At 71.5% G+C, this 226,648-nt stretch carries 216 protein-coding genes, 3 tRNA genes and 3 pseudogenes (1 of these 222 cut by a window edge); 124 read left to right on the top strand and 98 right to left on the bottom strand.

Annotated features, from left to right (window positions below):
* Window positions 1–38: 38 nt before the first annotated feature.
* Genes LRP67_RS03890 through LRP67_RS03880 form a run of 3 tightly spaced genes read right to left on the bottom strand, consistent with a single transcriptional unit; the run spans window position 39 to window position 3,641 of the window.
* Entirely contained in the window at window positions 39–1,676 is a 1,638-nt protein-coding gene (locus tag LRP67_RS03890) for a hypothetical protein (protein ID WP_231268868.1), read from the bottom strand.
* Entirely contained in the window at window positions 1,669–2,589 is a 921-nt protein-coding gene (locus tag LRP67_RS03885; protein WP_231268867.1) for a glycosyltransferase, read from the bottom strand. Before LRP67_RS03885 ends, LRP67_RS03890 begins: the two co-directional genes overlap by 8 nt.
* Window positions 2,586–3,641, bottom strand: a complete 1,056-nt coding sequence (locus tag LRP67_RS03880; RefSeq protein WP_231268866.1) for a sulfotransferase family protein — start codon at window positions 3,639–3,641, stop codon at window positions 2,586–2,588. The genes LRP67_RS03885 and LRP67_RS03880 overlap by 4 nt, the downstream gene beginning before the upstream one ends.
* A gap of 72 nt (window positions 3,642–3,713) precedes the next feature.
* Between LRP67_RS03880 and LRP67_RS03875 the strand changes: the two genes are divergently transcribed.
* Window positions 3,714–4,469: a sulfotransferase gene (locus LRP67_RS03875; protein WP_231268865.1), complete on the top strand. Its 756-nt coding sequence runs from the start codon at window positions 3,714–3,716 to the stop codon at window positions 4,467–4,469.
* A gap of 4 nt (window positions 4,470–4,473) precedes the next feature.
* Here LRP67_RS03875 and LRP67_RS03870 read toward each other — a convergent pair whose 3' ends face one another.
* Window positions 4,474–5,817, bottom strand: a complete 1,344-nt coding sequence (locus tag LRP67_RS03870; RefSeq protein ID WP_231268864.1) for a GH1 family beta-glucosidase — start codon at window positions 5,815–5,817, stop codon at window positions 4,474–4,476.
* Between the two features lie 15 nt (window positions 5,818–5,832).
* Between LRP67_RS03870 and LRP67_RS03865 the strand changes: the two genes are divergently transcribed.
* The gene (locus LRP67_RS03865; protein WP_231268863.1) at window positions 5,833–6,528 is read left to right on the top strand and encodes a pirin family protein; all 696 of its coding nucleotides are present in this window, start codon (window positions 5,833–5,835) and stop codon (window positions 6,526–6,528) included.
* Window positions 6,529–6,648: 120 nt separating this feature from the next.
* Here the strand turns inward: LRP67_RS03865 and LRP67_RS03860 are convergent, their stop codons facing one another.
* From LRP67_RS03860 to LRP67_RS03845, 4 genes are all read right to left on the bottom strand, one after another.
* Window positions 6,649–7,857, bottom strand: a complete 1,209-nt coding sequence (locus LRP67_RS03860) for an RNA polymerase sigma factor (RefSeq protein WP_231268862.1) — start codon at window positions 7,855–7,857, stop codon at window positions 6,649–6,651.
* Window positions 7,858–7,873: 16 nt separating this feature from the next.
* Window positions 7,874–8,266: a YciI family protein gene (locus LRP67_RS03855; RefSeq protein WP_231268861.1), complete on the bottom strand. Its 393-nt coding sequence runs from the start codon at window positions 8,264–8,266 to the stop codon at window positions 7,874–7,876.
* A 175-nt stretch (window positions 8,267–8,441) separates the two neighbouring features.
* Window positions 8,442–9,359 carry a diacylglycerol kinase family protein gene (locus tag LRP67_RS03850; protein WP_231268860.1) on the bottom strand — a complete coding sequence of 306 codons (918 nt, stop codon included), beginning with the start codon at window positions 9,357–9,359 and terminating at the stop codon, window positions 8,442–8,444.
* Window positions 9,356–10,948 carry an FAD-binding oxidoreductase gene (locus tag LRP67_RS03845; protein WP_231268859.1) on the bottom strand — a complete coding sequence of 531 codons (1,593 nt, stop codon included), beginning with the start codon at window positions 10,946–10,948 and terminating at the stop codon, window positions 9,356–9,358. The genes LRP67_RS03850 and LRP67_RS03845 overlap by 4 nt, the downstream gene beginning before the upstream one ends.
* A 17-nt stretch (window positions 10,949–10,965) precedes the next feature.
* Between LRP67_RS03845 and LRP67_RS03840 the strand changes: the two genes are divergently transcribed.
* The 5 genes from LRP67_RS03840 (at window position 10,966) to LRP67_RS03820 (ending at window position 15,897) form a co-directional block, all read left to right on the top strand.
* Window positions 10,966–11,559 (top strand): TetR/AcrR family transcriptional regulator, encoded by a 594-nt coding sequence (locus LRP67_RS03840; RefSeq protein ID WP_231268858.1) that lies wholly within the window; start codon window positions 10,966–10,968, stop codon window positions 11,557–11,559.
* Window positions 11,556–13,178, top strand: a complete 1,623-nt coding sequence (locus LRP67_RS03835) for a glycerol-3-phosphate dehydrogenase/oxidase (protein WP_231268857.1) — start codon at window positions 11,556–11,558, stop codon at window positions 13,176–13,178. The genes LRP67_RS03840 and LRP67_RS03835 overlap by 4 nt, the downstream gene beginning before the upstream one ends.
* Window positions 13,179–13,273: 95 nt before the next feature.
* Entirely contained in the window at window positions 13,274–14,278 is a 1,005-nt protein-coding gene (locus tag LRP67_RS03830) for a sigma-70 family RNA polymerase sigma factor (RefSeq protein WP_231268856.1), read from the top strand.
* On the top strand, window positions 14,278–14,889 hold the full coding sequence (locus LRP67_RS03825; protein WP_231268855.1) for a TIGR03086 family metal-binding protein: 612 nt from the start codon (window positions 14,278–14,280) through the stop codon (window positions 14,887–14,889). Before LRP67_RS03830 ends, LRP67_RS03825 begins: the two co-directional genes overlap by 1 nt.
* A 9-nt stretch (window positions 14,890–14,898) precedes the next feature.
* Window positions 14,899–15,897 (top strand): LuxR C-terminal-related transcriptional regulator, encoded by a 999-nt coding sequence (locus tag LRP67_RS03820; protein ID WP_231268854.1) that lies wholly within the window; start codon window positions 14,899–14,901, stop codon window positions 15,895–15,897.
* Between the two features lie 78 nt (window positions 15,898–15,975).
* On the opposite strand, the gene LRP67_RS03815 is transcribed toward LRP67_RS03820, so the two are convergent.
* The 3 genes from LRP67_RS03815 to LRP67_RS03805 all read right to left on the bottom strand — a co-directional run bounded on the left by LRP67_RS03815 (window position 15,976) and on the right by LRP67_RS03805 (window position 20,229).
* Window positions 15,976–17,433, bottom strand: coding sequence for an NAD-dependent succinate-semialdehyde dehydrogenase (locus LRP67_RS03815; protein ID WP_231268853.1), 1,458 nt, complete (start codon window positions 17,431–17,433; stop codon window positions 15,976–15,978).
* A 209-nt stretch (window positions 17,434–17,642) separates the two neighbouring features.
* Window positions 17,643–19,526, bottom strand: a complete 1,884-nt coding sequence (locus tag LRP67_RS03810) for a penicillin-binding transpeptidase domain-containing protein (protein ID WP_231268852.1) — start codon at window positions 19,524–19,526, stop codon at window positions 17,643–17,645.
* 262 nt (window positions 19,527–19,788) lie between these two features.
* Window positions 19,789–20,229, bottom strand: a complete 441-nt coding sequence (locus tag LRP67_RS03805; protein WP_231268851.1) for a MerR family transcriptional regulator — start codon at window positions 20,227–20,229, stop codon at window positions 19,789–19,791.
* Between the two features lie 58 nt (window positions 20,230–20,287).
* Between LRP67_RS03805 and LRP67_RS03800 the strand changes: the two genes are divergently transcribed.
* The gene (locus tag LRP67_RS03800; protein WP_231268850.1) at window positions 20,288–21,226 is read left to right on the top strand and encodes an NAD(P)/FAD-dependent oxidoreductase; all 939 of its coding nucleotides are present in this window, start codon (window positions 20,288–20,290) and stop codon (window positions 21,224–21,226) included.
* Between the two features lie 17 nt (window positions 21,227–21,243).
* On the opposite strand, the gene LRP67_RS03795 is transcribed toward LRP67_RS03800, so the two are convergent.
* The 4 genes from LRP67_RS03795 to LRP67_RS03780 form a co-directional block, all read right to left on the bottom strand.
* Entirely contained in the window at window positions 21,244–23,022 is a 1,779-nt protein-coding gene (locus tag LRP67_RS03795) for a DEAD/DEAH box helicase (RefSeq protein WP_231268849.1), read from the bottom strand.
* Between the two features lie 123 nt (window positions 23,023–23,145).
* A complete protein-coding gene (locus tag LRP67_RS03790) occupies window positions 23,146–23,712 on the bottom strand; it encodes a DUF3558 family protein (protein WP_231268848.1) in 567 nt (188 codons plus the stop codon).
* 29 nt (window positions 23,713–23,741) lie between these two features.
* Window positions 23,742–25,559, bottom strand: a complete 1,818-nt coding sequence (gene glmS, locus LRP67_RS03785; RefSeq protein WP_231268847.1) for a glutamine--fructose-6-phosphate transaminase (isomerizing) — start codon at window positions 25,557–25,559, stop codon at window positions 23,742–23,744.
* An 11-nt stretch (window positions 25,560–25,570) separates the two neighbouring features.
* Window positions 25,571–25,834, bottom strand: coding sequence for a hypothetical protein (locus tag LRP67_RS03780; protein ID WP_231268846.1), 264 nt, complete (start codon window positions 25,832–25,834; stop codon window positions 25,571–25,573).
* Between the two features lie 173 nt (window positions 25,835–26,007).
* Between LRP67_RS03780 and LRP67_RS03775 the strand changes: the two genes are divergently transcribed.
* From LRP67_RS03775 to LRP67_RS03745, 7 genes are all read left to right on the top strand, one after another.
* Window positions 26,008–26,580 (top strand): YceI family protein, encoded by a 573-nt coding sequence (locus LRP67_RS03775; protein ID WP_231268845.1) that lies wholly within the window; start codon window positions 26,008–26,010, stop codon window positions 26,578–26,580.
* Window positions 26,581–26,712: 132 nt separating this feature from the next.
* Window positions 26,713–26,955, top strand: a complete 243-nt coding sequence (locus LRP67_RS03770) for a hypothetical protein (RefSeq protein ID WP_231268844.1) — start codon at window positions 26,713–26,715, stop codon at window positions 26,953–26,955.
* A 41-nt stretch (window positions 26,956–26,996) separates the two neighbouring features.
* Window positions 26,997–27,989, top strand: a complete 993-nt coding sequence (locus LRP67_RS03765; protein WP_231268843.1) for an LLM class flavin-dependent oxidoreductase — start codon at window positions 26,997–26,999, stop codon at window positions 27,987–27,989.
* Window positions 27,990–28,078: 89 nt separating this feature from the next.
* Complete coding sequence (locus LRP67_RS03760; protein WP_231268842.1) at window positions 28,079–29,044, top strand: ABC transporter ATP-binding protein; 966 nt, start codon at window positions 28,079–28,081, stop codon at window positions 29,042–29,044.
* Window positions 29,041–29,823, top strand: a complete 783-nt coding sequence (locus LRP67_RS03755; protein ID WP_231268841.1) for an ABC transporter permease — start codon at window positions 29,041–29,043, stop codon at window positions 29,821–29,823. The genes LRP67_RS03760 and LRP67_RS03755 overlap by 4 nt, the downstream gene beginning before the upstream one ends.
* 38 nt (window positions 29,824–29,861) lie before the next feature.
* On the top strand, window positions 29,862–31,037 hold the full coding sequence (locus LRP67_RS03750) for a sensor histidine kinase (protein WP_231268840.1): 1,176 nt from the start codon (window positions 29,862–29,864) through the stop codon (window positions 31,035–31,037).
* Window positions 31,034–31,639 carry a response regulator transcription factor gene (locus tag LRP67_RS03745; protein ID WP_231268839.1) on the top strand — a complete coding sequence of 202 codons (606 nt, stop codon included), beginning with the start codon at window positions 31,034–31,036 and terminating at the stop codon, window positions 31,637–31,639. The genes LRP67_RS03750 and LRP67_RS03745 overlap by 4 nt, the downstream gene beginning before the upstream one ends.
* A gap of 8 nt (window positions 31,640–31,647) precedes the next feature.
* Here LRP67_RS03745 and LRP67_RS03740 read toward each other — a convergent pair whose 3' ends face one another.
* From LRP67_RS03740 to LRP67_RS03710, 7 genes are all read right to left on the bottom strand, one after another.
* Complete coding sequence (locus tag LRP67_RS03740; protein WP_231268838.1) at window positions 31,648–32,256, bottom strand: hypothetical protein; 609 nt, start codon at window positions 32,254–32,256, stop codon at window positions 31,648–31,650.
* Window positions 32,253–33,497 carry an acyl-CoA dehydrogenase family protein gene (locus LRP67_RS03735; protein WP_231268837.1) on the bottom strand — a complete coding sequence of 415 codons (1,245 nt, stop codon included), beginning with the start codon at window positions 33,495–33,497 and terminating at the stop codon, window positions 32,253–32,255. Before LRP67_RS03735 ends, LRP67_RS03740 begins: the two co-directional genes overlap by 4 nt.
* Before the next feature lie 83 nt (window positions 33,498–33,580).
* Window positions 33,581–34,336 carry a PadR family transcriptional regulator gene (locus tag LRP67_RS03730; RefSeq protein ID WP_231268836.1) on the bottom strand — a complete coding sequence of 252 codons (756 nt, stop codon included), beginning with the start codon at window positions 34,334–34,336 and terminating at the stop codon, window positions 33,581–33,583.
* 198 nt (window positions 34,337–34,534) lie between these two features.
* Window positions 34,535–36,463 carry a M3 family metallopeptidase gene (locus LRP67_RS03725; protein ID WP_231268835.1) on the bottom strand — a complete coding sequence of 643 codons (1,929 nt, stop codon included), beginning with the start codon at window positions 36,461–36,463 and terminating at the stop codon, window positions 34,535–34,537.
* Between the two features lie 38 nt (window positions 36,464–36,501).
* Window positions 36,502–37,743, bottom strand: coding sequence for an RNA polymerase sigma factor (locus LRP67_RS03720; RefSeq protein WP_231268834.1), 1,242 nt, complete (start codon window positions 37,741–37,743; stop codon window positions 36,502–36,504).
* Window positions 37,740–38,105, bottom strand: coding sequence for a YciI family protein (locus LRP67_RS03715; RefSeq protein ID WP_231268833.1), 366 nt, complete (start codon window positions 38,103–38,105; stop codon window positions 37,740–37,742). The genes LRP67_RS03720 and LRP67_RS03715 overlap by 4 nt, the downstream gene beginning before the upstream one ends.
* Window positions 38,106–38,214: 109 nt before the next feature.
* Window positions 38,215–38,712: a DUF427 domain-containing protein gene (locus LRP67_RS03710; RefSeq protein ID WP_231268832.1), complete on the bottom strand. Its 498-nt coding sequence runs from the start codon at window positions 38,710–38,712 to the stop codon at window positions 38,215–38,217.
* Between the two features lie 69 nt (window positions 38,713–38,781).
* On the opposite strand from LRP67_RS03710, the gene LRP67_RS03705 reads away from it, so the two are divergent.
* The gene (locus tag LRP67_RS03705; RefSeq protein ID WP_231268831.1) at window positions 38,782–40,059 is read left to right on the top strand and encodes an MFS transporter; all 1,278 of its coding nucleotides are present in this window, start codon (window positions 38,782–38,784) and stop codon (window positions 40,057–40,059) included.
* Here LRP67_RS03705 and LRP67_RS03700 read toward each other — a convergent pair.
* The gene (locus LRP67_RS03700; RefSeq protein WP_231268830.1) at window positions 40,037–40,540 is read right to left on the bottom strand and encodes a DUF664 domain-containing protein; all 504 of its coding nucleotides are present in this window, start codon (window positions 40,538–40,540) and stop codon (window positions 40,037–40,039) included. The genes LRP67_RS03705 and LRP67_RS03700 overlap by 23 nt on opposite strands.
* Before the next feature lie 43 nt (window positions 40,541–40,583).
* Between LRP67_RS03700 and LRP67_RS03695 the strand changes: the two genes are divergently transcribed.
* Window positions 40,584–41,576 carry a TIGR03557 family F420-dependent LLM class oxidoreductase gene (locus LRP67_RS03695; RefSeq protein WP_231268829.1) on the top strand — a complete coding sequence of 331 codons (993 nt, stop codon included), beginning with the start codon at window positions 40,584–40,586 and terminating at the stop codon, window positions 41,574–41,576.
* 91 nt (window positions 41,577–41,667) lie between these two features.
* Complete coding sequence (locus tag LRP67_RS03690) at window positions 41,668–42,072, top strand: hypothetical protein (RefSeq protein ID WP_231268828.1); 405 nt, start codon at window positions 41,668–41,670, stop codon at window positions 42,070–42,072.
* 16 nt (window positions 42,073–42,088) lie between these two features.
* Here LRP67_RS03690 and LRP67_RS21770 read toward each other — a convergent pair whose 3' ends face one another.
* The 3 genes from LRP67_RS21770 to LRP67_RS03675 are packed head-to-tail and all read right to left on the bottom strand — an operon-like array spanning window position 42,089 to window position 45,594.
* Window positions 42,089–43,780, bottom strand: a complete 1,692-nt coding sequence (locus tag LRP67_RS21770; protein ID WP_231268827.1) for a DUF429 domain-containing protein — start codon at window positions 43,778–43,780, stop codon at window positions 42,089–42,091.
* A gap of 27 nt (window positions 43,781–43,807) precedes the next feature.
* Entirely contained in the window at window positions 43,808–44,722 is a 915-nt protein-coding gene (locus tag LRP67_RS03680; RefSeq protein ID WP_231268826.1) for a pseudouridine-5'-phosphate glycosidase, read from the bottom strand.
* Window positions 44,719–45,594, bottom strand: a complete 876-nt coding sequence (locus tag LRP67_RS03675; protein ID WP_231268825.1) for a carbohydrate kinase family protein — start codon at window positions 45,592–45,594, stop codon at window positions 44,719–44,721. The genes LRP67_RS03680 and LRP67_RS03675 overlap by 4 nt, the downstream gene beginning before the upstream one ends.
* A 99-nt stretch (window positions 45,595–45,693) precedes the next feature.
* On the opposite strand from LRP67_RS03675, the gene LRP67_RS03670 reads away from it, so the two are divergent.
* Both LRP67_RS03670 and LRP67_RS03665 read left to right on the top strand, forming a co-directional pair.
* On the top strand, window positions 45,694–46,677 hold the full coding sequence (locus tag LRP67_RS03670) for an ATP-binding cassette domain-containing protein (protein WP_231269001.1): 984 nt from the start codon (window positions 45,694–45,696) through the stop codon (window positions 46,675–46,677).
* On the top strand, window positions 46,674–47,483 hold the full coding sequence (locus LRP67_RS03665; RefSeq protein ID WP_231268824.1) for an ABC transporter permease: 810 nt from the start codon (window positions 46,674–46,676) through the stop codon (window positions 47,481–47,483). Before LRP67_RS03670 ends, LRP67_RS03665 begins: the two co-directional genes overlap by 4 nt.
* Before the next feature lie 15 nt (window positions 47,484–47,498).
* Here LRP67_RS03665 and LRP67_RS03660 read toward each other — a convergent pair whose 3' ends face one another.
* The 5 genes from LRP67_RS03660 to LRP67_RS03640 form a co-directional block, all read right to left on the bottom strand.
* The gene (locus tag LRP67_RS03660; protein ID WP_231268823.1) at window positions 47,499–47,852 is read right to left on the bottom strand and encodes an iron chaperone; all 354 of its coding nucleotides are present in this window, start codon (window positions 47,850–47,852) and stop codon (window positions 47,499–47,501) included.
* Between the two features lie 39 nt (window positions 47,853–47,891).
* Window positions 47,892–49,196 carry a cytochrome P450 gene (locus LRP67_RS03655; protein ID WP_231268822.1) on the bottom strand — a complete coding sequence of 435 codons (1,305 nt, stop codon included), beginning with the start codon at window positions 49,194–49,196 and terminating at the stop codon, window positions 47,892–47,894.
* A gap of 64 nt (window positions 49,197–49,260) precedes the next feature.
* The gene (locus LRP67_RS03650; RefSeq protein WP_231268821.1) at window positions 49,261–49,668 is read right to left on the bottom strand and encodes a hypothetical protein; all 408 of its coding nucleotides are present in this window, start codon (window positions 49,666–49,668) and stop codon (window positions 49,261–49,263) included.
* Between the two features lie 5 nt (window positions 49,669–49,673).
* Entirely contained in the window at window positions 49,674–50,096 is a 423-nt protein-coding gene (locus LRP67_RS03645) for an MmcQ/YjbR family DNA-binding protein (protein WP_231268820.1), read from the bottom strand.
* Between the two features lie 39 nt (window positions 50,097–50,135).
* The gene (locus LRP67_RS03640) at window positions 50,136–51,020 is read right to left on the bottom strand and encodes an aldo/keto reductase (RefSeq protein WP_231268819.1); all 885 of its coding nucleotides are present in this window, start codon (window positions 51,018–51,020) and stop codon (window positions 50,136–50,138) included.
* A 95-nt stretch (window positions 51,021–51,115) separates the two neighbouring features.
* Between LRP67_RS03640 and LRP67_RS03635 the strand changes: the two genes are divergently transcribed.
* Entirely contained in the window at window positions 51,116–51,721 is a 606-nt protein-coding gene (locus LRP67_RS03635) for a hypothetical protein (protein ID WP_231268818.1), read from the top strand.
* Window positions 51,722–51,860: 139 nt separating this feature from the next.
* Here LRP67_RS03635 and LRP67_RS03630 read toward each other — a convergent pair whose 3' ends face one another.
* Window positions 51,861–52,532 (bottom strand): hypothetical protein, encoded by a 672-nt coding sequence (locus LRP67_RS03630; protein WP_231268817.1) that lies wholly within the window; start codon window positions 52,530–52,532, stop codon window positions 51,861–51,863.
* A gap of 214 nt (window positions 52,533–52,746) precedes the next feature.
* Window positions 52,747–53,814, bottom strand: coding sequence for a Glu/Leu/Phe/Val dehydrogenase dimerization domain-containing protein (locus LRP67_RS03625; RefSeq protein ID WP_231268816.1), 1,068 nt, complete (start codon window positions 53,812–53,814; stop codon window positions 52,747–52,749).
* A gap of 60 nt (window positions 53,815–53,874) precedes the next feature.
* On the opposite strand from LRP67_RS03625, the gene LRP67_RS03620 reads away from it, so the two are divergent.
* Window positions 53,875–54,360 (top strand): Lrp/AsnC family transcriptional regulator, encoded by a 486-nt coding sequence (locus tag LRP67_RS03620; protein ID WP_231268815.1) that lies wholly within the window; start codon window positions 53,875–53,877, stop codon window positions 54,358–54,360.
* A 286-nt stretch (window positions 54,361–54,646) separates the two neighbouring features.
* On the opposite strand, the gene LRP67_RS03615 is transcribed toward LRP67_RS03620, so the two are convergent.
* Window positions 54,647–55,105 (bottom strand): DUF1772 domain-containing protein, encoded by a 459-nt coding sequence (locus LRP67_RS03615; protein WP_231268814.1) that lies wholly within the window; start codon window positions 55,103–55,105, stop codon window positions 54,647–54,649.
* A 70-nt stretch (window positions 55,106–55,175) separates the two neighbouring features.
* Here LRP67_RS03615 and LRP67_RS03610 point away from each other — a divergent pair, with 70 nt between their 5' ends.
* Window positions 55,176–55,535 carry a helix-turn-helix domain-containing protein gene (locus tag LRP67_RS03610; protein ID WP_231268813.1) on the top strand — a complete coding sequence of 120 codons (360 nt, stop codon included), beginning with the start codon at window positions 55,176–55,178 and terminating at the stop codon, window positions 55,533–55,535.
* Window positions 55,536–56,281: 746 nt separating this feature from the next.
* The gene (locus LRP67_RS03605; RefSeq protein WP_231268812.1) at window positions 56,282–59,611 is read left to right on the top strand and encodes a hypothetical protein; all 3,330 of its coding nucleotides are present in this window, start codon (window positions 56,282–56,284) and stop codon (window positions 59,609–59,611) included.
* A gap of 479 nt (window positions 59,612–60,090) precedes the next feature.
* Here the strand turns inward: LRP67_RS03605 and dnaB are convergent, their stop codons facing one another.
* Window positions 60,091–61,509, bottom strand: a complete 1,419-nt coding sequence (gene dnaB, locus LRP67_RS03600; protein WP_269210981.1) for a replicative DNA helicase — start codon at window positions 61,507–61,509, stop codon at window positions 60,091–60,093.
* A gap of 479 nt (window positions 61,510–61,988) precedes the next feature.
* On the opposite strand from dnaB, the gene LRP67_RS03595 reads away from it, so the two are divergent.
* Genes LRP67_RS03595 through LRP67_RS03585 form a run of 3 tightly spaced genes read left to right on the top strand, consistent with a single transcriptional unit; the run spans window position 61,989 to window position 65,116 of the window.
* On the top strand, window positions 61,989–63,323 hold the full coding sequence (locus LRP67_RS03595; RefSeq protein WP_231268811.1) for an MATE family efflux transporter: 1,335 nt from the start codon (window positions 61,989–61,991) through the stop codon (window positions 63,321–63,323).
* A gap of 4 nt (window positions 63,324–63,327) precedes the next feature.
* On the top strand, window positions 63,328–63,882 hold the full coding sequence (locus LRP67_RS03590; protein ID WP_231268810.1) for a hypothetical protein: 555 nt from the start codon (window positions 63,328–63,330) through the stop codon (window positions 63,880–63,882).
* Between the two features lie 55 nt (window positions 63,883–63,937).
* A complete protein-coding gene (locus tag LRP67_RS03585; RefSeq protein ID WP_231268809.1) occupies window positions 63,938–65,116 on the top strand; it encodes a hypothetical protein in 1,179 nt (392 codons plus the stop codon).
* Window positions 65,117–65,202: 86 nt separating this feature from the next.
* Here LRP67_RS03585 and rplI read toward each other — a convergent pair whose 3' ends face one another.
* The 4 genes from rplI to rpsF all read right to left on the bottom strand — a co-directional run bounded on the left by rplI (window position 65,203) and on the right by rpsF (window position 66,990).
* The gene (gene rplI, locus LRP67_RS03580) at window positions 65,203–65,649 is read right to left on the bottom strand and encodes a 50S ribosomal protein L9 (protein WP_231268808.1); all 447 of its coding nucleotides are present in this window, start codon (window positions 65,647–65,649) and stop codon (window positions 65,203–65,205) included.
* A gap of 14 nt (window positions 65,650–65,663) precedes the next feature.
* A complete protein-coding gene (gene rpsR / locus LRP67_RS03575) occupies window positions 65,664–65,900 on the bottom strand; it encodes a 30S ribosomal protein S18 (RefSeq protein ID WP_011758085.1) in 237 nt (78 codons plus the stop codon).
* Window positions 65,901–66,019: 119 nt separating this feature from the next.
* Window positions 66,020–66,565: a single-stranded DNA-binding protein gene (locus LRP67_RS03570; RefSeq protein ID WP_231268807.1), complete on the bottom strand. Its 546-nt coding sequence runs from the start codon at window positions 66,563–66,565 to the stop codon at window positions 66,020–66,022.
* Between the two features lie 125 nt (window positions 66,566–66,690).
* Window positions 66,691–66,990, bottom strand: coding sequence for a 30S ribosomal protein S6 (rpsF, locus tag LRP67_RS03565; protein ID WP_231241291.1), 300 nt, complete (start codon window positions 66,988–66,990; stop codon window positions 66,691–66,693).
* A gap of 182 nt (window positions 66,991–67,172) precedes the next feature.
* Between rpsF and LRP67_RS03560 the strand changes: the two genes are divergently transcribed.
* Complete coding sequence (locus LRP67_RS03560) at window positions 67,173–68,030, top strand: serine/threonine-protein kinase (protein ID WP_231268806.1); 858 nt, start codon at window positions 67,173–67,175, stop codon at window positions 68,028–68,030.
* 84 nt (window positions 68,031–68,114) lie between these two features.
* On the opposite strand, the gene LRP67_RS03555 is transcribed toward LRP67_RS03560, so the two are convergent.
* On the bottom strand, window positions 68,115–70,199 hold the full coding sequence (locus tag LRP67_RS03555; protein WP_231268805.1) for an FHA domain-containing protein: 2,085 nt from the start codon (window positions 70,197–70,199) through the stop codon (window positions 68,115–68,117).
* Between the two features lie 172 nt (window positions 70,200–70,371).
* On the opposite strand from LRP67_RS03555, the gene LRP67_RS03550 reads away from it, so the two are divergent.
* The 4 genes from LRP67_RS03550 (at window position 70,372) to LRP67_RS03535 (ending at window position 76,588) form a co-directional block, all read left to right on the top strand.
* Complete coding sequence (locus LRP67_RS03550; protein WP_231268804.1) at window positions 70,372–72,276, top strand: DUF4012 domain-containing protein; 1,905 nt, start codon at window positions 70,372–70,374, stop codon at window positions 72,274–72,276.
* 56 nt (window positions 72,277–72,332) lie between these two features.
* The gene (locus tag LRP67_RS03545; protein ID WP_231268803.1) at window positions 72,333–73,562 is read left to right on the top strand and encodes a glycosyltransferase; all 1,230 of its coding nucleotides are present in this window, start codon (window positions 72,333–72,335) and stop codon (window positions 73,560–73,562) included.
* Window positions 73,563–73,664: 102 nt separating this feature from the next.
* A complete protein-coding gene (locus LRP67_RS03540; protein ID WP_231268802.1) occupies window positions 73,665–75,017 on the top strand; it encodes an O-antigen ligase family protein in 1,353 nt (450 codons plus the stop codon).
* Window positions 75,018–75,586: 569 nt separating this feature from the next.
* Complete coding sequence (locus LRP67_RS03535) at window positions 75,587–76,588, top strand: hypothetical protein (RefSeq protein ID WP_231268801.1); 1,002 nt, start codon at window positions 75,587–75,589, stop codon at window positions 76,586–76,588.
* A gap of 16 nt (window positions 76,589–76,604) precedes the next feature.
* On the opposite strand, the gene LRP67_RS03530 is transcribed toward LRP67_RS03535, so the two are convergent.
* The 6 genes and pseudogenes from LRP67_RS03530 to LRP67_RS03505 all read right to left on the bottom strand — a co-directional run bounded on the left by LRP67_RS03530 (window position 76,605) and on the right by LRP67_RS03505 (window position 84,361).
* Entirely contained in the window at window positions 76,605–78,605 is a 2,001-nt protein-coding gene (locus LRP67_RS03530) for a glycosyltransferase (RefSeq protein ID WP_231268800.1), read from the bottom strand.
* A gap of 379 nt (window positions 78,606–78,984) precedes the next feature.
* Window positions 78,985–79,437 (bottom strand): annotated as a pseudogene (locus LRP67_RS03525) (transposase); the annotation flags it as partial.
* A 219-nt stretch (window positions 79,438–79,656) separates the two neighbouring features.
* Window positions 79,657–80,799, bottom strand: a complete 1,143-nt coding sequence (locus LRP67_RS03520; RefSeq protein WP_231268799.1) for a hypothetical protein — start codon at window positions 80,797–80,799, stop codon at window positions 79,657–79,659.
* A gap of 232 nt (window positions 80,800–81,031) precedes the next feature.
* Window positions 81,032–82,264 carry a hypothetical protein gene (locus tag LRP67_RS03515; protein WP_231268798.1) on the bottom strand — a complete coding sequence of 411 codons (1,233 nt, stop codon included), beginning with the start codon at window positions 82,262–82,264 and terminating at the stop codon, window positions 81,032–81,034.
* 172 nt (window positions 82,265–82,436) lie between these two features.
* Complete coding sequence (locus tag LRP67_RS03510; RefSeq protein ID WP_231268797.1) at window positions 82,437–83,615, bottom strand: hypothetical protein; 1,179 nt, start codon at window positions 83,613–83,615, stop codon at window positions 82,437–82,439.
* 59 nt (window positions 83,616–83,674) lie between these two features.
* The gene (locus LRP67_RS03505) at window positions 83,675–84,361 is read right to left on the bottom strand and encodes a class I SAM-dependent methyltransferase (protein WP_231268796.1); all 687 of its coding nucleotides are present in this window, start codon (window positions 84,359–84,361) and stop codon (window positions 83,675–83,677) included.
* Window positions 84,362–84,498: 137 nt separating this feature from the next.
* Here LRP67_RS03505 and LRP67_RS03500 point away from each other — a divergent pair, with 137 nt between their 5' ends.
* From LRP67_RS03500 to LRP67_RS03490, 3 genes are all read left to right on the top strand, one after another.
* Window positions 84,499–85,296 (top strand): deoxyribonuclease IV, encoded by a 798-nt coding sequence (locus LRP67_RS03500; protein ID WP_231268795.1) that lies wholly within the window; start codon window positions 84,499–84,501, stop codon window positions 85,294–85,296.
* A gap of 12 nt (window positions 85,297–85,308) precedes the next feature.
* Complete coding sequence (locus tag LRP67_RS03495; protein ID WP_231268999.1) at window positions 85,309–86,418, top strand: peptidoglycan bridge formation glycyltransferase FemA/FemB family protein; 1,110 nt, start codon at window positions 85,309–85,311, stop codon at window positions 86,416–86,418.
* Between the two features lie 130 nt (window positions 86,419–86,548).
* Entirely contained in the window at window positions 86,549–87,616 is a 1,068-nt protein-coding gene (locus LRP67_RS03490) for an alanine racemase (RefSeq protein WP_231268794.1), read from the top strand.
* Here the strand turns inward: LRP67_RS03490 and LRP67_RS03485 are convergent.
* Together LRP67_RS03485 and LRP67_RS03480 are read right to left on the bottom strand one after the other, a co-directional pair.
* Window positions 87,577–88,986, bottom strand: coding sequence for a glycosyltransferase family 87 protein (locus tag LRP67_RS03485; protein WP_231268793.1), 1,410 nt, complete (start codon window positions 88,984–88,986; stop codon window positions 87,577–87,579). The two genes, LRP67_RS03490 and LRP67_RS03485, sit on opposite strands and share 40 nt — an antisense overlap.
* Before the next feature lie 4 nt (window positions 88,987–88,990).
* Complete coding sequence (locus LRP67_RS03480) at window positions 88,991–91,240, bottom strand: transglycosylase domain-containing protein (RefSeq protein ID WP_231268792.1); 2,250 nt, start codon at window positions 91,238–91,240, stop codon at window positions 88,991–88,993.
* A 221-nt stretch (window positions 91,241–91,461) separates the two neighbouring features.
* Here LRP67_RS03480 and LRP67_RS03475 point away from each other — a divergent pair, with 221 nt between their 5' ends.
* Window positions 91,462–92,055: a helix-turn-helix transcriptional regulator gene (locus tag LRP67_RS03475; protein WP_231268791.1), complete on the top strand. Its 594-nt coding sequence runs from the start codon at window positions 91,462–91,464 to the stop codon at window positions 92,053–92,055.
* Window positions 92,056–92,115: 60 nt separating this feature from the next.
* Entirely contained in the window at window positions 92,116–93,201 is a 1,086-nt protein-coding gene (locus tag LRP67_RS03470; protein WP_231268790.1) for an inositol-3-phosphate synthase, read from the top strand.
* A 187-nt stretch (window positions 93,202–93,388) separates the two neighbouring features.
* Here LRP67_RS03470 and LRP67_RS03465 read toward each other — a convergent pair whose 3' ends face one another.
* Window positions 93,389–94,804 carry a CCA tRNA nucleotidyltransferase gene (locus LRP67_RS03465; RefSeq protein ID WP_374107391.1) on the bottom strand — a complete coding sequence of 472 codons (1,416 nt, stop codon included), beginning with the start codon at window positions 94,802–94,804 and terminating at the stop codon, window positions 93,389–93,391.
* 105 nt (window positions 94,805–94,909) lie between these two features.
* On the opposite strand from LRP67_RS03465, the gene LRP67_RS03460 reads away from it, so the two are divergent.
* From LRP67_RS03460 to trxA, 7 genes are all read left to right on the top strand, one after another.
* Complete coding sequence (locus LRP67_RS03460; RefSeq protein ID WP_231268789.1) at window positions 94,910–97,141, top strand: DUF6049 family protein; 2,232 nt, start codon at window positions 94,910–94,912, stop codon at window positions 97,139–97,141.
* Entirely contained in the window at window positions 97,138–98,793 is a 1,656-nt protein-coding gene (murJ, locus tag LRP67_RS03455) for a murein biosynthesis integral membrane protein MurJ (protein ID WP_231268788.1), read from the top strand. The genes LRP67_RS03460 and murJ overlap by 4 nt, the downstream gene beginning before the upstream one ends.
* A gap of 36 nt (window positions 98,794–98,829) precedes the next feature.
* Window positions 98,830–100,713 carry a protein kinase family protein gene (locus LRP67_RS03450; RefSeq protein ID WP_231268787.1) on the top strand — a complete coding sequence of 628 codons (1,884 nt, stop codon included), beginning with the start codon at window positions 98,830–98,832 and terminating at the stop codon, window positions 100,711–100,713.
* Window positions 100,706–101,395 (top strand): RNA polymerase sigma factor SigM, encoded by a 690-nt coding sequence (gene sigM, locus LRP67_RS03445; RefSeq protein ID WP_231268786.1) that lies wholly within the window; start codon window positions 100,706–100,708, stop codon window positions 101,393–101,395. Before LRP67_RS03450 ends, sigM begins: the two co-directional genes overlap by 8 nt.
* A 43-nt stretch (window positions 101,396–101,438) precedes the next feature.
* The gene (locus tag LRP67_RS03440; RefSeq protein ID WP_231268785.1) at window positions 101,439–102,149 is read left to right on the top strand and encodes a hypothetical protein; all 711 of its coding nucleotides are present in this window, start codon (window positions 101,439–101,441) and stop codon (window positions 102,147–102,149) included.
* A gap of 114 nt (window positions 102,150–102,263) precedes the next feature.
* Window positions 102,264–103,274 carry a thioredoxin-disulfide reductase gene (gene trxB / locus LRP67_RS03435; protein ID WP_231268784.1) on the top strand — a complete coding sequence of 337 codons (1,011 nt, stop codon included), beginning with the start codon at window positions 102,264–102,266 and terminating at the stop codon, window positions 103,272–103,274.
* 85 nt (window positions 103,275–103,359) lie between these two features.
* Window positions 103,360–103,686: a thioredoxin gene (trxA, locus tag LRP67_RS03430; protein WP_308189689.1), complete on the top strand. Its 327-nt coding sequence runs from the start codon at window positions 103,360–103,362 to the stop codon at window positions 103,684–103,686.
* A gap of 11 nt (window positions 103,687–103,697) precedes the next feature.
* On the opposite strand, the gene LRP67_RS03425 is transcribed toward trxA, so the two are convergent.
* Complete coding sequence (locus tag LRP67_RS03425; RefSeq protein WP_231268783.1) at window positions 103,698–104,360, bottom strand: GNAT family N-acetyltransferase; 663 nt, start codon at window positions 104,358–104,360, stop codon at window positions 103,698–103,700.
* Window positions 104,361–104,416: 56 nt separating this feature from the next.
* On the opposite strand from LRP67_RS03425, the gene LRP67_RS03420 reads away from it, so the two are divergent.
* Window positions 104,417–105,640, top strand: coding sequence for a pyridoxal phosphate-dependent aminotransferase (locus LRP67_RS03420; RefSeq protein WP_231268782.1), 1,224 nt, complete (start codon window positions 104,417–104,419; stop codon window positions 105,638–105,640).
* A 64-nt stretch (window positions 105,641–105,704) separates the two neighbouring features.
* On the top strand, window positions 105,705–106,475 hold the full coding sequence (locus tag LRP67_RS03415) for a 1-acyl-sn-glycerol-3-phosphate acyltransferase (RefSeq protein WP_231268781.1): 771 nt from the start codon (window positions 105,705–105,707) through the stop codon (window positions 106,473–106,475).
* Window positions 106,476–106,643: 168 nt separating this feature from the next.
* Here LRP67_RS03415 and LRP67_RS03410 read toward each other — a convergent pair whose 3' ends face one another.
* From LRP67_RS03410 to rpmH, 8 genes are all read right to left on the bottom strand, one after another.
* Complete coding sequence (locus LRP67_RS03410) at window positions 106,644–107,666, bottom strand: ParB/RepB/Spo0J family partition protein (RefSeq protein ID WP_231268780.1); 1,023 nt, start codon at window positions 107,664–107,666, stop codon at window positions 106,644–106,646.
* Window positions 107,663–108,583, bottom strand: a complete 921-nt coding sequence (locus LRP67_RS03405; protein WP_308189688.1) for a ParA family protein — start codon at window positions 108,581–108,583, stop codon at window positions 107,663–107,665. The genes LRP67_RS03410 and LRP67_RS03405 overlap by 4 nt, the downstream gene beginning before the upstream one ends.
* A 194-nt stretch (window positions 108,584–108,777) precedes the next feature.
* Complete coding sequence (rsmG, locus tag LRP67_RS03400) at window positions 108,778–109,452, bottom strand: 16S rRNA (guanine(527)-N(7))-methyltransferase RsmG (RefSeq protein WP_308189687.1); 675 nt, start codon at window positions 109,450–109,452, stop codon at window positions 108,778–108,780.
* Window positions 109,453–109,546: 94 nt separating this feature from the next.
* The gene (locus tag LRP67_RS03395; protein ID WP_231268779.1) at window positions 109,547–110,122 is read right to left on the bottom strand and encodes a R3H domain-containing nucleic acid-binding protein; all 576 of its coding nucleotides are present in this window, start codon (window positions 110,120–110,122) and stop codon (window positions 109,547–109,549) included.
* Entirely contained in the window at window positions 110,119–111,147 is a 1,029-nt protein-coding gene (yidC, locus tag LRP67_RS03390) for a membrane protein insertase YidC (RefSeq protein WP_231268778.1), read from the bottom strand. Before yidC ends, LRP67_RS03395 begins: the two co-directional genes overlap by 4 nt.
* Before the next feature lie 3 nt (window positions 111,148–111,150).
* Window positions 111,151–111,408 (bottom strand): membrane protein insertion efficiency factor YidD, encoded by a 258-nt coding sequence (yidD, locus tag LRP67_RS03385; RefSeq protein ID WP_231268777.1) that lies wholly within the window; start codon window positions 111,406–111,408, stop codon window positions 111,151–111,153.
* Window positions 111,405–111,749, bottom strand: a complete 345-nt coding sequence (gene rnpA / locus LRP67_RS03380) for a ribonuclease P protein component (protein ID WP_231268776.1) — start codon at window positions 111,747–111,749, stop codon at window positions 111,405–111,407. Before rnpA ends, yidD begins: the two co-directional genes overlap by 4 nt.
* A 46-nt stretch (window positions 111,750–111,795) precedes the next feature.
* Window positions 111,796–111,933 carry a 50S ribosomal protein L34 gene (rpmH, locus tag LRP67_RS03375; RefSeq protein WP_193610531.1) on the bottom strand — a complete coding sequence of 46 codons (138 nt, stop codon included), beginning with the start codon at window positions 111,931–111,933 and terminating at the stop codon, window positions 111,796–111,798.
* Window positions 111,934–112,481: 548 nt separating this feature from the next.
* On the opposite strand from rpmH, the gene dnaA reads away from it, so the two are divergent.
* From dnaA to LRP67_RS03315, 12 genes are all read left to right on the top strand, one after another.
* On the top strand, window positions 112,482–113,909 hold the full coding sequence (dnaA, locus tag LRP67_RS03370; RefSeq protein ID WP_231268775.1) for a chromosomal replication initiator protein DnaA: 1,428 nt from the start codon (window positions 112,482–112,484) through the stop codon (window positions 113,907–113,909).
* A 24-nt stretch (window positions 113,910–113,933) separates the two neighbouring features.
* Entirely contained in the window at window positions 113,934–114,359 is a 426-nt protein-coding gene (locus LRP67_RS03365; RefSeq protein WP_231268774.1) for an organic hydroperoxide resistance protein, read from the top strand.
* A gap of 354 nt (window positions 114,360–114,713) precedes the next feature.
* Window positions 114,714–115,853, top strand: coding sequence for a DNA polymerase III subunit beta (gene dnaN / locus LRP67_RS03360; protein WP_231268773.1), 1,140 nt, complete (start codon window positions 114,714–114,716; stop codon window positions 115,851–115,853).
* A 34-nt stretch (window positions 115,854–115,887) separates the two neighbouring features.
* Window positions 115,888–116,859 (top strand): phosphogluconate dehydrogenase (NAD(+)-dependent, decarboxylating), encoded by a 972-nt coding sequence (gene gnd / locus LRP67_RS03355; RefSeq protein WP_231268772.1) that lies wholly within the window; start codon window positions 115,888–115,890, stop codon window positions 116,857–116,859.
* An 11-nt stretch (window positions 116,860–116,870) separates the two neighbouring features.
* Window positions 116,871–118,013, top strand: coding sequence for a DNA replication/repair protein RecF (recF, locus tag LRP67_RS03350; RefSeq protein ID WP_231268771.1), 1,143 nt, complete (start codon window positions 116,871–116,873; stop codon window positions 118,011–118,013).
* Window positions 118,006–118,554, top strand: coding sequence for a DUF721 domain-containing protein (locus LRP67_RS03345; RefSeq protein ID WP_231268770.1), 549 nt, complete (start codon window positions 118,006–118,008; stop codon window positions 118,552–118,554). The genes recF and LRP67_RS03345 overlap by 8 nt, the downstream gene beginning before the upstream one ends.
* A 264-nt stretch (window positions 118,555–118,818) precedes the next feature.
* Window positions 118,819–120,918, top strand: coding sequence for a DNA topoisomerase (ATP-hydrolyzing) subunit B (gyrB, locus tag LRP67_RS03340; protein WP_231268769.1), 2,100 nt, complete (start codon window positions 118,819–118,821; stop codon window positions 120,916–120,918).
* Between the two features lie 150 nt (window positions 120,919–121,068).
* Window positions 121,069–123,651, top strand: a complete 2,583-nt coding sequence (gene gyrA, locus LRP67_RS03335) for a DNA gyrase subunit A (RefSeq protein ID WP_231268994.1) — start codon at window positions 121,069–121,071, stop codon at window positions 123,649–123,651.
* A 6-nt stretch (window positions 123,652–123,657) separates the two neighbouring features.
* Complete coding sequence (locus tag LRP67_RS03330; protein WP_231268768.1) at window positions 123,658–124,236, top strand: DUF3566 domain-containing protein; 579 nt, start codon at window positions 123,658–123,660, stop codon at window positions 124,234–124,236.
* 79 nt (window positions 124,237–124,315) lie between these two features.
* Window positions 124,316–124,392: transfer RNA gene (locus tag LRP67_RS03325), tRNA-Ile, on the top strand.
* A gap of 43 nt (window positions 124,393–124,435) precedes the next feature.
* Entirely contained in the window at window positions 124,436–124,561 is a 126-nt protein-coding gene (locus LRP67_RS03320) for a DLW-39 family protein (RefSeq protein ID WP_231241243.1), read from the top strand.
* Window positions 124,562–124,575: 14 nt separating this feature from the next.
* Window positions 124,576–124,648 (top strand) — tRNA-Ala (locus tag LRP67_RS03315).
* 519 nt (window positions 124,649–125,167) lie between these two features.
* On the opposite strand, the gene LRP67_RS03310 is transcribed toward LRP67_RS03315, so the two are convergent.
* On the bottom strand, window positions 125,168–126,208 hold the full coding sequence (locus tag LRP67_RS03310; protein ID WP_231268767.1) for an MsnO8 family LLM class oxidoreductase: 1,041 nt from the start codon (window positions 126,206–126,208) through the stop codon (window positions 125,168–125,170).
* Window positions 126,209–126,288: 80 nt separating this feature from the next.
* On the opposite strand from LRP67_RS03310, the gene LRP67_RS03305 reads away from it, so the two are divergent.
* On the top strand, window positions 126,289–126,654 hold the full coding sequence (locus LRP67_RS03305; protein ID WP_269210977.1) for a MarR family winged helix-turn-helix transcriptional regulator: 366 nt from the start codon (window positions 126,289–126,291) through the stop codon (window positions 126,652–126,654).
* Window positions 126,655–127,414: 760 nt separating this feature from the next.
* Entirely contained in the window at window positions 127,415–131,296 is a 3,882-nt protein-coding gene (locus LRP67_RS03300) for a hypothetical protein (RefSeq protein WP_231268765.1), read from the top strand.
* A 71-nt stretch (window positions 131,297–131,367) separates the two neighbouring features.
* On the opposite strand, the gene LRP67_RS03295 is transcribed toward LRP67_RS03300, so the two are convergent.
* The 6 genes from LRP67_RS03295 to LRP67_RS03270 all read right to left on the bottom strand — a co-directional run bounded on the left by LRP67_RS03295 (window position 131,368) and on the right by LRP67_RS03270 (window position 136,727).
* The gene (locus LRP67_RS03295) at window positions 131,368–131,718 is read right to left on the bottom strand and encodes a hypothetical protein (RefSeq protein ID WP_231268764.1); all 351 of its coding nucleotides are present in this window, start codon (window positions 131,716–131,718) and stop codon (window positions 131,368–131,370) included.
* A 378-nt stretch (window positions 131,719–132,096) separates the two neighbouring features.
* Entirely contained in the window at window positions 132,097–132,744 is a 648-nt protein-coding gene (locus tag LRP67_RS03290) for a dihydrofolate reductase family protein (RefSeq protein ID WP_231268763.1), read from the bottom strand.
* Between the two features lie 89 nt (window positions 132,745–132,833).
* The gene (locus LRP67_RS03285) at window positions 132,834–133,085 is read right to left on the bottom strand and encodes a hypothetical protein (RefSeq protein WP_231268762.1); all 252 of its coding nucleotides are present in this window, start codon (window positions 133,083–133,085) and stop codon (window positions 132,834–132,836) included.
* A 70-nt stretch (window positions 133,086–133,155) separates the two neighbouring features.
* Window positions 133,156–134,265, bottom strand: a complete 1,110-nt coding sequence (locus LRP67_RS03280; RefSeq protein ID WP_231268761.1) for a homoserine O-acetyltransferase — start codon at window positions 134,263–134,265, stop codon at window positions 133,156–133,158.
* Window positions 134,262–135,548, bottom strand: coding sequence for an O-acetylhomoserine aminocarboxypropyltransferase/cysteine synthase family protein (locus tag LRP67_RS03275; RefSeq protein ID WP_231268760.1), 1,287 nt, complete (start codon window positions 135,546–135,548; stop codon window positions 134,262–134,264). The genes LRP67_RS03280 and LRP67_RS03275 overlap by 4 nt, the downstream gene beginning before the upstream one ends.
* A gap of 156 nt (window positions 135,549–135,704) precedes the next feature.
* Entirely contained in the window at window positions 135,705–136,727 is a 1,023-nt protein-coding gene (locus LRP67_RS03270) for an App1 family protein (RefSeq protein ID WP_231268759.1), read from the bottom strand.
* A 47-nt stretch (window positions 136,728–136,774) separates the two neighbouring features.
* Between LRP67_RS03270 and LRP67_RS03265 the strand changes: the two genes are divergently transcribed.
* Complete coding sequence (locus tag LRP67_RS03265; RefSeq protein ID WP_231268758.1) at window positions 136,775–137,659, top strand: hypothetical protein; 885 nt, start codon at window positions 136,775–136,777, stop codon at window positions 137,657–137,659.
* A gap of 24 nt (window positions 137,660–137,683) precedes the next feature.
* Here the strand turns inward: LRP67_RS03265 and LRP67_RS03260 are convergent, their stop codons facing one another.
* Genes LRP67_RS03260 through LRP67_RS03250 form a run of 3 tightly spaced genes read right to left on the bottom strand, consistent with a single transcriptional unit; the run spans window position 137,684 to window position 142,135 of the window.
* On the bottom strand, window positions 137,684–139,975 hold the full coding sequence (locus tag LRP67_RS03260) for a transglutaminase domain-containing protein (RefSeq protein ID WP_231268757.1): 2,292 nt from the start codon (window positions 139,973–139,975) through the stop codon (window positions 137,684–137,686).
* Window positions 139,972–141,177, bottom strand: a complete 1,206-nt coding sequence (locus LRP67_RS03255; RefSeq protein ID WP_231268756.1) for a DUF58 domain-containing protein — start codon at window positions 141,175–141,177, stop codon at window positions 139,972–139,974. Before LRP67_RS03255 ends, LRP67_RS03260 begins: the two co-directional genes overlap by 4 nt.
* Window positions 141,170–142,135, bottom strand: a complete 966-nt coding sequence (locus LRP67_RS03250; RefSeq protein WP_231268755.1) for a MoxR family ATPase — start codon at window positions 142,133–142,135, stop codon at window positions 141,170–141,172. Before LRP67_RS03250 ends, LRP67_RS03255 begins: the two co-directional genes overlap by 8 nt.
* Window positions 142,136–142,230: 95 nt before the next feature.
* Here LRP67_RS03250 and LRP67_RS03245 point away from each other — a divergent pair, with 95 nt between their 5' ends.
* Genes LRP67_RS03245 through LRP67_RS03230 form a run of 4 tightly spaced genes read left to right on the top strand, consistent with a single transcriptional unit; the run spans window position 142,231 to window position 145,201 of the window.
* On the top strand, window positions 142,231–142,980 hold the full coding sequence (locus LRP67_RS03245; RefSeq protein WP_231268754.1) for an SURF1 family protein: 750 nt from the start codon (window positions 142,231–142,233) through the stop codon (window positions 142,978–142,980).
* Window positions 142,977–143,333 carry a DUF3817 domain-containing protein gene (locus LRP67_RS03240; RefSeq protein WP_231268753.1) on the top strand — a complete coding sequence of 119 codons (357 nt, stop codon included), beginning with the start codon at window positions 142,977–142,979 and terminating at the stop codon, window positions 143,331–143,333. The genes LRP67_RS03245 and LRP67_RS03240 overlap by 4 nt, the downstream gene beginning before the upstream one ends.
* Window positions 143,334–143,337: 4 nt before the next feature.
* A complete protein-coding gene (locus tag LRP67_RS03235; protein ID WP_231268752.1) occupies window positions 143,338–144,162 on the top strand; it encodes a patatin-like phospholipase family protein in 825 nt (274 codons plus the stop codon).
* 7 nt (window positions 144,163–144,169) lie between these two features.
* Complete coding sequence (locus tag LRP67_RS03230; protein ID WP_231268751.1) at window positions 144,170–145,201, top strand: 1-acyl-sn-glycerol-3-phosphate acyltransferase; 1,032 nt, start codon at window positions 144,170–144,172, stop codon at window positions 145,199–145,201.
* Window positions 145,202–145,251: 50 nt separating this feature from the next.
* Here the strand turns inward: LRP67_RS03230 and LRP67_RS03225 are convergent, their stop codons facing one another.
* The gene (locus tag LRP67_RS03225) at window positions 145,252–145,893 is read right to left on the bottom strand and encodes a DLW-39 family protein (RefSeq protein WP_231268750.1); all 642 of its coding nucleotides are present in this window, start codon (window positions 145,891–145,893) and stop codon (window positions 145,252–145,254) included.
* Between the two features lie 170 nt (window positions 145,894–146,063).
* On the opposite strand from LRP67_RS03225, the gene LRP67_RS03220 reads away from it, so the two are divergent.
* The 3 genes from LRP67_RS03220 to LRP67_RS03210 all read left to right on the top strand — a co-directional run bounded on the left by LRP67_RS03220 (window position 146,064) and on the right by LRP67_RS03210 (window position 148,036).
* Complete coding sequence (locus LRP67_RS03220) at window positions 146,064–146,576, top strand: peptidylprolyl isomerase (protein WP_231241213.1); 513 nt, start codon at window positions 146,064–146,066, stop codon at window positions 146,574–146,576.
* Window positions 146,577–146,689: 113 nt separating this feature from the next.
* Window positions 146,690–147,514 (top strand): rhomboid family intramembrane serine protease, encoded by an 825-nt coding sequence (locus LRP67_RS03215; protein WP_231268749.1) that lies wholly within the window; start codon window positions 146,690–146,692, stop codon window positions 147,512–147,514.
* A 144-nt stretch (window positions 147,515–147,658) separates the two neighbouring features.
* The gene (locus tag LRP67_RS03210) at window positions 147,659–148,036 is read left to right on the top strand and encodes a MarR family winged helix-turn-helix transcriptional regulator (protein WP_231268748.1); all 378 of its coding nucleotides are present in this window, start codon (window positions 147,659–147,661) and stop codon (window positions 148,034–148,036) included.
* A gap of 69 nt (window positions 148,037–148,105) precedes the next feature.
* On the opposite strand, the gene LRP67_RS03205 is transcribed toward LRP67_RS03210, so the two are convergent.
* Window positions 148,106–148,627, bottom strand: a complete 522-nt coding sequence (locus tag LRP67_RS03205; protein WP_231268747.1) for a cell division protein CrgA — start codon at window positions 148,625–148,627, stop codon at window positions 148,106–148,108.
* Between LRP67_RS03205 and LRP67_RS03200 the strand changes: the two genes are divergently transcribed.
* A complete protein-coding gene (locus LRP67_RS03200; RefSeq protein ID WP_231268746.1) occupies window positions 148,626–149,417 on the top strand; it encodes a DUF881 domain-containing protein in 792 nt (263 codons plus the stop codon). The genes LRP67_RS03205 and LRP67_RS03200 overlap by 2 nt on opposite strands.
* Here LRP67_RS03200 and pknB read toward each other — a convergent pair.
* The 7 genes from pknB to LRP67_RS03165 are packed head-to-tail and all read right to left on the bottom strand — an operon-like array spanning window position 149,414 to window position 157,977.
* Window positions 149,414–151,213 (bottom strand): Stk1 family PASTA domain-containing Ser/Thr kinase, encoded by a 1,800-nt coding sequence (gene pknB / locus LRP67_RS03195; RefSeq protein WP_231268745.1) that lies wholly within the window; start codon window positions 151,211–151,213, stop codon window positions 149,414–149,416. The genes LRP67_RS03200 and pknB overlap by 4 nt on opposite strands.
* A complete protein-coding gene (locus LRP67_RS03190) occupies window positions 151,210–152,634 on the bottom strand; it encodes a serine/threonine-protein kinase (RefSeq protein WP_231268744.1) in 1,425 nt (474 codons plus the stop codon). The genes pknB and LRP67_RS03190 overlap by 4 nt, the downstream gene beginning before the upstream one ends.
* The gene (locus tag LRP67_RS03185) at window positions 152,627–154,096 is read right to left on the bottom strand and encodes a penicillin-binding protein 2 (protein ID WP_231268743.1); all 1,470 of its coding nucleotides are present in this window, start codon (window positions 154,094–154,096) and stop codon (window positions 152,627–152,629) included. Before LRP67_RS03185 ends, LRP67_RS03190 begins: the two co-directional genes overlap by 8 nt.
* Complete coding sequence (locus LRP67_RS03180) at window positions 154,093–155,460, bottom strand: FtsW/RodA/SpoVE family cell cycle protein (protein ID WP_231268742.1); 1,368 nt, start codon at window positions 155,458–155,460, stop codon at window positions 154,093–154,095. The genes LRP67_RS03185 and LRP67_RS03180 overlap by 4 nt, the downstream gene beginning before the upstream one ends.
* A 33-nt stretch (window positions 155,461–155,493) precedes the next feature.
* Window positions 155,494–156,804, bottom strand: coding sequence for a PP2C family serine/threonine-protein phosphatase (locus tag LRP67_RS03175; RefSeq protein ID WP_231268741.1), 1,311 nt, complete (start codon window positions 156,802–156,804; stop codon window positions 155,494–155,496).
* Entirely contained in the window at window positions 156,801–157,271 is a 471-nt protein-coding gene (locus LRP67_RS03170) for an FHA domain-containing protein (protein WP_231268740.1), read from the bottom strand. The genes LRP67_RS03175 and LRP67_RS03170 overlap by 4 nt, the downstream gene beginning before the upstream one ends.
* The gene (locus LRP67_RS03165) at window positions 157,264–157,977 is read right to left on the bottom strand and encodes a DUF3662 and FHA domain-containing protein (RefSeq protein ID WP_231268739.1); all 714 of its coding nucleotides are present in this window, start codon (window positions 157,975–157,977) and stop codon (window positions 157,264–157,266) included. Before LRP67_RS03165 ends, LRP67_RS03170 begins: the two co-directional genes overlap by 8 nt.
* A gap of 155 nt (window positions 157,978–158,132) precedes the next feature.
* Here LRP67_RS03165 and LRP67_RS03160 point away from each other — a divergent pair.
* The 6 genes from LRP67_RS03160 to LRP67_RS03135 all read left to right on the top strand — a co-directional run bounded on the left by LRP67_RS03160 (window position 158,133) and on the right by LRP67_RS03135 (window position 164,744).
* Window positions 158,133–158,215, top strand: a tRNA-Leu gene (locus LRP67_RS03160).
* A gap of 780 nt (window positions 158,216–158,995) precedes the next feature.
* Window positions 158,996–159,934 carry an ABC transporter permease gene (locus tag LRP67_RS03155; protein WP_231268738.1) on the top strand — a complete coding sequence of 313 codons (939 nt, stop codon included), beginning with the start codon at window positions 158,996–158,998 and terminating at the stop codon, window positions 159,932–159,934.
* Window position 159,935: 1 nt separating this feature from the next.
* Window positions 159,936–160,856 (top strand): ABC transporter permease, encoded by a 921-nt coding sequence (locus LRP67_RS03150; protein WP_231268737.1) that lies wholly within the window; start codon window positions 159,936–159,938, stop codon window positions 160,854–160,856.
* Complete coding sequence (locus tag LRP67_RS03145) at window positions 160,853–161,992, top strand: ABC transporter ATP-binding protein (RefSeq protein ID WP_231268736.1); 1,140 nt, start codon at window positions 160,853–160,855, stop codon at window positions 161,990–161,992. Before LRP67_RS03150 ends, LRP67_RS03145 begins: the two co-directional genes overlap by 4 nt.
* Window positions 161,992–163,035, top strand: a complete 1,044-nt coding sequence (locus tag LRP67_RS03140) for an ABC transporter ATP-binding protein (RefSeq protein WP_231268735.1) — start codon at window positions 161,992–161,994, stop codon at window positions 163,033–163,035. Before LRP67_RS03145 ends, LRP67_RS03140 begins: the two co-directional genes overlap by 1 nt.
* A gap of 92 nt (window positions 163,036–163,127) precedes the next feature.
* Entirely contained in the window at window positions 163,128–164,744 is a 1,617-nt protein-coding gene (locus LRP67_RS03135; RefSeq protein ID WP_231268734.1) for an ABC transporter substrate-binding protein, read from the top strand.
* A gap of 120 nt (window positions 164,745–164,864) precedes the next feature.
* Here LRP67_RS03135 and LRP67_RS03130 read toward each other — a convergent pair whose 3' ends face one another.
* Complete coding sequence (locus tag LRP67_RS03130; RefSeq protein ID WP_231268733.1) at window positions 164,865–165,365, bottom strand: hypothetical protein; 501 nt, start codon at window positions 165,363–165,365, stop codon at window positions 164,865–164,867.
* Window positions 165,366–165,551: 186 nt separating this feature from the next.
* Between LRP67_RS03130 and LRP67_RS03125 the strand changes: the two genes are divergently transcribed.
* Window positions 165,552–166,424, top strand: a complete 873-nt coding sequence (locus LRP67_RS03125; RefSeq protein WP_231268732.1) for a VOC family protein — start codon at window positions 165,552–165,554, stop codon at window positions 166,422–166,424.
* Between the two features lie 95 nt (window positions 166,425–166,519).
* Here the strand turns inward: LRP67_RS03125 and LRP67_RS03120 are convergent, their stop codons facing one another.
* Window positions 166,520–167,374, bottom strand: coding sequence for an alpha/beta fold hydrolase (locus LRP67_RS03120; RefSeq protein WP_231268731.1), 855 nt, complete (start codon window positions 167,372–167,374; stop codon window positions 166,520–166,522).
* A 49-nt stretch (window positions 167,375–167,423) separates the two neighbouring features.
* Window positions 167,424–167,894 (bottom strand): cupin domain-containing protein, encoded by a 471-nt coding sequence (locus LRP67_RS03115; protein WP_231268730.1) that lies wholly within the window; start codon window positions 167,892–167,894, stop codon window positions 167,424–167,426.
* A 153-nt stretch (window positions 167,895–168,047) separates the two neighbouring features.
* On the opposite strand from LRP67_RS03115, the gene LRP67_RS03110 reads away from it, so the two are divergent.
* Window positions 168,048–168,509 (top strand): hypothetical protein, encoded by a 462-nt coding sequence (locus tag LRP67_RS03110; RefSeq protein WP_231268729.1) that lies wholly within the window; start codon window positions 168,048–168,050, stop codon window positions 168,507–168,509.
* Between the two features lie 95 nt (window positions 168,510–168,604).
* Here LRP67_RS03110 and LRP67_RS03105 read toward each other — a convergent pair whose 3' ends face one another.
* Complete coding sequence (locus LRP67_RS03105) at window positions 168,605–169,342, bottom strand: IclR family transcriptional regulator (RefSeq protein WP_269210975.1); 738 nt, start codon at window positions 169,340–169,342, stop codon at window positions 168,605–168,607.
* A gap of 537 nt (window positions 169,343–169,879) precedes the next feature.
* On the opposite strand from LRP67_RS03105, the gene LRP67_RS03100 reads away from it, so the two are divergent.
* From LRP67_RS03100 to LRP67_RS03090, 3 genes are all read left to right on the top strand, one after another.
* Window positions 169,880–170,158, top strand: coding sequence for a ferredoxin (locus LRP67_RS03100; RefSeq protein ID WP_231268727.1), 279 nt, complete (start codon window positions 169,880–169,882; stop codon window positions 170,156–170,158).
* Window positions 170,159–170,217: 59 nt separating this feature from the next.
* Window positions 170,218–171,672, top strand: coding sequence for an SRPBCC family protein (locus LRP67_RS03095; protein WP_231268726.1), 1,455 nt, complete (start codon window positions 170,218–170,220; stop codon window positions 171,670–171,672).
* A 185-nt stretch (window positions 171,673–171,857) separates the two neighbouring features.
* Entirely contained in the window at window positions 171,858–172,835 is a 978-nt protein-coding gene (locus tag LRP67_RS03090) for an NAD(P)/FAD-dependent oxidoreductase (RefSeq protein ID WP_231268725.1), read from the top strand.
* A 111-nt stretch (window positions 172,836–172,946) separates the two neighbouring features.
* Here the strand turns inward: LRP67_RS03090 and LRP67_RS03085 are convergent, their stop codons facing one another.
* Window positions 172,947–174,536 carry an FAD-dependent oxidoreductase gene (locus LRP67_RS03085; protein WP_231268724.1) on the bottom strand — a complete coding sequence of 530 codons (1,590 nt, stop codon included), beginning with the start codon at window positions 174,534–174,536 and terminating at the stop codon, window positions 172,947–172,949.
* A gap of 88 nt (window positions 174,537–174,624) precedes the next feature.
* The gene (locus LRP67_RS03080) at window positions 174,625–175,179 is read right to left on the bottom strand and encodes a VOC family protein (RefSeq protein ID WP_231268723.1); all 555 of its coding nucleotides are present in this window, start codon (window positions 175,177–175,179) and stop codon (window positions 174,625–174,627) included.
* Window positions 175,180–175,401: 222 nt separating this feature from the next.
* Between LRP67_RS03080 and LRP67_RS03075 the strand changes: the two genes are divergently transcribed.
* The 4 genes from LRP67_RS03075 to LRP67_RS03060 all read left to right on the top strand — a co-directional run bounded on the left by LRP67_RS03075 (window position 175,402) and on the right by LRP67_RS03060 (window position 180,438).
* On the top strand, window positions 175,402–176,238 hold the full coding sequence (locus LRP67_RS03075; protein ID WP_231268722.1) for an SDR family oxidoreductase: 837 nt from the start codon (window positions 175,402–175,404) through the stop codon (window positions 176,236–176,238).
* 39 nt (window positions 176,239–176,277) lie between these two features.
* Window positions 176,278–178,734 carry a CaiB/BaiF CoA-transferase family protein gene (locus LRP67_RS03070; RefSeq protein WP_231268721.1) on the top strand — a complete coding sequence of 819 codons (2,457 nt, stop codon included), beginning with the start codon at window positions 176,278–176,280 and terminating at the stop codon, window positions 178,732–178,734.
* Window positions 178,735–178,767: 33 nt separating this feature from the next.
* Window positions 178,768–179,817: a zinc-binding dehydrogenase gene (locus LRP67_RS03065; protein WP_231268720.1), complete on the top strand. Its 1,050-nt coding sequence runs from the start codon at window positions 178,768–178,770 to the stop codon at window positions 179,815–179,817.
* A 477-nt stretch (window positions 179,818–180,294) separates the two neighbouring features.
* Window positions 180,295–180,438: a cytochrome P450 gene (locus tag LRP67_RS03060; protein ID WP_231268719.1), complete on the top strand. Its 144-nt coding sequence runs from the start codon at window positions 180,295–180,297 to the stop codon at window positions 180,436–180,438.
* A gap of 153 nt (window positions 180,439–180,591) precedes the next feature.
* Here LRP67_RS03060 and LRP67_RS03055 read toward each other — a convergent pair whose 3' ends face one another.
* Window positions 180,592–180,858 carry a hypothetical protein gene (locus LRP67_RS03055; protein ID WP_231268718.1) on the bottom strand — a complete coding sequence of 89 codons (267 nt, stop codon included), beginning with the start codon at window positions 180,856–180,858 and terminating at the stop codon, window positions 180,592–180,594.
* A 76-nt stretch (window positions 180,859–180,934) separates the two neighbouring features.
* Here LRP67_RS03055 and LRP67_RS03050 point away from each other — a divergent pair, with 76 nt between their 5' ends.
* The 5 genes from LRP67_RS03050 (at window position 180,935) to LRP67_RS03030 (ending at window position 185,849) form a co-directional block, all read left to right on the top strand.
* Entirely contained in the window at window positions 180,935–182,143 is a 1,209-nt protein-coding gene (locus LRP67_RS03050) for an amidohydrolase family protein (RefSeq protein WP_231268717.1), read from the top strand.
* Complete coding sequence (locus tag LRP67_RS03045) at window positions 182,115–183,803, top strand: OB-fold domain-containing protein (RefSeq protein WP_308189686.1); 1,689 nt, start codon at window positions 182,115–182,117, stop codon at window positions 183,801–183,803. Before LRP67_RS03050 ends, LRP67_RS03045 begins: the two co-directional genes overlap by 29 nt.
* 84 nt (window positions 183,804–183,887) lie before the next feature.
* Entirely contained in the window at window positions 183,888–185,120 is a 1,233-nt protein-coding gene (locus LRP67_RS03040; protein ID WP_231268715.1) for a CaiB/BaiF CoA-transferase family protein, read from the top strand.
* 86 nt (window positions 185,121–185,206) lie between these two features.
* A complete protein-coding gene (locus LRP67_RS03035; RefSeq protein ID WP_231268714.1) occupies window positions 185,207–185,395 on the top strand; it encodes a ferredoxin in 189 nt (62 codons plus the stop codon).
* 145 nt (window positions 185,396–185,540) lie between these two features.
* Window positions 185,541–185,849 (top strand): FAD-dependent oxidoreductase, encoded by a 309-nt coding sequence (locus LRP67_RS03030; protein ID WP_231268713.1) that lies wholly within the window; start codon window positions 185,541–185,543, stop codon window positions 185,847–185,849.
* 605 nt (window positions 185,850–186,454) lie between these two features.
* Here the strand turns inward: LRP67_RS03030 and LRP67_RS03025 are convergent.
* Window positions 186,455–187,255, bottom strand: coding sequence for a FadR/GntR family transcriptional regulator (locus LRP67_RS03025; RefSeq protein ID WP_231268712.1), 801 nt, complete (start codon window positions 187,253–187,255; stop codon window positions 186,455–186,457).
* A gap of 68 nt (window positions 187,256–187,323) precedes the next feature.
* A complete protein-coding gene (locus LRP67_RS03020; RefSeq protein WP_231268711.1) occupies window positions 187,324–188,106 on the bottom strand; it encodes an SDR family NAD(P)-dependent oxidoreductase in 783 nt (260 codons plus the stop codon).
* Between the two features lie 117 nt (window positions 188,107–188,223).
* Here LRP67_RS03020 and LRP67_RS03015 point away from each other — a divergent pair, with 117 nt between their 5' ends.
* The 6 genes from LRP67_RS03015 to LRP67_RS02990 are packed head-to-tail and all read left to right on the top strand — an operon-like array spanning window position 188,224 to window position 194,117.
* Entirely contained in the window at window positions 188,224–189,324 is a 1,101-nt protein-coding gene (locus tag LRP67_RS03015; RefSeq protein ID WP_231268710.1) for an acyl-CoA dehydrogenase family protein, read from the top strand.
* Window positions 189,325–189,331: 7 nt separating this feature from the next.
* A complete protein-coding gene (locus LRP67_RS03010; protein WP_231268709.1) occupies window positions 189,332–190,531 on the top strand; it encodes an acyl-CoA dehydrogenase family protein in 1,200 nt (399 codons plus the stop codon).
* A 23-nt stretch (window positions 190,532–190,554) separates the two neighbouring features.
* Window positions 190,555–191,736 carry an acyl-CoA dehydrogenase family protein gene (locus LRP67_RS03005; protein WP_231268708.1) on the top strand — a complete coding sequence of 394 codons (1,182 nt, stop codon included), beginning with the start codon at window positions 190,555–190,557 and terminating at the stop codon, window positions 191,734–191,736.
* On the top strand, window positions 191,733–192,761 hold the full coding sequence (locus tag LRP67_RS03000) for an LLM class flavin-dependent oxidoreductase (protein WP_231268707.1): 1,029 nt from the start codon (window positions 191,733–191,735) through the stop codon (window positions 192,759–192,761). The genes LRP67_RS03005 and LRP67_RS03000 overlap by 4 nt, the downstream gene beginning before the upstream one ends.
* Before the next feature lie 5 nt (window positions 192,762–192,766).
* Window positions 192,767–193,675, top strand: coding sequence for an LLM class F420-dependent oxidoreductase (locus LRP67_RS02995; protein WP_231268706.1), 909 nt, complete (start codon window positions 192,767–192,769; stop codon window positions 193,673–193,675).
* 28 nt (window positions 193,676–193,703) lie between these two features.
* Entirely contained in the window at window positions 193,704–194,117 is a 414-nt protein-coding gene (locus tag LRP67_RS02990; RefSeq protein WP_231268705.1) for a hypothetical protein, read from the top strand.
* Window positions 194,118–194,147: 30 nt separating this feature from the next.
* Here LRP67_RS02990 and LRP67_RS02985 read toward each other — a convergent pair whose 3' ends face one another.
* Window positions 194,148–194,909 carry an SDR family NAD(P)-dependent oxidoreductase gene (locus LRP67_RS02985; protein WP_231268704.1) on the bottom strand — a complete coding sequence of 254 codons (762 nt, stop codon included), beginning with the start codon at window positions 194,907–194,909 and terminating at the stop codon, window positions 194,148–194,150.
* On the bottom strand, window positions 194,906–196,207 hold the full coding sequence (locus tag LRP67_RS02980; protein ID WP_231268703.1) for an acyl-CoA dehydrogenase family protein: 1,302 nt from the start codon (window positions 196,205–196,207) through the stop codon (window positions 194,906–194,908). Before LRP67_RS02980 ends, LRP67_RS02985 begins: the two co-directional genes overlap by 4 nt.
* Window positions 196,208–196,318: 111 nt before the next feature.
* On the opposite strand from LRP67_RS02980, the gene LRP67_RS02975 reads away from it, so the two are divergent.
* From LRP67_RS02975 to LRP67_RS02965, 3 genes are read left to right on the top strand one after another with little or no spacing between them, the layout of a single operon-like run.
* Window positions 196,319–197,353 (top strand): phosphotransferase family protein, encoded by a 1,035-nt coding sequence (locus LRP67_RS02975; protein ID WP_231268702.1) that lies wholly within the window; start codon window positions 196,319–196,321, stop codon window positions 197,351–197,353.
* 4 nt (window positions 197,354–197,357) lie between these two features.
* Window positions 197,358–197,648, top strand: a complete 291-nt coding sequence (locus LRP67_RS02970) for a hypothetical protein (protein WP_231268701.1) — start codon at window positions 197,358–197,360, stop codon at window positions 197,646–197,648.
* A complete protein-coding gene (locus tag LRP67_RS02965) occupies window positions 197,638–197,898 on the top strand; it encodes a hypothetical protein (RefSeq protein ID WP_231268700.1) in 261 nt (86 codons plus the stop codon). Before LRP67_RS02970 ends, LRP67_RS02965 begins: the two co-directional genes overlap by 11 nt.
* 5 nt (window positions 197,899–197,903) lie before the next feature.
* Here the strand turns inward: LRP67_RS02965 and LRP67_RS02960 are convergent, their stop codons facing one another.
* Window positions 197,904–198,695, bottom strand: coding sequence for an NAD(P)-dependent oxidoreductase (locus LRP67_RS02960; RefSeq protein WP_231268993.1), 792 nt, complete (start codon window positions 198,693–198,695; stop codon window positions 197,904–197,906).
* 95 nt (window positions 198,696–198,790) lie between these two features.
* On the opposite strand from LRP67_RS02960, the gene LRP67_RS02955 reads away from it, so the two are divergent.
* From LRP67_RS02955 to LRP67_RS02935, 6 genes and pseudogenes are all read left to right on the top strand, one after another.
* Complete coding sequence (locus tag LRP67_RS02955; RefSeq protein WP_231268699.1) at window positions 198,791–199,300, top strand: DoxX family protein; 510 nt, start codon at window positions 198,791–198,793, stop codon at window positions 199,298–199,300.
* A gap of 76 nt (window positions 199,301–199,376) precedes the next feature.
* Window positions 199,377–200,537 (top strand): thiolase family protein, encoded by a 1,161-nt coding sequence (locus LRP67_RS02950; RefSeq protein WP_231268698.1) that lies wholly within the window; start codon window positions 199,377–199,379, stop codon window positions 200,535–200,537.
* Window positions 200,538–200,601: 64 nt separating this feature from the next.
* Window positions 200,602–201,213 (top strand): annotated as a pseudogene (locus LRP67_RS21270) (LLM class flavin-dependent oxidoreductase); the annotation flags it as partial.
* A 124-nt stretch (window positions 201,214–201,337) separates the two neighbouring features.
* Window positions 201,338–201,628, top strand: coding sequence for an LLM class flavin-dependent oxidoreductase (locus tag LRP67_RS21265; RefSeq protein ID WP_269211080.1), 291 nt, complete (start codon window positions 201,338–201,340; stop codon window positions 201,626–201,628).
* Between the two features lie 86 nt (window positions 201,629–201,714).
* Window positions 201,715–202,020, top strand: coding sequence for a hypothetical protein (locus LRP67_RS02940; protein WP_231268697.1), 306 nt, complete (start codon window positions 201,715–201,717; stop codon window positions 202,018–202,020).
* A gap of 10 nt (window positions 202,021–202,030) precedes the next feature.
* Complete coding sequence (locus LRP67_RS02935) at window positions 202,031–203,530, top strand: class I adenylate-forming enzyme family protein (RefSeq protein ID WP_231268696.1); 1,500 nt, start codon at window positions 202,031–202,033, stop codon at window positions 203,528–203,530.
* A gap of 106 nt (window positions 203,531–203,636) precedes the next feature.
* Here the strand turns inward: LRP67_RS02935 and LRP67_RS21765 are convergent, their stop codons facing one another.
* The gene (locus LRP67_RS21765) at window positions 203,637–204,713 is read right to left on the bottom strand and encodes an acyl-CoA dehydrogenase family protein (RefSeq protein WP_231268695.1); all 1,077 of its coding nucleotides are present in this window, start codon (window positions 204,711–204,713) and stop codon (window positions 203,637–203,639) included.
* A gap of 91 nt (window positions 204,714–204,804) precedes the next feature.
* On the opposite strand from LRP67_RS21765, the gene LRP67_RS02925 reads away from it, so the two are divergent.
* Window positions 204,805–205,584 (top strand): enoyl-CoA hydratase/isomerase family protein, encoded by a 780-nt coding sequence (locus tag LRP67_RS02925; protein WP_231268694.1) that lies wholly within the window; start codon window positions 204,805–204,807, stop codon window positions 205,582–205,584.
* A gap of 65 nt (window positions 205,585–205,649) precedes the next feature.
* Here the strand turns inward: LRP67_RS02925 and LRP67_RS02920 are convergent, their stop codons facing one another.
* Window positions 205,650–206,891, bottom strand: coding sequence for a MaoC family dehydratase N-terminal domain-containing protein (locus tag LRP67_RS02920; protein ID WP_231268693.1), 1,242 nt, complete (start codon window positions 206,889–206,891; stop codon window positions 205,650–205,652).
* Between the two features lie 29 nt (window positions 206,892–206,920).
* Window positions 206,921–208,453: a class I adenylate-forming enzyme family protein gene (locus tag LRP67_RS02915; RefSeq protein WP_231268692.1), complete on the bottom strand. Its 1,533-nt coding sequence runs from the start codon at window positions 208,451–208,453 to the stop codon at window positions 206,921–206,923.
* A gap of 140 nt (window positions 208,454–208,593) precedes the next feature.
* On the opposite strand from LRP67_RS02915, the gene LRP67_RS02910 reads away from it, so the two are divergent.
* The 9 genes from LRP67_RS02910 (at window position 208,594) to LRP67_RS02870 (ending at window position 214,880) form a co-directional block, all read left to right on the top strand.
* Entirely contained in the window at window positions 208,594–209,748 is a 1,155-nt protein-coding gene (locus tag LRP67_RS02910) for an acyl-CoA dehydrogenase family protein (RefSeq protein WP_231268691.1), read from the top strand.
* On the top strand, window positions 209,745–210,530 hold the full coding sequence (locus LRP67_RS02905; protein ID WP_231268690.1) for a crotonase/enoyl-CoA hydratase family protein: 786 nt from the start codon (window positions 209,745–209,747) through the stop codon (window positions 210,528–210,530). Before LRP67_RS02910 ends, LRP67_RS02905 begins: the two co-directional genes overlap by 4 nt.
* Window positions 210,527–211,690, top strand: coding sequence for a CaiB/BaiF CoA-transferase family protein (locus LRP67_RS02900; protein ID WP_231268689.1), 1,164 nt, complete (start codon window positions 210,527–210,529; stop codon window positions 211,688–211,690). The genes LRP67_RS02905 and LRP67_RS02900 overlap by 4 nt, the downstream gene beginning before the upstream one ends.
* Window positions 211,687–211,992: an SDR family oxidoreductase gene (locus LRP67_RS02895; protein WP_231268688.1), complete on the top strand. Its 306-nt coding sequence runs from the start codon at window positions 211,687–211,689 to the stop codon at window positions 211,990–211,992. The genes LRP67_RS02900 and LRP67_RS02895 overlap by 4 nt, the downstream gene beginning before the upstream one ends.
* 74 nt (window positions 211,993–212,066) lie before the next feature.
* On the top strand, window positions 212,067–213,215 hold the full coding sequence (locus tag LRP67_RS02890; RefSeq protein ID WP_231268687.1) for a thiolase family protein: 1,149 nt from the start codon (window positions 212,067–212,069) through the stop codon (window positions 213,213–213,215).
* 40 nt (window positions 213,216–213,255) lie between these two features.
* Window positions 213,256–214,023 carry an SDR family NAD(P)-dependent oxidoreductase gene (locus LRP67_RS02885; protein WP_231268686.1) on the top strand — a complete coding sequence of 256 codons (768 nt, stop codon included), beginning with the start codon at window positions 213,256–213,258 and terminating at the stop codon, window positions 214,021–214,023.
* Between the two features lie 28 nt (window positions 214,024–214,051).
* Entirely contained in the window at window positions 214,052–214,198 is a 147-nt protein-coding gene (locus LRP67_RS02880; RefSeq protein ID WP_231268685.1) for a hypothetical protein, read from the top strand.
* A complete protein-coding gene (locus LRP67_RS02875; RefSeq protein WP_231268684.1) occupies window positions 214,177–214,614 on the top strand; it encodes an amidohydrolase family protein in 438 nt (145 codons plus the stop codon). The genes LRP67_RS02880 and LRP67_RS02875 overlap by 22 nt, the downstream gene beginning before the upstream one ends.
* On the top strand, window positions 214,596–214,880 hold the full coding sequence (locus LRP67_RS02870) for an amidohydrolase family protein (protein ID WP_231268683.1): 285 nt from the start codon (window positions 214,596–214,598) through the stop codon (window positions 214,878–214,880). The genes LRP67_RS02875 and LRP67_RS02870 overlap by 19 nt, the downstream gene beginning before the upstream one ends.
* Before the next feature lie 14 nt (window positions 214,881–214,894).
* Here LRP67_RS02870 and LRP67_RS02865 read toward each other — a convergent pair whose 3' ends face one another.
* Window positions 214,895–215,362: a pyridoxamine 5'-phosphate oxidase family protein gene (locus LRP67_RS02865; RefSeq protein WP_231268682.1), complete on the bottom strand. Its 468-nt coding sequence runs from the start codon at window positions 215,360–215,362 to the stop codon at window positions 214,895–214,897.
* Between the two features lie 100 nt (window positions 215,363–215,462).
* On the opposite strand from LRP67_RS02865, the gene LRP67_RS02860 reads away from it, so the two are divergent.
* The 3 genes from LRP67_RS02860 to LRP67_RS02850 are packed head-to-tail and all read left to right on the top strand — an operon-like array spanning window position 215,463 to window position 218,075.
* Complete coding sequence (locus tag LRP67_RS02860) at window positions 215,463–216,296, top strand: enoyl-CoA hydratase/isomerase family protein (protein ID WP_231268681.1); 834 nt, start codon at window positions 215,463–215,465, stop codon at window positions 216,294–216,296.
* The gene (locus LRP67_RS21760) at window positions 216,289–217,317 is read left to right on the top strand and encodes a DUF2889 domain-containing protein (protein WP_231268680.1); all 1,029 of its coding nucleotides are present in this window, start codon (window positions 216,289–216,291) and stop codon (window positions 217,315–217,317) included. The genes LRP67_RS02860 and LRP67_RS21760 overlap by 8 nt, the downstream gene beginning before the upstream one ends.
* Entirely contained in the window at window positions 217,314–218,075 is a 762-nt protein-coding gene (locus LRP67_RS02850) for an SDR family NAD(P)-dependent oxidoreductase (RefSeq protein WP_231268679.1), read from the top strand. The genes LRP67_RS21760 and LRP67_RS02850 overlap by 4 nt, the downstream gene beginning before the upstream one ends.
* 25 nt (window positions 218,076–218,100) lie before the next feature.
* Here the strand turns inward: LRP67_RS02850 and LRP67_RS02845 are convergent, their stop codons facing one another.
* On the bottom strand, window positions 218,101–218,499 hold the full coding sequence (locus tag LRP67_RS02845; protein WP_231268678.1) for a Zn-ribbon domain-containing OB-fold protein: 399 nt from the start codon (window positions 218,497–218,499) through the stop codon (window positions 218,101–218,103).
* A gap of 8 nt (window positions 218,500–218,507) precedes the next feature.
* Complete coding sequence (locus tag LRP67_RS02840) at window positions 218,508–219,656, bottom strand: lipid-transfer protein (protein WP_231268677.1); 1,149 nt, start codon at window positions 219,654–219,656, stop codon at window positions 218,508–218,510.
* Window positions 219,657–219,785: 129 nt separating this feature from the next.
* Between LRP67_RS02840 and LRP67_RS02835 the strand changes: the two genes are divergently transcribed.
* On the top strand, window positions 219,786–220,793 hold the full coding sequence (locus LRP67_RS02835; protein WP_231268676.1) for an NADPH:quinone oxidoreductase family protein: 1,008 nt from the start codon (window positions 219,786–219,788) through the stop codon (window positions 220,791–220,793).
* On the top strand, window positions 220,790–221,554 hold the full coding sequence (locus tag LRP67_RS02830; protein ID WP_231268675.1) for a crotonase/enoyl-CoA hydratase family protein: 765 nt from the start codon (window positions 220,790–220,792) through the stop codon (window positions 221,552–221,554). The genes LRP67_RS02835 and LRP67_RS02830 overlap by 4 nt, the downstream gene beginning before the upstream one ends.
* Before the next feature lie 4 nt (window positions 221,555–221,558).
* Here LRP67_RS02830 and LRP67_RS02825 read toward each other — a convergent pair whose 3' ends face one another.
* Window positions 221,559–223,004, bottom strand: coding sequence for an MFS transporter (locus tag LRP67_RS02825; protein WP_231268674.1), 1,446 nt, complete (start codon window positions 223,002–223,004; stop codon window positions 221,559–221,561).
* A gap of 198 nt (window positions 223,005–223,202) precedes the next feature.
* On the opposite strand from LRP67_RS02825, the gene LRP67_RS02820 reads away from it, so the two are divergent.
* Together LRP67_RS02820 and LRP67_RS21245 are read left to right on the top strand one after the other, a co-directional pair.
* Window positions 223,203–223,358: an SDR family oxidoreductase gene (locus LRP67_RS02820; protein WP_269210974.1), complete on the top strand. Its 156-nt coding sequence runs from the start codon at window positions 223,203–223,205 to the stop codon at window positions 223,356–223,358.
* A 315-nt stretch (window positions 223,359–223,673) separates the two neighbouring features.
* Window positions 223,674–223,871: pseudogene (locus LRP67_RS21245) on the top strand (aldehyde dehydrogenase family protein); the annotation flags it as partial.
* A gap of 49 nt (window positions 223,872–223,920) precedes the next feature.
* Here the strand turns inward: LRP67_RS21245 and LRP67_RS02810 are convergent.
* Both LRP67_RS02810 and LRP67_RS02805 read right to left on the bottom strand, forming a co-directional pair.
* Entirely contained in the window at window positions 223,921–224,670 is a 750-nt protein-coding gene (locus LRP67_RS02810; RefSeq protein ID WP_231268673.1) for an enoyl-CoA hydratase-related protein, read from the bottom strand.
* 10 nt (window positions 224,671–224,680) lie between these two features.
* Window positions 224,681–225,478, bottom strand: a complete 798-nt coding sequence (locus LRP67_RS02805) for a FadR/GntR family transcriptional regulator (protein WP_231268672.1) — start codon at window positions 225,476–225,478, stop codon at window positions 224,681–224,683.
* 128 nt (window positions 225,479–225,606) lie between these two features.
* On the opposite strand from LRP67_RS02805, the gene LRP67_RS02800 reads away from it, so the two are divergent.
* The 3 genes from LRP67_RS02800 to LRP67_RS21755 all read left to right on the top strand — a co-directional run.
* Complete coding sequence (locus LRP67_RS02800) at window positions 225,607–226,026, top strand: MaoC family dehydratase N-terminal domain-containing protein (protein ID WP_231268992.1); 420 nt, start codon at window positions 225,607–225,609, stop codon at window positions 226,024–226,026.
* Window positions 226,023–226,427 (top strand): MaoC/PaaZ C-terminal domain-containing protein, encoded by a 405-nt coding sequence (locus LRP67_RS02795; protein WP_231268671.1) that lies wholly within the window; start codon window positions 226,023–226,025, stop codon window positions 226,425–226,427. The genes LRP67_RS02800 and LRP67_RS02795 overlap by 4 nt, the downstream gene beginning before the upstream one ends.
* A gap of 74 nt (window positions 226,428–226,501) precedes the next feature.
* A protein-coding gene (locus tag LRP67_RS21755) for a DUF2889 domain-containing protein (RefSeq protein ID WP_231268670.1) crosses the window boundary here: on the top strand, window positions 226,502–226,648 show its 5' end (the start). It continues 876 nt past the right edge of the window; the window shows 147 of its 1,023 coding nt (coding positions 1–147); the start codon lies at window positions 226,502–226,504; the stop codon falls past the right edge of the window.

Raw genomic sequence — 226,648 nt, 5'->3', positions numbered from 1 at the left:
GGCGCCCCGGCGCGCCGGAGCGCCGTACTAGGCGCGTGTCACGGCACGTCGGCGGGGTCGGCCTCGAGCAGCCGGGAGGGGTGGAAGCCGGGCCAGGTGCGCTCGACGTGGGCCGGGTCGAGCAGGTAGTCGAGGTCGGCCTGCCAGGTGTGGCCGGTGGCGTTGCGGCGCAGGACGTAGCCCAGGCCGTGGGTGCGGTAGACCGCCGCACCGGAGCGCAGCACCGCGTCGAGGAGCTGGGCGTCGACGAACTTGCGCACCGAGCGGAAGCCTCCGACCTCGCGCAGCAGGCCGCGCTCGATGAGCATCGTGCCGCCGGCGACGAACACGGCGTACAGCTCGCTGGGATAGCCGCGCTTGACCGTCAGGTCCGGCTCGGCGAGGTAGTGCAGCTCCGACTGGGTGCCGACGAGCTGGGCGCCGCTGTAGGCGCGGGCCCGCAGCAGGTCGGCGACCAGGTCGGGGGCGTACCAGTCGTCGTCGTCCATCTTGAGAACCAGGTCGCCCGAGGCGGCGTCGCTCGCCGCGGCCAGCACGTCGCCGAACACCGCCGACGCTGCCGCCGGCACGACGTGCAGCGCGATCGACGCCGGCAGCAGGTCCCGGACCCGCGCGGGGTCGGGCTCGAAGCCGTGCGGTGCGAGGACCAGCTCCAGCGACTCCACGCCCCGCTGACGCGCGACCTGGCGCAGGGCGAAGTCCAGCATCTCCGGACGCCGCGTCGCGAGCACCACGCTGACGCTCCCGCGCCCCGCCACGCGTACGCCGGCCAGGTCGCCGACGGCCCGCCGCCAGGCGAAGGTGGAGAAGGTGTCGAGCGCGGCGCGGCGCAGCACCAGGCTGTGCTCCTCGCGGGCGAGCGGATCGGTGAGGTCGACCGGTGCCGCGAGGGCCGCGGCGACCGGGTCACCGAGGACCGAGCCAAGGACCGGGGCGGCCACGTCCCCCACGAGGGGCACCCCGGCCATCGCGAGCCCGGCCGCGACCGCAGGCGCGTCGACGTCGACCCGCACGCCGGAGGCCGGCCGCAGGGAGGCGACCAGAGCCTCGGTCGGACCGTCGCGCAGGTCGAGCGACGACAGCGTGACGACCGGGCCGGTGGCGCGGGGGTCGAAGCCGATCGGGTTGAGCACGCGCTCGTCGAGCGGCCCGAGGGACACCGGCCCCGGCACCTCCCGCAGCGAGACCGGCGTACGACCGGTGACCTCGGACGGCTCCTCGGGGGCCGGGGCGCCGGGGAGCAGCACGTCGGGCGGCACCTTCTCCGACACCACGTCAAGGGGTGAGACCCGCAGCCCGCGACCACCGGCGACGTCCGACCAGACCGACTGGCGCCCGGCCTCCCGGACGACGTCGGCCACCTCGGCCCGGCGCTCGAAGCGCAGCGTGGTGAACCACCCGTCGCCCGCGGGGCGCGCGTGCAGCCCGAGCAGGCCCGGCCACTCCGGCTTCGCCACGAGCGTGAGCGGCGCCGGGGCAGCCGCGACGTAGACGCCGACGAAGCCCGAGCGCAGCCCGGCCGGCAGGACCAACCGGCGCAGCGCGGCGCGGTCGGCCACCGCCACCAGAATCCGGTCGTAGCGGCCCGCCTCGGCCGGCGCCGACGTCGAGGTCACCGTCAGCGCGCCCGCGGCCGCGTCCAGGAACTGCTGGACCGGCGGCGGCAGCTCAGACATCGATCCGTCCCGGCCGCTGGACGAGCGGGCGGGGCGCCCGCGGCAGCCAGGTCTGCGTGACGTGGTCGACGATGTGCACACCCGGGGGGGCCTCGATGCGGTGCAGGCCCGGCACCCGGTCGCCGCGACCGTCCTTCAGCGCGCGGTAGACCTCGATCTCGCGGGCCTTGCGCGGCGCGCGCGAGAAGTCCAGGTCGTCGAGGTTGGTCCAATGCGCGAACTCGTCGGCGTCGAGCCACTTCAGCTCGACGCACAGGCCCTCCGGGGCGACGATCCGCTCCGAGGTGCTGGGGAACTCCCGCACCTCCCACTCGAAGGCCTTGACGAAGGTGAACTCCGGACCCATCGGGTAGACCCACGGCTCCAGGAACCGGTAGCCGAGATCGATCCACGCGACCGACTCGCTCTCGATCGACAGCGGGTGGCGCGGGATCGCCACGACGGCGTTGGAGTCCTCGAGCTGCCAGGAGAGGTCCGCGAGCAGCCCGATCCCCTCGCGCGTGAGCACCATGTCGCCGTCCCACTTCATCGAGTAGCCGGTGCGGACGTGGGAGAAAGACCAGTTGTAGAAGTGGGTCAGCGAGTGCACCGAGTCAGGCGGCGTCGCGAGGTGCTCCGCGCCGGCCCGGCTGACCCGGAACGGGTACGTCGTGACGCTGAGGCGGTCGCTCGCGCCGACCTCGGCCGCCACCCGCGCGGCCACCTCGGGGGTGCCGTCGTCAGAGAGGTTGTCCACGACGACGACGTGCTGCACCGCCTCGAGCATCGGCGGCAGCACCCACGGCAGGTTGCGCGCCTCGTTCTTCACGCGGAACACGCACGTCAGCCCGGGGGCCAGCGCCCCGTCCTGCCACGCCCACCGGACGTCGTACTCCGCGATCCCCTCGAGGCAGGGGATGTCGGGGACCGTCATCGCGCGCGGCCGAGCGCCCGGCGCAGGCCACGGCGGGCGCTCGCGGGCACCATCGCCCGCACGCCGTGGGGCACGCGGTCGACGCCGCGCCGCACGACCGAGGCCGGCATCGGCTGCTGGGCGAGGCCCTCTCGGTGGGCGGCCAGTGCCGACGACTGCGCCACGGCCTCGGCCTCGTCGTAGAAGTCGGCGTACGCCGCCCGCAGCTCGTCGAGCGCCGCGTGCCGCTCGGGGGTGTCCCCGTCCGGGTCGGCGAGCCCGTCGAGGTGGCGCCACGACTCCTCCGCGAGCTCGCGGAGGCGGGCCGGCACCTCGACGTCGTCCCAGGTGAGCTGGACGCGGCGCAGGCTGGGGTCGATGAACGCGTGCACCGCCCGGATGTCGTTGGCCGAGGCGGACTTGACCGCGTCGAGGTCGAAGGCCTGCCCGACGGCGTTGACCGGGACGGTCCAGTCGGTGAGCAGGTCGTGGTAGCGCACGAAGGCACGCGCCGAGCCGCGGGTGGCGCGCTCGGTGTGGAGCATCATGTTCACCCAGGCGGCGGTCCGGTTGACCTCGCCGAACTTCGAGGCGTAGTAGCGCTGCTTGCTCCCGACCACCTCGGTGACCGGCCGGAGCATGGTGACGTAGGCCGGCGTCGCGTCGCAGCGCATCGCGGCCGAGCGCCACAGCCCGAGGAACCACGCCAACCGTGGGTCCTTGATGACCAGCTCGGCGCCACCTTCGGCGAACTGCGACTCCAGCCACTCGTGCAGCCGGGCGCGCAGCGGCTCGAGGTTGGTCAGCTTGCCCGCCTCGAACCACGCGGCGGGTCGCGAGTCGGAGACCTGGACGTTGCAGCGCTGCAGCAGCTCGTCGTGGAACTCCACGACCCATTGCGGCTCGCCGAAGCCCTTCGGGTTGGTCTCGTCGGCGTCGACCTCCGGCTGCGGGACGTGCATGCCGAGGGTCTGCAGCGTGCCCGACATGGTGCTGGTGCCGCTGCGGCCAGAGCCGACGACGAAGACCACGCGACGCTTGACCGGCAGTGTCTCGTGGGGGGTGGCCGACATGGGCGTCATGCTACGGCTCCGCCACCTCGCCGGGGCTCGGGCCCCGCGGCGGCGCACCCCTAGGATCGGGCCGTGAGGTGGGTGCGGCGGCGACGAGGCGAGAGCGAGGTCGAGGCCCTGCGCGCGGAGGTCCGCGACCTGCGGACCCAGGTACGTCGCCTGCGCGGCCGCGACCGCCCGGACCTGGGCTACCTGTTCGTCGTCACCTACGGCCGCTCCGGCTCGACGCTGCTCACCGGCGTCCTGAACGGCATCCCGGGCTTCGTGGTGCGCGGCGAGAACCGCGGGGCCGTCTACCACCTCTTCGAGTTCCACCGCACGATGCTGCGCGAGAGCAAGCGCGCCTCGCGCAAGACGCTGCGCCAGCACACCCACTCGTTCTTCGGGATCGGCGACTTCCCGCCCCAGCAGTCGCTGGCCGGGCTGCGGCGGCTGCTGCTGGACACGGTGCTGCGGCCCACCCCCGAGACCCGGGTGACCGGCTTCAAGGAGATCCGCTGGGCGCAGCCCGACCTCGCGGAGTACGTCGCGTGGCTGCGGGAGGTCTTCCCCGGCGCGCGGTTCGTGGTCAACACCCGCGACCACGCGGACGTGGCGAAAAGCAAGTGGTGGGGCGAGCACGACCGTGACGACGTGGCCCACCGGCTCGCCGAGATCGAGCGCCGCATCCTGGGGGTCGCGGACGGCCTCGGCGAGGCGGCGTACCGGGTCCACTACGACGACTACGTCGCCGACCCGACGGTGCTGCGCGGTCTGTTCGACTGGCTCGGCGAGCCGTGGGACGAGGAGGCCGTGCGCGAGACGCTCGCGGTGCGGCACTCGTTCTGAGCTCCTACCGGCCCGGCTGGGCCGCGATCATGTCGGCGTACCACTGGTAGGAGCGCTTGGGGGTGCGCTGCTGGGTCTCGAAGTCGACGTGGACCAGGCCGAAGCGCTGGGTGAAGCCCTCGGCCCACTCGAAGTTGTCGAGCAGCGACCAGGTGTAGTAGCCGCGGACGTCGACGCCCCGCTCGATCGCGGTCTGGACGGCCCGAAGGTGGGCGTCGAGGTAGTCGATGCGCGGCTGGTCGTCGACGACGCCGGCCTCGTCGGGGCCCATGTTGTAGGCGCAGCCGGACTCGGTGACGATGATCGGCGGCAGGGCCGCGCGGAAGCGGGCACGGAACATGATCAGCCACTCGCGCAGCGCGTCGGGGACGACCGGCCAGCCGAAGTCGGTGACCGGGTAGCCGAGCAGCTCGCGGAGCTCGAACGGCATCTCCGCGTCCTCCGGCGCGGCGCCGATGCGCATCGGGTTGTAGTAGTTGACGCCGTAGAAGTCGAGCGGCTGGCGGATCGTCGCCAGGTCGCCGGGCAGGACGACCTCGTCCAGCAGTGGCTGCAGGTCGACGGGGTAGCGGCCGAGCAGCATCGGCTCGAGGAAGAGCCCGTTCCAGATGGCGTCGAACAGCTTGGTGGCGCCGACGTCGGCCGGCTGGTCGCTGGCGGGCCACATCGGGGCGTGGTTGTTAGCGCAGCCGACGCTCGTCGCGCCCGCCGCGCGCAGCGCGATCGCGGCCCGGCCGTGGGCGAGCAGCAGGTGGTGGGCGACCGGCAGGCAGTCGAACATCAGCGTGCGCGCGGGGGCGTGCATCCCCACGGCGTAGGCCATCAACGTGACGACGTTGGGCTCGTTGACCGGGATCCAGTGCTCCACGCGGTCGGCGTAGCGCTCGCCGACGATCGCGGCGTACTCGGCGAACCGGTCGATCGTGGCGCGGTTGAGCCAGCCGCCGTCGTCCTCGAGCGGCTGCGGCAGGTCCCAGTGGAAGAGCGTCGCCATGGGCTGCTGCCCGTGCTCGAGCAGGGTGTCGATGAGGCGGTCGTAGAAGTCCAGGCCCTTCTCGAGCGGCCTGCCCGACCCGGTCGGCTGGATGCGCGGCCACGCGATCGAGAAGCGGTAGCCGCCGGTGCCGAGGCCCTCCATCAGGGCGACATCCTCGGGGTAGCGGTGGTAGTGGTCGCAGGCGACGTCACCGGTCGAGGCGTCCTTGATGTGGCCCCGCTCGTGGGTGAACGTGTCCCACACGCTCGGCCCGCGTCCATCCTCGGCGGCCGCGCCCTCGATCTGGTACGACGCGGTGCTGGTCCCGAACCGGAAACCGGGTGGGAGCTGGGGGTACGGCAGGTCGGGCACGGCACAATCTAGCCCGTGACCGCCACCATCCGCAGGGCTTCAGCACGCTTCACCGACCGGGCCGACGGGCGGGTGACCCACCATGCCTTCTCGTTCGGGCAGCACTACGACCCCGAGCACGCGTCGTTCGGTCCGATGCTCTGCCACGACGACCACCTGCTGGGCTCCGGACGGGGCTTCGACCCGCACCGTCACGCCGACCTCGAGGTCGTCAGCTGGGTTGTCTCGGGTGCGCTCGTCCACGGCGACGAGACCGGCGACACCGCGGTCGTCGAGCCCGGGAGCGTCGCGGTGCTGTCCGCCGGAGCGGGGACCTCCCACGCGGAGCACTCCCGCACCGACGGGCCCACCCGCTTCGTCCAGGTCTGGCTGACCCCCGACGAGCGCGGCACGACGCCGTCGTACGACGTGGTGCCGGTCGACCTGGTCCGCAACGAGCTGGTGCCGGTCGCGGCCGGCGACGGCTCGGCGCCGGCACGGGTCGGGGTCGCGGGCGCGACGTTCTCGGTGGCCCGGCTCGACGAGGGCGCCACGCTGGCCCTGCCGGAGGCCCCGCTCGTCCACGTCTTCGTGGCCACCGGCGCCCTGGTCCGCTCCTCGCTCGCCGAGCCGCTCTCGGCCGGCGACGCGCTCCTGCTCACCGACGAGACCGGGCGCGCGGTCACCGCCGCCGTCCCCACCGAGCTGCTCGTCTGGACGTTCACGGGCTGACTCGGTTCAGCCCGTCCGGCGCCCGCGGGCGGGTTCTGGGGATTTCCCGGCGCTTCTGGGGCGTTTTTCCGGCCGGGAAGCGCCGGGTTTTCAGCATCTGCTGATAACCCTGCCGCGCCCTCAGCCGAGCGCCGCGGCGCGGGCGTTGAGGTAGCGCTGCTCGGGGATGCTGGTGGCCAGGCCGGCGGCGACTCGGTAGGCCGCGACCGCCTCGGGCGTGCGTCCTGCCAGCTCCAGCAGGTGGGCTCGCACGGCGTGCAGCCGGTGATGACGCCGCATCGCACGGTCGTCCAGCAGCGAGTCGGTGAGCGCGAGCCCCACCAGGGGGCCGTCGGTCATCGCGACGGCGACGGCGCGGCTCAGGGTGACGGCGGGACCGGGCGCCACCTCGTGCAGCATCGCGTACAACGTCGCGACCTGGAGCCAGTCGGTGTCCTCGGAGCATGTGGCCTCGTCATGGACGGCGGCGATCGCCGCCTCGAGCTGGAAGCGGCCCACCCGGCCACGGGGCAGGACCTGCTCCAGGAGCACCACACCCTCCGCGACCAGCGCGTGGTCCCACCGTGAGCGGTCCTGATCGGCCAGCCGCACCAGGTCCCCGGCCGCGTCGACGCGCGCCGGCGTGCGCGCGGCGGTCAGCAGCATCAACGCGAGCAGTCCCGCGGTCTCGTCGTCCTCGGGCACCCGCTCACGAAGCAGGCGGCACAGCCGGATCGCCTCGTCGGTGAGCGAGACGTCGACGAGCCGGTCCCCGCCGCTGGCGGCGTACCCCTCGTTGAAGACGAGGTAGAGCACGTGGCGCACGGCTCCCAGTCGTGCGGCCAGCTCGGCCGGGGGCACCACCCCGAAGCGCGCACCGGCGTCGCGCAGGGTCGCCTTCGCACGGCTGATCCGCTGGCCCATCGTGGTCGCGGGCACCAGGAAGCCGGCGGCGATCTGCTCGGTCGTGAGACCACCGACCGCGCGCAGGGCGAGCGCCACCTGGGAGGCGGTGGAGAGTGACGGATGGGCGCACAACAAGAGCAGCTCGAGGGTGTCGTCCGCGGCCTCGACAGGTCCGGGTCCGACCTCTGTGGCGGCAACGCGGACCTCCCGGTCGACGCGCGCACTCTCGCTGCGCCACCGGTCGACCAGGCGGCGGGAAGCGACCCGGACCAGCCACGCGCGGGGGCGCTCGGGCGGACCGTCGCGCTCCCACTGGGCGGTGGCGTCGAGGAACGCCTCCTGTACGGCGTCCTCGCACGCGTCGAAGTCGCCGTACCTCCTGACCAGGGCGCCGAGGACGTGCGGCAGCTCGGTGCGCCACACGTCCTCGATCGCGCTGGTCATGGCCGAGTGCCGCGCGTCAGTCGTCGCCGCCACCCGGCCACATCGCGGGCCGGAGTTCGATGGTGTCGCCGGGGCCGGCGAACCGGCGGGCCACCTGCTCGGCCCGCTCGCGGTCGGCCACGTCGATCATGAAGAAGCCGGCCAGGTGCTCCTTGACCTCCGAGTACGGCCCGTCGGTGACCAGCGCCTCGCCCGACTCCCAGCGGTAGACCGTCGCGGTCGCGGGGTCGCCGAGCGCCTCGCCGATGACCAGCTCGCCGTTCCGCTGCAGCTCGGTGAGCAGCTCCTCGAACTCGCGGTCCATGCGCGCGCGCTCCGCGGCCGGGAGCGCCTGGAACTCGCTGTTGTACTCCCCCGTCGGGTGCCCCCACGGCTGCGGGTTGGAGTGGATCAGGATGACGTACTTCATGCGAGCTCCTCGGTGTCGGTCCCATGGTGCCGTGCGGCGCCACATCGGTACGTCGGAGCCGCGCCGGTGGTCTCGACATCGCTTCCGGAGCTTCTGGGGATTTCCAGGTGCTTCTGGGCCGTTGTTCTGGCCCGGAAGCGCAGGTTTTTCAGCATCTGCTGATAACCCTGCCGACTCAGCAGACCACCGACAGCGCTCCCGGCAGCACCTCGACGACCGCGGCGGGTCCGGCGATGCCGGGCAGCGAGCCGAGCGGCTCGCCGTCGCCACCGACGGGCACGGCGCAGCGGCGGCCGTCGGCGGCGACCTCCACCCGGCGGCCGGTGAGGACGGTGACCTCGGGCAGCGACACGTGGGCGCCGTCGTAGACCTTGGGCAGCGAGCGCATCAGCTCCAGCTTGCCGGCCGCCTCGATCACCACGACGTCGAGCAGTCCGTCGTCGAGGCTCGCGGACGGGGCGATCAGCATGCCGTTGCCGTAGTAACCGGAGTTGGCCACGACGACGCAGGCGGCGGGGAACTCGCGGGTCTCGCCGTCGACGGTGACCCGGAAGCGGGCCGGCTGGTACGTCGCCAGCGCGCGGAGGGCGGCGTAGGGGTACTGCGCGCGCCTGGGCACCCAGCGGGCCCGGTCGACGATCTCGGCGGCGCGGGCGTCGACGCCGGAGTAGACCGACCCGGCGATGTGCCGGACGGCGGCGTCCGGAGCGCAGAACGCCAGCAGGTCGACGGCGCGCACCTCGCCCTCCAGGAGCACGCGGGCCTGCGCCGAGGCGTCGCCGGGCAGGCCGAGCATCCGGGCGAAGTCGTTGCCACGACCTGCGGGCAGCAGGCCGAGGGTGCCGCCGCGCAGCGAGACCGCGCCGGCCAGCGAGGACAGCATCCCGTCGCCGCCGACGGAGACGACGACGTCGCCGCGGTCCACGGCGGCGTCGACGAGGGATCCTATGGCCTTGGGGCCCGGTGAGTACGTCACCTCGACGCTCGCTCCCGCGGATCGCAGCTCCCGGGCGACCGGGACCACGGCCTCGGGCGCGGCCCCGCCCCCGGAGGCGGGGTTGACCAGGAAGGAGAACGAGCGCGGTGAGCTCACGGCACCAGCACCCCCGGGTTGAGGATCCCGGTCGGGTCGAGGTCGGTCTTGACCGCGCGCAGGACCGAGGCGCCGAGCTCGCCGATCTCCCGGGTGAGCCACGGCCGGTGGTCGGTGCCGACCGCGTGGTGGTGGGTGATCGTCGCGCCCGCCGCGACCATCGCGTCGCTGGCCGCGGCCTTGGCCGCCTGCCACTGCGGCAGCGGGTCGGCCGACCCCTTGACCGCCACCGTGAAGTAGAGCGAGCAGCCGGTCTCGTAGACGTGCGAGACATGGCAGAGCACCAGCGTGCCCTCGCCGAGCGCCGACTCCAGCGCGGTCTTGACGTCGGTGTAGAGCCGCTCGCGGTTGGACCAGAAGGTCGCGGTCTCCAGGGTCTCGACCAGCACGCCCACGTCGAGCAGCGAGTCGCGCAGGTACGGCGCGTGGAAGCGGCCGTGCGCCCACGCCCGGCCCGGCTCCTCCCCCAGGCAGCGGCCGCCGAGCCCTTCGAGCACGGCGGTGACCGCGGCCCGCTTGGCGGCGTTGGCCGCGGGCTCGCCCTCGTAGCCGACGATCATCAGGCAGCCCCCGGCCGACTCGCCCCCGATCTCGTCCGGGCGGGCCAGGTTGATCGCGGTCTCCGCCTCGTCGGAGAGTCGGAGCACGGTCGGCAGCAGCCCGCTCTGCGCGAGCGTGCGCATGGCGTCGGCCCCGGTGTCGAAGGAGGGCCAGTGCCACCCCTCGTAGACGCTCTCGGCCGGCTGGCGGCGCACCCGCACGGTCACCGAGGTGATCACGCCGAATGCGCCCTCCGAGCCGAGCACCAGCTGGCGGAGGTCCGGTCCGGCGGCGTTGGCCGGGGCGCTGCCGAGGACCAGCTCACCGCGCGGGGTCGCGACTCGCAGCCCGACGACGAGCGCGTCGAAGCGGCCGTAGCCGGCGCTGGACTGACCACTGGAGCGGGTGGCGGCGAAGCCGCCGATGGTCGCGTACTCGAACGACTGCGGGTAGTGCCCGAGCGTCAGGCCCGCCTCCGCGAGCAGCGACTCCGCCTCGGGGCCGCGCAGGCCAGGCTCCAGTACGGCGGTCATGGACACATGGTCCACCGCCAGGAGCCGCTTCATGCGGACCAGGTCGAGGCAGACCACTCCGGCGAAGCCCTCGCGCCGCGCCGCCAACCCGCCGGTGACCGACGTTCCGCCGCCGAACGGGACGACGGCGAGGTGGTGCTCGACGGCGAACGCGAGGACCGCCGCCACCTGCTCGTGACCGTCGGGTCGTACGACGACGTCGGGCGCGTCGTCGAGGTCGCCGGCGCGGGCCCGGAGCAGGTCGGGCGTCGACTTGCCGCGGGTGCGCAGCCGGCGCACCTCGTCGTCGGTGACGACGTGCTCGTCACCGACGAGCTCGCGGAGCCCCTCCAGCAGCCCCTCCAGCAGCTCCGCCGCGATCCGGGGCGCCGGCACGGACACCGCCGGGGACGCCGGACGCTCCTCGAGGCCGAACGCCATCTCGATGAGCCCGCGCGCCGACGCCGGCAGGTCGCTGGCGGCGTCGGGGCTGCCCCAGCGCTGGGGATGCATCTCGGACTGCACGAATCGCGTCATGCGTTACAGTGTTACATGTGACGTCACTTCGTAACAGCCCCGGTGAGCCGAGGGACGCCTACCTGGACGCGGCGCGGGCCTGCATCCTCGACGTCGGCTGGCGGCGTACGACGCTCACCGAGGTCGCCCGCAGGGCCGGGGTGTCACGGATGACGATCTATCGCAGCTGGTCGGACATGCCCACCCTGCTCGGCGACCTGATGACCCGCGAGTGGACCGGCGTCGTGCAGGCCGCGGTGGCCGCCGAGGGCGCGGACCGGCCGGCGGTCGACCGGCTGGTGTCCGGCATCGTCGGCACGGTACGGGTGCTGCGCGAGAACGAGCTGTTCGTCCGGATCGTCGAGCTCGACCCCGAGCTGGTCCTGCCCTACGTGCTCTCCCGGCGGGGTCGCTCGCAGGACCTGATCCTCTCCCTCACCGAGGCCGCGATCCGCGACGCCCAGGCGGCCGGCGAGGTCCGCGCGGGCAACCCGGTCGCGATCGCCCGGGGCCTGCTGCTGGCCACGCACGGCTTCGTACTCTCGGCCCACACGATGGTCGACGACCTGGCCAGCGAGGCGGAGCTCGACGCCGAGCTCACGACGCTGCTCACCCGCAGCCTGGCGCCATGACCACTCCCCCGGCCGGCGCACAGACCGGGCCCGCCACCCGCATCGCCCCGGGGCTGGCCGGAGCCCCGGAGGACGTGGACCTGGTCGTGATCGGGCTCGGCATCACCGGCGCGGGGGTCGCGCTCGACGCGGTGACGCGCGGGCTGAGCGTGCTCGCCGTGGACGCCCACGACCTGGCGTTCGGCACCTCGCGCTGGTCGTCGAAGATGGTGCACGGCGGCCTGCGCTACCTCGCGCAGGGCCAGGTCGGGGTCGCCCGCGAGAGCGCGGTGGAGCGCGGCATCCTCATGGAGGTCACCGCTCCGCACCTGACCCGGCCGATGCCGATGCTGGTGCCGCTCAACTCCTCGGTCAGCCGGGTCCAGGAGCGGCTCACCCACGCCGGGCTCCTCGCCGGCGACGGCCTGCGACGCAGTGCGGGCACCGACGAGGAGACCCTGCCGCGGCCGCGCCGTCTCACCGCGACCGAGGCCCTGGCGATGGCGCCGCCGCTGCGCTCGGCCGGACTGCGCGGCGGGCTCCTCTCCTGGGACGGGCGGGTGGAGGACGACGCCCGCCTGGTGTCCAACGTCGCGCGCACCGCCGCGTCGTACGGCGCCCACGTGCGCACCCGTGCCCGGGTGCTCACCGCGACCGGCACCGCCGTGGAGCTGCGCGACGAGCTGACCGGCGAGACCCGCTCGGTCACTGCGCGGGCCGTGGTCAACGCGGCCGGCGTGTGGGCCGGCGACCTGGTCGAGGAGGTCGCGCTGCGTCCCAGCCGCGGCACCCACCTCGTGCTCCGCCAGGACACGCTGCCGGGCCTCTCGGTCTCGGTGTTCGCCCCGATCCCCGGCTCGACCAGCCGCTTCGTCCTGGTGCTGCCGCAGCCCGACGGGACCGTGTACGTCGGGCTGACCGACGAGGCGGCCGACGGGCCCATCCCGGACGTCCCGCAGCCGACGGACCCCGAGATCGGCTTCCTGCTGGATGTGGTGTCGGCCGCGTTCGAGCGACAGCTGCGGCGCGACGACGTGGTCGGCGCGTTCGCCGGCCTGCGCCCGCTGCTGGACACCTCCGGCCCCGACGATGCCCGCGACCCGGCCGATCCCACGGGGCGCGGAGGGACGGCGGACCTGTCGCGACGCCACGCCGTCCTGCCCAGCCGCACCGGCGTCGTGACCGTCGTCGGCGGCAAGCTCACGACGTACCGGCAGATGGCCGAGGACGCCGTCGACGCTGCCGTGAGCGCCGGCGGCCTGGACGGCGAGCCCTGCCGCACGCGCACGCTGCCGCTGCTGGGCGCCGCGCCCCGGCCGGTCCTCGCCGCGCTCGAGCAGCCGGCCCGGCTGGTGCGCCGCTTCGGCACCGACGCCGAGCTGGTCCTCGCCACCGCCCGCGAGGTCACCGGCCTCGCCGACGAGGAGCTGCTCGCTCCGATCGCCGCGGCCGTCCCGGTCACCCTCGCCGAGCTGGTCTTCGGCGTCACCCACGAGGGCGCGGCGGACGTCGACGACCTGCTCGACCGGCGCACCCGAGTGGGGCTCGTCCCCGCCGATCGACCCCTCGCCGTCCCCGCCGCCGAGCGCGCGCTCGCCCTCGCCCGCGGACAGGAGGGATCGGCGGTCCGCGGCCGATGAGTTTCCCCGTCGACGGGGGTCGGTAGGTCGAGGCACACTGGACGACCCGAGGGAGCCGACCGATGGCGGCGACGATGGCACAGAGGACCGAGACCGTGACGACCGACGAGGCGAGCACGAGCAGGATGAGCGAGAGCACCACCCACACCCAGGAGCTGGCCGACTTCGACAGGCTCACCGAGCGCTACCAGCGCGAGCTGCTGGCCCACTGCTACCGGATGAGCGGGTCGGTCCACGAGGCCGAGGACCTGGTCCAGGAGACGTTCCTGCGGGCCTGGAAGGCATCCGCGGACTTCCAGGGCCGCTCCTCGGTCCGCACCTGGCTGTACAAGATCGCCACCAACGTGTGCCTCACCAACCTCGAGGGCCGGCCGCGGCGCCCGCTGCCCGCCGGTCTCGGGACCCCGGACCAGCTGGCCGGCGACGCCCTCGAGCGCGACCATGAGGTCGCCTGGCTCGAGCCGGTGCCCGACGCCGCGGTGGTCGTGGCCGAGCGCGACTCGATCCGCCTGGCCTTCGTCGCCGCGCTCCAGCACCTCCCGGCACGGCAGCGCGCGGTGCTGATCATGCGCGACGTGCTGCGCTGGTCGGCCGCCGAGGTGGCCGCGGCGCTCGACACGACGACGGCCGCGGTCAACTCCGCCCTGCAGCGTGCGCACGCCCAGCTGAAGCAGCGGGGGCTCACCGAGGACAGCGTGGAGCCCGCGCTGACCAGCGCCCAGGAGCAGCTGCTGGAGCGCTATGTCGAGGCGTTCTGGCGCAAGGACATCGCCACCATCGTGCAGCTGCTCACCGCCGAGGCGGTGTGGGAGATGCCGCCGTTCACGAGCTGGTACGTCGGCGCCACCAACATCGGCGACCTCATCGACACCCAGTGCCCGGGCGGCACCCACGACATGCCGATGCTCAAGACCTCGGCCAACGGCCAGCCCGCGTTCGGGCTCTACATGCGCGCCCAGGACGGCAGCGGCTTCGTCCCCTTCCACCTGCAGGTCCTGGAGCTGGACGGCGACCGGGTCAAGCACGTCGGGGCGTTCTTCGGCCTGGACTTCACCCGGTTCGGGCTGCCCGCGCACCTGCCTCCCGGCTACGCCCCCTGATGAGCGCGCTCGACGGTGCCGTCGAGCTGCTCGACCGGTCCCTCGCCTACACCCGCGTGGCCCTCGCGGCCGTCTCCGACGACGACCTGCACCGCCCGACACCATGCGCGGGCTGGGATCTGGACCGACTGCTGGCCCACATGGAGGACGCGCTGGACGCCTTCGGCGAGGGCGCCGCGGGCGAGGTACGGCTGAGGGGCGCCGCCGTCGCGGCGGCGCCGCGGGTACGCCGCCTGCAGCGCAAGGCGTGCGACCTGCTGGGGGTCTGGAGCGACGACCCGCCCCCACGCACCCGGATCGGCTCGCACCCCGTCGACACCTCGGTGCTCGCCCTCGCCGCTGCGCTCGAGATCACGGTGCACGGCTGGGACGTCGCCCGATCCCTCGGTCTCGACCACCCGGTGCCGGACGACCTGGCGGACCGGCTGCTCCCCGTGGCGCGGGCCCTCGTGACGCCCGCGGACCGCGGCCGGCGCTTCGCCGGGCCCCGCCCGGGCGCCGGGCGGGCGGGCCCGGCGGTGCGACTGCTCGCCTTCCTGGGCCGGGACCTGACTGGTCCAGTGGGTGAAGATTCGCCCAATACCGACACGGGGCCGCCGGTGGCTTCCTAGCCTGGCGCCATGCTCCCCTCCGAGGCGACGCCGGCGCCCACCACCGCTGCGACCTCGCCCTTGTGCCAGGTCAGCGACCTGGTGCGCGCCGGCGCGATCAGCGCGGCCCTCCGCGACCTCGACGGGCTCGCCGCCGACCGGGGCGCGCTCGGCGAGACGGACCGGGCCCGGTTGCTGGCGCTGCAGCTCGAGTGCCGCCTCGCCCGCGGCGACCTGGCCGAGGCCATGCGCCTGGGTGACCAGCTCGCTGCGTACGGCGGTCGGCGAGGCCTCGCCGGCGCCCTGGCGCACCAGGCCGCCGGCGAGCTGGCCTTGGCGCTCGGCGACCCCGAGGGCGCGGTCGAGCACCTCCTGACGGCCGGCCGGACTGCGGCCGGACTGCCTCAGGGCTCCGAGCTGCTCGACTGGCGGACGGCGGCCGCGCTGGCGCTGGTGCTCATCGGGCAGCGTCGCGAGGCTGCCGAGCTCGCCGAGGAGCACCTGCGGCTGGCGCACGAGCACGGGTCGGCCTACGCAGTGGCGCAAGGGCTGCGGACCCTGTCCGCGGCCGACGCCGGCGGTCGCCGGGTCCACCTGCTCCGCGAGGCCAGGACCGTGCTCACGACCCTCGACGCGGCCCGGCTCGCCGCCCAGGTCGACACCGACCTCGCCGGCCTGCTGCTGCTGTCACCGACTCCCGAGCAGGCGCGGGAGGCGGTCCTGCTGCTCCGCTCGGCCGAGCTCTACGCCGGGCTCGAGGAGCTGTGGCCGCTGCAGAGCCGGGTGCGCCGCCTGCTCGAGCGCTGCGGCGAGGCGCCCCAGCGGCTGCGGGCCGACGCGCTGGGGCTGCTCACCCCCTCCGAGCGGCGCGTGGCGGGGCTGGCCGCCGGCGGCCTCACGAACCGCCAGGTGGCCGCGGAGCTGGAGGTGTCGGTGAAGGCGGTCGAGTGGCATCTCTCGCGCACGTACCGCAAGCTCGGCATCACCTCGCGCGCCGGCCTGGTGCCGGCGTTCGCCGTGCCCGCGTAAGGACCGTGAGGCCAGCACGCACCGCCCGTCCCGCTGACCCGTCAGGGGGTTTCTGACGGGTCAGCGGTCGGGCAGGGGTCAGTCGGCGGGCAGGGCGACGTAGGTGGTCTCGAGGTACTCCTCGATGCCCTCGAACCCGCCCTCGCGACCGAAGCCGCTCTGCTTCATGCCGCCGAAGGGCGCGGCGGGGTTGGAGACCAGTCCGGTGTTGACGCCGACCATGCCGAAGTCGAGCGACTCGGCCAGCCGGATGGTGCGGGCCAGGTCGCGGGTGTAGGCGTAGGAGGCGAGCCCGTACTCGGTGTCGTTGGCGCGCTCGATCGCCTCGGCCTCGGTGTCGAACGTCGTGATCGGTGCGACCGGGCCGAAGATCTCCTCGGTGTTGATCGCGGAGCCCGGCGGCACGTCGACGAGCACGGTCGGCGAGTAGAAGAAGCCGGGGCCGTCGGGGGCCGAGCCACCGGTGACGACCGTGGCGCCGTCGTGCACGGCGTCGGCGACCAGCCGGCTGACGCCCGCCAACGCCTTCTCGTCGATGAGGGGGCCGACGTCGACGCCGTCGTCCTGCCCGCGTCCCAGGGTCAGCGCGCCCATGCGCCGCCCGAGCTTCTCTGCGAACTCGGCCGCGACGTCGGAGTGCACCAGGAAGCGGTTGGCCGAGGTGCAGGCCTCGCCCATGTTGCGCATCTTGGCGACCATGGCGCCGTCGACGGCGGCGTCGAGGTCGGCGTCCTCGAACACCAGGAACGGCGCGTTGCCGCCGAGCTCCATGCTCAGGCGCTGCAGCCGGTCGGCCGACTGCGCCACGATCGTGCGGCCCACGGCGGTGGAGCCGGTGAAGCTCACCTTGCGGAGCCGGTCGTCGGCCTGCAGCGTGCTGCTGAGCTCGCCGGTCGAGGAGGTCGTGACGACGTTCAGTACGCCGCCGGGCAGGCCGGCCTCCTCCAGGATCGCGGCCAGGGCCAGCATCGTCAGCGGAGTCTGCGAGGCCGGCTTGACGACCATCGTGCAGCCGGCGGCGATCGCCGGGCCGATCTTGCGGGTGCCCATCGCCAGCGGGAAGTTCCACGGGGTGATGAACAGGCACGGCCCCACCGGCTTGCGCACGGTCAGCAGCCGGCTGCCGCCGGCCGGTGCCTGCATCCAGCGACCGTGGATGCGCACGGCCTCCTCGGAGTACCAGCGGAAGAACTCCGAGCCGTAGCCGACCTCGCCCTTCGCCTCGGCGACGGGCTTACCCATCTCGAGGCTCATCAGGTGCGCGACGTCGTCGGCCCGCTCGGTGAGCAGGTCGAAGGCCCGACGCAGGATCTCCCCCCGCTCACGCGGCGGCGTACGCGCCCAGTCGGCCTGGGCGGCCACGGCGGCGTCCAGGGCCTCCACCGCCTCGTCGGTCGAGGCGTCGGCGACGTCGGTCAGCACCGACCCGTCGGCCGGGTCGATCACCTCGATCCGCTCGCCGCTCCTCGCCCCGCGCCACGTGCCGCCGATGAGCAGATTGCGCTTGTTCGACTCCAGAAGGTCAAGTCCAGTCATGTAATTCACTCTGTCACCCCTCCGCAACGCGGGAAACGGGTGACGCGCCTGGGCCGGGGGCGTACGATTGCCATGTCGACTTCGGAGGGAGCACCGAGAAGTGGACACAGAACCCCTTGCCGACCCCATGCGGCAAGGGGTTCGCCTGTCTCCGGGCGCGGTCAGGTCGGAGCGCACCCGCGGAGAGTGAAGCGGTCAGCGGTCAGCGGTCAGCGAGCGGCGCGCAGGAAGGCCTCCAGGATCGGGCCCGCCGTACGGGACCCGGAGACGCCCTGCTCGACGAACACGGCGACCGCGAGATCGCCCTGTGCCGCGATCATCCAGGCGTGGGTCTCCACCCGGCCGTCCCGCTCGAACTCCGCGGTGCCGGTCTTGGCGATCACCTCGGGGCCGGGCACGTCGAGGAGCGCCCGGCCGCTGCCCTCGGTGACGACACCGCGCAGCATCGACCTCAGCGCGGCGGCCTCACCGGGCGCGAGCGGGTCGACGTCCGGCTCGGTCACCTCGACCGAGCGGAGCAGCCGCGGCACGACGAGGGCGCCCTTCTGCACCGACGCGACCACCGTCGCCATCACCATGGGCGAGGCGAGGATCCGGCCCTGGCCGATCAGGTTGGCCGCCTTCTCCGTGCGCGAGGCCGCCGGCTCCACCTGGCCGAAGTAGGCCGGGAAGCCGAGGTCGTGGTCGATGCCCAGGCCCAGCGCGCCGGCAGCGTCGAAGAGGTCGAGCTCCTCGAGCCGGGAGGCCTGGGAGATGAAGGCGGTGTTGCAGGAGTGGGCCACCGCCGTGCGCAGCGGGATCCGCCCGATCGCGGAGGCGGGGTAGTCGGAGTAGTTCTTGAACCGCTTGCCGTCGACCGTGACCGTCGAGGTGCACGGCAGCGGGGTGTCGGGCGTGACCCCGGCCCGCAGCAGCGCCAGGCTGGTGACGGTCTTGAACGTCGACCCGGGAGCGAACTGGCCGAAGGTCGCGATGTTCTGCCCCTCGGTGCCGGGGCCGTTGGCGGCCGCCACGATGTCGCCGGTGCTGGGCCGGAGAGCCACGATGGCACTGGACGGCGCGACGTCGCGCAACAGCGCCTCCGCCTCGGTCTGCAGGTCGACGTCCATCGTGAGCTCCAGCGGGTCGCCGGCCGCGCCGTCGATGCGGAACAGCTCGCGCTCCTTGCCGTCGGAGCCGACGGCGTTGACCACGGCCCCCGGCTTGCCCTGCAGCTGCTCGTCGTAGCGGGCCTGCAGCCCGGACAGGCCGGCCTGGTCGCCGGGCTCGTAGCGGCCGGGGTCCTCGGCGACCATCTCGGCGGTGACCTCGCCGACGGTGCCGAGGATGGGGGCGCCGAACTCGCGCGACGGCGCGAGCGGCAGGTCGTCGCCCAGGGCCCGGGCCCCCGGGATCCGGTCGTAGCCCTGCCCGACAGTCGGCGGCACCTCGCCGGCGCGGTAGACGATCGCCTCCACGAAGGCGAGCTCCCCGGCGCCGGTGACCGCCTTGACGTACGGCGCGACGTCGATGCCGACCAGCCCCGCGAGGCGCTGCGCGGAGGCCGCCGCCCGGGCCTTGGGGACCTGACCGCGGTCGATGCCCAGTCGCACGACGGGCCGCGGCGTGACGATCTTGAGGCCGCGCGCGCCGACGATGTCGCCGCGGGCCGCGCGGACCGGCGTCAGGTCCAGCGTGGTCGCCGCCCCCAGCGAGGGCTCCACCAGCTCACGCGACCAGACCACCTGCCACGCGTCGTCCACGAGGTTGAGCGTCGCCTCGCTGTCGTAGGTCCACGACTCCTCCGCCGTGACCGGCCACGACCAGGTCAGCGTCGCGGTGGCGGTGTCGCTTTGCGCGGAGACGTCACCGACCTCCACCGTCGGCTCGACCTCGCCCATCCCCTCGACGACCTCGGCGTAGTCGGCGCTCACCGCCTGCGGCGTCACCTGGGTGAAGGCCACGTCGCTGAACTCGCCGCTGCCCAGCGCGCCGGCCAGGGCCGCGACGGCCTCGTCCGCGTCCGGTCCCCCTCCGTCGCCGGAGCCGGTCGAGGAGTCACAGGCGGCCAGCAGCAGCAGGAGCGCGGTCAGGCCGGCGAGTCGGGAGCGCATGCCTCCCTTCTAGCATCCGCCTCCCTCAGTGGCGCGCGAGCCACCGCTCGAGGTCGATTCCGGCGCGTCCTGGTGTTCTTGATGAACGCCTGCGCGCCGTCGATCGCGCCGTTGCAGTCGCCCGCCCACCAGGGGGTGGCGCACTCGCGAGCAACCCGGCGCGGTCGGGGCGAGACAGACGGGTGGGCACGTCCGAGACCTCCGAGAGCCCGGGCGCCACCACGATGTGGCACGGGCCGCACACCTTCCCACGTGGTGGGCCCTACCAGGAAGGGGTCACCCAGAGGGAGGCGCCGTCGGTCGGCCCGCTCACCAGGTCCTCGACGTGGTCCCGGAAGCGGGGGCAGGCGGCGATGTCGTGCGCCCGGCAACGCAGCGCGTGCTCGGTCATCTCCCGCGAGCGCTGCATCTCCTGCATCCGCCGGTCGAGGTCGGCGACGTGCTCCTCCAGCACCCGGTGCCGATCCTGCGCCTCCGCGTCCAGCAGGACCAGAATCTGCTCGAGGCTCATCCCGGCCGCCTTGCTGCGCAGGATCACCGCGACCCGGTAGACGTCGTCGCGGCCGTAGCGGCGCCGGCCGCCGCCGTCACGGGCCGGGGCCAGCAGGCCGACGTCCTCCCAGTGCCGCAGCACGTGCGTGGCCAGCCCGAACCGGGTGGCGAGCTCGCCGACGGACAGGTCCACCTCGGGGCTTGACTTCATGTCGACATGAAGTCACATCGTCGTGCCTGAGACAAGTTCCTACGTCAGGAGACACACGATGGAGATCGACACCTACGACGTGGTCGTGGTCGGCGGCGGACCCGCCGGCCTCCAGGCCGCCCTCACGCTCGGCCGCATGCACCACCGGGCGCTGGTGCTCGACTCGGGCCGATACCGCAACGACCCGACCGGACACCTGCACAACTTCCTCACCCACGACGGCAGGCCGCCGGCGGAGCTCCGGGCGCTCGCGCGCGCCGACCTGGCGGCGTACGAGACGGTCACGGTGCGCCCGGCCGAGGCGGTGTCGATCGCCCCCGAGGCCGGCGGCTTCGTCGTGGACCTTGCCGACGGGTCGCACGTCGCCACGAGCCGGGTGCTGCTGGCGACCGGGCTGCGCGACGCGCTTCCCGACGTGCCCGGGCTGGCGGAGCTGTTCGGCTCGGTCGTCGCACACTGCCCCTACTGCCACGGGCACGAGTTCGCCGGGACCCACGTCGCGCTGATCGGCTCCGGCCCGCACGTCTCGCGCTTGGCGATGTTGATGCAGCCGATCGCGGCGCGCCTCACCGTCCTCGCCGACGGCGGAGCCCTCGACGAGGAGACCGCCGCGCTGCTCGACCGCGAGGGCGTCGCGATCCGCCCCGACCCGGTGGTCGGCGTGTGTCGCAGCGCGGCCGGCGCGCGCGTGTCGTTCGCGAGCGGGCCGGACGAGGAGGTCGGCGGGATCTTCGTCACGACGGCCCTCACCCAGTCCGCGCCGTTCGCCGAGCAGCTCGGCCTGGACCTGCTGCCCTCGGGCTGCGTCGAGGTGGACGCGTTCGGCCGCACCTCGCTCTCCGGCGTGTACGCCGCCGGCGACCTCGCGCACACCAGCGCCGTACCGATGCCGATCGCGTCGGTCCTCAACGCCGCCGCCGCCGGCCTCGTCGCCGCCACCGCCGTCGACGCCGACCGGGTCCTGGCGCTGGTGGGGGCGGTCCCGGCCGCGGGATGAATACCCGGTCAGCCGGGTCAGTACTTCTTGTGGCGCGGCTTCTTGAAGGGGCGGTCGTCGCCGTCCTCGGCGGGGCGGGTCCGGTTCATCCTCGGGCCCTTGTCCTCGGTGAGCTCGATCAGCTTGCCGCTGATCCGGGTGCTCTCGAGCTTCTTCCACACCTCGGCGGGCAGATCGGCCGGCAGCTCGACGAGCGAGAAGTCCGGACGGATCTGGATGTGCCCGAAGTCGCCGCGGCTCAGCCCGCCCTCGTTGGCGATCGCGCCGACGATCTGACGCGGCTCGATCTTGTGACGCCTGCCGACGTTGATGCGGTACTGCGCCATCGGCTGGTCCGAGCCACCGCGCGGTCGCCGCTCCGGGCGGTCCCCGCCCCGCTCCGGGCGGTCCTTGCGCGGCGAGCGCTCGGCGCGGTCGGCCCGCTCCTTCGCCGCGGCGCGGCGCTCGACCTCGGGGTCGAGCAGCAGCGGCGTCTCGCCCTGCATCGCGATCGCCAGTGCGGCGGCCACGTCCACCTCGGGTACGTCGTGCTCGCGGATGTAGTGGCTGACCACGTCGCGGAAGAAGCCGATCGACTCCGAGCTGAGCGCCTGGGTGATCTGGTCGTCGAAGCGCGCGAGCCGGGTGACGTTGACGTCCTCGGCGGTGGGCAGCGCCATCTTCGTCAGCGGCTGGCGGGTGGCCTTCTCGATGTGCTTGAGCAGGTACTGCTCGCGCGGGGTGACGAACGAGATGGCGTCGCCCTTGCGGCCGGCCCGGCCGGTGCGGCCGATGCGGTGCACGTAGGACTCGGTGTCGGTGGGGATGTCGTAGTTGATGACGTGGCTGATCCGGTCGACGTCGAGGCCGCGGGCCGCGACGTCGGTGGCGACCAGGATGTCGAGCTTGCCGGACTTGAGCTGGTTGACGGTCCGCTCGCGCTGCACCTGTGCGACGTCGCCGTTGATCGCCGCGGCGGAGAAGCCGCGAGCACGCAGCTTCTCGGCCAGCGTCTCGGTCTCGTTCTTGGTGCGGACGAAGACGATCATCCCCTCGAAGTTCTCGACCTCGAGGATGCGCGTGAGGGCGTCGACCTTCTGCGGGTAGCTGCAGATGAGGTAGCGCTGGGTGGTGTTGGCCGAGGTGGTGGTCTTGTTCTTGACCGTGATCTCGACCGGGTCGTTGAGGTACTTCTTCGACAAGCGACGGATCTGCGCGGGCATCGTCGCCGAGAACAGTGCGACCTGCTTGGTGTCCGGGGTGTCGGCCAGGATCGTCTCGACGTCGTCGGCGAAGCCCATGTTGAGCATCTCGTCGGCCTCGTCGAGCACCAGGAAGCGCAGCTCGCTCAGGTCGAGCGTGCCCTTCTCGAGGTGATCCATGATCCGGCCCGGGGTGCCGACGACGATGTGCACGCCGCGGCGCAGGGCGCTGAGCTGCACGCCGTACGCCTGACCGCCGTAGACGGGCAGGACGCGGACGCCCTTGGTGTGCGCGGCGTACTTCTCGAACGCCTCGCAGACCTGGAGCGCGAGCTCGCGGGTCGGCGCCAGGATGAGGGCCTGGGGGTTCTTCTGCTTGACGTCGAGCTGGTCGAGGATCGGCAGCGCGAACGCCGCGGTCTTCCCGGTGCCGGTCTGGGCCAGGCCGACCATGTCGTTGCCGGCGAGGAGCGGCGGGATGGTGGCGGCCTGGATGGCGGACGGGCTCTCGTAGCCGACGTCCTTCAGGGCCTTGAGGACGGCGTCACCGAGTCCGAGGTCCGCGAAGGTGGGAGTCGCTCCCTCGATCGTGTCGGTCTCTGATGGGTTGGTCACACCTCAACGGTAGTGGCTGCCCGGCCCTGCTTCCGATTCGCCAGCGCGGTGGCTTCTATCACGCGTCTGCCGCCGCCCACCGCGACCTGACGGGTGGCTGCGGCAGGCGCCTCCGCGCAGCGCTCAGCCGGCGTACGCCGCGGCGATCTCGATGGCCACCCGGGTCAGCTCGGCCTCGGGCAGCTGCTCGCCCAGGCCGCTGTCCTTGGCCTCCACGACGAGCTGGCCCTCGTCGACCTCGACCAGGAGACGCGCCGCCTGCTCACCGACGTACTCCCCCGTCATCAGGACCGCCGGTGCTCCGCCCAGCTCGAGACGCTTCTGCACCAGCCCGGGGTCGGACTCGTACTCGACGAGCTCGGCAAAGCTCATGAAGGGCTCCCGGAAGGTCCACGTGACCTCCAGCCCGTCGTCGGCGTCACGGACCGTCTCGCACCGCTCGCTGGTCCCCTCCTGGCGCGGGCCGCTGACCCGCTGCTCGGAGCCCGTGATCTGCGTCAGCTGCTCGTCGCTGATCACGGTGCACGGCGCGCCGGCCGGCTCCGCCTCACCGTCCGGCTCGGACGGCTCCTCGCCGGGCTCGTCGCTGGACTGCGACGTCCCGGGATCGTCGCCGTCGTCACCCCCGCACCCCGCCACGAGCACCGACAGGACGACGGCGGCAGCGGCGTGCGCGAAGGGACGTCTCATCCCGAGGTCCTACCCCCTCCAGGCAGGTCTCACTCCACGGTGACGCTCTTGGCCAGGTTGCGCGGCTTGTCGATGTCGTGGCCGAGGGCCTGTGCGGCGTGGAAGGCCAGCAGCTGCAGGGGGATCGTCAGCAGGATCGGGTCGAGCTCCCGCTCGCTGCGCGGTACGTCGACGCGCTGGACGCCGAGGCCGGCGAGGTCCACGCCGGCATGGGTGACCACGACGAGCGGGCCGCCGCGGGCCGCGATCTCGTGCAGCGCTCCGACATTGCGGTCGGTGAGCTCGTCGTCGGGGACGACCGCGACCGTCGGGACCGCAGTCGAGATCAGCGCCAGCGGGCCGTGCTTGAGCTCGGAGGTCTGGTAGGCCTCGGCGTGCCGGTAGCTGATCTCCTTGAACTTCTGCGCGCCCTCCCTGGCCACCGGGAAGCCGCGCACCCGGCCGACGAAGAACAGCGACTCGGCCTGCGCGAGTCCCTGGGCGACCTCGGCGAGGTGCTCCTCGCCGTCCAGGATCTCCTGCAGCTGACCGGGCATCGCCGTGAGCGCCGCGATGAGCCGCTTGCCGTCCGCGATGGACAGGTCGCGCACCCGGCCGAGCTGGAGGGCGAGCAGCGCGAAGCCGAGGAACATGTTGGTCAGCGCCTTGGTGCTGGCGACGGCCACCTCGGGCCCGGCGTGCAGGTAGATGCCGCCGTCGCACTCGCGCGCGATCGCCGAGCCCACGACGTTGACCAGACCGATCACCCGGCCGCCCTTGCGCCGGATCTCCTGGACGGCCAACAGGGTGTCGATGGTCTCGCCGGACTGGCTGACCGCGACGTAGAGGGTGTCGTGCTCGATGATCGGGTTGCGGTAGCGGAACTCGCTCGCGGCCTCGGCGTCGGCCGGGATCCGGGCCAGCTCCTCGATCAACGACGCGCCCATCTGACCGACGTAGTAGGCCGACCCGCAGCCGAGGATCTTCACGCGCCGGATCTCCCGGGTCTCGCGCGCGTCCATGTTGAGCCCTCCGAGGTGGGCGGTGCCGAAGCGCTCGTCGAGCCGCCCGCGCAGCACTCGCTCGGCGGCGGCGGGCTGCTCGAGCAGCTCCTTGCGCATGAACGAGTCGTGCTCGCCGGCGTCGTAGGACGCCGGGTCGACGTCGACCTGGGTGGCGGTGCGCTGGACCCGCGTCAGGTCCTGCCGGTACGTCGTGAAGCCGGTGGCGGTCAGCGTCGCCATCTCGCCGTCGTCGAGGTGGGCCACCGTGGTGGTGTAGCGGACCAGGGCGCCGAGGTCGGAGGCGACGTGCATCTCCCTGTCCCCCACGCCGATGATCAGCGGGCTGCCGTTGCGGGCCACGACGATGCGGTCGGGGAACTCGGCGTGCAGCACCGCCACGCCGTAGGTGCCCTCGATCGCGGCCAGCGCCTCGGCGACGCGCTCCTCGAGCGTCTCGGCCGCGGACCGGGCGATGAGGTGCGCCAGCACCTCGGTGTCGGTGTCGCTCACAAGGTCGACGCCCTCGTCGGTGAGCCGCTGGCGCAGAGATGCGGCGTTGTCGATGATCCCGTTGTGGACCACGGCCACCTCACCCTTGCCGTCGACGTGCGGGTGGGCGTTGACGTCGTTGGCCGGGCCGTGGGTCGCCCAGCGGGTGTGGCCGATGCCCGCCTTGCCGGTGAAGCGCTTCGGCAGGTCCTCGCTGAGGTCTCGCACCCGTCCGGCCTTCTTCGCCACCCGGAGCCCGGACCCGAGCACGGCGACACCGGCCGAGTCGTAGCCGCGGTGCTCCAGACGGGCCAGGCCCTCGAGAAGCAGCGGGGCCGCCTGCTGGGTGCCGATGTAGCCGACGATGCCGCACATGTGTGGGGTCCTTAGGTGTAGATGAGGCGGCGCAGCTGCCGCTCGGTCAGGTGCGGAGCGGCGACGACGTGGTCGCGCAGCTCCGCGGCGATGCGGGCGAAGATCTCGGGGTTCTTGGCGCCGTAGGTCTTGAGCTCGCGGTGCCGCCGACGGACGAAGTCCTCGACCGGCTCGGCCTGGAAGGCCAGCACGTCCTCGATGACCCGGATAGCCTCCGCTGGCGCGAGTCCGGTGCTGGCCACGACATGGTCGACCAGCGCGCGATCCGGAGTCACGGCAGCACTGTCGCGCCGATCGCGCCGAATTCGCAACTTCCTGCCCGTTTTCGGGCAAGAATGACAGAGTGTCGCGCCAGACCGTCGCGGGTTTCGTTGGGCGGGAATGAAACCGGACCTAGGTCCGTTTGAACAGTTGTTGATAGTTCAACCAATCCACCGAGGAGCTCCGCATGACCACCGACTTCGACCCCACCACCAGCATCGTCGAGAACATCTCCGGCGACTACACGATCGACCCGCACCACTCGCGCCTGGGCTTCGTCGCGCGCCACGCGATGGTGACCAAGGTCCGCGGCCAGTTCTCCGACTTCTCCGGCACCGCGCACGTCGACACCGCCAACCCCGCCGGCTCCTCGGTCTCGCTGAGCATCAAGACCGCCAGCGTCAGCACCGGCAGCGCCGACCGCGACGGCCACCTGGCCTCCGCCGACTTCTTCGACACCGAGCAGTACCCCGAGATCACCTTCGTCTCCACCGACGTGGACCGCGACGGCTCCGAGTGGTCCATCACCGGCGACCTCACCATCAAGGGCACCACCAAGCCGGTCACGATCGTGTTCGAGGAGACCGGCTCGGCGCGCGACCCCTTCGGCAACGTGCGCGTCGGCTTCGAGGGTGGCGTCACGGTCAACCGCAAGGACTGGGACCTCACCTGGAACGCCGCGCTCGAGACCGGCGGCGTCCTCGTCTCCGACAAGATCAAGCTGGAGTTCGACATCTCCGCCATCCAGAACGCCGCCTGACCTCCCCCTCCCGCTGACCCGTCAGAGACTCTCTGACGGGTCAGCGTGGATTTGGGTGAGTTGGTGACGGGTCAGCGGGGGCAGGGCGAAAACCAGGTGAGCGGGGCGGGGTCGTCGGGTTTGAATCCCGACATGCCCGCAGGTCCCATCCGCCACCAGCTGCTGCTGCCCGACGGCTACACCCAGCGCCCACTGCGGACGAGCGACGCCGCGGCGGTGACCGCGGTGATGGCGGCCCAGGAGCTCCACGACGTGGGCTGGTCGCGTACGCCGAGATCACCGGCGGCGACCGCGGGGACGCGGCCGTGCATCCCGAGCACCGCGGCCGCGGACTGGGCACGGCGCTCGCGGGTCAACCGAGCCATCGCGGTCTGAGTCACTAGAACAGGTTCCACCCCCTCTGTCAGGGTGGCGCCATGACCCCCTTCGTCACCCGCTACGACTTCCGTGCGCCCGGCGCCGACTCGGCCCAGCGGCAGGAGATCTTTGCCCGCGCGCTCGAGCAGGCGGCGTACCTGGACGCCCACGGCGAGGACGCGATCATGCTGTCGGAGCACCACGCCTCCGACGACGGCTACCTGCCCAGCCCGATCCCCGTGGCCGCGGCGATCGCGGCGGTGACCCAGCGCGTCCCGATCACGGTCTCCGCGCTGCTGGCCAACCTCTACGACCCGGTCCGCCTGGCCGAGGACATCGCGGTGCTCGACCACCTCGCCGCCGGCCGGGTGAGCTTCACGATCGGCCTGGGCTACCGGCCCGAGGAGTACGAGCACCTCGGCCGCCCGTGGGCGACCCGCGGCGCCGACCTCGAAGCCGCGATCCTGGTGCTGCAGCGTGCCTGGACCGGGGATCCGTTCGAGTACAGGGGACGCACGGTGCGGGTGACCCCGACGCCGTACTCGCCGCCGCACCCGATGCTCTTCTACGGCGGCGGAACACTGGCGGCGGCCCGCCGCGCGGGGCGGCTGGGGCTGCACTTCGCGCCGCAGCACGGCGACGCGGGGCTGCGCGCGGCCTACGAGGAGGAGTGCCGCGCCCAGGGCCGGGAGCCGGGGATCATCCTGCGCTCACCGAGGGGGCCGGCCCACGTCTTCTGTGCCGACGACCCGGACGCGTTCTGGGGCCGCTACGGCCACCATCTGCTGGCCGACGCCACCGGGTACGCCGCGTGGCGCGGCCCCGACCAGCGCTCCTACGTGCAGGACGACTCGCGCACCGTTGAGGAGATGCGCGCCGCCGGCGTGTACGTCGTCCTGACCGCCGACCAGCTCGTCGAGCGGTGCCGCAGCAAGGAGATCCGGCTCGTCACCAGCCACCCGGCCTGTGGCGGCCTGCCCGCCGAGCCCTCCTGGGAGAGCGTGCGGCTGATCAGCGAGGTGGTGCGCCCGGCGCTGGCCGGACGAGCATGACGGATGTCATGGCCGGCCCGTGACAGGACGCCGGGGACCGATGACAGCGCGCACTGCCGGCGCAGCGCCCGGCGCGGGATCGTGGAGCCATGGACACGACAACCTCCTCGCGAACCGACCGGCCGGCCGGCGTCGGGCACCGCGAGCCGGCGATCCGCGTGCGCGACCTCCGGCGCAGCTACGGGTCGGGCAAGCAGGCCTTCGAGGCGGTCCGCGGCCTCGACCTGGACATCGAGGCCGGCTCGGTGCACGCCCTGCTCGGGACCAACGGCGCCGGCAAGACCTCCACCATGGAGCTGATCGAGGGGCTCGGCCGTCCCAGCACGGGAGAGATCCGGGTCCTCGGGCTCGACCCGCTCGCCGACCGCGCCGCCCTGCGGCCCCGGCTCGGGATCCTGCTGCAACGCAGCGGGTTCTCCGGGGACCTGACCGTCGCCGAGACGCTGCGCATGTGGCACAGCACGCTGAGCCGCCCCCGCCCCGTCGCCGACATGCTCGGTGCGCTGCGGCTCGAGGCGAAGGCCGACACCCGGGTCGTCGGCCTCTCCGGCGGCGAGCAGCGCCGGCTCGACCTGGCGTGCACGCTCATGGGGCGGCCGGAGGTCGTCCTCCTCGACGAGCCGACCACCGGTCTGGACCCCGAGAGCCGCCGGGACGTGTGGGCCCTGATCGGCGGGCTGCGCGACGAGGGGGTGACGGTGCTGCTCACGACCCACTACCTGGAGGAGGCCGAGGCGCTGGCCGACGAGCTCGCGATCATGCACGAGGGCCGCATCGTGCGTCGCGGCACCGTGGCGCAGATCGTCGAGGGACACCCCTCCGTGGTCCGGTTCCGGACTCCAGAGGCCTCGCTGCCCGACCTGCCCCGGGTCCGCCACCGCACCGCCGAGCGCGGCGCCACGGTCCTCGAGACCGACGACCTCCAGTCGACGCTGACCGCTCTCCTGGCCTGGGCGGCGCATGACGGCGTACGTCTCGCCGACCTGTCGGCCCGCACCGCCACCCTGGAGTCGGTCTTCCTCGACGTCGCCGACCACGAAGGAGCACCCCGATGAGCACCACCACCCCGACGAGGTACGCCGGATCGCGCCGCCGCGTGGTCGGGCTGGCCCGCGCCAACGCGCTGCTGATGATGCGCAACCGGCTCACGCTGTTCTACGGGGTCGTGCTGCCGCTGCTGCCCCTGCTGCTGCTCCTCGCGGGCGAGCGCGGCGACACCGCCGTCGGCGGCAACGCGGTGACCACCACGCTGCTGATGGCCCTGCTCTTCCCGGTCTACTACAACGTGCTGTCGCTGGTCGTGTCGCGACGCGACGAGCTCGTCCTGAAGCGGCTGCGCACGGGCGAGACGCGCGACGGCGAGCTCGTCACGGCCCTGTCCCTTCCCGGCGTGGCGATCTGCCTGGTCGTCTCGCTCCTCACGGTGGTCGCCGGGCTCGCCGCCGGGCTGCCGTGGCCGACCAACCTGTCCCTCTACCTCGTCGCCGTCCTGGTCTGCGCTGTGCTGTTCGTGGCGTTCGCGTTCTGGACGGCGGCCTGGACCCGCACGGCCGAGGCGGCCCAGATGACCAGCCTGCCGGTGATCACGCTGGCCCTGCTCGGCACCATCACCTCGGCGCTGCCGCAGCGCTACGCCGAGATCGTGGAGCGCACTCCCGCCGGCGCGCTCGAGCAGCTGGTGCGGCTGTCGTGGTTCGGTGAGGACGACGCGCGGACGGTCGGCTCCCTCGACAGCTGGGTGGCCGCCGGGGAGCCGGTCCTCGTCCTGCTGGCGTGGACCGCCGCCGCGGTCTGGCTGGCCGCCCGTTCCCTGCGGTGGGAGCCACGGACCTGATCCGTAGGCTGACCCACCACGGTGAGGAGGGGAGCGAGATGACGGGCGCGCGAAACGACCGTGACCGGGGCTGGCCCTGGCGCAGCTGGTCGGCTCTCGACGAGGTCGAACGGGTCGACGTCTACACCCGCCAGTCGCTGTACCTGCTGCTGTGGTGCTCCCTGGGGTTCGTGCTGCTCGGGGGTGCCAACGAGGCGGACCCCGCGCCCGTCCAGCTCTCGCTGGTGCTCCTCGGCGCCGCGGTGCTCGGCGTCCTCGGCACCCGGGCGCTCACCGCGGTCGCCGATCTCTACCCCGCCAGCGGTCCGCTCCCCTGGCGTCACCTGGGACCGCTGCTGGCGGCCTGCGTCCTCGCCGTCGCCGGTCTGCTGGCTCTGCCGCAGGACCTGCGGATCGCTGCCGGGGCCGGCATCTGGGTCGTGCTCGCCTGGGCCCTCGGAGGACTGCGCGACCGCGTCACCACCGCGGCGCTGCTGGTGGTCCTGACCCTGCTCCCCCTCGCGCTGACCGGCGAGTGGTGGGCGGCCGGCTACGGGCTCATCGTCAGCTCGTTCTTCGTCTTCACCTGCCGGGTCTCACTGTGGCTGCTGGGGGTCGTGACCGAGCTCGACGCGGCCCGCACCGCCCAGAGCGCGCTCGCCGTCGCCGAGGAGCGGCTGCGCTTCTCGCGCGACGTGCACGACGTGCTGGGGCGACGGCTCTCCACGATCGCGGTGCAGGCCGAGCTCGCCGCGACCCTCGCCGGACGAGGCGACGCGGAGGCCGGGGCCCGCATGCTCGAGGTGCGCGGCATCGCCCACGAGGCGCTGCGCGAGGCCAGGGAGCTGGCGCGCGGCTACCGCAGCACCGACCTCGCCCAGGAGCTCGAGGGCGCTCGGTCGCTGCTGCGATCCGCGGGCATCCGCACCGAGGTGGACGTCGACGGCCTCGACCCCGCCTGGCACGAGCCGGCCGGCTGGGTGGTGCGGGAGGCGGTCACCAACGTGCTGCGCCACTCCGCGGCCACGGCCGTGGCGATCACCTACGCCGACCGCGTGCTCGAGGTGCGCAACGACGGGGTGGGCGCCGCCGGCTCGTCCGACGGCAGCGGCCTGGCCGGGCTGCGGGCTCGGCTGGCGCCGCTCGGAGCCTCGCTCGACGTGGTGCACCGGGCGCCGTCCTTCGCCGTACGGCTGCTGGTGCCCGAGCGGGACCGGACGGGAGCCGCCTCATGATCCGCCTGCTGGTCGCCGACGACGAGCACCTGATCCGCACGGCGCTCGTCCGGCTCCTCGACCTCGAGGAGGACCTGGAGGTCGTGGCCGAGGCCGCCGGCGGAGCGGAGGCACTGGCCGCGGCGGTCAAGGCACAGGTGGACGTGGCGGTCCTGGACCTGCAGATGCCCGAGCCCGACGGGATCGCGGTGGCCGAGCGGCTCGGCACCGACCTGCCCGACTGCCGGGTGGTGATCGTGACCAGCCACGGCCGACCCGGCCACCTCAAGCGGGCACTCACCGCCGGGGTGCGCGGCTTCCTGCCCAAGACGACCTCGGCGGCGACGCTGGCCGACGTCGTGCGGCAGGTGCACGCCGGTGGCCGGTACGTCGACCCCGAGCTGGCGGCCGAGGCGATCGCCGCCGGCGACAGCCCGCTGACGCCGCGGGAGGCCGACGTACTCGAGCTGGCCGCCGACGGCGCGTCGATCGAGGAGATCGCCCAGCGTGCCTCGCTGTCCCCCGGCACGGTGCGCAACTACCTCTCCAACGCCGTCGCCAAGCTCGGCGCCGCCCACCGCCACGAGGCCTGCGCCAAGGCCCGCCGCCTCGGCTGGATCTGACCGCCGCCCTACTGCCCCGAGCCGAGCTCCACCGTCGAGACGACCGAGGTGAGCGACGGCTGACGCGGTGTCGAGGAGAAGCCGAAGCGCGGAGCCGGGTCGAGGACGGCGAGCGCGCCCAGGTCCCGACCGTCGAAGGCGCCCGAGAGCGAGACGACGGCGTGGTGGTCGGTGGCGCCGTACCACTCGCGACCGTCGCGGGCCGCGCCGCGCGTACGTACGCCGGACAGGACCAGGCGCGCCACCGGGTCGGTGAGCAGCGAGAACCACGGCGCCTCCGCGACCACGCGGGGCACGCAGCGCAGGACCCGGCCCAGCCAGGTGCGCCGCCCCACGGTCCAGTCGAGGGCGAGCGACGCCGACCGGAGCCGCCATCGGTCGCCCTGGACGATGAGCTCGACCGGCTCGACCCGCACCTCGTCGAACTCGTAGGTCGCCTCGATCAGTCGGGCCACGTCCTCCCGCGGGGCGATGAGCACCCGCTGCCCGTCGGGTCCCTCGACCATCGCGTCGGCGAAAGCGCCGTACGGCGAACGCCGCCAGCGGCCGACCACGACGCGGACGCCGCTGGTGCTGCCCAGGCCGGTGATCTGCCCGCGGAACCGGGCGCGGGTCATCGGATCGGCGCCCCGGAGAGGGTGCGCGCGACGACCAGCCGCTGGATCTCGGAGGTGCCCTCGAAGATCGTGTAGATCTTGGCGTCGCGGGCCATGCGCTCAACGGGGTACTCCCGGGTGAAGCCGTTGCCGCCGAGGATCTGCATCGCCCGCTCGGTCACCCGGACCGCGGTCTCGCCGGCGAACAGCTTGGACATCGACCCCTCGGCCTTCTCGAAGCGCCGACCCTGCCGGGCCATCCACGCCGCGCGCCACACCAGCAGCCGCGAGGCCTCGATCGAGGTGGCCATGTCGGCGAGCATGAACGCGATCGCCTGGTTCTCGATGATCGGCCTGCCGAACTGCTCGCGGGTCTTCGCGTAGTCCAGCGCCACCTCGTACGCCGCTCGCGCGATGCCGATCGCCTGCGCGCCGACCGCGGGGCGGGTCCGCTCGAAGGTCGCCATCGACGCGTTGCCTCCTTGCCCGGTCCCTGAGGAGGCGAGGGACGAGCCGTCTCGCAGGGCGCGCGCCTTGGCGAGGCGGGCGTCGAGTCGGTCCTTGCCGCCGAGCAGGCAGCGCCCGGGCACGCGAACCTCGTCGAGGACGACCTCGGCGGTGTGGGAGGCACGGATGCCGTGCTTGGCGAACTTCTGTCCCTGGCTGAGACCCAAGGTGTCGGGCGGTACGACGAAGCTGGCCTGCCCGCGGGTGCGCAGGTCGGGGTCGACCACCGCGGTGACGACGTGGACGTCGGCGAGGCCGCCGTTGGTCGCCCAGGTCTTGGTGCCGGTGATGACCCACTCGTCGGTGGCCTGGTCGTAGCGGGCGCGCGTGCGCATGGCGCCGACGTCGCTGCCGGCGTCCGGCTCGGAGGAGCAGAACGCGCCCAGCCGGAGGTCGCCGGGCTCGCCGAACATCTGCGGCACCCACTCCCCGACCTGCTCGTCGGTGCCGTTGGCGCGCACCGCGGCCGCGGCGAGCGCCGTACCGCAGATGGCCAGGCCGATCCCGGCGTCGCCCCAGAACAGCTCCTCCATCGCGACCGGGATGCCCAAGCCGGTCTCGTCGAAGGACTGGGTCGCGAAGAAGTCCAGCGAGTAGATCCCGGCGCGGGCGGCCTCCTCGACCACCGGCCACGGGAACTCCTCCCGCTCGTCCCACTCGTGGGCAGCCGGACGGATGACGTCGGCAGCGAAGGTGTGCAGCCAGTCGCGCAGCTCGACGTGGTCGGGGCCGAGCTCGAAGGAGGGCGTGGTCACCGCCCGAGACTAGCCAGACCCACCGCTGACCCGTCAGAAACTCTCTGACGGGTCAGCGGCCGCGGGGTGAGCCTGGCGGCGGCTCAGGTGACGGCGTCGCCCTCGTCCTCGGGCTCGTCCTCGGGCTCGGTGCCGTCGGCGAGGATCCCGTAGAGCTTGCGGCGGGTCTCGACGAGGACCCCGACGGCGGCGCGTCGCTGACCCTCGGAGCCGGCGCTGACGATCTGCCAGACCGCGCCCATGACCTGGCCGATCTCGGACTTGATGTCCGCCGAGCCCTCGACGGCACCGTCGGCGGCCTCGTCGCGCCGGAACGGCGCCCAGACCGCCGCGAGCTCGGCGGCGTGCTCGGCGACGTACGTCGCGCCCTCGGCGGTGAGCCTCAGGCTGCGCCGGCCGCGCTCGTCGTCGGCCTCGACGAGGCCCTCGTCCTCGAGCTGCTGGATGGTCGGGTAGACCGACCCTGGGCTCGGGCGCCAGGCGTCGTCGCTCTTCTGGGCGATGGCCTGGATGACCTGGTAGCCGTTGACCGGCTGCTCGGCCGCGCCGGCCTCGCGGAGCACGTCGAGGATGGCCGAGCGCACGTCGCCCCGGCGTACGCGGGGGCCGCGGCGCCGGTCGTCGGGCTCGCCGAGGCCGAACAGGCCCGCCAGCCAGGGCGGCCCCTGGAGGCCGGAGCGTCCGCCCCAGCCGCCGCCGGCCCAGCCGCCACGGTGCCCCTCCGGCCCACCGTGGCCACGCCCGCGGTGCTGCTCCCAGGGACCCTGCGGCCCCTCGGCCCACTCGGTGAAGCGGTCGTTGCTACGTCGTTCGTGTCGGTTGCGTCGTGGGTGTCCCATGCTCGCGTTCCTTTCGTGACGGGGATCGCGGTGCGCCCGAGAGTCCGTATGACTATCGGCGACTGTTCGCGATATATCGCAAGCGTACGCGCGGGAGGATGTCGGCACAAGGACCGGTGGGGTAGTGCCTGACGAACGTGTCGGTGCAAACGCCGTTTCGACAACACCAACGCCCGGGACTACCCCGGAGGCGACACCTCAGCGCGCCAGCCAGGCGGCGTACGCGTCGAAGGTGTAGGGGCGGCCGAGGAAGTCGGCGACGAGGTCGGCGGCGTCCTTGCTGCCGCCCGGGGCGAGGACGCGGTCGCGGTAGCGGGAGGCGGTCTCGGGGGCGAAGAGGTCACCGGAGTCGAAGGCACTGAACATGTCCTTGGCGATGACCAGCGACCACATGTAGGTGTAGTACGCCGAGCTGTAGCCGCCGAGGTGGCCGAAGCTGGCGAACATGTGGGTGTCCTCGATGTAGGGGAACGGCGAGTAGCGCTCCTGCAGCTCTCGGGTGCGGGCGGTGAGGTCGTCGGGGCGCTCCTGGTGGAACCAGTAGGACATCGACGCGTAGAACATCTGCTGGCGGGCCAGGTAGCCCTTGCCGAAGTCGTCGCCGCGGCGCATCCGCGCGACCAGGTCCGCGGGGATCGGCTCGCCGGCCTCGTCCGTGGCGAAGGTCCGCAGCACGCCGGCGTCCCAGGCCCACTCCTCGAGCATCTGGCTCGGCGCCTCGACGAAGTCCCACTCGGTCGCCACGCCGGCGAAGCGCGTCCACTGCCCGCGGCCGGCCAGCACGTGGTGCACGAGGTGGCCGAACTCGTGGAACAGCGTCACGACCTCGTCATGCTCCATCAGCCCCCGCGAGAAGTTGCACACCAGCACCCCCTCGGAGAGCTGGCGGCCCGCGACGCCCTCGGTCAGCGTGAACTGCGCCGCGTGCTTGTACTTGCCCTCCCGCGGGTGCAGGTCGAGGTGGATGCGGCCGATGGCCTCCTCGCTGTCAGGCCCGTCGGTGCGGAAGACGTCGTACGACGTCACGTCCTCATGCCAAGCGGTGCCGCGCGCGACCTCCTCGTAGCGCAGCCCGAAGAGCCGCCCGGTCACGTCGAGGAGTCCCTGGCGCACCTTGGGGAAGGCGAAGTAGGTGCGCACCTGCTGGGCATCGACCTGGAGCTGCTCCTTGCGGACCAGCTCCTCGTAGTAGTTGGCGTCCGCACCGGTGATGGAGGTCGCCTCCGGATGGTCCTGCCGGAAGCGCTCCATGAGCACCGCCAGGTCACGGCGCATCGGCTCCTCGGCCGCGGCGGCGATCTTGTCGATGAACTCCGGGATCGCCGGGCCGGTGCCGATCATCTTCACGGCGGCGTCGTACGACGCCCAGTCGTCGTAGCCGACCAGGCCCGCCAGCTCGTGGCGCAGCTCGAACATCTCCTTCAGCAGCGCGTCGCTCGCGGGCCAGCCGCGGTTGAGGAACGCCATCGTCAGCTCGCGCCGTACGTCGGCGTCGTGCGCGAACATCCGCACCGGGATCACGTCGGGGTAGTCGGTGGTGACCGTCACCAGCCCTTCGTCGTCGGCCGGGTGCGCCTCGCGCCAGTCGGCGGGGAGCCCGTCGAGCTGCTCGGGGGCCACCCGGATGCGGCGGACGTCGTCGCGCACGACCTTGCTGAACTCCTGGTCCAGCTCGGTCAGCCGCTCGCTGATCTCGGTGAGGCGCGCCCGGATCGCGTCGTCACGGTCGACGCCGGCTCGTCGGAAGTCCTCCAGCACCTTGGCGAGCAGCCGCGCCGCCTGCTCGTCGAGGCCGCCGGCGTCGAGCGCCGCGAACACGTCGTACAGGCCGCGGTCCAGGCTCAGCTCGGTGACCAGCCTCTGCACGTCCTGCTCGGACCGCTCGGCCACGTCGCGCACGCCCTCGTCCGGGTGGACGTTGCTCAGCAGCGAGCCGGCTGCGGCGACGTTGCTCAGCTGCAGCGTGATCTCGTCCCACTGCCGCAGCGCGTCGAGGGTGTCCCCGGGCGGCGAGTCGCGCAGCCGCTGCGCGAGCTCGCGGGCGGTGCTCAATCCCGCCTCGGCGCGGGTCTGGACCCAGGCGAGGGCGGAGTCGGCGTCGGGCAGGTCCAGGGGGCTCAGGCTCACCGGGCCAGCCTGCCATGTGACCGGCCGACGCAGCCGCCTCAGGTCACGCCAGCCAGCTGGTCGCGGCGGCGGGTGAGGTAGGCGCGCTCGGCGGGGTTGGCGGTGGCCGCGATGGCCTGGTCGTACGCCGCACGCGCGTCGGCGGAGCGGCCGAGGCGGCGCAGCAGGTCTGCGCGGGTGGCGTGGAAGGCGTGGTACCTCGCCAGCGCCGGCTGCTGCTGGGGCAGCCGGTCGACCACGGCGAGGGCGACCTCGGGGCCGTCGAGCTCGGCGACCGCCACCGCGCGGTTGAGGGCGACCAACGGACTGGGCGCGACGGCGTACAGCTGGTCGTAGAGCATCGCCACCTGGGCCCAGTCGGTGTCGGCCGCGGTGGGGGCGTGGGTGTGGACGGCGTTGATGGCGGCGAGCAGCTGGTACTGGCCCGGTCGCCCGAGGGCGAGGCACTCGCGGACCAGGGCGCGCCCCTCGGCGATGAGCGCCCGGTCCCAGCCGCCGCGGTCCTGCTCCGGAAGCGGCACCAGCTCCCCACCGGCCATCCGGACCGGCCGGCGCGCCTCGATGAGCAGCATCAGCGCGAGCAGGCCGGTGACCTCGGGCACGGTGGGCAGCAGCCGGTGCAGCAGCCGGCCCAGCCGGATCGCCTCGCCGGTGAGCTCGTCGCGGATCGGCTCCGCCCCGGAGCCGGACAGGTAACCCTCGTTGAAGATCAGGTAGACCACGGCCATCACGCCGTCCACGCGCTCCTCCAGGTCGGCCTCCGAGGGCACGCGGTAGGGGATCCGCGCGCCCTTGATCTTGGCCTTGGCGCGGGTGATCCGCTGCGCCATCGTCGTCTCCGGCACCAGGAACGCCTGGGCGATCTCCGCGACGGTGAGCCCGCCGAGCAGCCGCAGCGTGAGCGCCACGCGTGCCTCCGGGGCGAGCGCGGGGTGGCAGCAGGTGAAGAGCAGCCGCAGCCGGTCGTCCTCCACGACGCCCGTGGGCTCGTGGGGTGTGTCGTCCTTGATCATCAGGGCCGCCTGATGCTTGGCGTCGCGTCGCTGCTCCCGACGGATCCGGTCGATGCCCTTGCGGGCCGCGGTGGTGGTCAGCCAGGCGCCCGGGTTGGGCGGGGTGCCGTCCACCGGCCACCGCTCGAGCGCGACCACGAGGGCCTCGCCGGCGGCCTCCTCGGCGGCGTCGATGTCGCCGAGGCGGCGTACGAGCGAGGCCACGACGCGGCCGTACTCCTCGCGGAAGATCCGCTCGGTCGCGGCGTGCGCGGCCGCCTCGCTCACGCCTCCGGCTCCTCCTGGAACGGCCGCACCTCGACCGTCTCCTGACACGCACGCGAGGCCTCCTTGGCCCAGGCGAGCGCCGCGTCGAGGTCGGGTGCCTCGATGACCCAGAAGCCGCCGAGGTACTCCTTGCTCTCGACGAACGGGCCGTCGGTCACGATCGGCGCGGCACCGGTGTTGTCGACGGTGGTGGCCTGGTCGATCGTCTGGAGACCGCCGGCGAAGACGTAGGCACCCTCCGCCTGGAGCTTGTCGTTGAAGCGGGCGGTCGCCTCGAAGAGCGGCTGCAGCTCCTCCATCGTGCGCGTGTCGGCGGCGACCTCGTCGACGTCGCCGTGGACTGCGAGCAGGTACTGCGTCATCGGGATCCTCCTGTGTCGGCGGCGGCCTCCCTGGTCGCCTCTCACCCTGACTACGAACCGGTGCAGACGGCTACGACAACACGGGCAGAGGATTTCTGCCAGGACCTACTCACCAGCCGTCCGTGCCGGGCCCGCCCTTGAACGGCCCGACGACTCGGTGGGTGATCCAGCCGCCGTAGAAGCCGCCCGGCTGGGGGTCGACGGCCTCGCCGTCGACGGTGCACTGCTCGACGAGCATCGGATTCACGGCGACGGCGCCGGCGATCGCCTCGAACCCCTCGCGCGGCTCGAGGTAGGTCCACGCGGCCGAGCGCGCGACCGAGGAGCCGGCGACCAGGTCGAAGTAGGAGGCCTGGCCCTTCCACTCACACCACGTGGCGCCCTCGGTCTCGCGCAGCACGCCGGGCGCGAACGCCGCGCGCGGCAGGTAGTACGTCGGCGGGTGGCTGGTCTCGAGGACCCGCCACGACGTGTCGCTGCGGGCGACCACCTGCCCGCCGAGGAGGATCTCGACGTGCTCGTGGCTCGGCTCCACGCGAGGCGGGCGCGGGTAGTCCCACACGGACTCCTGTCCGGGGCCCGCGGGGTCGGGGATGGGGTGACTCATGGGCCCAGTCTGCCCCGCCCCCTGACATCGAGTGGCGCGGTGCACCACCCGACCACATAGGTTCTCCGGGTGCAGATCCGTGGGCTCATCGCCGACACCCGGCCGTTGCGCAACCCGCACTTCCGGCGGCTCTGGCGGGCCAACATCGTCACCGTCATCGGCGCGCAGCTGACCGTGGTGGCGGTGCCGGCCCAGATCTACGCCGACACCGGCTCGTCGGCGTACGTCGGGCTGACGGGGCTGTTCGGCCTGGTGCCGCTGGTGGTCTTCGGGCTGTGGGGCGGCGCGCTCGCCGACGTGTTCGACCGTCGGGTGCTGCTGATCATCACCACGGTCGGGCTGATCGTCACGAGTGGGCTGTTCTACCTGCAGGCGGCGATGGGGAGCACGAACGTCTGGCTGCTGCTGTGCCTGTTCTCGGTGCAGCAGGCGTTCTTCGCCGTGAACCAGCCGACCCGCAACGCGGTGCTGCCACGGCTGCTGGGCCCCGACCTGCTCCCGGCGGCCAACTCGCTCAACATGACCGTCACCCAGGCAGGTGCCATCGCTGGCCCGCTGGTCGCCGGCGCCCTGATCCCGGTGCTCGGCTTCGAGTGGCTCTACCTGCTCGACACGCTCACGCTGCTCGCCACGCTCTCGGCGGTCGTGCGGCTGCCCCCGCTGCCGGTGGAGGGGGCCGGGACCGGCACCCCCGGGCTGCGCTCGATCTTCGACGGGCTGGCCTACCTGCGCGGCCACCCGGTGCTGATGATGTCGTTCGTCGTCGACATCATCGCGATGGTCTTCGGGATGCCGCGGGCACTGTTTCCCCAGATCGCGCACGAGAGCTTCCTCGGACCCGAGGAGGGCGGCCTGGCGTTCGCCGCGCTGTTCGCGGCCATCCCGGCCGGCGCCGTCATCGGCGGCGTCTTCTCCGGCTGGGTCTCGCGGGTCAGCCGGCAGGGCGTCGCGGTCCTCGTGTGCATCGTCGTCTGGGGCGTGGCGATGGCCGGCTTCGGCCTCGCGGTCGCGCTCGCCGACCAGTGGCGTACGCCGATGCTGGTCGCCGCTGTCGCGATGCTGGTCGTCGGCGGCGCGGCCGACATGGCCTCCGCGGCGTTCCGGGTCAGCATGCTCCAGGCCTCCGCCTCCGACGCCGTGCGCGGCCGGCTGCAGGGGATCTTCACCGTCGTCGTGGCGGGCGGGCCCCGCATCGCCGACGTCGCCCATGGCGCCAGCGCCGCGATGGTCGGCACGGCCACCGCGGCCGCGGGCGGCGGCGTGCTCGTCGTGGTGCTCACCGTCGTCGCGGCGATCGCCGTGCCGTCGTTCGTGCGCTACCGGGTCACGCGCCCAGCAGCCCTCTGACGTACGCCGCCTGTCCGGCGTGCTGCAGGTCGTCGGTGATCACGCTGGCGAGTCGCACCCCGAGCGTGACCGGCGGGTCCCAGCCCTCGTCGACGACCCGCTCCAGGTCGTCGGGCTCCAGGCCGGCGACGTAGGCGGTGCTCTGCTCGTGGACGGCGCGCAGGTAGCTGGTGAGGAGGGCCGCCTCCGCGCGCACCGCGCCGACCTGCTCGGTGGTGTGGCCGTAGCCGATCTCGGCCGGGTCGAAGGGCAGGCCGAACCGCTCGGCGTAGCCCTGGCCGGTGTAGACCTGCTCGATCCCGGCGACGTCGGCGACGTGGTCGTCCTGGACCCGGGCGAGGTGCCAGACCAGCCAGGCGATGGTGTTGGCCCCCTCGGCGGGGCGGGTCGCGAGCTGGTCCTCGGTGAGGCCGTCGACGGCGGCCTCGGCGCTCTCGACGACGCGCCCCAGGAGCTCTGTCAGCAGCTGTGCGGGAGTCATGGCTCCGACGGTAACCCGGCCCCGAAGTGGGTATCGGCTCGTCATGACGAACTTCGGCTACACCCTGATGACCGAGCAGAGCGGGCCGCGTGACCTGGTCTCGTACGCCGTCGGCGCCGAGGAGGTCGGCTTCGACTTCGAGGTCTCCAGCGACCACTTCTCGCCGTGGCTGACCGAGCAGGGCCATGCGCCGTACGCGTGGTCGGTGCTGGGCGCGGTGGCCCACGCGACGTCGCGGGTCGGGCTGATGACCTACGTGACCTGCCCGACGCAGCGCTACCACCCGGCGGTCGTCGCGCAGAAGGCCGCGACGCTCGGGCTGCTCTCCGAGGGGCGGTTCACCCTCGGGCTGGGCTCCGGCGAGAGCCTCAACGAGCACGTCGTGGGCGGCGGCTGGCCGGGGATCGCGACCCGGCAGGAGCGGCTCGTGGAGGCCGTCGAGATCATCCGCGAGCTGTTCACCGGCGAGCTGGTCGACTACCGCGGCAACCACTTCGACGTCGACTCCGCCCGCATCTGGGACCTGCCGGACACGCCCGTGGGGCTGGCGCTCGCCGTCGCGGGCGAGCGCGCGATCTCGACCTTCGCGCCGCTGTCGGACCACCTGGTCGCCGTGGAGCCGGACTCCTCGCTGGTGTCGACGTGGAACGACGTGGAGGGGGCGCCGCGGATCGGCGGAGACGGCGGCGCTCGGGCGATCGGGCAGATCCCGATCTGCTGGGCGCCGGACGCCGAGGAGGCGAAGGCCCTCGCGCACGAGCAGTTCCGCTGGTTCGGGGGCGGCTGGAAGGTCAACGCCGACCTGCCCACTCCGATGGGCTTCGCCGGCGCCACCCAGTTCGTGACCCCCGACGACGTGGCCGAGTCCATCCCGTGCGGCCCCGATCTGGACGCCATCGTCGAGGCCGTCTCGGCGTACTGGGACGCCGGCTTCACCGACATCGCCCTCGTCCAGGTCGGCGACAAGCACCAGCGCGCCTTCCTCTCCGAGGCCGCCGGCCCGCTGCTCGACAAGCTGCGCGCCGCGGCGCCGTGAGCCGGTCGCGGCGCCGCGGGTCGACGGTCACACCTCCACGCTCGCGTGCGTCAGGTGCGTAGACCACTCACACCCGAGAGAGGACCACGTCATGCTGAGCCAGAGCTCCTACCCCGCGGCGTACGTCGCGGCCTCCCGCGACGCCGTCAGCCGCCAGCTCGACGCCTACGCCGCCCTGCCCCTGTCCGCCGCCGACCGCGCCGGCTTCGAGCCCGACTACCTGCGCCAGCTGGTGCTCGCCCTCGACACCTACGCGCTGCACCGCAGTCGCGGGCAGGAGGGCAAGGACGGCAACCCGCTCAACGAGGTGCGCCTGCTGTGCACCTCGATCCGCGAGCACGAGGGCGTGCTCACCGGCGAGAAGTCGATCACGTACGCCCCCGACCGCTCCGTCCTCGGCCTGGCCGAGGGCGAGCAGATCACCCTGGACGCCGCCGGCTTCCGCCGCCTCGCCGACGCGTTCTTCGACGAGCTGACCGTCCGCTTCCCCGGGTAGTCCCGGACGGTGGCCCTCAGTCGCGCAGCTTGGCGAGCCGGGCCCGGAGCGCGTCGCGGCGGTGCGCGTTGCCGTGGAGGTCGACATAGCGCTCGGCGTACGTCGCCAGGAGCGCGTCGTCGAGGCGGCGCACCGCGCCGGGCGGGTAGCGGTAGTCCATGCGGGCGTTGAGGTCGCCGGGGCTGGCGCGCAGCACGTCGTTGAGCTCGTCGAGGCTGGTGATGCCGAGCTCGAGGAGCAGCCCGGAGATCCAGGCGTAGTGGTCGGTGCGCGACCAGCCGGCGTCGTCGTACTGCCCGGCGAGGTACGCCGCCAGCTCGCGCTGGTCGATCCGCGGGTCGTCGACCACCTCGTCGGGGCTCAGCGTCGCCGCGACCGGGCCGGTCGAGCGCAGCCGCTCTCGGATCGTGGAGAACTCCTGGTCGGCCAGCTCCAGCAGGCCGGCGGCGAGCGTGAAGCGGCGGTCCAGGTCACGGGCGTGCTCGTCGGGGACGTCGCCCTTGTAGCGGATGTCGTGCTCGAACTCCGCCCACGCGTGCTGCAGCACCGTGCGGACCTGCACCTGCGCCACCCGCCCGCGCAGCGCGGCGTAGGCGCGGTCCCTCTCCCGCGCCGCGTCGAGCTCGATGAGCAGGTGCCGGCTGGCGTAGCCGAAGCGGCCTTGGCTGGCGGTCTCCTGGCCCAGGTCGCGGTCCTCCTTGACCACCACCTGGTCGCCGAGCAGCTCCGCGACGGCCGAGACGTCGCTGTGCACGTAGGTGATGACGCGCACGCCGATCTGGTCGGTGATCTCGCGCAGCGGGTCGCTGAAGACCGGGCGGCCGTCGACCATGCGCGCCGCCTTGACCGCGAAGGACTGCACGCTCTTGGTCCGCCCGGTGACCGAGAGGTAGTTGATGCCGGCCTCGTCCAGGATCGAGGTCACCAGTGCCACGAACTGCGCGGCGGCCTCCGCGAGCGCAGGCTGCTGGGCGGCGTACTCCTGCGTCGCGGCCCGCGCGTCGGGCAGCGACGGGGTGACGATGTAGCCGGTCTCGAGATCGCCGTACGTCGTGGTGCGCTCGGGCCAGTGCTCGCGGAAGTAGGCGACGTAGGCGCACACCACGGCGTCGACCTGGTCCTCGACGACGCGCAGCTCGCTCTTGCGGGTCGCCGTCTCGACCGCCAGGCGCAGCGCTGCCCAGTCGTCGCCGGTGCGGACCAGGCCCTGCACGTGCCCCATCAGGGTGAGCAGCTCGCCGCGCAGCAGGTCGAGGTCGCGACCCCGCTTGTCCTTGTACTTCAGCGTCTTCGCCAGCCCGAACAGCACCACGGTGGCCGGATGGGGGTAGACCTCGATCGCGCGCCGGGCGCGACCCGAGCGCGGGTTGAGGTCCAGGCCGAGGCGCTGGCACACCCGTGCGCCGCGGGTCTCTCCGCCCGCGAACTCCGGCTTGCCCGTGTTGGCCGGGTGCGTGCCCGCCTCGAACCGCCGGAAGTCCTTGCTCAGGGCCCTCTCCGCGGGGCGCGACCCGGACGGGTTGGTGACGATGAGCGGGGCGTCGATCGCGACCAGGCACTCCTCGGCGACGTACGGCGCCACGGTCTCGGCGATCTCCTCGTCGGTGCGCACCGCCCGGACCAGCACCAGGCGTGCCTCGTCGTCGAGGACCGCCAGGCCCGTCGGCTGGCGCTCCCCCCACGCGAGGTCGATCCCGACGAAGTGCACGGAGACACCCTGCCCTACCGGGCGGCCTCAGTGGACGGCGTACTCCCGCGCGATCGCGGCGCCGAGGCGCGCGTTGCTGCGCACCAGCGCGATGTTGGCGGTGAGGCTGGCCCCGTCGGTGAGCTCGACGATGCGGCCGAGGAGATACGGCGTGGCGTCCTTGCCGCCGATGCCGAGGCGGTCCAGGTCGGCCAGTGCATGGTCAATCACGGCGCCGATCTCGGCGGCCGCGATCTCGTCCTCGGCGGGGATCGGGTTGGCGACGACCAGCCCGCCGGCCAGGCCGAGGTCCCACTTGGTACGCATCATGGCTGCCACGTCGGCCGGCGAGTCGAGGCGCATCGGCGCGCGGTGGCCGCTCTCGCGCGAGTAGAACGACGGGAACTCCTCGGTCCCGTAGCCCACCACCGGCACCCCGAGCGTCTCGAGGGTCTCGAGGGTGAGGCCGATGTCGAGGATGCTCTTCACGCCCGCGCACACCACGGCCACGTCCGTCTGGCCCAGCTCGGTGAGGTCGGCCGAGACGTCGAAGGACGTCTCCGCACCACGGTGCACCCCGCCCAGCCCGCCGGTCACGAAGGTGCGGATCCCGGCCAGCGCGGCCAGCCGCATGGTCGAGGCCACGGTGGTGGCGCCGTGCCCGCCGCGCGACACGACGTACGGCAGGTCGCGCACGCTGACCTTGGCCACGTCGGGGTGGCTGGCCAGCAGCTCGAGGTCGTCAGGCCCCAGGCCGATGCGCGGGCGACCGTCGAGCACGGCGATCGTCGCGGGCGTGGCGCCACGGTCGCGCACGATGCCCTCGACCTCGACGGCCATCGCGACGTTCTGGGGGTAGGGCATGCCGTGGCTGATGATCGTGCTCTCCAGCGCGACGACCGGACGGCCCTCCGCCAGCGCGGTGGCGACCTCCTCGGTGACCCTCAGCAGGGGGTGGCTCACAGTCGGCTCCTCACCAGCTCGTCGCTCAGGTCGCCACGCACGGTCTCGGGTGAGGCGACGGTGAGCGCCGCGGCCGCGTGGCCGTACGCCGCCGCCTCGGTCGGAGAGGCTCCGCCCAGCACCGCATGGCAGAACGCCGCCAGCATGGCGTCGCCGGCGCCGGTCACGTCCACCACCTCGCCGGGCACGGTCGCCAGCTGCGTCTCGCCGTCCTGGCCGCTCAGCACCGACCCGCAGGGTCCGCGGCGCACCCACACCAGCGCGACACCCCGGGCGTGCAGCGCGGCCGGGCTGCCGCCCAGGACCGCGAGCTCGCCGGCGTTGGGCGTGGCGCACCACAGCGGCCGGGCCCCGACGAGCGGAGCCAGGGCGGCCGCCTTCGGGACGCTGACCGGGTCGAGCAGCACCCGCACGCCCGCCTCGGTCGCGTGCGTCCAGGCCGCGGTCAGCGTGTCGTTGCGCAGGTTGCCGTCGAGCACGACCAGGTCGGCGCTCGCGAGCAGGCGGGCGTCGAGGTGCTCCGGCCCGAGCGTCGCCGTGGCCGCCATGTCGGCGACGCCGACGCTCAGCTCGCCGCTGGGCTCGAGCACGGCGAGGTAGGTGCCGGTCGCACCGGCCGCCCGGCGTACGCCGGATACCTCGACCCCGGCGGCGGCCGTCATAGCCACCAGGTCGTCGCCGAACACGTCGTCCCCCACGGCCGCGACCAGCGCGGTCGGGGTGCCGAGCCGGGCGAGGTTCTCGGCGATGTTGCGGCCCACCCCGCCGGGGCTGGTCGAGAGCGTCCCGGGGTTGCTCGTGCCGCGCACCACCGCGGACGTCGTCCGCGCCTTCAGGTCGAGATTGGCTCCGCCCACGACCACCACCGTCACGAGCGTGACGCTACCGGCGATGAGATGCGGTGTCGGCGGCGGTCTCTACCGTGCGATGGAGGCGGCGAGGCACACACGAGAGGCGAGGCCGTGGTCGAGATGATCCGCGCGAGCGGGCTGGTCAAGCGCTACCAGAAGGTGGAGGCGCTCGGCGGCCTCGACCTGTCGGTCGAGGAGGGGCGCGTCCTGGCACTGCTGGGCCCCAACGGGGCGGGCAAGACGACCGCCGTCCGGATCCTGGCCACGTTGCTCGAGCCCGACGACGGCTCGGCCCAGGTGGCGGGGGTCGACGTCGTCGCCGACCCCGACGGGGTGCGCTCGCGCATCGGACTCTCCGGCCAGTACGCCGCCGTCGACGAGTACCTCACCGGTTACGAGAACCTCGAGATGGTCGGACGCCTCTACGGCCTGGGCAAGCAGCGCTCCCGGCGGCGGGCGCGCGAGCTCCTCGAGCGCTTCGACCTCGCCGAGGCCGGCGACCGGCCGGCCAAGACCTACTCCGGGGGGATGCGCCGGCGCCTCGACCTGGCCGGAGCGCTGGTCGCCGAGCCGCCGGTGCTGATCCTCGACGAGCCGACGACAGGGCTCGACGTGCGCAGTCGGCTGCAGATGTGGGAGGTGATCCGCGAGCTGGTCGCCTCGGGCGCGACCCTGCTGCTGACGACGCAGTACCTCGAGGAGGCCGACCGGCTGGCCGACGCCATCGTGGTGATCGACCACGGTCGCGCCATCGCCCGCGGCACCGCAGACGAGCTGAAGTCGCAGACCGGGGGCGAGCGCATCGAGGTGGTCCTCGCCGACGTCGCCGACCGGGCCGCGGCGGGCGCCGTACTCGGGAGAGTGGCGATCGGGGAGATCCAGGTCGACGACAACGGCCGCGACCTCGTCGCCGCCGTCGACGGGGGCGCCGGCGCGCTCGCGCAGGTGCTGAGCGGCTTCGCCGCCGACGGCGTGGAGGTGCTCGACGTCGGGCTGCGCCGCCCCACCCTCGACGACGTGTTCCTCAGCCTGACCGGCCGCGCCGCGGAGTCCGACCCGGCGACAGACCCGGCCACCGAGACCACCCAGGAGGTGTCGCCATGAGCGTCGGAGCCGCGCGCGCCGTCACCGACGGCTGGATCGTCGCCAAGCGCAACCTGATCAAGATCAAGCGGGTGCCCGAGGTGCTCGTGTTCGTGCTGATCTCGCCGATCATGTTCGTGCTGCTGTTCGCCTACGTGTTCGGCGGCGCGATCGACCCCGCCGGGGCCGTGGGCTACAAGGAGTTCCTCATCGGCGGGATCTTCGCCCAGACGGTCGTCTTCGGTGCGACGTTCACCGGCGCCGGGCTGGCCGAGGACATGCAGAAGGGCATCATCGACCGGTTCCGCTCGCTGCCGATGTCCAGCGCCGCGGTGCTCGTGGGCCGTACGACCTCCGACGTGGTCTACAACGTGCTGTCGCTGGTCATCATGGCGCTCACCGGCCTGCTCGTGGGCTGGCGGATCCGCGAGGGCGTCGTCGACGCCGCGGCCGGCTTCCTGCTGCTGCTGCTCTTCGCCTACGCGATCAGCTGGGTGATGGCGTGGGTCGGACTGCTGGTGCCGAGCGTGGAGGTCATCAACAACGCGTCGTTCATCGTGATCATGCCGCTGACGTTCGTCTCCAACGCGTTCGTGCCGTTGGAGTCGTTCTCCGGGGTGCTGCGCCACATCGTCGAGTGGAACCCCGTCTCCACCCTCACCCAGGCCGTACGCGAACTGTTCGGCAACACCGACCCGACGATCCCGGTCTCCGACGCCTGGCCGATGCAGCACCCCGTGGTCTACACGCTGCTGTGGGTGGTGCTGATCCTGCTCGTCTTCGTGCCGCTGTCGGTGCGCCAGTACCGGCTCTCGAGCAGCCGGTGAGACGGGCGGACCCCGCTACCCCGGCCGGCCCAGGGCCCGCAGCGTCCGCCGTACCAGGGGCTCGTCGAGACCACGCAGACTGAAGCGCAGCGTCCCCTTCCCCGACGCGTACGGCGCCAGGTCCAGCACCAGCCCCGGGTCGTCCGCCGGCGCCTCCGGCTCCGGGTAGATCGCCAGGTGCGTTCTCCAACCGGCCAGGTGCAGCAGCGACCGGCCGTCGCGGGTGAAGGTCGCCATGTTGTAGGCGATCGTCTCGCCGACCCCGGGGATCTCCTCGTGCACCCACCCCCGCACGGCCCGCACCGCCGCCGCCGGCCCCGGCTCGAGATCCGCGAGGTAGGCGTCCACGTCGGCGTACTTCTGCCCCATCCCGGCAGGCTAGCGCGTCCCCGTCCGCGCGGTACGCCGTCAGCCCACCGGCAGCGAGGCGTCCCGGTCGTCGAAGAGCCGGACCGGGAGGCACTCGACACCGTAGACGGCGGAGAGCTTGCGGAAGTCGAGGTCGGCGGGGTCGGCGGTGATGCGCAGGTCGGGGAAGCGGCGCGCGAGCCCGCGCAGGGCGATGCGCAGCTCCATGCGGGCGAGCTCGGCCCCGACGCAGCGGTGGATGCCGTGCCCGAAGGCGAGGTGGCGGGTGGGGGCGCGCATGGGGTCGAACCGATCGGGCTCGGGCGTGAACGACGGGTCCCGGTTGGCCCCGAGCAGGGAGATGCCCAGGACGTCGCCGGCTCGGACATGGTGGCCAGCGATCTCCATGTCGTCGCGGGCGAAGCGCACGAACGCGAGCTGGACCACGGTCAGGTGACGCAGCAGCTCCTCGACGATGCGGTCGACAGCCGCGTCGTCGCCCTCCCGCATGAGGGTCATGGCCTCAGGGTGCTGGGCGAGCAGGTAGGTGCCGAGCGCGAGCATGCTCGCGGAGGTCTCGTAGCCGCCGAGGAAGACCCCGTCGGCGAGCCCGCCCAACGTGACGTCGTCGAGCTCGTCGCCGTGGTCGCGCAGCAGTGCGCCGATCAGCCCTTCACCGGGGTCCTGCCGCTGCTTGGCGACCGAGCTGATCAGGAACTCGCGGGTGTGGGCGGCGGCCCCGAAGACCCCTGCCCCGCCCTGCGACAGGTCGAAGCGGGCGGCGCCGAGGCTGTGGAACCGGGCCCGGTCGTCGACGGGCAGGTCCAGCAGCTCGCAGATGACCTCGAAGGGGATCGGGAACGCGAACTGGTCGACCAGGTCGACCTCGGGTCCCAGCTCGGCCATCGCCTCGAGCCGCGCGTCGACGATCCGCTCGATCACCGGCTCCAGCCGGGCCAGCCGGCGCTTGGTGAACTCGGGGGTGAGGTAGCGGCGCAGCGCGGTGTGCGCCGGCGGGTCGGTCATGCCGAGCCCGCCGATCTGCTCGGAGTCGCCGCGCCCCTCCTGTGAGACGAACTGCCCCAGGTCGTTGGACGTAGCGGCACCGTTGGCCAGCAGCGCCCGCGCCTCGTCGTACCCGCTGACCAGCCAGATGCCCTTGCCGAACATCTCCGCGATCTGCTTGACCGGCGCCTCCGCACGAACGGCGGCCATCTCCGGCAGCGGGTCGATGCCGTCGCGCTTGAGCGGCATGGTGATCGAGTCGGGCAGGAACCGGAGCTTGCGCAGGTCGATGCCGTTGCGCGTCGAACGGGTCAGGAGGCGCGTTGCCACCCGGCGCTTGACGGTGCTGAGGAGACCCATGGCCCAAGTTCACCAGAAAGGGGGAGTTTTCGTACATCAGGCATGACCCTGAGCACACCCCGTGTCAGTCCCGGTGCCCTCGCGAGCCCCGCTCCACGCGCCGTCGTACGTCGAGCTGGGCGCGGTCCGCGGCCGCCCTGCCGGCGACCCGAGCGTCGATCTCGCTCGGCGTCGTGCCCTGCTCGAGCCGACCGGTCACCGGGCCCAGGCCCACCAAGCCCAGATCGCCGAGCCGCTCGCGGACCCGCTCCGCGTAGGCCTCGAGGAACCACCCGTGGGATGCGGGGGTGCTCGCCTGGCTACTGCCATGCAGGGCGACCGTGGCCTGGACCAGCAGCGAGGTGACCAGCTCCTCGACGGCGTCGAGCTCGTGAGTGCCCCCCACCAGGGTGCAGACGCCCAGGAGGTCGTCGAACGAGAGCCGGCAGCGACGGGCATCGGCCACCGCCCACAGCGCGCCGGCTCTCTCCACAGGCCTCAGGTCGGCGGCGGCCCGGGGCCGTCGACGAGCGCGGCGAGCCGGCGCGGAGCCTGCACGCGGTAGCTGTCGGTGAGCAGTTCGGCGACCTCCTGCCAGTCGGTGTCGTCGTCGAGGAGCAGGCCGGCCGCGGTCGGCCACCACTCCGGCCGGAAGTACGGCGGCCCGAGGTGGCCCAGCGCCGCGGCCTCGGCGGCCTCGGCCCGGAACACCACCACCAGCGCCGGCCCCCGCGTCCCCGCCGCGCGGGCGTAGCCCTCCGGCCGGCCATCTCGCACCTGGCAGACGTGGGCGAAGGTCCTCTGGCGCACCCGCCACCTCACCCCGACCCAGGCGTCCTCCTCGCGGGTCTCCGGCAGCGCGAGGCAGATCGCCGCGAGGCGTCGCACCACGCCGGCGAGCAGCTCGTCGTCCTCGTCCATACCGGCGACGCTAGCCACCGCCACGGACGGTCCCCAGGGTCACTCGGCGTCGAGCCGGGCGACCTCCTCGGGGGTGAGGTGGAGGTCCGCCGCCGCGGCGGAGTCGGTGATCGACTGGGGGCGCTTCGCCCCGGGGATCGGGATGACGACCGGCGACTGGGCGAGCTCCCAGGCCAGGGCGACCTGCTGGGCGCTGACACCGTGCGCGTCCGCGACCTCCTGGAAGGCCGGGTGCTTCTCGGCGAGCTCCTTGGCGTCGCCCAGGCCCCCCAGCGGGCTCCACGGCAGGAAGGCCAGCCCGAGCTGGTGACACACCTCGATCTCGGGACGGCTGCTGCGGAACTTCGGCGAGAACTGGTTCTGCACGCTCACCAGGGAGTCACCCAGTACGGCGTGCGCCGAGCGGATCTGCGCGGGGTCGGCGTTGGAGAGCCCGACCATGCGGACCTTGCCCGAGTCGGCGACCTCCTTGAGAGTGCCGATCACCTCGTCGTAGGGCACCTCCGGGTCCGGCCGGTGGTGCTGCCACAGGGCGATCTGCTCGACGCCCAGCCGCTCCAGGCTGGCGTCGACGGCCTCGTGCAGGTGCGAGGCCGAGCTGTCGGTCGCCCAACCCCCGCCCTCGGTCCGCACGTGGCCGCCCTTGGTCGCCAGCAGGACCCGGTCGCGGACCCCGAGCTCGTCGAGGATGCCGGCGATCAGCCGCTCGTTGGCGCCCTGCGCCCGCGCGCCGAGCTCCTCACCCGGGCCGTAGGCGTCCGCGGTGTCGAAGAGCGTGACGCCGGCGTCGAGGGCGGCTCTCACCGTGTCGACCAGCTGCTCGCGCGGCTGGGTCCCGGTCTGGTCGAAGGTCATCAGGCCGAGCCCGATGGCGCCGACCTCGATACGTCCGGTGGTCTGGTTTCCGAGGTGTCGTGTCTGCACCCTCCGCAGCCTACGGCGGCGACGTGAGCGCCCAGGCTGCGAAAGCCGGAGGACGTCCGGGTTTCCGTCCGGTGCCGGCGGGCAGGCTGGCGTGCATGACGTCGCTCGCGAGACGCCGCACCCCGGTCCTCGTGGCGTGCGCCGGCGTTGTGGCCATCGCCGTCGCCGCGGCCCTGCTGACTGCGCTGGTCCGCGGTGGCCAGGACAACGACGACACCGCGCAGGACCGCCCGCCGACCGTCATCACGGATCTCTGCGCGGCGCTCGAGCCCGCGCTGCCGCCCGACTTGGGCCTGGCCGGCGGCCGGTCGAGCAACGACAGCCGCAACGACACCGAGATCGCCACCTGCCTCGTCGCGGGCACCGACGGGGCCGAGCTCGAGGTGCGCGTGACCGGCTACGAGCTGCCCGACGGCGATCCCGACGGCGAGCTGGAGCAGCTTGTCGCGATCGCGTGCGACGGGGTGGAGCGGCAGTACGCCGCCGGCTTCACCGAGGACTCCGCGAGCTGCAGCGGCCAGGACTCCGAGTCGACCACCGAGCCGCTGCTGACCTCGGCCACCATGATCACCACGCTCCCGACCCTCAACGCCGTCGCCTCCGTAGTGCTGACCGACCGAGCCCTTCCGGCCATCGTCGGGGCCTACACCACCGCGGTCGCGTACGCCGTCGTCTCCGCCGGCGCCGACCTCGCCGGCTGACGGCCCCCGAGTCTCCTCCCGTCAAGGGGCGGCGCGCTACTGGGAATCGCCACAAGGTAGCTCTCCCCGGCGCTGGTGGCGTTGTCATCGTGGGAGGCGACTCGCGGCCCGTCGCGAACGCCGTCGGCTGCGGTCGGGGTCAACGACCGGTCCGCTGGCCGCCCGGAGTGCGGAGGGCCGGTGTCTGGGACGCGACGCTGCCCACCGAGAGCGCGGTGATCCGGGGCATCGAGGAGGACGGGGTGTAGACGCCGGCGGCGCTCGCGCGGCACACGAAGGAGACCGTGCCCGCAGTCGTCAGCCGGAAGACCCCGGTCACGTCGGCCGTCCCCATCCGTTCGGCGGTGCTGTCCAGCGCCCGCACCTCTGCCCCAGCGGTCGCTTCATGGGTGAGCCGGCAGTAGGCGTCGCGCCCGCTGCCGGAGACGTTGGTCAGGGGCGTGGTCGCGTGCACGAGATAGCTGCCGGCGGGAAGCGCCAGCACCAGGATCGTCGTGGCCGTCGTCCCGACTGGGACGTTCCCGAACGTCTCCTTGTAGTAGGCCATGCTCCGTGCGTCCGGGGCCAGGTCCGCGGCCCGGACGCTGCCGTCGCGCAGATCGGCCCCCGTGACGGACCGGTTCCTCAGATCCACTCCGGAGAGGGAGTTGTTCTTGACCTTGGGCGAGGTCACGGCGTTCTTGGCCAGCTGGGCGGTGCCGATCTGGCCGGCAGCATGGGCGAGCTCGGCCAGCGGAGAGCCGAGGAGGGCCACCGCAAGAGCGGCGGTGGCGACGAGCAGCGCGGGTGAGACTCTGCGAGAGGTTTCCATACGTGATGGTGCGGCCATTCGCGCTCGTTGTCGACCCGCCAAGCAGCGCGAACCCCGGCCGCCCCTGATTGCACGCGCTGAGGTGACCGCCCGATCCAGGTGTCCAGCTCGCCGTGTTCGACCCGCTGCGGCGTGGGGGTCCGGGCCAGCCACGCTCGGCCAGCAGCTCCTGGACCCGGTTCCCTCGCACGGACCAGGCGGGGACCGCCGTCGTTCACCGGGAGACCGCCTGGTCGGTCTCCGCGGCGACCGCGCGGGCAGCCTGCGAGGTCGTGGTGCCCTGGTCCCGGGCGACCTCGAGGATCCGGCTGACCTTGTCGCCGATGGCGTCGATCCGCGCGTTCGTGGCCACCTCGTCGAGGTCGAGCTCCTCACGGCAGACCGCGTGGATGATCCCGCCCGCGCTCGCGATCACGTCCGGGATCCAGACGATCCCCCGCTCTCGCAGCACCGCCTCCACCCCCTCGTCGGCCAGCTGGTTGTTGGCCGGCCCGACGACCAGCGTCGCCCGGCAGGATCGGGCAGTCGCTGCGGTGAGGAGTCCCCCGGTCGCCGCGGGCACCAGGACGTCGAGCTCCTCGTGGAGCAGCTCGGTCGACGCCCAGGCCAGCCCGCGCCGCTCCGCCTCGGGTCGCAGGCCGTCGTCGACATCAGACACGATCACCTGGGCGTCGGCGGCCGCCAGGCTCGATGCGACGAGCCGGCCCACCCTCCCGAACCCGACGACGCCGACCCTGAGGCCGGAGAGCCCCCGCCCGTGGGTGTGAGCGAGCGCCGCGGTCAGGGCCACCACGACGCCGCGGGCGGTGCCCGGGCTAGAGTCCCCGCTGCCGCCGCGGGACTCGGGCCGGCAGAAGGCCCAGCCCTGGGCGTGGTCATGGATGACCGCCATGTCCTCCGGCCCGGAGCCGAGGTCGGGTCCGGTGAGGTAGCGGCCGTCCAGCTGCGCGATGCGGTCGGCGATGTCGCGGATGAGCGCAGGCCGCGTGCCCGGGGCAAGCGGACGGTCGGGGACCATGGCGACCGCCTTGCCGCCCCCATGCGGCAGCTCGGCCAGTGCGCACTTCAGCGTCATCGCGCGGGAGAGTCGCAGCACGTCGGCCAGCCCTTCGTGCCAGGTCGAGTAGCCCCTGATCCGGCAGCCACCGATCGCCGGGCCCGACCGGGTGGAGTGGATCGCGATGGCGAGGGGGACCCCGGTCCGCGTCCCGCGGGCGAGGTGTACCTCCTCGTGCTCGGGGTCCAGGAGCTCTGGGTCGGCAAGACGTTGCGTTCGGTCCATCCCGCAATGCTGCATCGTTCCTACGTGCAGCTGGCCGCTGAGGACCGATATGTTCGACGAATGAGCGAAACTCCGCTGCTTGATCGGATCGACAGCCAGATCGTCCACGCGCTCCAGCGAGATGCCCGGCTCCCGCTGCGCGACCTCGCCGAGACCGTCGGCGTGGCCGCGTCGACGTGCTCCGAACGGATTCGGCGCCTCCAGGCCAGGGGAGTCATCGCCGGCTTCCACGCCGAGGTCGACCTGACCGCGCTCGGGCGGTCCGTCGAGGCGCTGGTCTTCGCCCAGGTACGACCGCTCAGCCGGGACCTGATCGAGCGCTTCCACCACGATGCCCTGGCCATGCCCGAGGTGATGGCGGTGTTCGTCCTGGCGGGCGGTGATGACTTCCTCCTGCACGTCGGCGTCGGCGACGTCCAGCAGCTCCACTCCTTCCTGGTCGACCGGCTCAGCAGCCGCAAGGAGGTCGTGCAGTTCCGGAGCTCCATCGTCTTCACCCACGGCCGCAAGCCGGCACTGGAGAACCTGCGACCGCCGGCCAACTGACGGCCGGCGACTGCAGGCGTGGCGGCGGACCCGATCGCGTGGGGCGTCGTACTGGACGCGGCCCGGGCCGTCGAACGAACACAGAGGAGTCGGACACCCCCCGTCGACGACGCAGTCCTCACGCAGGGTGCCCGCGCGCAGGAACCCGAGCTCTCCAGGACGCGGGCGGAGGCCAGGTTGCGCGTGTCGATCTCCGCCTGGACCCGCTTCGATACGACGCCGCCGGCGCGTCTGCTCCACGACAGTCCGGCCTTGCACAGGGCAGCGGGCGGGAGGCGGATGCTGATCAGCCCGCCGTCGCCACCGCCCCGAGCGCCAGGCTGGCGAATCCGGCGGTGATGATGGCGACGCGCAGGTAGTGCAGCCGGTCCCAGCGCTGCACCTGATCTCGCCAGTCAGCTGGCGCATTCCCCGGGGTCCAGGTCTTGGCGCGATTGTTGATCGGGACCAGCAAGGTCACCGAGATGACGACGCTCACCATGAGCAGCGCCGCTCCTGCCGCTGCCGCCCAGGTCGAGCCCGCACCGTCCGCGAGCACCGCGACCGCGACGCACAGCAGGAACGACGCGACGTACCACCACGGCATGAGCCGGCCGAGGACGCGGCCGCCATCGGCTCGGCCCAGCAGGCCCGCATCGCCGGGTAGGCGGTCGAGGATGGGGTTGACGAAGACCGCCACGCACAGCTCGACCCCCACCAGCAGGCCGGTCACGACCAGGGCAACCACCGCAATCGACGTCGTCATACGTCGATCGAAACACGCTGGTGCCAAAAGGCACAGTACTTACATCCTTGGCAGTGTCTACGCTGTCCCCATGCCCCCGTCGAGCTCTCGTCTGCCGCGCCCTCCCGAGACGGTCGAGCACTGCCCGGTCGACACCGCTCTCGCCGTGATCCGCGGGCGATGGAAGGGGACGATCCTGTGGCTGCTCAGCGAGCGTCCGATGCGCACCAGCGAGCTGCGCCGCCGGATCCCCCGCATCAGCGAGCGCATGCTGATCCGCCACCTCCAGGAGCTGGTCGGCGACGGCGTGCTCGATCGGCACGACGCCGGAACGGTGCCACCCCACGTGACGTACTCGGTCAGCGAGTACGGACGCACCCTGGAGCCGGTGGTGAGGGCGCTGTGCAGCTGGGGCGGTGACCACCTCGACCGGCACACCCCAGCACGCTGACCCCCGCAGCCGGGCGTCCGGCTGGTGTCCTCACGCCCACCAAGCGAGGTAGGAGTCCTCCTCGGTGGGGCTCTCGCAGACCCAACCGGCGACAGGGAAGACCCGCCAGCGGAGGGAGGATGATTCGCTCTCGACGCTGCTGGCGCACTGATCCGCCGCCCGATCGGACTGCGGGGCAAAGAGGCTTGGCCCGAAGGCGTACCCCGCGAGAGCCAGCACGACTGCTGTCAGAACCAGGGCCCGAGTGCTCGCCATTGGGTCTCCGTCAGTAGGCCGGGAAGCGGCATGTCCCAGGCGGCAACTGGATCGCTCCCTTTCCACTCGGTGATCGTCGGCAGCTGTGCCGACGAGCTCTGAATCTGCAACGTCTTGCCCCTTGGCGTGGGCCGAGTGTGCAACGCGTTCAAGAACGAGAGTGCAACAGGTGGCCGTCCGAGCTCGCTCAGGACGACGGTCGGTGCAAGGGACGAGCAAGGAAGCAGCGCCTACCTGAGGCGCGCGTGAAGACTGCAGCGGTAGCAGGTTGGCGCAGGTAGAGGTAGCGGAGATGCCAGAAGGGTTGGTCGGCCGCGGGTTCCAGACGGGGCTCGGTGCACCTCATGCGCAGGTCCGGCTGGTAGGACGACCCGCCGCCTTAGGGACCACCACTCGACTGGTCTTCCAGCGTTCCGCCACGGTGAGCCCGGGACGCCGCGATACTGGCCCGCCGCACAGACCGCCGCCAGGCGGACCAGAAGGAGCACGAGATGCAGCGCCGCACCAAGAGGAGTCCACTCACCCGGGCGGCCGCGGCCACCCTCGGCGTCTTCGCCATGCTCGCCTCCGTGCTGGTCTTCGCCACGACCACGGCCGCGCCCGCCCAGGCGGCCGAGACCCGTCACGGGTACGCCAAGGTCGTTGTCCCCGACCCTGCTCAGCGTTCCTTCTTCGTGGAGTCCAGCGCGGTGCAGACCGAGACCCTCCTCTACCGCCCCGATGGCAGCTACTTCGGCAAGTTCGCCGAGAGCGCCTCCTCGGGTCGCGCCGAGCGCGGTCAGGACGGGTCGTCGCAGTTCGAGCGCAGTGAGGCGCGTGGATACGGCGCCGACTACTACTACTTGCCGAACAACGTAGTCCTGCCGGACGGCTCCGGCTCGGACGTGGCGCTCTCCTCCTGGCTCGGCACCGGGTTCGGACCCACGACGATGACCGGCGTGCCCGGTACCGCGAGAGACGGCGCCACCGTCAAGGCCACCAGTGCCACGGCCCAGATCGCCGACCAGAACTACATCGACGGCAACGCCGCCCTCGACCAGCCCCTCTACATCTCGACCGCCAAATCTGGCGGGATGAACCCTCCACCCTGGGACACCGACGGGTCCTTCCTGGACTACATGACCAACGACTCCCCCTCGAACTCCGCAGCGCTTGCGGACTGGACCGGCACGGGCGTGCCGGACCGCAGGGGCATCATCAACATCATGCAGGCGTCGACGAGCGACATCCTGCTCCTGAACGACTCCGTGCGCGTCGAGGTGCTCAGGGGCCCGGCACTGGTCCTGACCGCTGACGGGATCAACCCCGCCACGGCGCAAGTCACCAAGGCCCGGGTGCGGGTGACCGGCCCGGACGGCGAGGTGACGATGTTTGAGTCGACCGACAGCCCCCGGACGCTGATCATCACCGACCCCCGTGACCCGACGCTGGAACTGGACCTGCACACCCGCTACACCACCACTGTCACCCCCATCGGCGTGACCGGCGCGGAAGGCGACATCCGGGCCATCTCGGCTGAGTACTACAAGGTCGACCCGAACGACCCGAGGGTCCGCACCTTCCTGGGTACGACCGCCATCGGTGCGCTGTCCGGCAAGGTGAGCGTGCCTGAGGGCGGCATCGACACCTCCGAGGTGCCCGACTCCGACGGTGACGGCTTGAACGACTTCGTCGAGTCGAACACGGCCACCGACCCCGCCACCGCCGACACGGACGGTGACGGCCTGTCCGACGGGCGCGAGGTCGGCTACGCGGGCACGCCCAGCATCGGAACCGACCCACTGGTCGCCGACACCGATGGCGACGCTGTCGACGACGGTGACGAGGTCTCCGGCGTACGCAACACTGACTACGCAAACGAGTCGACCGACCCGAACAACCCCGACAGCGACGCCGACGGTCTCAACGACGGTGACGAACTGGTGGGCGGGACCGACCCGAACAACACCGACAGCGACTTCGACGGTCTCGACGACGGCGTCGAGGTCAACGAGACCCAGACCGACCCGCTCGACGCTGACACCGACGACGACGGCCTCTCCGACGGCGTCGAGGTCAACGAGACCCAGACCGACCCGCTCGACGTTGACACCGACGACGGTGGCGTCAGCGACGGCGACGAGGTCAGCGTCGGAACCGACCCGAACATCGGTAGCGACGACCAGAGCCTCCAGGACGCGGACGGTGACGGTCTGAACAGTTCCCAGGAGATGACTGCGGGCACCGACCCGACGAAGGCCGACACCGATGGCGACACCCTCTCCGATGGCGCCGAGGTCAACACGTTCGGTACCGACCCGACGAAGGCCGACACCGACGACGACGGGCTCAGCGACGGCGCCGAGGTCGCGCTCAACACCGACCCGACCAAGGCCGACACCGACGACGACGGGCTCAGCGACGGCGCCGAGGTCGCGCTCAACACCGACCCGACGAAGGCCGACACCGACGACGACGGGCTCAGCGACGGCGCCGAGGTCGCGCTCAATACCGACCCGACGAAGGCCGACACCGACGACGACGGGCTCAGCGACGGCGCCGAGGTCGGCCACGACAACGTGACCGGCACCGGAACCGACCCGACCAAGGCCGACACCGACGGTGACACCCTCAGCGACGGCCGCGAGATCAACACCCACCTCACCGACCCGACCAAGGCCGACACCGACGGTGACACCCTCAGCGACGGCCGCGAGATCAACACCCACCTCACCGACCCGACCAAGGCCGACACCGATGGTGGCACCGTGGACGACGGCGCCGAGGTCGGGCGCGGGACCGACCCGAACGACGCCAGTGACGACATCGAGGTGGTGCCCCCGGTCGCAGTCGACACCGACGGTGACGGCCTCAAGGACGCCGAGGAGGTCGCGCTCAACACCGACCCGCTGAAGGCCGACACCGACGACGACGAGCTCAGCGACGGCGAGGAGGTCGGCCACGACAACGTGACCGGCACCGGTACCGACCCGCTGAAGGCCGACACCGACGGTGACACCCTCAGCGACGGCCGCGAGATCAACACCCACCTCACCGACCCGACCAAGGCCGACACCGATGGTGGCACCGTGGACGACGGCGCCGAGGTCGGGCGCGGGACCGACCCGAACGACGCCAGTGACGACATCGAGGTGATGCCCCCGGTCGCAGTCGACACCGACGGTGACGGCCTCAGCGACACCGAGGAGGTCCGGCTCGGTACCAACCCGACCGACACCGACACCGACAACGACCGTCTGAACGACGGCACCGAGGTCTCCGGGTCCGCGAACACCAAGTACAACCGCCGGGCCACGAACCCGATGAAGGCCGACACCGACCGCGACGGCCTCAACGACGGACGTGAGGTGCGCGGTACGCGGACCAACCCGAACGACGCCGACACTGACAACGACCGCCTGAAGGACGGCACCGAGGTCAAGGGCTTCGCGAACACCAAGTACAACCACCGGGCCACGAACCCGTTGCGCAAGGACTCCGACCGCGACGGCCTCAACGACAGGCGTGAGGTGCGCGGTTCGCGGACCAACCCGAACGACGCCGACACTGACAACGACCGCCTGAAGGACGGCACCGAGGTCAAGGGCTTCGTCAACAAGATGTTCGACAAGGTCTTCAAGTCGAACCCGTTGCGCAAGGACTCCGACCGCGACGGTCTTCGTGACCGGGTCGAGGTCACCGGCGCTCGCAATGACAAGTACCGCAACGAGCCCACCAACCCGTGGCTGAAGGACACCGACGGCGGTGGCGTGAGCGACCTGCGCGAGATCCGGCTCGGCTCCAACCCGGCCGACATCCGTTCGAGCCCGCGCAACCCCTGAGCACGGTCGAGGCACACCCCTCGGGGCGCGTTCATCAACGCCGCGCAACGTTCCCCGGAGGACTGCCCCGAGAGGTGCGCCCCGTCCCTATCTCTGGGGACGGGGCGCACCTGGCGAGGTGTTCTAGTACTCCCACAGCGACTGGTTCGCGAGCAGGGGCGCCTACCGGCCACGGAGTGACCCGTACCCGGTCGCTGCCGCTGACGTCCCTCGCGTGCGCAGCACGCCTCGTGGTCTGAGGAGAGAGACGGGCAAGCGGGCTTGTGCCCGCGCAGGTATCGGCTTACTCGCGTGGTCCGCAGCGAAATTCTGTGACGCCTGCGATCTGAGGCGAAGCGGAGAGCCCCCTGGTCCCGCCGCACACCTGGAGTGTTGGCAGTCCCGCCCGCGTTCGCAGGAGACCACGTTGGAAACAGAGCAGAAGACCCAGCCATGAACAAGAAGCCCGCCGACATCTCCGGCGTCTACAGCTGGCGTGGTCAGTGCGCCATGTCGACGAAGCGGGAGTAGTGGCCCTGGAAGGCGACGGTGATGTCACGGGTGGCGCCGTTGCGGTGCTTGGCGACGATCAGGTCGGCCTCGCCGGGGCGGGTCGACTCCTTCTCGTAGGCGTCGTCGCGGTGCAGCAGGATCACCATGTCGGCATCCTGCTCCAGGGAGCCCGACTCGCGAAGGTCGCTCATCATCGGCCGCTTGTCGGCGCGCTGCTCGGGGCCACGGTTGAGCTGGGAGAGGGCGATGATCGGGAGCTCGAGCTCCTTGGCGAGGAGCTTGATCTGACGGGAGAACTCCGAGACCTCGAGCTGGCGGGACTCGACCTTGCGACCCGATGTCATGAGCTGCATGTAGTCGATGACGATCAGGCGCAGGTCGTGGCGCTGCTTGAGCCGGCGGGCCTTGGCCCGGATCTCCATCATCGTCATGTTGGGCGAGTCGTCGATGAACATCGGCGCCGACGACACCTTGCCCATGTGGCGGGCCAGCTTGTCCCAGTCCTCGCTGCCCATCTTGCCGTTGCGGATGTGGTTGAGCGGCACCTTCGCCTCCGCGGAGAGCAGGCGCATCGTGATCTCCGAGCGCGTCATCTCGAGGCTGAAGAAGACGCTGGCGAGGTTGTTGCTGATCGAGGCCGCGCGGCAGAAGTCGAGAGCCAGGGTGCTCTTTCCCATGGCGGGTCGGGCCGCGACGATGATCATCTGGCCGGAGTGCAGGCCGTTGGTCAGGTCGTCGAGGTCGGCGAAGCCGGTGGGCACGCCGTAGAGCCCGGACTCGCGGTTCTCGATGGCTTCGATCTCGTCGAGGACCTTGTCCATGATGTCGGACAGCGGCGCGTAGTCCTCCGCGCTGCGGCGGTCGGCCACCTGGTAGATCTCGGCCTGGGCGCGGTCGACGATGTCGTCGACCTGGCCCTCGCCGGCGTAGCCGATCTGGACGATCTTGGTGCCGGCGTCGACCAGGCGGCGCAGCACGGCCTTCTCCCGGACGATCTCGGCGTAGAAGGCCGCGTTGGCGGCGATGGGGACGTTGGCGGCGAGCGTGTGGAGGTACGGCGCCCCCCCGATCCGGGCCAGCTCGCCCCTGCGCTGGAGCTCGGAGGCGACGGTGATCATGTCGACGGGCTCGCCGCGCCCGAACAGGTCGATGATCGCGTCGTGGATGGTCTCGTGGGAGGGCCGGTAGAAGTCCACCCCGCGCAGCACCTCGGAGACCTCGGCGACCGCGTCCTTGGAGATGAGCATCGAGCCGAGCACCGACTGCTCGGCGGCCATGTCCTGCGGCGGCGTGCGGTCGCCGGGACGGCTGGGCCGCTCGCCGGGCGCGTAGGCGGCGGGACCGTCGCCCCAGTCGTCGAACGGGGGCTCGGGCGTGCCCCGGGTGTCGGACTCGGTGACGCTCAACGCGGGCTCCCTGTCGTCCGCGCTCGCGCGCGGACGCTGGTCATGGGTGGAGGGGGTCGATGGTGCGGGATCGATGCTGCGGGCGGCGCGTGCGGGGGCAAGCCCGGACGCGTGTCGACACGCTAGGAGGGGGCGCCGACATCGGGAGGTCAGCTGCGAACTTACGGGCGTGCCGGCCCAGGAGGAAGTGGCCTATCCACAGGGCCTGGGGATAACCGGTGGATCCACGTGGACGACACGCGGGTAACTGTGCACAGGATGGGGAGAAGCCTGTGGAGACACGCCCGGGAACGCTGGCCATCAAGGCGCTGACCTGCGAAGACGTCACAGCGGGCGTGTGCATGAAAAATAGTTGGAGAGCATCTCGGTTCACCGGCCGTCCACCTCGTGGTCGCGCCCCGGATTGTCGACATGGCGCCCCGACGTCCGGGTTTCCACACGTTATCCACCGGTTGCGCATTTACCACGACAATGGCGTGGTGCGCCGCGAAATCGACCGAGAGATCTGGCGGCTCGCGGTGCCGGCGTTCCTGGCGCTGGTGGCCGAGCCGCTGTTCCTGCTCAGCGACGCCGCCATCGTCGGCCACCTCGGCACCCCGGAGCTCGCCGGGCTCGGGATCGCCGCCGTGGTGCTGCAGACCGCGATCGGCCTGTGCGTGTTCCTCGCCTACGGGACCACCGCCAGCGTCGCGCGCCACCTCGGCGCCGGGGACCGCGGCCGGGCCCTCGCCCAGGGCGTCGACGGAGTGTGGCTCGCGGTGCTCATCGGTCTGGTGACCACCGTGGCGGGAGTCGCCCTCACCGGCCCCCTCGTCGGCGCGTTCGGCGCGGGAGAGCAGGTGTCGGACCACGCGACGACGTACCTACGGATCGCGTTCCTCGGCGCGGTCCCGCTGCTGGTCATGCTCGCCGCCACCGGGGTGCTGCGCGGCCTTCAGGACACCCGCACGCCGCTGGTCGTGGCGGTGGCCGGCAATGCGCTCAACATCGCCCTCAACCTGCTCCTCGTCTACGGCGCCGGGCCGGTCGCGGGGATGGGCCTGGCCGGCTCCGCGGTCGGCTCGGTACTCGCCCAGGTCGCGAGCGCCGCCGCCCTCGTCGCGGTGGTCGTGCGGGCCGCCCGCCGGGAGGGCACGTCCTTGCGGCCGGACCTGCCCGGGGTCCGCGCGGCCGCCCGCGCGGCGGTCGCGCTGGTGATCCGCACGCTGACCCTGCGGGCGGCGCTGCTGGTCACGACGTACGCGGTGACCGTCGGGGCCGGCGTCGACGCCGCCGTCGACCTGGCCACCCATCAGCTGGCGATGACACTGTGGACGTTCCTCGCGTTCGCGCTGGACGCCATCGCGATCGCCGCGCAGGCGATCACCGGCCGTCACCTCGGCGCCGGCGACGTGGCTGCGACGCGCGCGGTCACCCGGCGCATGGTCTGGTGGGGGGTGGTCAGCGGCATCGTCACCGGGCTGGGCCTCGCCGCCCTCAGCCCGGTGCTCGGCCCGCTGTTCAGCGACGACCCGGACGTGCACCGGCTGCTCGTCCCGGTGCTGGTCGTCGCGGCGCTCGCTCAGCCGGTCGCCGGGGTGGTCTTCGTGCTCGACGGGGTCCTGATCGGCGCGGGGGACGGCGCCTACCTGGCCTGGGGCGGGCTCCTCACGCTGGCCGTCTACGCCCCGCTCGTCCTGCTCGCGGGCCACGCGCTCGGGAGCCTCGTCGCCATCTGGGCGGTGTTCGCGGCGGTGTTCATGGGCGCCCGCTTCGTCGTGCTCACCCATCGCGCCCGCACCGACCGCTGGCTGGTCACCGGGGTCCTACAGTGACGCCATGAAGCCCCTGCAGTCGGTCGCGATGGGGTGCGTGTTCGTGGCGCTGTACGCGCGGATCCAGGGCTACGACGCCTACGCCGACCCCTTCGGCTGGCTGCTCGTGCTGCTCGGCGTACGCCGGCTCGCGGACGAGACGCCGCTGCGAGGCGCGATGCTCGGCACCGCCGCCCTGGCGCTGCTGGTCTCGCTGCCGCTGTGGGTGCCCGCCGTACGGGACCCCGTCGGCGACCTCGGCGCCTCGGTCGGCTGGGCGCTCGACCTGCCGGCGTTCGCCTGCCTCGCCGTGCTGTGCCACGGGCTGGCCGAGGCCGCCGACACCGCCGACGATCCCGGAGCGGCACGCTGGCTGCGGCTGCTCCGCACGGCGGTGGCGGTCGTCGCGCTGCTTCCGGTGCTGGTCTTCGGCGCCGGGGTCGAGGACCTCGTCTCGACCGCCTCCCTGTTGTCGTCGGCCGTCTACGTCGCGCTGGTCTGGCTGCTCTTCGGCTACTCGGGCCGCCCTTGGGCGGTCAGGGCCGCCGTCGAGCGCCCCACGGCGAGCCCGGCTGCGTAGCCTCACCTCCATCGTGGCGTTGAACCCGCACCCGCACGGACTCCTGGGAGAGCACATGTCGCCTCGCACCACCCGCCGCCGCTGGGGCGCGCTCGCCGCCGGAGCCCTGGTAGCCGCGCTGCTGCCCGCGATCGGTCCCGCCGCTCCCGCAGGCGCGGAGCCGGGGTGCACAAGGGACGTGGACCGCTCGGCGCTGGCCCTCGACGGCTGCGACGACGACACCCCGCCCGAGACGCAGATCCTCTCGGTCAGTCCCCGGCCCACCGCCGGCGGCTACGTCTCGTCGGGCTCTCTCACCTTCACCTTCCGCGGTGTGCACCCCGATGGCGACACCGACCCGATCGGGTTCCGGTGCCGGCTGGTCGGGCTGGAGAGCGCGGCCTCTGCCTGCACCAGCCCCGTGACCTACCGCGGACTGGCCGACGACAAGATCGACGGCTACGAGTTCCAGGTCACCGCCGTCGACACCACCGATGCCGCCCACGCGTGGGTCGACTGGCTCGCCCTGCCGATCCGGACCGAGGCGGACCCGAGCGACGCCGACCCCACGCCGGCCACGCAGGCGGTCAGGGTGGACACCCGCACCCCCAACACCTACGTCTTCGGCGACCTGTACGGCGGCCTCCACTACGACGTGCGCCCCTCGCTTCCGATGGCGCTGACGCCGGACCTGCCGGTGTTCGTCGACTCCAGCGAGAGCGCCGAGCGCGGCGGGGTCGGCTACGCCTGCACCCTCGGTGCTCGTGCGGTGGCGTGCCGCCAGGACCGGACGGTCCTGCGCCACCTGACGCCCGGGACCAAGGTGCTGAAGGTGGCCGCGGTCGACCCGGCCGGCAACCGCGACCCGAGTCCGGCGTCGCTGCGCTTCTCGGTGCCCCGCGACCTCAGTGCACCCGCGCGCGGGCCGTGGCGGACGCGGAAGGGAGCCGGCCACTTCGGCCGCGACGTGCTCGAGACCTCGAAGGTCGGCGCCCGGGTGGTCGTGCGGCCCGCTCGCGCGGTCGGCGAGGTGATGCTGCTGGCGCCTGCCGGGCCCCGGCTGGGCGTCGTCACGGTCCGGATCGGGCGGAGCTTCAGCAAGCGGATCCGCCTGAGCGCCCCCCGCAACAAGGCCCTCAAGGTCTACGTCGTACGCCGCGTCGAGGACGGCCCGCTCCGCGGGCCCGTCACCCTCGAGGTCACCTCCCTGGGCGCCGGCAAGCTCGCCCGCATCGACGCGCTGCTCGCCCACTGAGCGGGCGCGGCCCGGGCATCTCACACAGACGAGGCCGCCCTCCCGGAGGGAGGACGGCCTCGTGCGGTGGTGCGGGTGGGGCTGGGTCAGGCGGGGATGACGTTGAGGGCCACCGAAGCGGACACCTCGTCGTGCAGCTTGACCGAGACCTGGTGGTTGCCGAGCGACTTGATCGGGTTGGTGACCACGATCGTGCGCTTGTCGACGGCCTCGCCGGACACCGAGGTGATGGCCTCGGCGATGTCGGCGACCGTGACGGAGCCGAACAGGCGGCCACCGTCACCGGCGCGGACCTTGACGTCGACCGCCGACGACTCGAGCTTGGTCTTGATCTGCTCGGCGTGGTCGTGGTCGCGCACGCCACGGGAGGCGCGGGCGGCCTTGATCGAGGTCACCTGCTTCTCGCCGCCACGGGTCCAGCGGATCGCGACGCCGCGGGGGATGAGGTAGTTGCGGCCGTAGCCGTCCTTGACCTCGACCACGTCGCCGGGGGCACCGAGACCGGTGACCTCCTGGGTCAGGATGAGCTTCATGTTGTCCCTCTCCCTTATCGACCGGTGGACGTGTAGGGCAGCAGGGCGACCTCACGTGCGTTCTTGACGGCGATGGCGACGTCGCGCTGGTGCTGGACGCAGTTGCCGGTGACCCGACGCGCGCGGATCTTGCCGCGGTCGGAGATGAACTTGCGGAGCAGGGCGGTGTCCTTGTAGTCGACACCGGTCGCCTTCTCCTTGCAGAACTGGCAAACCTTCTTCTTGGGCTTGCGAATCACTGCCTTGGCCATTGTGGTGCTTCCTCTCTAGAAGCCCGGCCCCGAGTGGGTACGGCGCCGGAATGGTTCGGGTTGATTGCGGGTTGCGAGACGGCGCTGACGCGCCGCCTCGGTGCTGCGGATGGATCAGCTCAGAACGGGGGCTCCTCCGAGCCCACGCCGGGAGCACCCCAGGGGTCGGACGCCGGAGCGCCGCCACCCTGGCCGCCCGCGGGCCGCGACGGCGCCGCGGTCGCCCACGGGTCGTCGCCGCCACCGGACTGGCCGCCGGGGGCCTGGCCGCCGCCGCCGTAGCCGCCGCCACCGCCGGAGCGGGAGGCGCGCGCGACCTTGGCGGTGGCGTACTTCAGCGAGGGGCCGACCTCTTCGACGTCGAGCTCGTAGACGGTGCGCTTCTCGCCCTCACGCGTCTCGTACTGGCGCTGCTTGAGCCGCCCCTGGACGACAACGCGCATGCCCTTCTGCAGCGACTCGGCGACGTTCTCCGCCGCCTGGCGCCACACGGCACACGAGAGGAAGAGGGCGTCGCCGTCCTTCCACTCGTTGGACTGCTTGTCGAAGGTGCGCGGGGTCGACGCGATCCGGAAGTTGGCCACTGCAGCCCCCGAGGGGGTGAAGCGGAGCTCCGGGTCGTCGACGAGGTTGCCGACCACGGTGATGACGGTCTCGCCTGCCATGTCAGGTCTCCCTAGCTGAAGTTGATCCGTTGGGTGCTGCGTCTGCGTCCAGGCTCATCAAAGCCTGCGCCGCCGACGCGGGATAGTGCGTGTCCACAGGGCGTGTCCCCAGGGGGACGCCGACCTCAGGTCAGCGAACGAGCACCCGGGCGGATCACCTTCGTGCGGAGGATCGCCTCGTTGAGCGTGAGCTGGCGGTCGAACTCCTTGACCGTGGCCGGCTCGGCGCTCAGCTTGATGACGGCGTAGATGCCCTCGGCGTTCTTCTTGACCTCGTAGGCGAGGCGGCGACGTCCCCAGACGTCGACGTTCTCGACGGTGCCACCGTCGTTGCGGATGACGTTGAGGTACTTGTCGAGCGAGTCCTGAACGGTGCGCTCCTCGATGCTGGGATCGAGGATGACCATGACTTCGTAGTTGCGCAAAGCGGAACTACCTCCTTTGGACTTGGCGGCCACGGTCTCTCCGTGGCAGGAGGGGCTATCGGTGGTTCATCTCGCGGCGCGCCCGTCGGTGGGGCACCACGAAGACAGGCAAGGTTAACAGCGCGCGGAGACCCTGTGGAAATCGCGGACCGGGCGGTCTGGTGCGGCCCTACCGTCGACCGATGCGGACCACCGAGCCACCCCTCGCGGGGCACCTCGTCCTGCTCGACCCCATCGGGGTCGGCGGCATGGGCGAGGTGTGGCGGGCCTGGGACCTGCGCGGGCGACGCCTGGTGGCCGCCAAGGTCCTGGGGAGGTACGACGACGCGCTGCTGCAGCGGTTCGTGCGCGAGCAGGCGGTGCGGGTGCGCCACCCCCACGTCGTCGCGCCGCTCGACTGGGCCGCCGACGGCGGCCGGGTCGTGCTGACCATGGACCTCGTCGCCGGCGGCTCGGTCGAGACCCTCCGGGCGGAGCACGGCCCGCTGCCCGAGCCGCTGGTGGCGTTGCTCCTGGACCAGCTCCTGCAGGCGCTCGCGGCCGTGCACGCGGCGGGCGTCGTCCACCGCGACGTCAAGCCGGCCAACCTGCTGCTCCAGCCGGGCGCGGTGCACCTGCGGCTCGCCGACTTCGGGGTCGCCGCCGTGCTCGACGGGGAGCGGCTGACCGGCCCCGGCCCCGTCGGCACCCGCGGCTACGTCGCCCCCGAGGCCGAGCGCGGCGCACCGCCGCACCCGCGCCAGGACCTGTACGCCGTCGGCGTGGTCGGCCGTGAGCTCACCGGGACTCCGCGCGGCGTGCTCGGGCCGCTGCTCGACGCGCTGGCGGATCCCGACCCGGCGCGGCGACCGCCGTCCGCCCAGGAGGCGCTGATCCGGCTACGACGACTGCCGCTCCCGCACCCGCAGTGGCCGCCGCTGCCCGACCGGCTCGGGCCCGCGCCGATCAGGGGCGACCCTGCCCGGACCGCGCTCGTGCTCGCGTGCCTGTGCTTCGCCCTGGCGGGGCTGCTCAGCCTCGCCGTGCTCGTCGCGACCTGAGCCGGCGGGCCCGCTGCAGCAGGGCCCAACCGGCGCCGAGCAGTACCAGCGCTGCCGCGAGCAGGACCCAGGTCATGTCCGCGCCTACTGGAGCTGCAGCGGGTTCTCGGCGACGACCTGGCCCTGCTCGCCGACGACGAAGGCGCCGTTGACGCCGGACACGCCGGTGGGCACCTCGAACGGCACGTAGATGCAGACCGAGGCCTCCCCGAAGGACCAGGTGTCCTGCAGCGAGCCGAGCTGGTCGTCCCCGTCGAGGGAGTAGTAGGTCACGCCGATGGGGATGCCGTCCGGCAGGCCCTCGATGACGTACTCGGCGTACAGCATGTCCCCGGTCTCGGCGCTCATCGTCTGCGGCGCCTCCGCCGAGCTCGAGCCGGCGCAGTCGCCCTGCTCGCCGTCGCGCGCCCAGCCCGCGGGCCGGAAGGTCGCGTCGTCGGGTACGTCGGCCGCGTCCGGGAGCTCCTCGGCGTACGGCGAGACGTAGTCGGGGTCGCCGCCTTCCTCGGCGATGCGCAGCACCTCGTCGGCGAGCGCCACCGGCCGGATCAGCGCCGAGCCCTGGGTGATCGCCCCGGCGTCCTCCGAGCCGGCCGTGATGACCGCGGTGTTGATGCCGATCAGCTCGCCGTCGTCGTTGATGGACGGGCCACCGGAGTTGCCGGAGCCCAGCCGCACGTCGCTGTCGATGAGCCCGCGCTCGGTGCCCACGATCTCGTCGGACTGGAACGTCGAGACGACGCCGCGGGTCACGGTCAGCGGGCGGTCGAGCGAGGCGCGCACGTTGCCGATCGACGGGTACCCCAGCGCGGTGATCTCGTCCCCGGTGCGCAGCTCGTCGCTGTCGCCGACCGGCAGCGGCTCCGGCAGGTCGATCTCGGAGTCCTCGAGGGGGTTGCCGTCCGCGTCCGCGCTGATCTTGAGGACCGCCAGGTCCAGATAGCCGTCGGTGACGATCGGCTCCGCGCGGTAGGCCGCCGTGGCCGGCTTGTCGTCGTCCTCGGAGGTGAGCGAGACCAGCAGGTAGTCGGGGTCGGGCACCTCGCTGGCGCCGCCCTGACCCGGCGCGGACGGCAGCGCGACATGGGCGTTGGTCAGGATCAGCCCGTCCTCGCTGATGATGCTGCCCGAGCCGGAGTGCGTCGGCGTCCCGGTGTCGTCGACGGCGATCAGGAAGACCGCGGCGGCCTTGGCCCGCGCCAGGTCCGAGGCGCTGAGCCCGGCCGAGCCGCCGGTCGTGCCGCCGCCGTTGTCGTCGTCGCCCAGGACCTCCACCACGGTGAGGCCGCCGCCCACGCCGAGCACGAGCCCGAACACCGCGGCCGCGAGCCTCATCTGCCCACGCCGCTTCTTCTTCGCGATCGAGGCGGCCGCCTGGCTGGCGTTGACCACGGGGACGAGCTCGAGCTCGAACCCCGCGGTCGGGTGGCCGAGCAGGACCTCGACCGGCTCCTCGATCTTGTGGCTGGTGATGCGCTCACCGTCGAGGTAGGAGCCGGCGGTCGAGCGGTCGACCCACCACCAGCCGTCGGGCCGGGGCTCGATGACCGCGTGCAGGCGGGAGACCGCCGCGTCGTCGACGACCACCTCGCACGACGGATCGCGACCGATCCGCACCGGCATGTGGGGTTGGAAGCGCAGGTCGCCGCCGTCGCGGCGGCGTACGAGCAGGCTGGGTCCGCCGGCGCCGGGGAAGCCGGGCAGCGCCGCACCGGTGACCACGGTCTGCGCCAGGAGCGGGGAGGCCGGCGGGAAGGCGGGTCCGGCCGGGGGACGGTCCGCCTGCCCCGGCGGAGGGGGCGGGGGGAAGCCGGCCGCGGGTGGCGCGGCGACCGGCGGCATAGCCGGCGACGGCGGTGGCGGCGCGGCCACCGGGGCGGAGACGCTCACCCGCAGCGTCAACGCCTCCCCCTCCGCGCCGAAGGAGAGGGTGCAGGTGCCGGTCAGCGGCGCCTGGCGCACCGGGCGGCCATCGAGCCGGGTGCCGTGGGAGCTGCCGAGGTCGACGACCTCCCAGCCGGCACCGGCGGCGCGGATCTCCGCGTGTCGGCGCGAGACGGTGGGCTCCACCGCGACGATGTCGTTGTCCGCCTCGCGCCCGATCCGGAACGTACGTGGCTGCTCCGAGGCCCACGTCCCGGTGGGCGACTGGATGCTGATCGTGCTCATGACGGCCTCTTCTTCGGTCCCCTGCGCGGTGAGGGGCAGCGTATGCCCCGCACGCTCTATGCCCACCGCGACTGCCGCCGAATCCCGGCGGCTTGAAGACTGCAGCGGGGAGAGCCATGGCGCACGCACCACCGCTGTGGAGCTGGCCGGCGAGTCTGACACCATGCGGCACATGGCAACTGAGGTGACCCCCACCACTCCGGCTGAGACTGAGCAGCCGAGCCGCTGGTCGCGTCGCCGGCAGGTCAAGTGGATTGGGGGCGGGCTGCTCGCACTGCTGTTCGTGCTCGCTCTCCCGCTCCTGCTCGTCCAGCACTTCGCGAACGAGGCGCGCGGCGAGCTGGAGGCGGCCCAGGACGCCATCCGGTCCAGCGACTTCGCCGCCGCACAGGACCACGTGGACGCGGCACGACGCGACGTGACGTTCGCACGGATCGCGACCGACGGCCCCAGCGGACTGGTGTGGGGTCATATGCCGGTAGCGGGCGGGACCGTCCAGGACGTCGGTCACCTGGTCTCCGCACTCGACGACGCGACTGCCGTCGCGGAGACCGGCGTTGAGCTCTACCCGTTGGTCGCCGGCGACGACGCCACGCTCTTCAACAACGGCACCGTCGACCTCGCCACCCTGGACAAGGTGGTGGCCGGCCTACAGGAGGGCGGCGGCCGCCTCGAGGAGGCCACCGCGTCTCTGGAGCAGGTCGAGGGCGACCTGCCCGGGATCGGGCCCAAGGTCCGGGACGCGCGAGACGCCGCCCAGGCCCAGCTCGAGCCCCTGGCGAGCGGGTACGCCGAGGCGGAGCCGCTCGTCTCGCGGCTGCCGGCCATGCTCGGCGCTGAGGGCGACAAGAACTACCTGATCGCCTTGCTGAACCCCTCCGAGCTCCGCTACTCGGGCGGTGCCGCACTCTCCTTGGCGCCGATGAGCGTCACCGACGGCACCCTGGAGATCAAGGACTCGATCGACCTCGACTCCTACGAGGGCATCAACGATCCCCTCCCATGGCGCAAGGTGCCCAGCAACAAGTTCCCCGGCATCAGCTTCAAGTCCTCGACTCTGGCACCGTCCTGGAACGTCTCCGGAGAGGAGCTTCTGCGGTCGTGGCAAAGGTTGAGCGGCGACCGGTACGACGGCGTCATCGCGGTCGACGCCATCGCGCTCGCTCGGCTCTTCGCACTGACCGGTCCCCTGGAGGTCAAGGGCTATCCCACGCTCACCGGCGACAACCTGGTGCAGACGCTGGTCGGGAGCTACGACCTGTACCCGGACGCCGAGCAGCGCGACGTGCTGAACGCCGCCGTGATCAAGGCCTTCCGCGGCAAGCTGCTCGACGGTGGCAAGTTCGGCGACAAGCTGTCGATCGTGCGAGCGGCAGCCGACGGCCGACACCTCGCGCTCTACGTGCGGGACAAGGAGGCGAACCGGGGGCTGTCCGGGTTCGGCCTCGGCGGCAACCTCTCTTCGCCGACGTCGGGTGACTACCTGGGCGTCTTCACGCAGAACTTCAACGCCAGCAAGGTGGACTTCTGGCAACAGCGCACCGTCACGTCCGATGTGCAGCTCGACGCGGAGGGCAACGCACAGGTGCGCCTTCGCGTCGTCGTGAAGAACGCCAGTCCGCCGTACCAGCAGCCCGGCAGCGACCCCGGCACCGGATACTTCACTCGTGACCTGGGAGTCAGGGTGGCGACCTTCCTACCGCCCCAGGCCACGGACCTGACGACGACCTGGCAGGGAGAGACCGCCCCGGCGCAGCTCGGCCGGTTCAAACGCCACCGTTACTTCCTAGCCGAGACCACTCTCGGACGCGGTGAGCAGGCGGTGCTCGAGGCGACCTACACGATCCCCGACGCTGCGAGCGTCTCCGCGGACGGCTCGCTCACCTATCAGCTCACCCTCGACCCGCAGGCCATGGTCACCCCACAGTCCTCCGATGTCACGGTGCACTGGCCCGCTGGCTTCACCATGACGACGCTGGCCGAGGGATGGAGCCCGGTCTCCGGTGGTGCGCACATCAGCATCCCCGCCCTGGACAGCACCCCGACGTGGACGCTCGAGGCCTCGCCACCGGCGTGAGCGTGACCCTCGCCCCCTCGCGCCGATGGCGGCGACAGGCCGGAGCCGTGGGGGAGGTGGGCAGGCGGCTGAGGGGCGTGGCCTACCATCACGCGGTGAGCAACGCCATTCCCTCGTCGCGCCGGCGCGGGCGGCGCCGAAGGTCGGGGCGTGCCCCCCTGGTGGCGATCGTGGGAACCCGCGGCTATCCCAGCTTCTACGGTGGGTTCGAGACTGCCGTGCGCAGGCTTGCTCCGGCCCTCGCTGACCGCGGATGGCGGGTACGCGTCTACTGCCGCCCGGGAGAGGACGCGCGCGGTTCGGTGGCCGACCCCCGAGTCGAGCGAGTCCTCACGCGTGGCGTCTCGAGCAGGGCGCTCAGCACCCTCAGCTTCGGCCTCACCTCCGTCGTCCACGCCCTGTTCCACAAGCCGGACGTGGCACTGGTCATGAACGTGGCCAACGGCTTCTGGCTCCCGCTGCTGCGCCTGCGAGGGATCACCACCGTCGTCAACGTCGACGGGATCGAGTGGGAGCGCGACAAGTGGAGCCCTCTGGGCAAGGCCGTCTTCCGATGGGGTGCCCGGTTCACCGCGCGTTTCGCCGACGAACTGATCTTCGACGCCGAAGCCATCGGCGACTACTGGCGACGGGAGTTCCACCGGGACGGCGTGTTCGTCCCGTACGGCGGCGAGTGGCTCGAGGACACCTCGTCCCACGACGAGCTGTCGCCCGCATCCTTCGTGCTGCTCGTGGCGCGATTCGTACCCGAGAACAGTGTCGGCGTCTTCCTCGAATCCGCCGAGCGGGTCGTCGACGAACTGGATCTGGACGTCGTGCTCGTCGGGTCGGCTCCCGCCGGCGACCCTCTTCAGGAGCGGGCCCGAACCCTGGCGTCGGAGAACCCCAGGATTCATCATCTGGGCCACGTCAGCGACGACGCGAAGCTCTTCGGACTCTGGAAGGACGCCGCCGTCTACTTCCACGGTCACACCGTCGGAGGCACCAACCCCGCGCTCGTCCAGGCGATGGCGCTCGGTTCCAGAACCGTCGCTCGCGACACGGTCTACAACCGCGAAGTGCTGGGCGACGCCGCCCACTACTGCGACAGCACCCCCGATTCCGTGGTGGCCGCCCTGGCGTCCTCGTTGGCCGACCCACGTCCGCTTGAGCAGATGGCACAAGCCCGAGCCGCCCAGCGCTACGCCTGGGACCTGGTCGTCGACGGGTACGACCAGGCCCTCCGGGGACGTCTGGAACCGACCGCGAAGACGCTGCTGTCGGCTGGTGCGTCCGAGAAGGGCTGAGCTCCCCTCAGCCCACCAGCGAATCGGATATCGCGAAAGAGTCGCTTATGATCACGGCTCGGCCTGTCGAGCTGACAACTTCAGGAACGGATGATGTGGGGCGTGGCTTATCAGTGGCAGAGACCAGCCCCTCAGGCATTTCGACCGTGGAGCCGTGGGATAGCCGTCGTCTTCGCTGTGTCTCTCTTCGTCCTGGTTCCCACGACCGCCCTGGATCCCGACAACCCGGCCCGTGATGTCGTCCCCATTGCGGCGGTACTCGTGTTGTTGGCCGCGTGGTTCACGCGACGCGACACTCTCGCGAGGGTGGACCTGGCCCTGCTCGCTGCCCTGCTTGTCTGCTGGGGGCTCTTCATCGATCCGGAGATCCGCGCTGAGGTGACCGGAATGGCGGTACGCATCGCTCTCCTGGTCGCCGTCGTCTTGGTCGCAGGAACTACTAATGCCAGCGAACGACTGCTCGTGGCCCGCAGCGTGGTCGTCCTTGCAATGGTGCAGTTGCTCATCGTGCCGGTTGAGCTCTTGCTATTACCCGAGCCCCTCTATGGGAGCCCAGCCGCAATTGGGTCCTTCGGCGAAGTGCTTCCAGAACTGGTCCCGGCGAACGCCCTTTTCGGTGACGCAATCTCTCGGGCACAGGGCACGCTCGGCCACCCCCTTCCCCTAGCGCTTCTGGCCTGGAGCGGGATGGTCCTGGTGCTGGTCAACGCCGTCAAGCGCCCGATCCATGAACGCGCTGTTGCCTTCGGTGTGCTCGCTGCAGTCCTGGTCTTCTCTGGGTCTAGGTCTGCCATCTTGGGCGCCTTCGCCGTCACGATCGTGGTCGTAGGCGCTCGGTGGCGTCAACGGAGGCCGAGCATCTCGCCATTCGCGTTCAAGACCGCCCTGGCCGCACTGGTATGTGCCGGTCTCGTCGTCATCGGGACAGCGCACTCTCAGGTCGCGGCACTGCTGGACTCCGGCTCATGGACGCACCGGGTCGGCGCATTCGGCAGCATCGAATCCCTCTTGAACAGGCCCTGGAGAGAGGTGCTCGTGGGTGGTGGCTTCGGATCCTCGAGCGACTACTACGAGCGAGGCATGCTGCAGACCGACGGCCTCCGAGCCGTGGACAACATGTACGTGTTGCTGCTGGCCGAAGCCGGCTTATTGGGGGTCGCCAGCGTCCTGCTCTTGTTCGCTTGGGCGCTCCTGCGTGGCGATCTGCTCAACCGGTCGTTGGTAGTCGTCGTGGCAGGCATGAGCATCGTGCTCGACACTCTCGCGTGGCAGAGCAGCATGATCGTGTTCGCCGTCGCTGTCGCGTTCGGCCAGCACAGCCGCACACTCACAGCCAAAGGCCCTATGGAGGCCAGTGGTCCAGCAGCTGATCTAGACCCGCGAAAGAGGGCGACCGTCAACGGGGGCGCCCTCGATGTTCCTGGTCTTCCGGCACGTAGCCCCGAAGCCCACTGAACACATGATCGACGCGAGCCCAGCAATCGAAGTCACCATTGCCGTCTGCCTCCCGACGAGGGGATGCTTCCGCGTCACTGCGCCCCGAAACGAGATGGGATGGGATGGGGACCGTAGGGTGGAGTAATCAGGCCGGCGTCAAGGACAACACCGGCCCCGAGCTTCGTCTTCATCTCGGTGACGCCGGCAGCATCAAGTCCAGGTGGGCCCGCCGGTGGCGATAGTCAGAACGCGCGGCTATTCAAGTTGCACGGTGGGTTCGAAAACTGCCGCGCATCAACTTGCTTCAACTCTCGTCGAGCGCGGATGGCGGCTGGCGGTGTCTACTGTCAAGCGGAGAAGCGCTGGAGGTCAGTTGTCGACCCCCATCGAGCAGTCCTCAAGCCCTTGCGTGTCGAGCAGGGCACTCCGCACCCTCAACTGCGGGTCCAGTGACAGCGCAGACGCTGCTGTCGGCCGGTGCGTCCGAGTGCGGCTGAGCTCGACCACTGCCCGACCGGCCCACCAGTGCAGTCCGACCCCACGCTCTCCTAGACTGCCCCCATGGTCTTCTGGGGGGGAGTGAGCGGTTGAGCCCCGACCCCACCGCCACACCGACGATCGGCGCGCTGTATCACAAGGGCCTGCGTACAGGTGGACCCGAAGCGATCCACCAGTTGGTGCGTGCACTGCGAGACCTCGGACATGACGCCGTCCTGGTGCCTCACCCAGACACCGCGCAGGCCTCTCCGGTGGCGGAGTTCGCGCACTACCAGTGCCCCGAGGTCCAGTTGGCTGACCTCGACACCGAGGCCGAGCTCATCTTTCCCGAGATATATGCCCAGCTCGCCTTGGAGCCGTCGTCGCGGCGTCACGCCATCTGGTGGTTGAGCATCGACAACTCCCCTGCCTTCGCCTCGGTCCGGGGATGGCTCGAGGGCAGGCACGGCGAGGTCTCGGCGGGCGGGCTGCCACGCGCCCTCGTCCGAGATGTCCGCGCCCGCCGACTTCGGCGTCGGCTGCGTGCTGACTCCCGGGTCCAGCACTACTTCCAATCGGAGTACGCGCGGCGAGTCATCGCCAACAGGGTCGGCGCTGGGGGGTCGATGCTGACCGACTACGTCGCGCAGGCTCCCGTACCCGCGCCGCCGGAACGCGCCTCCACCGTCGCGTACAACCCGCGCAAGGGCGGCCGGTTCGTAGCGAGGCTGGCCCGCCGGATGCCGGACGTGACCTTCGTGCCGCTGGAGAACATGACGCCCGTAGAGATGGCGACCACTCTCTCCGCGTCCACCATCTACCTCGATGCAGGTCACCACCCGGGGCGCGACCGGATTCCCCGCGAGGCGCGTCTCGCCGGATGCGTCATCATCGTCGCGCGCCGGGGCTCGGCGGCGAACGACACCGACGTGCCGCTTCCCCAGCAGTACAAGTTCTCCTACGGGCGTAAGACCGATGAGCTGAGGGTCCTCATTCGCGACTGCCTCAGCAGGCCCGCCGTCCACGCCGCCCGCCAAGACTCCTACACCTCGGTCATCCGTGCTCAGAGGGGCGCGTTTCAGGACGAGGTTCGCAAGGCCTTCGGCCCTTGAGTGCTGACTGAGCGGGTCACCCTGCTCGCCCGCTGCGGCCGAGCATCCCATCGCGCAGACCGGTGAGGATCGCTCGGACCTTCTCCCTGCGGTTCGATTCGACGGCCGCCGCCATCACGTCACCCACCACGGTGCGTCGGATGGTCAGAGCCGCCCAGCGCGGCTCGACTCGGCCGTATCGCCGCAGCAGTCGCACCCGGTTCCGGTTCATGTAGTAGCGCCGGGTCGGGTTGTGATGCGTCACGAGCGGCCTGAACGGCCCTATCCGACGAGCCGGTTGTTCGGCGCTGTCACCCAGTTGGTGCTCCAACCGCACACGGGGGTCGGCGAGCACCCGATAGCCTTGGCGCCTGAGCCGCAGACAGAAGTCCGTGTCAACACCATCGATGACAAGTGACTCGTCCATGAGGCCACACGCCTCAAGCACCTCGCGACGGACAGTCATCCCGCTCTGGAGCACCTCAGGCACCTCGATCAGGCCCGCCTCCCCGGAGACGCCGCCGTAGCTCAGGTGCGCCACGCTGCCAGGACCTACGGCCCCGATCTCCCCTTGATCATCCCCCTGGATGACATCGACGAGGTTCCGTACGTTCTCCGTGGTCATCTGGCTGTCCTGATCCAGCATCACCAGGTACTGGGCTCCATGAGCCAAGGCGTAGGAGAGCCCGATGTTCAGGGCAGAGGCGACACCGAGGTTGGTGGCTGATCGGAGAACAATCGCCGCCTCGAGCGCCGACCAGGCGAATGCCGCGCCGGACCCGTCGTCCACGACCACGACACGGAACTGGCTGCCGAGATGGGTCACTGATGCGACCAGACGCTCATCGGGGTTGTAGGCAGGGATGATGATCCAGACGTCCGATTCGACTCGCCCAGCGTGGGGTGCTGTCAGCTCGGCGGCTCGAAGCCCCCAGGTCTGGGCGCTGCCGTGAGCCTCCGGGCGCTCCACGGCCGCGGCGAGACGCCGTCGCTTCTCGATCATTCTCGGGCGTAGCCGCCTGGCGTTGCGTAGGCCGTCGAGGGAGTCTCGCTCTCGCAGATGAACCATCGCTGCGACTGCCACGTCCCGAGTCAGGCTGAGGACAAGGTTCCCTGGTCTGCCCACTGCGCCGGTCCGGTAGCGCAGCAAGAAGCGGTTCTGGACGCTCAGACGATTCACCAAGGCGCTCTTGCGGCTCACCCCAGGGGTGCCTCGATAGTGCATGCCGACCACGCGCGAGGTGACGTAGCTGCCCACTCCGACGCGGGTGGCCCGCAAACCCAGCTCGGCGTCCTCCCGGTAGGCGAAGAAGTCCTCGTCGAAGAACTCGCCCGACAGCTGGATGACACGCGACCAGGCTCGCCGCGGCACCAGGATCAGAGCCCCGGTCAGGGCACTCGTGCGGCTCGTGCCCTCCAGGCTGAGAGATGCCATGGGCCGTCCGTGAGCCACGTCGAGGTGGCGGGCGCTGGCCGTCCACTCGATGCCTGCGCTGTCGACGACCCGATCGGCAGGGGCCCCACGAATCTCCCCCCGGTCGCCGAACAGGATGACTCCCGACACCAGGTGCCTGTCATCGAGCTCCCTCGACGCGGCCCGAAGATCAGACAGTGCCGTCTCCGCCAGCTGCAGATCGGGATTGAGAACCAGAGCATGGGACGCTCCCGCTCGAAAGCTGCCCTCGATGAGTCGGTTCTGCCCCGCAGCGAATCCTGCGTTGTCTGAGGTGGTGTAGACCACCCGCTCACGCAGGCTGGCCGGGCAGTACCTCAGGACCTCGGCGCGAGAAGTCGTGGCTCCATTGTCATGAATTCTTACGACGCCTAGATTCTCTTGGTGCTCGAGGCCCGAAAAGGTCAGCGCGAGAAGTTCTAGGTGAGGCTGGTAGAGAACGAGACAGACGTCGATGCGCGTCCCAGTGGGGGCCGCACTCAGGGCCTCAGAAAGTTCGGCCCCTCGTTCACCAACGGCTTCGAAGCGATTGGCGCTCGCGGGATCCATCAAGGCCCGGCCCACTTCAGGACTGGGGAGCGCCATACCAGCCGTTCCACGCTAGGAATCCGGATCGGCCGGGCCTCTCCCGAGGGAAGGGTCGAGCACTCTTGGAGGGATAGGTGCTAGCGCGAGAGCCCCTGGAGAATTTCGGCCCATCGTTGATCGAGCACGCAAGCATCGAGTCGGCCTCTCCGAGCGTTTGCAGATTTCGGTGGCGACTGTATCTGATCGCTTGGTTGCGATGCGATTCGCCTCCGTTCTCCTCAAATCCCCTCACATGCCGATCTCACACGACCACCGGGGTGCGCATGCCTTCCTACACCGGTCGAGGTAGCCGAGCGGACCGGAATTCCTCGTCTGATCCTCGCAAACTCCGCTCCACGGAAAGCACCGAGACTCTCCAATCCGCTGACACTGGTAAGGGGAACGCGACGTGGTCCAGCGCCCGGGTCCGGAACGCGCCCGACCGACTCATCGAGCTGCTCACAGTTCCGGGAGACCTCGGACTTACTGATCCCCGAATGGGCGCCCAGCGCGACGACCAGGTCGTCCACGCTGCGCGTGGAGATGCCGTGGACGTAGGCCTCCATCACCACCGCGTACAGCGCCTGGTCGATGCGGCGGCGGGGCTCAAGAATGGAGGGGAAGTAGGAGCCCTTGCGGAGCTTGGGGATCCGGACTTCGATGTCGCCGGCCTTGGTGCCAGCAGTTTGGGGCGGGTGCCGTTGCGTTCGGTGACCCGGTCCTCGGTGCGCTCGTAAGGCTCTGCGCCGATCACGCCCGCGGCTTCGAACTCGACGAGCTCTTGGAGCACGGCGCGGATCGATTCGTGGATCATGTCGACGCCATCGCCGGTGCGGAACGCTTCGAGCAGCTCGGACTGGGCAGGCTGGGAAAGGCCATCGGTGGTTCTCCTTCAGTGCGTGACTTGGTCGTTTCACACCGAAGAGCCCGCCGATGGCCGCTCACTTCACGCCATCACGCCGGTCCTCAAAACCCACCACTCCACGGGACTCTCCCCGGTTATCGTCAGGGGCCATGCCCGCTTCAGCAGTCCCAGGCTGTGGCACAGACCGTCGTTCGGACTCTCCGCTCACCCTGAGGTCACCATGACGGGGCTCTCATCCACCGTCACCCGGCAGCCTTCCGGACAGCGGGTCACCGAGCCCGCCGCATCCGTCCAGCTCGCACCTGGGCCCCGCACCGTCATCTGGGTGGGCCGGCCGTTCGGCTTCCACCAGAAGGTCCTTGTCTGGCGACCCGCCCTGGCCGTGCACTTCCAGACTCCAGCGGTCGAGGCGCAGGGCCCCACGCGCGTGCCGTTGAGCCAGTCATGCACGAGCGAGAAGGCTCGACCAGCCAGCGTCGGCGTGGCGAAGTCGGGCGTGGTCAGCAACGTGTTGGCGATCGGTTGTAGGTCCCAGCGATACCAGTAGACCCGTTGCACGCCCAGGCTGGCATTGACGAGGAAGTTGCGCAGCACGAAGGCACGCTGCCGCTCCGGCGAGATCGGGGGCGGCGTGAGCCCACCGCCGAGCCCGAAGTTGATCTCGGTGTTCCAGACGGGGAGCTCGACCCCAGCCATCGCGAGGACGTCACGCGCCTGCTCCAACAGCTCGACCTGGGCTTCGGGAAGACCCTCCGCGAGTGGGTAGAGGTTCACCGCCACTGCGTCCACAGCGGACTCCAGGTCGATCCCCCGTGACTGCCAAGACCAGAACTCGGTGAAGTAGTCCTGCTGGCCCGAGAGCCGAAGGACAAAGGGCGGTGCCACCACCGTGGCGCGAGGCGCCACCTGACGGATCGACTGACTGGCCACCACCGTGAGCTCGGCCATCTGTCGGGGGGTGCCCGCCCAGTAGTTGACGACATTCGCCTCGTTCCACACCTGGTAGTCGATGCGGTCCCCATACCTCTTCGCCACCGCAGAGACATAGCGACGCCACGCACCCAGCTCCGGCATCGAGGCTGCGCCCGCTCCGTACGCCGACTCGACGCCTGGCCGGAGCGCATGGAACGGCGGGGTCTGCCCCAGCACGAGCAGCGGGCGGGCGCCGACGGACTCCGCGGCCACCACCGCCGTGTCGAGGCCACTCCAGGTGAACTGGCCCGGCCTCGTCTCCAACTCCCGCCAGCTCGTGCCGGAGTCCCAGAAACGAAGCGCGCCCACCGGCGCGTCTGGGGTCGAGCCCTGCGTCACGCGACCATCGTGCATCCCGAAGAAGGTGGGTCGCACGGGAGGAGATGGTGCGCGCTGATCCCTCGAGTCGTCTCCGGGCGTCGATGGAGACGCCGTCGGACTCGGGCTCTCCGGTGCGCCGCCTTCAGACCCTCCCCGCCCCTCCCCGCTTGTGCAGGCCGAGACAGCACAAGAGAAGAGGATGAGGAGGGTGAGGAGGCTGCGACGGGGTCCGCGACCCATGCGACGGGTGATCTTCACCCCGATCCCGCTGACGGTGGCTTCCTGGTCAGCGGCGGGAGGTCACCATGATGGGGGAGTAGCCGACCTTGACGACGTAGCTTCCCTTGCGCTTGGTGACCTTGCCACCCAGTTTGGTCCACTTCTTCGTGGTCTTGTTGGTAGTGAGCTTGACGGCCTTGCCGGAGGGCTTCCAGTAGATGCGGCGCACCTCGGTCCGGCTCTTGCGTGCCGTGCAGGTGTAGAGGCCCTTGAGCTTGCCGGTCTTCGCCTGCACACAGTTGCCGATCGTGGTGCCGAGCAACCAGCCGTGCACCTGGTCCCACGCGCGCCCCGCCGGTGTGAGTGTGGTGCGGTTGGCCTGGACGAGGTGGGTGTTGGCGATCTTGCCCTGAGCCCAGGCATACCAGTACATGCGGTGGATCTGGCCCGCCGCATTGAGCACGAGCGTGCGGGCAACGTAGGCGGCTTGCTTGGCGTTGGGGATCTTCTGGGCAGGTGGTCCGCCGCGAAGGCCGTAGTTGATCTCGGTGTTCCACAGCGGCTTGGCGCGCGCAGGCTTGGGGAGGGCACGCTTGGCGAACGCGAGCAGCTTCAACGAAGCCTCTGGCGCCTCGTGCGCCAACGGGTACAGCTGGACGGCGACGACATCCACGTAGCTGGCCATCCCCTTCCCACCCGAGGTGGCCCGCCAGTACTTCTTGAACCAGCTCTGCTGTCCCGACATCCTCAGCGGGAAGCTCGGCGCCACGACCGTGGCCCCACGGCCCGCGGCCGCCTTGACGGCCTGACTGGTGACGGCCGTCAACTGCGCCATCTGGGCCACCGACCCGGTCCAGTAGTTGATGACGTTGGGCTCGTTCCAGACCTGGTAGTCCACCGTGGTGCCGTAACGGGTCGCGGCAGCAGTGACGTACGCCCTCCATGCCGCGAGCCGCGGCATGCTGCTGGCGCCGTCCCCGTAGGCACCGGGCGCCATCGGGTTCTCGGCGTGGAACTGGGGGGTCTGGCCGAGCACGAGCAGAGGCCTGAGCTTGGCAGCCCGGGCCTTGGCGACCGCGGCGTCGAGGCCGGTCCAGTCGTACAGGCCCGGCAGGGTCTCGATCTGACGCCACGAGGTGCCAGAGTCCCATAGCCGAATGGAGCCGAGCTTGACCCTTGGGGTCGCCCCGGTGGCGATCTGGCTGTCATGCATGCCGAAGAACTCGGGACGTACCTTCTGTGCCTGCGAGGGCGAAGCGAACGCCACCAGCACGAGAGCAACCAACAGGCTGGGGATCACCGCCAGCCGCGTGAGAAGTCGGGTATTGCTAGTGGTCATCAGTTTTCCCCATGCGTTGTGTCCGGGCTAGAGCCTCTCGGGCATTGCCTCGGCAGGGTAACCCAGATCGTGGGGCGAAAGCATCGAAGTGGCAGCCGTGCGCTCCACGCGATGCTCCTCTTCAGAGAGGAGATCAGTGCGTGGCGTGTGCTTGTCTGCCCCTCACAGCGAACGCGGCCGCCAACAGGAGGACCAGGAGCTCGCTGAGGCCGATCCCGGCTGCTGCGCCGACCGACCCGTAGGACCGGGCCAGCAGGAAGACTGCAGGGACGCCGGCTGCTGCTCCGAATACGGTGCAGGCAAGGACCTGCGCCCGGGCTCCACCGGGCAGCAGGAAATGCAACGCCAGCGAGGTCGAGATGGCCACGCACGCAAAGGCAAGGCCATACCAGGCGGTGACCTTCCAGCTGGGCGAAAGGCTGGCGCCGAAGAGCACTCGACTTGCCAGCGGAGCACCAAGAGCCATCGCGCTGCCCCCCACGACCGCCAGCACAGCGTGTGAGCGAAGTGCGACCAGCCGCCGGCGCCGCGCCACAGGGGCGTCGACGTGGACGACCCACGCCTGGAAGGCGCTCGCCAGAGCCACCACGGACAACAGCCCGATCCGGTAGAACCTGTCCGCGGACGAGGCGACGGCCGTCGCATGGGTCGTGGTGGCGAGCCCCACGATGAAGATGGCGGCGGCAGAGTAGGCACCCCCCGCCGTCGTCGTCGCAACGTAGGGCAATTGGTGGCGTAGGCGACGGGCGAGAGTCTGCAGGTGGGCGCGCCCTGCATTGGCAGGCCGGACCACCCGTCTCGCAGACAGCAGCAAGGAAACGGCGGTGCTGGTCAACAGGGCTGCGGGGTACCAGAGCAGCGAGCCTCCGTTGGCGATGATCAGCACGGCCGCGGCGATCGACGCCATCTTGGGCAGCACGTCGTAGAGCACGATCAACCGAGGCTGCCCGAGCCCGATGGCTACCCAGTTCCAACTGAAGGCAGTGGCCGTCGTCGCGGTCGCGATCGACGCGACGAGGAGGGCGTGTCCGGCCGGAGCAGCCAATACGCTGGCGGCGAGGATCGGCCCGCTGGCGACGGCCATGACGAGGCTGCGCGACAGGAGACTGTCGTAGTAGGTCTCGCCCACCTGCGAACGGGTCCCGCTCGCCACCTCGACTGGTCCGTTCAGGGGCCAGCCGAAAGCGACGACGAGGGAGGCCAGCCCACCGAGTGACTGACCGATGGCGAGGCTTGCCCACCCGGTGGGATCGGTGGCCGCCGCGATGAAGGGCAGCGCCACGAACGGAGCAAGCAGCGACAGGAACGGCACCGTGGCGAACCCCAGGACACGTCCCAGGATCTGCTCGTCCCGGGGGGCCACCGTCTCGCTCAGGTCAACCTCACCGCGAGCTGCTCGTGCATCGCGTTGTACCCGAGGTACTCGAAGCCGCCGGCGTAGTGGTCGAGGAACTCGGCAAATGCCTTGTGCTCGTGCTGCTGCCAGCGCGGGTAGTTGAAGTACTCGTCGAAGAGAATCACCGTGCCCGGCACGAAGCGGTCGAACGCACAGTCGAAGATGGTCTTGGTCGAGCTGTAGAGGTCGGCATCCATGTGAACGAAGTCGATCGGTCCCGGGTGCGTCTCCAGGAAGACCGGAAGCGTGTCCGCGAACCAGCCCACGTGGAGCTCGGCGCCGTTGACATCCGGGGGATCTTGAGCAAACCGGCCGGCCTCATAGCCGGAGCGCCAATCCTCGGGCAGCCCTTCGAACGAGTCGAACCCGTGCGCATCGGGGCGGGTCGTCGCGATCTCTCGCAGCGTCAATCCTGAGGCAACCCCGAACTCCAGCACCAGACCCCCGCTCGGTGCCGATGCGAGGGCGTCACGGAGCAACTGCAGCTTCGACTCCAGAGGAGTCGAGCCCCGGTATCCCCGGACGTCCAGCAGGTTGGCCTCGATGAAGTCAACAGATGTGGCGCGCGCACGCGCCTGCTGCTCCGCGTCGAGATCCTTGCTAGCGTCGGCCTGCATCTGGGTCAGCATCCTGCGGGCGCCAGAGCGAATGGGTTCGAGCATGCGGGGATCCTAGGCCACGCCCGGGTCAGGGGTGGCCCTGACCGCCGTCGTTGGCGCCGACTTCGTCGAAGGTGGTGCCCGAGGCGACGCATTCCCCTGTCGCGATGGCGTCGGTGCTGCTCCCTACGATGGACAGCATGACGACCCCCGCCATCGGTGCCCACGTCGACCAGACCGACCCCGTGGCCGAGGCGAGGGCGCGCAACGCGCCGCTGGTGCAGTTCTTCCTCGGCGACCCGCAGAGCTACGGCGGCCCCGAGATCGCCTACGCCGCCGGCGCGGAGGCGCTCAAGGCCGAGGCCGAGGCGGCGGGCATCGACCTGTACGTCCACGCGCCGTACCTGATCAACGTCGCGACGACGAACAACCGGATCCGGATCCCCAGCCGCAAGCTGCTCCAGCAGCACGTCGACGCGGCCGCCTCCATCGGCGCCAAGGGCGTGATCGTGCACGGGGGGCACGTCAACAAGTCCGACGACCCCGAGAAGGGGTTCGACAACTGGCGCAAGGCGATCGAGGCGATCGACCTGAAGGTGCCGCTCCTCATCGAGAACACCGCGGGGGGTGACAACGCGATGGCGCGCTACCTGGACCGGATCGGCCGGGTCTGGGAGGCGATCTCCGGCGCGGAGGGCTTCGAGCAGGTCGGCTTCTGCCTCGACACCTGCCACGCCCACGCCGGCGGCAACCCGCTGGAGACCGTCGTCGAGGACGTCCTGCGGATCACCGGGCGGATCGACCTGGTGCACTGCAACGACAGCCGCGACGACTTCGACACCGGGGCCGACCGGCACACCAACTTCGGCGCCGGGCGGATCGACCCGGAGCTGCTCGCCTCGGTGGTGCGCGACGCCGGCGCGCCGGTGGTCTGCGAGACACCGGGCGGGGCGTCTGAGCACGTCGCCGACTTCGAGTGGCTGCGCGCCCGGCTGTAGCCTCGACGAGTGCTGAGCGTCCGCGAGATCTCCGAGCAGGACCACCGCGCCTTCCTCGACTCCCGGGACTCCGCGAGCTTCCTGCAGACCCCCGCCTGGGGCCGGGTCAAGGGCGAGTGGCGGCGCGAGTCCCTCGGTTGGTACGACGGCACCGAGCTCGTCGGCGCCGCGCTGGTGCTCTACCGCCAGCTGCCCAAGATCAGGCGCTACCTCGCCTACCTGCCCGAGGGCCCGGTCATCGACTGGGAGACCGAGCAGCTCGGCGAGTGGCTGGCCCCGCTGACCAGGCACCTCAAGGGCAAGGGCGCCTTCGGCGTTCGCATGGGTCCGCCGGTGGTCACCCGCCGCTGGACCGCGGCCCAGGTGAAGGAGGGCATCGCCGATCCCGACGTACGCCGCCTCGACGACCTCGCGCCCACCGAGCGCGACGCCGTGGGCGCGCGAGTCGTGTGTCAGCTCGACGAGCTCGGCTGGCGCCGGCAGACGGCCGAGGGCGGCTTCGCCGCGGGCCAGCCGCAGTACGTCTTCCAGGTGCCGCTCGCCGGCCGCTCGGAGGAGGACGTGCTCAAGGGCATGAACCAGCTGTGGCGGCGCAACATCAAGAAGGCCGCCAAGATGGGCGTCGAGGTCGTCTCGTCGAGCTCCCCCGAGGACCTCAAGGCCTTCCACGACCTCTACGTCCACACGGCCCGGCGCGACCACTTCACGCCCCGACCGCTGTCGTACTTCCAGACGATGGTCGACGCCCTCGGCTCCGAGAGCCCGGACCGGATCCGGCTGTGGTTCGCGCGGCACGAGGGCGACCTGGTCGCCGCGACGATCGGGATCCGGGTCGGCACGCACGCCTGGTACTCCTACGGCGCCTCGTCCACCGAGAAGCGCGAGGTGCGCGGGTCCAACGCCGTGCAGTGGGCGATGATCCAGGACGCGATCGCCGCCGGCGCCACCGTATACGACCTTCGCGGCATCACCGACACCCTCGACCCGGACGACTCCCACGTCGGGCTGATCCAGTTCAAGGTCGGCACCGGCGGCGAGGCTGTCGAGTACGCCGGCGAGTGGGACCTGCCGCTCAACCGCCCGCTCTACAAGGCGTTCGACGTCTACATGAGGCGGCGCTGATGGCCGCGGCCCGTGCGGTCCGCCGGCCGGGGTTCTGGGCGCTTCCCTGCGCTTCTGGGCCGTTTTTCTGGCCCATAAGCGCAGGGTTATCAGCATCTGCTGATAACCCTGCCACCCCCAGGACCACCCCATGAGCCTCACGCTGACAGTGGACGGCGACCGTTGGCGCGCCCACCTGCGGAAGGTGGCGGGCGAGCACCCGGGGCTGGTGCCGGTGGCGAAGGGCAACGGGTACGGATTCACGCTGGGGCGGCTGGCGCGCAAGGCGCAGTGGCTCGGCGTCGACACGCTGGCGATCGGCACCTACGACGAGATCGGCCACGTCGCGCAGCGCTTCGACGGCAGCCTGCTCGTGCTGACCCCGTGGCGGCCGTTCGGCGCGGCGCTGGACCTCGACCCCGCCGAGGACCCGGCCCTCGCGCGGCGACTGATCCACACCGTCGGCCGGGTCGAGGACCTGCACGCACTGCTGACCCGCCAACCCGACGCGCGCTTCGTCCTCGAGCGGATGACCTCGATGCAGCGCCACGGCCTCAGCGCCCGTGGGCTCTGGGCCGCCGCCCGGGCCCTCGCCGAGCACCCCCGCGCCCGGCTCGAGGGCATCGCGCTGCACCTCCCGCTCGCGCAGGGCTCACACCTCTCCGAGGTCACCCGGCTCATGAACGACGTCGTGGCCGCGGGCCTCGACACCACCACGGTGTGGGTCAGCCACCTGACCGACGACGAGCTGACCGCGCTGCGAGCCCGGTACGCCGACTACACGATCCGCCCCCGCATCGGCACCTCCCTGTGGCTCGGCGACCGCGACGCGCTGCGGGTGACGGCCACCGTGCTGGACGTCCACGACCTCGAGCGCGGCGACGCGTTCGGCTACCGCGCCCGCACCGCGCCCAAGAGCGGGCACCTGCTGGTCGTCAGCGGCGGTACGGCGCACGGCATCGGCCTGGAGGCGCCCACGGGCGAGTCCTCGATCAAGGCACGGGCGGCCACGCTGGCGCGCGGCGGCCTCGACGCGGTCGGCTTCGTCCGCTCGCCGTTCTCCATCGACGGCAAGCAGCGGCTCTTCGCCGAGCCGCCGCACATGCAGGCCTCGATGCTTTTCCTGCCCTCGGGCGCCCACGTGCCCCAGGTGGGCGACCTGGTCGACGTCCGGGTCCGCTACACCGCGACGGCGTTCGACCGCGTCGTCATCACCTGAGGCTCGCGCGCCACCGGGTCGTGCTCGGGCCGCCAGATGTCGCGCACCACGATCGCGACCAGGTAGAGCTCGCAGAGCATCCGCACCACGATCGCCACCCAGTAGAAGCCGGCGTCCCCGCCGCCAGCGGGCTCGAGGTAGCCGCCGAGGTACCACCACACCGCCGCGAAGTAGAAGACCTCGCCCGCCTGCCAGACGAGCTGGTCACGCCAGCGCGGCCGGGCCAGCACCGCCAGCGGCAGCAGCCACAGCACGTACTGCGGGGAGTAGACCTTGTTGACGAGCAGGAACCCCGCGACGATCAGGAAGCCCAGCTGGGTGAAGCGCGGCGTCTGCGGCGCGAGCATCCCGAGGGCGAAGACGCCGCCGCACCACAGCGCGAACAGCACCCACGACCAGGCGTTGATGGTCGACGCGCTGATCGCCAGGTCGCCGGCCTGGTCGATGACCAGCCAGATCGATCCCAGGTCGGCGGTGCGGTCGGAGTTGAACGACCAGAAGACCTTCCACTCCGTCGGGCTCGCCAGGTACGCCGGCGCGTTGACCAGTAGCCAGGTCGCCAGACCCGCGAAGACCACCGCACCCAGCTGGTCCAGGCGGCGCCGGCGCAGGCAGATCACCAGGATCGCGCCCAGCAGGAACAGCGGGAACAGCTTGACCGCCGTGCCGAGCCCGATCAGGACGCCGGTGAGCACCGGCCGGTCGCGGGCCCAGGCCCACAGGGCGCCGGCGACCGTGGCGACGGCGAGCAGGTCCCAGTTGACCAGGCCGGTCAGGACCAGGGCCGGGGAGAGCGCGAAGATCGCGGCGTCCCACGGCCGTCGCGGGTTGACCTTGGCCAGCAGCCAGGCGCTCAGGATGGTCAGCGCGGCCAGGCCCAGCGCGTTGACGACGACGTAGAGCCGGGTCTCGCGCTGGATCTCGGGGTCGGCCTGCAGGTCGCCGACCGACCGGGAGTAGCGCTCCTCAAGGTCCGGTGACCCGTTGAGCCAGTGGGTGACGCGCGAGGTCGCCCACGCCCAGTAGGAGATGCCGACCGGGTACTCCATCGAGTCGTAGCGCCCGCGTGTCTCCTCGTCGTCGGTGTAGGGGTAGGTGTGCTCGGCGAAGCCGCGCAGGGTGTAGAGGAACGGCAGGTCGGAGTAGCACATCGCGGAGTAGCGAGCATCGCCCTCCATCCAGGTCCCCTCGACGCACGGCGCCTTCTGGACCAGCCCCAGCGCGAAGCCGAGCGCGGCCAGGAGCACCACCACCCGCAGCGGGGTCCACCAGCGGCTCGCGCCGATGCGCTCGCCCGCGGGGCCGCCGACGCTCTCGCTGAGCGCCGCAGCGACCTCGTCGTCCTGGGTCGGGTGGACGTGACCGCTCACGCGGTCACCAGACGGAGTACGACTCGCGAGGCGGACCACCCAAGGAGTCCCGCGCGGGCGTCGGCGTGGGCGTCGGAACCGGCGTCGGCGTCGGGGTGGGCGTCGGCGTCGGCGTCGGGGTCGGGGTCGGCGTCGGCGTCGGGGTGGGCGTCGGCGTCGGGGTCGGCGTCGGCGTCGGCGTCGGGGTGGGCGTCGGCGTCGGCTTGGGCTTCTTGGTGGGCTTCTTCGTCGGCTTGGGCGGCGGCGGCGGCGCCGGCTCGTGACCGTCGCTCGGCGCCTCGCCGTCGACGTACACCGGGTCGGCGAGGTCGAGGACCTCGGTGCCCTCGAGCGCGCGCTGCATCACCGAGGTCCAGGTCGCGGTCGGGTAGTCGCCGCCGTAGAAGCTGGGCAGCCAGCCGTCGAGCGGCTCGGCGCCCTTGCCCCGCACGTAGACGACCGACGTGGCCAGCTGCGGCGTGAAGCCGGTGAACCACGACGAGACGACATCGCCCTTGTCGTTGGTCGACGTGCCCGTCTTGCCGGCCGCCGGCCGCTCGAGGGCACCGGCGTCGGAGCCGGTTCCGGTCTCGACCACCTGCTCCAGCGCATAGGAGACGTCGGCGGCGATGTCCTCGTCGAGGACCCGCTTGGCCTTGTTCTGGTGCCGGTGCAGGACCTCGCCGTCCTTGGACTCGACGCGCTCGATGACGTACGGCGTGGCCGCCTCGCCGCCGTTGGCGATGGTCGCGTAGGCGTTGGCCATGTTGATCGGGCTGACCGTCGCGCTGCCGAGGGCCACGCCGACGTTGGGCTCGAGGCCCGGCGTCGAGGCGGGGATGCCCGCGGGTCGCTTGCCGCGCGGCTTCGCCGGCGGGATGCCGAGTGCGTTGGCCATCTCGATCACCTTGTCCGGTCCGTCGGGGATGGAGTCGGTGAGGTCGACGAACGCGGTGTTGATCGAGTCCTCGGTCGCCTTGAGCAGGCTCACCTGACCGAAGTCCTCGTCGCCCTGGTTCTCGAACTCGGTGTCGCCGATCTCGATCGGGCTGTTGCCCTCGAAGGTGTCCTTGAGCGAGAAGCCGGCCTTGATGCCCGCCGCCAGGGCGAACGGCTTGAGGATCGAGCCGGCCTGACCGCCGGAGACCGCCCAGTTGAGCTGCGACTGCAGGTAGTCCTGCCCGCCGTAGAAGCCGCGCACCGCGCCGGTGCCGGGCTCGACGCTGGCGACGCCGACGTGCAGCTGCTTGTCCTTGAAGCCCTCGGGTCGCGCCTCGATGACGCCCTGCTTGGCGGCGTCCATGGCCTTCTGGGTGAACGTCGTGGTGATCCGCAGGCCCTTGCCGTCGATGTCCTCGTCGTCGAAGCCGAGCTTGTTCAGCTCCTTGCGCACCAGGGTGAGCATGTGGCCCTTCTGGTCGCCGTAGGCGCTGCGGGCCTCGATCTTGGGGAACTTCGGCAGCGCCTCACGCGCCTTCTCGACCGGCTCGGCGTACTTGTCGTCCATCTCCGCCATGCCGTCGAGCACGAACTGGAAACGGCCCTTGAGCGCCTCGCGCGCGTCCTTGCCGTTGGCGGGGTCCAAGCGCGTCGGGTTGTTGAGCACGCTCGCGAGCACGGCGGACTGGCGCAGGTTGAGGTCCTTGGCCGGCTTGTCGAAGTAGGCACGCGCCGCCGCCTGCACGCCGTACGCGCCGCGACCGAAGTAGATGGTGTTGAGGTAGCCGGCGAGGATCTCGGTCTTGCTCATCTGGTTGCGGATCTTCAGCGAGAGGATCGCCTCCTTCGCCTTGCGCGTCAGGGAGCGCTCCTGCGTCAGGTAGAGGATCTTCACGTACTGCTGGGTGATCGTCGACGCCCCCTGGGTGGCATTGCCCGAGGCGTTGCTGAACGCCGCGCGCACGATGCCCTTGGGGTCGATGCCGCGGTCGGTCCAGAAGGTGCGGTTCTCCGCGGCGATGACCGCGTCCTCGAGCTGGTCGGGGATCTCGTCGATCGGGATCGACTCGCGGTCCTGGACCGCGAAGCTGCCGAGCTGCTCCTTGCCGCCGTCGAAGTAGACGTAGGAGGTCTCGGTCTGGAAGTCCTCGTTGGGGTCCGGGATGTCGATGGTGTTGTAGAGGAACACGAAGCCGCCGGCGGCGACGAGCGAGCCGACGAGCCCGGTGACCAGCAGCCAGGTGCCGGCCTTCTTGGCCTTCTGCTTGCGAGTCAGGGAAGGCTTGCTCCCCTTCGAGCCCTTGCCCTTGCCCTTGGTCGCCGGGACCTTGGTCACGGGCGCTCCGGCGGCCCTGCGCTTGCCACTCAAGATGTCGTTGCTCCGTGGGTCGGGGACGTTCGTGTATCACCCGCCGCACGTGGTACGGCGGACGACGACGTCCCAGAGTACGCACGACGCGCCCGCTCACCCCAGTCTGTGGGCGGGGACACGCGCGCGTCACAAGATGGATATGTCTCCGATTCGTAATCCGTGGATATATCGCTACGATAGGTCTCGTGGCACGTCGCGGAGAGACCATCGAGCTTGCAGTCCTCGGACTGCTGCACGAGGGACCCATGCACGGCTACGAGCTGCGCAAGCGCCTCAACCTCATGCTCGGCTGGAGCCGGGTGCTCAGTTACGGCTCGCTCTACCCGGCACTGAAGAAGATGCTGCGGGGCGCGCTCATCGAGGAGCACACGACCTCCCCGGTCCCGGGCGTCCCGGTCACCCGGCGTCCTCGCATCGTCTACCGCGTCACCGAGGCCGGCACCCGCGAGTTCCAGCGGCTGATGTCCGAGGTGGGACCGACGGCGTGGGAGGACGACAACTTCGACATCCGGTTCGCGTTCTTCGGCAGCACCGACATGGAGATCCGCCTGCGGGTCCTCGAAGGTCGGCGCACGCGGCTGCAGGAGCGGCTCGACCGCGTGCAGTCGCAGCTGTCGTTGACGCAGGCGGAGGTCGACCGGTACGCCGCCGAGCTCCAGCGCCATGGCGTCGAGTCGGTCGAGCGTGAGGTCCGGTGGCTCTCGGACCTGATCAACGCCGAGCGCAGCCTCGACCAGATCGAGCTGCAGCGCCCCTCCACCGAGCAGCCCCAGCAATAGCCCAGCAGTTCGCACGACCGCACGATCTCCAGAGAAGTCACACCACGAAGGGAAGCCCCCATGGGTTCGGTACGAGTAGCAATCGTCGGCGTGGGCAACTGCGCCACGTCACTGATCCAGGGCGTCGAGTACTACCGCAACGCCGACCCCGACGGCACGGTCCCCGGGCTGATGCACGTGATGTTCGGCGACTACCACGTCAAGGACGTGGAGTTCGTTGCGGCCTTCGACGTCGACGCCAAGAAGGTCGGGTTCGACCTGTCCGAGGCCACCCAGGCCTCCGAGAACAACACGATCAAGATCGCCGACGTCCCGCCGCTCGGCGTACCCGTCCAGAAGGGCCCGACCCTCGACGGCCTCGGCAAGTACTACCGCGAGACCATCGAGGAGTCCGACGCCGACTCCGTCGACGTGGTCCAGGTCCTCAAGGACACCGGCGCGGACGTCATGGTGTCCTACCTGCCGGTGGGCTCCGAGGAGGCCGACAAGTTCTACGCGCAGTGCGCGATCGACGCGGGCGTCGCCTTCGTCAACGCCCTGCCCGTCTTCATCGCCTCCGACCCGGTCTGGGCCAAGAAGTTCGAGGACGCCGGCGTCCCGATCGTGGGTGACGACATCAAGTCCCAGGTCGGCGCGACCATCACCCACCGGGTGATGGCCAAGCTGTTCGAGGACCGCGGCGTGGCGCTGGACCGCACCTACCAGCTCAACGTCGGCGGCAACATGGACTTCAAGAACATGCTGGAGCGCGACCGCCTCGAGTCCAAGAAGGTCTCCAAGACCCAGGCCGTCACGTCCAACCTCGAGGGCTCGCTCTCGGGCAAGATCCACGACCGCAACGTCCACATCGGCCCCTCGGACTACGTCCAGTGGCTCGATGACCGCAAGTGGGCCTACGTCCGCCTCGAGGGCCGCGCGTTCGGCGACGTGCCCCTCAACCTCGAGTACAAGCTCGAGGTCTGGGACTCCCCCAACTCCGCCGGCATCATCATCGACGCGATCCGCGCCGCGAAGATCGCCAAGGACCGCGGCATCGGTGGCCCGATCATCTCGGCGTCGTCGTACCTCATGAAGTCCCCGCCGGTCCAGCTCAACGACGACGAGGGCCGCCGCCGCGTCGAGGCCTTCATCAAGGGCGAAGAGTGAGCCTGAGGCTCGAACGCGCACTCGTCTCGCCCGCAGGTTGAGCAAGCCCCGCGGCTGAGGAACGCAGCCGCGACGGGCGCGTCGAAACCCCGTGAGCCGAACGCGCACCGCAACACCCCGCACCTCCCGCTGACCCGTCAGAGACTTGCTGACGGGTCAGCGGCATTTCCGAGCAGTTGGTGACGGCTCAGCGGGAGGCCCACCAGGCGAGGAGAGCCTCGCGGGCCTCGTCCTCGGTCATGGGGCCGCGGTCCATGCGCAGCTCGAGCAGGTGGTGGTAGGCCTGGCCGACCTCGCGCCCGGGCGGGATCTGCAGGATCTCCATGATCTGGTTGCCGTCGAGGTCGGGGCGCAGCGCGCTGAGCTCCTCCTCCTCCGAGAGCCGGGCGATGCGCTCCTCCAGGCTGTCGTAGGTACGACGCAGCCGGTCGGCCTTGCGCTGGTTGCGCGTGGTGCAGTCCGCGCGGGTCAGCACGTGCAGCCGCTCGAGCTGGTCGCCGGCGTCACGGACGTAGCGGCGTACGGCGGAGTCCGTCCACTCGCCGCTGCCGTAGCCGTGGAAGCGCAGGTGCAGCTCGACCAGCTTGGAGACCGCGTCGATCTCGTCGTTGCTGAACTTCAGCGCCCGCATCCGCTTGCGGGTGATCTTGGCGCCGACCACGTCGTGGTGGTGGAAGGTGACCGTGCCGTCGTCGACGAAGCGGCGGGTGCGCGGCTTGCCGACGTCGTGCATCAGCGCCGCGAACCGCGACACGAAGTCCGGCTCGCCGCCGAGACGGTCCTCGAGGTCGATCGCCTGCTCGAGCACCGTGAGCGTGTGCTCGTAGACGTCCTTGTGTCGGTGGTGCTCGTCGCGCTCCAGGGCGAGCGCCGGCAGCTCGGGCAGCACCCGCTCGGCGAGGCCGGTCTCGACCAGCAGGGTCAGCCCGAGGCGGGGGTACGGCGCACAGATCAGCTTGACCAGCTCGTCGCGGACCCGCTCGGCGGAGATGATCTCGATCCGCTCGGCCATCGCGGTCATGGCCGCGACCACGCCCGGGTCCACGGTGAAGCCCAGCTGCGCGGCGAACCGCGCCGCCCGCATCATCCGCAGCGGGTCGTCGGAGAAGGAGTCCTCGGGACGCCCCGGTGTGCGCAGCACCCGGTGGGCCAGGTCGACCACGCCGCCGTACGGGTCCTCGAGCACCCGTCCGGGCACCAGCACCGCCATCGCGTTGACCGTGAAGTCGCGCCGGCCCAGGTCGCCGTCGAGGGTGTCGCCGAAGTCGACCGAGGGCTTGCGGGAGGTGGGGTCGTAGACCTCGGAGCGGTACGTCGTCACCTCGACGACCCACTCGTCCTTGCGGCAGCCGATGGTGCCGAACGCCCGGCCCATGTCCCACAACGCGTCGCCCCAGCCCTTGAGCAGGCGCTCGGTCTCCTCCGGACGCGCGGAGGTCGCGAAGTCGAGGTCGTTGTGGCGCCGCCCGAGCATCGCGTCACGCACCGGGCCGCCGACCAGGGCCAGCTCGTGGCCTGCGGCGTTGAAGATCCGGCCGAGGTCGTCGATGACCGGCGAGATCCGGTCCAGCTCGTCGGCGACGGCGCGCTGGACGTCGGCCAGACGCAGGGTCGGGGGCGGGGCTTCGGGCACGACCGTCGAGTCTATCGGGACGGCGCCCCGCCCGTCGGTCCGGAGGGGACGCCGCCGGGCCGATAGGCTCGGTGGGTGGTCCGGTCCTCCCTGCATGTGCGCGCCATCGGCGCCGCGCTGGGGGTGGCGACCTGCCTCGCCGTGGCCTCCGCGCCGACGCCGGCGACCGCCACCCCCGCCACCAGCACGGCCACGGCGGCCACCGTGCAGCCGAGCACCGCGGCGGAGCCGGAGCCGCTCACGGTGACCCTCGACGACATCAGCCCCGCGGTGGTGCCCCGGCGGGGACCCATCGAGATCACCGGCACGGTGACCAACAGCGACACCGAGACCTGGTCGACGATCAACCTGTACCCCTTCGTCGGAGAGGAGCCGCTCACGACGCCGGCTCAGCTCGAGGCGGCCACGGAGGTGCCGACCTCGGAGGAGGTCGGTCAGCGCCTCACCGACCGTGGCCCCTACGACTCCGTGCCGGAGCTGGCGCCCGGTGAGTCCTACCGCTTCACGATCTCCCTGCCCCGCAACGACTACCGGCTGCCGTCGCGCGGCGTCTACTGGTTCGGCGTGCACGCCCTCGGCGAGGGTCCCCAGACCCGCGACCTCATCGCGGAGGGCCGCGCTCGCACGTTCTTGACCTTCGTCCCGCGCAACGCCAAGGGGTCGGTCGACACGGCGGTCGTGGTGCCACTGCGCCGCCTCGTGTCCTACGCGGCGGACGGCTCGCTGGCCCAGGTGGACGCCTGGGTGAGGACCCTGGAGGACGGCGGTCGGCTGCACGGCCTGGTCAAGCTCGGGGCCGCCGCCGGCCCGGCCCCCGTGACCTGGCTCGTGGACCCGGCGCTGCTGGACGCCGTACGTCGGCTCTCGCTGGGCAACCCACCGCGCTCCCTCGCCCCCACCCAGCCGCCCGGCGAGGCGGTCGAGCCCGAGGACGGTGAGAGCCCCACGCCGACGGAGACGATCGGCCCCGAGCAGGAGCAGCCCGCCGACGAGGAGCAGGAGCTCACCCCCGAGCTGGCCGAGGCGGCCCAGGTGGCGAGCGACTGGCTCGAGGACCTGCGCGAGGCCCTGGCAGGTGATCAGGTCCTCACGCTGCCGTACGGCGACGTGGACGTGAGCGCCGCCGCCGACTACGACCCGGAGCTGGTGGAGCTGGCCGCACGTCGCACGGGGGCGGTGCTCGCGTCCTGGGACGTCACCACCTCCCCGGCCTTCGGCTCGCCGGGCGGCTACCTCGACCGGGCCGGCATCGAGCTCGCCGACCCCGCCACGACCGTGCTCGTGACCGACCGGATGTTCGGCGCGGACCCACCGGCCGTCGTCACTGCCGACCAGCACCGGCTGGTGGTCACGTCGAGCGGCGCGGCCGCCGGCGGACCCCTACCCGGGCCGCGGCTCTCTGCGTTGTCCCTGCGGCAGCGGCTGCTGGCCGAGGCCGCGGTGCGCCTGCGGCCGGTGGCGAGCCGGCCGCTGGTGATGATGGTGCCGGACCAGTGGAGCCCCGACCGGACCAACCGCTTCTTCGGTGCCCTCCAGGACGCCGACTGGGTCGATCTCGCCGACGTCGGCGAGATCGCCGACGGGCCGGCCCAGACGGCCGAGCTGGACGAGCTGGAGTACCCCGACCGACAGACCGCACGCGCACTGGGGCCGAGCATCTTCACCGCCGTACGGCGCCTGGTCGAGGCCGGCGAGACCCTGCAGAACCTCCTGACCCGCAACGACCAGGTGGCCGGTGTCGTGCTCGACCAGGCCCTGTCCGGCGTGTCGTACAGCGCGCGGCTCAGCCCGCAGGCGGCGCAGTCGTCGCTCACCCGGTCGACGCGCTGGATCGACACCCGCCTGGAGGCCGTCGAGATCGACGCCCCGCCCGGAGTGACGCTCTCCGGCGGCACCGGAAAGCTCGCCGCGACCATCACGAACACCCTGGACGAACCGGTCACGGTGGTGGTGAGCGCCACCAGCGACACCGGGATCGTGATCCGCGACTCCGAGCCTCAACAGCTGGGTCCCCGCAGCCGCACGACGATCCTGCTGCCGGTGCGCACGCGGCGCCAGGGCGTGCACGAGGTCACCCTGCGGGCCCTCGACGCCGACGGCCACCCGCTCGGCTCGGCCGACTCGTTCCCGATCCGCTCCGCCCAGGTGAGCACGGTGATCTGGGTCGTGATGGCGACCGGGGCGGGCATCTTGTTCGTGGCGATCGCGTTCCGCCTGGTACGGCGCTTCCGCCGCCGCCACGACCCGGAGCCTGAGGCGCCCGACACGCCGCACGAGGCCGTAACCGACGCGGAGCGGGTGCCGTGAGCACCGCCGACGATCAGCGGATCCTCGCCTCCAGTGCGGTGATGGCCGCCGGGACGGTCGTGTCGCGGATGAGCGGGTTCGTCCGCTCGAGCCTGCTCGCGGCCGCGCTCGGCGCCTCGCTGCACGCCGACATCTTCACGATCGCCAACACGATCCCGAACATGCTCTACATCCTGCTGGCCGGTGGCGTCTTCAACGCCGTCCTCGTGCCTCAGCTGGTGCGGGCGATGAAGCACGACCCGGACGGCGGCGAGGCCTACACCAACCGCGTGATGACCCTCGCCGCGCTGTTCCTGGGGGCCGTCACCGTGGTCCTGGTCGTCGCAGCTCCGTGGGTGATGTCGCTCGTGCTGAGCGCGCAGTACGACACGGCGGCCCTGACCGAGCAGCGCCAGTCGGCCATCGACTTCGCCCGCTACTGCCTGCCCCAGGTCTTCTTCTACGGGATGTTCGCGCTGGTCGGGCAGATCCTCAACTCCCGCAGCGTGTTCGGCCCGATGATGTGGGCCCCGATCGCCAACAACGTCATCTCGGTGGCGGTGCTGGTCGTCTACCTCTTCGTGTTCGGCCCCGCCCGCGGCGCGGAGGCGTTCGGGTCGTTCAGCACCGACCAGGAGCTGCTGCTGGGCCTGGGCTCCACGGCCGGCATCGCCGCGCAGCTGCTGATCCTGGTGCCCTACCTGGGCAAGGCCGGCTTCCGTTACCGCCCGCGCTTCGACTTCCGCCACGCCGGGCTGGGCCACACCCTGCGCCTGGGCATCTGGACGGTGCTGTTCGTCATCGCCAACCAGGCGGCGTACGTCGTGGTCGTCAACCTCGCCAGCGGCGGCACCGCCGACGGGGGCGACGGCACCGGGATCACGATCTACTCCTCGACGTTCCTGATCATGATGGTGCCGCACTCGGTGGTCACCCTGTCGCTGGCCACGGCGATCCTGCCGCGGCTGTCGGCCAGCGCGGCCGACGGCGACCTGGCGGGCCTGGCGGCGTTGCTGTCGAGCACCCTGCGCACCGCGCTGGCCGTGGTGGTGCCCTTCGCGGCCCTGCTGCCGGTGATCGCCCTCGACATCGCCAACGTCGTGTGGGGGCACGGGGCCGCCGCCGACGACTTCCCGCGCTACGCGCCCTCGCTCGGCCTCTTCGGCGCCGGGCTGATCTTCTTCACCGTCCACTACCTGATGCTGCGCGGCTTCTACGCGCTCGAGGAGACGCGCACGGTCTTCTTCATCCAGTGCGCCGTCGCCGTGACCAACGTCGCCGCCGCGCTCGCCTTCGTCTCGTGGACCGACCCGGAGCAGACCTCGCCCGCCCTGGTGCTGGCCTACACCGCGGCGTACGTCGTGGGCTCGGCGGTGTCCTACACCGTCCTGCGCCGCCGCCTCGGCGGCCTCGAGTCGCCGCGGTTGGTGCGCTTCGTCGTCCGGCTCACGTTCGTCGTGACGCTGTCGACCGGGGTGGCGCTGGTCGCCGCGCTGGCCTTGCACGCCCTGGCCACCGACGCGTCGTGGCCGGTCGCCGCCCTGCGCGCCGCGCTGGTGACCGCGATCGACGTCGCGGTGTTCCTGGTCCTCGCCCGCGCGCTGCGGCTGCGGGAGGTGACCACGGTGCTCGATTCGGTGACGAGTCGCCTCAGGCGCTCCCGCGCGGCGTGAAGCGCCCTACGATGACCACGTCATGAGGGAGCCGCAGTGACCCACACGGTCCGGCCGGGCGACGTGCTCGCCGGCCGCTACCGGCTCGTCGACCTGCTCACCGAGAGCGGCGGCGGCCGGTTCTGGCGCGCCCACGACCGGGTGCTGCAGCGCCACGTCGCGCTGCACGTCATCCCGGCCGACGACCCCCGGTCCGAGGGCCTCCTGGAGGCGGCGCGGAGCAACGCCCTGCTGCTGGACCGGCGCGTCCTGCGCGTGCTGGACGCCGAGACCCGCGACGGGCTGTGCTACGTCGTGAACGAGTGGGGCTCCGGCACGTCGCTGGACATCCTGGTCACCAGCTCGGGCCCCCTGGAGCCCCGGCGCGCCGCCTGGCTGGTCTCGGAGGTCGCCGACTCGGTGGCCCAGGCGCACGAGGCCGGGGTCGCCCACGGACGCCTGGTCCCCGAGAACGTCCTCGTCGACCGCACCGGCGAGATCCGGGTCATCGGACTGGGGGTCGACGCCGCGATGCACGGCCTGTCGGGGACTGGCCCGTCCACCGACGTCACCGACCTCGCCGGCCTGCTGTACTGCGCGCTCACCGGCAAGTGGGCGGGCGCCTCCACCTCGGGGGTGCCGCGCGCCCCCGAGGAGCACGGCGTGGTGCTGCGGCCACGGCAGGTCCGCGCCGGCATCCCGCGGCCCCTCGACGCCCTGTGCGACGCGGTCCTGCAGGGCGACGGGCAGCCCGGCTCTCGCGGGCGCGAGCTCGTGTCGGTGACGACCGCGCGGGAGATCCAGGCCTACCTCAGCGACTTCGTCGGCGACCCCGCCGGCATCGCCGAGGGGCTGCTGGCCACCCTGCCCCGGCGCCGCGACCTGCCGCTGGTGCTTCCCTCGGTCCCGGAGATCGCGGTCCGCGACGCCGGTGAGCAGAGCGCCGTACGCGAGGACGACGTGGCCGACCCGGTGCCCGCGACGCAGCCGACCGTGCGGACCGAGGTGCCGGCCGAGACGACGGTGACGCCGGAGCTGCCGACGCAGGCCGGGATGCCGATCTTCGACGACGAGTCCGGCGACGTGTCGTGGCTGGCCGCGAGGGAGACGCCTCCGCCCCCGCCCCCGCCCTTCGACCAGCCGCCCGAGCGCCCGCTGTTCGCGCCCTCGCCGCCCAACGGGACGCCGCTGCGCACACCGCGGCCGGGCGGCTCGGCCACCTCCAACGGCGCCGGCGACTTCTGGCCGTGGGACAACACCGGCACCGAGACCGGCCGCGCGACCGGGAGCGGCCTGGTCCCGGTGGTCGACGAGGAGCCGCCTCCCGGGCGCAGCTGGCTGCGGCTGGCCGCCGCCATCGCGGTGGGACTGCTGCTCCTGGTCGCGATCGTGGTGGCCTACAACCTCGGGCGCGGCAAGACGGTGCTCGGCGGGGAGCCGCTCGACTCCGGCTCGTCGAGCTCCTCGACGCCGACCCCGTCGCCGTCGGCCACCCCGCTGGGCGGCCTGGTCGCCGAGGACCTCGACCCGCAGGGGACACCCGTGCCGGAGGAGAACCCGGAGGACGCCGGCCTGGCCGTCGACGGGGACCCTGCCACCTCCTGGCCGACGTCCGCCTACGACCAGCAGCTCGGCCCCGGCGGGCTCAAGGACGGAGTGGGTCTGGTGGTCGACCTCGGCGGCGAGCACTCGGTGTCCGCCGTCCGGCTCACGCTCGAAGGTGCGCCGACCGGGGTCGAGCTCTACCTGAGCGACGAGCGGCCCACCGACGTCGAGGCTCTCCGGCCTGTCCAGGGGGCGACCCTCGAGGGCACCGGCGAGACCATCACCCTGGATGAGCCGGCGACCGGGAGGTTCCTGGTCGTGTGGCTGACCGAGCTGCCCCCCGACGGGTCGCGGTTCCGCGGCCGCGTGGCCGAGGTCGAGGTCCTCGGTGAGTGACCAGGAGCCCGGCGCTCCCACCGACACCCCCACCGACGCCGAGCTGCTGCGGTCCCACGTCGAGGGTGACCGCAACGCCTTCGGCGTGCTGTTCGCGCGCCATCGAGACCGGTTGTGGGCGGTGGCGCTGCGCACGATGGGCAACCCCGACGACGCCGCCGACGGGCTGCAGGACGGTCTCGTGGCGGCGTACCGTCGCGCCGGGTCGTTCCGCGGCGAGGCGGCTGTCACCACATGGCTGCACCGCGTCGTCGTCAACGCCTGCCTCGACCGACTGCGAGCCGCCAAGGTCCGGCGGGCCGAGACGCTGCCCGACGACCTCGAGGAGTACGGCGACCGCGGCTCGGCGGTGACCGCGGACGTCACCGACCCCGCCGACCTGGCGGTGCAGGACGAGCGGCGCCGCCGGGTCCTCGCGGCCCTGGCCGAGCTGCCTCCCGAGCAACGGGCGGCCCTGGTCCTGGTGGACATGGAGGGCTACCCGATCTCCGAGGTCGCCCGGATGCTCGACTGCGCCGAGGGCACGGTCAAGAGCCGGTGCTCGCGCGGGCGCGCCCGCCTGGCCGTGGCCCTGCACCTGCTGGCCCCCGGTGGTGACCATGACCACGCCGCACCGGGGAACCCTCCCCCCGGCCCGGGCGTCAGATCGACACGGGCCCCACGAGGGCCCCCGGCGGGCTGAGCCCGCCCACCCCGTCCAGCGCCAGACCAGGAGAATGACCCCGATGTCCGACGAGCGAGAGCTGACCTCTGCGGAGGAGGGGCGCGTGCGGCGCCTGCTCGCCGAGGCGCGGGTCGACGCTCCCCTGCCCGAGGACGTCGTCACCCGGCTCGATGCGGTGCTGGCGCGGCTGGCCGAGGGCCAGGCTCCCGGCGCCGACGCCCAGGTCGTGGCCCTGGCCTCGCGCCGGCGCCGCAAGGTCACCAGCCTGCTGGTCGCCGCGGCGGCGGTCGTCGCGGTCGGGATCGGCGCCGGCCAGCTCCTCGAGGGCACCGGGTCGGACAGCGAGAGCGCGTCGTCCATGGACTCCGGCGACGCTGACGCCCAGGGCGCTCTGGAGGCGGAGGCCCCCGCGGAGCCGGCCGATCCCGACGTACGGATCGATCCGGGCTCCGTCTCATCGCTCGTCGCCGGCGCCCCCGTCGTGCGTGAGTCCCACTTCTCCGACGACGTTGCTCGCATCGCCCGGCGAGGCAGGGTCTCCGAGCAGAGCTCCCCGGATGATGCGCCGCTTCGGGGGCCGACCAGCGGGACCTCGGACCGCCTGATCTGCGACCCGGCCGACTGGGGGCCGGGCCGCCTCCAGCTCGTCCGCTACCAGGGCCGCCCGGCGGTGCTGGCCTTTCGGGCGCCCATGGGCGCCAGCCAGGTCGTGGACCTGCTGCAGTGCGGCACCGGCGAGACCCTGCGCTCGGTCACCCTGCCCGGGGACTGAGCCGCGGCCACCGGTCGAGCGGCCTACGGCGGGGAAGAACGCTCCCCTACGATCGGTTGAGTGAAGTGATGCCCCTTGACCCGGGGACCCCCAGCAGGAACGAGAGTGGGACGCATGTCTGAGACGCGCAACGTGATCATCATCGGCTCCGGTCCGTCCGGCTACACGGCGGCGGTGTACGCCGCCCGGGCGAGCCTGCAGCCGTTGGTCTTCGAGGGCTCGGTGACCGCCGGCGGCGCGCTGATGACCACCACGGAGGTGGAGAACTTCCCCGGGTTCCGCGACGGGATCATGGGCCCTGCTCTGATGGACGAGATGCGCGCCCAGGCCGAGCGGTTCGGCGCCGAGCTGGTCCCCGACGACGTCGTCGAGGTCGACCTCACCGGCGACGTCAAGGTCGTCAAGACCGCCACCGACACCCACACCGCGCGTGCGGTGATCCTGGCCACCGGATCGGGCTACCGCAAGCTCGGCCTCGCCAACGAGGACGCGCTCTCCGGGAAGGGCGTCTCGTGGTGCGCCACCTGTGACGGGTTCTTCTTCCGCGAGCAGCACATCGCCGTGGTCGGCGGGGGTGACTCCGCGATCGAGGAGGCGACGTTCCTGACCCGCTTCGGCTCGAAGGTGTCGCTGATCGTGCGCCGCGATGCGCTGCGCGCCTCCAAGATCATGCAGGAGCGGGCGTTCGCCGACCCCAAGCTCGAGATCGAGTGGAACTCGGTCGTGGAGTCGATCAACGGATCCGACCGGTTGGAGTCGGTCACCCTGAAGGACACCGTCACCGGCGAGACCCGCGACCTGGCCGCGACCGGGCTGTTCATCGCGATCGGGCATGACCCGCGCTCCGAGCTCCTCACCGGGCAGGTCGACCTCGACGACAACGGCTACGTGCTGGTCCGCCACCCCTCCACCGCCACCAACCTGCCGGGCGTCTTCGCCGCGGGCGACCTGGTCGACCACCACTACCGCCAGGCCATCACCGCCGCCGGCACCGGCTGCGCCGCCGCCCTCGACGCCGAGCGCTACCTGGCCGAGCTGGACCACGCCCACGCCACCGGGGCGGACGCCCAGGACGCGGTCGCCGGCTCCGCGGTCGTCGAGACCGTCACCACCGCCGGCCTCTGACCGTCGCGGCGGGAACACCGGTCGGCACGGTGGTGTTGACTGGTCACAGACCTCTGAGTCGAACCTAAGAAGGGAACTGATTGCCGTGGGCAACATCCAAGCCGTCACCGACGCCGAGTTCGAGGCGCAGGTGCTCAAGTCCGACAAGCCGGTCCTCGTGGACTTCTGGGCGGAGTGGTGCGGCCCGTGCCGCCAGGTCGCCCCGATCCTCGACGAGCTCGCCGGCACCCACGGCGACAAGATCACGTTCCTGAAGATGAACGTGGACGAGAACCCCGTCACCCCGTCGTCCTACCGGGTCACCGGCATCCCGACGATCAACGTCTACCAGGGTGGCGAGGTCGTCCGGTCGATCGTGGGCGCCAAGCCGAAGGCGGCGCTGCTCAAGGAGCTCGACTCCTTCATCAACTGAACGCTCCTGCCTCACCCGTCACCGCTCACCCGGCCAACGCCGAGTGAGCGGTGACTGCGTTCGGGGCGCACCGTGGGCGCCGGGCGCACGGCGCCCAGCAGCCGCTCGAGGGCGGCCTCGACCTCGTCGCGCCAGGTGAGCGCGGAGCGCAGGTCCATGCGCATCCGCGGCGTCAGCAGGTGTGGCCGGTGCGTCTTGAAGCCGACGCTGCCCAGGAACTCCGCCGGCACCAGGCACGAGCCGAGGACCGGGACAGTGGTCCCGAACGCCTCCACCGCTCGGATGCTCCCGCGCTCGATCAGGTCGCGCGCCATGGCCTGCACGAGCATGCGGCCCAGGCCGCCGCCGGCATGGTCATCCTTGACGTAGACCCTGGTGAGCAGCACCGCGTCGCTGGAGACCGGCGAGGTCGGGAACGCGGCGGAGCCGGGGACGAAGGCCGCGGGGGCGTAGACGAGGTAGCCGACGACCTGCTCGTCGACGACGGCCACCCGGCCACACGAGCCCCACTCTCGCAGCACCTGGGAGATCCACGCCTCCTTCTCGGCCACTGCCGCGTCGCCGCCGACCCGGCCCCGGCGTACCGGGTCCAGCTCCCAGAAGAGGCACTCGCGACATGGTCCGGGCAGCTCGGTGAGGTGGTCGACGGTGAGCCGGACGACCTTGCGGGACATGGCGACCTCCTCGGCAGGCGGGGACCCGGTCAAGGCCGCGGCCCCTTCCTGAGAGGATGACACCCGTGCGCCAGATACGGCAGAGCCGCAAGCTCCACAACGTCCGATACGACGTCCGGGGACCCATCCTCGTGGAGGCACAGCGCCTCGAGGCCGAGGGGCACCGGATCCTCAAGCTCAACATCGGCAACCCCGCGCCGTTCGGCTTCGAGGCGCCCGAGGCGATCCTCGCCGACATGATCCACCACCTCCCGGAGTCGCAGGGCTACAGCGACTCCCGCGGGATCTACCCCGCCCGCACCGCGGTGGCGCAGTTCTACCAGCAGCAGGGGCTGCAGGACGTCACCGTCGAGGACGTCTTCATCGGCAACGGCGTCTCCGAGCTGATCTCGATGGTGCTGCAGGCGTTCGTCGACGACGGCAACGAGGTCCTCGTCCCCGCCCCCGACTACCCGCTGTGGACCGGGGCCGTGACCTTGGCCGGCGGCGTGCCGGTGCACTACCTCTGCGACGAGGACGACGACTGGAACCCCGATCTGGCCGACATCGAGTCCAAGATCACCGAGAACACCCACGCCATCGTCATCATCAACCCCAACAACCCCACCGGCGCCGTCTACAGCAAGGCGACGGTCGAGGGGCTGGTCGACATCGCGCGGCGCCACGATCTGGTGGTCTTCTCCGACGAGATCTACGAGAAGATCCTCTTCGACGACGCGGTCCACCACCACACCGCGAAGGCCGCGGGCAGCGACGTGCTCTGCCTGACCTTCAGCGGTCTCTCCAAGGCCTACCGGGTGTGTGGCTACCGCGCCGGATGGGTGATGATCTCCGGGCCCCGCGAGATCGCGCAGGACTTCCTGGAGGGGCTCACCCTCATCTCCAATATGCGCATGTGCGCGAACGTGCCCGCCCAGCACGCGATCCAGACCGCTCTGGGCGGCTACCAGTCCATCCAGGAGCTGATCGTCCCGGGCGGGCGGTTCTACGAGCAGAGCATGCTCGCGCACCGCCTGCTCAACGACATCCCCGGGGTCAGCTCGGTCAAGCCCCGTGGCGCCCTGTACTGCTTCCCGCGCCTCGACCCCGAGGTCTACGCCATCGAGGACGACGAGGAGTTCGTCATCGACCTGCTGCGCGCCAAGAAGCTGCTGGTCACCCACGGCACCGGCTTCAACTGGCCCACCCCCGACCACTTCCGGCTCGTGACCCTCCCCGACGTCGCCGTGCTGGAGGAGGCCATCGGCCGGATCGCGGAGTTCCTGGCCACCCGACGCTGACCGCACGCGCGGGCCCGGCCGGCGACTGAAAGGCTGTGCCCACCACCGTCTGCTGAGGAGCCCCATGCGCGACATCACCTACCCGCCGATCATCCGGACCGCCAAGACGCTCTTCCGGGTGCTCGGCCAGCGCTTCGACATGACTGGGACCGAGCACGTCCCGCGCGAGGGCGGGGTGCTGCTGGCCTTCAACCACGTCGGCTACCTCGACTTCGTCTACGGGGGCCTCGCTGCTCATCCCTCCGGCCGGCTGGTGCGGTTCATGGCCAAGCGGGAGGTCTTCGACCACCCCGTGGGTGGCCCGGTGATGCGCTCCATGCACCACATCCAGGTCGACCGCGGCGACGGGCTGGCGTCGTACCGGTCCGCGGTGGAGTACCTGCGCGAGGGCGAGGCTGTCGGCATCTTCCCCGAGGCCACCATCTCGCGGGCCATGGAGCTCAAGGAGTTCAAGTCCGGCGCGACCCGGATCGCGGCCGCCGCGGGCGTGCCCCTGGTGCCGGTGATCCTGTGGGGGACCCAGCGCATCCTGACCAAGGACCACCCCCGCGACCTCTCCCGCGGCAAGACCATCGCGATCCGGGTGGGCGAGCCGCTGCACCCCACCGGCGCGGACCCGGTGGCGGAGGCCGAGGAGCTGCACGGGGTGATGGCCCGCCTGCTCGACGAGACGATCGCGGCCTACCCCGCCGCGGAGCAGCCCCCGGGGTCCTGGTGGCTCCCTGCCCGCCACGGCGGAGGCGCTCCCACCCTCGAGGCGGCCGCGGCGCTGGATGCCCAGGAGCAGCGGGACCGGGCCGCCAAGCGTGCCGCCAAGCGGGCGCAGCAGAAGTAGCTCTGGACGGGTAGCCCCGGACGAAGGTGTCGTTGTTTCACGGGAAACACGTCACGAACGTCCGGGGCAATCGTCATTTCGGGTGTTCTCGCAGGTCAGCGGCCTGGCCGCCAAGTATCGCCTTGTCGACATATTGACTTGTCGGCATGTCGAGGAGGCGCTTTGTGGCTAGATGGGCCGGTCGTTGCGGTTGCGCGGGTCCATGATGTCGATGATCCGCCGCAGGTCGTCGAGGGAGGCGAACTCCACGGTGATCTTGCCCTTGCGCTGGCCGAGGTCGACCTTGACCCGGGTCTCCAGTCGCTCGGACAGGCGCTCGGCGATGTCCGTCAGGCCGGGCGCCGTGGGCCGGCGACGGGCGCTGCGCTGACCGCTGGAGCCCACGTCACCGACCGCGACGATCTCCTCGAGGGCACGCACGCTGATCCCCTCGGCGACGACCCGCTGCGCCAGGCGGTCCTGGACCTCGGGGTCCTCGACGGCCAGCAGCGAGCGGGCATGTCCGGCCGACAGCACGCCGGCCGCCACTCGCCGCTGGACGGCCGGGCTGAGCCGGAGCAGGCGCAGCGTGTTGCTGATCTGGGGGCGCGAGCGACCGATGCGAGAGGCGAGCTCGTCGTGGGTGCACTCGAAGTCCTCGAGCAGCTGGGCGTAGGCCGAGGCCTCCTCCAGCGGGTTGAGCTGTGAGCGGTGCAGGTTCTCCAGCAGCGCATCGCGCAGCATGTCGTTGTCGTCGGTCTCCCGCACGATCGCCGGGATGGCCGTGAGGCCCGCCTCCTGCGAGGCGCGCCACCGTCGCTCCCCCATGACCAGCTCGTAGGCCTCCGGTCCGATCCGGCGTACGACGATGGGCTGGAGCAGCCCCACCTCCCGGATGGAGTGGACCAGCTCGGCCATCGCCTCCTCGTCGAACACCGCACGAGGCTGCACCCGGTTGGGCTCGATCTGCTCGGTCGGGAGCTCGGCGAAGTAGGCGCCGGTGTCGTTCCTGGCCGGCTCGGTGGAGTGCGCCGGCGCGGACTCGGAAGCCGCCGGGGCAGCAGGCGCTGCGTCCTCGCCGGACGCCGGACCGGATCGCGCCTCGGAGGTCGCACCTGACGGCTCTGGGGCCCGCTCCGGCTCGCTGGGAGCGGTCGGGATCAGCGACCCGAGCCCGCGGCCCAACCCACGACGCTGCTGCGGACGACTCACGGACGTACCCCCTTGGTGGCGATCTCGCGTGCGGCCTCGAGATAGCTGAGCGCGCCCGGGGACCCCGGGTCGTAGGTCATCACCGTCTGGCCGTACGACGGCGCCTCCGAGACCCGCACCGAGCGCGGGATGGAGGTCTTGAGCACCTGGTCGCCGAAGTGCTCGCGCACCTCGTCGGCGACGCCGGCCGCCAGGCGCGTGCGGGCGTCGTACATCGTCACCAGGATTGTCGAGACCGCCAGGTCCGGGTTCAGGTGCGCCCGCACCATGTCGACCGTCTCGAGGAGCTGGCCGAGCCCCTCGAGGGCGTAGTACTCCGCCTGGATCGGGATCATCATCTCGTCTCCGGCGACCAGCGCGTTCAGCGTCAGCAGGCCGAGGGAGGGCGGGCAGTCGATGAACACGAAGTCGAAGCGGTCCTCACCCACGTCCTGCGCGGTGCCGACCAGGGGGTGTCCCGAGATCGCACGCTGCAGGCGTCCCTCACGGGCGACCACACTGACCAGCTCGATCTCAGCCCCCGCCAGGTCGATGGTCGCGGGCACGACGAACAGCCCCTCCACGTCAGGGCAGGGCACGACCACGTCGGCCAGGGGGACGCCGTCGACCAACGCGTCGTAGGTGGAGGGAACGCCGCGGCGGTGTTCGACGTTCAGCGCGGTGGACGCGTTGCCCTGGGGGTCGAGGTCGATCACCAGGACCCGCTGGCCCAGCTGCGCCAGGCCGGCCGCGACGTTGACCGTGGACGTGGTCTTGCCGACCCCGCCCTTCTGGTTGGCCACGACGAAGACCCGGGTGGCCTGGGGGCGGGGGAGGGCGGGACGAGCGGCCGTGCGCTGCCGAGCGATCAGGCTGTGCTGGGCGGCACGCGCCAGGGGAGTGCCCGCGTCTTCGAACCCCTCCCCCTGAGAAGCCACCTCGGCGGCCGTACGCACCGGCACGCCGCCCAGAGGCTTCGCGGCCGACGTTTCACGTGAAACAGGACCGGCCGCGGTCTCGGTTTCACGTGAAACGTCGCCCCCCTCAGGGACGGCAACCTGTGGATAACTGGGCTGGTCCTGTGGATGCTCACGCTCAGGGGACGGGGTGCTGCCGGTGGAAAACTCCTCGGTCACGCGTTCCGCCTCTGCTTGCGTCGAGTGTGGTCGGGGCGCCGACGGGGCCGCGCCGTCGGGGGAAGCGGCCAAGATACCCGGGTGGGATCCGCCCAGGGAACCCGGACCGCGATGGTGGTGGATGACAGCAGCCCCTCGCCCAGGATGACCACCTCAGGACTGCCGCAGCCGAGTTGGTTGAGCACGTCGGCCGCCGCGAGAATCTCCTCGTCCACGGACGAGCCCTTCATCGCGACGAGGGCGCCCTGCGGCTCGACCAGGGGCATCGACCAGCCCAGGAGCCGCTCCAGCGGAGCGACCGCGCGTGAGGTGACGACGCCGAAGCGCCTCTCGCCATGCAGGGTGTCGGCACGGCCGCGCACGACCTCCACGTTGGCCAGGCCGAGCTCGGCGACCACCTCCTCCAAGAAGGTGGTGCGACGCAGCAGCGGCTCCACCAGGGTCACCCGGACATCGGGCCGATGGATCGCCAGCACGACGCCGGGCAGGCCGGCGCCCGAGCCGATGTCGCAGACGGTGGCGTCGTGGGGGACAAGGTCGCCCAGCACCGCGCAGTTCAGCAGGTGTCGATCCCACAGCCGGGGGGCCTCGCGCGGCCCGATCAGGCCCCGCACGACGCCGGCTCCGGCCAGTAGCTCGGCGTACCGCTCGGCCAAGGGGAGCCGATCCACAGCAAACACCCTCCGTGCCACCTCGGGCACGGAGGGCGTCGGCTGGTCTGACTCGGTCACCGGAGCGATCCTCGTTTCACGTGAAACTGGAGACTCACGCGGGGACGATCACCACGAAGCGGCGCGGCTCGACGCCCTCCGACTCCGAGGTGAGGCCGGCCTCCGCGACCGCGTCGTGTACGACCTTGCGCTCGAACGGGCTCATGGGGTCCAGTGACACCGGCTCGCCGCTCTCCTTCACCTGGGCGATCAGACGCTCGGCCAGCTCCACGAGCTGCTGGCGCTTCTCGGCGCGGTGGCCCGAGATGTCGAGCATGAGCCGCGAGCGGTCGCCGGTCTCCCGGAACACCGCGAGGCGCGTAAGCTCCTGCAGCGCCTCCAGCACCTCTCCATCGCGGCCTACCAGCTGGGAGAGGTCCGCGCCCACGATCGACACGGCGGCACGATCGCCGTCCACGTCGATGTCCAGGTCCCCATCGAGGTCCGCGATGTCGAGCAGCTCCTCGAGGTAGTCCGCCGCGATGTCCCCCTCACGCTCCAGCTGCGCGATCCGGTCCCCGCCGGCGGTCGCCGGGGAGGCCGCCCCCGTGGGCTCCTCGGGCCCCGTGGGCTCCGTGCCGTCCGTGGTCTCGGTCTGCTCGCTGGTGTCGGTCTCGACGTCGGCGCTCATCGGGTGTCTCCCTTGTTCTGGTCAGGTCGGGGCTTGCGCTGGCCCTGGCGCTGCTGAGCCTGGCGCTGCCGGGCCTGGCGCTGAGCCTTGGTGAGCTTCTTGGGCTGCTGCCGGACCGCAGGACGAGGCGCCTCCGGCTCGGGAGCCGCCTCTTCGAGCACCACGGTGCCGCGCTTGACGGCCTTGGCCTTGTCGCGGTCCTCCTTGGCCTTGGCGGCCGGGGTCCCGGGGGCCGGGTTGTTGCGGATCACGTAGAACTGCTGGCCCATCGTCCACAGGTTGGAGGTGGTCCAGTACAGGAGCACGCCGATCGGGAACGCCACACCACCGAGACCGAAGGCCACCGGCAGGACGTAGAGCAGCATCTTCTGCTGCTGGGCGTAGGGCCCGCTGAGCGCGTCGGCGGGCATGTTCTTGCGCATGAGCTGACGCTGCGTGGTGAACGTCGTCGCGGTCATGGCGAGGACGAGGACCAGCGCGACCAGCATGACACCGAGGTCGGCTTCGGCGCCCCAGGTGCGTGCCCCCCAGAAGGAGTCAGCGATCGGGATCGTCCCGAAGATCTCGGCGTCACCGAACTGCTTGGCGAGCTTCTCGGTGAGGAACCCGTGCGCGGTGCCCTTGCGCGCCGCCTGGTCGAGGAGCCGGAACAGCGCGAAGAAGATCGGCATCTGCAACAGGATCGGCAGGCACGAGGCGAACGGGTTGGTGCCCGTGTCCTTGTAGAGCTTCATCGTCTCCTGCGCGAGACGCTCCCGGTCGTGGCCGTACTTCTTCTGCAGCTCCTTGACCTTGGGCTGGATCAGCTGCATGTTGCGGCTGGACTTGATCTGCCGCACGAAGAGCGGGATCAGCGCGATCCGGATCACCAGGGTGAGCCCGATGATCGACAGCGCCCAGGCCAGACCGCCCGCGGGATCCAGCCCGATCTGGTCGAAGAGCCAGTGCCAGGCGAGCAACACCGCCGAGATGGCGTAGTACAGCGGCGTCATGATGAAGCTGCCGATGTCGGAGAAGAATCCCACTGCTCAGGCTCCTTGGTTGGGCGTCGAGGTCGGGTGGCCCGCGGCGACGCGGGGCGGGACGGGGTCGTAGCCACCCGCGGCCCAGGGATGGCACCGCCCGAGGCGGCGCACGGCGAGCCATCCGCCACGGACCGTACCGTGCTGCTGCACCGCCTCGAGGGCATAGGCAGAGCAGGACGGGTGGTAGCGGCAGACCTGGCCGTAGAGCGGGCTGATGACGGCGCGATAGGCCTTCAGCAGTCCGATCACGACGTACTTCATGTGGCGTCCCTCGGTTGCACTCGCTGCAGACAACGATCCAGGTCGACGCCCAGTTCCTCGGACGACGCCCCGCCGGCGGCCGGCAGGGCCCGGACGACGAGGGCGCCCGAGGCAGGCAGCGCGCTCAACCGCTCACGCAGCAGATGGCGCAGGCGGCGCTTGACGCGATTGCGCACCACGCTGTTGCCCACGGCCTTGCTGACCACGAAGCCGACCCGCAGGGCGGGGGAATCGAGCGCGGCCAGGTGCACCACCAGGGTCCGCGACGACGACCGCCGCCCCGTGCGGGACGTACGGCGGAAGGTCTCGGCGTCGGTCAGCCGGTGTGCCGGGGGCAGCACGTCGTCGCGGGGCGCGTCTGGCCAGCTCGGCCGGGGACGCAGTGCCTCAGACGGCCAGTTCCTTGCGGCCCTTGCGGCGACGCTGGGACAGGATGGCGCGACCGGCACGGGTGCGCATGCGCAGGCGGAACCCGTGCACCTTGTGGCGACGACGGTTGTTCGGCTGGTACGTACGCTTGCTCACGGCTGTCTCTTTCGGTTGGTTCGGGAAGGGTCACGCCGGTGGATCGGCAGTGCCTGGCTCCTCGGGGCGGGCCCTCGGGGCCGGTTCAACTGGCACCGCCCATCCACGGAGACGAAGACTCTTCCCGTGGACATGCGGCACCGGTCGACACCGGGCGACCGGCCAACGGTACGCGCTGGTTCTCCACAGGGTCAAACCGGTGCGCCATCACTTCCCAGCCCTCTCCACACCCGGGCATCCACACCTGTGGATGACGGCTTGCCGGTCCCGGCGTGCGCGGGTTAAGTTCGGGCCACCGAGGTTCCCCCGCAGCCTCCGACCGACCCGGCTCGACGGGGTCTGTGACCTCCGCCACACTGGCGGGAAAAGGCCACCTGACCTGCGAAGACAGCAGATCTGGACCGGTCTCGCTGCGTCTCGGACCGGCTCTCTCCACAGACACAGAGTCGGGTTCACAACCTGTGGACAAACTTGTGGACACAGCGCTGCCCGGATCGGGCGGCACGATTGACTCGGGCACGAAAGGCGGCGGGAACCACGTGGAGCACATGACGTCCGACCTCGACCAGGCGTGGCGGCAGGTCGTCAACGACCTGCAGCCCAACCAGCGGGCCTGGCTGCGCGCGAGCAAGCCGGTGACCCTGCACGAGAACACCGCGATCATCGCGGTGCCCAACGACTTCACGCGGGTGCAGCTGGAGGGTCGCCTGCGCGGCCAGCTCGAGGACGCGCTGACGGTCAGCTTCGCGCGCGAGATCCGGATCGCCGTCACCGTGGACGCCACCTTGGATGAGGGGCAGATGGCCCCGGAGCATCCACATGTCGCCTCGGAGACAAGTCGAGAGATCGATATGTCGACAATCTCGCAGGCTCCACCGGCAGCACCGGCCCCGGTCTTCGTGCCCGAGGCCACCGAGGCGGTCAAGGGCAGCGCGCTCGAGACGCGGCTCAACCCGAAGTACACCTTCGAGACCTTCGTCATCGGCAGCTCCAACCGGTTCCCCCACGCCGCCGCGGTCGCGGTGGCGGAGGCGCCCGGCAAGGCGTACAACCCGCTGCTGGTCTACGGCGACTCCGGCCTGGGCAAGACCCACCTGCTCCACGCCATCGGCCACTACGTGCGCAGCCTCTACGCCGGCGCCAAGGTGCGCTATGTGTCGAGCGAGGAGTTCACGAACGAGTTCATCAACGCGATCCGCGACGACCGGCAGGACCGGTTCAAGCGGCGCTACCGCGATGTCGACGTCCTGCTCATCGACGACATCCAGTTCCTGGAGGGCAAGACCCAGACCCAGGAGGAGTTCTTCCACACGTTCAACACGCTGCACAACGCCAACAAGCAGATCGTCCTGACCTCCGACCGGGCACCCAAGCGACTCGAGGCGCTCGAGGACCGGCTGCGCAACCGGTTCGAATGGGGCCTCATCACCGACGTCCAGCCGCCCGACCTCGAGACCCGCATCGCGATCCTGCGCAAGAAGGCCGCGATGGACCGGCTCACGGCCCCGCCGGACGTGCTCGAGTTCATCGCGTCCAAGATCCAGACCAACATCCGCGAGCTCGAGGGTGCCCTGATCCGGGTGACGGCGTTCGCCAACCTCAACCGCCAGGAGGTCGACATGACCCTGGCTGAGATCGTCCTCAAGGACCTGATCCCCGAGGGTGGCGAGCCGGAGATCACCGCCTCGCTCATCATCGCCCAGACCGCGTCGTACTTCGGGCTCAGCATCGAGGAGCTCACGGGACCGAGCCGCGGGCGGCACCTGGTCATGGCGCGGCAGATCGCCATGTACCTCTGCCGGGAGCTGACCGACCTGTCCCTGCCCAAGATCGGGGCGCAGTTCGGCAACCGCGACCACACGACGGTGATGTACGCCGACCGCAAGATCAACCAGCTCCTGGCCGAGCGCCGGGCGGTCTTCAACCAGGTCAGCGAGCTGACCAACCGGGTGAAGATGCAGGCTCGCCAATCCTGACCAGCTGATCCTTGCGGCCCTAGGTTGGGGCACATGAAGCCCCTCTACACCGCCTCCGCCGTCGCCACGGGCGACGGCCGCAACGGCCACGTCCAGTCCACCGACGGCCTCGTCGACACCGACGTGCGCACCCCTCCCGAGCTCGGGGGTCCAGGGGGTGCGACCAACCCCGAGCAGCTCTTCGCCGCCGGGTACGCCGCGTGCTTCCACTCCGCCCTCAAGATGGTCGCCGGCAAGGCGGACGCCGACACGACCGACTCCGAGGTCGTCGCCGACGTCTCCCTCGGGTCGAACGACGCCGGGGGCTTCGGGCTCGCGGTCCAGCTCGAGGTCACGCTGCCCGCCCTGGACCGGGAGCTCGCCGAGAAGCTGGTGGCCCAGGCGCACGAGGTGTGCCCCTACTCCAACGCCACCCGAGGCAACATCGAGGTCACCCTGACGGTCGCCTGACGTACTTCCCCTGCCTGTGGACGAAGGACCTGCCAGGTCCGAACTACACGGGGAGGATCTGTGGAGGAGCGGCCGGGTCCGTCCCGGGGCGGATCGTCGTTCCACACCGGCGCCGAGCCGCCCCGTGCTCCTCCACAGCGCCATCCACCCCTCGGCACGCACCTGACCTGCTCGAACGCCGCTTCTCCACAGTTTCCACCGACGCTATGACGACTACCTACCTGTACCTGTCCGGATCCTCGGTGCACGTCTACCTGGACCCCTGCCTGGGGATGACTCGTGCGGTTGGTGCCCACGTGGCAGGATGCGCATCCCAGACTTGTGTGATTCCGAGCCACTCCCGAAGGATCCATCGTGAAGTTTCGTGTCGATCGTGACGTGCTCGCCGACGCCGTCGCCTGGGCCGCCCGCAGCCTGCCGGTCCGCCCGAGCGCCCCGGTGCTGGCCGGCCTCCTCATCGACGCCTCGGACGATGGCCTGGTCCTGTCGTCCTTCGACTACGAGACCTCCGCTCGCGCGACCCTGACCGCGGAGGTGAGCGACGAGGGACGCGCCCTCGTCAGCGGCCGCCTGCTCGCCGACATCTGCCGCAGCCTGCCCGCCAAGCCCGTCGACATGGCGCTGGACGGAGCCCGGGTCACCCTCACCTGCGGCTCTGCCCGGTTCACGCTCCAGACGATGCCGGTCGAGGACTACCCGACGATCCCCCAGATGCCCCAGGCGACCGGCACGGTGCAGAGCGACGTGTTCGCGCACGCCGTTGCCCAGGCGGTCACCGCGGCCGGCCGCGACGACATGCTGCCGGTGCTGACCGGCGTCCGGATCGAGATCGACGGCTCCACGATCTCGTTGCTCGCCACCGACCGCTTCCGGCTCTCGCAGCGTGAGCTCACCTGGGACCCCCGCTCGCCGGACGAGTCCTTGGCCGCGCTGGTCCCGGCGCGCGTGCTCGGCGACACCGCCAAGTCGCTCACCGCGGGCAGTGAGGTCACGATCGCGCTCTCCGCGAGCGGCTCAGGTGAGGGCATCATCGGCTTCGAGGGCAACGCGCCCGGCGGCCTGCGCCGTACGACCACGCGACTCCTGGACGGGGAGTTCCCCAAGGTCCGTAGCCTCTTCCCGGCCGAGAAGCTCACCGTCGCCAAGGTCGACAAGGCCGCACTGATCGAGTCGGTGAAGCGCGTGTCGCTGGTCGCCGAGCGCAACACCGCCGTGCAGCTCGCGTTCAGCGACGGCGTGCTCACCCTGGACGCCGGGTCGGGTGACGAGGCCCAGGCCTCGGAGTCGATCGAGGCCGACATCGAGGGCGAGGACATCACCACCGGGTTCAACCCGCAGTTCCTCCTCGACGGACTCACCGCCATCGACGAGGCCGTGGTCGAGCTGGCCTTCACCCAGGCCTCCAAGCCCGTGGTGCTGAGCGGGGCGGTGGAGGACGGCGGCGCCGACAGCGGCTTCCGCTACCTGCTGATGCCCAGGCGCCTGCTTTCCTGACAGCAGACGCTCGCACGCTTTGGGGAGGATTCGCATGGAGCTCGGACTGGTCGGCCTCGGCAAGATGGGCGGCAACATGCGCACCCGGATGCGCAACGGCGGCGTGACCGTCGTCGGCTACGACCACCACCAGGAGGTCTCGGACGCCGAGAGCCTCGAGGCGATGGTCGCGCAGCTGTCGGCGCCCCGCGTCGTCTGGGTGATGGTCCCGGCCGGCCAGCCGACCCACGACACCATCATGGAGCTGAGCGACCTGCTCGACGAGGGTGACCTGATCGTCGACGGTGGCAACTCGCGTTGGACCGACGACATCGCGCATGCCGAGTCCCTCGCCGAGAAGGGGATCGGCTTCGTCGACTGCGGCGTGTCTGGTGGGGTCTGGGGCCTCGAGAACGGCTACGCCCTCATGTACGGCGGGACTCCCGAGGACGTCGCCAAGGTCCAGCCGGCGTTCGACGCCCTCAAGCCCGAGGGCGAGTTCGGCTCGGTGCACGCCGGCAAGGTGGGCGCCGGCCACTTCAGCAAGATGGTCCACAACGGCATCGAGTACGCGATGATGCAGTCCTACGCCGAGGGCTGGGAGCTGCTCGAGAAGGTCGAGATGGTCGACAACGTCACCGAGGTCCTGCGCTCGTGGCGCGAGGGCACGGTGATCCGCTCCTGGCTGCTCGACCTCCTGGTCAGCGCACTGGAGGAGAAGCCCAACCTGGAAGGGATCCGCGGCTACGCCGAGGACTCCGGCGAGGGCCGCTGGACCGTCGAGGCCGGCATCGAGCACGCCGTCGCCACCCCGGCGATCACGGCCGCGCTCTACGCGCGTTTCGTCTCCCGCCAGGACGACTCCCCGGCCATGAAGGCCGTCGCCGCCATGCGCAACCAGTTCGGCGGGCACGCCATGCAGACCAGCGCCCCCAAGGGCGGCGACGCGGATGGCGGCACGCCGGACCAGTCGCCCGCCGCCGAGAAGGCCGGGTCCGGCGACGAGTCCGCGCCGGCCGAGAGCTAGCCGCACCTGCGGTGTACGTCTCCCACCTCACGCTGCACGACTTCCGCTCCTACGCCACCGCCGACGTCGCGCTCGAGCCCGGCGTCACGGCCTTCATCGGCCGCAACGGCCAGGGCAAGACCAACCTGGTCGAGGCCATCGACTACCTCTCGCGACTCTCCTCGCACCGGGTCGCGACCGACGCACCGCTGGTCCGCGCCGGCTGCGCCCAGGCCATCGTGCGTGCTGCCGTCGTACGCGAGGGCCGCACGGCAGTGCTCGAGGTGGAGCTCAACCCCGGCAAGGCCAATCGCGCCAGGGTCAACCGCTCGACCCTGCCGCGGGCCCGCGAGCTCGTCGGGCTGGTGCGCACCGTCGTGTTCTCCCCCGAGGACCTGACCCTGGTCAAGGGCGACCCCTCGGACCGGCGGCGCTTCCTCGACGATCTGCTGGTCCTGCGCATGCCCCGGCTGGCCGGCGTGCGCTCCGACTACGACCGGATCCTGCGCCAGCGCAACTCGCTGCTCAAGACCGCAGGACATGCGCGCCGCGGCTCGAGCTCGCAGGAGTCGGCACTGTCCACCCTCGCGGTCTGGGACGCTCAGCTCGCGCGCGCCGGCTCCGAGCTGCTGCGCGAGCGCCTCGCGCTGGTCGACGCGCTCCGGCCCTACGTCGGCAACGCCTACGCCACGGTCGCGCGCGGGGCGTCGCGGGAGGATGCCGCGATCGAGTACCGCCCGTCCTTCGAGCTGGGCGAGGACCTCGAGGCGGGGCTGCTCGCCGAGCTCGAGCGACGCCGGGGCGATGAGCTCGACCGCGGGATCTCGCTGGTCGGCCCGCACCGCGACGAGCTCCTGCTGACCCTGGGCGGGTCGGCCGACGCGGGGGGTGTGCGGCTGCCGGTGAAGGGCTACGCCTCGCACGGGGAGAGCTGGTCCTTCGCGCTCGCGCTGCGCCTGGCGTCCTACGACCTGTTGCGCTCCGACGGCGACGACCCGATCCTGATCCTGGACGACGTCTTCGCCGAGCTCGACACCGAACGCCGCGCCCAGCTCGCCGAGCTGGTCGCGGGGGCCGAGCAGGTGCTGGTCACCGCGGCGGTGGCCGATGACGTGCCGGAGGCGCTGGCGGGGACCCGCTACGCCGTGGCCAACGGGGAGGTGACGCGTGTCTGAGCAGGACGAGACCGAGCCCTCGGAGCCGGGCGTCGTGCACCAGCCGCACTCCGACGACGGCCTGGACCTGGCGCGGGCACTCACCCGCGCGGTCGCCGGCTCGACACCCCGGCGGCGGGCCAAGGCCCGCGGCCGCTCGCGCCCGGGCGTCGCGGGCCGCGTCAGCGGGGCCCACCCCGACGACCGTGACCCGCAGACCCTGGACACGACCCTGGCCCGCCTCGTCGACGACCACGGCTGGGCACTCGACCTGCGGATGCGCGGGGTCTTCGCGCGCTGGCCGGAGCTGGTCGGGCCGGAGGTCGCTGCCCACTGCACGCCCGAGACCTTCACCGACGGCAAGCTGCTGGTGCGCACCGACTCCACGGCGTGGGCCACCCAGCTCACCCTGCTCGCGCCGACCGTCGTACGCCGGCTCAACGAGGAGCTCGGCCCCGGCACCGTGATCGCCATGGACGTGGCCGGCCCGCACCTGCCGAGCTGGAAGAAGGGCCGCCGCAGCACCCGCGACGGCCGCGGCCCCCGCGACACCTACGGCTGAGCCGGGTATCCATTCCCGCCGCCCCCTCAGACGATCTGCGGGCCCCGCGCCGGTATGGGGACCCGTGCGCACCCCTGTTCGGCGCTCCGGGAGGCGCCTACGGGGCGCTCAGCGGCATAATTGTCCACAGATCCCCCCCGGCGCGGGGCAACACGCGTGGAATACGGGCCTAGAACCGGTATCATGGACATCGGCCGTCGTGACGGGACTCCACCCGGTTCGTCGGCCTTCTGTGTGCCATCCCACCGTTAGATGAGGTTCTGCGTGTCCGACGCCAGCCCCCAGCCGCACAGCACCGTCAGCGGAGAGTACGACGCCTCCGCGATCCAGGTCCTCGAAGGCCTCGAGGCCGTGCGCAAGCGCCCCGGCATGTACATCGGCTCGACCGGTGAGCGTGGGCTGCACCACCTCATCTGGGAGGTCGTCGACAACTCCGTCGACGAGGCGCTGGCCGGCCACTGCGACCGGATCGTCGTCACGCTGCTTGCCGACGGCGGGGTCCGCGTCGAGGACAACGGCCGCGGCATCCCGACCGACACCGCGCCCGGGCAGGAGATGCCCGCCCTCACGATGGCCCTGACCATGCTGCACGCCGGCGGGAAGTTCGGCGGGGGCGGCTACAAGGTCTCCGGCGGCCTGCACGGCGTCGGCATCTCGGTCGTCAACGCCCTCTCCACCCGCGTGATCGCCGAGGTGCGCAACCGCGGCCACGAGTGGCGCCAGAGCTTCACCGTGGGCGTGCCCGACGGCCCGCTGGAGCAGGTCCGCCCGATGGAGCCCGGCGAGCGCACCGGCACCACGATCACCTACTACGCCTCGCCCGAGATCTTCGAGACCACGACGTACTCGCTGGAGACCATCACCAACCGCATCCGCGAGATGGCCTTCCTCAACAAGGGCCTGGAGATCGTCGTGCGCGACGAGCGCCCCGCGGCCGACGACCTCGTGGAGGCCGTGCAGGACGCCACGGTGGAGGGCGAGGTCGACACCGCCGGCCACGACGCGATCAAGAAGGCCGAGGGCGGCGGCCTGGAGCAGGTCTTCAAGTACGACCGCGGCCTGGTCGACTACGTCGAGCACCTCAACCGCCGCAAGGACAAGGCCAACCCCACGATCATCGCGTTCGAGGCCGACTCCGACCTGTTCTCCAACGGCAAGGGCGCGGCCGACGCCGACCACCACATGAGCCTCGAGGTGGCCATGCAGTGGAACACCTCCTACACCGAGTCGGTCCACACCTTCGCCAACACGATCAACACCCACGAGGGCGGCACCCACGAGGAGGGGTTCCGCTCGGCGCTGACCTCGCTGGTCAACCACTGGGGCGAGGAGTGGGGCCTGATCAAGAAGCGCGAGGACCGGGTCTCGGGTGACGACATCCGCGAGGGCCTCACCGCGATCATCTCGATCAAGCTCGGCGAGCCGCAGTTCGAGGGCCAGACCAAGACCAAGCTCGGCAACACCGAGGCCAAGGGCTTCGTGCAGCGCCTGACCAACGACCAGCTCGGCGCGTGGTTCGAGCAGAACCCCGCCGAGGGTCGCGACATCGTGCGCAAGAGCCAGGCCGCGGCCTCGGCCCGCATCGCCGCCCGCAAGGCGCGCGACCTGGCCCGCGGCCGCAAGGGCCTGCTCGGCGGCGGCGGGCTGCCCGGCAAGCTCTCGGACTGCCAGTCCACCAACCCCGCCGAGTGCGAGGTCTTCATCGTCGAGGGCGACTCGGCCGGCGGCTCCGCGCGCCAGGGCCGCGACCCGCGGGTCCAGGCGATCCTGCCGATCCGCGGCAAGATCCTCAACGTCGAGAAGGCGCGCATCGACAAGGTGCTCGCCAACGCCGAGGTGCAGGCGATCATCTCCGCGCTCGGCACCGGCATCCACGAGGAGTTCAGCCTCGAGAAGCTGCGCTACCACAAGGTCGTGCTGATGGCTGACGCCGACGTCGACGGTCACCACATCAACACCCTGCTGCTCACGCTGCTGTTCCGCTTCATGAAGCCGCTCATCGAGCACGGCTACGTCTACATGGCCCAGCCCCCGCTCTACCGGATCCGCTGGAACAAGCCGGCCGAGCACGAGTTCGTCTACTCCGACGCCGAGCGCGACCTGATGATGCGCGACGGGCTCGAGCAGGGCAAGAAGCTCCCGAAGGAGAACCCGGTCCAGCGCTACAAGGGCCTCGGCGAGATGAACGCCGAGGAGCTGTGGGAGACCACGATGAACCCCGAGCAGCGGCTGATGCTGCAGGTGACGCTCGACGACGCCGCCCAGGCCGACGAGATCTTCTCGATCCTGATGGGTGAGGACGTCGAGCAGCGCCGCTCCTTCATCCAGCGCAACGCCAAGGACGTGCGATTCCTCGATATCTAGGTATCTAGCAGTTTCCCTAGACATCGATAGACGCGACGAGAGAGACGAAGACACGTGAGCGAGACCCCCACAGACACGACCGGCGGCCCGGGCGGGCCCGAGGGCCCCGGGCCCGGCGGCCGGATCGAGCCGATCGAGCTGCAGACCTCCATGCAGCGCGCCTACATCGACTACGCGATGGCGGTCATCGTCGGCCGGGCGCTGCCCGACGTACGCGACGGCCTGAAGCCGGTGCACCGCCGGGTGATCTACGCGATGTTCGACGGCGGCTACCGCCCCGACCGCGGCTTCTCGAAGTGCTCGCGCGTCGTCGGTGACGTCATGGGTCAGTACCACCCGCACGGCGACACCGCGATCTACGACACCCTGGTGCGCCTGGCGCAGCCCTGGGTGATGCGCGCGCCGCTGGTGCAGGGCCAGGGCAACTTCGGCTCGCCGGGCAACGACTCCGCCGCCGCCATGCGCTACACCGAGTGCCGCATGGCGCCGCTCGCGCTGGAGATGGTGCGCGACATCGGCGAGGACACCGTCGACTTCCAGCCCAACTACGACGGCCGCTCGCAGGAGCCGGTCGTCCTGCCCGCGCGCTACCCCAACCTCCTGGTCAACGGCTCGGCCGGCATCGCGGTCGGCATGGCCACGAGCATCCCGCCGCACAACCTGCGCGAGGTCGCCGAGGGCGCCAAGTGGGCACTCGAGCACCCCGACGCCTCGCGTGAGGAGCTGCTCGACGCGCTGCTGGAGCGGGTCAAGGGTCCCGACTTCCCCAACGGCGCCATGATCGTCGGCCACGAGGGCATCGAGCAGGCCTACCGCACCGGCCGCGGCTCGATCACCCAGCGCGCCGTCATCGAGGTCGACGAGGACAACCGCGGGCGCACGATCCTCTCGATCACCGAGCTGCCCTACATGGTCAACCCCGACAACCTCGCGCTCAAGATCGCCGAGCTCGCCGACTCCGGCCGGGTGCAGGGCATCTCCGCCGTACGCGACGACTCCTCGGGTCGCACCGGCCAGCGCCTGGTCGTGGTGCTCAAGCGCGACGCCGTCGCCCGCGTCGTGCTCAACAACCTGCTCAAGCACACCGAGCTGCAGACCAACTTCAGCGCCAACATGCTGGCCCTGGTCGACGGCGTGCCGCGCACGCTCTCGATCGACCAGTTCATCAGCAACTGGGTCACCCACCAGGTCGAGGTCATCCAGCGCCGCACGCGCTACCGCCTGGCCGAGGCCGAGCGCCGGGCCCACATCTACCGCGGCCTGGTGAAGGCGCTCGACCAGCTCGACGAGGTCATCGCGCTGATCCGCCGCTCGCCCGACGTCGCCGAGGCCCGCACGGGCCTGATCGAGCTCCTCGACATCGACGAGGAGCAGGCCGACGCGATCCTGCAGATGCAGCTGCGGCAGCTCGCCGCCCTGCAGCGCCAGAAGATCATCGACGAGCTGGCCGAGCTCGAGCTGAAGATCGCCGACCTCGAGGACATCCTCGCCAACGAGGCGCGCCAGCGGCAGATCATCGGCGACGAGCTCACCGAGATCACCGACAAGTACGGCGACGAGCGGCGCACCCAGATCATCGCGGCCGACGGGGACCTCTCGATGGAGGACCTGATCCCCGACGAGGACCTGGTCGTCTCGATCACCCGCGGCGGCTACGCCAAGCGCACCCGCGCCGACCAGTACCGCTCGCAGAAGCGCGGCGGCAAGGGCGTGCGCGGCGCGACGCTGCGCGGCGACGACGTCGTGGAGCACTTCATCGCGACCACCAACCACCACTGGCTGCTGTTCTTCACGACGGCCGGTCGCGTCTACCGGACCAAGGCCTACAACCTGCCCGAGGCCTCGCGCGACGCCAAGGGCGGCCACGTGGCCGGGCTGCTCAGCTTCCAGCCGGACGAGTCGATCGCCCAGGTGCTGGCGATCCGCGACTACGAGCAGGCGCCCTACCTGGTGCTCGCGACGCGCAACGGCCTGGTGAAGAAGACCCGGCTGGGCGACTACAACAGCCCGCGGCAGGCCGGCGTCATCGCGATCAACTTCCGCGAGGACGACGACGAGCTGATCGGCGCCGAGCTGGTCAACGCCGAGGACGACATCCTGCTGGTCTCGCGCAAGGGCTCGGCCATCCGGTTCCGCGCCGACGACGCGCAGCTGCGGCCGATGGGCCGGGCGACGTCCGGGGTGTCGGGCATGAAGTTCCGCAGTGACGACGACGCGGTGCTGTCGATGTCGGTCATCCGCGCGGCCCAGGCGGCGACGGAGGACTCCGACGAGAACGTCCAGTACGTCTTCACGATCACCGACGGCGGCTTCGCCAAGCGCACCCGGATCAGCGAGTACCGGCTGACCAACCGCGGCGGACTCGGCGTACGCGCCATGGCCCTGGCCAACGAGGACCGCGGCGGTCTGGTGGGCGGCTTCATCGTCGAGGACGGCGACGAGGTGCTGGCGATCACCCAGAGCGGGCAGGTCGTCCGCAGCCCGATCAACGCGGACTTCCGGCCCACCGGGCGCTCCACGATGGGCGTCAAGTTCGTCTCGCCCAAGGCCGGGGACTCCGTGGTCGTCGTGGCTCGGTCGGTCGAGGCCAAGGTCATCGAGGAGGCCGAGGAGAACGCGGAGCACAACGCCGCGGAGTCGGCCACGGAGACGGGCGAGTCGTCGGATGTGGGCGCGGATGTCACAATCGAGGAGTCCACTGACACGGAGAACCCCGACGACAGGCGAGAGTGAGGGCTGATGACGGAGCGTTCCGCCCAGCCAGCCACCCCCCGCACCCAGACCCGCGCCGGGTCGGATCGCCCGACGGCGGACGACACCGCCGTACGGCCTGCGCTGCGTGAGCGGATCCAGGCCAAGGTCGCCAACGTCACCGACGAGCACCGCGCCAACGCGGAGCCGGAGTCGAATAAGGCGGCCACGAAGGCCGCCGGCCCCGGCAAGCCGCCGCGGCGCGCCCGCCTCCGGCTGACCCGGATCGACCCGTGGTCGGTGATGAAGACGGCGTTCCTGCTCTCGGTCGCCTTCGGCGTCGTCACCGTCGTGTCCGTCGTGATGGTGTGGTCGGTGCTCGGCGCCGCCGGCACCTGGGACTCGATCAACGACGCCATCCGCGACAGCATCGGCGGCACGGAGACGGCCAACTTCGACATCGAGAACTACATCGGCACCTCGCGGGTCGTCGGCTTCACGATGCTCGTCGCCGCGGTCGACGTGATCCTGCTGACCGCGATCGCGACCCTCGGCGCCTTCCTCTACAACATGGCCGCCGCGCTGCTCGGCGGCATCGAGGTCACCCTCGCGGAGGACAACAACTGACCTGTGCCGCGAGGTGCCCCGGCCGTTTTGTGGGGCGCGTTCGCGGTGGGGTAATGTTCGCGGCTGGCAGTCGCCATACGGGCCTATAGCTCAGACGGTTAGAGCGCTTCCCTGATAAGGAAGAGGTCAGAGGTTCAAGTCCTCTTAGGCCCACCACCCACCCATCCGGGGCACCGCCCCACCTGCCACGGGAGACAGCATGAAGAAGGCCCTTCTGGTCCTCCTCGCCGTCGGCGGCGCCGTCCTGGCCCGCCGCAAGGCCGCCGAGAGCCGCGCCGAGCAGGCCCTGTGGGCCGAGGCCACCGACAACGTCGAGAAGGCCTGACCGCCTCTCCGCTCGGGGCCTTGGCGCAATTGGTAGCGCACCTGCTTTGCAAGCAGGGGGTTAGGGGTTCGAGTCCCCTAGGCTCCACCGTTCTACGGGTCCGCCCGCCACCGTGGCGGACGCTCCACGCAACTCCATCGTGGGGGCGGAGGACACGCCCTCGATCCACTCGCGCGTCCTCGACCATCGACGGCCCGACGACTTCTCGAGCAGAGCAGCCGGCCACGTGTGTCTGGGGCCGATCGACAACGGACCGTTCTATACGATCAAGGTCGTTCCCCCTGGGGACCTCGGCACATGCGGCGGCGTCAAGGCGGACGAGTCGGCCCGTGCCCTGCGTGAAGACGGACCGTCATCGAGGGTCTCTACGCGATCGGCAACGCCGCGGGCAACGCATTCGCGAGGGTCTACCCCGGCCCGGGTGCCACCATCGCTCAGGGACTCGTATTCGGCTACGTGGCCGCTCGCCAGCAGCCGGTACGCTGAGTTCGCCCGTGTCATGAGCGCGCGGCTCGGCTGTCTTGCAAGCAGGCAGCCAAGCTGGGCAACGTCCGTCAGCAGCCGTGGGCGATCACGGCGCGCTTGCTGATCCTCCCCCGGCCGATCTCATGTCGAAGACGACGTCCTGGGTGAGGGCGTGAGCGCGAACATGTCGGCGAGCAGTTCGTGGGAGCGCATGCGGTCGGCGGGATCGGCGATGAGATCTTGGATCATCAGCTCGTCGGCGCCGCTCGCCTCGACCATCTGCTCGAGAGTCACACGTACGTCCTCCGGGCCACCGGCGACGAACCGCGGCCACTGACCGTCGGTGATGCTGGTCGGCTCGGCCTGCTGGGCCGGGGTGAGCTCGCCGGCAGCCTCATCGGCCGACGGGACCGTGGCCCCGCCGCCCATCCGGCCTAACCGGGCGTAGAAGCCCTTGGCCGAGCCCACCAGCCGCTCACCGTCGGCGACGGTCTCACCGACGGAGACGTTGACCGCGAGGATCGCGCGCGGCGACTCGAGGCCGAAGCCCTGAGGGCGGAACGATTCGCGGTAGTGGCGCAGGGAAGGAGCAGCCCCGGGCGGGTTGATGAATCCGGCGAACGTGTAGCCGATACCGAGCCCGGCCGCCAAGTTGGAACCGTTCGGGCTCGATCCCAACAACCAGGTCTGCGGCACGTGGGGCACTGTCGGCATCAGGGGGTTCCCGGCAAACGCGTGGTCCTCGGGAAACGTCCCATACAGCCAAGACAGCGTCTCCAGTACCTGCTGCTGATGGTCCAGCTGGAGCCGGCTGCGCCGGTCCTGCTGAAGGGCCAGGTCGATCACCGGGCCGGCTGTCGCGCGTCCCATGCCCAGGTCCACGCGACCCGGAGCCATCGCCTCGAGCTGCTGGAACAGCTCAGCCACCTTGAACGGGCTGTAGTGGTTCATCAGGACCGCCCCCGAACCCAACCTGATGCTCGACGTCTGCGCAGCCGCTGCGGCGATCAGCAGCTCGGGGTGGTGCGAGGCGCCGGAGCGACTCAGGTGGTGCTCGGCGAACCAGACCCGGTGGAACCCGAACTGTTCGGCATGGCGCGTGACAGCCAGCGAGTCAGCCAGGGCGTCGCTTTCGGAGGTACCGGGTGCGACGGTCCCAAGGTCGACTATCGACACCTTCATGGGGCAGTTCTCCTCGCAGTTTCTCGTGTGTCTCTTGGCCGATCGCGGCACCGTCGGCGCCGTTGCCCGCCGCTCCGGGTATGACCTTCCGCCTGCGTCCTGGTCGCTGTTGGAGCATCTTGACGCCCGGGGAGCACTGCGGGTCTCCGACATCGCGGCGTTGTCACGGGGTCGATATCTCGTCCGTGACGCCCCGCCTGAAGCGTCTTGAGGCAGCCGGGCTAGTTGCCCGAGGGCGGGTGCCGACGGACGCCCGCGCCGTCCTGATCAACATTACCGAGGAGGGGACCCGAGCGCTCGAAAGCGTGCACGCAGCGCGACGCGAGATTCTCAAGCAGGCCGTCAAGGGGATCGACGCCTCGAGTCTCACCACCACCGCCGAGGTGCTTTCCCTGTTGACCGAGCGCCTCGCGTCCGAGCCCTTCACGATCGAGCAACGGCCCTGAACACTAAGCGCACGTGATCACCGGCGAAGAGGCGCTCGGTCGTCGTCAGCGTGACCCAGGCGTGCTGTCGGGGGCAGGTTTGCCTGGTCTGCCGCGAGCACGTTGACCCCGAAGCGGACCCCACCCTCAGCCTGGACAGGGTGGTCGACCCGTAGTCGAGGGAGACGAGCATCATGGGCGGTTCCATCGTGAGCGACATGAATGCGCTGGCCGTGAGGAGACCAACGCCTTGGGCGCCAAGGACGCCGGGCGCCAGGCGGGCTGGATGGCACTCGCCGTGGCCGCAAGCGGTGTATCGGCCCAGGAGTGGCGCGGCGAGATCAGCGAGCTGCTCTTCGCGGTCGGGCGGCGAAGCGGGCACGACCGGTTCTCGCCTCCGCCCGCGTGGTGATCCGGAGCGGATGACAGTACCTCCAACCGGGCCGGCGCCGTGCTCGGCCGGCGGGACGTTGCCAGAGTCGAGGCGAGTCTGCGGTTGTGGTAGCAGTCGACCTAGCCGGCAGCGGCATCAGACCTGGGGCGCTTCAGTTGCGCGCAACTCCTTCCGCCGAGGGGCCTGGGTCGTGGCGCCGAACCTCTGACGGTGTCCAGGACAGGCGCCGATGCAACGAGCCGTGTCCGAAAGGTGCCAATACTTCGACAACTACTGCTACGGGGTGCGGCCTGCGGCACCATCACCAGCGTGATCTTCTCCCCCGCGTGTCTCTCCCGCACGTGCCTCCGTGTCTTGGTGGCGCTTGTGATGGTGGGCGTTGGGGCCGTGATCTCGCCGGCGCCGGCTTCCGCGGACGCCGGCGGTCGCGGGTTCTACATCCCCGGCGCGTTCGCGAAGGTGAGCGCCGGGGAGTCGATGACCTTCAGGGCCTACATGGACGACTACACGCCCGTCCCGAAGATCTTCGTGGACCCCGCGTCGGCGTCGGTGTGTCAGATCACCGGCTACGACCGCAGCACCTGGCGCCTGACCGTGGCAATGCTCAAAGGCGGCACGTGCACCATCTGGTACGAGTACACGACTCCTAGCGTGCGGGCTCGTTCTGACATTCCGGTCGACCCGCACGTGCGCCAGGGCGTCACTGTCGAGAACGCCCCCACCACCGTCCCACTCGGTGCCGGGCAGGCCACCTTCATTGCCTACTCCGATGGTGACCACGGGGCGCTCGACGTCGTGCAAGCCGTCGTGCAGGGCAGCGGAATCGAGACCTGTCGGGTCACCGGCTACGACCGCAGCACCTACCGGGTCACCGTGGCCCTGTTGCGCGGCGTGGTGTGCAACATCCGTCTGGCCCGCAACGAGACTGCCGTCTACCACGCCTCGGAGCGGTACTTCCAGTTCAACATCGACGACCCTCAGTCAGACCAGAGCCTCGTCTGGTCACCCGTTGCCAGTGTGCCGTCGTGGGCTGACACGCCGTTGACGCTGGATGGCACCGCGACCTCCGGGTTGCCGATCACCTACACGTCGACGACACCGCATCTGTGCACCACTGAAGGCAACACGCTCCATGTGGTGGACGGTGTCGGGCTGCTACCGAACCTCTACGGCTACTGCACCGTCACGGCCTCCCAGCCCGGCAACGCCCAGTGGTACCCGGCCGCGCCCCTCACGCGCACCATCAAGCTGACTCCTCAAGAGCGCACCCAGACGGTGACCTGGCCTTACGACCCGTATCAGCGACTGGGCCCTGCGGGCGGCGACACGCTCGTCGTGCAGGCCTCTGTCGACTCTGGCCGGTCGCTGAGCTACCAGAGCCTGACGCCTCACGTGTGCACCGTGTCCGGCAACGTGGTCACGAACAGCGTCACCTATGTCCGCGACACCTGCCGAATCCGCGCGACTGCGGCTGGCGCCTACGGCTCCTGGGAGAGCGCCAGCGCCGACATCGGCATCCCGGTGATGGCGTCCACCCGGCCCCCGGAGTTCTACACCAACCAGCTGGTCTTCCCTCAGATCTCCAGCCGCGAGATCGTCGCCGGACCTTTCGACATTGAGGCCAAGGGTGCGTTGCCCGTCACCGTGTACACCCTGAGCGCCGGGGTCTGCACGGTCTCGGGCAGGACGGTCACACCGCTCACGGTCGGCACGTGCACGCTGCGCGCGATCCAGAGCCAGAACCAGTACCAGCAGGCGGTCGTGAAGGAGCAGTCCTTCCAGATCGCTGCGGGGCACCAGCAGCTCGACTTCCCGATGCTCGCTGACCGTGTGGCCACCGACGACCCGTTCACGCTGACCGCGCGCACGTCGTCGGGTCTGGCGGTCGAGTTCGCCAGCCTGACCCCGCAGGTGTGCACCCTGTCTGGTGGCAGCATCACCCTGCACGGTGCGGGGACCTGCACGGTGCGTGCCGAAGCCGGCAACGCCCTGTGGGCGGCTGTCTCCCAGGACCGCTCTTTCGAGGTCACCGCCGCCGCGCAGACCCTCGACTTCCCCGCCCCCGCCGACCGCGTGGCCACCGACGACCCGTTCACGCTGGCCGCCTCGACCAGCTCGGGGGTGCCTGTGAGGTTCACGAGCGCGACTCCTGGGGTGTGCGCGGTGGATGGCGACGTGCTCTCGCTTCTCACCCACGGGACCTGCACGGTGCGTGCCGAGGCCGGCAACGCCCTGTGGGCGCCTGTCTCTGAGGAGCGGTCCTTCGAGGTCACCGCGGCCGCGCAGACCCTCGACTTCCCCGCCCCCGCCGATCGCGTGGCCACCGACGACCCGTTCACGCTGGCCGCCTCGACCAGCTCGGGGGTGCCTGTGAGGTTCACGAGCGCGACTCCTGGGGTGTGCGCGGTGGATGGCGACGTGCTCTCGCTTCTCACCCACGGGACCTGCACGGTGCGTGCCGAGGCCGGCAACGCCCTGTGGGCGGCTGTCTCTGAGGAGCGGTCCTTCGAGGTCACCGCCGCCGCGCAGACCCTCGACTTCTCCGCGCCCGCGGACCGCGTGGCCACCGACGACCCGTTCACGCTGGCCGCGTCATCCGCCTCGGGGGCGCCTGTGACATTCAGCAGCCTGACCCCGCAGGTGTGCACCCTGGCTGGTGACCTGGTCACTCTGCACCGCTCGGGGACCTGCACGGTGCGATCCTCCGCTGCCGGCAACGACGTCTGGGCGCCTGTCTCTGCGCAACGTTCCTTCGAGGTAACCGCGGCCGCGCAGACCCTCGACTTCCCCGCCCCCGCCGACCGCGTGGCCACCGAGGAGCCGTTCACGCTGGCCGCGTCGACCAGCTCGGGGGTGCCTGTGACGTTCACCAGCACCAGTCCGGCGGTGTGCACCCTTACTGGTGACCGGGTCTCCCTGCACGGTGCGGGGACCTGCACCGTGCGTGTCGAGGCCGGCAACGACGTCTGGGCGCCTGTCTCTGCGCAACGTTCCTTCGAGGTCACCGCGGCCGCGCAGACCCTCGACTTCCCCGCGCCCGCGGACCGCGTGGCCACCGACGACCCGTTCACCCTGGCCGCGTCGTCCGCCTCGGGGGCGCCTGTGACCTTCAGCAGCCTGACCCCGCAGGTGTGCACCCTGGCTGGTGGCCTGGTCACTCTGCACCGCTCGGGGACCTGCACGGTGCGATCCTCCGCTGCCGGCAACGACGTCTGGGCGCCTGTCTCTGCGGAGCGGTCCTTCGAGGTCACCGCGGCCGCGCAGACCCTCGACTTCCCCGCGCCCGCCGACCGTGTGGTCACCGACGAGCCGTTCACGCTGGCCGCGTCGACCAGCTCGGGGGCACCTGTGAGGTTCACGAGCGCGACTCCTGGGGTGTGCGCGGTGGACGGCGACGTGGTCTCGCTTCTCACCCACGGCATCTGCACCGTGCGCGCCGAGGCCGGCGACCAGGTGTGGGCTCACGCGTTCGAGGAGCGTTCGTTCGCTGTCTCTGCGCACGACCAGACGATCCAACTGGGCGGACTCGTCGGCACTGCGCTGTCCAGCCGCACTGTCACCGCTGCCGCGACGTCCAGCCTGGGGCTCCCGGTCACGCTCACCTCGACGACGCCGGCCGTGTGCTCGGTCTCCGGTGTCGCCGTCGCGCTCCTCAAGGCCGGGACGTGCACCGTTCGGGCCACCCAGGACGGCACCTCGACGGTGCGTCCCGCGCCCGCGGTGACCGCGTCGTTCCCGGTGTGGGGCACGCCGGCTGCGCCGAAGACCGGCCGTCTGACGCAGATCGTGACGGTGCTGGGACGGGGAGAGTCCGACCTTCGGGTCGTCGCTTCCACTCCCGCCTGCCGCGTCAGCGGTAGCCGTGTGGTCTTCGTGTCGCCCGGCGTCTGCCGTGCCCGCGTGATGGGCACCGGGAGCCGGGTTGTGCGTGTGGTCGTCTCCAAGGTCTCCGCGGGTTACGCCGCGACGTCGGCCAGCCACCTTGCGCGGGCGGGGAAGGTGTCCTTCGCGAAGGGCTCCGCCAAGCTGTCTCCCCGTGCCAAGTCCTCCCTCCGCGTCCAAGCCCGGTCCCTGCGAGGTGCGAAGCTCGTGGTGGTCTACGGCAACCGCAGCGCGGGTGAGTCGTCGGCGCTCGCGGGGGCACGGGCTCGGGCGGTCGTCTCGTACCTGCGCGCCCGCGGCGTCAAGGTCACGATCGCGAAGGTCGGCTTGACTGCGAAGAAGGCGGCCGGCCCCGGCCGGGCCGCAGACCTGTTCGCCTTGCGCTGACGGCACGCTGGGGCGGCTGCCCGTGGGCTGCCGGCGACGCAGACATCTGAATCGGCAAGTGGCCTGGGCTGCTACAGCTCGCTCTCGGCGAGCTTGCGAGCCTGTTCGAGCGCCTCGCGCTCTCCCCGCACGTCGACCACACTCACGATCCGCTCCTCGAACGAACGTGAGTCCGCAGGGACCAGTTGAACGACGCAGACGCGGAACGTGTGGCGACCGACGACTCTTCCGAGCGTCCGGACCAACCGCGAGACCACGACAGCCACCAGCCCGGCGAGACCGCCGGATGCGGCGACCTCGGGCGCAGGGGAGGAGAGCGGGGTGCCCTTGCGGACGACTCGGACGACGTACTGCTCGTCTCGGCGTGAGAGACGCTGACTCTCCCAGACTGTGCCTGCGAGCGTAGAACCGGTGTAGGCCACGGTGCGTCCCTTCTCCTCGAGCGACTGCTGCGGACTGTACGCCTCCTCCGCACGCGCGTGACCGAGGTTCGCGCAGGATCCTCAGGGGCGAGTGCGCCCACCCCGGACGCCTCACCCACTCAACGGCCGAGCACGCCGTAGGCCGCGTCCATGATCGAGATGGTGTCGACCCCGTGCAGTAGGCGTCGTCCACGCTGCTGGACTGGCCGAAGTCGGTGACGCCGAGGTTGCGGATGCGGTCGCCGCGCAGCGCGTGGTCAACCCGATGCGGCGTACGGGCAAGCTGACGGCCACCAAGACGCCTATCTCGCTCTACTCGTGGGAGCGCTCCGACGACCCACCGACCGATCCGGCCTGAGGGTGCCCGGGCGGTGGTCGTCAGCGGCGCCAGAAGAGGTGGTGCACGACCGCGCCGCCCGGGCTGGGCACGACGTCGCGGTGGTAGCGGTCGAGCAGCTCGTCGGGTGAGGTCCACAGCCGCGAGCCCCTGCTCAGCTCCACGGGAGAGACGGCCACGTGGAGGGTGTCGACCAGGCCCGCGTCCAGGAACTGGCGCAGCGACTGGGCGCCGCCGCCGAGGCGCACGTCCTTGCCGTCAGCGGCCGCCAGGGCCGGCTCGAGCACCTCGGCAGGCGAGCCGGAGACGAAGTGGAAGGTCGTGTCGCCGAGCGTGAACGACGGCCGCTCGTGGTGGGTCATGACGAACACCGGGGTGTGGAAGGGCGGCTCGTCGCCCCACCAGCCCTGCCACTCGTGGTCGGTCCAGGGGCCGCGCTGGGGGCCGAACTTGTTGCGTCCCATGATCTCGGCGCCGATGTTGCGGTGGAACTCGCGGACGAGATAGTCGTCGAGCCCCTGGCTGCCGCCGGGGTCGGTGCGGTTCGGCCAGCTCGCGGTGGCCCCGGCCCACGACATCATGACCTGGGGGTCGGCGTGCCCGAACGGGCGCTCGAGGCTCTGCCCCTCGCCCGCGGCGTACCCGTCACTGGACACCACGATGTTGTGTGCGCGCACCAGCTGGCTCACGGTTGCTCCCTGTCGACGCCCGGTGTGTTCATCGAGTGTGACCCTGCGCGCCGGGCGAAGTCATCGGGGAATGGTCACCCAGATCGGGGTCACGCGAACTGGGGATGACGTTCGTGCCGATGACGCTGACCGCGGTCCACCGCGTGGGCCGCGAGGACTCCGGCGTCGGCTCCGGTGTCCTCAACACCGTGCAGCAGGTCGGGGGCGCCCTCGGCCTGGCGATCCTCGGGACCGTGTCGTTGCACGCCGTCAACGCACGCACCCAGGACGTGGCCGGTCCGCTGCGCGAGGGCTTGAGCGCCTCCGGCCTGGATCCGGACGCCGCCGCCCGGCGGAGCCATGTCCTACCTCGACTCCGCTCTCTACACCGCGACCTACACCGACGGCGCGACCCACGCCTTCCTCGGCGCCTCAGGCGAGGAAGGCGGCGATCCGCTCGTGGTAGCCGGGCGGCTCGAGGAGGAACGAGTCGTGGCCGAAGGGGGAGGCGAGCTCGGCCCAGTCGACGTCGACGCCCAGCGCCGCCAGGCGCTCGGCGAGCACCTGGGACTGCCCTGAGTCGAAGCGCCAGTCGGAGTCGAAGGACGTGAGCTGGAAGCGGGCGGTCGTACGGCGCAGCGCCTCGGCGGTGACGTCGTCCGCGAACGGGTCGAAGTAGTCGAGCAGCCGGGTGAGGTAGAGGTAGGACAGCGCGTCGAAGCGGTCGAGGAAGACGTCGCCCTGGTGCTGGAGGTAGTGCTCGACCTCGAAGTCCGGCTCGAACGTCCAGTCGTCGCCCTGCCGGCGGCGGCGGTGCGCGAACTTGGTGTCCAGCGACTGCGCCGACACGTAGGTGATGTGGGCCATCATCCGGGCGACCTTCTGCCCGCGCCAGGGAAAGACGCCCTGCTCGACGTAGCGGCCCTGGCAGAAGTCGGGGTCGGACATGATCGCCTGGCGCCCGGTGGCGGAGAACGCGATGTTCTCCGCCGTCAGCCGCGAGGACGCGGCCACGAGCACCGCTCGGTCGATCGCCTGCGGGTCGTCGATCGCCCACTGCAGCACCTGCATGCCGCCCAAGGACCCGCCGACCGCGGCGTGCAGGCGCTCCACCCCGAGGTGGGCGACCAGCCGTCGGTGCACTGCGACCAGGTCGCTCATGTGCAGCATCGGGAAGTCGAGGCAGTACGGCGCCCCGGTGGCGGGGTCCACCGAGAGCGGCCCGGTCGTGCCCGAGCAGCCGCCGAGCAGGTTCGCGGAGATGACGAAGAACCGGTCGGTGTCGACCGGCTTCCCGGGGCCGATGAGGTTGTCCCACCAGCCGCGCCGCTTGGCTCCGACGTGCAGCCCGGCGGCGTGGGCGTCGCCGGTGAGCGCGTGGCAGACGAAGACCGCGTTGTCCCGCGCGGGCGACAGCTCGCCGTAGGTCTCATAGGCGACCTCGACGTGGTCGAGGCGGCCTCCGCCACGCAGGAGCAGCGGGTCGTCGGCGCCCGCCAGGACGACCCGCTGCGTCTCGACGTAGCCGAGCGCGCCCGTCACTTGCTGGCGGCCAGCGCCTGGTCCAGGTCGGCGATGAGGTCCTCGACGTTCTCGATGCCGATCGACAGGCGGACCATGTCCTCGGGCACGCCGGCGGCGACGAGCTCCTCGGGGGTCAGCTGGCTGTGGGTGGTGGTGGCGTTGTGGATCGCCAGCGACTTGGCGTCGCCGATGTTGGCCAGGTGGCTGAACAGGCCGAGCGACTCGATGAAGCGCTTGCCCCCGTCACGCCCGGACTTCACGCCGAAACTCAGGATGCCGCCGTAGCCCTTGCCGGTGCCGATGCGGTCGTGGACCTCCTTGTAAGGGCTGTCGGCCAGGCCGGGGTAGCTCACCCACGACACCGAGTCGTGCGCGGCGAGGTACTGCGCGACCTGCAGCGCGTTGGCGCTGTGGCGCTCCATGCGCAGGTGCAGCGTCTCGAGGCCCTGGAGGAACAGCCAGGAGTTCATGGGCGTGATCGCCCCGCCGGTGTTGCGCAGCAGCACCGTGCGCGCCCGGATGATGTACGCCGCCGGCCCGACCGCGTCGGTCCACACGACGCCGTGGTAGGCCGGGTCGGGCTTGGTCAGGCCCGGGAACCGGTCGGCGTGGGCGGCCCAGTCGAAGCGCCCGGAGTCCACGATCACGCCGCCGATCGAGGTGCCGTGGCCGCCGATGAACTTGGTCGCGGCGTGCACGACCACGTCGGCGCCCTGCTCCAGCGCGCGCACGAGGTACGGCGTCGGGGCGGTGTTGTCGATGATCAGCGGCAGGCCCAGGGCGTGCGCGGCCTCGGACCAGGCCGGGATGTCGATGACGTTGATCTTGGGGTTGCCGACCGTCTCGCCGAACACCAGGCGGGTCTTGTCGTCGACCGCGGCGGCGAGGTCCTCGGGCTTCTCGGGGTCGACGAAGCGCACCTCGATGCCGAACTGCGGCAGCGTGTGCGCGAACAGCGCGTAGGTGCCGCCGTACAGCGTCGAGAGCGCCACGATGTTGTCGCCGGCGTAGGTCAGGTTGAGCACCGCGTACGTCGTGGCGGTGGAGCCGCTCGCGACGGCGAGCGCGCCCACGCCGCCCTCGAGCTGGGTCATCCGCTGCTCGAAGACGTCCTGGGTCGGGTTCATGATCCGGGTGTAGATGTTGCCCGGCTCGGCGAGGCTGAAGAGGTTGGCGGCGTGCTCGGTGTCGTTGAAGACGTAGGAGGTGGTCTGGTAGATCGGCACCGCCCGGGCGTTCGTCGCGGGGTCGTGCTCCTCCTGGCCGGCATGCACGGCCAGGGTCTCGGGACGGTAGGTCATCTGCGCTCCTGCGGTGATCGGTGGTGCCGGGGTCGTTGCAGCCACCGTAGGCAGGCGCTCGAATCCGCCCGGCCGAGTCCCGAGTGCCGGACACCACCTGAGGGGTCCCCCACGGTGCTCCACGGAAGGAGTACGGGGTCAGGCGTCGCCCCGGGACTACCGGCGGGGGAGGAGGTTGCGGCGCCGCAGGGCCGCCGCCAGCCCGGAGCCGTCGGGCGCCCAGACGGCGGGGGTACCGCCCTCGGTGGCGGCGCTGGTGAGGGGGTCGGGGCCGGTGGGGACACCGTGGTGGGCGAGCTGCTCACCGATGCTGAGCTGGCGGATCGCGATCGCGCGGACCCGGTCGGGGTGGGCGACCGCGGCCTCGGCGTAGATGGTGGGGTCGTGCTGGCCGTCGTCCCCGACCAGCAGCCACCGCACCTGGGGCAGGTCCGCGAAGAGCCGCTCGAGCTGGGCATGCTTGTGGGCCGGTCCGGAGCGGAACCACCCGGTGCTCGTCGGACCCCAGTCGGTCAGGAGCAGCGGGCCGGGCGGGTAACCGTGGCGGGCCAGGAAGTCGCCGAGCGCGGCCGCGGTGTTCCAGGCGCCGGTGGAGAGGTAGCAGAAGACGACGTCGGGATGCGCCCTGACGATGTCGGCGTAGAGACCGGCCATGCCCGGCACCGGCGTGCGGGCGCTCTCGCGCACCAGGAACGCGTTGCGGAAGGCTACGAGCGGACGGGGCAGCATCGTCACGATCACGGTGTCGTCGACGTCGCTCACCACCCCGTACGTCGTCTCCGGACCGACGATGCGCAGCCGGGTCTCGACGGGTGCGGTGTCGCCCACCGACAGCTGGGCGGTGGCCCAGCCCGCCGGCAGGTCGGCCGGCAGCCGGACGTCGACGTAGCCGTCGCGCCCGCTCGTCACGACGTGGGTCTCCTCGCCGAGTCGCACCCTCACGTCGATGCCTTCCGCCGACACCGTGGTGAAGCGGCGCCACCCGCGCCGCTCGGGGCGCTCGTCTCTCGGGGTGCCCGGCGGGGCGAGCAGGACCCGCGCGAGGACCCGCACCCAGCCCGGAGCGCCGTACCCCACGTACGGCGTGAGGTGCGGCGACCAGCCGCGCGCGGTGAGCCGGCGCTCGACGACAGCGTGGATCCCGTCCTCGATCCGGGCGGCGCGGTGGGTCGGGCTCATGCCGGGAACCTACCCGCGCGCCGGGTCGGCGGTGGCACACTGCCCCGGTGAGGTACTGGGGTGCCGCCCTCGCGGTCGCGGCTGCGCTGAGTGCCTGCTCCGCAGAGGTCGAGCCGGCGCCGGCGCCGGCGCCCTCCTCCGCCGGCGCGCCGGCCGACGACCCGGAGGCCGACCCGGACCCGGCGCGTGCGGCGATGGCGCTCGTACCCGCCGACGCGACGAGGCTGGCGGTCACCGACTTCGATCGGGTCCGCCTCGAGCTCGGCGCGCCGCTGCTGACCGGCTCCTCGGGACCCGCGGAGCGGGAGGCCTTCTGGCGCAGGGCGCTCGCGGAGGCTCCGCTGCTGTCGACGGGGGCCCTGCGCCCCTCGGACGCGCGACTGCTGCGCGAGTACGGGTTCGCGCAGGACGACGTCGCCTGGGAGGCGAGCTTCACCGGCCCGTCGGGCGAGGGTTGGGTGGCCGGGCTGCGCGAGGGTCTCGACCTGACCGGCGTACGGCGTGCGGTCGCGGACGGCGTCGGCCCGCTGGCGGGCGGCGTGCTGGACGAGGAGCGCAGGGTGCTGGCCGTGGGGGCCGCGCCCGACGAGGGCGCGAGCTGGGCGGCGGAGCCGGTGCTCGTCGACCTGGTCGGCGGCGCGGCGATGTCGACGTACGTCGAGCGGGGCTGCGTGTCGGCGGCCGAACCGGCGCTGGACGAGCTGGACGAGCTCGAGGCGTGGTCGGTGTCGTTGGGGAGCCTGCTGGCGACGGTGCGGCTCGGGGCGGAGCGCGGCGACGCGTTCGCCCGGGTGCGGCTGGCGGAGCCGCCGTTCGCCGAGGGGGTGGCCGACCCGGTGAGCGGGCGGCTCGGCTACGCGATGACCGACCCCGCGCTGGCGGCGCGCCGCATCCTCGCACGCGACGCGCCGTTCGCGGCGTGTGCGCCCTAGCGACCGCTCGGTGTGCGGGCCGGCTTACCTGCCCTCCGCGTCACCCGGCGGCGGGCGCAGCGACGAGGGGCTGAAGAGGGCCCAGATCCGTCGGCGGAGGGAGACGCCGGCGGCGAGACCGGAGCGGTGGTCGCGCACGAGGGCCCAGAACGCCGCCGCGTCGGCCGCGGGCGGCTCGTCGGCGCCGAAGATCCGGGAGTCGGCCTCGGCGGCCAGGGTCAGGAGCGAGCCGTCACCGGTGGCCCCACCCACGACTCGGGCCTCGGCGGGGCGGGTCAGGCCGGCGGGGACCGGGTGGCCGAGGTCGCGCGCGCGGTCGACCAGCTCGAGCCAGGCGCCGGCGTAGCGCGCGCTGACCCGGCGGGCGGCGAGGCGGCGCCGGCGCCGTAGGACCTTCGCGAGCGGTACGGCGGACAGCAGCAGCACGAGCAGCAGCAGCACCACCCAGCGCCACGGCACGCCGCCGCCGCCGGAGCCGGAGTCCGGAGACGACTCCTCCTGCTGCTCCTCGGCCTGCGGCTCCTCTGCCTCGGGCTCCTGGACCTTGGGGCTCTCGGGCTGAAGAGGTGGGAAGGACCGCAGCTTCGGCCGCTCCACCGCCGACCGCTCGGGTGGCTTGTTCCCCATGAAGGCCTCCGTCGGCAGGGTGCGCCAGCTGCCGTCCTCGATGCGCACCTCCACCCACGCCTGGACGTCCTTGCCGCGGATGGTGCCCGACCTGGGCACGACGGCCCCGACGACCACCCGGGCCGGCACCCCGAGCCGTGTCGCGAGGAGGGCCATGGCGGCGGCGTACTGCTCGTCGTCGCCGACGGTCGGGACCCCGAGCACGAAGTCGTCGCCCAGCCGCTCCTTGGCGTGGCCGGGTCGGTAGATCGCCTCCCAGGACGCGAAGCCGGAGCTGTAGCGCCCGACCTTCTTCAGCCGAGCGGCCACCTGGAAGAGCGCCTGCATGGGGTAGGTCGTGCCGACGGCCCAGGCATCGACCGCGGGCTGGAGGAACGCCGCCTGGTCGTAGAGGTCGGGGTCGAGCTGCTCCGACGGCGACATCCACTGCTTGAGCGGGCCCCCGGTCAGCCCGGTGGCGAACAGGTAGGCGTCGCTCTTCTCGAGGCCGTCGTCCATCACCGCGGTCTGCGTGGCGGGGTTGTAGCGCAGGTGCGACTGGGCGTCCTCGCGCGCGCTCCCCAGGAACTGGAAGGCCCGCACCGCCCCGAGGGTGGGCACCCACGGCATCGTGTAGTTGGCCGTCGGTCGGACCGTGATCCGGCGCTCCTTGCCGGAGGAGGGGTTCTCGATCGTCGTCGAGAGCCGCAGGAAGCGGTCGTCCTCGCGCTCCGGGTCGGTGTCGTTGTCGGCCTGCCAACTGGCGCCGTCGTAGGTGTCGAGGGCGGCCAGCCGCAGACGGGACCCCTTCGGGGCACCCTCGACGTCGAAGAGCTTGGCGTTGAAGACGTTGCCCTCCTTCTTGCCTCGCTGCCGGGTGTAGTGGCGGAACTCGTCGAGCGGGGTCGACAGCTTCTCCACCTCGTACGGCGCCAGGCGGCGGCTGAGCAGCAGCCGCTCGTCCGGCTGCGACGTACTGGCCAGGAGTCCGGCGACCAGCGCCACGACCACCACCAGCGCGACGCTGCCGACCAGCCGCCAGGCCCGCGCGGGGTCGGGACCGTGGGCCGCCTCGTCCACGCGCAGGCCGCGCAAGCGCATCCACCACATGGCCAAGGTGCCGTAGCCGACTCCTTGGAGCAGCACCGACACCGGCTCCGGCTGGGCCAGCAGGAGCACCGCGCCCAGCATGAGCGTGGGGGGCACGAGGGGCAGCGCGGCGCGGGTGCTGCGCAGGGCGAGGGCGGCGCCGACACCGGCCGAGGTGAGGCTGAGCAGCACCGGCGCGATCAGCACCGCGCCGGAGCCGTCGATCGGGGGGTGCGTGCCGAGCAGGATCGGCCAACCCTCGGCGTTGGCGCGGACCCCGGACTCGAGCGTGCGCAGGCCGTCGAGGCGCAGGGTGCCGTCGACGATCGGCCCGGAGGCCAGGTAGTAGCCGATGAGCAGCACCAGGGTCACGATCTCCACGCCGCCGCGGGCGGAGACCACCGTGACCGCGACGAGGATGCCGGTCAGTGCCGCCAACCCGCCCGCGACCCACCAGCCGGGCCCGCGGAAGGTCGACTCCCAGCCGACCAGCGCGATCGCGGTGAGGCCGAAGACCAGCACCAGGTCCCAGACGTGGAAGGGCTGCACGGCCGGCTCGCGCGGTGGGGTCCGCGGCCGGGGGGTGGGCCGCAGGTGCGGCGTCAGGTCGGGGGCGCTCACAGCACGATCCCGCGCACGTGCGAGGCCAGTAGGCCGGGCAGCCGCTCCAGCGCGTCGACGGTGACCAGCTGCGGGCCCTGCGCGCCGGGCGCGTCCGGGTCGGCGTCCGGGTCGGCGCGGAAGCCCAGGAACCGCACGTCGTCGGGGAACGCGTCGCGCACCGCGGGCAGCAGGTCGGTGTCCAGCCGGCTGCCGGACACCACGATGAGCTGGCTGGCGTCGGGCGCGAGGTGCGCCGCCGTACGCGCCGAGACCACCAGGTCCCCCGCGGCCAGCTCGGAGAAGCAGAACGCGTCCAGCACGTGCTGGGCCGCACCCGAGAGCTGCTGGGGACCACAGACCAGGCTCAGGTCGAACTCGTCGAGCGCCACCCTCATGACCACCGACGCCGCGATCTGCAACGCCAGCTCGAAGTCCTCGGGGTCGGCGTAGGCCGAGCGGGTGTCGTCGACCAGGACGACGGCGTGGGTGCGCCGGGTGTCGTGGTACTGCCGGACGTACAGGCGCCCGGCTCGCGCCGACGAGCGCCAGTGGACGTGGCGCAGGTCGTCGCCGCGCACGTACTCGCGCAGGGCGTGGAAGGCCAGGTCGCTCATCGACACCTGGTCGCTGGGCGTGCCCTCGAGGTCCTTCACCGAGCCGGGGCCCAGCCCCTCGACCGAGACCATCCGTGGCCGCACGAGCAGCTCGGCGGGGTCCGACCAGGCGGCGTGGCGCTGGAAGAACCCGAGCGGGTCGGTACGGCGGGCGCCCGCGGGCCCGACCCTGAGGACCCCCCGGCGTACGGCCGGCACCTCGAACTGCTCGGTCACCGGCTGGTTGCGCCGCAGCACCGGCAGCCGCACGTGCACCCGCTGCGCGCCCCGCCGCTCGTCGCGGTCCGCGTCCAGCGGGATCGTGACCAGCGGGTGGTAGAGCGGCGTGAGCCGCAGGTTGGTGACCCGCAGCTCGCCGGCGCCGGTCTCGCCGGCGGTCGTGTGCGCGGGGCGCAGCTCGAGTCGCGCACGCACGCGGGTGGGCAGGGCGAAGAGCAGCAGGGCGACCAGGACCAGGAGCCCGCACATGATCGCGATCAGCCGGAACTCCTCGTAGCCGGCCTGGCCGGCGACGACCGTGCTCACGACCCCCAGCGCGATCACGGACCGGCCGGCCGGGGTCGTGGCCGCGAGGGCGAGGCGCGCCGCGCGGCGCAGGTCAGGCACGGTCGAGGGGCGGAGGCACCGCGGCCAGCAGCTGGCCGACGACGTCCGCGACGCTCACCCCGCTGAACTGCGACTGCGGGTCCAGCAGCAGCCGGTGACACAGCACCGGCTCGGCGAGGGTGTTGATGTCCTCGGGCACGACCGCCGTACGGCCGTCGGCCGCCGCCCAGGTCTTGACCACGCGCACCAGCGCCAGGCAGCCGCGTGCCGAGAGCCCCATGCGCACGTGGCGCAGGTCGCGCGACGCCTCGGCGAGCTGGCGGATGTAGGTCACCAGCGACCGGTCGATGTGCACCTGAGCGGCCAGCGCCGACATCTCGGCGACCATCGCGGTGGTCGCGATCGGCTTGACCAGCTCGGCCCGGTCGCGGATGTGGGAGGACAGCAGCAGCTCCTCGGTGGACTCGGCGTCGGGGTAGCCCACCGAGCTCTTCATCAGGAACCGGTCGAGCTGGGCCTCGGGCAGCCGGTAGGTGCCGGCCTGCTCGATGGGGTTCTGGGTGGCGATCACCATGAAGGGCCGCGGCACGTCGTGGGTGACGCCGTCGACCGTGACGTGCCCCTCCTCCATCACCTCGAGCAGCGCCGACTGGGTCTTGGGGGAGGCGCGGTTGATCTCGTCGGCCAGGACGATGTCGTGGAAGATCGGGCCGGGGTGGAACTCGAAGGTCCCCTTCTGCTGGTCGTAGACCGTGACCCCGGTGACGTCGGTCGGGAGCAGGTCGGGCGTGAACTGGATCCGCGCGTGGCTGCCCTCCACGGTGTTGGCCAGCGCCCGCGCGAGCATCGTCTTGCCGGTGCCGGGCAGGTCCTCCAGCAGCAGGTGGCCCTCGGAAAGCAGGCAGGTGAGGGAGAGCCTGATCACGTGGTCCTTGCCCAGCAGGGCCTGGCCCATGTTGTCGGCCATGTCGGTGAACCCCGCGCGGAACCAGTGCGCCTGCTCGGTGCTCAACGTCATGGCGGGAGGCTACCGCTCGTCGCGGCACCTGGGGCGGGCTCGCGGCCGGATCCCCGGCCAGCCGGGTACTCATCCCGCGTCCGTACCCTGGAGGGGTGCGTGCCTTCCTCACCCCCCGGATGATCGGCGCCCACCTGCTCGCGCTGGTGTGCGTGGGGATCGCCGGTGGGTTGGGCGTGTGGCAGTTCGACGCCTGGCAGCGCACGCGCGCCGCCGAGGCCAAGGACCTGACCCAGGTCGACCCGGTGCCCCTGACCGACGTGATGGGTAGCGACGACCCCTTCCCGCCGGGCCAGGTCGGGCACCCGGTGGAGGTGTCCGGCACCTGGTTGCCGGACTCGACGGTGTTCGTCTCCGGCCGCGAGGTCGACGGGGTGGAGGGATTCTGGGTGGTGACGCCGCTCGCCGTCGGGGACGCGGACGCCCCCGCCCTGCCCGTCGTGCGCGGCTGGTCGCGGACGACCGAGGGCGTCCCCGCGCCGCCGACCGGCACCGCCGACCTGGTCGCCTGGCTGCAGCCGACCGAGGGCACCGGGCAGGTCGACGACGACCCGCGCGACGACGTACTGCCGCAGATGCGCACGGGCGACCTGGTGCAGCACGTCGACCAGGACCTCTACGGCGCCTACGGTGTCGCCACCGAACCGCTCGACGGCCTCGAGCCCGCGACCCTCGAGCAGCTGCCCTCCCCGGGCAGCCTCACCGGCCTGCGCAACTTCCTGTACGCCCTGGAGTGGTGGGTCTTCGGCGCGTTCGCGGCCTTCATCTGGTGGCGTTACGTGCGTGAGGAGTCGCTCACCCCGGAGCCGGAAATCGCAGAGGACCGGGTACGTTCGGAGGTGTGAACGGCACTCTGACCCGCTACCGCGTGATGGCCACGATCGTTGGCGTCCTGCTGATCGTGTTGATCCTGGTGGGGATGCCGCTGAAGTACCTGTTCGAGGACGGCTCCGGCGCGCAGGAGGCCGGCGCCTGGATCACCACCAACCTCGGCGTGGCCCACGGCTGGCTCTACATGATCTTCCTGGTGACGGCGTTCCTGCTCTCCCGCAGGGCCGGCTGGGACCTCGGCTTCACGGTCGTGACGCTGCTGTGCGGCACGGTCCCGGTGCTCAGCTTCTGGGCCGAGCACCGCGCCACCGCCCGGGTGCGCGCCGAGCACGCCGACGAGCTGTCCTCGCACGCCAGCGCGGTCTAGCCCCGTGACGACCGCGTTCGTCCTCGGTGGGGGCGGGGTGCTGGGCGCGGTCGAGGTGGGCATGCTGAGGGCGCTGTTCGAGCACGACGTGACGCCCGAGCTCGTCCTCGGCACCAGCGTCGGCGCCCTCAACGGCGCCCTGGTCGCGCGCCAGCCCACACTGGACGTGGTGCCCCGCCTGCTCGAGCTCTGGCGCGGGGCGAGCGAGTCCGGCCGCGAGGTCTACGGCGACAAGCCGCTGCGCACGGTGCGGCGGGCGGTGGCCACCGGCACCCACATCTACTCCGCCGAGCCGCTGACCCAGCGGCTGCGCGACGAGCTCGGCGACGTCACCTTCGAGGAGCTGCCGGTGCGGCTCCAGGTCGTCGCGGCCAGCATCGAGCGGGCAGCCGAGCACTGGTTCGACTCCGGCCCGGTGGTCGACGCCGTGGTCGCGAGCGCCGCCGTACCCGGCCTGCTGCCGCCAGCCCAGGTCGGCGACGAGCACTTCCTCGACGGCGGGATCGTCAACTCCATCCCGCTCGGCCGGGCCGTCCAGCTCGGCGCGACCCGGGTCTTCGTGCTGCAGGTGGGCCGCATCGACCGGCCGCTCGCGGTGCCGCGCCGACCGTGGGAGGTGGCCAGGGTGTCCTTCGAGATCGCGCGTCGGCACCGCTTCGTACGCGAGCTCTCCGAGCTGCCCGACGGCGTCGAGTGCCACGTCCTGCCGGCGCGAGGCACGTCCGCCCGCGACGACACCCTCTTCGGCACCCGCGACTTCCGCACCGTCGAGGCCCGGATCGAGCGGACGTACGAGGCCGCCCGCGACTACCTGGACGAGCACCTGTGAGCGCCGCATGATCCGCGTCGTACGGCGGGTGGTGGTCGCGCCAGCCGTGGTGCTGCTGGCCGTCCTGCTGTGGCTCACGCTCCCCTGGTGGCTGGTCGTGGCGGCCGCCGTGTCGCTCCGGCTGCCTGGCCGGTGGCGGGCGCTGCGGCTGGCCTGGGTGGTCGTCCTCTACCTGAGCATCGAGGCGGTGATGCTGGCCGTCCTGCTGGGGCTGTGGCTGGCCAGCGGGTTCGGGCGCCGCATCCGCACGCCGTACTTCGAGGGGATCCACTACGACCTGGTGCAGGGCGTGATGTGGGTGTTCTTCCGCGAGGCGAAGCGGGTGCTCAAGCTGACCATCGAGACCGACGGCCCGAGCCCCGACGCGCACCCCGGGCGGCCGATCCTGGTCGCGTGCCGGCACGCCGGGCCGGGCGACTCGTTCACGCTGGTGCACGCGCTGATGCACTGGTACGGCCGCGAGCCGCGGGTCGTGCTCAAGGACACGCTCGCCTGGGACCCGATGATCGACGTGGTGCTGCGCCGGGTCCCGGCCCGCTTCATCTCGCCCAGCCCCGGCGCCGGCGAGGACCTCGAGAGCCAGATCGCCGCCCTGGCCAGCGACCTCGACGAGAACGACGCCTTCGTGATCTTCCCCGAGGGCGGCAACTTCACCCCAGCGCGGCGGCAGCGCGCGATCGACCGGCTCCGCCGGATCGGGATGGAGCGGATGGCCCAGCGCGCGGAGGCGATGACCAACGTCCTGGCGCCCCGGCCCGGCGGCTTCCTCGCCGCGCTGGACGCCGCGCCGGAGGCCGACGTGGTGCTCGTGGCCCACACCGGGCTCGACCACCTGCTCACCGTCGGCGACCTATGGCGCGAGCTGCCGATGGACAAGCGGATCGTGATGCGGTGGTGGACCGTGCCGCGCGACGAGATCCCTGCCGGTCGCGAGGAGCGCATCGAGTGGCTCTTCGACTGGTGGCAGCGCATCGACGACTGGATCGAGGCCTACGACGCCGCCCCCGCCGGCCCGCCGTCACCAACGTCACGTAAATGACGCTGACCCGTCACGAAGTTCGTGACGGGTCAGCGGTGGTGCGGGTCAGGTCAGGACTTGGGGTCCTGCACCTCCACGACCTCGGCCGGGTCGTCGGGGGTGGTGACGGGGTGCGGGGTCTCGGCGGCGTCGGCCAGGGCCTCGTCGGGCGAGGAGCCGCCCGGGTCGTCGGTGGGGACCGGCTCGGCGGCGGGGGCCGGGTCGCCGGCGGGGGCCGCGGCCTCGGTCGACGTCGGCGGGGGAGTCGGCACGTACGACGACTGCCAGTTGTCGGCCGCGGAGTCGCTGCCCTGCAGCTTCTTCGCGACGAACGCGACCGCGCCGGCGATCGCGGCGAAGATCACGAACTTCTTCAGCTTGCCGCCCTTCTTCGGCTCCGGCTCGCCCTTGAGCTGTGCCACCTTCGCGTCGGCGGCCGCCTTGGCGCTCGCCGCCTTCTCGCTCGCCAGCGCCGCGCCCGTGGCGATCAGCGGGACCGCCTTGTCGCGTGCCTCGCTGGCGGCGGCCGAGGCCTTCTCGCGGGCGTCGGCGAGGACCGGGGCGGCCTTCTCGCGGGCGTCCAGGAGCGCGGGCACGGCGGTGTCCTGCACGAACTCGCGCGCCGACTCGTAGGCCGCCTCGACGTGGGGCTTCGCCGCCTCGACGTAGTCGTTGGCCTGGTCCATCAACGTCTTCTTCTTGCGCAGTCCCATCCGAGCGCTCCTTCTGTGGGGTGCTGCCATCCCACCATGCCGGTGGTGACGAAGTCACCCCCAGGGGGGTGACCTGCTCCAACGCGCCTTGCGGCGCGTGCGAGGATCGATCCCGCAAACCGGCGTACCCGCACCTCCACGCGCCGGGACACTCCAGGCGAAAGGCAGTCATGGCTGAGCAGCAGGCCATCCTCAAGACCAACCGGGGCGACATCACCGTCAACCTGTTCCCGAACCACGCGCCCGCCACGGTCGAGAACTTCGTCGGGCTGGCGACCGGTGAGAAGGACTACGACGCCGGCAACGGCCGCACGGGCAAGTTCTACGACGGGCTCGGCTTCCACCGCGTCATCGAGGGCTTCATGATCCAGGGCGGCTGCCCCCTCGGCACCGGCACCGGCGGACCCGGCTACACGTTCAAGGACGAGATCCACCCCGAGCTCGTCTTCGACAAGCCCTACCTGCTCGCGATGGCCAACGCCGGGCCCGGCACCAACGGCTCGCAGTTCTTCATCACCCTCGGCGCCACCCCGTGGCTCAACGGCAAGCACACCATCTTCGGCGAGGTGGCCGACCAGGCCTCCCGCGACGTCGTGGACGCCATCGGGTCCACCCCCACCGGTGCTGGTGACCGCCCGCTCGACGCGGTCGTCATCGAGTCGGTCGAGGTCGTGGGCTCCTGAGCGAGCGCCCCGCGCCCGTCCCCGGGGCGCCGGTATCCACGTGCTACCGGCACCCCGGGCGGGAGTCGTACGTCCACTGCCAGCGCTGCGGCAGGGTCATCTGCCCCGACTGCATGCACCAGGCCTCGGTCGGCTTCCAGTGCCCCGAGTGCGTGGCCGAGGGCGCGAAGGGCACCCGCAGCGCCCGTACGGCGTACGGCGGTCTGCGCTCCACCAACCCCGGCGCGACCACGATCACGCTGATCGCGATCAACGTGTTCGTGTGGATCACGATCGTGGCCACGGGATGGAAGGGCAGCCAGTTGATCGACTGGCTGGCGCTCAGCCCCCTGGGCACCTGCTTCACCGCCGACGGCGGCGGCTACTGGCCCGACCTGACCGAGGCGACGTGCACCGCCCCGGGCATGGAGTTCGTGCCCGGCGTCGCCGACGGCTCCTACTGGCAGCTCCTCACCAGCATGTTCGCGCATGTCGAGATGTGGCACATCGCGTTCAACATGGTCGCGCTCTACGCGCTCGGCCCCCAGCTGGAGCTGGTGCTGGGCCGGGCCCGCTTCCTCGCGCTCTACCTGCTCTCCGGCCTCGCCGGATCGACCCTCGTCTACTGGCTCGCAGGCGAGCACAGCGCCACGCTCGGTGCGTCCGGCGCCGTGTTCGGGCTCATGGGCGCGCTGCTGGTGGTGGCCTTCAAGGTGGGCGGCAACCTGCAGTCACTGCTCACCTGGATCGGCGTCAACGTCGTGATCACCGTCATCGGCGCGCAGTTCATCTCCTGGCAGGCCCACCTCGGCGGGCTGGTCGGCGGCGTCGTCATCGCCGCGGCCCTGGTCTACGCACCGCGCCAAAGCCGCACCCAGTTCCAGGTCGGGGCGCTGGTCGTCCTCGCCGCGCTGCTCGCGCTCGCGGTCATCGTCCGCACCGCCGTCCTCACCGCCTGAGCACCGCGCCCTGCTGTCCGCGCGTCTCCACAGCCCGCTCTCCACAAGGTTCTCCACAGCTGTGCAGAACCACACGGGTGTAACTCGTCCACACCTGTGGAGATAGCTGTGGAGAAGGCGGGCTCGGGGCGAGGGTCAAGCGGCGTGAGGGCGCAGCGCGGCAAGGTCGCGCCCGTGCTCAGTGGCCAGGGCCGCCGCGGCGGCGCGCATGTCGTCGGCGAGTCCGGCGAACTCGTCCAGCGCCGCTGGGTGACCCGGCGTCCCGACGAGCACGACCGGCGCAGCACCATCGCGACGCTCACCGAGGCGGGCTGGGACAAGGTGGTGGCCGCCGCGCCGGGCCACATCGCCGAGGTACGCCGGCTGCTGATCGACGGGCGCACCCCCGAGCAGCTCGCTGTCCTGCGTGATGTCGGCGTGTCGGTCGCGCGCCAGTCGCTCGGCGACCGGTGCGCCGACAGCCTGCTCCCCGAGGATCCGTGGACCGCCCGACCCGCCGGCGGACCGGACGGCTCGGGATGAGAGAGCGGGTGCAGGCCGGGGCCGCCAGCTGAGGTCAGCCTCCGCGACCGCCGGGTCAGGCCCGGGAGGTCACTCCCAGCGCGTGGCGTAGGTGAAGCCGACGGCCATGAACGCGATGCCGACGAAGAGGTTCTTCTGACCCAGGTCGTTGAAGACCCACACGCGGGAGGGGTCGTCGCTGATGACGTAGAAGGTGCAGATCCACAGCAGGCCGAGAAGGAAGCAGCCCAGCATGCCGACGACGACGCCGCGCCCGCGACCGAGCGGGGTGGAGGGGTGGGCGGCGATGATCAGGCCGAGGAAGAACGCGCCGAAGCCGATCAGGTAGTTCCAGTCCTCCAGGTCGGCCATGAACTTCGGCTTCCCGTCCGGGGGAAGGGGGGGCTCGGCGCGGACGGCCGTGTAGTAGTACGCGATCCAGGCGATGCCGAGGAGCATCAGCAGCACGGAGACCACGAAGCGCGGCGTGAGCAGCTTGCCCCTCGGGTCCGCGAAGGGATCGGTGGCCTTGAGCTTGGGCACGTTCTGCTCCTCGTCGGGTGGCGCCTCCGTGACGTCTCGCCACGGGTCGCGGGCTACCTTAGTCGCCATGACGCCCGGTTCCCACGCGAGCCCCTCGGGCCCCGAGGCGCCGCAGCAGCGCCCTCGGCGCGGCCTGTGGCGCATCGGCACGCCGGTCGTCGTGCTGCTCAGCGGCTGCCTGTTCGCCGTCAGCGCGTACAACAGCGAGGGCACCGACCTGCGCCCCGGCCGCTACACCGACCTGGCGGCGCTCGTGCAGACCCAGGCCACGCAGTACGACACGCTCAAGGGCCGCCTCGACCGGCTCAACGCGGAGGTGGAGTCGCTCAGCGCGGGCGTCAACGACCGCACGGTCAACAAGCTGCGCCGCGAGATCGAGACCCTCGAGGACCCCGCCGGCCTCGAGCCGCGCAGCGGGGAGGGCATCACCGTCACCCTCTCCGACGCCCCCGAGGACGTCATCAACTCGACGAGCCGCGCGCTGAACCTGCTCGTCGTGCACCAGCAGGACATCCAGGCCGTCGTCAACGCGATGTGGCGCGGCGGTGCGAGTGCCGTGACGATCCAGGGGCAGCGGGTGGTCAGCACCACCGGCATCAAGTGCCACGGCAACGCCGTGCTCCTCCAGGGCGTGCCCTACGCCCAGCCCTACGTCATCCAGGCCGTCGGCGACCCGAGCACGCTCAGCGACACCGTGCTCGGCGACGTCGACGTCGACTACTACCTGCAGCGTGCCGAGCTGCCCGACATCTCGGTCGGCTGGGACCTCGAGACCGAGGACGCGGTCGCGGCGCCGGCCTACGACGGCCTGCTCGACCTGCAGCACGCCGAGGTGCTTCGCAAGCAGGAGGACTCCTAGCGACGCCCTCCGCGGCTGGGCAGCGGGATCGTCGGGTCGGTGGGCAGGTCGGTGGGCGGGACGTCCGTCGGCGGGACGTCGGTCGGCTCGGTCGGCAGCGTGGGGGTCGGCTCCACGTAGGTCGACACGAAGATGATCACGTCGGCGTCGTCGTCGGCGAGCGTGCCTTTGCCGGGAATCTGCTCGACCACGGTGCCGGCCGGCTCGGTCGACGTGGGGTCCTCGCGCACCACCGGGTTGAATCCGGCCCGGCGGATCTTCTCCTCGGCCACCGCCTGTGAGTCGCCCACCACGTCCGGCACCTTCTCCTGGCCGTCGGAGTAGTAGATCGTGACGGTGCTGCCGACCGGGACCTGCTGACCGGCCGGCGGGTCGGTCTCGAGCACCTCGTTGCGGTCCTCGTCGGAGTCGCGTTCGACCTGGCGGGCGTTGAGCTTGAGCGCCTTGAGCTGGGCGACGGCGTCCTTGCGCAGCTGGCCGGCGACCGAGGGGACGCTCACCAGCGGCTTGCCGTTGGAGATCACCAGGTCCACCGCGGTCCCGGGGGCGACGAACTGGTCGGTGTTGGGGTCCTGGCTGATGACGTGGTTCTCGCGCACCGTGTCGTCGGGCGCGTACGACACGTCGCCCTTGGCCAGCCCGGCGTCGGCGATCTCGAGGAGCGCCTCGTCGTAGGTGAGCCCGACCAGTCGCGGCACCTGGGTCTGCTCCGGAGGGCTCTCGAAGAGCCGCGGGATGAAGGCCGCACCGGCGACGATGAGGACCAGGGCGAGGATGCCGAGGAGCCACAGCAGGCCCGTCCGGCTGCCGCGCTCCTCGTCGTTGTCGGCGCTCAGCGGCGGGCGCGGTGCGACCGCGGTGGGGAGCGTCGTCGTCGGCGCGACCGCCGTACCGGCGACCATGGTGTGGTCCGGCGGCGGCGGGACCGTCGCCTGGACCGGGACACCGGCGAGGTAGCGCTCGATGTCGGCGCGCATCTCGGCGGCCGACTGGTAGCGGTCCTCGAGCCGCTTGGTCAGCGCCTTCATGACGATGGCATCGACCTCGGGCGGCAGGTCGGTGTCGTGGTCCGACGGCGGGGCCGCCTGCTCCCGCACGTGCTGGTAGGCCACGGCGACCGGGCTGTCGCCGACGAACGGCGGCCGCCCGGTGAGGAGCTCGTAGAGCAGGCAGCCGGTGGAGTAGACGTCGGAGCGCGAGTCGACGGTCTCGCCTCGGGCCTGCTCGGGGGAGAGGTACTGCGCGGTGCCGACCACGGCCGCGGTCTGGGTCATCGTGGAGGAGGCGTCGCTGATCGCCCGCGCGATGCCGAAGTCCATCACCTTCACGTCGCCGCTCGGGGTGAGCATGACGTTGCCGGGCTTGATGTCGCGGTGGATGATCCCCGCGCGGTGGCTGTAGTCCAGGGCGGAGAGCACGCCGCTGGTGATCTCGAGCGCCCGCTCGGGCAGGATCTTGCGCCCCTCGCGCAGGATGTCGCGCAGCGTGCGGCCGGCGACGAACTCCATGACGATGTAGGGCTGCGCCACCCCGGATCCGTCGCTCGCGGGCTCCTCGCCGGTGTCGTAGACCGCGACGATGGAGGGGTGGTTGAGCGACGCGGAGGACTGCGCCTCCCGGCGGAAGCGCGCCTGGAACGTCGCGTCGCTCGCCAGGTCGGTCCGCAGCCGCTTGACCGCGACCACGCGGCCCAGCCGCGTGTCGACGCCCTTGCGGACCTCAGCCATGCCGCCGCGGCCGAGGAGCTCACCGAGCTCGTACCGGCCGCCGACCACTGTCGGCTGTGAGTTGCTCATCGGGTGGGATCTCCCTCGGGGTTCTGCTCGCGCTGCTCGGCGGACGACTGCGAGGCGTCCGCCGAGGACGTCGACGTGGCGGGCTCGCTGCTGGGGGTCTCCGACGGGGTCTCGCTCGGGGTCTCGGACGGCGTCGGCGACGGCGTCGGGGACGGGGTCTCGCTCGGGGTCGGCGAGGGGGTCTCAGTGGGAGTCTGTGACGGGGTCTCGGACGGCGTCTCGCGCGTGGGGGTCGGCTCGGGCTCCTCCGACTCGGGCTCTCTCTCGCTGGGCTCCCGCGTGGGCGTCCGGTCGGCGGTGGGCTCGGACGTGGGCGTCTGGGACGGCGGCGTGTCGTCGGGCTCGTCGTCTCCGCCGGTGACCACAAGGAACACCGCGGCCGCGGCCGCCAGGAGCAGCAGCACCGCCAGGATGACGCCCCACGGCCGGCGGCGGCGGTCGTCGGGAGAGGGCGGCGGCACCGGCGTCGCGACCGTGGGGTCCGCTTCTGCTGCCACCGGGGCCAGCAACTGCGTGCTCTGCGTGGCCGGCGCGGCCATGACCTCGGTGGCCGGATCGCGCAGCGCGCGTGCGAACGCCGCCGCGTCGGGGTAGCGCTCCGCGGGCTCCTTGCTGAGCGCCCGGCGTACCACGGCGGCGAGGTCGGCAGGCACGTCCTCGGGCAGGTCGGGCACCGGCTGCTGCAGGTGGGCCAGGGCGGTGGCGATGGGCGACTCCGCCTCGAACGGCCGGTGGCCGGCGAGGCACTCGAACGCGACGACCCCGAGCGAGTAGACGTCGGAGGCCGGGGTCGCGGGGTTGCCGCGCGCCTGCTCCGGCGAGATGTACTGCGGCGTGCCCATCACCTGGCCGGTCTGGGTGATGCCGACGCCGTCGGCGGCACGGGCGATCCCGAAGTCGGTGATCTTGATCGTCCGGTCCGGGGTGACCAGCAGGTTGGCCGGCTTGATGTCGCGATGGACGATCCCGGCCCGGTGGGCGACCGCGACCGCGTCGGCGGCCTGCGCCAGCAGGTCGCGGGCCACCTCGGGATCGAGCGGGCGGCCACCGCGCAGCAGGTCGGAGAGCGGCTTGCCGTCGACGAGCTCCATCACCAGGTAGGGCCGTGGCGAGCCCGAGCCGTCGGCGGTGCCCGGCAGCATGGCCTCGCCGAAGTCGTAGACCCCCGCGATCCCCGAGTGGTGCAGTGCCGCGGCATGCTGCGCCTCGGCCTCGAAGCGGGAGCGGAACGTCGGGTCGTCGGCGTACTCGTGCTTGAGCAGCTTGACCGCGACCTCGCGGCCCAGCGTGGTGTCGGTCGCGCGCCACACCTCGCCCATGCCGCCGGTCGCGATCCGGGAGTCGAGGCGGTAGCGGCGCGCGTCGTCGGCGAACCGCTCCGGCGTCTCGGGGGTGCCCGTGGTGCCGTCGCTGTCAGTCATCGATGATCGCCTCCATCACGGCCTTGGCGATCGGCCCGCCGAGCTGGCCGCCCGCGATCTCGCCGCGCGGGATGTCGGCCGACTCGATCATCACCGCGACCGCGACCTCGGGGTCCTCGGCGGGCGCGAAGGACACGAACCAGGCGTACGGCGGCACGTCGTCCTGACCGCTCTGGGCGGTGCCGGTCTTGCCTGCGACGGAGACCCCGTCGATGGCCGCCGGCGAGGCGGTGCCGCTGTCGACGGTGGCGACGAGCAGCTGGGTCAGGTCCGCGGCCGTGGCCGAGGACACCGCCTGGGAAAGCTCGCTGCCCTCGGTCTTCTCGAGGACGTCGTACTCGGCCGACTGGACCTCATCGACGACGTAGGGCCGCATGACCACGCCGTTGTTGGCGATCCCGGCTGCCACCATGGCCATCTGCAGGGGGGTGGACCGCACCTCGAACTGCCCGATCCCCGCCTGGCCGGTCTGCGGCGGGTTCATCTCGGCCGGGAAGTCGGACTTCGCCTGGGGGCTCAGGTCCTCGAGGTAGACGCTGTTGAAGCCGAACGCCTCGGCCTGCTTGGCCATCGCCTCCGCGCCCACCTCGACGGCCAGCGCCGCGAAGGTGGTGTTGCAGGAGTTCTCCATCGCCTGCTCGAACGGGATGCGGCCGCTGCCGCAGTCGCGTCCCTCGTTGTCGATGACGCCGCTCTCGCCGGACGTCTGGGGCAGCTGGTAGGTGGCTCCGCCCGGGACCAGGTCGTCGGCGGTGTAGCCGCCGCTCTCGATCGCGGCCGCCGCGGTGACGAGCTTGAACGTCGAGCCCGGCGGGAGCGTCTTCTGGATGCCGCGGTTGAGCAGCGGCTCGGACTCGTCGGCGAGCAGCCGGTCGTAGGTCCTGCTCACCTCCTCCAGGTCGTGGGAGGCGAGCCGGTTGGGGTCGTAGGTCGGCAGCGACACCATCGCGAGGATCTTGCCGGTCCCGGGGTCGAGCGCCACGACCGATCCCTCGACGTTGCCGGGCAGCGCGTTGAGGCCGTCGTAGGCGGCGGTCTGGGCCTCGGGGTCGAGCGTGAGCTGGACGCTGCCGCCCTTGTTGGCCTTGTTGGTCAGCAGGTCGACCAGCTTGGTGACGAACAGCCGCGGGTCCTCGCCGGAGAGCACCTCGTTCTCGGAGCGCTCGACGCCGGTCTGGCTGAAGAAGGAGAAGTAGCCGGTGACGGGGGCGTAGCGGAACGGCTCGGGGTAGACGCGCTGGAACTCGAAGCGGTCCTCGCTCGGCACGCTCTCGGCGACCGGCTCGCGCCCGACCAGGATCGCGCCCCGCTCGCGTGAGTACGACGCCTCGATCACCCGGCGGTTGCGCGCGTCCTCGTTGAGCTCGTCGGCCTTCCAGAACTGCAGGTAGGTCGCGTTGAGCATCAAGGCGACGAACAGGAAGAGGCAGAAGATCGAGATCGTCCGGATGGGCTTGTTCACAGCTTGATCACCTGGGTGGACTGCTCGTCTGGCACGTCGCCCTCGCCGGAGAGGTCCGGGATCGGGCGCCGGGCCTGGTCGGAGATGCGCAGGAGCAGCGCGATGATGACCCAGTTGGCCACCAGGGACGAGCCGCCGTAGGACAGGAACGGGGTGGTGAGGCCGGTGAGCGGGATCAGCCGGGTGACCCCGCCGACGACGACGAAGACCTGCAGCGCGAAGACGCCGGCCAGGCCGGTCGCCACGAGCTTGCCGAAGCCGTCTCGCGAGATCAGCGCGCTGCGGAGCGCGCGCTCGACGATCAGGCCGTACATGAGCAGGACCGCGATGATCCCGGTCAGGCCCAGCTCCTCGCCGATCGCGCCCATGATGAAGTCGGACTCCGCGTAGCTGATGCGGGTCGGGTCGCCCTCGCCGAAGCCGCGCCCGATCAGGCCGCCCCACGCCATGCCGAACATGGTCTCGACGATCTGCCGGCCCCGGTCGTCGGTGCCCTCGCCGTAGTGGGAGAACGGGCTGATCCACAGGTCGACCCGGCTCTGGACGTGGGCGAAGATCCGGGACGCGACGAACGCGCCCACCATGAACAGGCTGCCGCCGACCAGCAGCCACCCCGGCCGCTCGGTCGCGACGTAGAGCATGATCAGGAACAGCCCGAAGAAGAGCAGGCTGGAGCCGAGGTCCCTCTGGAAGACCAGGATGCCGAGGCTGACCAGCCACATCACGAGGATCGGCCCCAGGTCGCGACCGCGCGGCAGGTCGACGAAGAGCACCCGCCGCCCCGCGAGCGCGAGCGCGTCGCGGTGCAGGACGAGGTAGCCGGCGAAGGCGACGACCAGCAGCACCTTGGCGACCTCGCCGGGCTGGAAGCTGAACGGGCCGACGCCGATCCAGATCCTGGCGCCGTTGATGGTCTTGCCCACGCCGGGGACCATGGGCAGGAGCAGCAGCAGGATCGCCAGCATCCCGAAGGTGTAGGTGAACCGGGTCAGGACGCGGTGGTCGCGCAGCAGCACCAGGGTCCCCACGAAGAGCAGGACGCCGAGCGTCATCCAGGTCAGCTGCTGGCGCGCGAACGTCGTGCCCTCGGCGAGGTCCAGCCGGTGGATCACCGCCAGCCCGAGGCCGTTGAGCGCCGCCACCACGGGCAGCAGCACCGGGTCGGCGTACGGCGCGACCAGGCGGACCGCGACGTGGGCGCCGATCAGCAGCGCGGCCAGCCAGCCGCCGTAGCCGAGGATGTCGACCGGCACCTTGCCCTCGACGCCGATCCCGACCGCGGCGTAGGCGCCGATGCCGACGCCGAGCGCGAGGACGAGCAGGAAGAGCTCGGCTCCCCGGCGGCGGCGGTGGACGAACCCCATGAGGGCGGACTGCTGTGACGACTGGGACACCGCTCAGCCCGCCCCGTCGTCGGTGCTGTCGGTGCTCTCGGCGGGGGTCATCTCGGCGGAGAGGTTCTGCACGGTCGCCCGCGCCGCCTCGAGGTCGCCGACCTCGATGCCCTGGCGGACCCGTCGGGCGTCGTACTCGCTCAGCCGGTCGAGCTCGACGTCGCTGGTCTGGTAGAGCTCGTGGAGGTCCAGGCCGGGGAGGTCGGTGTCGACGCCGCGGTAGATGACGACGCTGCCGTCATGCTCGCCGACGAAGTACTGGTCCTGGCTCCAGGAGTACGCCGCGGCGGCCGCGACCCACACGACGCCGACCACGACGACGAGGGCCAGCAGGCGCTTGATCCACTGGAAGCGCGAGGGCGGGATCGGGGCGTAGCGCGCCGCCTCCGGGTCGAGGGGGCGCGAGCCGCCCGGGATCTCCTCCTCGATCGGGTCCAGCTCGCCGGTGTCGCCGGCGCGGTGGCCGCGGAACAGGCTGCCGCCGGCCTTTCCGCGCGGCGCTCGGCGGCGCAGCTCGGCGGCCGCGCCCACGAGCAGCGGCTCCAGGGCCTCGTAGGACGGGTCGGCCGTGGCCGCCTCGTCGGTGACCACATCGGCCACCAGGCAGGTCACGTTGTCGGAGCTGCCGGCCTCGAGGCTGGCGCGGACCAGCTCGACGGCGGCGAAGTCGGGGGTGCCCATGGAGAGGATGTCGGCGAGCCGGCCGTCGTCCAGCACGCCGGACGCGCCGTCGCTGCACAGCAGCAGGCGGTCGCCCTCGACGAGCTCGATCATGAAGAGGTCGGGGTCGGCCTCCTGCATCCCGTCGAGCGCCTTGAGGATCAGGTTGCGGTGCGGGTGGACCCGCGACTCGGCCTCGGTGATGCGCCCCTCGTCGATGAGCGACTGCACGAACGTGTGGTCCTTGGTGAGCTGGGAGAGCTCCCGGTCGCGGAACAGGTAGGCCCGGCTGTCGCCGACGTGGCCCATGCCGACCCGGGCGCCGTCGAAGAGCGCGACCGTCGCGGTGGTGCTGGTGCCGTTGAGGGCGGGGTCGGCGTCGACGAGCTGGCCGATGCGCAGGTGCGCCTCGTGCAACGACTCCGCGACCCGGTCCAGCAGCGTCGCGCCGGTGTCGTCGGCGGGCGGCTGGTCCAGCTCGCGCAGGGTCTGGATCGCGGTGGCGGACGCGATGTCGCCGCGCGCAGCGCCGCCGACGCCGTCGCAGACCGCGAGCAGCCAGGGACCGGCGTACCCGGAGTCCTGGTTGTCCTTGCGGACCCGACCGACGTCGGAGATCGCGGAGTAGTGCAGGCGCAGGGAGGACGAGGTCACTTGCGCAGCTCCAGGATCGTCTTGCCGATCCGGACCTGGGTGCCGAGCGTGATCGTGGTGGGCTGGGTGATGCGCACGGTCCCGATGTAGGTGCCGTTGGTGGAGCCGAGGTCCTCGACGAACCACTGGTCGCCCGATGCGGCGATCCGGGCGTGTCGCGTGGACACGTAGTCGTCCTCGAGGCGGATCGCGGCGTCGGAGCCGCGGCCGATCAGAATGGGCGCGTCGGCCAGCGAGGCCGTGGCGCCGCTGTTGGTGCCCGAGGTGACGACCACCTGCGTCGGCGCGCCGCGCCGCTTCTTGGGCGGCTTGGTCTTGGGCTGGCTGCCTCGTCCGGTCGTGCGCGCACCCTCGGGGACCCGCGCGCCGAACATGTCGGAGCGGATCACCGAGATCGCCGACAGCACGAAGATCCACAGGATCGCCAGGTAGGCGATGCGGACGAGGAACAGCGTCAGCTCAGACATCGACGTCCTCCCGGACCACGCGCACGGTCATGGTCGTGTGCCCCACCTTCACCCGGGAGCCGTCGCGGAGGGTCGCGTGCGGCACCTTGCGGTCGTCGACCAGCATGCCGTTGGTCGACCCGAGGTCGTGGACCTCGATCTCCAGGTCGTCGCCGATGCCGGAGACGGTGAACTCGACGTGGCGGCGGCTGACGCCCGGGTCGCTGATGCGGACGTCGGCCTCCGTGCCACGCCCGATGACCAGGCCGGGAGGCTGGAGCGGGTGCTGGGTGCCGTTGACGTCGAGCACCGCCCGCGCCCGGCGTACCTGCGTGTGGGAAGCGTTGCCCGTGACCGAGGCCTGGGCGGAGCTGCGGATCCGGAACCGTCCGGTGGTGAGGTCGTCGGCCGCCTCGAAGTCGAGCTTCACCGGCCCGGTGAAGACGTAGCCCTGCGCGTCGGCGTGCTCCTTGAGCTGGCCGATGAGCTCCTTGGCCATCGCGTCCTCGTACGTCGAGAGCCGGTCCAGGTCGCTCTGGGCGAGCTCCACGTGGAAGTCGTTGGGCACCAGCCGCCGGTCGCGGGACAGGATCTGGGCGTTGTTGTCGCACTCGCGCTGGAGCGCGGCCGCGATCTCCACCGGCTGCACCGCGGACCGGAAGGCCCGGGCGAACGCGCCGGAGATCATCTGCTCGAGTCGTCGCTCGAACCGTTGCAGGCCCCCCACGTCCCCCTCCTTCCGCCGACACGTCAGACATGACGAACGTCCCGCCCTCGAGACGGGTCCGATCGATCGTATCGGTGCGACGCCCGCGCCCGGTGCACCCTCCGGCCCGGTTTGGGGTCCAAAGCGCCCCTGGGATAGCCTTGCCCGGCCTACTTGCGCGAGTGGCGGAACGGCAGACGCGCTGGCTTCAGGTGCCAGTGTCCGAAAGGGCGTGGGGGTTCAAATCCCCCCTCGCGCACAGAGGGAGGTTTGCGAAACCGGGTCTCCGGGTTTGTGAAGCCTCCAGAAGACTCAGGGCCGGTACCTCTCTACGGAGAGTGACCGGCCCTGAGTCGTTTCCAGACGGTTTCGCGCCGCTCGCGGGGTCGCCGTGACGCCCGGATGGGGCGCTCGCGTCACCGTTCGGGCAGGCTCCCGCCGCTTGGTCGTGCGGACGGGTTTGGTGAGTGAGGATCAGGCGGGGATCGCGGCCGGTGGCGCGTTCCGCCTGGCCGATACGGCTGGATTCCCGTTGGCGGCCGGAACCGCCGCTTCTTCGTCGTGTGGACCGCATGCCACTCGGGATTCTTGTAGCGCAGCTCCTCGGCGTGCTTGGCCGCGTGGTGGCCCTGCTTGCCGCGAGCGTGCTCTTGACCTGGTCGACGGGGATCATGATGGATGACTTGTTCGTGCCCGACCGGCGCGCCTGGCTTCGTGGCCAGCGGACAGTCGGCGGTAGCGCCGGGCGACGAGCGGGACATATGTCGCGTTCTCAGCGGGTTTCGTAATCGACCCACAGATGCACGGAAGTGATGTCGTGCAGACGGCTCCCAGGATCCCGGCAGCCGGCGCCCGCCGGGCCGGGCGGCGGCTGGGGCGTCGGGGGGGCGGCGACGACGGTGGGATCGGCGAGCGATTCCGCCAGACGGAATGCCGCGGGGACTACCCCTCTTCTGCGCCCATACGTTGTCGCCTCGTGAAAAGCCACAGCCATGCATCGCGGCCTGGACAAAAGTGAGAGGGTGACATGGTCCGAATCGTGGGAAACCGGGCCATCCACCTGGTCCTCGTCCTGCTCATCGTCACGTTCGGGACCATGCTCCTGGTGGACCTGGTCCCCGGCGGCATCGCCTACTCGATCCTGGGGGACAGCGCGACGCCCGAGCAGGTCGCGCGGATCAACCGGGAGCTGAACCTCGACGCCAGCTACCTGGATCGCTACACGACCTGGATCGGCAACGTGCTCAGCGGCGACCTCGGTGCGTCGTTCAAGACCGGCCGCTCGGTGCTGGACACGATCGGCTCGCGGCTCTCGGTCACGGTCGAGCTGCTGATCCTGACCCAGGTGCTGGCGCTGGTGCTGAGCATCCCGATCGGCCTGTACGCCGCCCAGCGTGAGGGTGGCCTGTTCGACCGCAGCTGGTCGGTGATCAGCTCCGCGATGATCTCCGTGCCGCCGTTCGTGCTGGCCCTCGTGCTCTCCTACTTCTTCGCCGTGCAGATGCAGCTCTTCCCGGTGGTGGGCTGGACGCCGATCAGCGGCGGGCTGGGCGAGAACCTCAAGAGCCTGGTCCTGCCGGCGCTGGCACTGGCCGCCGGAGAGATCGCGATGTACTCCCGGGTGCTGCGCTCCGACGCGGTCTCCACGATGCGCAACGACTACATGCTGGCCGCGCGGTCGCGGGGACTGGCGCCGTCGCGGCTGCTGTTCCGGCACGCGCTGCGCCCCTCGTCGCTGTCCCTCGTCACGCTGGGTGCGCTCAGCCTCGGCCGCCTGATCGGCGGCTCGGTGGTGGTCGAGGTCGTCTTCGGCCTGCCGGGCATCGGCAGCCTGATGATCGACTCGGTGCTCAACTCCGACCTGATCGTGGTGCAGGGCATCGTGCTCCTGGTCGCGCTGGCCTTCGTGGTCGCCAACATCCTCATCGACCTGGCCTACGGCTACCTCGATCCCCGCGTGCGGAAGGGAGCGGTCTGACATGACTCAGCTCGATCGTTCTCCGGCGGCGGAGACCGTGCCGCACGCGGCGGAGTCGCCGCCCCGGGCGGCGGCCTCTCTCCTGCGCCCAGACCGTCGCGCCCTGCGAGGCCGCCCTCCGGTGCTCGTCGCGATGGCGTGGCTCTGGCTGGCCCTGATCGTGCTCTCCGCGGTCTTCGCGAGCCTGCTCCCGCTGGACGACTACGCCAGCTCCGTCGGGCCGGTGCGCCAGTCCCCGGGGGTGGAGTCGATCCAGTTCCTCGGCACCGACACCATCGGACGCAGCCAGCTCAGCCGCCTGGTCTTCGGCGCGCAGCAGTCGCTCCTCGTCGGCGTCTGCGCGGTGCTGATCGGTCTAGTGCTGGGAGGTCTGCTGGGCGTGCTCGGCGGGTTCTTCCGCGGCCGCGTCGACGCCGTGATCGGGGTGCTCACCGACTCGGTCCTCGCGATCCCCCCGATGCTGCTGCTGATCGCGGTCACGGCGTTCCTCGAGCGCAGCATGCTCACCGTGATCCTGGGTCTCGGTTGCCTGACCGTCCCCACGTTCATCCGGGTGGCCCGCGCCAACACGCTCAGCCTCTCGCAGCGCGAGTACGTCGACGCGGCGCGCGCACTGGGCGCCAACCGGACCCGCATCATCGTGCGGGAGCTGATCCCGAACGTCGCGGTCCCGCTGATGTCCTACGCCTTCCTGATCACCGGCGTCGTCATCGTGGCCGAGGGGACCTTGAGCTTCCTGGGCCTGGGCATCCCGCCGCCGGACCCGAGCTGGGGGGGCATGATCCGCGACGGCCGCGACTACCTGGCCACCGACCCCTACCTGATCATGACCCCGGCCCTGGTGCTGTCCCTGACCGTGCTGGCCCTGAACGTGGTCGGCGACCACGCGCGCATGCGCTACGAAGGAGGTCGCAGGCAATGAGCTCCTCATCTCCCGTGCGAACCGAGGCGGCCGAGGCCGAGCCGCTCCTCGAGGTGGTCGACCTCACCGTCCAGATCCCCACGGCCAAGGGCCTCCTGCGTGCGGTCGGCGGCGTGTCCCTGTCGCTGAGCCCCGGCGAGACCCTCGGCATCGTCGGGGAGTCCGGCTCGGGCAAGTCCATGCTGGCGCGGACGATCATGGGGCTGATCCCCCCGACCGCCGAGGTGGGCGGCGAGGTCCGATACGCCGGCGCCGACCTGCGGAGCATGTCGCACCGGGACCTGCGCAACTACTGGGGCAAGGAGATCTCGATGGTCTTCCAGGACCCGATGACGTCCCTGAACCCCGTGGTGCGCATCGGACGGAACCTGACCGAGACCCTGCGCACCCACGGGGTCGCGGACCGTCGCACTGCCAAGGGCCGCGCCCTTGAGCTGCTCGCCGAGGTCAGGATCCCGGCGCCGGCCACCCGCTTCAACGCCTACCCCCACGAGCTCTCGGGCGGGATGCGGCAGCGCGTCGGCATCGCCCTGGCCGTGGCCTGCCGCCCTCAGCTGCTGATCGCCGACGAGCCAACGACCGCGCTCGACGTCACGGTACAGAAGCAGGTGCTGACTCTCCTGGACAAGCTGCAGTCCGAGCACCACATGGCGATGGTCATCATCACCCACGACCTCGGCGTGGTCACCGGCTCGGCCGACCGGGTCGCCGTGATGTACGGCGGCAGGATCGTCGAAACGGCGCCGACGGCGACCCTGTTCGCCGAGCCGCGGCATCCGTACACCTCCGGGCTCATCGCGTCCATGCCGAGCATCGACAACAAGCCGCACGAGCCGATACCGGTGATCCCGGGCTCCCCTCGCCCGGTGATCGACCCGGTTGGCTGCACCTTCGCGTCCCGCTGCGTGCGGGCCCAGGCGACATGCCTGACGCAGACCCCCGAGCTGACCGGACCCGACCCCGCCCACCAGTTCGCCTGCTGGTTCCCGATGGGGACCGAGGAGGGCGACCGGGTGGAGGCGGAGAACCGCGCGGCGGGCGTCACTGCCGCTGGACTGCGCTTGGATGCAACGTCGCCGTCCCCCGCCTCGCCCACCCAGGACAACGAGCGGGCCGTCACAGGAGCCGTGAGCTGATGGCCGGAACCGGAACCGCCCACCTTCGTCCCGTCGACGAGCAGACCCTGGTCCGCGCCGAGAACCTCGTGGTCGAGCATCGGCTGCCTCGAGGCGGCCGCGTCCACGCCGTCTCGGACGTCAGCCTGGACATCCGTCGCGGCGAGACCCTCGGGCTGGTCGGCGAGTCGGGCTGCGGGAAGTCCTCGCTGGCCCGGGCGCTGATCAGCCTGCCCGCGCCGACGTCGGGCGCCGTGCAGTTCGACGACCAGACGATGGGGGACCTGTCCGCGCGGGAGCTGCGCAAGCTGCGCCACCGGCTGCAGATCATCTTCCAGGACCCGATCTCGTCGCTGAACCCGCGTCGCCGGGTGCGCGACATCGTCGCGGAGGGCCTGTCGATCTCTGGGGCCGAGAGGCCCTACGCGCCCAGGGTGGACGCCGCCCTGGAGGCCGTGGGTCTCGATCCCGACGTCTTCGGCGACCGCCGTCCCGGCCAGCTGTCGGGCGGGCAGTGCCAGCGGGTCTCCCTCGCGCGTGCCGTGGTCCTGGAGCCGGACCTGATCGTGTGCGACGAGCCGGTCTCCGCACTGGACGTCTCGGTCCAGGCTCAGATCCTCAACCTCGTGGAGGAGATGAAGCGCCGGTTCGGGCTCACCCTGCTCTTCATCGCCCACGACCTGGGGGTCGTGAAGAGCGTCAGCGACCGGGTGGCGGTGATGTACCTGGGCAAGCTGTGCGAGATCGCCCCGGTGGAGGACCTCTACGACCGCCCGCGCCACCCGTACACCGTCAGCCTGCTGGCCTCGGTGCCCGGAGCGCCGGCCACCGAGGGCCAGACGATGCTGGAGGGCGACCCGCCCTCGCCCGCCGATCCGCCCGCAGGCTGCCGCTTCCACACCCGGTGCGTCTTCGCGACCGAGCGATGCAAGTCCGAGGAGCCGCAGGTGCGCGAGCTGGCCGCCGGACACTTCGTCGCCTGTCACCACGCCTCGGTGGACGGCATGACCGTCCCCGCGAGCGAGCAGCCTGAGCCGGCCGAGCCTGCCACGGCGGCGTTCTGACACTGCGCCTCTGACACTGCGCAACCACGCGCGTGTCGAACCAATGGAACGTGCTCCGACTCCGGAGCCGTCTGAAGTGTGAAGGAAACTGCATGACGAAACGGACTTTCTGCGCGGGCGCCGTCATGGCGCTCGTGCTCACGGCCTGTGGTGGTGGCGGGGGTGAGAACCCCTCCGACATCAAGGTCGACGACGACGCCGGAGTCGGTGTCGAGCTGGCCGACGCCACGTGGGAGACCGACGTTGATCGCGACGCCACGGTGAAGTTCGCCACGAGCCTCTACATGGGCAGCGCCGACGCCCACGCCGCCGGCGCCACCGTCAGCACCCACTACTTCAACCTGCTCTACGACCGGCTGTTCTGGGCCTCCGCCAACGGCGAGCTGCGCGGCTACCTCGTGAAGGACTGGGAGTTCGTCGCCGACGGCCTCAGCCTGACCCTGCGCGACGACGCCACGTTCCACGACGGCTCCCCGCTCGACGCCGCGGCCGTGAAGGCCAACCTCGACCGTGCGCGCACGGCCGAGTTCAGCGCCTACCAGGAGGCGCTCAAGAACGTGACGGACGTCGAGGTCGTCGACGACTACACCGTGCTGGTCAAGACCGAGCCCAAGACGGGGGCCACGCTGCCCTACGTCCTCGCGGGCTGGGCCGGCATGATCATGAACCCGAAGTTCACCGAGGACTCCGAGGTGCTGCGGACCTCCGCGCCGGACGGCGTCGGCTCGGGCCCCTACAAGATCACCTCCTGGACCCCGGGCGAGGACACCGTGCTCTTCGAGCGCGTCGACGGGCACTGGGACCCGGCCGCCGGGCTGGCGGCCAAGATCGAGGTGAAGGCGATCACCGACCCCACGCAGGCGATGAACGCCGTCGCGACCGGGCAGTACGACGTCTTCCCGTTCAGCAGCGAGGCCGCCATCCAGGCCCTCGACAAGGCCAAGGCCGACCCGGAGAACCTGCAGACGAGCGAGCTCATCCCCTCCGGCTCGATCGTGGGTCTGTGGATGCGCGACCTAGTCGACCCGACCGTCCGCGAGGCGATCACCCTCGCCGTCGACCGTGACGCACTGGTCTCCCAGTACGCCGGTGGGGCGGTGCCCATCAACCAGCTGTTCGCCGAGGGTCACCCGGCCCACACGGACGCGGTCGACGAGTACACCAAGACCGACCCGGCCCGCGCCTCGGAGCTGGTCAAGGAGGCGCCCCAGGGCGCGACCTCCCTCACCATGGCCTACGTCGAGACCGGCCTCGACACCCGCGTGGCCCAGCTGGTCCAGTCCCAGCTCAAGAGCGTGGGCATCGAGCTGGAGCTGAAGCCCATGACGCACGCCTCGATCTACCAGGCGTGGTTCCAGAACCAGTTCGAGATGGTCCTGATGGGCAACGCCGGCCCCAACCACGCCTCGACGGGCATCTACGCCTCGCTCCTGCGCGGGGGCACCAGCTGGGGCGCGCCGGACTCGGCCATCGAGTCGATCGAGGCGGAGCTCCTGCGCGCCGAGGACCCGGCGATGGGCGAGACCGAGCGCCAGGAGGTCTACCAAGGCATCCTGGCCGAGGCGGCCAAGGAGCACTGGATCCTGCCGTTCGCGCAGCTGCGCAACCTCACCTTCGCCTCCGCCAGGGTGGTCAACATCCAGCCGGCGGTCCCGTTCCAGTACCAGTCCCTCGGGGACTACCGGTACCTGGGCGTGAAGGCGGACTGATCGACCGAGCACCGCGGCAGGCGCCCGACCCCCTGGGGGTCGGGCGCCTGTCCATTTCGCCTGCCCCTTCGCGTGGCCGGTCCGGCAGGTGGCCCCCACGGTGGCCAGAGCAGGGGCGGGCTAGCCGCGAGCGCCCTCGCTGCGGACCCACGCGGAGACCTGCTGCGTGTAGGCGCCGTACGCCGAGAGCGCCTCGGCCACGATCGCCTCGACCGCCTCGGGGTCGGAGTCCAGCGACAGCTGCAGCAGGACGTGGTGGGGTCCCTCGTCCGGGATCAGCCGGGGGACCAGCTCGGCGTCGATGACGCCGGCGCTCACGGCGGCCAGATAGGACTCCGACTCCCCGCGGGGGAACCGGTGGGCGACGCCTCGGGCCAGGTAGCCGTTGATCTCCACGGCGAGGTCGGCGAGGAAGAACATGATCCGCTCGGCGACCAGCCCGGCCGCGGGCTTGTCCTCCAGCAGCGAGGTGTTGAGCGGGCCGTACGACTCCAGTTGCTCGATCGACTTCTTCATGGAGATGAGGCGGTGGTCGATCGCGGCGAGGTCCAGGCGATCCACGCCGGGATCGCCGGAGGGACTGTTGCGCCGGGCTCGGGTGAAGTCGCCAATCGTGGACATCCGCTCATCGTTGCATGCCCGCCCTCACCGGGGGGCCGAACGCACCAGCCGCGGCTCGGCCTCGAAGCGGTTTCCGTTGGGCGGAATGGCCCACTCTCTACTGACTTTTCGCGCTGTTACGTTCGCGGGGCGGCTCCGCCACCGCCGGAACGGTGCGGTCGTGCCGCCTTCAGAAAGGAGCGCACGATGACCATCACCTCTCTTGGCTATGTCCGACTGGGCATCACCGACACTGAGGCTTGGCAGAGGTTCGGGGAAGACTTCCTGGGCATGATGCGGGTCGAGGGCGGGGACCCAGACTCGCTGTACTTCCGGATCGACCACTACCCCCCGCGGCTGGTGTGCACTCCGGCGGCGGAAGCGTCGATGACGGCGCTGGGCTTCGAGGTGATGAACGCCCGCGAGCTGGACAAGGTGGTGCGTGACGTCGAGGCCGAGGGGATCAAGGTCACGGCCGGCTCCGAGGAGGAGTGCGCCGAGCGTCGGGTCAAGCGGTTCGTCCGCTTCGACGACCCGGCCGGCAACCACCTCGAGATCTTCTGCGGGCCGATCTTCGACCACGTCCGGATCCAGACCCCGAAGGTCAGCGGCTTCGTCACCGGCAACCAGGGCATGGGCCACGTCATCGTGACCGCCGAGGACGTCGAGGCCGAGTTCGACTTCTACAACCGGGTCCTCGGCTTCGTCGAGCGCAACACCTCCGGGCCGGTCTACTTCATGGGCTGCAACCCGCGCCACCACACGTTCGGCATCGCGCCGCGTCCGGGGCCGGGCCAGCTCATCCACCTCATGCTCGAGGTCGCCGAGATCGACGACGTCGGGCTCGCCCTCGACCGGGCGGCCGAGATGGAGGTGCCGATGATGTTCAGCCTCGGCAAGCACACCAACGACCAGATGCTCTCCTTCTACGTCTACTCGCCGGAGAACTACGCCATCGAGTGTGGCTGGAACGGTCTGCAGGTCGTGGAGGAGGAGCCCTCGTACGAGATCACCGAGGGTGCGCTCTGGGGCCACAAGTTCACGCCGCCGCCGATGCCCGAGGGGGCGCCGGCGCCGTAACGGCAGCCCCCGCACCACGCAAGAAGGCCTCCCGCGATCCGCGGGAGGCCTTCTTGCTGTCGGGCCGGGGTCCGGACGAGCCGGACAACCAGGCGCTACAGGTCGCGCATCAGGAAGGAGAGCACGACGCTCTCGAACTCGGCCTTTCGCTCGATCATCGACCAGTGGCCGCAGTCGTGGAAGACGTGGAGCTCGCAGCGCCGGATCAGCCGCATCGCCACCAGGCTGCTGTCCAGCGGGGTGACGCGGTCGTCGCGCCCCCAGGTCAGCAGGGTCGGAGCCTGGATCTTGGACAGGGTCTCGACCTGCATGGCCGCCGTGCTGGACCGGTCGCCCATGGCCTTGAGCGACTGGCTGTTGAACAGCTTCCGCACGTCGGAGAGGGCGCCCGGGTCGGTGGCCGCCTTCCAGCGCATCTCGACGAACTCCTCGGTCAGGATGGCCGGGTCGTAGACCATCGACTCCATCCAGGTCATCAGCCGCTCCCGCGTCGGATCCTCGACGAACTGCACCAGGAGCTTGATGCCCTCCGGTGGGGAAGGGCTGAACACCGGGAGGCCGACGCCACCGATCGTGACCAGGCGGCTCACCAGGTCCGGCCGGTTCGCGGCCAGCGCCGCGGCGATGTTGCCGCCCATGGAGTTGCCCACCACCGGCAGCGGTCCCAGCGACATCGCCTCGAGGAAGTCCAGCGCCGCGGGCAGCGCCGCCGGCATGGGGTTTCCGTCGAGCGAGTAGCTCTTCCCGAACCCGGGGAAGTCCAGCATGATCGTGCGGAAGTGCTGGGCGAACGCCGGCAGGTTGCCGCTGTAGTTTGCCCAGGCGCTGACTCCCGGGCCGGACCCGTGCAGCAGCAGGATCGGCGGGCCGTCCCCTGCTTCGTGGTAGTGCAGGGTCCCCCGAGCGGTCTCGATCGTCCTGCGGGTGCCGTCATGGGTCAGGTCGGTCATCTGGTGTGCTCCTCGGCCTGCGTCGGGATGGGTCGGGGCGGCGCGGGACTCAGCGGGCCACCCAACCCTCGTTGTGCCAGACGGTCTCCAGCTCGGAGACCGGGCGCGGCCAGGTCTCGATGTACGTGACGCCCGAGGGGCCCGCCGTCATCGTGTAGGCGGTGCCCGCGCGGCTGAGGAACACGTCGCCGGCGCTGACGACGACGGTCTCCCGGCCGTCGCCCTCGTCGTACTCGATGCTGTACTCGCCCTGGAAGACGAAGAGCATCTCGTCCACGTTGTGGTGGTGCCTGGGGACGACGAAGTTCGGCTTCACGCGCAGGGGGTTTCGGTTGAACCGTGGCATGTCGATCGGCTTGGTGGTCGTGAACATCTCTTCGCGGAAGGTCTTCGCGAAGTCGACGGGAGCGTCGGCGAGCAGGCCGCCGTCGTTCCAGAAGTAGCTGGGCGTGCTCTGCTGGTCGAGGTTCATGGGCACCCAGTCGGCGTCGTCGATCAGGTCTCCGAAGGTAAAGGTCATGAACCGACGCTAGGGCCCTGGGCGGGAGCATGTCTGTGGCCTGTCCCGTTCGATGGAACCGGCTGGGCTCGGTGCCCAGGCGTGGAGCGAACGCGATTCCGCCAATCGGAATCCGGCGGGGACACCCATCGATCGGGTGGGCAGGGTGGGCGCATGCCAATTCACAAGTTCCCGCTGATCACCGACGAGGGCTGGGTCGACCTGCCCGTCGATCAGAGCTCGCCGACCTACCTCTGGGACGAGGGCGGGCTGCTGCGCGACGCCCCGGTAAATATGGAGAAGACCTTCGGTGGCCAGATGTTCATCCAGACGCAGATGGACCCGGCGTTCAACATCAACGGGCTTCGCTGTGCGCCCGGCTTCGCCGTGCCCCGCCACCACCACAACCTTGCGGAGATGATCATCGTCTTCCAGGGCGAGTTCCACGTGACCTGGGGCCGAGACCGGGAAGAGGGCAGCCGGACGATCGGACCGGGCGAGTTCTGGATCAGCGAGGCGGAGACGCCGTACCTGATGACGGCCGGCCCCGAGGGTGTCACCTACACCGAGACCTGGCCGGAGCCGATGTCGACCCTGAAGACGTGGTGGCACAACGAGGGCTGGGTCGCTCGCTGACCCGATGCCCCGGGGCCGCCAGCTGACCCACGGCGCCCCAGGAGGGGAGCCGCGGGTCAGCCCAGGAGCAGCATGGAGACCTGAGGGCATCTGGGTCAGGCGACGCTTCCACGTCCCTGGGGCGTGGTGCTGCACGTGGCGTTCCAGATGGCGGCCGAGGTGCGTCTCACCTCCTCGCTCACAGATCCGAGCTGGACCTGACCCTTCGGCCCGGTCACCGACACCGCCGCCAGGGCGCGCCCGGCGTCGCGCACAGGGCTGGCGACGCAAATCAGACCGTCGTGAGCCTCACCCTTGTCGTAGGCGACGCCCGACTCACGGATGCGCCGGACCTCGGCCCACATCTGTCCGGCGTCGGTGATGGTGGAGGCGGTGCGCGCCGGCATCGGTGCGGAGAAGACGGCATCCAGCGCGTCGTTGTCGAAGGCGAACAGGGCCTTGCCCAGGCCGGTGCAGTAGGCCGGCTTGCGTCCCCCGCGCCGGGATGGGACCTTGAACCTGCTGGACGTGACCCGGTCCAGGTAGACAATCTCGGCTCCGTCCAGGATGGCGAGCTGCACCGCCATCCCGGTCTTGGCGGCGAGTGCCCGCAGGTGCGGGGCAGCGGCGTCGTGGAGCCGGGTGCCCTCCACCGCGAGGCTGCCGAGCTCGAAGAGCCGCAGTCCGATCCGGTAGCCGCTGGGGTCGCGCTCGATCCAGCCGGCGCTGCACAGCTGCTCGGTCAGCCGGTGCAAGGTGGACTTGGGCAGCGAGGTACGTACGCTCAGCTCGCCCAGGCTGATGGTCCGGGGTCCGCCCTGGAACGCGTCCATGATGGTGGCGATCCTTCCCATCACGGTCCGCTGCGGCGCGTTCGGGCCGCCATCGGGACCTAGATCGTGGGCGAGAGGCGGGCCCGGCGCCGGCGACCTGGCGGGCTGGGACGCAACGCGCCCGGCGTCGCCCTGGCGGATCATCGTGTGACTCATGTGACCTCCATGGAGTTGGGAACGCGCGCCCGCCGCAGCGTGGTGCTCCCAGTGCGAGAAGTGTGGGCAGGCTTCAGAGACCTCGGTCTTCGGCGTGCGATTAGGACCCCGATTCGAGCATTCAACTGGTTTAGTTATCTAAATGAATTGTGAGCCCCATCACCAGGAACGTCAAGAGAGCGCGCAGGACACGCGACGGGGCACTGGGTACGGCGACGCCAGGCGACGATTCCGAGCAGCGGAAGGTTCGGTTTCACCTAATGGAACAGGCGCTGTGGGTCCGCGGCCGATATAGGTGTAATCGAGCGAACAGTTAGCGCGATGTGTTGAGATGGCCCCCGCATGCCGAGTGGCGGGCCGAGGCGAACAGAATCCTGTGCCAGGGACTTGGAGGTTGTGCGAATGAGCGATAGAGCGCTTCGGGTGTGGATCGAGCAGAAGCTCTGCACCGGAGACGGGCTGTGCGTCCAGTACGCCCCCGAGGTCTTCGAGTTCGGCGACGACGGCCTCGCCTACGTCAAGAAGGAGGACCTCCTCCTCCATGACGAAGGTGCGCAGGCAGACGTTCCCGAGGACCTGAACTCGGACGTGATCGATGCCGCCGACGGGTGCCCGGGCAACTGCATCCACGTGGTCCGCGCTCTCGACGGGGTCGAGATCGCTGGGCCGGACGCGGACTGAGGTCCGACCCGCCGCGCCTGTGTTACTAAGTTTCATGACGAGTTGAGGAAGTGAACGAGATGACGACGATGTTGACGGGTCAGCCCCCGTTGCAGACGGGTCCGGCCCCGTTGAAGGGACAGACCCCCACGTTCGCGGGGGACGTAGACCCGGACCTGGTGCCCGAGAGGTTCCGTCTGGCGCGCGCCTACGTGCCCAAGGAGCGCTACCTCACCCAGGAGTTCCTGGACCTGGAGCTGGAGAAGCTCTTCAAGCGCACGTGGCTCATGGCCTGCCGGGTCGAGGAGCTCCAGGGCGTCGGCTCCTTCGTGGAGTACGAGATCGGCTCGCACTCGATCCTCGTGGTCCGCGAGGCCAAGGACTCGATCCGCGCCTACTTCAACGCCTGCCGCCACCGCGGCACCCGCCTGACCCGAGGCCGCGGCCGCGTCGGCTCGATCATCTGCCCGTTCCACGGCTGGCGCTGGAACCTCGACGGCTCGGTCCGCCTGGTCCTGGACCGCGAGGAGTTCGAGCCGCGCTCGGACGAGGACCTCGGGCTCGTCGACGTCCAGGTCGGGACCTGGGGCGGCTTCGTGTTCATCAATATGGACCCCCAGGCGATGCCGCTGCTGGACTACCTCGACCCCATCGTGCGGATCTTCGAGCCGTTCCAGCTCGAGAACATGCGCATCCGCTGGCACAAGGAGATCGTCCTCGAGTGCAACTGGAAGACCGCGCTGGACGGGTTCCTGGAGGCGTACCACGTCGCCGGGACCCACCCGCAGCTCTTCCGGCTGAACAAGGACAACACCAACATCCTCTCGCTGGCCGAGATGGAGCAGCGCGCGTGGTCCCCGACGACGACCTACGAGCGGCACTCGCACTACTCCTCGGTGGGGGAGAAGAAGCCCGACGGCGTCAAGGACCCGACCAACCGCACCACCAAGGGCGCCATCGACGAGCGGATGAGCGTCGCGCTGTCGGTGCAGTACATCTACGACGACATGCGCGGGCTTGAGAACGACCGCGCCTGGCGCGCGGCGGAGAAGCTCAAGACCGCTGACGTGCCCGAGGGCATGCCCGCCGGCCAGTACTACCTCGAGCTCTACAAGCAGCTGTGCATCGATGAGGGCTACGAGTGGAACGACATCACCCCGGAGCAGTGGGCTGAGGCCGGCACCGCGTGGAACGTCTTCCCGAACACGATCATCCTGCCCAACCAGGGCTCGGCCTTCGTGTACCGGGCGCGGCCCTATCTGAACGACCCCAACAAGTGCACCTTCGAGGTCTTCGCCCTGGACCAGATCCCGGCCGCCGACTACAACAAGAAGCACGACGTCCAGCCGCAGTTCTTCGAGGACTACCGCGCGGCCGACATGGGGGTGGTGTTCACCCAGGACATGATGAACGCCAAGGAGGTCACAGTCGGGATGCACTCTCCCAGCTTCGACGGCCACCGCCTGAGCGAGTACCAGGAGATGACCATCTACAACCACCACCGGGTGGCGGACCGCTACCTCTGGTCCGACTGACCTGGCCCGGAGCTGGGCCGCGCGGGGGGCCCAGCTTCGTGATCGCGCCGGCGCGTGCCGGCGTGTCCTCCCGTTGCATCGGTCCCTGCACCCTCCGCCTCGCCGGTCGGGTGCAGGGACCGCTGCTCGTTCCCAGTCCGCGACGAGCACCGTGGTGACTCTCGCCCTACCAAGGAGGCCGGCAGATGCCCGTCACCACTGACATCCTCATCGTGGGGGCCGGCCCGGTGGGCCTCTACGGCGCCTACTGCGCCGGGTTCCGCGGCCTGAGGACCGCCGTCGTCGACGCACTGCCGACGTGCGGCGGCCAGATCACCGCGCTGTACCCCGAGAAGGAGATCCGCGATGTCGCGGCGGTCCCCTCTGCGAAGGGGCGCGAGATGGTCGATGCCCTGAAGGCGCAGGCCGACACCTTCGATCCCCACTACCTCCTGGGCCGCCAGGCCGTCTCCCTGAGCCGGACGGAGGACGGGCGCCCGCAGGTCGCGCTGTCGGACGGCACGGTCGTGGAGGCGGGGGCGGTGGTCCTGACGGCCGGGATCGGCACCTTCACCCCCCGCACCCTGCCCGCCGGCGAGGAGCTCCTGGGTCGCGGCCTGAGCTACTTCGTGCCCTCGCTCGAGGAGTACCGCGACCGCGACGTCGTCGTGGTGGGGGGTGGCGACAGTGCGGTCGACTGGGCGCTCGCCCTGCAGCCCGTGGCCCGCTCCGTCGTGCTGGTGCACCGCCGCAGCGCCTTCCGCGCCCACGCGGCGAGCGTGCAGGAGGTCTACCGCAGCGGCATCGACATCGTCACGGACGCCCAGGTCTCCGCGCTGTACGGCGAGGCCTGGCTCAGCGAGGTGCACCTGAAGGTGGACGGGGAGGACGAGGTCCGGGTGCACAAGGCCGACGCCTGCGTCGCTGCGCTGGGATTCATCAGCAACCTCGGTCCACTCGCCGAGTGGGGCATCGAGCTCGACCGCCGGACCATCGTGGTGGACACGCGGATGCGCACCAACCTCGACGGCGTCTACGCGGCCGGGGACATCACGTCGTACGTCGGCAAGGTCCGGCTGATGTCCGTCGGGTTCGGCGAGGTGGCCACCGCGGTGAACAACGCAGCGGTCGCGCTGGACCCCTCGCTGCAGCTCTTCCCAGGCCACTCCACCGACGCCACCTGACCTGCGCTCCACCCCGCCCCAGCGGCGCCGGGCCCCCAACGCCACCAACGCGAAGCGCCCTCCCTCTGATCGCAGAGGCAGGGCGCTTCGTGCGTGTCGGGTCGCTCGCCGTCAGGCGATCTCGCCGGCCATGTCGCGCGCGGCGACCCACGAGAAGACCATCGACGAGCCGACCGGTCCACCGGCGCCGGGGTAGATGCGACCGGACATCGGCGCCATCGCGTTGCCGGAGGCGTACAGGCCGGGGATGACCTCACCCTCGGTGTTAAGGACGCGAGCGCGCTCGTCGGTCTTCACCCCGCCCTTGGTCCCGAGGTCGGAGAGCACGATCTGAGCCGAGTAGAACGGGCCCTGGTCGATCACGCCGATGCAGGGGTTGGGGCCGTCGGTGTGCGGGGAGACCGCCTTGGTGATCATCTGGTCCCATGGGGTCTCGCCGCGGTGGAAGTCCTCGTCGACTCCGCTGCGGGCGAAGTCGTTGAACCGGTCGACCGTCTTGATGAGAGCGCCGACTGGCAGGCCGAGCTTCTCGGCGAGCTCCTCGAGCGTGTCGGCCTTGGTCAGCACCCCAGCCTCGGTGAACTTCTCGGCGTCGAACCAGCCGCTCGCCTGAGGGTTCACCGGCAGCCCCGCGAAGGCCCGCTCGTTGTCGATCTGACGCTGGTCGAACACCCAGTGGGTCGGGAACGCCGAGACGCCCGGCTTCCTGTGCTCCTCCAAGATGGCGTGCCCGGCGCGGTCGTAGGGGAGGCGCTCGTTCATGAAGCGCTCACCGTTGGAGTTCACGAAGATGCCGCTCCACACCGTGGTGAAGAAGATCGGGCGGGTGTTGGGCACCACGAGGCCCGGTGCATACCACGCCTCCTCGAGCAGGTCGGTCGCGGCACCGATCGCCATCGCCGCCTGCAGTGCGGTGCCGGTGTTGCCAGGCGCGCCCTGGGTCCAGGTGTCGCCGACCAGGGGCTCATAGTTCTTGCGCAGCTCCGCGTTGCGCTCGAAGCCGCCGGAGGCGAGCAGCACGCCGCGGCTGGCCCGGAAGCGCTTCTTCTCACCCTCGGGCGAGGTGGTCTCGACGCCCACGACGGCGCCGTCCTCGACGATGAGGGTCTCCAGCGCGGTGTTGGTCAGCACGGTGCCGTTGCCGGTCCCCACGAAGGCGAGGAGCGATCGGGCGACCAGGGCCTGACCGCCGCTCATGGTCTCGTCGACCGGGTCGCCCCAGCGCTCGGTCCAGAGGGGACGACGGACGAGGGGCTCCAGGTCCCCGAGCTCGGAGCGAGCGATGTCCTGGGGGAAGATGGTGCGGCCGTCCTGGAGGGCGTTCGGGGCGTCGGCGAAGTAGTCCGGGACGCCGAGCCAGAAGAACTGGCCGAACTGGGGGTTCTTCTCGAGCTCGTCGATCAGCGGCCCCCCTGCCTGCAGGAAGGTCTCGCGCAGGCTGGCGGGAGAGTCGTCGCCCACGATGGCGTCCAGGTACGGGCGCGCCTCGTCGGGGCCGCTGTTGACTCCGCCTCGCTTCTCGGCCGCGTTGCCCGGAAGCCAGATACCGGCACCGGAGTAGGCGGTCGTCCCGCCGATGAACTCGGTCTTCTCGATGACCAGGGTGCGCAGGCCCCGAGAGGCCGCGGCGTAGGCGCCGACCAGGCCGGCTCCGGACCCCACCACGATCACGTCGTACTCAGCAGAACTGTCGCTGCTCATGCATGCTCCTTCCAAGAGCTTTTCAGGTGCCGATGCCCGGCCCGCAGCGTGGCTGCGGGCGAGGGCGTGCCGGCGGGATGGGTCGGGCTCAGTCCCGAGCTGCGTTCGAGGCTGCCTCGAGCTGAGCGAAGAGCTTCCCTTCAGACTCGTCGGCCTCCATCACCTCGACGTAGTGGCCGAGCTCGGCCGTCATGTCGAGGTAGCCGAACCGGATGCCGCCGCTGTCGCCCCACTGAGCCCAGGACCGCCCGCTCTTCTCGACGACCGCAGTCGCGGCGTCGAAGTCGTCGACCATGAACCCGAGGTGGTGGATGGTGGCGGCCTCGTTGGGCCGGATCGCGCCCCGGTACAGGTCGACCGAGCCGCTGACCGGCCGGATCACCTCCAGGTTGGTCGGTCCGGAGTTCACCAGGGCCACGTCGATGACCCACTCGTCCGCGGGCTGTCCGCCCACCACGACGAACGGGCTGCGCGGCGCGTCTGGGTCGCTCGGCGGCGTGCCGCCGCCCAACGAGGAGCCGTAGTGCGTGACGCACGTGACCGTGCCGAGCTTGGCCTCCAGGAAGGCCGTGGCGGCGTCGATGTCGTCCGTGACGTATCCGACCTGGACGAAGTTGCGGAATAGGTCGCTGAGTTCGCGCACCTGCACCTCCTGTGTGGCGACGGATCGCTCCGCCGTGCGGGATGATTGTGGGTGATCGGGATCACCTTCCGCGGGCACCACCCCGGTGGGCCATCTCCGGTCCCATTACGCGGAATCACACTCACACATCGCCCCGGTACATAACAGATGACTGATTGATATCAATGGTCTATTGTGCTTCACTGGCGCCCATTCTGGCCACGTGACGTGGAGAAGAGGGATATGAGGACGGGCACGAACGAGCGGCCGGGACATCCGATCGCCCTGGTCATCGGCGGGGGCGGCATGGGGATGTCGACGGCTCGCCGGCTCGGCCAGTCCCATCGGGTGGTCCTCGCCAGCCAGTCCGCCGCCGCGAACGTGGCGCGCGAGGCCAGCTTGCGTGAGGACGGCATCGACGCCGTCGCCGTCGAGTGCGACATCACCGACCGGGCCTCGGTCGCCGAGCTCCAGGCCTTCGTCGCCGCGCGCGGACCTCTCCGAACGCTGGCCCATGTCGCCGCGCTCTCGCCGTCGGTCGGCACCTGGCGTGAGCTGCTCGAGGTCAACCTCGTCGGCGCCGCCCTGATGGAGGAGGCCTGCCTCGAGCTGGCGGGCCAGGGCACCGCGGCGGTGTTCGTGTCGTCGACCGCGGGACACCTGGCCGATGCCCCGGCCGCCGACGTCGTCGCGGTGCTGGACGATCCGCTGGCGCCCGACCTGGCCGGCCGCCTGGAGGCGGTATGGGACGAGCACACCTCCATCTCGGCCTACCGGCTCTCGAAGTACGCCCTCATGCGGATGTGTCGCATGCGGGCGGGCGCGTGGGGCGCCAAGGGCGCGCGCATCGTGTCGATGTCCCCGGGTCCCATCGCGACGCCCATGGGCGCCCGCGAGCTCGAGGGTCCGAGCCGGGACATCAAGCTGGGACTCATGGCGCAGCTCCCGCTGGCGCGCGAGGGCACCATGGTCGAGAGCGCGGACGCCATCGAGTTCCTGAGCTCCGACCGCGCCTCCTACATCACCGGGACCGACCTCCTGGTCGACGGCGGCATGGTCGCCGCCACCCGCCCGCGCTGACGCGCGGCCATCCACTTGCCGACTGATGACGGAGTCACGATGACCGAGATCGCTGCCGACCCCCCCCGCGCGACCGGTCCCCTCGCCGGCCTCGTCGTCGTCGACCTGTCGACGACGCTGCCGGGCGCCCAGGCCACCCAGTTCCTCTCCGACGCGGGCGCCGACGTCGTCCTCGTGGAGCCGCCGGGCGGCAGCGGGATCCGGCGTGACCCCGGGTGGCCGGGACTGCTGCGGGGCAAGCGCAGCGTCACCCTGGACCTCGGGGGCCCGGAGGGCCGGACCTCCCTCGAAGGGCTGCTGGCGACCGCGGACGTCGTGGTCACGACGATGCGCCCCGCGGCGGCCGAGCGGCTCGGGCTCACCGCGGGCCGGCTGGCCGAGCGTCATCCCCGGCTCGTCGCCGCCATGATCACCGGCTGGGGCAGCACCGGTCCGTGGGCCGACTACAAGGGCTACGAGGCCCTGATCATGGCGAAGACCGGGGTGCTCCACTCCAAGCGTCAGCTTTCTCCCGGCCCTGACCCCGCCTACGTCTCGGTGCCGTACGCCTCCTTCGGTGCCGCGCACACGGCCGTCCAAGGGATCCTCGCCGCACTCATCGAGCGGGAGTCCAGCGGGCTGGGCCAGGTGGTCGAGACCAACCTCGTGACCGGCGTCGGCGCCTACGACACCTACAACTGGTTCTACGAGATGATCCTGCGCCGCTTCCCCGACGCCTTCCAGCCCCAGGTCGCGGCCTTCGACCCCGAGGGCCGACCCCAGTCGCGACTCATGTACGCCCTGCTCGTCGGTGCGACGAAGGACGGGACCTGGATCCAGGCGGCGCACACCGCCCCCCGGCTGATGCAGGCGTGGCTGACCGAGCTCGGGCTCGCGGAGGAGGTGACCCAGCCCAAGTGGGCCGGCTTCCCGGATCTGCCGACCGCGGATCTGCGCCACGAGTGGTGGGTCAAGATGCTGGAGCGGGTCCGTGAGCGGACTCGCGAGGAGTGGGAGGAGGTGTTCGCCCGCAACAGCAACGTCTTCGCCGAGCAGTTCCGCAACCCCGACGAGGCGCTCGACCACCCGCAGCTGCGCCACGAGGGGCGCACGGTCACCGTCGAGGACCCCGATCTCGGCCCCGTGCGGCAGCCCTCCACGCTGGTGCACGTGGCCGACGGCCCGCTCTCGGCGATTCGGCGGGCCCCCCGCGCGGGTGAGCACTCCGCGGAGACCCTCCGCGCGGCCGCTGCCCGGCGCGCCGAGCCGGTGGCGCCGTCGCCCCCCGAGGCCGGCCTGCCCCTCGCCGGCGTGACGATCCTCGAGCTCGGCGGCATGTTCGCCGCGCCGTACGGAGCGACCCTGCTGACCGACCTCGGCGCCCGCGTGATCAAGATCGAGCCCCTCGACGGCGACCTCATCCGTCACGTGATGGCCTTCCCCGAGGCGGGGGGGGCCAAGGTGCTCCAGGGCAAGGAGAGCGTGGCCCTCGACCTGCACCGGCCGGAGGGCCGAGCGGCGGTCCTGGAGCTGGTCGGGCGGTGCGACGTCGTCTTCCACTGCTTCCGGGTCGGGGTGGTGGAGCGCCTCGGACTAGACGAGGCGTCGCTGAAGGCGATCAACCCCGACCTCGTCTACCTCAGCTCGCCGGGCTACGGCACGGACGGGCCGTACGCCGGCAAGCCCGCCTACGCGCCCTCCATCGGCGCCGCGTCCGGGATCTCCGTGACCGACGCGCCGCTCGCGCCCACGGATCCGCAGGATCTCGAGGACGTGATGAGAGGCGCCCGGCACCTCTATGCCGGCGGGACCGTACCCGCGGTGCAGTCCGACGGCGTCGCCGCACTCGGCGTGGGATCGGCGCTCATGCTCGGGCTCTACGCGCAGCGTCGCGGCATCCGGCTGCAGGGGATGAAGACCTCCATGCTGGCCAGCTGCACGCAGGCGTTGATCACTCGCAACACCAGCTATGCCGCACGCCCCGAACCGGCGGTGGTCGACGCCGACTTCCGCGGCCTCGGTCCCCTGTACCGGCTCTACCGGGCATCGGACGGCTGGGTCTTCCTCGCGGCTCCCAGCCGGGGCGAGTGGGAGGGTCTCGTGGAGGCACTGGACGATCCCGAGCTGGGCGCGGACCGCTTCGCCTCGGCCGCGGGGCGTGCCGAGCACGCCCGCGAGCTCGAGGCCGTGCTCGAGCGAGTCTTCGCCATGCGCCCGAAGGACCAGTGGGAGACGGACCTGACCAAAGAGGATCTCGGCTGCGTCGCGGTGGCCGGGGAGAACTCGGAGTGGGTCATGCAGACCGACGAGTTCCACGCCGCCGGCTACGCGGTCGACGCCGTCAGCCCGATCTTCGACGAGCACCGCCGAGTGGCGCCGCCCTACCGCTTCTCGCGCAGCACCACCAAGGCCGACTCCGGCTGCACGCTGGGCCAGCACACCGACGCCGTCCTGCGCGAGATCGGCTACGACGACGAGCGGATCGCCGCGCTCCGCGACAGCGGCATCGTCCGCTGACGCCTGCTCCGACCCGATCGAAGGAGAGACCACATGACCCAGATGAGCCGTGCCGTCGTGATGCCCGGTGACGGGACCTGGGAGCTGCGCGAGCTGCCGGTGCCCAACCCGCCGGCGGGAGGGGCGGTCCTCCGGGTCGAGGCCGTGGGCATGTGTCACAGCGACATCGACCACATGAACGGCATCATCCACACGCCGTGGGGCGGCGCCTACCCCTCGGTGCCCGGGCACGAGATCGTCGGCCGCATCGACGCGATCACCGACGACGCCCGCAAGCGTTGGGGTGTGATGGAGGGCCAGCGGGTCGCGGTGCGCGAGTCGGTGCCGCTTCCCGGCGGCATCCGGGTCTACGGACACGACTTCGGTGTGGACGAGCGCTCCGGCCTGCTCGGCGGGTACGCCGACTACATGGAACTGCTGCCCGAGACGCTGGTCGAGCCACTGCCCGAGGACGTGCCGGCCGACGAGCTCACGCTGTGGGAGCCGCTGGCGATCGCCGTGCGGTGGGCCACCGCGGTGAAGCCAGGTGACTCCGTGGCCATCCTGGGCCCGGGGCACCTCGGTCTGGCCGCGGTGTCGGCCGCCCGCGCGGCGGGCGCCGAGCGGATCTTCATCACCGGCACGGCGTCCGACGGGCTGCGGCTCGAGGCCGCGCGCGGCCTGGGGGTCGAGGAGGCCATCGACATCAGCGTCGTCGATCCTGTCGAGCACCTCCGCTCGGTGGTCGAGGACGGGGTGGACGTCGTGATCGACGCGGCGTCGGGGTCCGCCGCGACCGTCACACAGGGCATGCAGATGGTGCGCCGCGGCGGCTCGGTGGTCATCGGCGGCCTCAAGGACCGCAAGCCGGTGGAGGGCTTCATCAGCGACTGGATCCCCATGCGCCAGCTGCACATCCACGCGGGCTTCCCCGGCGATCACGTGAAGACCGCCGTGGAGCTGATCACCCAGGGGCGGGTGCCCACCAAGGAGCTCCTCGGCGAGACGATCACCCTCGACAACCTCGACGACGGGCTGGCCATGCTGGATCGCCGGCTGCCCGATCGCGACGCGATTCGGCTCGCGCTCAGCCTCGCCGACTGAGCATCCGGGCACCCGTGCTCGCCGCTCGCGGCGACCGAGGCCCCGTGGGTCCCGCGCGTGAGAGCGGGCTTCCCGCGTGGCCGCCGCCTAGCGCCCCGGCACCGGAGCAGGCGGAGAATCGGGGCGACAAATGTGACACAGAGCACTATCGTTTAGGTGTATCTCACAGATAGATAAGTGCGCGATTTGCCGCACCCATCACCGTGGTGACGCGACCTTTCCTCGAAAGGCATCCATGACTGCAATCGACCGCCCGGCCGCCGAGCCAGGGACCTGCCCGGTGAAGAACTTCGACTACCGGGCCTCGGGGCCTGTCGGCTCGCACTTCGAGACCTACGACGGGCTTCCGCGAGGAGCATCCGTGGTTTGCAACGATATGGAGCCAGGCTTCTGGACCATGGTGAACCACGAGGGCATCCCCGGGAGCGGGCGATTGAGCTCGTCGAGACGCTCGCTCCCCGCGGCGGGTGCGACTTCATGGAGGACTTCGCGCAGAAGTTCCCCACCTCGATCTTCCTCGAGCTGATGGGCCTGCCAGTCGAGGAGCTTGCGCAGTTCATGAAGTGGGAGTCGGCTCTGCTGCACACGAGCCTGGGCACCCCTGAGGAGGTCCAGGCGTGACTGGACGCCATGACGCACATCCAGGAGCGGTTCCGCACGCTGATCGAGGAGCGCCGGGTACATCCCCTCGACGACACCGTCAGCCGGTCGGCGCGGTTCGAATCCGCGGCGAGCCGGTCGCGGAGAGCGACCGCAGCACCCGGCCTTCTGACCCTATCGCGACGGGGGTCGGTAGTTGAGGAAGCCGGTCTCGCCCGGGCGCGCCTCGGCGTCCTGGCTGATGCGCTCCAGAGCCGCCTGCAGGGCGCTGCGGCGAGTCTCCAGCCGGCTCCGCTCATCGGGATCCGCGCACTGCGCGACCGCGTCCTCGATGGCCCGGACCTCCTGCTGGAGGCGGGTGCCGGACTCGTTGAACGTCAGCAGGTCGTGGTCGTCCTCGTCGGCCCCGTGGGGCTGGGGACGGGCCTCGTCCGCGGTCATGTGCAACACCTCCATTGTTGTGACATAGATTAATAGGTTATATGATGCAACCCACGTCGAGAGAAGGGTCAGCAAGATGCCGCTCCAAGACCACATGCAGATCGTGTCGGTGGACGACCACCTGATCGAGCATCCCCGCGTCTTCTCCGACCGGCTGCCGAAAAAGTTCGTCGCGGAGGGGCCCCGCATCGTCGAGGACGAGCAGGGACGACACGTGTGGCACATGGAGGACGACGTCTTCCCCTACATCGGCCTCAACGCCGTCGCGGGCAAGGAGCCCTCGGAGTTCGGCATGGAGCCACTCCGCTTCGACGACATGATCCCCGGATGCTACGACCCGGTCGCCCGGGTCAAGGACATGGACCTCGACGGCGTCCAGGCGGCCTGCTGCTTCCCGTCCTTCCCCGGCTTCGGCGGGCGGGTGTTCCTGCGCGCCAAGGACAAGGAGCTCGGCCTCGCCTGCATCAGGGCGTGGAACGACTTCCACATCGACGAGTGGTGCGCCTCGGCGCCCGGGCGCTACGTCCCCCTCGCGATCCTGCCGCTGTGGGACGTCCAGGCCTCGGTCGAGGAGCTGCGCCGCGTCGCGAGCAAGGGGGTGCGCACCGTCTCCTTCCCTGACAGCCCGGTGCCGCTGGGCATGCCCTCGTTCCACAGCGACCACTGGGACCCGCTCTGGGCGGTGTTCGAGGAGACCGGGATCCCGGTCAGCCTCCACTTCGGCTCGGGGAGCTTCGTGCCGGGCTTCTCGGCGTCGGCCTCAGCCCTCGCCAAGGGGGGTGCCTTCAAGTCGGTCTCCGAGCGGATGGACCTCGGTGAGGCCAAGGACGAGGCGCCAACCGCGGTCTCCTTCGCGCTGTACGCGACCAACCTGATGTGGACCACGGTCGACCTGATTTTCTCCGGGAAGCTGCAGAAGTTCCCCGGACTGAAGTTCATGCTCGCCGAGGGCGGCATCGGCTGGATGCCCTACATCGCCGAGCGTGCCGACGCCGTCTGGGAGCGGCACCGCTACTACCAGCCCATCGACTTCGACCAGCGCCCGAGCGAGCTGCTCCGCAAGCACTTCTGGGGCTGCTACATCACCGACGAGTTCGGCCTGAAGAACCGGCACGAGATCGGCATCGACCGGATCTGTGTGGAGGTCGACTACCCCCACTCCGACTCGGTCTGGCCCAACAGCCGCAAGCTGATCGGTGAGTCGCTCCTGGACGTGCCGGACGACGAGGTGCACCGCATCGTGGAGCTGAACGCGCGTGACGTCTTCAACTTCCCCCGGCTCTGACGCCGAGCCGGTCCCGATCGTTCGACCGCTGCCCCAGCCGACGCTGGCCAGCGAGAGGTTCTGGACCTCGGGGGCCGACGGGGTGCTGCGCATCCTGCGGTGCCCGGCGTGCGGGTCCCGCACGCATCCGCCGACCCCGCGGTGCCGGACGTGTCACGGGCCCGGCCTCGAGTGGGAGCCGGTCTCGGGCCGCGCAGTGGTACTGGGCTTCACCGTGAACCACCAGCAGTGGCTGCGCGACATGCCGCCGCCGTACGTCGTCGCGGTGGTCGCCCTGGTCGAGGACCCGGCGGTCCGGCTCACCACCAACCTGGTCGGTGTCGAGGCCGAGGACCTCCGGGTCGGGATGCCGGTGCGGGTGCGGTTCGAGCAGAGCGGCGACGTCCACCTGCCGCTGTTCGAGCCCGATCCGGAGCGCGCCGACGCGTGCGTCGACGTGCCGGAGCCGCTGGCGGCTGCGCCGGCCGTCCCCGCGCTGCTCTCGGCGCAGAAGTTCGAGGAGCGGGTCGCGCTCACCGGCGTCGGCCAGTCCGAGGTCGGTCGCCGGCTGATGGTCGACCCCGTCGAGCTCGCGGTGTCGGCCTGCGAGGCCGCGGTCGCCGACGCCGGCCTGACGATGGCAGACATCGACGGCATCTCGACCTACCCCGGGCGTTCGGGCTCGCCCGGCATGTCGGAGGGCGGGGTGCCGCCCGTCGTCGAGGCCCTCGGCCTGCGGCCCACCTGGATCAACGGAGCGGGCGACACCCCCGGGCAGGCGGGGGCGATCATCGCGGCCATGCTGGCCGTGTCGTCGGGCCTGTGCCGCCACGTGCTCTGCGTCCGCACGGTGTGGGAGGCGTCGTTCGCGAGCATGGTCCGCGACGGTCGCTGGGATGCCACCGCGGGCCGGGCCACCGGGATCATGGAGGAGCGGGCGCCGTACGGCGCGATGTCGGCGGCCAATTGGATCGGCATCCATGCCTCGCAGTACTTCCACCGCTACGGTGCCGACCGCTCGCTCCTCGGGACCGTCGCGGTCAGCACCCGCGCACACGCCGGCCGCAATCCTGAGGCGATCTACCGTGACCCGATCACGATGGCGGACTACTACGCGGCCCGGATGGTGACGACCCCCTTCGGCCTCTACGACTGCGACGTCCCGGTCGACGGAGCGGTGGCCGTCATCGTGTCGGCCGTCGAGACAGCGGCGGACCGTCCTCGGCCCGCGATCCTCGTCGACGCGGTCGGCACCCACGTCAGCGAGCGACTGAGCTGGGACCAGGGGACGCTGACTCATGAGCCGCAGACCTGGGGCCCGGCGCGCCACCTGTGGAGCCGCACCACCCTGCGGCCCGACGACGTCGACCTCGCGCTGCTCTACGACGGGTTCACCTTCAATGCGGTGTCCTGGCTGGAGGCGCTCGGGTTCTGCGGTCCCGGTGAGGCCACCGGGTTCGTCGACGGCGGCCGTGCCCTCGCGCTCGACGGGGCCCTGCCGCTCAACCCGCACGGCGGCCAGCTGTCGGCAGGGCGGCTGCACGGCTTCGGCTACGTCCGCGAGGCGATGATCCAGCTGCGTGGGCAGGCCGGTGAGCGTCAAGTCGCCGACTCGAAAGTGGCCGTGGTGACCACCGGAGGCGGCGCGCCGGGCAGCGCGCTCCTCCTGCGGACCAGCTGATCCAGTCCACAGACCCAGAGCGCACCCAGACCAGGGCACCACGGCCCGCTTGCGGCGGGCCGACTACCAACCGAGGAGATGACGATGCAACAACCGATGGCGGGCGTACGGGTACTGGAGGTGGCGCAGTTCACCTTCGTGCCGGCGGCGGGTGCGGTGCTGGCCGACTGGGGTGCCGAGGTCATCAAGGTCGAGCATGCCGAGCTCGGGGACGGCCAGCGCGGCCTGACCAACGTCCTGGGGGTCGAGGCGATCAGTGCCGGCAGCAGCTTCTCCCCGATCTTCGACGGGCCCAACCGGGGCAAGCGCAGCATCGGGCTCGCCCTGGAGAAGCCCGAGGCGCGCGAGGTGCTGCACGAGCTGATCCGGCAGAGCGACGTGTTCCTCACCAACTACCTCCCCCGCACCCGGGAGAAGCTGGGCATCGACGTGGAGGACGTCCGCAAGATCAACCCCGACATCATCTACGTGCGCGGCTCGGGCTTCGGCGGTCGTGGGCCCGAGGCCACCAAGGGCGGCTACGACATGACGTCCTTCTGGGCTCGCGGCGGCAGCGGCGCGGGCGCGACCCTTCCCGACGCCGAGCGGCTGACCCCGCTCCCCGCCGGCGGCTACGGCGACAACCTCGGCGGGCTCACCATCGCCGGGGGCGTCGCCGCGGCGCTGTACGCGCGCTCGACCACGGGGGAGACGTCGGTCATCGACGTCTCGCTGCTGGGCGTGGGCGCCTGGGCCACGCAGTTCACGGTTAACCTGGCGCTGATGGCCGGCCAGGTGCCGCCCCGGCCGCCGGTGCCGCGGCACGGGTCCGCGCGCAACCCCCTGGTGGGCAACTACAAGACCGCCGACGACCGCTGGCTGGTGTTCTCGATGCTCCAGCCCGGCCGCTACTGGCCCGGATTCTGCGCCGCGGTCGGGCGTGGTTACCTCCTGGAGGACGAGCGCTTCGCGACCGTCGAGAAGCTCATGGACAACGCCCCCGCCGCAGCCGAGATCGTGGCCCAGATCATCTCCACGATGACCTTCGACGCGGTCGCCGACGTGCTGGACACCATCGACGGGCAGTGGGCGGCGGTGCAGGACTCCTGGGGCGTGGCCAACGACGTCTCCCTACGCGCCAACGGCATGATCGTCACCGTCGAGGACGCCGAGGGCGTCTCGCGTGAGCTGGTCGCGAATCCGGTCCAGTTCGACGAGACCCCGCCCGCGCTCCGGCGCGGCCCTCAGTTCGCCGAGCACACCGACGAGGTCCTCCGCGAGCTCGGCATCTCCGACGAACGCCTCATCGAGCTGAAGATCGCCCGCGCCATCACGTGAGCCGTGGGCGCGGGCATGCTCGCGACCACGGCCCGCTGACCGCCCCTGAGCGCCACGCCCACCGAGGAAGAGAGCAGGAGAAGCAGATGAAGGCAGTCATCGACATGCTGAAGTGCTCGGGGCACGCTCGGTGCTACGGGATCGACCCGGACCTGTTCCAGATCGACGACATCGGCTACGCGCTCCGCTCCGAGTTCGGCGTGTCCGACGGTGCCGAGGACCGGGCTCGCCTGGGCGCGAAGGCATGCTCGGAGCGGGCCATCACGCTGCAGTGAGCGCGGCTGCCGACGCCTTTCGGGCTGCTGCGCTACGGCGTCGCCCCGGACCACGTGACGGTCAGGAGTGCGACCTCGGACCTGCAGCAGGTGCTCGACCGTCCTTCGGTGCGGCTCTTCTGCAACGTCGAGGTGGGGCCGCGACGTGACCGTGGCCGAGCTGCGCCGCCGCTACGACGCCGTCGTGTACGCCACCGGAGCCGACGCCGATCGCGCGCTCGGGGTACCCGGCGAGGAGCTCGCCGGGAGCACCTCGGCGACGTCCTTCGTGAAGTGGTACAAAGCCCACCCCGAAGCGGGCCCCTTCGACCTCACCATGACCAGGAACGTGGTCGTGGTGGGTGCGGGCACCGTGGCCCTGGACGTCACCCGGATCCTGCTCAAGGACGCCGGGGAGCTGCAGGAGGCGGACCTCGCGGCGCCCGTGCTGAGCATGCTGCAGGCGACGCGGTGACCGACGTGCACGTGCTCGCGCGCCGGGGCCCCGAGCACGCAGGTTCTCGACCAAGGAGGTCAACGAAGTGGGGATCCTCGCCGGCGTCGACGTGGTCGTCGGCGGTGCGAGGCCGCTCGTGGACCCGCCGCCGGACTGCACCCCGATGGCCCGGCGCAACCTCGGCTTGCTCCAGACTTGGGCCGAGCGGGAGCCGGCGGGGGCTGCCCGACGCCTGCACCTGCACTTCGGCACCCGGCCCGTGGTGATCGACGGCCCGGCTCGGGCTCGGTCGGCGCGCGTCGCGCGCTCGACGGCACCGCCGCGGTGCTCCCGGCCGACCTCGTGCTGCGCCGTGGGATCGCTCTCGCCAGAGCCCCGGGGTCGCCTTCGACGAGGAGACCTCCACGATCCCGCACGAGGAGCATCGCGTGCTCCGGGAGGCGGCCCAGCCTCGGGGAGTACGCCGTGGGGTGGGCCAAGCGCGGGCCGGTGGGCATCCTGGGGCGGAGCCGGTCGGACGCCGGCGAGACCGTCCGCGCGATCTCAAGGACCGGGAGCGGCTCCTGGCCCCGCGCGTCGCCACCGACGATCCACTAATCAGATGGCTTCGTCGAGAGGCCCGCTCAGTCGAACAGGTCGACGATGGGCTTGGTCTTGAGGTCGTCCTTGAGCAGGTACTGGGCGGCGCCCTGCATGTGCGAGTGCCAGTGCTTCTCGGCGCCGGCGGCGTCCTTGGCCTTCAGCAGGCGGATCAGCTTCTGGTAGGAGCGGATCGCCCGCTGGAAGCGCTCGGGGCTGTCGTCGTCGCTGTGGGAGATCGCGATGCGCGTGCGCAGGTGCGTGGCGACGATGTCTTGGAGCACGGCGCCCTGAGTCGCGAGGGTCTTGTTGCCGCACCGCTGCAGGATGATCTCGTGGAAGTGGTAGGTGAGCCGCGACCAGGTGTCGGGATCGGGCGCGAAGCGGTCCGTCCCGGCCACCTGTGCCTTGAGCTGCGCCACCACCTCGGCGAGGTCGTCCAGGTCCTGCTGGGTGCGACGCCCGGCCAGGAGGCGCGCGCACGGCGGCTCGGAGATCATCCGGGCCGTGTAGACGTCGTCGATGGTGGTGCCCTGGATCTGCAGCAGCAGCCCGACGTACCGGGCGGCCACTGACGCATCGGGAACCATCACCTGAGCGCCGCCCCGACTGCCGCGGCGCACGCTGATGAGTGACTCCGCCTCCAGGATCCGGAACGCCTCGCGGAGCGTAGGGCGGGAGACGCCGAACTGCTCCATGAGCTGGAGCTCGGGGGGCAGGGTCTCGCCGGCCTTGAGCTCCCCGCGCACGATCTGACGACGTAGGTGGGTGGCGATGAGCTCCGCCGTCTTGGGTGCGCGCATGACCACTCCGATGGGGGAGCGCTGCGGGCTGACTGATGGCATGGTGGCCATCCTACGCACTACAATCCGCAGATCAGCATACCTAACTACTGGTATATAACGGCCTGCGGTCAGGCGTTGCCGCCCTTGGGCGTGAACCGCAGTGCCCCGTCGAGACGGATCGTCTCGCCGTTGAGGTAGACGTTCTCCGCGATCTGCTGCGCCAGCTGTGCATACTCCTCCGCGCGCCCCATCCGCTTGGGGAAGGGGACCGCCGCGCCCCAGTAGGCATCGAGCTGCTCGGGGTCAGCGTTGCGGAAGGCGGGCGTGAGGAACGTGCCTGGCGCGATCGTGACCACGCGGATGCCGGACGGCGCCAGGTCGCGCGCCAGCGGGAGCGTCATGGCGACGATGCCGCCCTTGGCCGCGCCGTAGGCGGCCTGGCCGATGGTGCCGTCGTACGCGGCGATGGAGGCGGTGTTGATCAGCACTCCGCGCTCGCCGTGCTCGAGCGCCTCCGTGCGCGCGATCGCCGCCGCCGCGAGCCGGTTGATGTTGTAGGTCGCCTCCAGGAAGATGCCGACCACCCGGGTAAAGGACTCCTGGGGTGCCGGCCGGCTCTCCCGGTCGAGGGTGCGCGGTCCGCCGGGCCCGCCGTGGGCGACCACGGCGATCCGGAGCGGGCCGAGCTCGGCGGCGGCGTCGACGGCGGCCTGGATGCTCTGCTCGTCGGTCACATCGGTGCGCACGAAGAGCGCGCCCGCGCCGAGGTCGTCGGCCACGGCGCGACCTTTCTCCTCATCGAGGTCGCAGACGACGACCTTCGCGCCGGCGGCGTGCAGCCTCCGGCTCGTGGCCGCGCCGAAGCCGCCGCCGCCGCCTGCTACGAGCGCCACCGCGCCACGTATGTCCATGCTCCACCCCTCATCCCGGGCCCGGGGCCTCCGGGCTTGACCATTCTACCGTAGAGTTGAATCAGTTCTCTGAATCAACTATCTTTCGGTGATCGAGTGGGCGAGGAGAGGCACGTCATGAGCAGCGATCACCACGACGACCTGCGTGCCCTGGTCCGCCGGTTCCTTGAGGAGCGGTCCCCGTCCAACGAGGTGCGCCGCCTGATGGACTCCCCGGACAGCCGCGACGACCAGGTCTGGACCATGCTGGCCGCCCAGCTGGGCCTGACGGGGCTGGTGGTCCCGGAGGAGCACGGCGGCGCGGGCCACGGTCCGGTCGAACTGGGCATCGTGATGGAGGAGATGGGCCGCGCCCTGCTGGTGGCGCCGTACTTCTCCACCGCCCTCGCGGCCATGACCCTGGCGTGGTCCGGAGACCAGGACGCCTGCGCCCGGTGGCTGCCGGGCATCGCCGCCGGCACCGTGACCGGGACGGTCGCGCTCGATGACGCGGGATCGGCCTGGGACCCCGACGCGGTGGCCGCACGCGCGCACCACGACGGCGAGGTCTGGCGCGTCAGCGGCGAGAAGCGCTTCGTCGTCGACGGCCACAGCGCCGACCTGCTGCTCGTCGCGGCGCGCGCCGAGGACGAGGTGGCCGTGTTCGCCGTGGCGGGCGAGGCCCCCGGCCTGACCCGCACCAAGCTGGACTACCTCGACCGCACCCGTGACCTGGCGTCGGTCTCGCTGCGCGACGCGCCCGCGGTCCGCATCGCGGGTGCCGGCCCGCACGACTGGCTGGACCGGGTCTACGACCTGGCGCTGACGGCGCTCGCCTCCGAGCAGGTCGGCGGTGCCGCGCGTTGCCTGGAGCTGGCCGTCGAGCACGCCAAGCTGCGCGAGCAGTTCGGGCGGCCGATCGGGTCCTTCCAGGCGATCAAGCACAAGTGCGCCGTCCTCCTGCTGGAGGTGGAGTCCAGCCGCTCGGCCGCCTACCACGCCAACGCCGCGGTGGCGGCCGGCGACGAGCACGCCTCGGTCGCCGCCGCGCTGGCCAACTGCTACTCCGCGGAGGCCTTCGTGCACGCGGCGAAGGAGTGCATCCAGATCCACGGCGGCATCGGCTACACCTGGGAGCACGACGCCCACCTCTACCTGCGCCGTGCCAAGTCGAGCGAGCTGCTCTTCGGGGCGCCGGCCAGCCAGCGTTCGCGGCTGGCCGACCTGGTCGGGATCTGAGGGCACGATGAGCACCATGCACACGTTCGGCACGTCCGAGTCCGACGCGTCGGAGTCCGACGAGGAGTTCCGCGCCCGCCTGCGCGCGTTCTTCTCCGAGCGTCACCCCGGGCGCGCGCCGAAGGACCCCGAGCAGCGCCTCGCCTGGAACAGGGCCTGGCTCGCTACCCTCTTCGACCAGGGCTACGCCGGGCCGAGCTGGCCGCGCGAGCACGGCGGCATGGCGCTGCCGTTCGCCCGGCAGGTGATCTACCAGGAGGAGCTCGCCCGGGCCCGCGTCCCCGGTCCACTCGGCACGGGGCTCGGGATCGTGGCCCCGACGATCATCACCTTCGGCACCCCCGAGCAGCAGCAGCGCTGGCTGCCCCCGATGCTGCGCGGCGACAAGGTCTGGGCGCAGGGCTACTCCGAGCCCGACGCCGGCTCCGACCTGCCCAGCCTGCGCACGACCGCCCGGCGCGACGGGGACCACTACGTGGTCAACGGACAGAAGGTGTGGACCTCGCACGGAGCCGTCGCCGACGTGCTGTTCGCGCTGGTGCGCACCGGCACCCAGGAGAGCCGACAGCGCGGGATCACCTACCTCATCATCGACGCCCACGCCCCGGGGGTGGAGATCCGTCCGCTGCGCGACCTGACCGGTGGACACCTGTTCGCCGAGGTGTTCCTCAACGACGTCCGGGTGCCGGTGTCGGACCGGATCGGGGAAGAGAACGAGGGCTGGCCCCTGGTCCGCACCAGCCTGGGCCACGAGCGCGCCGCGGGCGCGATGAACACCGCGGCGCTGTACCGGCGGGTGCTCACCGAGCTCGAGGAACTGGCGCGGGAGCGTGGCCTGCTCGCGGACCCGCTGGTCCGCGACCGGCTCGCCGACTTCGAGATCCGCGTCCGGATCATGCGCTACAACGCGCAGCGGGTGATCTCGGCGATCATCGACCAGGGCGAGCCCGGCCCGATCTCCTCGGTCTCCCGCCTCCTGATCAGCGCCTTCGAGCAGGACCTCCACGAGTTCGCCCTCGACATGCTCGGACCGGCCGCGCTGCTGGACCGCCACGAGCAGGACGCGGTGCAGCGTGGACGATGGCTCACCGGGTTCCTGCGCACCCGCGCCTCGACGATCGGGGCCGGGACCCGCGAGATCCAGCTCAACACCGTCGCCGAGCAGGTGCTCGGCCTACCGCACGACCCGGCGATGCCTCCGCGCTGACCGGCACCCGACAGGAGACAGATATGCGCTTGGAGCCCGAGCCCGAGCTCGAACGCTTCCGCAGCGAGGTCCGGGCGTTCATCGCCAAGCACGCCCCGGCTGGGCGCCGGCATGCCGGGGTGCGGGCGCCGGAGGCCGCGGAGGTCCCTGCCCTGCGCGCCTGGATCAAGAGGCTGTACGACGCGGGGTACCTCGGCCGGTCCTGGTCGGTCGAGCACGGCGGGCGGCCCGGGGCCAGGCCCGAGCACGGCTACATCGTCGCCGAGGAGCTGGCCCGGGCGCGTGCCTGGGGCGAGATCGGGGCTGCACCGCTGGCCGCCGGTGCGTTGCTGAGGTTCGGGACCGAGGAGCAGAAGCGGCACTTCCTGCCCCGGATCAGGTCGGCGGAGGACCTGTGGTGCCAACTGTTCAGCGAGCCGGGCGCCGGCAGCGACCTGGCCGGCCTGAGCACCCGCGCCCGTCTCGACGGCGACCACTACGTGGTCGACGGCCAGAAGGTGTGGACCACCAACGGACAGCACGCCGACGTCGGCTACCTGCTGGCGCGCACCGACGGCTCGGGCGCCAAGCAGGCGGGGATCACCGCATTCGCGCTCGACATGACCGCGCCCGGCGTCGTCGTGCGCCCGCTGCGCGAGATCACCGGCAGCGCCGACTTCAACGAGGTCTTCCTCGACGGCGTCCGGATCCCCGTCGACCGGGTGCTGGGCGGCGTCGACGACGGCTGGCGGGTCGCGAACGCCAGCCTGGGGCACGAGCGCAGCGGAGTCGGTGCGCGTGGCGTCGAGCTGTTTTCCCAGCTGGAGGACCTGCTCGCGCTGGCGCGCGCCGGGGTCGGCGGCTGCGACCTGGCGGACCCCGCCACGCGGCAGCGGATCGGCCGGGTCGCGGCGCAGGTCCACGTCGCGGACAAGATGAGCAAGATGGTGCAGTCGCGGATGGTCAACGAAACCGAGGACGCCGCCGACGCCCCGCTCGCCAAGGTCCTCTACAGCGAGGTGAACCTCGCGATGGTCGAGCTCGGCGTCTCGTTGCAGGGCGTCGACGGCCTGCGGGTCGAGGGCGACGCCCAGGCCTGGGCGGACGGCTGGTGGCAGGACGCGTTCATGTACGCGCGGGCCTACACCATCGCCGGCGGCGCCAACGAGGTCCTCAAGACGATCGTGGCCGAGCGAGCGCTCGGCATGCCGAAGGAGAAGCGATGACGGCCCAGCGCCGGTACGGCCTGCCGTGGCGGGGCGAGGAGGTCGCGCGCGCGGCCGAGGCCGCCGGCTTCGCGGCGTTCACCAGTGGCGAGTTCGTCGACCACGAGGCGTACTCGATCCTCACCGAGATGGCGATGGGCAGCCGGCAGGCCCAGGTCGGGCCCGGCATCGCCTACGCCTTCGCCCGCACGCCGTACGCCCACGCCGCGGGGATCCGCAGCGCCTGGCGGCACGCCCCAGGCCGGGTCTTCCTGGCCCTGGGGTCGGGGGCATTCAAGATCAACCGGGACTGGTTCGGCGTGGACGCCGACCGCCCGGTCGCCAGGATGGCCGACCTCGTCGGCGCCATCCGCGCCTGGCTGCACGCGGAGAACGGACAGCCGGTGCGCCACGACGGTGAGTTCTACCGCATCGACGCCTCGGTCGGCGCCCCCGTGCTCGGACGGATCGAGGTCCCGATCCTGGTCGGCGGCTTCAACCGGCTGATGGCCACGACCGCGGCCCGCGCCGCCGACGGCATCATCGGCCACGGGCTCTTCACCCAGTCGTGGTGGGACGAGGTGATCCGGCCGGCGATGGCGAAGGGGGCGGCCGACGCCGAGAGGCAGGACCCGGCGCTGGAGCACGGCTGGGTGATCACCGCGATCGACGACGACGACCCCGAGCGGGCCATCGAGGACGCCCGGCGGATGATCGCGTTCTACCTCACGGTCAAGACCTACGACCCCTACGTCGAGCACCACGGCTGGACCGGTCAGGTCGCCGCGATCCGGGAGGCGTTCTCGGCGCGCGACACCCGCTCCATGGCGCGGGCCGTCACCGACGACATGCTGGAGGCGATCGCGGTCTGCGGCACCACCGCGGACGGCCGCGCCGCGCTGGCACGGCGGGCGGGCTCGCTGCCCGGCGACGTCGCCTTCCTGGCGCCGCCGTCCTTCATGGTGAGCGAGCGCCGCGGCCGGGGGTACGCGATGGCCAGCCTCGCCCTGGTGGATCCGCCCGCCCCCCCCGACCCCTCCGAGTAGTCCCGATGCGCTACACCGTGGAGTACCCCATCAGCAAGGTCGGCTACGACCCCGCGCTCGTGGCGGCGGCCGGGATGACCCGCGTCGTGCAGGCGGTCGAGGCGCTCGGCTACGACGCGGTGGCCTTCAGCGACCACCCTGCGCCCTCCTACAAGTGGCTGAGCTCGGGTGGCCACGAGTCCCTCGACCAGACCTCCGCACTCGGCTTCTGCGCGGCGGTGACCGCCCGGGTGCGGCTGATGACCTACTCGATGGTCCTGCCGTACCGGAGCCCGTTCCTCGCCGCCAAGGCGCTGAGCACCGTCGACCGGCTCTCCGGCGGCCGGGTCACGATCGTCGCTGGCACCGGCTACCTGCGCTCGGAGTTCTTGGCGCTGGGCGTCGACATGGACCGGCGCAACGAGCTGTTCGACGAGGGCCTGGAGGTGATGCGAGGCGTGTGGACCCAGGTCCCGTTCCAGTTCGACGGCGCGCACTTCACCGCGCGTGGCGTCGCCTCCCTGCCCGCGCCGGTCCAGCCCGGCGGCCCGCCGGTCCTCGTCGCGGGCAACAGCATGCGGGCCCGTCGCCGCGCGGCCGACAACGACGGCTGGAGCCCGCTCATGGTCCGGCCCGAGGTGGCCCGGACCTCGCGCACGCCCGGGATCGCGACGATCGAGGAGCTCGGCCGGCTGATCGGGGAGGTCCGCGAGGACGCCCGGGCCCGGCACGGCGACCAGGCCCGGCGCACCGTCCAGGTGCACACCCCGCAGGCCGGGTTCCCCCAGCAACCGGGGTCCGTGGAGGAGCATCGCGACCACCTCGGCCGACTGGCCGAGGCCGGGGTCGACTCCTTCCTGGTCCGGCCCCCGGGGGAGGACCTCGACCGCACGCTGGACGCGCTCCAGGAGTACGCCGAGACGTTCGGCGTCTGAGCACCCCGACCGATGAAGGGACGCCGACATGGCAAGCATCCACCACCGAGCCCCGCTCGAGGTCTCGGCGGACACCGCCTGGGACTTCCTGGAGTGCTACGCGCGAGCAAGCGTGCACGTGTTCTCCTCGTGCGTCGGCGAGCGCCTGGTCGACGACTTCCGGGTCGTCACCCTCGGCGACGGCACGGAGATCTGGGAGCGCAACGTCACGGTCGACCCCGTGCACCGCCGGGCGTCGTACACGACCCCGGGCCTGCACGACGCCGAGCACCACCATGCCGAGATGCGCATCGAGGAGGGGGCCGACGGGGTCGCCCACCTGGTCTGGGTGACCGACTACCTGCCGCACTCCCTGGCCGAGGACCGGGCCCCCGTCTACGAGGGACTCTTCGGCGACCTGCTGGCCGCGGTCAACGGCCACCGGGGACCGGCCACGGACTGACGTCCCGGCCGCCCCGGTGGCCCGTCGGCCTCAGTGCAGGCCGCCGTCGACGCGCAGCAGGGCGCCGGTGGTGTAGCTGGAGGCCGGGGACGCCAGGTAGAGCGCCGAGCTGACGATCTCCGCGGGGTCGCCGGCGCGGCCGGCGGCGTTCTTCCACGTCCGCTTGTTCTCGTCGGGCCAGTGCTTGGAGATGTCGGTCAGGAACGGTCCGGCCGACAGGGTGTTCACCCGCACCTTGGGCGCGAACTCCAGGGCGAGCACCGTCGTCAGCGCGTTGAGCGCCGCCTTCGCGCCGGCATACGGACCGAACCGGGGCGAGGGGAAGAGCGCGCCACTCGAGGAGATGTTGATGATCGAGCCGCCGTCGCCGTCGAACATCCGCTGGCCGATGAGCGAGCCGAGGCGGAACGGGCCCTTGAAGTTCACCCCCACCACCTTGTCGAACAGCTCCTCGGTGGTCTCCGCGGAGGACGGGGCGAGGGGGGACATCCCGGCGTTGTTGACCAGGATGTCGACCTTGCCGAAGTGCGCGTAGGCCTGCTCGACCAGCGCGTCGCACTCCTCCCAGTGACCGACGTGCGCGGCGGCGGGCAGCGCCCGGCGGCCGAGCGCCTCGACCTCGTCGGCGAGCTCCCGGCAGCTGTCCAGCTTGCGGCTGGCGATCACCACGTCCGCCCCGGCGCGGGCGAAGCCCAGGACCATCTCCCGGCCCAGGCCGCGGCTGCCGCCGGTCACGAGGGCGACCTTCCCGGTCAGGTCGAAGAGCTCGGCGGGACCCGCCCCGGCGCTCACAGGCCGTACTCCGCGAGGATGTCCGCGTACCGCTCGCGGGCCGCGGCGCGCTTGGTCGGCAGGTGCTCGGTCGGGAACAGGCCCGGCGCCGGCGAGTAGTCCTTGAGCACGCTCTTGGCGACGGCGACCTTGTGCACCTCGGTGGGTCCGTCGGCGAAGCCGAGCTGCGGCACCGCGGCCCACCACTCGCCCAGCGGCGTCTCATGGGTGGTGCCGAGCGAGCCGTGGACCTGCACCGCGCGCTGCATCACGTCGTGGATGACCTGGGCCAGCGCGACCTTGGACATCGCGATGTGGCGCCGGGCGGCGCCGTGCGGCTCGTTGTCGATGATCCAGGCGGTCTTGAGCACCATGAGGCGGAACTGCTCGAGCTGGATCGCCGAGTCGGCGATGAAGCCCTGGACGAACTGGTGCTCGGCCAGCGTCTTGCCCTGCGTACGGCGCGACAGGGCGCGCTCGGCCATCATGTCGAAGGCACGCCCGCACTTGCCCACCACCCGCATGGCGTGGTGGATCCGACCCCCGCCTAGGCGGGCCTGGGCGACCTTGAAGCCCTCGCCGGGCTTGCCGAGGATGGCGTCGTAGGGGAGCCGGACCTGGTTGTAGCGGATGTAGCCGTGGATGCCCTCGTCGAGATCGTCGCGCTCGTTGACGGTGCCCACGTTGCGCAGGATCTCGATGCCGGGGGTCTCCGACGGCACCACGAACATCGACATCCGCTCATACGGCTTGGCGTCGGGGTCGGTGACCGCCAGCACGATCAGGAACGAGGCGTAGCGCGCGTTCGAGGAGAACCACTTCTCGCCGTCGATGACCCACTCGTCGCCGTCCAGGGTGGCCCGGCAGGTGAACTCCTTCGGGTCCGAGCCGGCGTGCGGCTCGGTCATCGAGAAGGTCGACACGATGTGCCCGTCGAGCAGCGGCTGCAGGTAGCGGTCGCGCTGCTCCTGGGTGCCGAACATCGCGAGGATCTCGGCGTTCCCGGTGTCGGGGGCGGCGGTGCCGAACACCGTCGGCGCCCAGTAGGAGCGGCCTAGGATCTCGTTCATCAGCGCGAGCTTGACCTGGCCGTACCCCTGGCCGCCGAGCTCGGGACCGAGGTGGCAGGCCCACAGGCCCTGCTCCTTCACCTTCTCGCGCAGGGGCTCGAGGATGGCGCGGGCGGCCCGGTTGTTCACGTCGTACGGGTCTCCGCCGTGCGGGAAGAGGAGGTCGAGCGGCTCGCACTCCTCGCGGACGAACCTCGCCATCCAGTCCAGCTTCTCCTGGAACTCCGGCTCGGTCGAGAAATCCCACATGGTTCGGCTCCCCATCGCACTCAAGCTTGTGTAATCGTCTTACTGAATGCTACAAGATAGTTATTTAACCGAGCAAGCCCGGCGGGCTCCGAACAACGAGGTGGAGACACGATGACAGTAGGTCAGGCCGACCCCGCCTGGATCGAGGAGCTCGGGCGCCGGGTCGAGGGATGTGTCCCCGACTGGGCGCCCTGCGGCCGCGTCCGGGAGGTGCGCCCGCTGACCGGCGGGACCTCCAGCCTGACCTTCCTGGTCGAGCTCGACGGGGTCCCGGCCGCGGACTCCACGGTCGTGCTCAAGGTGGCCCCGCCGGGGCTGGCGCCGGTGCGCAACCGCGACGTCCTCCGGCAGGCGAGGCTGCAGAAGGCGCTGAACGACGCCGGCCGGCCGATCGCCCCCGACGTGCTGTTCTCCGACCCCGGAGCCCCTCCGGCCGTTCCCCCGTTCATGGCGATGAACCTCGTCGCCGGGGAGTGCCTCGAGCCGCTGCTGCTGCCGGCCGCGAAGAGACCCGCCACAGCGCGGGTCCGCTCCCGCTACCTCGCCGCCGCCCGGAGACTCGCCGAGCTGCACCGGATCCCGCTGGCCGACCTCGGCCTGCAGGACGAGCCGGTGGCCGCCCTCGCCGAGGAGATCGATCGGTGGACCAAGGCCTTCCGGACGCTCCCCGAGGGGCTGCGCGGCAACTTCGAGACGGCCGCCGAGGCGCTGCACGACACGATGCCCCAGGCGCTCGCGCCGGTGGTGAACCACGGTGACTACCGGCTGGGCAACGTCCTGTGCGAGGGCGACGACCTGACCGCGATCATCGACTGGGAGATCTGGTCGGTCGGGGACCCTCGCGTCGACATCGCCTGGCTGACCTACTTCACCGACGACGCGGGGCACCCCGCCGCCGAGCCGGGTCCCTCCGCGGGCACTCCCACGGCCCAGGAGGTGGTCGAGGAGTACCAGGAGGCTCTCGGCGAGGCCCTCCCCGACCTGGACTGGTTCCGGGCGCTCACCCGGTACAAGGAGGCGAGCCTCACCGGTCTGCTCGTCAAGCGCGCGCACAAGGACGGACGCGTCCTCTCGGGGGCGATGGCGCGCATGGAGCCGGCCCTCCCGCGCCTGGTCGACGAGGCGCTGGAGCTGGTGGGGCGCTGATGCGATGCCGGTGCACGCGCGCGTCTCCGTGAGCGGGCTGTGCTTCCCGGAGCTGTCGGCGGTCGAGGTGGTCGCCGCGCTCGGCGTCGGCAACACCTCCATGACGGGCACCAAGCTGCGCGAGTCGGGCCCACCGCGGTCCGCGCCGCCGCGCGCCGTCACGGCGTGCGCGTGGTCTCCACCACCGGCTCCCTCGGCCGGGATCGTCGACCCGGGGAGGACCGTTCGGCCGCGCTCCGGCGGGCCAGCGAGGACCTGGGCCTGGCCGCGGCTGCCGGGGCGACGTGGCGCGTGAGACCGGCCTGGTGCACCAGGTCCAGCTCAGCGACATGGTCTTCGGCGACCGGTCCCTGCCCTGCCGGGCCGTCCCTGGCCGGGGCGACCTGCTGCTGCTCGCGCTGCTGGGCTGGCTGGTCGACGCCGGCTACGGCGGTGTCTTCGAGTGCGAGCTCAGCGGCCCGCGCATCGATGCCCTGGTGCACCGTCGCGCCGCGGCGCTCGGTGTCGAGTGGCTGCACGGCGTCCTGGCGGACCTGGGCGCCTGAGGCCGTCAGGCGAGGTCGAGCGGACCCCGTCCCACGACGTCGAGCAGCAGTGCGGCGTCGGCGCCGTGCTCGTCGGCCAGCGTGCGGCACACCGACACGTCCTTGGCGAGGAAGGGCGAGATGATCCGGGCGAACTCGGCCAGGGGCGGCCGCTGCGCGGCCAGCTCCGCGGCGCGGCTGCCGCCGCTCATGTGGCCGAGGGTGGCCAGGAGCGACTCGGGCGCGATGCCGAGACCCTCGCCGAGCCGGGCGGCGGAGGCGAGCAGCTGGGTGTTGGCCGCGAGCAGCAGGTTGTTGACCAGCTTGGTCGACAGCGCGGCGCCCAGGTCGCCGGACTCGAGCACCGCACTCGCGTAGCACCGCACCGCCGCTGCGGTCCGCGACCTCGCCCACGGGGCGCCGCCGAGCAGCACCGTGAGCGCCCCGGCGCGGATGTCGTCCGCAGTGCCGCTGACCGGTGCATCGACCACCTCCACCTCTAGGTGCCGTCGCGCCAGCCGGCGCAGCGTCTCCACCTCTCCGGTGACGTGCGAGGCGAGCACCGCCCCGGGGGGCAGCTCGCGGCAGAGCTCCTCGGCGACCGCGCTCAGCTGGGTGTCGTCGTACACGCAGACGAGCGCGACCTCGCGCTCGCGAGCGGTCTCGCCCAGGTCGGGTGTCGAGCGCACGCCCAGGCTGGCGAGCCGCTCGCGCACCTCCTGCCGCCTGGCGTGGACAATCAGGTCGTGGCCCGCGGCGGCCAGCCGCTCGACCATGGGCAGCCCCAGCCTCCCGGGCCCCACGAAGCCGATCCGCATCGACGGCACGGCAGTCTCCCTTCCTTGTCCTCCTCGGTCCCCGCGTGGCATGATAACGCTAAATCAACTGACTAATTGGACGAGGAATCGGCAACGTGACGGAAATTGACCTCGGGATGCTCCTGATCCGCCTCGCCCTCGGGCCGATGCTCGTCGTTCACGGGCTGAACAAGGTGTGGGGGCCCGGCGGGCTCGCCGGCACGACGGGCTGGTTCGCGGGGATCGGACTGCGCCCGGCCTGGCTCCACGCCCGGGTCGCTGCGGTCACGGAGATCGGGGCCGGCACCCTGCTCACGCTCGGGCTGCTCACCGGCCCCGTCGCCACCGCCTTCGTGGGGCTGATGGTGGTCGCGTGGCGCACCGACCACCGCGGCAAGGGCTACTTCGTGTTCAAGGGCGGCGCGGAGTACGTCGTGCTGGTGGCCCTCATCGCCGTCGGCGTCGCGGCCGTCGGCCCGGGGGAGTGGTCCCTGGACGCGCTGCTCGGCCTCGATGTCTCCGGCGCCGTGTGGGCGACCGTCGCCGGGGTTGGCGGCGTGCTGGCCGCGGGCCTGATGCTCGCCGCCTGCTACCGCCCGTCCGCCCCGGACGCCCCTCAGCCCTGACGCTTCCCCCGAGCGTTCGCCCCGGAGGCGCCGCAGCCCCTGAGCGGGTCGGAACCGTCGAGAGAAGTAGGAAGCCATGACCGAAGCAGTGATCGTCAGCGCCGTCCGCACGCCCATCGGGACCTCCTTCAAGGGGACCCTGCGCGACACCTCCGCGGAGCAGCTCGCCACGGCCGTCGTGCGCGCGGCGGTCGAGCGCTCCGGCCTGGCCCCCGAGGACGTCGACGACGTGATCCTGGCCGAGGAGCTCGCCGGCGGGGGCGACATCGCCCGCTACGCCGCCGTCGCGTCGGGGATGACGGGGGTGCCAGGTCAGGCCGTCAACCGGCACTGTGCCGGCAGCCTCACCGCCGTGGGCAACGCGGCGGCGACGATCCGGGCCGGCATGGACCGGGTCGTGGTGGCGGGAGGCGCCCACGCGGCCTCGATGAACCCGCGTCTCTCGTGGCGGGTCCCCGGCTCCGAGGAGCCCCGCACCGGCTTTGGCCCGACGTTCCCCTACTACGAGGGCGGCAATGACGACGTGGCCGTGACCGTGGGGTGGAACACCGCGCTGGAGGTCGGCATCACCCGCGCCGAGATGGACGCCTGGGCCAAGCGCTCCCACGACCGCGCGATCGCGGCGATCGACGCCGGCGTCTTCGAGGACGAGATCCTCGAGCTCGACGTGACGGTGGACGGCGCGACCGTGCGGTTCGCCGTGGACGAGCACCCGCGCCGCGGGCTGACGCTGGAGAAGCTCGGGACCCTCAAGCCGCTGCGCGAGATCGACGGCTTCGGCATCACCGCGGGCAACGCGAGCGGGATCAACGACGCCGCATCGGCGCTGGCCATCGTGGCCGACGACCTCGCCACGGAGCGGGGCCTGAGCGTCCTGGCCCGGGTCCGGGCGTGGGCGGCGGTCGGCGTCGAGCCGCACCGCACCGGCATGGGCGCCGTGGAGGTGATCCCGAGGGTTCTCGGGCGCGCTGGCATCCGCGCCTCGGACGTGGACCTGTGGGAGATCAACGAGGCCTTCGCCTCGACGCCCATCGCGGCCTGCCGCCGGCTGGGCATCGACGAGGACCTGGTCAACGTCCACGGGAGCGGCTGCAGCCTCGGTCACCCGGTCGCGGCGTCCGGGGCGCGGATGCTCACCACCCTCGCGCACGAGCTGCGCCGCCGCGGCGGTGGCCTCGCGGTCGCCGCGATGTGCGCGGCGGGCGGCCAGGGCGGCGCCGTCGTGATCGAGGCGTGAGTAGCGGCATGCGGGTCGGCATGCCGCTGAAGTACGCCGGCGGCTTCACCGAGACCGTCGCCGAGTGCAGCAGTACGAGGCGGTGGGGCTCGACATCGTCATGCTCCCCGAGGCCTACACGTTCGACTCGGTCAGCCAGCTCGGCTTCCTCGCGGCCCGCACCTCGACCCTGGGCCTGGGATCCAGCATCCTCAACATCTACTCCCGGACCCCCGCCCTCCTGGCCATGACCGCCGCCGGCCTGGACTACGTGTCCGGCGGTCGGTTCGAGCTCGGCATCGGGGCCTCGGGCCCGCAGGTCGTCGAGGGCTTCCACGGCGTCCCCCACTACGCGCCGATCGGGCGGACCCGCGAGGTGGTGGAGACCTGCCGCACGGTCTGGCGGCGTGAGCCGCTCGAGCACGCCAGGCGAGCACTACCACCTGCCACTGGCCCCGAGCACGGCGGCAGCGGCCTCGGGAAGCCGCTGAAGCTGATCAACCATCCCGTCCGGTCCCAGATCCCGATCACGCTGGCCGCCCTGGGGCCGAAGAACGTCGAGCTCGCGGCCGAGATCTGCGACGGCTGGCAGCCGATGTTCTACCTGCCGGAGGCCGCCGGAACCTTCGCCGGCTGGCTGGCGGCCGGAGCGGCGAAGCGGAGCTCGGACCGGGCCCGGCTGGACATCGTGGCGGGCACCCAGATGCTGATCACCGAGGACGCCGAATGCTGGCCGCGGCAGGCGACGCGGTACGCCGGCAGATCGCGCTGTACGTCGGCGGGATGGGTCCGAAGGGGAAGAACTTCTACCACGAGCTGGCCTGCCGCAACGGCTTCGAGGCCGCGGCGGCGCGATCCAGGACCTCTACCTGGTCGGCCAGAAGGAGGAGGCGGCGGTGGCCGTCCCGGAGGAGCTGGTCCGCGGGGCCGCGCTTATCGGGGCGCCGAGCGAGGTCCGCGAGCGGGTCGCGGCCTTCGCGGAGTGTGGAGTCACCATGCTCACCGTCTCCCCGCTCGCCGCCACCCATCGCCGGCGTCTCGAGGACGTCGAGCGCCTGAAGACCTACGCTGCGGATGCGCGAGGTGTGGCGCAGGCCACCGGTAAGCAGTAAACTGATTAAGCAGATTCAACCTACTGAGCGCAGGTGCGACGAGGACCCGTCGAACGACGGGCACCGCCGCAGGGAGGCAGAGAACCGTGAAGCTTCGAGTCGGGCAGACGCTGAGCAGCGCCGTCGACAACACCGCCGTGATCATCACCCGAGCGCCCGAGGGCGACGTGGAGCTCACCTGTGGCGGTGTCCCCATGCTCGCGCCGGGCACCGAGGCGGGCCCGGCGACGGCGGACCCGAACCAGCTCACGGGCACCCTGCTCGGCAAGCGCTACACCGACGACGCCGCGACCATCGAGCTGCTGTGCACCAAGAACGGCCTCGGCACGCTGGCGCTCGACGGGTCGCCGCTGGCCGTCCAGGCGGCCAAGCCGCTGCCGTCCTCGGACTGAGGACACGTCGATGCACCTGACCATGCTCCTCGAGATGGCCGCCGACGGCTTCGGCGACCGGGTGGTCGTGGGCCCTCGAGCCGGCGGCCTCACCGCCTCCGGCCTGGTAGCGCGAGCCCGCTCAGGGGCCGCCATGGTCCAGGAGGCGGGCGCCGACGCGCTCGTGTACCTCGCGGTCAACGGGCCGGCCTTCCCGGTGGCCATGTTCGCCGCGGCCCACGCCGGCGTCCCGCTCGTGCCGCTCAACTACCGCCTCGGTGAGGACCAGCTGCGGGACCTGCTGGCCAAGCACCCGCGGGCCATCGCCATCGTCGACCCCTCGAGCCGGGACGTGGTCGAGCAGGCCGGCATCGCCTGCCTGGACCCATCGGAGTGGCTGGCCGGCACGGAGGCCTCCCGCGAGCCGGACGAGGCGGCCGTCCCCGAGGAGACCGCCGCCGTCATCATCTACACGAGCGGGACGACCTCGGCGCCGAAGGGCGTCCTGCTGCGCCACGCCAACCTGGTCTCCTACGTCTTCGGCACCGTCGAGTTCGCCGGCGCGGCCGAGAGCGAGGCGGCGCTCGTCAGTGTGCCGCCGTACCACGTGGCGGCGGTCGCGAACGTGATCACGAACCTCTTCGCCGGGCGGCGCACGCTGGTGCTGGAGGCGTTCACCCCGGAGCAGTGGCTCGAGACCGTGCGCACCGAGGCGGTCACCAACGCCCTGGTCGTGCCGACCATGCTCGCGAGGATCATGGACTGCGAGGCCGACATGGAGGTCCCGTCGCTGCGCGCCCTCGCGTACGGCGGCGCCCCGATGCCGGCGCCGGTCATCGAGCGGGCGCTGGGCACTTGGCCGCACGTGGACTTCGTCAACGCCTACGGCCTGACCGAGACCAGCTCCACGGTGGCGGTCCTCGGACCCGAGGAGCACCGCGCCGCGGTGGCCTCGAACGACGCGCGGGTCCGGGCGCGGCTCTCCTCGGTCGGCCGCGTACTGCCCGGCATCGACCTCGAGATCCGCGGCGCCGCCGACGAGCCGCTCGAGCCCGGCCGGACCGGGCGGATCTGCGTGCGCGGCGAGCAGGTCTCGGCAGAGTACGCCGGGATCGGCCGCGCGGTGGACGAGCGCGGGTTCTTCGACACCCGCGACGAGGGCTACCTCGACGAGGAGGGCTACCTCTTCGTCGGCGGCCGGGTCGACGACACGATCATCCGCGGCGCGGAGAACATCGCCCCCGCCGAGATCGAGGAGGTGCTGGTGCGCCACCCGGCGGTGTTGGACGTCGTCGTCTTCGGGGTGCGGGACCAGGACTGGGGGCAGCGGATCGAGGCGGCCGTGGTGGTCCGCCCCGGCATGGCGATCGCCGAGGAGGAGCTGCGCGGCTTCGCCCGCGACATCCTCCGCTCCAGCAAGACCCCGGAGCGCTTCTGGTTCTGGGACGAGCTGCCGCGAACCGAGACCGGCAAGCTGCTGCGCCGCCGGGTCGTCGAGCAGGTCGAGTCGCTGCAGGGCGAGCCGGTCTGACCTGCCGGGAGGCACGGACGGACCGGCGGACCCCGTCGGGTCCCGCCGCGACACAGACTGACAGGGCTGCCTCTCCGGGGGGGGAGGCGGCACCGTCGCAGGAGGGCTACTCGATGAGGGCGACGATCCGCTCGTGGAGCTCAGCCGGGCTCCCGTGCCGCGCCTCGTCCACCTTGGCCCTGCGCAGGTACAGGTGCAGGTCGTGCTCCCAGGTGAACCCGATCCCGCCGTGCGTCTGGAGCGCCTCGCCGGCCAGCCGGGCGATCTCCGGGCCGCTGAACGCCTTCGCGACGCTGGCGGCCAGCGAGGCGTCGGCGGCCCCCGAGTCGAGCGCCATCGCCGCGTAGTACGTCGACGCGCGGACCCCCTTGGTGATGGTCAGCATGTCGGCGAGCTTGTGCTTGACCGACTGGAACGCGCCGAGGGGGCGACCGAACTGCTCGCGGACCAGGGCGTGCTGCACCGTCATGGCCAGCAGCGCCTCGCCGGCGCCGAGCGCGTCGGCCGCGACGAGGACCATGGCCGCGTCGAGGTACCAGCGCACCTCGGCAGGCTCGCAGACCAGCACCCGGTCCCGGGGCAGGCAGGTGCCGGTGAAGGAGACGTCGTACCACCCGCGGGTCTGGTCCAGCCCGGCGTTGCGACGTAGACCGACCTCGCCCAGCGAGGCGGCGTCGACCAGCACCAGCACGTCGCCGTCGGGGCCGGTCGCGCTCACCAGCAGCACGTCCACGGACCCCGCGGCCTGTACGGCGGCGGCGGCTCCGTCGAGCACGACGTCGTCGCCGTCGACGGACATCAGCACCGACCCGTGGTGGGCCCACCCGGCCCGGAGGCCGCCCTCCAGCAGGCCCTCCAGCACGTCGCCGGCGACGCCGGTGGCGCCGGCCGCCAGGGCTCGCGCGACGAGCGCCGTCTCGACGACCGGTCCCGGAGCGACCGCGCGCCCGAGCTCCTCGGCGACCAGGCACAGCTCGACGAGTCCCTGGCCGGCCCCGCCGGCCTCCTCGGGCACCACCAGGCCGGTCCAGCCGAGCTCGGCACCGCGCCGCCAGAGCTTCTCGTCGAGGTCGCCGGCCGACTCGGCGAGGGCCCGGACCGCGGTGGCTGGGCAGTGGGCAGAGAGCATGGAGCGGGACACCTCGCGGAGCATGGCCTGCTCCTCGGTGAGCTCGAAGTCCACGTAGTCATCTTCCGGTGAGAGGTTAGAGGGTGCACTAGCTCTAATGGAATAATATTATCTAACTGTTTCACACCTCGGCAAGGAGAGCCAGATGGTTGACCCGTACCGGACCGTACTCTTCGACGTGTCCGACCACGTCGCGACGGTGACGCTCAACCGGCCCGACCGGATGAACGCCTTCGATCAGACGATGGTGGACGAGTTCCGCGAGCTGTGGCACCGCGTGCGCCAGGACGACGACATCCACGTCGTGGTGCTGCGCGCCGCGGGGGACCGCGCCTTCTGCACCGGCGTGGACGTGGGCAAGGGGCTCGACAAGGCGGAGAACGTGTGGAGCCGCGAGGACCCCGGGCGCGGTCTCGGGCCGAAGCAGAACAAGGTGTGGAAGCCGGTCGTGGCCGCGGTCCACGGCCTGGTCGCCGGCGGCGCCTTCTACTGGCTCAACGAGTCCGACATCATCATCAGCGCCGACGACGCCATGTTCTTCGACCCGCACGTCAGCTACGGGATGACCTCGGCGCTCGAGCCGATCGGACTGGCGCGGCGCATCCCCCTCGGCGAGGCCCTGCGCTGGGCCCTGATCGGTCTCGACGAGCGGATGTCGGCCGAGCGGGCGCGCGAGATCGGCCTGGTCTCCGAGCTCGTGCCGTACCCCGGGCTGTGGGACCGGGCCGACAAGCTGGCGCGGATCATCGCCGCCAAGCCGCCGGTCGCGATCCAGGGCACGGTCAAGGCGATCTGGGAGACCCTCGACCTGGACCGGGAGACCGCCCAGGCGGTCGGGTTCGACTACACCGTCATCGGGAACCCGATCGGGATGTCGCAGGTCTCGAGGGAGACGTTCGTCAAGCCGGAGTGGCGCCTGCGCTGACCCGGCGCACCGTCCGCCCCGGGTGGGGCGGACGGTACGCAAGCCGGGCTCCGGCCCGGGCGAGGTCAGGCGTGGCGGGCGATCTCCAGCTCGAGCAGCTCTTCGAGCCTGTCGGCGGGCGGAGCGGGCAGCTCCACCGGCGCCTGGCGCGTCGGCAGGAGCACGACGGCCGTGCCCGGTGTGGTCGTCTCGCCGCGCTGGTTGAAGCAGCTGACCTCGAGGTGCACCTCGTTGCGGCCGTCGACCTGGACCTTGTCGACCACCTTGCCGCGCACCCAGGTGGTGTCGCCGATGTAGTTGAACTTCCGGTGCTCACAGCGCAGCGAGAACAGCCAGCCGTCGTCGCCCATCCAGTCGGTGACGGCGTGGGTCAGCCAGGTCTCCCGCATCGCCCCGTAGTCGTAGCTCATCGGGATGCCGAGCTCGCGGGCGCGCTCCGGCTCCCAGTGCAGCCGCTGGACGGTGTCGGGGATGTTGCGCGGGTTGCGCGGGTAGAGGCCGGGCGCCTTGCGGCGCACCCGCCGTGAGATGCCGAAGGCGCCGGGAGGGGTCAGCTGCATCCCCCAGCCGGTGTGCCACACGACGACGTCGGTCACCGTGAGTGGGCCCTTGACCCGCTCCTGGATCTCCTCGCCGACGACGACGTCCTCGAAGTAGAGGGTCTGCGCGCCGCGCCGGGCCTCGGCGTCGTAGCAGGCGTCGATCTCGGCGAGCTGCTCGTCGGTGTAGGGGTCGAAGGTCAGCGGATCCTGCTTCTTCGCGGTCTCCCTGGTCGCGTGCCGCTCGGCGTTGATCCAGGTGCCTCGCTGGATCGCCACGACCTGCCCCTCCCCGTTGGCGAAGAGGAAGTCGTTGGTCACGTGCGCGGTGCGCCCGCCGAAGCGGCTGGCCTTCTCCTGCACCCCGACCTGGGCGCGGATCATCTGGCAGCGGTCCCCGTCGCGCAGCGGGCGGTAGTACTCGAACTCCATCACGGCCTGGTAGGAGCCGAGGCCGGCGAACGGGTCGCCCTTGAGCAGGGCGCGCTGCTCGGGGGTGGGGTCGCCGACGGCGCTCTCGCCCATGCAGTACAGGAAGTTCGGCGGGGCGATCAGGCTGCCCCACCGCGTCTTACGGGCGTACTCGGGGTCGCAGTACAGCGGGTTGTCGTCGCCGTAGCCGTAGGCGAAGTGCCGGGTGGCGTCCGCGTGCACCTCGGTGATGTGCGGCGGCCGCAGGCGCTGCGGCACACCGGTCCGCTGCCGGGCCCTCTCGAAGGACGAGGCGTCGAGGACGCCGTACCCCTGATCCTTCTCGTTCGTCGTCACGGCGATCTCCTCTCGCTGGTGGGGGATGGTCAGGTCTTGTCGGCGCCGGCGACGAAGAGCTCGCGCACCCGTCCCCGGCTCACCTTCAGCGACGGGGTCCGGGGGAGATCGCCGACGATCCGGAGCGCGACGGGGCGCTGGTAGCGGGTCAGCCGTCGGGACAGGAAGTCCATCAACTCGTCCTCCTCCGCCGGACCGGAGAGGGTCACCGCGACCACCGGAACCTCGCCGAGACGGTCGTCGGGAAGCCCGACGGCGGAGGCCTCGAGGACGGCCGGGTGCTGCTCCAGCGCCTCCTCGATGACCGTGGGCGGGATCTTGAAGCCACCCCGGTTGATCGCGTCGTCGAGCCGTCCGTGGATGTAGAGGAAGCCGTCCTGGTCGAGCGAGGCGAGGTCGGTGGTCCGCAGCCACTCCCCGTCCCGGGTCGGCACCTGGCCGCCGCGGGCGCACAGGACGCCGATCTCGCCGGCCGCCAGGGTGTGCCCCTCGTCCCGGTCGACGACCTGCAGCTCGATGCCGGGGTGTGCGCGGCCCACGCTGCCGCGCTTCTGCGAGCCCCACTTCTGCTTGTCCCGCAGCGACCACCCGGCGACGGCGCCGGCGAACTCGGTGGCTCCGTAGGTCGAGAGCACCGGGATGCCATACCTCTCCTCGAAGGCCTCGGCCAGCTCGGGGGAGAGGGGAGCGCTGCCCGAGCCCACGGCCCGGATGCTCTCGAAGGTCGACGACGGCAGGTCCGCGTCCAGCACCATGCGCAGCGCGGTCGGCGCCAGGCGGACGTGCGCGGGCCGGTGGCGGCGCACGACCTCGGCCCATCCCTGGACGTCGAACCTCTCCAGGAGGGCGACCGTGCGGCCCTCGACGGCGTGCGCGATGACGAAGTACAGCCCGCTGATGTGGGCCAGCGAGGCCCACAGGATGGCGGTGCGGGAGTGCAGGCGGGGCTCGGACGCATCGTCGACCTGGGTGCCGGCGGCGCGGAAGGCCGCCACCATCTGCAGGTAGGAGAGGGCCACGCGCTTCGGCCGCCCGGTGGTGCCGCTGGTCATCATCAGCACCGCGAGGTCGCCTGCCGGCCGGGCCGCGGGCTCGGGCGTCCCCTCGGCCGGCAGCGGCGTCAGGGCGCGGTCGGCCCCGCTGCGCACCACGATCGCGCCGACCTGCTCGGCGGCGTCGCGCAGGGAGTCGCGCGACCAGTCGTCGTCCTCGGCCACGATCACGTCGGGCGCCAGGTCGATGACGTCCTCGGCGAGCCCGGCGTCGCCCAGGTGGGGGCTCAGGGTGATCAGCGCCCGCCCGCCGGCGATCGTGGCCAGGACCGCGCACAGCGGACCGGGGCGGTTGCGCAGCACGATGCCCACCCGGCGGGCCTGCGGGTACGGCGCCAGCATGGCGTCGAGGTCGTCGATGGCCTGGCGCACGTGCTGCCACGTGTAGGTCGCGTCGCCGAAGGTGAAGGCGGTCGCCTCGGGATCGACGGCCGCCACCCGACGGATGCGCTGGGACAGCAGAGCACGGGCCGTGTCCTCGGCGCGGTTCGCAGAGTCGGAGGTGCTCATGCTGGCCTTTCGGAAGACGGCAGGGCCGGGGCGTCCCGGGCGCGTGGCGCGGGCTGGCAGGTCCAGGGGCGCCGATGACCGTCGAAGTATAGGTACAATCAGATAACTAATCCAAGGCTATCGAAGAATAGGTGAGGCACATGTCGACGGTGCACCTCGATGAGGACGAGCAGTCCGTGCGCGACGCGGTCCGCTCGTTCCTGGACAACAAGGTGGCCCCGGTCGTGGCCGAGCACGAGCGTGCCAAGACCTTTCCGTGGGAGCTCCTCGCGCAGCTCTACGAGTTCGGCTACGTCCGCGGCGGCGTCCCCGAGTCGGAGGGCGGCGACGGCCTGACGATGATGATGCAGGCCATCTTGATGGAGGAGGCCGGCCGCTGCTGGGGCTCCCTGCGGACCACGGTGAACGTCCAGGGCATGGTGGCCCGCACCCTCGCCGCCGCCGGCAACGACGAGCAGCGCGCGCGCTTCCTGGAGCCGCTGCTCGCCGGGCGGCGCTTCGGCTGGTTCGGCATGACCGAGCCGGGCGCCGGCTCGGACGCGGGGGCGCTGCGTACGACGGCGCGGCGCAAGGGCGACGGCTACGTCGTCAACGGCAGCAAGCTCTACATCACCAACGCCCTCGGCTGTGACTTCGGCATCCTGTTCGTCCGGGCCATCGACGAGGACGGGACCGACCACGGGGTCACGGCGCTCCTCGTCGACTCGGCCCAGTCGGACTTCGGCGTGCACGACATCCCGCACATGCCGCTGCGCTCGACCACGAGCTGCGAGCTGACCTTCGACAACACCTACGTGCCCGCGGAGAATGTGCTGGGCGAGCTGGGCGGGGGGCTGCGCCTGGGCATGAAGGCCATCAACGCCGGCCGCCTGAACATGGCGATGGGCGCCGTCGGCCTCTCGCAGGCGTGCCTGGAAGCGGCGATCGCCTTCTGTCAGCAGCGCGAGCAGTTCGGCAAGCCCATTGCGGCCTTCCAGCTGGTCCAGCAGATGGTCGTCGAGATCGCGACCCTCACCGAGACTTCGCGGCTGCTCGGCTACCACGCGGCGCGCACCCTCGACGCCGGTGGCCCGGGGCGCTACGAGTGCTCGATGGCCAAGCTCTACTGCGGGGAGTCCGCGGGGCGGGCCGCGACCCTGGCGCTGCAGATCCACGGAGGTGCCGGCCTGATGGAGGAGTCGCCGGTCGAGCGGTACTTCCGCGACGCCCGCGAGGCGACCATCCCCGAGGGCACCAGTCAGATGCAGATCCTGCACCTAGGCAAGGACCTGCTCGGCCACTCGGCCATCCGATGAGCGCGGACGCGGCGGGCGCCGCCGAGGACGTCGTCGTACGGCGCGAGGGAGGGGTGCTGGTCCTCACGATCAACCGACCCGCCCAGCGCAACGCCATCAACGGGGCGGTCTCCCAGGCGGTCGCGGCCGCGCTGGACCTGCTCGACACCACGGCGGAGCTGCGGGTCGGGGTGATCCACGGCGAGGGGCCGACCTTCTGCGCCGGCATGGACCTCACGGCCTTCGCGGCCGGCGAGGTCACCCGGGACCCGGTGCGCGGGTTCGCGGGCATCGTGGAGAAGCCGTCGGCCAAGCCGCTCATCGCCGCGGTCGAGGGCTGGGCGCTCGGGGGCGGGTTCGAGATCGTGCTCGCCTGCGACATGGTCACGGCGGGCGAGGGCGCCCGGTTCGGGCTCCCCGAGGTCAAGCGAGGTCTGGCGGCGCGCGGCGGCGGCGTCTTCCGGCTGCCGCGCCGGCTGCCGCGCGCGATCGCGATGGAGCTCCTCCTGACCGGCGAGCCGATGGGTGCCGCCCGGGCGGCTGAGCTCGGGATGGTCAACCGCGTGGTCGAGGACGGCGCGGCGCTGGCCGCGGCGCTCGAGCTCGGCCGGACGATCGCGGCCAACGCGCCGATGTCGGTGCGCGCGTCCAAGCGGGTCGCGCTGGACTCGGCCGACTGGCCCGAGGCGGAGTGCTTCGCGCGGCAGCGCGAGCACCTCGAGCCGGTGTTCGCCTCGGAGGACGCCGCGGAGGGGGTGGCAGCGTTCAAGGAGCGCCGCGACCCGGTCTGGAGCGACCGGTGACCGAGCCGACGGCGGCGTCGCCGGGCCGTGCTCTGAGCGGCACCACGGTCGTGTGCCTGGCCAGCCTGGGGCCGGTGCCGTACGCGACCATGCTCCTGGGCGACCTGGGGGCGAGCGTGATCCGCGTGGACCGCGCGGACCGGCCCGGCGGGGTGACCGGGCTGCGCCTGGAGGACGACCCGCGCACCCGGGGCCACCGCGGCATCGGGATCGACCTGCGCCAGTCCTCGGGGCGCGAGCTGCTCGCGTCGCTGCTCACGCGGGCCGACGTATTCCTCGAGGGGATGCGCCCCGGTGCCGCCGAGCGTCTGGGCCTGGGGCCCGACGACCTCCTCGCCGCCGACCCGCGCCTGGTCTACGGAAGAGCCACCGGCTGGGGACAGACCGGGCCCCGCGCGCTGCGGGCGGGCCACGACATCAACTACGCCGGCCTCGCCGGCGGCCTCTACCCCGTCGGGCCGGCCGACCGGCCGCCGTACCCGCCGCTGAACATGCTGGCCGACTTCGGCGGCGGCGGCACCTTCCTGGCACTCGGCGTGCTCGCGGCCCTCCTGCAGCGCGGCAGCACCGGGCGCGGCCAGGTGGTGGACGCGGCGATGGTGGACGGGGTCGCCTCCCTGACCGCGATGATGCAGGGCATGGTCGCGGCGGGGCTGTGGAGCGATCGCCGCGGGGACAACCTCCTCGACGGGTCCGCCCCCTTCTACCGGGCCTATGAGACCTCCGACCGGCACTTCGTCGCCGTGGGAGCGCTGGAGCCGCAGTTCTACGCCGACCTCCTCGACGGGCTCGGGCTGGTCGCCGAGGAGTGGCCTCAGCAGGACTCCGAGCGGTGGCCAGCGCTGGAGGAGGAGCTGGCCCGGATCTTCGGCTCCCGGACCAGGGCGGAGTGGCAGTCCGTCTTCGACGGGCGCGACGCCTGCGTCACGCCCGTGCTGTCGCTCGCGGAGGCGGCCGCGTCCGAGGAGCTGCGGGCGCGCGAAACCTTCGTCGACTGGCGCGGGGTGCCGCAGCCGGCGCCGGCGCCGCGGCTCTCGGCGTCCCCTCCGGTCGACCTGCCCCGCAGCGGCTGGTGCAGCCACACCGACCAGGTGCTGGCGGAGCTCGGCCACAGCGCCCCGGAGATCGCAGAGCTGCGCGAGAGGAAGGTCGTCGCATGAGCGAGCACGACGGCAGGGTCGCGCTGCTGGCGGTGCGCGGGCTCACCGCGTCGTTCGCCCACGAGTTGGGGGGCGACCGGATCCGGGTCAACGCCATCGCGCCCGGGCTCATCTTCACCGACACGATCCGCGCGGAGCTCGCGCCGAGCGACGTGACGAGGGTGATGGGGCAGCAGGTGCTGGCGCGCGAGGGCGAGGAGCGCGACGTGGTCGAGGCCCTGCTGTACCTCGTCTCCGACCGGTCCTCCTTCGTCACCGGGGAGACCCTGCGGGTCACCGGCGGCTTCGCGCTGTCGGTGTAGGCGGTTGACACCCGCCGGCGCTCAACCTAAATTCAGATAAATAATTATGCTGTATGACTCGAAGGGAACATGTCGTGCGTGATGCGGTCATCGTCGAGGCGGTTCGGACACCGATCGGGCGGCGCCACGGCACCCTGAAGGACCTGCACCCGGTCGACCTCGCCTCGGACGTGCTGAACGCGCTGATCCAACGGGCGGGCATCGAGCCGAGCGTCGTGGAGGACGTCATCTTCGGCTGCGTGACGCAGATCGGCGACCAGTCGACCAACGTCGCGCGCCTGGCCGTCCTGGCGGCGGGGCTGCCCGAGTCGGTCCCCGGCGTCACCCTGGACCGCGCCTGCGGCTCGAGCCAACAGGCCCTCAGCTTCGCGGCGGCCAGCGTGATGGCCGGCCACTACGACCTGGTCGTCGCGGGTGGCGTGGAGTCGATGAGCCGGGTCCCGCTGGGCTCGGCGCGCACGGTGGGTGAGCCGTTCGGGCCCCGGGTCCGCGAGCGCTACCAGCGCGACAGCTTCAGTCAGGGCGAGGGCGCCGAGGCGATCGCGCGCACCTGGGGCCTGAGCCGCACCCGCCTCGACGAGTTCGCGCTCGAGTCGCACCAGCGGGCGATGACAGCGACCGACGCCGGCGCGTTCGCCGGGCAGCTGGTCCCGATCACCGGACCCGGTGGCACCCTCTCGGCCGACGAGGGGATCCGGCGCGACACCACGCTGGAGAAGCTCGCGTCGCTGAAGCCCGCCTTCGCCGAGGACGGAGTGATCCACGCCGGCAACAGCTCCCAGATCTCCGACGGCTGCGCGGCCATGCTGGTCACCACGAGCGAGCGCGCCGCCGAGCTCGGGCTGCACCCGATCGCTCGGTTCCACTCGGGCGCCGTGGCCGGCGACGACCCGGTCACCATGCTGACCGCCCCGATCCCCGCGACCGCCAAGGTCCTGGCCCGGGCCGGGCTAAGCATCGACGACATCGGGGTGTTCGAGGTGAACGAGGCCTTCGCGAGCGTGCCGATGGCGTGGGAGATCGAGACCGGCGCCGCGCACGAGCGGGTTAACCCGCTCGGCGGAGCCATCGCCGTGGGCCACCCGCTGGGCGCTTCCGGGGCGATCCTGATGACCCGGATGGTCCACCACATGCGCGACCACGGCATCCGCTACGGCCTGCAGACGATGTGCGAGGCCGGCGGCATGGCCAACGCGACCATCGTCGAGCTGCTCGACGCCTGACCCTCCCGACCGTTCCCACCCCTTGCACAGGAGCACTCCCATGAAGCTCGACTCCGTCTCCGCCTTCGTCACCGGCGGCTCGTCCGGCCTCGGACTGGCGACCGTCCGGCGCCTGGTCGCCGCGGGGGCCAGGGTCGGCGTCGCCGACCTGAACCCGCCCTCGGACGCCGACCTCGCCGAGCTCGGGGACGGCGTCGTCTTCATCCCGACCGACATCACCGACGAGGACGGCGTCAATCACGCCCTCGACGCCGCCGAGGACGCGCACGGCACCGTGCGCGCGGTCGTCCACTGCGCCGGACGCGGAGGCGACCGGGTCCGGATCCTGGACCGCGAGGGCCAGCCGGGCTCGCTGGAGACGTTCGGCGACGTGGTGAAGGTCAACCTGATCGGCACCTACAACGTCCTGCGGCTCAGTGCCGCGCGCATCGCCCGGGCCGAGCTCGTCGACGGCGAGCGCGGCGCCATCGTGATGACGGCCTCCGTCGCGGCCTTCGACGGTCAGATCGGCCAGACGTCGTACACCGCCTCCAAGGCCGCCGTCCACGGAATCACGCTCGTGGCCGCGCGCGACCTGGCCAGTCGGCAGATCCGGGTCAACACCATCGCCCCCGGCGTGTTCGACACCCCGATGCTCGCGCGCCTGCGCAGCGACATCCGCGAGGCGCTGGAGAAGACCGTGCCGCACCCGAGCCGGCTGGGCGGGCCCGACGACTACGCGCACCTCGCGCTGAGCCTGCTCGAGAACAGCTACGTCAACGGGGAGACGATCCGACTCGACGGCGCGATCCGGATGGCGCCGCGCTGACGGGTGCTACCCGGGAGGGACCGACGTCGTGCTGATCGACCTGCGCACGCACATTCAGCGCTCGACCGCGGGGGCCCACGACTTCCTGGCCACGCTCGCCCACACGCGTGCGGAGATGGACCGCGCCGGCGTGAGCCGCGTGATGATCGTGCCGTGGCTGCCCGCCCAGACCTGATCGCCCGGGCGGGGGGCCCCCACGAGGACCGTGGCGCGCTGACCGAGCGGGTGCTCGCCGAGTGGCACGAGTACAACGGCTGGGCGGTCGAGGCCGCGCGGTCGGAGCCCGACCGGGTGTCCTGCCTGGTGGGCGTGGACCCCGTGCTGATGGACGCCGCGGAGGTGCGCCGCGACGTGACGCTGCGCCTAGGCCAGGGTGCGGTGGGCCTGAAGGTCTCGCCGATGTTCTTGGGGGTCAGGTTGGACGACCCCGCTCTCGACGTGGTCTGGCAGCTCGCCGTCGAGCACGGCGTGTTCGTGCTCGTCGAGGCCGAGACCGCCTCCTTCCGGGGGCGGCCGGTCTGGGGGCACCCCTCCGCCCTGTGGTCGGTGCTGGAGAGGCGCCCGGCCTCAGCGTGCAGATCGCGCACCTGAGCCGCGGTGGCGAGGAGGAGGTCGCGGCCCTGGCCACGAGGTATCCCGAGGTCCATGCTGACCTTGCGCAGCGGCTCACCGGTCCCTCCGACCCGACGGCGAGCCGGCTGGTGGAGACGATCCGGTCCATCGGGGTCGACCGGGTCGTCTACGGAGCCAACTACCCGCTCACCGACATGGCGGCCTCGGCCGTGGCCTTCGAGGCGCTCGCGCTGTCGGGCGAGGAGCGAGCGCTGGTCTCCCACGGCAACGCGGAGGCCTCCTAGGCCTGCGGGGCGGCTCAGGTCGCTGACCGCAGCTTCCGGAAGTCCCAGCTGACGATCTGGTCGGGGCTCAGGCGCAGCCAGGCGTGCCGCCCGTCGGGCGTGAACGACTCGGTGCCGAGGTACTTGCGGGCGAAGAGGCGCTCCGGCTCGGCCAGGCCCGGGTTCGGCTCCGCACCGCGGGGGACGTCGCCCACGACGGCGACCGCGCCGGACAGCTCCACCCCCCGGAGCTCCGCGAAGTCCTCGCCCGCGTCCACGACCACGGCCACCCGGGGGTCTCGCGCGAGGTCGGTCCAGCGCTTGCTGCGCACCAGCGAGTTCAGCCACAGGGCCTGGCCGTCCCAGACGAACCACAGCGGCGCGACGTGCGGTGCCCCGTCGGCGCCGGCGGTGGCGACCCGGCAGGTGTGCTGGCCGGCCAGGAAGTCCGTGACCTCCTGGGGGGTCATCGCGATCCGGCGGCCTCGGCGCTGGTCCCTCATGCGGCGTCTCCTCGCGCTCGTGGACACGTGTGACAGGGCCCACATACAGACATATGATTCATAACAGTAAGCCACCGTTGCATCTGCCGAGGGAGCTGCCATGCATGAGGCCACCGACGTCGCTGCGCCTCGGCCGCCGGAGGGCGACTGGCTCGGCACGCCGCACCTGCGGCTGGAGCGACGGGGCGCCTTCGCGCACCTGGTCGTGGACCGGCCTCGGGCCCGCAACGCGCTGACCCCCGCGATGTACTTCGGCATCCGCTACGCAGTGCGGCTGGTCGACGCCGAGCCCGCCCTGGCCGGCCTGCTGATCACGGGAGTCGACGACGTGTTCATCCCGGGCGGCGACCTCGGCAAGGACGCCGGGGACGACTGGCTCTCCCTCGGCGGGGTGCCCGGGGCGATGGACGTGCTCCCGTTCGACGTGCTGCGCCAGAGCGTCAAGCCGGTGCTCTCCTCGGTCAACGGGATCTGCCAGGGCGGCGGGCTGATGATCGCCCTGTGCTCCGACGTGTCCGTGGTCAGCGACCGGGCCACCTTCCGGGTACCCGAGCTCCTGCGCGGGATCTCCGACACCTACTACGCGCAGGTGCTGACCAGGCTGATCGGGCCGGTGCGCACCCGCGACCTGATGTTCACCGGTCGCAAGCTCACGGCTGACGAGGCGTTCGCCTGGGGTCTGGTGACCCGCGTGGTGCCCCACGGGCGCCTGCTCGAGGAGTCGCTCGACGTCCTGAGCGAGGTGTGCCGGACGGCTCCCCTGGCTCGCCGCGACATCAAGCGGGTGCTCGACCAGTACGTCGGCCTGCACGACCGCGTCGCGATGTTCGACAGCCTGCAGCGACCGGAGTCGCGCGAGGGGTTCGCGGCCTTCCTCGAGAAGCGTCCGCCGAGCTGGGTGCCCGCCGAGCTGCGGGAGTCGGGTCGTGGCTGACGCGGTCGGCCTGCCGGTGCCCCGGAGCCTCGCGCCCACGGGCCCGGTGCCCTCCGCCGCCGGCCGGGCTCCGGGGTCGATCCGGCGTACCAGCACGATCGACGCCTCCTGGCCCGGCGGCATCGGGGCGGACACCGTGCTGGAGGGCCGGGCGCGCGACCTCGTGACGACGTCTGGCGCCGAGGCCGAGGTGCTGGCCGAGGCGAGCCTCGCGATCACCGTGCGCACCGACCGGACGATCGGCTCGGTGGCCTCCACTCCTGCGCGCCCCGAGCTCGCGGGGCTCGTCGGCGCCCCGACCGGGCGCGGCTACCGCGCCCGGCTGGCCGAGACGGCGCCGGCCGAGGTCGCCGCGTCGTCGCCCTTGCACCTGCTGCTGGACGACGTGCCGGGCGCCGCGCTGGTCTCCGGGGTCGCTCACCGCCGCTGGCACGATCCCGACGAGCTGCTCGTGCACGGGCATCTGCCCGGGACCCGGGTCGTGCGTGGCCTGTGCACCGGCTTTCAGGACGGCTCGAGCGGCCTGGCCCCCGACGGGACCTCAAACCCCTCCTACCGGACCTCGCGGGTCCAGCCGGTCGACGCGCTCGCCGACGAGCTCGCCTGGCACCGCCTGCCGGCCCTGCCGGGCATGACGATGCGCCGGGCCCGGCGGCTCGACGTACGGGTCGAGGGCGGCTCGATCCTGATGGATGCGTTCTTCCAGGACTCCTGCATGGTGCCCGACGGCGGTCGCAAGGCGGTGCACGAGTACACGCTGACCGCGGTCGCCGACCTCGCCGACGGCACCCTGCGCGAGCTCGCGCCGGTGGCCCGCGTGCTCCCGCACCACGAGTGCCCCCTCGCCATCGGCCACGCCGAGGGCGTCGTCGGCCTGCCGTTGGCGCAGCTGCGCCCGCGCGTGCTCAAGCAGCTGCGGTCCACCGCGGGCTGCACCCACCTCAACGACCTGATCCGCTCGCTGGCCGACGTGCCGACGCTGGTGGAGCGGCTGGGCGGTGCGAAGGAGGTCGGCCGATGACCGGCAGGGTCGCGATCGTCACCGGTGCCAGCGAGGGGATCGGACGCGCGATCGCGCTGCGCCTCGCCGCCGACGGCTGGCGGGTCGCGGGAGTGGCCCGCTCGCTCGAGCGGCTGGAGACCCTGCGTGATGAGATCCCGGGCCCGTCGCTGCCCGTCGCCTGCGACGTCGGGCGCCTCGAGGACGTCGAGGAGGCCGTGCGGCGGGTGGCCGACTGGGGTGGCGGCATCGACGCCCTGGTCAACTGCGCCAGCGCCACCCGGTTTGGCACCACCAGCACGCTGACCGACCAGGAGTGGGTGACGGGCTTCGAGGTCAAGGTGTTCGGGGCGCTCCGCCTGATGCGCGCCGCCTGGCCGGCCCTGACCGCGGCCGGGGGCGCGGTGGTGAACATCGGCGGCATCGGCGCCCGTGCGCCGCGCGACGCCGTGGCGATGACCGGGCCGCTCAGCGCCGCCCTCCTCGCACTGACCAAGGTCTTCGCCGACCGCGGGGTGGGCGAGGGCGTGCGCGTCAACGCGATCAACCCGGGCGCGATCCTGACTCCACGCCTGATCGAGATGCTGAGGCAGCGAGCCGATGCCGCCGGCGTCACGCTCGAGGAGGAGATCGCCGCGATGGAGCGTCGCGACCACATCAGCCGGCTGGGACGCCCGGAGGACATCGCCGAGCTGACGGCCTTCCTGCTCTCGCCCGGTGCCGGTCTGCTGCACGGCGCGATCATCGATGCCGACGGGGGAAGGACCAAGGCCCTGTAGCGGTCGTCGGTCACGCGGGACCCCGCTACGCGGTCGGGCGGAAGACGATCGCCCGCTCCTCGGCGCCGGGCACCTCGGCCAGCTCTGCTCGCACCCGTTCGCCGATCCTCGCCGAGGCGCCCGCGTCCCGCAGGATCCCCGGGAGCCGGGGGCCCTCGTCGAGCTCGACCAGCGCGACGACGTAGGGCACGTCCGCCGCGAACGCCGGCACGCTGGGATGGTGCACGACGATGTAGCTGTAGATCGTGCCCAGGCCGCTGACGTTCTCGAACGTCGTCGGCTCCGCGCACCGGCTGCACCGCACCATGGGGCGCGGGATCCAGGCGCGGCACGCCGTGCAGCGGCACAGGGCGATGCGCCCCTCACGGGTCGCCTCCCAGAAGCCCGCGCTGTCGGCGTCGATCAACGGAGCGGGCGGCGGCACCCGGGCGCTTATCGCAGGACCTCGTAGATCAGGGCACCGCCGGCCGGCCCGGCGCCGGCCGTGACCAGCGCGTGCCGGGCGTCGGGGACCTGGCGCTCGCCCGCGTCGCAGCGCAGCTGCAGCACTGCCTCGTAGTGATGGTTCATGCCGTGCAGGTAGCCCTCGGAGAGCAGTCCACCGTGCGGGTTGATCACGACGTCGCCCCCGTAGGTGGCCCGACCCTCCGCGAAGTAGGCTCCCGTCTCGCCCTTGGCGCACAGGCCGAAGTCCTCGACGGTGGCCATCACCGTCCCGGTGAAGCAGTCGTACATGCAGGCGAGGTCCAGGTCGGCGGGGCGCAGCCCGGTGCTCGCCCACAGCCGTGCCGAGGCGTAGCTGGAGTACATGTCGGAGAGGTCCGGGAAGTTGGTCCAGGAGCCACCGTGGGTGTGCGCCTCGCCGAACCCGGCGATGCGCACCGGCGCGTGCCGCAGGTGGCCGGCGCGCTCGGCGGTGGTGATCACGAGGGCGACGGCGCCGTCGGTCTCGAGGCAGCAGTCGTAGAGGCGGAACGGCTCCGCGATCCAGCGCGAGGAGAGGTAGTCCTCCATCGTGATCGGCTTGCGTTGGGTCGCGTGCGGGTTCGCGATGGCGTGGTTGCGGGTGTTGATCGCGATGTGCCCGAAGTCCTCGTCCGTGGTGCCGTAGACGTGGCGGTGCCGCTGGGCGAACATGGCGATCCACATGGGTGGGACGACGTAGCCGTTGAGCGCGGCGAACTGCAGCTCCCCCCGCATCGGCACCGCGGGCCGCTCGCCGCTGCCGTAGCGGTTGCCCGAGCGGCCGTTGAGGGAGCGGAACACGACCACCACGTCGCAGGTCCCGGCCTGGACCGCGGCGACGGCCTGCCCGACCACGGTGACCGCCAGGTTGCCCCCGCCGGTGATGTCGATGGCCAGTCCGAGGTCGGTCGCCCCGATGGCTCGCGCCACGTCCTGGGCCGAGGCGGAGTCGTTGGTGTGGAAGTCGATCACGCCGTCGACCTCCGCTGGCGCGATCCCGGCGTCCTGGAGCGCCGCCCGCGCCGCCTCCGCGCCCATCGCGAGCGGGGTCTGGCCGGAGTCCCGGCTGAAGGCGGTGCGGCCGATGCCGACGACCACGCCCTCGCGGTGCTTCATGATGGACAGCCCTCCACTCGCGGTATCACTTAGTAAGATGATTTCACTCTAGCAATCCCGAGGCTCCGCCATCGAAGCCGCCGACGAGAGGCCCCACTTCAGCATGGTCACCATCACCCGGAGGATCCCGTGAGAGCCGCGCGTTGCGAGGCGTACGGCGGGCCCTCGACCATCGTCATCCACGACATCCCGGCCCCAGAGGTGACCCCGGGTCACGTCCTGGTCGACGTGGCCGCCGCCGCGGTGAACTTCCCCGACCTGCTCTTCATCGCAGACCAGTACCAGGTGTCGGCCGAGCTCCCGTTCACTCCCGGGAGCGAGTTCGCGGGGCGGGTGGCGGAGGTGGGCGAGGGCGTGACCCACGTGGCCGTCGGCGACCCGGTCCACGGCTCGGTGTTCTCGGGTGCGATGGCCGAGCAGGTCCTGGCGCCGGCGACCTCGGTGGCGCGCGTGCCCGAGGGTCTGTCCATGGTGGAGGCGGCGGCGTTCCGGGTCACGTACCTGACCGCCTACCACGCGCTGATCACCGCCGGCGGCCTGCAGCCCGGCCAGTGGGTGGTGGTCCTGGGCGCGGCCGGCGGCGTCGGCACCGCCGCCGTCGACATCGCGACCCGTCTGGGCGCCCGGGTCATCGCCGCCGCCTCGTCGGCCGAGCGCCTGGAGGTGTGTCGGGAGCTGGGCGCCGAGGCCGGGATCGACTACACGAGCGAGGACCTCAAGGCGCGGATCAAGGAGCTCACCGGCGACGGTGCCGACCTGGTCCTCGACCCGGTCGGTGATCGCTGGGCCGAGCCGGCGCTGCGCGCGACCCGGTGGGGCGGCACCTTCGTGACCATCGGCTTCGCCGGCGGCGACATCCCGAAGATCCCGCTGAACCTGGTCCTGCTGAAGAACGTGACGCTGCGCGGCCTCGAGCTGCGCACCTGGACCGTCCGGCTGGCCGAGGAGACCGCCCGCGCGCAGGCAGGGCTCGCCGAGCTGGTGGCCCAGGGCATGCGGCCCGCGGTCTCCGAGGTGCACGAGCTCGACGACGTCGCGCTCGCCCTCCAGCGGGTCGCGGACCGCACGCCGACCGGCAAGGTGGTCATCAGCATCGGGTCGTCCGAGGCCACCCAGCAGCAGAGGAGCCAGTCATGACCGAGCCCGTTCTCGTCGAGCGCCGCGACGGCGTCGTCGTCATCACGATCAACCGACCCGAGGCGAGGAACGCCGTCGACGGGGAGACCGCACGCCGGATCGCGGCCGCGGTCGACGAGCTCGACGCGGACGACGCGCTCCGCGTCGGCGTCCTCACCGGCGCGGGAGGGAGCTTCTGCGCCGGCATGGACCTCAAGGCGTTCCTCCGGGGCGACAGCCCCGCGATCGAGGGGCGTGGGTTCGCCGGCATCACCCTCACCCCGCCGCGCAAGCCGCTGATCGCGGCGGTGGAGGGTGCGGCGATGGCCGGCGGCTTTGAGCTCATGCTCGCCTGCGACCTCGTCGTCGCGGGGGCCGGCAGCAGGTTCGGGGTGCCGGAGGTGAAGCGGGCGCTGGTGGCCGGCGGCGGCGCCGCGCTGCTGCTGCCCCGGCGGATCCCGTTCACCATCGCCATGGAGCTGCTGCTCACCGGGGACCCGATCCCCGCCGATCGCGCGGCCGCCCTCGGCCTGGTCAACCGCGTGGTGCCGGACGGATCGGCGCTCGACGGCGCCCTCGACCTCGCCTCGGCGATCGCGGCGAACGGTCCGCTCGCGGTGGCCGCCACCAAGCAGATCGCCCGGGCCCAGGCGGACTGGACCGTCACCGAGGGTTGGGAGCGGCAGCGGGGGCTGTACGCGCCGGTCTTCGCCTCCGAGGACGCCCGGGAGGGCGCCACGGCGTTCGCCGAGAAGCGCCAGCCGGTCTGGAAGGGGCGCTGACCTCTCAGACGGGCTCGACCGGGGCGACCCGCCGAGCGACCCGGCGGGTCGTCGGGACCAGCGCCGCGGCGAGCGTGGCGAGCACCGCGACCCCGGCCAGGAAGGCGAAGCCGGTGATGTAGGAGCTCTCCGCAGGGTAGCCGGACGGTGACGGGTTGGCGGTGATGATCATGGTGGCCAGGGCCACCCCGATCGAGCCGCCGATCGTGCGGATGTTGGCGTTCATCCCGGTCGCGACCCCGGTGTGCTCTCGTGGCACGGCGGCGATGATCGCGTTCGCCAGGCACGCGAACGTCAGGCCGGTCCCGAGCCCGGCCACCCCGTTGGCCAGGTACATCTGCCACTTCTCGTCGTGCAGGAACACCACCAGCAGCATCCCGGCGCAGGTCAAGATGGCACCGCCCATCATCGTCAGCCGGATGCCGATCCGCCTCATGACACGGGCTGCGACCATCCCGCACAGGAAGGTGGCCACCAGGGAGGGAAGCATCATGTGCCCGGCCTCGGTCGCGGAGACGCCGAACCCGTAGCCGTTGGCGCTCGGCGTCTGATTCATCTGGGGCATGAAGGTGAGGGCGCCGAACGACGCCATCCCGGTCATCAGGGCGACCAGGTTCGCGCTCCACACCCCCCGCAGGCCCATCAGCCGCAGGTCGATCAGGGGGACCTCGATCCGCCACTCCACCGTGGTCCAGAGCGCGAACAGCACCCCCGCGCAGGTCAGGAGGCCGAGGGTCTCGGCCGACCCCCAGCCCCACTGAGGGCCTCGGCTGATCGCGAGCAGGAGGCTGACCAACCAGCCGGCCAAGAGCAAGGCGGGGCCCAGCGGCACGCGCGCTCCGGTGCGGCCCTCGGACTCCTGCACGAGCAGCCAGATCAGCAGCGCCGCCGCCCCGGCGACCAGCGCTGGGAACAGGAAGAGCCAGCGGATGCCGAGTCCGCTCGCGATCGGCCCGGCCGCGACGGTGCCGGCGGCGAAGCCGAAGGCGAGCAGGGACGAGCTCATGGCCAGGGCGCCGGCGACGCGGTGGCTGGGCAGCTCGTCTCGCAGGATCGCGAACGTCAGGGGGATGGTGCCTCCGCCGATCCCCTGGAGAACCCGCGCGGCGATCATCAGCTCGATGGTCGGCGCCGCGGCCGCGGCCAGCGAGCCGACGAGCAGCAAGAGCAGGCTGGCCACCAGCATTCGGCGCTTGCCGAAGGCGTCGCCGAGCCGGCCCATGACGGGGGTGGCTACCGAGGACGACAGCAGGAACGCGGTCAGGAGCCAGGTCGAGCGCTGCAGGTCGGTGTCGAGCTCCTCGGTGATCACCGACAGCGTCGGGATCGACACCGACTGAAGGAACGAGTAGGAGCACAGCCCCACCGACAGGACGGCGAAGAGCGCGCCGGGCCGGGTGTGGGTCCGGCTCGGCGGCCGCTGGCCGGTCGTCTGCTCGGTCGCCGTCATCGCGACCCGGCGAACCACTGTGACGCCGCGCCGCTCGCGTCTTCCGAGCCGGTCGCCGCCGCAACCCTGTCGGCCCACTCCATGGCACACCTCCGCAGTCCTGGCGGGTCGCCGCCGGACGGAACATATCAGTGGTATCAGACAACTAATAATGGTCATTGTCTTCTGGAGCGCCTAGCCGAGAACACCATCAGCCAGATGCAGAACGCGCTGCCGGTGAGCATCCTCCAGCCGGAGGACATCGCCAACGCCGTGTCGTGGCTGGTCTCCGACCAGTCCGCCTACGTCACCGGCATCCAACTGCCCATTGACGCCGGGCATCGCCGTCCGCTGAACCGAGGAGGAGACCGATGACCATCACCGCGCAACGAGGCGATCGAGATCACCGCCACGCAGGCCGAGGCCTAGCGACGCTGGACGCCAGAGGATCGCCGCACGGTGCTCCTGCGCTTCACGGGCCCCCTGGACGCCCACCGCGACGAGCTCGTCCAGTTCGTGGCCTCGGCGGGGGCACCCCGCTGCACTTCGGCCACCGCATGGTCGACAACTCGATCAACTGGACCCGCTAGTACGCCGGCTGGTGCGACAAGCTGAGCGGCGAGGTGCTCTCGACCCTCGACAAGCGGGGCTACCTCTCCTACACCGCGCCCGAGCCCTACGGCGTCATCGGTGCCCTCGTGGCTCGGCGCAGTCGTGGAGGATCCGCCGGATGGGCGACCCGTTCGATCCCGACGTCACTTCGGCCCGGTGCTGCTGGTGTTCAAGTTCGCCACCGAGGACGAGGCCGTCGAGCTCGCGAACAGCACCCAGTACGGTCTGGGCGCCAACATCCAGTCGACTGATCTGACCCGGGCCACCGCCTGGCGGAGCGCCTGCGGACCGGGCGCGTGTACGGCCGCGCGCCCGGTGGGCCGGTCTAGCGGCCGGTCCACTGCGGCTCGCGCCGTTCGAGAAAGGCCGCGATGCCCTCGGCCAGGTCCTCGCTCGAAATCACCCTCTCCACGGCCGCGGCGCTCAGCCGCCAGCCCAGGGCGTCGGCGGCCTCGAGCTGGCCCTCGATCGCCTCCAGGGTCGCCGCGACGGCGACCGGCGACGAGGCGCAGATCTCGCCAGCCAGCGTCACGGCCTCGTCGAGCGCGCCGCCACGGGCGGTGACCCGGTTGACCAGGCCCAGCTCGTGGGCGCGGACGGCGTCGAGTACCGTGCCGGCGATCAGCAGCTCCTTGGCCACTTGCAGCGGCAGGCAGCGGATCGCGCGGAACAGTGCGCCCGAGGACGCGACGACCCCGCGACGGCTCTCCGGCAGCGCGAACCGCGCGGTGCGTGAGGCGACGACGAGGTCGCAGGCGAGCGCGATCTCGAAGCCGCCGCCGTAGGCCGGCCCCTCGACCGCGGCGATGAGCGGCTTGGTGCGGCGGCGCCGGATCACGCCGTACTCGCCGCCGCGCTCGGTGCCCGGGCCGGCTCCGTCCCGCAGGTCGGTGCCGGCGGAGAACACCGACTTGGTGCCGGTCAGGACGCCGACCCGGAGGCTGTCGTCGTCCTCGAGGAGGTTCAGGGCGGCGTCGATGCCGGCGGCCGTCTCCCGGTCGATGGCGTTGCGCTTGGCCTCCCGCTCGATCCGCACGACGAGGATCGACTCGTGGCGCTCCTGGTGCACTGCCATGGGAATCTCCTCAGTTGAACAGGTCGACGACGGGCTGGTTCCGCTGCCCGTCGTTGAGCAGGTATCGGCCGGCGGCGAGCATGTGCGCGCGCCAGTGCTCCTCCGCCCGCTCGGCCTGACCGGCCTCCACGAGCTCGATGAGCCGGGCGTAGGACAGCAGCGCCCGCTCGAAGACCTCGGGGCGGTCGTCGGAGGAGTAGCGCTGCACCCGGCTGCGGACGTGGCTGGCCACGATCTCCTGGAGCACGGCGCCCTGCAGGGACAGGGTCCGGTTCCCCGAGCGCTGGACGATCAGCTCGTGGAAGCGGTAGGTCTGGTCGGCCCAGACGTCCGGGTCGGGGTAGAACGTCTCGCGGGAGCGGACCTCGGCCGACAGGGTGCTCAGCACGTCGGCGAGGTCCTGGAGGTCCTGCTCGGTGCGGCGCTCGGCCAGGAGCCGGGCGCACACCGGCTCGGAGATCATCCGCGCCTGGTAGACGTCGTCGATCGTGGTGCCCTGGATCTGCAGCAGCAGGCCCACGGCGCGGGTGGCGACCGCGATGTCGGGGGTCCGCACCTGTGCGCCCCCGCGGCTGCCGCGGCGGACCCCGATCAGCGACTCGGTCTCGAGGATCCGGAAGGCCTCTCGGAGCGTGGGCCGCGAGACGCCGAACTGCAGCAGCAGCTCGCCCTCGGGCGGCAGGATGTCGCCGGGGCGGAGCTCGCCGCGCACGATCTTCCCGCGCAGGCTTGTCGCGATGAGCTCGGCGGTCTTGGGAGCGCGGATCACCACGCCGACCGGAGCCGGCGTGCTGCTGAAGGTCGTCATCGTGCTCCGATCTGCATCCCCGGGACGGGCACCTCATCATAGTGATCAGTCAACTGTTACTTCGGTTGTCAGATCCTACTTAATAGATTATTAATTGAGGTAGCTCCAGGAGGTAGCGCGTGACGATCATGCCGATCGAGCGAGGCAAGGTGCGCGAGTACGCACGAGCGACCGGGGCCGCACGGCCCGCCTATCTGGAGGACCCCGAGGCGCCGATCCCCCCGACGTTCCTGGCCACCGTGACCTTCTGGACCACGGTGGGCCGCACGCTGGGTGGTCCCGAAGTGCGCCAGGCCTGCGCGGAGATCGGGATCGAGCCGGACGTTCGCAGCCTTCTCTCGCTCGAGCAGGAGTACGTCATCCACGGCCGGGTGCCCCGGGCGGGGGAGGAGCTGCGGGTCGAAGAGCGGCTCCACGGGATCGAGACCAAGCACGGGCGCCGAGGGCCCATGGTCCTGGTCAGGTTCGTCCTGGAGTTCTCCGACGACCATGGCCTCCGCGCGGAGTGCCACTACACCTCCGCGTTCGTGCGCAAAGACGCCGCATGAGCACCCTGGCACCGGGCGCGGTGCTACCGGAGCGCGCCTTCGGGCCGGTCACGATGACCGACATCGTCCGCTATCAGGGGGCGAGCGGGGACCTGAACCCGATGCACCACGACGACGAACTGGCCCGCTCGGCGGGCTACCCCGAGGCCTTCGGCGTCGGCATGCTGGGTGCCGGCTGGCTGGCGGCCTACTGCACCGAGCAGTTCGGTGAGGAGACCGTGCGACGCTTCCGGACCCGGTTCCTCCGCATCGTCTACCGCGGTGACGTCCTCCACGCCGGTGGTGAGGTGGTCCGCGAGTTTGAGGAGGCGGGCGAGCGGCGGGTGGAGCTCCGCCTGCGGATAACCCGAGGCGACGGCGAGGTCGTCATCGAGGGCTCTGCCGAGTTCGCGGTGGCATGACCGGCCTCGAAGTACCACCGGGGCTGGAGCCCTGTGGATCGGGGCCGTCCGCGCCGCCTCGTCGTCCGGGGTCCGTGCGACGGACCAGCACGATCGACGCCGCCTGGCCCGACGGGATGGCCGGGGAGACGATCCTGGCGGGACGCGCGCGCGACCTGGTGACCGCGCGCGACGGATCGGTCCACGTCGTGGCGGCGGCGTCGCTGCGCGTGGTGCTGGAC

This window comes from Nocardioides sp. cx-169 (assembly GCF_021083605.1).
Classification (GTDB): domain Bacteria; phylum Actinomycetota; class Actinomycetes; order Propionibacteriales; family Nocardioidaceae; genus Nocardioides.
This window is presented reverse-complemented; position numbering and strand designations above follow the sequence as displayed.

Bases quoted from the DNA above. Each gene is read 5' to 3' on its own strand.
- LRP67_RS02915 (WP_231268692.1), bottom strand. From the start codon at position 208,453: ATGAGCACCTCCGACTCTGCGAACCGCGCCGAGGACACGGCCCGTGCT.
- LRP67_RS03695 (WP_231268829.1), top strand. From the start codon at position 40,584: ATGACGAACTTCGGCTACACCCTGATGACCGAGCAGAGCGGGCCGCGT.
- LRP67_RS03550 (WP_231268804.1), top strand. From the start codon at position 70,372: ATGGCAACTGAGGTGACCCCCACCACTCCGGCTGAGACTGAGCAGCCG.
- LRP67_RS03100 (WP_231268727.1), top strand. From the start codon at position 169,880: ATGAGCGATAGAGCGCTTCGGGTGTGGATCGAGCAGAAGCTCTGCACC.
- LRP67_RS03440 (WP_231268785.1), top strand. From the start codon at position 101,439: ATGTCCGACGAGCGAGAGCTGACCTCTGCGGAGGAGGGGCGCGTGCGG.
- LRP67_RS03820 (WP_231268854.1), top strand. From the start codon at position 14,899: ATGCTCCCCTCCGAGGCGACGCCGGCGCCCACCACCGCTGCGACCTCG.
- LRP67_RS03200 (WP_231268746.1), top strand. From the start codon at position 148,626: ATGACGCCCGGTTCCCACGCGAGCCCCTCGGGCCCCGAGGCGCCGCAG.
- LRP67_RS03755 (WP_231268841.1), top strand. From the start codon at position 29,041: ATGAGCACCACCACCCCGACGAGGTACGCCGGATCGCGCCGCCGCGTG.
- LRP67_RS03585 (WP_231268809.1), top strand. From the start codon at position 63,938: ATGTCGCCTCGCACCACCCGCCGCCGCTGGGGCGCGCTCGCCGCCGGA.
- LRP67_RS03135 (WP_231268734.1), top strand. From the start codon at position 163,128: ATGACGAAACGGACTTTCTGCGCGGGCGCCGTCATGGCGCTCGTGCTC.
- LRP67_RS03810 (WP_231268852.1), bottom strand. From the start codon at position 19,526: ATGCGCTCCCGACTCGCCGGCCTGACCGCGCTCCTGCTGCTGCTGGCC.
- LRP67_RS03270 (WP_231268759.1), bottom strand. From the start codon at position 136,727: ATGAGCCCGACCCACCGCGCCGCCCGGATCGAGGACGGGATCCACGCT.
- LRP67_RS02895 (WP_231268688.1), top strand. From the start codon at position 211,687: ATGAGCGAGCACGACGGCAGGGTCGCGCTGCTGGCGGTGCGCGGGCTC.
- LRP67_RS03320 (WP_231241243.1), top strand. From the start codon at position 124,436: ATGAAGAAGGCCCTTCTGGTCCTCCTCGCCGTCGGCGGCGCCGTCCTG.
- LRP67_RS03615 (WP_231268814.1), bottom strand. From the start codon at position 55,105: ATGACGACGTCGATTGCGGTGGTTGCCCTGGTCGTGACCGGCCTGCTG.
- LRP67_RS02805 (WP_231268672.1), bottom strand. From the start codon at position 225,478: ATGACGACCTTCAGCAGCACGCCGGCTCCGGTCGGCGTGGTGATCCGC.
- LRP67_RS03105 (WP_269210975.1), bottom strand. From the start codon at position 169,342: ATGGGAAGGATCGCCACCATCATGGACGCGTTCCAGGGCGGACCCCGG.
- LRP67_RS03025 (WP_231268712.1), bottom strand. From the start codon at position 187,255: ATGCCATCAGTCAGCCCGCAGCGCTCCCCCATCGGAGTGGTCATGCGC.
- LRP67_RS03075 (WP_231268722.1), top strand. From the start codon at position 175,402: ATGAGGACGGGCACGAACGAGCGGCCGGGACATCCGATCGCCCTGGTC.
- LRP67_RS03035 (WP_231268714.1), top strand. From the start codon at position 185,207: ATGAAGGCAGTCATCGACATGCTGAAGTGCTCGGGGCACGCTCGGTGC.
- LRP67_RS03815 (WP_231268853.1), bottom strand. From the start codon at position 17,433: ATGACTGGACTTGACCTTCTGGAGTCGAACAAGCGCAATCTGCTCATC.
- LRP67_RS03505 (WP_231268796.1), bottom strand. From the start codon at position 84,361: ATGCTCGAACCCATTCGCTCTGGCGCCCGCAGGATGCTGACCCAGATG.
- LRP67_RS02990 (WP_231268705.1), top strand. From the start codon at position 193,704: ATGGCAAGCATCCACCACCGAGCCCCGCTCGAGGTCTCGGCGGACACC.
- LRP67_RS03420 (WP_231268782.1), top strand. From the start codon at position 104,417: ATGACACCCGTGCGCCAGATACGGCAGAGCCGCAAGCTCCACAACGTC.
- LRP67_RS03845 (WP_231268859.1), bottom strand. From the start codon at position 10,948: ATGACGCGATTCGTGCAGTCCGAGATGCATCCCCAGCGCTGGGGCAGC.
- yidD (WP_231268777.1), bottom strand. From the start codon at position 111,408: ATGAAGTACGTCGTGATCGGACTGCTGAAGGCCTATCGCGCCGTCATC.
- trxB (WP_231268784.1), top strand. From the start codon at position 102,264: ATGTCTGAGACGCGCAACGTGATCATCATCGGCTCCGGTCCGTCCGGC.
- LRP67_RS02885 (WP_231268686.1), top strand. From the start codon at position 213,256: ATGAAGCTCGACTCCGTCTCCGCCTTCGTCACCGGCGGCTCGTCCGGC.
- LRP67_RS02820 (WP_269210974.1), top strand. From the start codon at position 223,203: ATGCAGAACGCGCTGCCGGTGAGCATCCTCCAGCCGGAGGACATCGCC.
- LRP67_RS03050 (WP_231268717.1), top strand. From the start codon at position 180,935: ATGCCGCTCCAAGACCACATGCAGATCGTGTCGGTGGACGACCACCTG.
- LRP67_RS03690 (WP_231268828.1), top strand. From the start codon at position 41,668: ATGCTGAGCCAGAGCTCCTACCCCGCGGCGTACGTCGCGGCCTCCCGC.
- LRP67_RS03610 (WP_231268813.1), top strand. From the start codon at position 55,176: ATGCCCCCGTCGAGCTCTCGTCTGCCGCGCCCTCCCGAGACGGTCGAG.
- LRP67_RS03060 (WP_231268719.1), top strand. From the start codon at position 180,295: ATGGAGGACTTCGCGCAGAAGTTCCCCACCTCGATCTTCCTCGAGCTG.
- LRP67_RS03275 (WP_231268760.1), bottom strand. From the start codon at position 135,548: ATGACCTACCGTCCCGAGACCCTGGCCGTGCATGCCGGCCAGGAGGAG.
- LRP67_RS03470 (WP_231268790.1), top strand. From the start codon at position 92,116: ATGGGTTCGGTACGAGTAGCAATCGTCGGCGTGGGCAACTGCGCCACG.
- LRP67_RS03805 (WP_231268851.1), bottom strand. From the start codon at position 20,229: ATGAAGTCAAGCCCCGAGGTGGACCTGTCCGTCGGCGAGCTCGCCACC.
- LRP67_RS03670 (WP_231269001.1), top strand. From the start codon at position 45,694: ATGATCCGCGCGAGCGGGCTGGTCAAGCGCTACCAGAAGGTGGAGGCG.
- LRP67_RS03215 (WP_231268749.1), top strand. From the start codon at position 146,690: ATGCACCAGGCCTCGGTCGGCTTCCAGTGCCCCGAGTGCGTGGCCGAG.
- LRP67_RS03500 (WP_231268795.1), top strand. From the start codon at position 84,499: ATGACGACCCCCGCCATCGGTGCCCACGTCGACCAGACCGACCCCGTG.
- glmS (WP_231268847.1), bottom strand. From the start codon at position 25,559: ATGTGCGGCATCGTCGGCTACATCGGCACCCAGCAGGCGGCCCCGCTG.
- LRP67_RS03740 (WP_231268838.1), bottom strand. From the start codon at position 32,256: ATGACCCGCGCCCGGTTCCGCGGGCAGATCACCGGCCTGGGCAGCACC.
- LRP67_RS03000 (WP_231268707.1), top strand. From the start codon at position 191,733: ATGACGGCCCAGCGCCGGTACGGCCTGCCGTGGCGGGGCGAGGAGGTC.
- LRP67_RS03015 (WP_231268710.1), top strand. From the start codon at position 188,224: ATGAGCAGCGATCACCACGACGACCTGCGTGCCCTGGTCCGCCGGTTC.
- gnd (WP_231268772.1), top strand. From the start codon at position 115,888: ATGGAGCTCGGACTGGTCGGCCTCGGCAAGATGGGCGGCAACATGCGC.
- LRP67_RS03425 (WP_231268783.1), bottom strand. From the start codon at position 104,360: ATGTCCCGCAAGGTCGTCCGGCTCACCGTCGACCACCTCACCGAGCTG.
- LRP67_RS03310 (WP_231268767.1), bottom strand. From the start codon at position 126,208: ATGAAGGTGTCGATAGTCGACCTTGGGACCGTCGCACCCGGTACCTCC.
- LRP67_RS03120 (WP_231268731.1), bottom strand. From the start codon at position 167,374: ATGACCGACCTGACCCATGACGGCACCCGCAGGACGATCGAGACCGCT.
- LRP67_RS03070 (WP_231268721.1), top strand. From the start codon at position 176,278: ATGACCGAGATCGCTGCCGACCCCCCCCGCGCGACCGGTCCCCTCGCC.
- LRP67_RS03125 (WP_231268732.1), top strand. From the start codon at position 165,552: ATGACCATCACCTCTCTTGGCTATGTCCGACTGGGCATCACCGACACT.
- LRP67_RS03065 (WP_231268720.1), top strand. From the start codon at position 178,768: ATGACCCAGATGAGCCGTGCCGTCGTGATGCCCGGTGACGGGACCTGG.
- LRP67_RS03330 (WP_231268768.1), top strand. From the start codon at position 123,658: ATGACGGAGCGTTCCGCCCAGCCAGCCACCCCCCGCACCCAGACCCGC.
- LRP67_RS02860 (WP_231268681.1), top strand. From the start codon at position 215,463: ATGCATGAGGCCACCGACGTCGCTGCGCCTCGGCCGCCGGAGGGCGAC.
- LRP67_RS03890 (WP_231268868.1), bottom strand. From the start codon at position 1,676: ATGTCTGAGCTGCCGCCGCCGGTCCAGCAGTTCCTGGACGCGGCCGCG.
- LRP67_RS03790 (WP_231268848.1), bottom strand. From the start codon at position 23,712: ATGAGACGTCCCTTCGCGCACGCCGCTGCCGCCGTCGTCCTGTCGGTG.
- LRP67_RS03760 (WP_231268842.1), top strand. From the start codon at position 28,079: ATGGACACGACAACCTCCTCGCGAACCGACCGGCCGGCCGGCGTCGGG.
- LRP67_RS03880 (WP_231268866.1), bottom strand. From the start codon at position 3,641: ATGTCGGCCACCCCCCACGAGACACTGCCGGTCAAGCGTCGCGTGGTC.
- LRP67_RS02950 (WP_231268698.1), top strand. From the start codon at position 199,377: ATGACCGAAGCAGTGATCGTCAGCGCCGTCCGCACGCCCATCGGGACC.
- LRP67_RS03130 (WP_231268733.1), bottom strand. From the start codon at position 165,365: ATGTCCACGATTGGCGACTTCACCCGAGCCCGGCGCAACAGTCCCTCC.
- LRP67_RS03835 (WP_231268857.1), top strand. From the start codon at position 11,556: ATGACCACTCCCCCGGCCGGCGCACAGACCGGGCCCGCCACCCGCATC.
- LRP67_RS03040 (WP_231268715.1), top strand. From the start codon at position 183,888: ATGCAACAACCGATGGCGGGCGTACGGGTACTGGAGGTGGCGCAGTTC.
- LRP67_RS03590 (WP_231268810.1), top strand. From the start codon at position 63,328: ATGAAGCCCCTGCAGTCGGTCGCGATGGGGTGCGTGTTCGTGGCGCTG.
- LRP67_RS03415 (WP_231268781.1), top strand. From the start codon at position 105,705: ATGCGCGACATCACCTACCCGCCGATCATCCGGACCGCCAAGACGCTC.
- LRP67_RS03620 (WP_231268815.1), top strand. From the start codon at position 53,875: ATGAGCGAAACTCCGCTGCTTGATCGGATCGACAGCCAGATCGTCCAC.
- LRP67_RS03775 (WP_231268845.1), top strand. From the start codon at position 26,008: ATGACCACCGACTTCGACCCCACCACCAGCATCGTCGAGAACATCTCC.
- LRP67_RS03750 (WP_231268840.1), top strand. From the start codon at position 29,862: ATGACGGGCGCGCGAAACGACCGTGACCGGGGCTGGCCCTGGCGCAGC.
- LRP67_RS03825 (WP_231268855.1), top strand. From the start codon at position 14,278: ATGAGCGCGCTCGACGGTGCCGTCGAGCTGCTCGACCGGTCCCTCGCC.
- LRP67_RS03745 (WP_231268839.1), top strand. From the start codon at position 31,034: ATGATCCGCCTGCTGGTCGCCGACGACGAGCACCTGATCCGCACGGCG.
- LRP67_RS03555 (WP_231268805.1), bottom strand. From the start codon at position 70,199: ATGAGCACGATCAGCATCCAGTCGCCCACCGGGACGTGGGCCTCGGAG.
- LRP67_RS03055 (WP_231268718.1), bottom strand. From the start codon at position 180,858: ATGACCGCGGACGAGGCCCGTCCCCAGCCCCACGGGGCCGACGAGGAC.
- LRP67_RS03110 (WP_231268729.1), top strand. From the start codon at position 168,048: ATGCCAATTCACAAGTTCCCGCTGATCACCGACGAGGGCTGGGTCGAC.
- LRP67_RS03800 (WP_231268850.1), top strand. From the start codon at position 20,288: ATGGAGATCGACACCTACGACGTGGTCGTGGTCGGCGGCGGACCCGCC.
- LRP67_RS03860 (WP_231268862.1), bottom strand. From the start codon at position 7,857: ATGACCAGCGCGATCGAGGACGTGTGGCGCACCGAGCTGCCGCACGTC.
- LRP67_RS03645 (WP_231268820.1), bottom strand. From the start codon at position 50,096: ATGGACGAGGACGACGAGCTGCTCGCCGGCGTGGTGCGACGCCTCGCG.
- LRP67_RS03605 (WP_231268812.1), top strand. From the start codon at position 56,282: ATGCAGCGCCGCACCAAGAGGAGTCCACTCACCCGGGCGGCCGCGGCC.
- LRP67_RS02975 (WP_231268702.1), top strand. From the start codon at position 196,319: ATGACAGTAGGTCAGGCCGACCCCGCCTGGATCGAGGAGCTCGGGCGC.
- LRP67_RS02995 (WP_231268706.1), top strand. From the start codon at position 192,767: ATGCGCTACACCGTGGAGTACCCCATCAGCAAGGTCGGCTACGACCCC.
- LRP67_RS02970 (WP_231268701.1), top strand. From the start codon at position 197,358: ATGCCGGTGCACGCGCGCGTCTCCGTGAGCGGGCTGTGCTTCCCGGAG.
- LRP67_RS02925 (WP_231268694.1), top strand. From the start codon at position 204,805: ATGGTTGACCCGTACCGGACCGTACTCTTCGACGTGTCCGACCACGTC.
- LRP67_RS03010 (WP_231268709.1), top strand. From the start codon at position 189,332: ATGAGCACCATGCACACGTTCGGCACGTCCGAGTCCGACGCGTCGGAG.
- LRP67_RS03285 (WP_231268762.1), bottom strand. From the start codon at position 133,085: ATGGCTCCGCCGGGCGGCGGCGTCCGGATCCAGGCCGGAGGCGCTCAA.
- rpsR (WP_011758085.1), bottom strand. From the start codon at position 65,900: ATGGCCAAGGCAGTGATTCGCAAGCCCAAGAAGAAGGTTTGCCAGTTC.
- LRP67_RS03885 (WP_231268867.1), bottom strand. From the start codon at position 2,589: ATGACGGTCCCCGACATCCCCTGCCTCGAGGGGATCGCGGAGTACGAC.
- LRP67_RS02800 (WP_231268992.1), top strand. From the start codon at position 225,607: ATGCCGATCGAGCGAGGCAAGGTGCGCGAGTACGCACGAGCGACCGGG.
- LRP67_RS02935 (WP_231268696.1), top strand. From the start codon at position 202,031: ATGCACCTGACCATGCTCCTCGAGATGGCCGCCGACGGCTTCGGCGAC.
- LRP67_RS03765 (WP_231268843.1), top strand. From the start codon at position 26,997: ATGACCCCCTTCGTCACCCGCTACGACTTCCGTGCGCCCGGCGCCGAC.
- LRP67_RS02960 (WP_231268993.1), bottom strand. From the start codon at position 198,695: ATGCGGATCGGCTTCGTGGGGCCCGGGAGGCTGGGGCTGCCCATGGTC.
- LRP67_RS03205 (WP_231268747.1), bottom strand. From the start codon at position 148,627: ATGGCGACTAAGGTAGCCCGCGACCCGTGGCGAGACGTCACGGAGGCG.
- LRP67_RS03085 (WP_231268724.1), bottom strand. From the start codon at position 174,536: ATGAGCAGCGACAGTTCTGCTGAGTACGACGTGATCGTGGTGGGGTCC.
- LRP67_RS03630 (WP_231268817.1), bottom strand. From the start codon at position 52,532: ATGGAAACCTCTCGCAGAGTCTCACCCGCGCTGCTCGTCGCCACCGCC.
- LRP67_RS03530 (WP_231268800.1), bottom strand. From the start codon at position 78,605: ATGGCGCTCCCCAGTCCTGAAGTGGGCCGGGCCTTGATGGATCCCGCG.
- LRP67_RS03625 (WP_231268816.1), bottom strand. From the start codon at position 53,814: ATGGACCGAACGCAACGTCTTGCCGACCCAGAGCTCCTGGACCCCGAG.
- LRP67_RS02980 (WP_231268703.1), bottom strand. From the start codon at position 196,207: ATGTGGGATTTCTCGACCGAGCCGGAGTTCCAGGAGAAGCTGGACTGG.
- LRP67_RS03700 (WP_231268830.1), bottom strand. From the start codon at position 40,540: ATGACTCCCGCACAGCTGCTGACAGAGCTCCTGGGGCGCGTCGTCGAG.
- LRP67_RS03490 (WP_231268794.1), top strand. From the start codon at position 86,549: ATGAGCCTCACGCTGACAGTGGACGGCGACCGTTGGCGCGCCCACCTG.
- rplI (WP_231268808.1), bottom strand. From the start codon at position 65,649: ATGAAGCTCATCCTGACCCAGGAGGTCACCGGTCTCGGTGCCCCCGGC.
- LRP67_RS03170 (WP_231268740.1), bottom strand. From the start codon at position 157,271: ATGTCTGAGCTGACGCTGTTCCTCGTCCGCATCGCCTACCTGGCGATC.
- LRP67_RS03305 (WP_269210977.1), top strand. From the start codon at position 126,289: ATGACCTTCCGCCTGCGTCCTGGTCGCTGTTGGAGCATCTTGACGCCC.
- LRP67_RS03190 (WP_231268744.1), bottom strand. From the start codon at position 152,634: ATGACTGACAGCGACGGCACCACGGGCACCCCCGAGACGCCGGAGCGG.
- LRP67_RS02795 (WP_231268671.1), top strand. From the start codon at position 226,023: ATGAGCACCCTGGCACCGGGCGCGGTGCTACCGGAGCGCGCCTTCGGG.
- LRP67_RS03710 (WP_231268832.1), bottom strand. From the start codon at position 38,712: ATGAGTCACCCCATCCCCGACCCCGCGGGCCCCGGACAGGAGTCCGTG.
- LRP67_RS03660 (WP_231268823.1), bottom strand. From the start codon at position 47,852: ATGGGGCAGAAGTACGCCGACGTGGACGCCTACCTCGCGGATCTCGAG.
- LRP67_RS02830 (WP_231268675.1), top strand. From the start codon at position 220,790: ATGACCGAGCCCGTTCTCGTCGAGCGCCGCGACGGCGTCGTCGTCATC.
- LRP67_RS03855 (WP_231268861.1), bottom strand. From the start codon at position 8,266: ATGAAGTACGTCATCCTGATCCACTCCAACCCGCAGCCGTGGGGGCAC.
- pknB (WP_231268745.1), bottom strand. From the start codon at position 151,213: ATGAGCAACTCACAGCCGACAGTGGTCGGCGGCCGGTACGAGCTCGGT.
- LRP67_RS03665 (WP_231268824.1), top strand. From the start codon at position 46,674: ATGAGCGTCGGAGCCGCGCGCGCCGTCACCGACGGCTGGATCGTCGCC.
- LRP67_RS03095 (WP_231268726.1), top strand. From the start codon at position 170,218: ATGACGACGATGTTGACGGGTCAGCCCCCGTTGCAGACGGGTCCGGCC.
- LRP67_RS03250 (WP_231268755.1), bottom strand. From the start codon at position 142,135: ATGACGTTGAGCACCGAGCAGGCGCACTGGTTCCGCGCGGGGTTCACC.
- LRP67_RS02910 (WP_231268691.1), top strand. From the start codon at position 208,594: ATGTCGACGGTGCACCTCGATGAGGACGAGCAGTCCGTGCGCGACGCG.
- LRP67_RS03020 (WP_231268711.1), bottom strand. From the start codon at position 188,106: ATGGACATACGTGGCGCGGTGGCGCTCGTAGCAGGCGGCGGCGGCGGC.
- LRP67_RS03150 (WP_231268737.1), top strand. From the start codon at position 159,936: ATGACTCAGCTCGATCGTTCTCCGGCGGCGGAGACCGTGCCGCACGCG.
- LRP67_RS03570 (WP_231268807.1), bottom strand. From the start codon at position 66,565: ATGGCAGGCGAGACCGTCATCACCGTGGTCGGCAACCTCGTCGACGAC.
- LRP67_RS03145 (WP_231268736.1), top strand. From the start codon at position 160,853: ATGAGCTCCTCATCTCCCGTGCGAACCGAGGCGGCCGAGGCCGAGCCG.
- LRP67_RS03395 (WP_231268779.1), bottom strand. From the start codon at position 110,122: ATGAGCGCCGACGTCGAGACCGACACCAGCGAGCAGACCGAGACCACG.
- dnaA (WP_231268775.1), top strand. From the start codon at position 112,482: ATGACGTCCGACCTCGACCAGGCGTGGCGGCAGGTCGTCAACGACCTG.
- LRP67_RS02865 (WP_231268682.1), bottom strand. From the start codon at position 215,362: ATGAGGGACCAGCGCCGAGGCCGCCGGATCGCGATGACCCCCCAGGAG.
- LRP67_RS02850 (WP_231268679.1), top strand. From the start codon at position 217,314: ATGACCGGCAGGGTCGCGATCGTCACCGGTGCCAGCGAGGGGATCGGA.
- LRP67_RS03230 (WP_231268751.1), top strand. From the start codon at position 144,170: ATGATCCGCGTCGTACGGCGGGTGGTGGTCGCGCCAGCCGTGGTGCTG.
- gyrA (WP_231268994.1), top strand. From the start codon at position 121,069: ATGCAGCGCGCCTACATCGACTACGCGATGGCGGTCATCGTCGGCCGG.
- LRP67_RS03635 (WP_231268818.1), top strand. From the start codon at position 51,116: ATGACGTCGCTCGCGAGACGCCGCACCCCGGTCCTCGTGGCGTGCGCC.
- LRP67_RS03005 (WP_231268708.1), top strand. From the start codon at position 190,555: ATGCGCTTGGAGCCCGAGCCCGAGCTCGAACGCTTCCGCAGCGAGGTC.
- LRP67_RS03770 (WP_231268844.1), top strand. From the start codon at position 26,713: ATGCCCGCAGGTCCCATCCGCCACCAGCTGCTGCTGCCCGACGGCTAC.
- LRP67_RS02840 (WP_231268677.1), bottom strand. From the start codon at position 219,656: ATGAAGCACCGCGAGGGCGTGGTCGTCGGCATCGGCCGCACCGCCTTC.
- LRP67_RS03220 (WP_231241213.1), top strand. From the start codon at position 146,064: ATGGCTGAGCAGCAGGCCATCCTCAAGACCAACCGGGGCGACATCACC.
- LRP67_RS03730 (WP_231268836.1), bottom strand. From the start codon at position 34,336: ATGGGACACCCACGACGCAACCGACACGAACGACGTAGCAACGACCGC.
- LRP67_RS03115 (WP_231268730.1), bottom strand. From the start codon at position 167,894: ATGACCTTTACCTTCGGAGACCTGATCGACGACGCCGACTGGGTGCCC.
- LRP67_RS03715 (WP_231268833.1), bottom strand. From the start codon at position 38,105: ATGACGCAGTACCTGCTCGCAGTCCACGGCGACGTCGACGAGGTCGCC.
- LRP67_RS02825 (WP_231268674.1), bottom strand. From the start codon at position 223,004: ATGACGGCGACCGAGCAGACGACCGGCCAGCGGCCGCCGAGCCGGACC.
- LRP67_RS02905 (WP_231268690.1), top strand. From the start codon at position 209,745: ATGAGCGCGGACGCGGCGGGCGCCGCCGAGGACGTCGTCGTACGGCGC.
- LRP67_RS03655 (WP_231268822.1), bottom strand. From the start codon at position 49,196: ATGGGTCTCCTCAGCACCGTCAAGCGCCGGGTGGCAACGCGCCTCCTG.
- LRP67_RS02810 (WP_231268673.1), bottom strand. From the start codon at position 224,670: ATGGCAGTGCACCAGGAGCGCCACGAGTCGATCCTCGTCGTGCGGATC.
- LRP67_RS03090 (WP_231268725.1), top strand. From the start codon at position 171,858: ATGCCCGTCACCACTGACATCCTCATCGTGGGGGCCGGCCCGGTGGGC.
- LRP67_RS03560 (WP_231268806.1), top strand. From the start codon at position 67,173: ATGCGGACCACCGAGCCACCCCTCGCGGGGCACCTCGTCCTGCTCGAC.
- LRP67_RS03180 (WP_231268742.1), bottom strand. From the start codon at position 155,460: ATGGGGTTCGTCCACCGCCGCCGCCGGGGAGCCGAGCTCTTCCTGCTC.
- LRP67_RS03140 (WP_231268735.1), top strand. From the start codon at position 161,992: ATGGCCGGAACCGGAACCGCCCACCTTCGTCCCGTCGACGAGCAGACC.
- LRP67_RS03225 (WP_231268750.1), bottom strand. From the start codon at position 145,893: ATGGGACTGCGCAAGAAGAAGACGTTGATGGACCAGGCCAACGACTAC.